The sequence below is a fragment of the Streptomyces sp. NPDC058701 genome (assembly GCF_042715295.1).
GTDB lineage: Bacteria > Actinomycetota > Actinomycetes > Streptomycetales > Streptomycetaceae > Streptomyces.
Genome location: NZ_JBHXSY010000004.1, coordinates 142,290 through 321,038, shown reverse-complemented (window position 1 = coordinate 321,038; position 178,749 = coordinate 142,290). Strand labels below are relative to the sequence as shown.

The window sequence follows — 178,749 nt, the reverse complement described above, 5'->3', positions numbered from 1 at the left end:
GTGCGTGACGCACCGGGCCGGCCCTTTCGCCGTGCTCGGCACGGTGCCGGGCGCCCCGTTCCCGGCGCCGCGCTCAGCCCGTGGCGGCGAAGCGGACGCGGCCGCCGACCTCGACGGTGCCGTCCGGGCCGGGCGCGGTGAGGATCTGGGAACCCGCGCCCTGGGTGATGTTCAGGGCCCGGTTCAGCTGGACCGTCAGCAGGATGGCCGCCGAGCCGGTGGCCTCGTCCTCTACGACGGCCCCGTCCGGGCGGCGCGGGAAACCGCGGGCACGCACGCGGCCCGCGGTCTCGTCCTCCCAGGCCCAGGCGTACAGCCAGCCCTCGCCCGGGGGCGGGGCGGGCAGCGCCTCGACCTCGGCCGCGCTCGCGTACTGCTCGGTGCGCTTGCCCTCGACCCACTCCGGGCGGGCCGTGATCCAGGTGAACTCCCCGTCGTCACGCGCCCATACGGAGCCCGCCGGCGGCTGCAGCTCCTCGATGTCCAGCAACCACGCGACCCCGACCAGCGGGTGTCCCGCGAAGGACATCCGGGCGCCGGGGGTGCGGATGTCGACGACTCCGCGCTCGGGGTCGTCGACGAACACCGTCTCGCTGTAGCCGAGTTCGGCGGCCAGGGCCTGCCGCGACGCATCGTCGGGGCAGGTCCGGCCGTCGCGTACGACTCCGAGCGGGTTGCCGTACCGGCCGTCACCCGCGCAGAAGACCTTGAGGACGTCGAGATCGTTCACGCGGGCATTGAAGCACGGCTCAGTTCCGGGCCGTGCGGCGACGGCGGGCGAAGTACACCGCGCCCGCGCCGGCCGCGATGACCACGCCGGAGGCGCCGAGCAGGGTGCCGGCCGGGATCTCGGCGCCGGTGGCGGCGAGGTTGCCGCCGACCGAGCCGCCGCCGACGGAGCCTCCGCCCGCGGTGCCGCCGGTACCACCGGTACCGCCCGTGGAGGAGGAGCCGCCGGTCGAGCCGCCCGTGGCCGGGAGGACGGCGTCCTCGTCCACGGCCACCGAGAAGCTCAGCGGGTCGACGGCGTCGCCGGCCTTGTACAGGGAGCCGGTGGTGTCGTTGGCGAAGACCGCCGCGCCCTGGGCGGTGAAGGCCGCCGGGACGCCGCCGAGGGTCAGCACGCCGCCCTTGGTCCTGTAGTCGGTCTTCGACAGGTCGAGCGTGGCGAACGGGACGGCCGTCTTGCTGCCGGAGGCGTTCTCGACGTCCATGTACAGGGTGCCGGTCTTGCCGGTGGCCTCGACACGGGGGTTGCCGAAGCTCATGTCGATGCCGTGGCCGGTGTACTGGAAGCGGAGGCTGCCCTCGAAGGAGACGTTCAGCTTCTGCTTCGCGGCGTCGAGCTCGCCCTCGGCGAGGGCGAAGTCGTACAGGTCGCCGTTCTGGGCGGCGCCGCCGGACGGGGTGACGGAGCCCGCGCTCAGGACGTACGTGCGGAAGGACCCCTTCACGCCCCAGGTCAGCTTGGCGCTGAGGACCTTCTGCGCGCCGGCCGGGGCCGTGGGCTGCCCGGTGGCGGTCGCGGCGGGCGTCGCCGCCGGCTTCGTCGCGGTCGGCGGCGCGGTGGGCGTCGGCTTCGTCGCGGTCGGCGTAGGAGTCGGCGTGGGGGTGGGGGTCGGCGTGGGGGTGGGGGTGGGGGTGGGGGTCGGCGTGGGGGTCGGCTTCGGCTTCTCGAACTCCAGCTTGGCGGTGAGCGGGTCGCCGAGCTTGCCCTCGTAGCCCGCCGAACCGAGCGCGTCCGCGGCCTCCTTGGTGAGGGTGGTCGCGAGCTTGTCCATCGCCTGACCGCCGAAGGCGACCGCGGCGAGCGGCACGTCCTGGGCGGTGTCCGCGCCCTTGGTGACGTCGGCGGTGAGCTTCTTGGTGCCGGTGTCGATGCGGAAGTCGGAGAGCTTGACCGTGAAGCCGTGGCCGGCCGGCGGGGCGGGCGAGGAGAAGGTGACGCTGCCCTGGAAGGCGGCCTTCACCACGTGACCGGCGGTCGGGTCGTACTGGCCGGTGGCCCCGCCGAACCGGAGGGTCCCGTCCGCGTTGGCCTCGGCGCCGTCGGCCGGGGTGACGGTGCCCTTGGCCATCCCCGTCACGTACGCGCGGTAGCTGGCGAGGACGCCCCAGTCGAGGGTGCCGCCGATGATCTTCATCGGCGCCGTCGGGGCACCGCCCGCGTGCGGGGCCACGGCCGGGGTGCCGGCGGCCGTGGCGGGCAGGACGAAGGCGGTGGTGCCCAGGGCGGCGGCGGTGAGGATGGCGGCCGCGACGGCTGTCGGGCGACGGGTGGACGACATGGCGGGGTACTCCTGGAGCGAGGGGAAGGGGAAGGGGAAGGGGGTTTTGCTACTGCGCGTCGGTGGGCGCGGGGCCGTCGGCGGGCGCGGCGTCGGCCGCCGCCGCACGGCGCTTTCGCACCACCGGGAAGGCCGCGCCGCCGACCAGGACCAGCAGGGCCACGGCGAGGGCGGCGTACAGCCCGGTGTTCGAGGGCTCCGCCGCCCGGGCGGCCGGAGCGGGGGCGGGAGCGGGGGCCGACGGCGCCGGAGCGGGCGCGTCCGTGGAGCCCAGGTCGGGGAGGGCCGGGAGCTTCGCGGTGGCGTCGAGGGCGACGGCGAGCGAGACGGGGTCCATCTCGGTACCCGCCTTGTACATGGAGTTGAAGGCCCGGGAGCCGCCTTCGGTGAGCGTGGCAGGGGCCTCGGTGAGGGTGGCGAGCCCCCCCTCGGTCTTCAGGCCCTTGGCGTCGAACTCGACCAGCGCGACGGCGGGCAACGCGACGCTGCCGGTGGTGACGTCGGCGGTCAGGACGCCCTTGCCGTTCTCCACCCTGACGCCCACCTTGCCGAGCGCGAGGTCCAGGTGGGCCCCGGTGAACCGGACGCTGCCCGCGAAGGCCGCGTCAAGGGTGCCCTTCTGGCCGTCGTACGTGCCCTTGCCCCGGGGGAAGCGGAACAGCGCGCCGCCGTCCTGGGCGCCCTCGGCGAGGGTCCACTTGCCCTGGCCGATGGAGCCGGTGACGTACTCGCGGAAGGTGCGCCGGACACCCCAGTCGACGGCGGCGTCGCTGAAGGCGCCCGCCGTCTGCGGGGTTTCGGCGGAGGTGCTCGGCTGCGCGCTGGGCGAGGCGGCGGGCTGCGCCGGGCCGGCGGCCGGGGCCTTGACGTCGGCCGAGAGGGAGACGGCGTCGAGCTGTGCGCCGGCCGCGTAGTAGCCCGCGAAGGCCTGGGCGCCCTGGGCGGTGAGGGTGGCCGGGACGCCGGAGAGGGCGATCGGGGTGCCGCCGCCCTTCATGTCGATGCCGCCGAGGCCGAGCGAGGCGAAGGCGACCTGGGACTGGTTCGTGACCGCCCCACTGCCCTTGGCCCTGCTGGAGACGTCCACGTACAGCGTCCCGCGACCGCCGGAAATCTTGACGGTGGGGCGGCTGATGGTCATGTCCAGCTCGTTCGTGCCGTCGGGCCGCTGGTGGCCCTGGAAGGTCACCCCGCCGCTGAAGGAGGCGCTGAACTCACCGCTGTCCGGGTCGTAGGACCCGGCCGCCGAGTGGAAGCGGAAGAGGCTGCCGCCGACGGTGGCGGCGCCGCTCTTCAGCTTGAATCCGCCTTTCGCGATGGGCCCGGTGACATAACTCTGGAACGACGATTTGATGCCCCAGTCCAGTCGGCCCCCCTGCACGGCACGGTCGGCGGCCTGGGCGGCGGTAGCGGGAAGCAGGACACCCAACAGGGCCGCACTCAGGGCGAATGCGAACAAGCAGGCGGGCCGTGCGGGCATGAAGGTCCCTCCGGGAGCTAGCAACTGAGGTTAGGCTAACCTAAGCTAACTCTGCCCGGATATGGAACCCCGCCGGTCGTCAAAAGTTCAACAGTCAGCCAGGCAGTCAGCCGGCCGCCCGAACAGGACGGTGCATTCGTGCCTTCGCCCGCCGCGTCATCCCGCCTCTCCCGCACGCGCCTCGCCCTGACGGCCGCTCTGGTCGCCCTGGCCCTGGCCGTGACGGGCTGCGGGGGTACGGCCACGCCCGCGGGCACGCCCGCCCGCTCCGCCCCCTCCACCCCGGACCGGGTCGAGCCCCTGTCCCCGCCACCCGCCCCGGTCCTGCCCGTCACCGTGCCCTCGGTGGACGGAGCCCGGGTCACGGTCGCCTCGGCGGACCGCGTCGTCCCGTTGACCGGCAGCCTCAACGAGATCGTCCACACCCTCGGGCTCGGCGAGCAGGTCGTCGCCCGGGACATCACCGCCACCTTCGAACAGGCCGCGCAGCTGCCCGTGGTGACGCGCGGCCACGACGTCTCCGCCGAGAGCGTGCTCTCGCTGCGCCCGACGCTGGTGCTCGCGGAGACCACCAGCGGACCGGCGGAGGCGATCCGGCAGATCCGCGACGCCGGCATCCCGGTCCTCGTCATCGCCCCGGCCAAGAGCCTGGAGGACGTACCGAAGCGCATCGACGCGGTCGCCGCCGCGCTCGGCGTCAAGGAGGCGGGCACGCGGCTGAACCAGCGCACCGCCGACCGGATCGCCGCCGTCCGCGAGGACGTTCCGGCCGCCTCCGGCACGAAGCCCCGCGTGGCCTTCCTCTACCTGCGCGGCACCGCCTCCGTCTACCTCCTCGGCGGTTCCGACTCCGGCGCCGCCTCGCTGCTGGAGGCGGCCGGCGCGGTCGACACGGGCAAGGACTCCGGCCTCGGCAAGGACTTCACCCCGATCACCAGCGAGGCTTTGGCGGCCGCCGCCCCCGACGCGATCCTGGTCATGTCCAAGGGCCTCGAATCGGTCGGCGGCGTCGACGGCCTCGTCAAGATCCCGGGCGTCGCCCAGACCCCGGCCGGCATGGACCGCCGGGTGCTCAGCGTCGACGACGGCGTCCTGCTGAACTACGGTCCGCGCACCGACCAGGTCCTGGCCTCCCTCGTCGCCCAGCTCTACGGCAAGGGCGCCTGACGTGCCCCAGCCCCACACCCCCCACCCGACGAACACCACCCCCGAACCCACCTCCGAACCCACCCCCGAACCCACCCCCGCGAAGGCGGAGGCCCCGGCCCGAGCCGGACACGCCGCGCCCGTCACGCAGCGGGCCGCCGGGTCCGGGCGGGTGCCGGGGCGCTCCCCGCAGGGTGCCGAACACTGTGCCGCGTCACTGTCCGACGCCCCGTCACGTTCGGCATCCGAGGAGACGCCCCGGCGCCCGCCCGGACCCGGCACCCCCGCCGCCCCGGACCCCGGCGCCCCGGACCCCGCCGGACCCGAACCCGGCACCCCCGGACCCGGCACCCCCGGACCCGGCACACCCCGACCCGGCACCCCCGGGCCCCCCGCCGCCCCGCGGAAGCCCCGCCGCCGCAAGGCCCTGCTGCTCACCGCGGCCCTGGTCGCCGCCCTCCTCGTGCTCGCCCTGGTCTCCGCCGGCACCGGCGCCTACCGCATCCCCCTCGGTGACGTCCTCGCCTCCGTCCAGCACCGCGCCGGGCTCGGCGGGGCGCCGCTCGACCGGGTCGGGGAGAGCGTGCTGTGGAACGTACGCCTCCCCCGCGTCGTCCTCGCCCTGCTCGTCGGCGCCGGCCTCGGCTGCGCGGGCGCCCTCATGCAGGGCGTCTTCGGCAACCCCCTGGCCGAGCCCGGCGTCATCGGGATCTCGGCCGGAGCCGCCGTCGGCGCGGTCGCCGCCATCGGCCTCGGGCTCAGCTTCTTCGGCAACTGGACGATCACGGTGTGCGCCTTCGTCGCGGGTCTGATCACCGTCAGCGCCGTCTACCTGCTCTCCCGCAACGGCGGCAAGACCGAGGTCGTCACCCTCATCCTCACCGGCATCGCCGTCAACGCCTTCGCCGGCGCCCTCATCGGCCTGTTCGTCTTCTTCGCCGACAGCGGCCAGGTCAACCAGATCACCTTCTGGCAGCTCGGTTCCCTCGCCCAGGCAACCTGGCCCAAGGTCCTCGCCGTCCTGCCCTGCGCCCTGGCCGGCCTGCTCGTCGCCCCCTTCTACGCCCGCCGCCTCGACCTGCTGGCCCTCGGCGAACGGCCCGCCCGCCACCTCGGCATCGACGTGGAGCGGCTGCGCCTCGTCCTCGTCCTGGTCGTCGCCCTGCTGACCGCGGCCGCCGTCGCCGTAGCCGGCGTCATCACCTTCATCGGCCTGCTCGTCCCGCACCTGCTGCGCATGGCCAACGGCCCCGGCCACCGCTTCCTCGTCCCCGGCAGCGCCCTCGCCGGCGCGGTCGTCCTCGTCGCGGGCGACCTGGCCGCCCGGACCGTCGCCCAGCCCGCCGAGCTGCCGCTCGGCGTACTGACCGCCCTGATCGGCAGCCCGTTCTTCTTCTGGCTGCTGCGCCGCACCCGCCGCAGGCAAGGAGGCTGGGCGTGACCAGCAGGCTGACCGGGCTGCTCTCCCGGAAGAAGCGCACCGTCCCGGCCCGGCCCGCCCCCGGAGCGGTCCTCGCCGAGGTCACCGGCCTGCACGTACGCCTCGGGCAGCGCGAGGTCCTGGCCGGCATCGAACTGAGCGCCCGCGCCGGGGAGGTGCTGGCGCTGGTGGGCCCGAACGGCGCCGGCAAGTCCACCCTGCTGGCGGCGCTCGCCGCCGACCTGCCCGCCGCCGCCGGTGAGATCCGCATCGACGGCCGGCCGGTGGGCGACTGGAGCGCCGCCGACCTCGCCCTGCGCCGCTCGGTGCTCCCCCAGTCGGCCGCGCTGTCCTTCCCCTTCCCGGTGGAGGACGTCGTACGGATGGGCCGGGCGCCCTGGGCGGGCACCCCGTTCGCCGAGTCCGACGAGGAGGCGGTGGCCGCGGCCATGGCCGCCACCGAGGTCGCCGACTTCGCCGGACGCGCCTTCTCCGCCCTGTCCGGCGGCGAGCGGGCCCGCGTCGCGCTGGCCCGCGTCCTCGCCCAGCGCGCTCCGCTGCTGCTCCTGGACGAGCCCACCGCCGCCCTCGACCTGCGCCACCAGGAGCTCGTGCTGCGGATCTGCCGGGAACGGGCGGCCGCCGGGGACGCCGTGGTCGTCGTCCTGCACGACCTGGGGCTGGCCGCGGCCTACGCGGACCGGGCCGCCGTCCTGCACGACGGGCGGATCGCGGCGGACGGGCCGCCGTCCGAGGTCTTCGGGGACGCCCTGCTGAGCCGGGTCTACCGGCAGCCCGTGGAGGTCTTCGCGCACCCCCGCTCCGGCGCTCCGCTGGTGGTTCCCGTCCGCGCGGCGGCTTCCTCGCCGTGTCCTCCCGGGCAAGGCGGCGCCCGACCGTGCTCCAGCTGACCGTGCGGGTGCTGTACCCGGTTCCGGTCCTGACCCTCTTCCTGACGGGGACTCGCCCCCCGCGGACACCGTCCGCACCGACGGCCGCGGCGCCCGCCCCGCCCGCGGGCGCCGCACAGGGCGGCTGACCCGCTCCGGGGCCGGTCCGGCGGGGGGCTGCGCCGTCAGGGGATCCGTACGCCCGCGCCGCCGACCCGTACCCGCGGGTCCCCGGCGCGCAGCTCCACGGTGAGCACCCCCGGGCGCCCCATGTCCTCTCCCTGGTGCAGCGTCAGCACGGCGTCCTGCGGGACCAGGCCCAGCTCCCGCGCGTACGCCCCGAACGCCGCGGCCGCGGCCCCCGTCGCCGGGTCCTCGACGACGCCGCCGACGGGGAAGGGGTCCCGTACGTGGAACTCCGCCGGGCCCGCCCGGTGCACCAGCTGGACCGTGACGAGGTCCAGGCGCCGCATCAGCGCCTCCAGCCGGGCGAAGTCGTAGTCGAGGTCGGCGAGCCGGGCGCGGGTGGCGGCGCCGAGCACCAGGTGCCGGGCTCCGGCGTAGGCGATCCGCGGCGGGAACGCCGGGTCCAGGTCCGCCGCCGGCCAGCCGAGCGCGGCCAGCGCCTCGGCGAGGTCGGCGTCGGCGATGTCCTCGGTGTGCGGCTCGACGCTGGTCAGCACGGCCCGCAGCCGGCCCTCCGCGGAGGTGACCGAGACCGGAACGGTCCCGGCCCGCGTGGCGAACAGCAGCTCCCCGGGGCCGATCCGCTCGGCCAGCGCCACGGCGGTGGCCACCGTGGCGTGCCCGCAGAAGGGGACCTCGGTCTTGGGGCTGAAGTAGCGCACGGTGAAGGCGCGGCCGGGCTCGCCGCCCAGCCCCGGCGGGGGCGCGGTCAGGAAGGCGGTCTCGCTGTAGCCCAGTCCGGCGGCGATCTCCAGCATCGCGGCGGCGTCCAGCCCGGCCGCGTCGGGCACGACCCCGGCGGGGTTGCCGCCCGCCGGGTCGTCGGAGAAGGCGGTGTAGCGCAGCACTTCGGTCGTCATGACCCGCTCAACCTCCGCCGCCCGCACGCCATTCCCGGTTTCGCACCCCAGCCGCCTCAACTGCTCAGGCGCCCCAGCCGCCCCAGTCGCCTCAGCCGCCTCAGCTGCCCAGCTGCCTCAGCTGCCTCAGCCGCCTCAGCCGCGCCCGACGTACGGCATGTTCGTCGCCATCACCGTCGCGAACTGCACGTTCGCCTCCAGCGGGAGCTCCGCCATGTGCAGCACCGTGCGGGCCACGTCGGCCGCGTCCATCACCGGTTCGACGGCGAGCTGCCCGTTGGCCTGGAGGATGCCCGTCTGCATCCGCTCGGTCATGTCGGTCGCCGCGTTGCCGATGTCGATCTGGCCGCAGGCGATGCGGTACGGGCGTCCGTCCAGCGACAGGGACTTGGTCAGGCCGGTCACCGCGTGCTTGGTGGCCGTGTAGGCGATGGAGTGCGGGCGCGGCACGTGCGCCGAGATGGAGCCGTTGTTGATGATCCGGCCGCCCTGCGGGTCCTGCGCCCTCATCTGGCGGAAGGCCGCCTGGGCGCACAGGAACGCGCCGGTCAGGTTGACGTCGACGACGGAGCGCCAGGCCTCGTAGGTGATGTCCTCCAGGGCGACGCCGCCCGGGCCGAAGGTGCCGGCGTTGTTGAAGAGGAGGTCGAGGCGGCCGTACCGCTCCCGGACCGCCCCGAACAGCGCGGTCACGTCGCCCGGATCACTCACGTCCGCCCGTACGGGGAGCACCTCCGCGCCCGCTCCCGCCGCCGCGGCCGTGTCCTCCAGCGGCCCGGTCCGGCGGCCCGCCGCGGCCACCGCCCAGCCGGCCGCCGCCAGGGTGAGGGCCACGGAGCGGCCGATCCCGGAGCCGGCCCCGGTCACCACGGCGATCTTCTTCCCACGTTCGTTCATGGGGCCGCAGGCTACGTCACACCGGGCGCCGGCCTCCGGACGTTCCGACAGCTGAGAGCATGGGTCGGTCAGGGGTCAGAAAACAGACGAGATGACTGGAGTTCCGCATGTCGGAGAGAGGCCCCGCGACGGCCCCGTCGCACGAGTCGTCGCCCGAATCCACCTCCGCCCCCGCGGCCACCGCACCCCTGACGGCCGCCCGCCGCACCGGTCTGCTGGTCACCTTCATACTCGGCGGGCTGACCGCTCTCCCGCCGCTGTCGATGGACATGTACCTGCCGGCCCTGCCGCAGGTCACGACCGCGCTGAACAGCCCGGCCGCGACCGTGCAGCTCACCCTCACCGCCTGCCTCGCCGGCATGGCACTGGGCCAGCTCGTCATCGGCCCCATGAGCGACAAGTGGGGCCGCCGCAGGCCCCTGCTGGCGGGCATGGTCGTCTACGTCCTCGCCACCGCCATCTGCGCGCTGGCCCCGACCACCGAGCTGCTGATCGCCTTCCGGCTGCTCCAGGGCCTGGCCGGCGCGGCGGCGATCGTCATCGCCCGGGCCGTCGTGCGCGACCTGTACGACGGGGTCGAGATGGCCCGGTTCTTCTCCACCCTGATGCTCATATCCGGGGCCGCCCCGATCGTCGCCCCGCTCATCGGCGGCCAGGTGCTCCGCTTCGCCGACTGGCGCGGGGTGTTCGTCGTCCTCACCGCCGTGGGGCTGGTGCTCACCCTGGTCGTGTGGCGCAGGCTCGACGAGACGCTGCCGCCCGAACGTCGGCACACCGGCGGCGTCGGTTCGGCCCTGCGCACCATGCGCGGGCTGCTCGGCGACCGGGTCTTCGCCGGCTACACCCTGGCCGGCGGCTTCGCGTTCGCGGTGCTGTTCTCGTACATCTCCGCCTCCCCCTTCGTGGTGCAGGAGATCTACGGCGCCTCGCCGCAGACGTTCAGCCTGCTCTTCGGCCTCAACTCCGTCGGCCTGATCATCGTCGGCCAGGTCAACGGCAAGCTGCTGGTCGGGCGGGTCAGTCTGGACAAGGCCCTGGCCGTGGGCCTCGGGGTCATCACCGCCGCCTCGGTGGCGCTGCTGCTGATGTCGACCGGCGTGTTCGGGGAGGTCGGGCTGGTCCCGGTGTCCGCCGGGCTGTTCGTGCTGATGTCGGCGATGGGCCTGGTGCTGCCGAACACCAACGCGCAGGCGCTGATGCGGACCCCGCACGCGGCCGGCTCGGCCTCGGCCCTGCTGGGCACCTCCTCGTTCCTGGTCGGGGCGATCGCCTCGCCGCTGGTCGGGATCGCGGGCGAGGACACGGCCGTGCCGATGGCGGTGGTGCAGCTGGTGTGCTCGCTGCTGGCGGTCGGCTGCTTCCTCGGGATGTGCCGCCCCTGGCAGGCCCGCGAGGCGCAGGCCGCGCAACCGGCCGGGTAGGCGTACGGGTACGGGACCCGCGCCGGGCGGCCGGGCGGCCCGGCGTGCGGCCCGGGGCCCCGTGGGGGCGCCGTAAACTTCGCGGGTGAACGCCACCACCCCCACCACCAGCGCCGAGACCCTCCGCAGCGTGCTCGGCGGGCTGCTCGACGGACTCCCGCCGAAGCAGGCCACCGCCGCCGTCGAGCGGCTCATCGCCAGCTACCGCGGGGAGACCCCCACGGACGTGCCCGTCCTGCGCGACCGCTCCGACGTGGTGGCGTACGCGGCCTACCGGATGCCCGCCACCTTCGAGGCCGTACGGGCGGCCCTGGACGCCCTCGCGCTGGCGGCGCCCGGCTGGTCCCCCGCCTCGCACGTGGACGTGGGCGGCGGTACGGGAGCCGCGACCTGGGCGGTGGACGCCACCTGGGACGGCCCCCGCGCGACGACGGTGCTGGACTGGGCGGAGCCCGCCCTGGCCCTGGGCCGGGAGCTGGCGGGGGCGTCCTCCTCGGCGGCGCTGCGCGCGGCCGGGTGGCGGCGGGCCGTCATCGGCTCCGGGCTGGCCGTCCCCGACGCCGACCTGGTGACGGTCTCGTACGTGCTCGGCGAGCTGACCCCGCAGGCGCGCACGGCCGTCGTCGCCGAGGCGGCGCGGGCCGGGCAGGCCGTGGTGCTGATCGAGCCGGGCACACCGGAGGGGTACCTGCGCGTCCGCGAGGCCCGCGAGCAGCTGATCGCGGCCGGGATGCGGGTGGCCGCCCCGTGCCCGCACGACGGGACCTGCCCCATCGAGGTCGGCCAGGACTGGTGCCACTTCTCGGCGCGCGTCAGCCGGTCCTCCCTGCACCGCAAGGTCAAGGGCGGCTCCCTCGCGTACGAGGACGAGAAGTTCAGTTACGTCGCCGCGACCCGCTTCCCGGTCGAGCCGGCGGCGCACCGGATCACGCGGCGGCCGCAGATCCGCAAGGGGCTCGTCCTGCTGGAGCTCTGCGGTCCGCAGGACGGGGACGCGCCGGGCCTGACCCGGGCCACCGTGACCAAGCGCCACGGCGACCTCTACAAGGCGGCGCGGGACGTCGACTGGGGCCGGGAGTGGCCGCCGGCCCCCTAGGGAGTGCCCGGCCGCCCGCGCCGGGCGGCCGGGGAGCTGCCCGCGGCCGGCGGCGCGGGCAGCCGTGCCCGGCGCTAGGGCCGCAGCTCCTGGGTGCAGCACTTCACGCTGCCGCCGCCCTTGAGCAGCTCTCCCAGGTCCATCGGGACGGGCTCGAACCCCCGGTCCCGAAGCGGCCCCAGCAGTCCGGTGGCCGCCTGCGGGAGCAGGACGTGCCGACCGTCGGAGACGGCGTTCAGGCCGAGCGCGGCGGCGTCCTGCCCGTCGGCGATCAGCGCGTCCGGGAAGAGGCGCCTGAGCACGGCCCGGCTGCCGGGCGAGAACGCGTCCGGGTAGTACATGATCTCGTCGCCGTCCAGCACGCTGAGCGCCGTGTCCAGGTGGTAGTAGCGCGGATCGACCAGGTCGAGGCCGATGACCGGGCGGCCGAAGAACTCCTGGGCCTCGTCGTGCGAGAGCGGGCTGGAGCGGAAGCCCCGCCCGGCCAGCAGGTAGCCGGCGGTGACGGCGAAGTCGCCCTCGCCCTCGTTGACGTGGGCCGGCTCGTGGACGTCCCGGTACCCGTGGGAGCGGAACCAGTCGAGGTGGATGGCGGCCTCGGCGGTCCGTTCCGGGTGGGCGAACCGGGCGCCGAGCACCCGGCCGTCGACGACCAGGGCGCCGTTCGCCGCGAAGACCATGTCGGGCAGCGCGGGGTCCGGTACGAGGGTTTCGACCGTGTGCCCGAGCGAGCGGTAGCGGTCCCTCAGGTCCTCCCACTGGGCGAGGGCGAGCGGCAGGTCCACCGGTTTCGTGGGATCCATCCACGGGTTGATGGAGTAGGTGACCTTGAAGTGTGCCGGTGGGCACATCAGGTAGCGCCGGGGTGTGGCGTCTCTGCGCAAAGAAGGCTCCTCACGACTTGCACGACTACGCGTCGCGTGTGGAGAGAATCGTCTCCCCTCCGGGGGAACGGCGCAGCCACCTGACCGGGTGGTTCAAGGGAGCGCCGGGAAAAGACGAGACGTCTCGGGTTGGTACGTTCCCCGCATGACCAAGACCCCTGACGCCGCCCGCCGCAGCGACCGCTCCCGGCGCGCCATCCTCGACGCCGCTCTCGCCCTGGTCGGGGAGGTGGGCTACAACCGGCTGACCGTCGAGGCCATCGCGGCCCGCGCCGGGGTCGGCAAGCAGACCATCTACCGGTGGTGGCCGTCGAAGGCCGCGGTCCTCCTGGACGCCTCGCTGGCCCTCGCCGGGGACGCGGAGACGGAGGGCGGCTGGACCGGCTTCCCGGACACCGGGGACCTCGCGGCCGACCTGAAACACGTGCTGCGCGCGACCGTGGACGAGTTCGGCGACCCGAAGTACGAGGCCCCCGCACGCGCCCTGGCCGCCGCCGGGGCGACCGACCCCGGGCTCGGCGCCCGTTTCGCGGAGCAGCTGCTGGAGCCGCAGCTCGCGCTGTACGAGGAGCGGCTGCGCACGGCGCGGGAGGCGGGCCGGCTCGCGCCGGACACGGATCTACGCCTGACGGTGGAGATGTTGCTCGGGCCGTTGACGTACCGCTGGCTGCTGCGCACGGGTCCGCTCACGCACGCGTACACCGACGCGCTCGTGGACCGGGTGCTGGGCGGGGTGGCAAACGTCACCGAGGGTTAGGCGGGGCGGGAGGGACGAGAGCTCGGGAACATATGCCCGAATCATGCGCTTATCCTAGGGTTGTCCACTGCCCCTCCTCAGCCCCCCGGTTGAGGAGTCCGGTCACCCGGGGCGCAGGATGGTGGGAGCATGGAAACGTCTGCCGGGTTAACGGTTCGGTTTGGTGAGGGGATAGATGGGGTCTGAGTCCGGCCGCGTCCAACGCGGCGAGAGCAGGATGTCCCAGTGGCTGCGCCGGCGGCAGAAACCCACCGCCGAGGATCCCGGACGCGAGCGCGAGGCGCTCCTCTTGGCCGTCGCCGCCGCCGGCTTGCCGCTCTCCCCCGCGGCCCACCCCGTCGGCTACCGGTGTTCGTGCGACCGGATCGGCTGTCCGACGCCCGCGCGGCACCCCGTCTCCTTCGCCTGGCAGACCCAGTCCACCACCGACCGCGCCCAGGTCGAGCGCTGGGCCCGCAACCAGCCCCAGGCCAACTTCATCACCGCGACGGGCATGGTCCACGACGTGCTCGACGTCCCCCTCGAAGCCGGCGCCGGCGCTCTGGCCCGCCTGCTGGAGGCCGGGATCGACGTCGGTCCGGTCGCCGAGTCCGGCGGTACGGGCGACCAGGCACGGATGCTGTTCTTCACGGCCACCCGCGGCACCCCCGAGGACGAGGACGAGTGGTGGCCCTGCGAACTGGACTGCCACCCCGAGACGATGGACGAGCACCCCGGGCTGCGCTGGCACTGCCGCGGCAGCTACGTCCTGGTGCCGCCGGCGGCCCTCCCCGGTGACGAGGCGGTGACCTGGCTCCGCGGCATCGAGCACCCCCTCCCGGACCCGCTGACCCTGCTGGAGACCCTGACCGACGCCTGCGCCCAGTACGCCGGCGCCTCGGACCAGGTCCCGGCCACGGTCGCCTGGCCGCTCGGCCGCGCGTAGCCCCTGCGGACAGCGAGCCGGTGACGCGCGGCCCCGTCGGACGGACGGGGCCGGGCGGTTCCGGCGTACCGGATCAGCGGGTCAGTGGATCTGGGACACGACCACGTCGAGCGACCAGGCCTTGCCGGCGTTCGCGGGCGCCTCGGCCTCGACGGTGTAGTCCAGGTCCCGCAGGGCCTCGACCAGCTCGGCGGGCCCGGCCGGAACGGCCCCCGCCAGCAGCAGGTCCCGGACCATCCGGCCCTTCGTCGCCTTGTTGAAGTGGCTGACCACCGACCGCTTCTCCACGCCGTCGACGATCTGCGCGTGCAGCACCCGCACGGTCGCGGTCCGCCCCGCCACCTCGCCCTTCGGTTTCCACGCGGACGCGTACGCCGACGAGCGCAGGTCCAGGACCAGGCCCTCCCCCGCCGCGCTCGGCAGCACCTCCGCCATCGGACCGCGCCAGTACGCGCCGAGCGCGCCCAGCCCCGGCAGCTTCACGCCCATCGAGCAGCGGTACGAGGGGATGCGGTCGGTGACCCGGACCGCGCCCCACAGGCCGGAGAACACGAGCAGCGCGTCATCGGCGAGCTTGCGCGCCTCCGGGGTCAGACCGGCCAGGTCCAGGGCGTCGTACAGGACGCCCGTGTAGACCTCGCCCGCCGGGCGGGCGGCCGCCGTGCGCAGCTCCGCGTTCTTGGCGACCTCTCCGCGCAGTCCCTCGCTCAGGCCCAGCACCTCGCGCGCCGCGGTGTCGTCGCCCGCGCCGCACAGGGCGACCAACTCCTCCAGTACCGCGGCACGGGCCGGGGCCAGTCCGGGCAGCGACAGCGACCCGGGGTCCAGCGGTGCGCCGGAGCCGCCGGCGGCCTTTCCCTCGGAGGGCGGCAGCAGCACGAGCACGGTGGTTCTCCTTCGGTACGACACGGCGCAGGGGATGCGGCCCCGGAGCCAGGGTAGACGGCTCGCCGTGCCGCCCCGGCCGGACGGCCCTACGCTCGGTCCATGCCACGCCGTCACCTGCACATCACCGGCGCAGACGGGGCTGCCCTGCGGGCGGCGCTGCGTGACCTGCGGACGAAGCCGGAGGTGCCGCAGGAGTTCCCGGCCGACGTGCTCGCCGAGGCGGAGCGGGCCGCCCGCGATCCCCGGCTGCCGGAGTACGACGCCACCGGGCTTCCCCTGTTCACGATCGACCCGCCGGCCTCCGTCGACCTCGACCAGGCCATGCACCTGGCGCGACGGCCCGGCGGCGGCTACCGCGTGCACTACGCCATCGCCGACGTCGCCGCCTTCGTCACCCCCGGCGGCCCGCTCGACGCGGAGGCCCACCGCCGGGTCACCACCCTGTACTTCCCCGACGGCCGGGTCCCGCTGCACCCGGCCGTGCTCTCGGAGGGCGCGGCCAGCCTGCTGCCCGACCGGACCCGCCCGGCACTCCTGTGGCGCCTCGACCTCGACCCGGACGGCCGCACCGAGGCCGTCGACGTACGCCGCGCACTGGTCCGCAGCCGGGCCAAGCTCGACTACGACGGCGTCCAGAAGGCCATCGACACCGGCACCGCCGAGGAACCCCTCGCCCTGCTGGAGGACATCGGCCGGCTCCGCGAGGCCCTGGAGCGCGAGCGCGGCGGCATCTCGCTGAACGTGCCCGAGCAGGAGGTCGTCGGGCACGACGGCACCTACCGCCTCGCGTACCGCGCCACGCTGCCCGCCGACGGCTGGAACGCGCAGATCTCCCTCATGACCGGCATGGCCGCCGCCGACCTGATGCTCGCCGCCGGGACCGGCATCCTGCGCACCCTGCCCGCCGCGCCGGACGGCGCCGTCGGGCGGCTGCGGAGGGCGGCGAAGGCCCTGGGGATCGACTGGCCGCACCACGTCCCGTACGCCGAACTCGTCCGCTCCCTCGATCCGCACCGCCCGGCCCACGCCGCCTTCCTCCAGGAGTGCACCACCCTGCTGCGGGGCGCGGGCTACACCGTCTTCACCGGCGGCCAGACCCCCGATCCGGCGGTCCACGCGGCGGTGGCGGCCCCGTACACGCACTGCACGGCGCCGCTGCGCCGGCTGGTCGACCGCTACGGCGGCGAGCTGTGCGTCGCGGCGGCCGCCGGGGCCGGGACGCCCGAGTGGGTGCTGTCGGCGCTGGCGGCCCTGCCGCGGGAGATGGCCGAGGGCACGCGGCGGGCGAACGCGGTCGAGCGGGAGTGCGTGGACCTCGTGGAGGCCGCCCTGCTCAGGGACCGCGTCGGGGAGTCCTTCGAGGCGACGGTGATCGACGTCCGGGAGCGCGAGCCGCTGGTCGGCACGGTCCAGTTGGCGGATCCCGCGGTCGTCGGCCGCGTCGAGTCCACCGGGCGGGCGCTTCCGCTCGGCGAACGCGTCCGGGTCCGGCTGACGGCGGCGGACCCCGGCACGGCGAAGGTCCTGTTCGCCCTGGCCTGAGCCGGCGCGGGCGGCGGCGGGACGGGGTGGCGTGCCGGCGGGGTCCGGGGCCGTCAGGCGGGCTGCCGCAGGGCGCCCACCAGGGCGCGCGGGTCGTCGGCGTGGAAGCGGACCGTACGGGCCTCGCCGCGCCCGCCGAGCGGACGGGTGAAGGGCAGGGGCCGGTTCAGCTCCACGGTCACCGAGGTCTGGCTGCCGACGATGAGGTCGAGCACCCCGTCCTCGGAGAGGCTGACGAGCCGGCCCTCGGGGTAGCGCCGGTCGACCCGGACCGAGGCCACCGCGTCCGGCGGGACGGCGAGGTCGAAGAGGGCTCCGTACCGGATCCGCAGGGAGCCGTCGGGGCGCACCACGTGCGGCCGGGTGACGCAGGCGGCGTGCAGGGCGAGGACGAACGCGATGCCGTACAGGTCGAGCACCAGCACCACCCGGTGGACGATCGGCCAGGGGATGAGGAGGGCCAGGGCCACCGTCTCGATCACCGACACGAAGACCAGGCCGTACATCATCGCCGTCTGGGGTCCGGTGTACGCGGCGGCGACGTCCCCGGGGCCCACCCCGTGCCTCCCGCGCAGCGCCCACCGGCCGAGGGAGCCGGCGGCGCGCAGCTCGTGGACGAGCAGGCGGCGCACCGCCACCGGCACCACCTGCCGCAGCGCCGACCGCCGGGCCGCCCGGCGGTCCTCCCCGCGGGCGCGGGCGGCGGCGTACAGGGAGCGCAGCACCCAGGCCTCCAGCAGCAGCACCGCCAGGACGAGGACCTCGGCGCCGGCCAGCGCCCAGCCCGGCGGCCGGACACCGGCCACCAGGCACACGGCCAGGGCCAGTTCCCCCGGCAGGACGGCGGCGACCGCGATCCGCGCCGCCCGTACGCCCCGTGACCGTTCCCGCGCCCGGTCCCCTGTTCCGCCGCCGTTCATCCCCGGCCCCTCTCCATGAACGCTTCCATGAGCAGGCGGACGACCTCCGCCTGCGCGGGCGCGTACTCGGCGAGCAGCGCTTCCTTGAACCCGGTCACGACCGCCCCGTCGGCGGGGACCGCGGCGAACAGCTCGTCGGGGACGGCCGCCAGCAGGTCGGCGGCGAGCGGGCCGATCCGCGGATCGTCGGCGGGGGCCTCGGCGAGCGCGTCGAGGCGCTCGTACAGTGCGAGCACCGCCGGGTCGGCGGCCATGGTGCCGAGCACCTCGTACACCTCCCGGCCGCCGGTGCCGGTGGTGTCCAGCAGCGTCAGGTACTCGCGGTCCAGGGCGGCGCTCGGCGAGGCCGTCTCCGGGGCCCGCGCCAGCAGCGCCGCGAGCGCGGGAGAGACGGGCCCGGTGTCGCCGGGCGGCTCCGCGAGGAGCGCGGCCAGCCGCAGCCGGCGCTCCCGCAGCGCGGTCTCCTGCCGTGCCAGGTCGGCGTCGAGCTCGGCCAGTACGTCGGCCAGCTCGCGCCCGGCGTCGTCCGCGAGCACGTCGCGGACCTCGTCGAGGCTCAGGCCGAGCTCGGTGAGCCGGCGCACGCGGGCGAGCAGGACGGCGTCGCGAATGCTGTAGGCCCGGTAGCCGTTGGGGCGCCGCTCCGGTTCCGGGAGCAGCCCGACATGGTGGTAGTGCCGGATCGCCCGGGTGGTGAGCCCGACGAGCGCGGCGATCTCTCCGATCCGCATGTCCTCCAGTAGAAACCCTGCCGCTGCGTCAAGGTCAAGGCGGGGCGCGGCCCCGGGTAGCATGGTCGGCACGACAGACGAGTCGGCCGGGCGGCCGCGTCGGGGTCTCCGGATCCCGCCGAGGAACGTCCGGGCTCCACAGGGCGGGGTGGTGGGTAACGCCCACCCGGGGTGACCCGCGGGACAGTGCCACAGAAAACAGACCGCCTGCGGCTTCGGCCGCCGGTAAGGGTGAAACGGTGGTGTAAGAGACCACCAGCGCCTGGGGTGACCCAGGCGGCTAGGTAAACCCCACCCGGAGCAAGGTCAAGAGGATCCGTCCCCGGACGGGTCTGCGCGAACGCTTGAGGGCTGCCCGCCCGATGTTCGCGGGTAGACCGCACGAGGCCGGCGGCAACGCCGGTCCTAGATGGATGGCCGTCTCCCCGGCGACCGCGAGGTCTCCGGGAGACAGAACCCGGCGTACAGGCCGGCTCGTCTGTCGCTCTCCGCCCCGCCCCGGCTCACCCCGGGCCCGGGGCGGTTTTTTTCGCGCCCGCCTGGACGGAAGCCTGCGGACGGAGCGTCCAGTCAGCGGCGCGGTCGCCCCGTGGCCCGGTCCGGGCGCGCGACGAGGTGGCAGGATGACGCGGTGTCCGACTCTCTGTGTGAACCGTGGCTGCGCGGCATCGCCCTCAATCCGGCGGCGCCCTCCGACGTACTGATACGCCTGCTGGATCAAGCGGCCGGCGAGGTCGGCCTGCTGATGTGCAAGGACCGCGAGCTGCCCGACACCGTCATCGACGCAGCCCTCTGCCACCCGCAGTGGCGGATCCGCGGCGCGCTCGCCCGCAACCAGCACGTGGACCCTTCGCGACTCGCCCCCTTGGCAGCGGACCCGTCCGGACTCGTCCGCGCGCGGCTCGCCAACCCTCACCTCCGTCCCTGGCCCCGCCGGGTCCGGCCGCTGCCGGAAGACATCCTCCTCACCCTCCTGACCGCCCGGGACGGGGGCGAGGACGGCAAGGTCACCGCGGACGAGATCATCGGGGAGCTCGAGTCGTCCCGGCAGATCCCGCTGTCCTTCTTCCGCTCCATGGCCGGCAGCGAGGACCCCGAACTCCGGATAGCGGCCACTTGGCGGTGGGAGTCGCTCACCCCGGCGCAGCGGGCGGGACTGTTGGACGATCCCGACCCCGCGGTCCGTGAAGCGGCGAGGGACAAGGACTGGAAGCTGGATCCGGACCGGGTGGAGGCCGAGCTGCCGTCCATCCGTCCGAGCAGCAGGCCGTTCGTGCTCAGCAGGTGCGCTCTGTCGCCCGCGCTCGTCGAGCAGTGCTTCGCGGACGACACGGTGCACCCCCTGGCCCGGAACCCCCACACTCCGGCCGACGCCGTCGCCCGGCTCGCCCGGCATCCCGAGGCGACGGTCCGCGAGATGGTCGCCGCCCGGCCCGATCTGGGACCGGACCTGGTGGCGGAGCTGAGACAGGACCCGGACGAGGACGTGCGGATGCGCGCACGCCTCCACCCCTTCCCCCGCACCTGGGCCGAGTATCGCGTGATCGACCTGGTCATCGGGCACGGTCCTGAATGCTTCTGCCCGATCACCGAGCCGGACCCCGAACCGGCCACCGTGCCGTCACCCGACTGGTTCGCCGCCTGCGCGGTGTCCAGGGAACCAGTGCTCCGCCGCGTTGCGGCGAGCTGGTCCCGCCTGCCCGCGGCACTCGTCGGCAAACTCGCGCAGGACGACGACGAGGAGGTCCGGATCCGGCTGGCCTGCAACCACCCGTCGGCTCCGCCACACCTGCTCCTGGACGTCTTCGTCAGCCGCCCGGAGCACCGTTCGGACCTGCTGACGCTGCCCGGCTTCCCGCGCACCGGCCGGACCCACCTCATCGGCCACCCGGATCCCGAGGTACGAGCCCTGGCCGCGGCCGATCCCACCCTGCCCGAACCCCCGGTGGAAGACGCTGACGACTCGGTGTGCCGGGCCGCCGCCGCCAACCCGATCCTCACGCCCGAGGTCCTGGAAGCCCTCCTCACCGACCCCCGCACCGCTGAGGGCGCCGCAGCCAACCCGTCCCTCCCCGCCCCCCGGATGCACGCGCTCCTCGACCGCTGCCTGAACGGATCAGCCACCCCGCCTACGGTGACGGGACGCCGAGGGGCCCCGCCTGCGTGACGATCACAGGCGGGGCAAGCGACTGCTCCTGCGACTCGCGGCGGCGGGCGGGGGTCAGCGCAGGTGCGCGGTGTCGTTGAGCAGGCGGACCGAGGCGTTGCCGTCGGCGTAGTAGGCCACCTCCGACACCGAGGCCGCCGACAGCTCCATGCGGAACAGCGACTCCGGCGGGGCGCCCAGCGCCAGCCGGACCAGGATCTTGACCGGGGTCACGTGCGTGACCAGCAGCGTGGTGCGGCCCGCGTGCGCGGCCAGCAGCCGGTCCCGGGTCGCGGAGATCCGGCGGGTGGCGGCCGCGAAGCTCTCGCCGCCGCCCGTCGGGGCTGCCCGGGGCGAGTCCAGCCACGCCTGGAGGTCGTCCGGGAAGCGCTCCCGGACCTCGGCGAAGGTCAGCCCCTCCCAGGCGCCGAAGTCCACTTCGCGCAGGCCCTCTTCGACCGTCACGGTGAGCCCGAGGCGGTCCGCGACGGCCTGGGCCGTCTCGCGGCAGCGGCGCAGCGGGGAGCTGACCACGGACTGGACGGTGCCGCGGGCCGCGAGGGACCCGGCGACGGCCGCCGCCTGGCGACGGCCGGCCTCGGACAGCTCCGGGTCGGAGCCGCCGCTGCCGGAGAAGCGCTTCTGCGGGGTGAGGGCGGTCTCGCCGTGGCGCAGCAGCACGAAGGTGGCGGGGGTGCCCATGTCGGGGCCCCAGCCGGGAGCGGCCGTGCCCGGCGCCGACGTCTCCACCGTCCCGGGAGCGGACGACGCGTGCGCGCCAGGGCCCCCGCCCGTGCCCCCGCCCATGTCCGCGTCCCCGAACAGCGTGTCGGCCGGGGCGGGCTCCGCCGTCGCGCCGCCGCGCGTGCCGGTCCCGGCGGCGAGGGCGGCCCGTACCGCCGCCGCCCCGGCCGCGGCGTCCCCGACGGGACCCGACGGCGGCGGGGTGGCCAGGGCGCGGGCGGCGCCCCGGTCGAAGACGGCCGTGGATCCCGACGGCTCCCACTGCCTGCCGCGCTTGCCCGCGTCCATCGCCTCGTTGGCGAGCCGGTCCGCGTGCTTGTTCTTCTCGCGCGGGATCCACTCGTACGTCACCTGCGCGCGCGGCAGGATCTTCGCGGCCTCCGCCGCGAGCGGCTTCATGTCCGGGTGCTTGATCTTCCAGCGGCCCGACATCTGCTCGACGACGAGCTTGGAGTCCATCCGGACCAGCACCTGCACGTCCGCGGCGAGTTCGCGCGCCGCCCGGAGCCCGGCGATCAGGCCCCGGTACTCCGCCACGTTGTTCGTCGCGATGCCGATCGACTCGGCGCGCTCGGCGAGCGTCTCGCCCGTCGCCGGGTCGAGGACGACCGCGCCGTAGCCGGCGGGCCCGGGGTTGCCCCGGGAGCCGCCGTCCGCCTCCACGACGACCCGGACGGGCTGCTGCATCAGACGCCCGAGTCGGCCGTACGGACCAGGATGCGGCCGCAGTTCTCGTGGCGTACGACCTGGTCGCGCGGCTGGGCCTTGATCTCGTTGATCTCGGCCATGTCGAGCTCCAGGCGGCAGCCCTCGCAGCGGCGCTGGTACAGGCGCGCGGCGCCGACCCCGCCCTGCTTCACGCGGATCTTCTCGTACAGCGCCATCAGGGCGTCGGGCATGGTGCCGACGATGACCTCGCGGTCCTTCTCGATCTTGGCGACCTCGGCGTCGATCTCGGCGGTGGCAGCGTCGCGGCGCGCGGTGGCGTCCGCCGTCTCGGCCTCCAGGGAGGTGACCCGTCCGGTCAGGGCGGCGACCCGCTCCTGCGCGGCCTCCAGACGCTCCATGACCTCCAGGACCAGGTCCTCCAGGTCTCCCTGGCGCTTGGCGAGGGAGACGACCTCGTTCTGCAGGTTCGCCAGGTCGCGCGCCGAGACGCCGACGCCCGAGTCCAGCCGCTGCTGGTCGCGGGCGGCGCGCGTACGCACTTGGTCCACGTCCTGCTCCGCCTTGGTCTGCTCGCGCGCGGTGTCGCTGGCCTGGGTCTGGGCGGCGACGAGCAGGTCGCGCTGCTGGACGAGGTCCTTGGTGAGCGTGTCGAGCTCGGCGTGTACGGGCAGCGACTTGCGCTTGTGGGCGAGCTGAGACAGCCGGACGTCCAGGGCCTGGACGTCGAGAAGTCGGATCTGGTCGGCGGGCTCGGCGTTCAGTTGGGGGCTCCAGAGATAGAAGGGGTGCTCACGGACGGCGCGTGCGCCGTCCACGGGTCGGTGACCGTGCGCGAGACGTGGGTCCGCAGACCCCAGCCGTGGCGCTCGGAGATCGCGTCGAGCTGCGCGGCGGCCTGCTCGCACCAGGGCCACTCGGTGGCCCAGTGGGCGGCGTCCACGAGGGCGAGCGGGCTCTGCTCGCGGGCCTCGGACACGGGGTGGTGGCGCAGGTCGGCGGTCAGGAAGGCGTCGACGCCGGCGGCCCGCACCTGGTCGAAGAGGCTGTCGCCGGAGCCGCCGCTGACGGCGACGGTACGGATGACCGCGTCCGGGTCGCCCGCGACGCGGACGCCCTGCGCGGTGCGCGGCAGCCGGGCTGCGGCGCGGGCGGCGAACTCGCGCAGGGTCTCGGGGTGGTCGAGTTCGCAGATCCGGCCGAGGCCGCGACGCCCGGCCGGGTCGCTCGGGTCGGGCACGAGGGGTCCGGTGATCCGCAGGTCCAGGGCGCCCGCGAGGGCGTCGGAGACTCCGGGGTCGGCGGTGTCGGCGTTGGTGTGGGCCACGTGCAGCGCGACGTCGTTCTTGATCAGCGTGTGCACGACGCGGCCCTTGAAGGTGCCGGCCTCGACGGTGGTGGTGCCCCGCAGGTAGAGGGGATGGTGGGTGACGATCAGGTCGGCCCCCAGCTTCACCGCCTCGTCGGCGATCTCCTGGACCGGGTCGACGGCGAACAGGACGCGGGTGACCTCGGCGTCGGGGTCGCCGCAGACGGTGCCGACGGAGTCCCACTGCTCGGCCCGCGAGGGGGGCCAGAGAGCGTCCAGCGCGGCGATGACTTCAGAGAGACGGGGCACGGGCCAAGGCTACCGTCCGTGGCGACCGGCCCAAGGCCCCACCGGCCCCGGAGGCCGCGGGGCCGCCGGGCGGCGCGGGGCCTCCGGGGCCGGGTCCGGCCCGCGGGGGGCCGGGCGGACGTCGTCGGGACCGCCGGCCGGCCGGAAGCGGCCGGAAGCGGGCCGCAGGAGCGGGTGGGGAGTCGGTGAGGGCCGGTGGGGGTGCCCGGACGCCCGGTACGGCACGCCTAACCGATTCTGCACCCCAAACGCCCCGTTATCGCACAGCACAATCGGTACCTTCCGCACAGCCGAATCCCGGCGCGGCCACCCGTATGTGTGAAGCGGAGTTGCTGGTGTTGTTCGGCGTGACGTGCGAAAACTAGCTTCCCCTTCGGAGGTGACGCACGGATGACTGTCTGTGCCATCGAAATGACGACCACGACCACGACCCCGTTCACGATCGCCGCGGACGGGTCGTACGGCGCCCGGCTCGCCGGGGACGGACAGGCGCGGTACGTGGAGCGCTGGACCCTCGCCGGGCCCGAGGCGTACGCGGTGCCGCTCCCGCTCGCACAGCCCGAGGAGGCCGACAGCGAGGTGCTGCCGCTGGCGGACGGCCGGGTGCTGATCCACCGGCGGGTGGCGGACCGGCACGCGTTCGCCCTGCTGTACCCGACCGGCGCCGCCTCCGGGCCGCGCACCGGGCAGCTGTCCCTCGGGGCGCTGGACTGGGAGGAGGGCGTCCTGGTCACGATGCTGCCGCCGTCGCCGGACGGGCATTCGGCCTTCGCCCTGGCCGCGTCCGACGACGGGACGACGGTCTGGCGGGTGGCCGGCGGCCCCTACGGGCCCCAGCGGGTCGCCCGCGTCCCGGGACGGTGCTCCGGCGGCGTCTGGCTGGACCGTTCCGGCCGGCTGCTGGCCCTGGACCGCGAGCTGGACGGCACCGTCAAGGCCGTCGCCGTGGACCTGGGGTGCGGGCAGGTGTCCCCGCTGCTCCAGATCACCGAGGACAGCGACGACCGGCTGCTGCTGGCCGACCCCGACAGCGGGCTGCTGCTGCTCCGCTCCGACGCGGCGGGCGAACCGCGCCTCGGCTGGGGGGTGCTCGGCAGCTCCCTGCCGGTGCGCTTCCCGGAGTGCCTGCGCCCGGACGGGGCTTCGGCCGTGCCGTTCGCCGTGCAGCCGGGCCAGGCGCTGATGCCGGAGACCTGCGGGGTCGCGCTGCGGCTGGAGGGGGGCGGGCTCGCCCTGTGGCGTCCCGCCGACCGGTGCGTCTTCCGGCTCGGCGCCCCGGTGGGCTGGCTCGGGGGGACCGGCCTGTGGAGCGCGGAGGGCCGGCTGCACCTGCCGTACGCGACGCCCGAGGTGCCCTGCGGGATCCTCGGGACGAGCCTGCCGGTGGCGCCCCCGCCGCCGGTCCGCGTGGACCCGCCGCCGGCGGCGCCGCGCCCGGTGCCGCTGCAGCAGGCCCCGCTGCGGTGACACCGGGTGCGGGCGGTCCGGTGCCGGCGGCGCGGGCCCGTACCGGTACCGGTGTGCGTCAGCCGTGCTTGAGGCCCAGTACCTCCGTGGCCGCGAAGGTCTCGTTCGCCGGGCGCGCCTCGTAGTGCGGGGTGAGGAGCTCGTCGAGCTCCTCGTAGGAGAAGGACTCCTTGGCGGTGTCGAACTTGGCCGCCACCCTGGGGCGTTCCATGACGACGACGATCCCGCCGTGCACGACGAACAGCTGCCCGTTGGCCTTGGCGGAGGCGGGCGAGGCCAGGTAGCCGACGAGCGGGGACACGTGCTCGGGGGCGAGGGCGTCGAGCTTGCCCTCCTCCGGGACCTGGAACCCGGCGAAGACGTCCTCGGTCATCCGGGTGCGGGCGGTCCGGTGCCGGCGGCGCGGGCTCGTACCGGTACCGGTGTGCGTCAGCCGTGCTTGAGGCCCAGTACCTCCGTGGCCGCGAAGGTCTCGTTCGCCGGGCGCGCCTCGTAGTGCGGGGTGAGGAGCTCGTCGAGCTCCTCGTAGGAGAAGGACTCCTTGGCGGTGTCGAACTTGGCCGCCACCCTGGGGCGTTCCATGACGACGACGATCCCGCCGTGCACGACGAACAGCTGCCCGTTGGCCTTGGCGGAGGCGGGCGAGGCCAGGTAGCCGACGAGCGGGGACACGTGCTCGGGGGCGAGGGCGTCGAGCTTGCCCTCCTCCGGGACCTGGAACCCGGCGAAGACGTCCTCGGTCATCCGGGTGCGGGCGCGCGGGCAGATGGCGTTGGCCGTCACCCCGTACTTCGCGAGGGCCAGGGCGGTGGAGGTCGTCAGGCCGACGATGCCGCCCTTGGCCGCCGCGTAGTTCGGCTGGCCTGCCGAGCCGCCGAGGAAGGCCTCGGAGGAGGTGTTGACGATCCGGCCGTAGACCGGTCCCCCCGCCGCCTTCGAGCGTTCCCGCCAGTGCACGGAGGCGAAGTGGGTGGTGTTGAAGTGGCCCTTGAGGTGGACCCGGATGACCGAGTCCCACTCCTGCTCCGACATCGAGAAGACCATCCGGTCGCGCAGGATGCCCGCGTTGTTGACCAGGACGTCCAGCTTCCCGAAGCTGCTGACCGCCAGCTCGACGAGCTCGCGCGCCTGCTCGAAGTCGGCCACGTCGCCCAGGTGCGCCACCGCCTGCCCGCCCGCGGCGCGGATCTCCTCGGCCACCTCCTGCGCCGGTGCGGCCGAGGCCTCGCCGGAGCCGTCCCGGCCCGGCTGGCCGAAGTCGTTGACGACCACGCTCGCGCCGAGCCGCGCGAGCTCGACCGCCTCGGCCCGGCCGAGGCCGCGGCCGGCGCCGGTGACGATGGCGGAGAGTCCCTCAAGTGGCAGTGACATCCGTACGGTCCTCTCGAAACGGGTCAGAGTTCGATGCAGGTGCGCAGGGCGGTTCCGGTGCGCATCTGGTCGAGCGCGTCGTTGATCTCGGCGAGCTGCACCCGGTGCGTGATCAGGCTCTCCAGGTCCACCCGGCCGGCCCGCCACAGGGCGATGGTGCGCTCGTAGGAGCGGAGCACGTCGCCGCCGCCGTACATCGACGGCAGGATCCGCTTCTCGTCGAAGAACAGCGAGAACATGTCGATCTGGAAGGTGTCGTCCATGGCGCCGGCCCCGACCACGCACACGGTGCCGCCGCGCCGGGTCATCTTGTACGCGGTCTGCGCGGTGGCGGACTTGCCGACGACCTCGAAGACGTAGTCGAAGCCCTCGCCGCCGGTGATGCGGTTCTTGGCGTCGTCGAAGGCGTCCGGCGCGACGGCCTCGGTGGCCCCGAAGCGCAGGGCGGCCTGCCGTCGGGTCTCCACCGGGTCGACGGCGACGATCTGCGCGGCGCCCTGGACCTTGGCGCCCTGGATGACGGAGATGCCGACGCCGCCGCAGCCGATGACGGCGACGGAGGATCCGGCTTCCACCTGGGCGGTGTTGATGGCGGCGCCGAGGCCGGTGGTGACGCCGCAACCGATGAGGGCGGCGATGTCGAACGGCACGTCGTCGGGGATCGGTACGGCGCACTGGGCGTCGACGACGAGTTCCTCGGCGAAGGTGCCGGTGGCCGCGAAGCCGAAGATGTCGCCGCCCGCGCGGCGGAAGTTGGGGGTCCCGGCGTTGACCAGACTGGCCAGGCAGAGGTGGCCCTGGCCGCGCTTGCAGGACGGGCACCGGCCGCACGGCGGCAGCCAGCAGACGAGGACCCGGTCGCCCTGCTTCAGGTGCGTGACCCCGTCGCCGACGTCGGCGATCACCCCGGAGCCCTCGTGGCCGGGGACGAAGGGGGCCGGCTGCGGCAGGATCCCGCTCATCGCGGAGAGGTCGGAGTGGCACAGACCGGTGGCCCTGATGCGGATCTTCACCTTGCCGGGACCTAGGCCCACGGCCTCCATGTCGTCGACGACCTCCAGCTTGTCCTGGCCGATCTCGCTCTGCAGTGCTGCGCGCACGGTGCGGCTCCTTCTGTCGGTCTGTCTTAAGCGTGTTCGACGACGGTGTCGGCGAGGACCGGTGCGTCGTCCCGGTCGGCGACGGTCACCGACACCAGCACGCGGCCGGGCTCCCGCCACATCCGGATGCGCAGCGTCTCGCCCGGGAAGACGATCCCGGCGAAGCGCGTGCGGTAGGCGCGGACCCGGGAGACGTCCCCGTCCAGCGCCGTGTCAACGACGGCCTTGAGGGTCATCCCGTACGAGCACAGGCCGTGCAGGATCGGCCGGTCGAATCCGGCCAGCTTGGCGAACTCGGGGTCGGCGTGCAGGGGGTTCCAGTCGCCGGAGAGCCGGTAGAGCAGTGCCTGGTCCTCGCGGATGGCGCGTTCCTCGGTCCGGTCGGGCGCGCGCTCGGGCAGCTCCTCGCGGACGGAGGGCCCGCGCTCGCCGCCGAAGCCGCCCTCGCCGCGTACGAAGATCTGCGCGTCGCTGGTCCACAGCGGCCCGTCGGCGTCGGCGACCTCGGAGCGCAGCACGATGACGGCCGCCTTGCCCTTGTCGTAGACGGCGGCGACCTTGGCGGTGGTGGTGGCCTCCCCCTTGACGGGGATGGGCCGGTGCAGCCGGATGGACTGGCCGCCGTGCAGGACGGCGGCGAGGTTCACGTCGATCCCGGGGGCGGCGAGGCCGCCCATCATGGCCATGCCGGCGCCGGCGACGGTCGCGAAGCTGGGGAGGACGTGGAGCTTGGACTCCAGGGTGTACCGCAGCTCGTCGGGGTCGGTGGCGGGCCGGCCCGCGCCGAGGCCGAGGTGGTAGAGCTGGATGTCCTTGTGGTCCCAGCCGATGTCCCCCCGGCGGGGGGCTGCGGCGAGGGCCTTGGCGGCATCGATCGGCATGAGGATGCTGCTCCTTGTTCTGTTGTTCTGTGGAAGACCTCGGTGCGGTCGTCCGCACCGTCGGCCGCACCGAGGTCGTACGCGGGACCGGCACGGAGCGCGTTCTAGAACGCGTTCTAGGACTGGGCCGGTGAAGGAATGTATAACGCACCCCCCAGCAGTTGGGAAGACTCCCGGCCCGACTCCTGACTGGACGTCAGATGCGATTCCCGCCTGGCGCGCTCTGTCCGGATCGGAGGCCGGAGGCCTACCCTGACCGGGTGGACGAAATGCCCGTTGCGCACCGGCCTGCCCGATCCCTGCGCGTGCTGCTGCACCCGCCGAACCCTGCCCTGGCCCTACGGCTGGGCCTCCAGCCTGACATCGAGGTCGTACGGGACCGGCTGGCGCGCCCGGCGGTCGCGCTGGTGGAGGAGGTGACCTCGGTCGGGGAACTGCTGGCGGAGGACCCGGAGTGCCGGGTCCTGGTCATGACGGGGTCCGCGCACCCGGGCCTGGCGGCCGCCGCCCTGGCCGCGGGGGCGGCGGGGCTGGTCCTGCGGGACGGCCCGCTGGAGGACCTGGCGGACGCGATCCGCCGCGCCTCCCGCGGCGAAACGGTGATCGACCCGGCCCTGACCGGCCCGTGACCCCACCCCGGGGCTCCGCCCCGAACCCGAACGCCAGGCGCCTCGTGACCCCCTGGGGCTCCGCCCCGAACCCCCGGGGCGCTGCTCCCGAACCCCCGCGCCTCAAACGCCGGTGGGGCTGAATACGCCTGGCGTCATCCGGAACCCGGTGGCCGCCAAATCCAGCCTCGCCGGCGTTTGAGGCGCGGGGTCCGGGGCGGAGCCCCGGGAGGGGTGCCGCCCCGGCGGACCGGCCCCCGCCCGGCCCCGCCCGGCACCACGCGGCACAGGCACGGCACGGCACGGCACGGCACGGGCACGGCACGGCACAGGCACGGCCCCGCCCGGCACCACGCGGCACGGCACGGCACCGGCCGAGCCTCGGGGGCTCCGCTACCTCCGGAGCAAGGTCACCACCGCCGCACCCCCCAGCCCGATGTTGTGGGCGAGGCCCACCCCCGCTCCCGGCACCTGCCGCGCCCCCGCCTCGCCCCGCAGCTGCCACACCAGTTCCGCGGCCTGCGCCAGCCCGGTCGCCCCCAGCGGGTGCCCCTTCGAGATGAGCCCGCCGGACGGGTTGACCACCCACCGCCCGCCGTACGTCGTCGCCCCGCTCTCCACCAGCTCCCCGGCGGCGCCGTCCCCGCACAGGCCCAGCGCCTCGTACGTCAGCAGCTCGTTGATCGAGAAGCAGTCGTGCAGCTCCACCACGTCCACGTCCTCGATGCCGAGCCCCGAAGCCTCGTACACCTGCCGCGCCGCCGCGGCCGTCATCGGCTTGCCGACCACGTCGATGCACGAGCCCGACGCGAACGACGCCTCCGTGTCCGTCGTCATCGACTGCGCCACGATCTCGACCGCCTTGTCGTGCAGCCCGTGCCGCACCACGAACCGCTCCGAGACCACCAGCGCCGCCGCCGCGCCGTCCGAGGTCGGCGAGCACTGGAGCTTGGTCAGCGGGTCGTGGATCGGCTTGGCCGCCAGGACGTCCTCCACCGAGTACACGTCCTGGAACTGCGCGTTCGGGTTGTTCGCCGAGTGCCGGTGGTTCTTGGCGCCCACCGCGGCAAGCTGCGCGGCGGTGGTCCCGTACCGCTCCATGTGCTCGCGCGCCGCGTTCCCGAAGATCTGCGCCGTGGGCGGGGACATCTCGAAGCCGTGTCCGGCGGCCATGATCCCGTAGTGCCGGGCCACGGGCGAGGTCTTGAAGTCCCCGCCGTCCGCGCCGCCGCCCAGCGCGCCCCGCTTCATCTTCTCGAAGCCGAGCGCCAGCACGCAGTCGTTGATGCCGCCCTCGACGAACTGCCGCGCCATCATCAGCGCCGTCGAACCGGTCGCGCAGTTGTTGTTGACGTTGTAGACCGGTACCCCGCTCAGCCCCAGTTCGTACGCCGCACGCTGGCCGGCCGTGGAGGCCTGGAAGCAATAGCCCACCGGCACCTGTTCCACCAGCCCGTAGTCCACGCCCGCGTCCGCGAGCGCCGCCGAACCGGCCTCCTTCGCCATGTCCCAGTACTGCCAGTCCCTCGACTCCGGCTTCTCGAACTTCGTCATGCCGACGCCCACGATGTACGACTTCATGTCCCTGCTGTCCCTTCGGTCACTGTGAGTCCGGTCAGGGCCTGTGCGTCCGGTCAGTCCCTGGGGAGGCCGAGGATCCGCTCGGCGACGACGTTCAGCTGGACCTGCGTGGTGCCCCCGGCGATGGTCAGGCAGCGGGACATGAGCATCCCGTGCACCGCCCGCTCCCCCGCCCCCTCCCGCACCGCGCCCGCGGGCCCCAGCAGTTCGAGCGCGAGCTCGGCGGTCCGCTGCTGGTGCGGGGTCTGGACGAGCTTGCGCACGGACGCGCCCGCGCCCGGCTCCAGCCCCGAGACCTGCTGGAGGGTGGTCCGCATCCCGATGCACGCAAGCGCGTGCGCCTCGGCGGCCAGCGCCCCGATCCGGGCCCGGTACGTCCCGTCGAGCGCGTCGGAGCGGGCGATCAGCGCTTCCAGACCGGTGTCGAAGGTCATCTGGTCGGCCATGTGGACCCGCTCGTTGCCCAGCGTGTTGCGGGCCACCTTCCAGCCCTCGTCGGCCGCCCCGACGAGCGCGTCCGCGGGCAGGTGTACGTCGTCGAAGTACACCTCGTTGAAGAGGGCCTCGCCGGTGAGCTCCTTGAGCGGCCGGACGTCGATGCCGGGGGTGTTCTTCATGTCGACGATGAAGTAGCCCAGGCCCTTGTGCTTGGGGGCGGCCGGATCGGTCCGGGCGAGGAGGATCCCGAAGTCGGCGCTGTGCGCGGAACTCGTCCACACCTTCTGTCCGTTCACCTTCCAGCCGCCGTCCCCGGTGCGTTCCGCCCTGGTCCTCAGCGAGGCCAGGTCGGAGCCGGCTTCCGGCTCCGAGAACAGCTGGCACCAGGTGGTGTCCCCGCGCAGCGTCGCCGGCAGGTGCGTCCCGATCTGCTCCGGGGTGCCGTAGGCGAGCAGCGAGGGCACGACCCAGGTGGCGATCCCCAGGTCGGCGACCCTGACCCCGGCCGCCCGCAGTTCCTGCTGGACGACGAGCTGCTCGACGGGTCCGGCGCCCAGCCCGTACGGGGGCGGCAGGTACGGCGCCGCGTAGCCGGTCGGGGCCAGCACCCGCCGGGCGGCCGCCGGGTCGAGGCCGCGCGCGTCCTCGATGGCGGCCCGGGCCCGCGCCCGGTGTGCCTCGGCCTCCGGCGGGAGCTCCAGGCGCAGCTCGCGCCGGGCACCGGCCGCGGCGAGCCGGGCGGCCCGTACGCGGTGCCCGTCGCCGGGGCCGAGGAGCTGGCGGGCGACGAGGGCCCGGCGCAGGTGGATGTGGGCGTCGTGCTCCCAGGTGAAGCCGATGCCGCCGAGGATCTGGATGCAGTCCTTGGCGCAGGAGTACGCGGCGTCGAGCGCGGTCCCGGCGGCCAGCGCGGCGGTCAGCGACCGCACGTCGGCGCTCTCGTCCACCGCCCGCGCGGCGTCCCAGGCGAGCGCCCGGGCCTGCTCCAGGCGGACCAGCATGTCGGCGCACAGATGCTTGACCCCCTGGAACCGTCCGATGGGCCGGCCGAACTGCTCGCGCACCTTGGCGTGTTCGGCGGCGGTGTGCACCGCCCAGGCGGCGGTCCCGCAGGCGTCGGCGGCGAACAGCGCGCAGGTCAGGTCCCGTACCAGGGCCGCGTCGAGCTCCAGCAGCCGCCCGGCCGGCACGGCGACCCCGCGCGCCCGCACCTCGGCGGTGGGCCGGGTGGGGTCGGCGGCCTCGTGCGTACGGATGTCCAGCGCGGCGGCGTCCACGGCGAACCAGCGGGTGCCGTGCGCGGCCTCCGCCGCGAGCAGGACGAGGTCGGCCTCGCCGGCGCCGAGCACCGGGGGCGCGTCCCCGTCCAGCAGGTGGCCGCCGCCCTCGACGGCGACGGCGGTCAGGCTTCCGGGGCCCAGTGCCACCGCGCCGACCCGGCCGGCGAGCGGTTCGGCCCCGGCCCGGTCCAGGAGCACGGAGGCCAGCGCGCTCGGCAGGAAGGCCCCCGGGAGCGCCCCGCGTGCGGCCTCCTCCACCACGACGGCGAGGTCGAGCAGGGTCCCGCCCTCCAGGTGCGGCTCCAGCAGCCCCGCCTCGGCGAGCGCGTCCCAGTACGCGGGCCGTACCCCGGTCCGCGGCGGGCCGTCGAGCAGCTTGCGCACCTCCTCGGGCGGCACGACCCGCGCGACCCAGCCGCGCACGGCCTCGGCCAACTCCCGCTGTTCCCGCGTGATTCCGATGCCCATGCGCGGCAGACTAGAACACGTTCCAATCTGACGGAAGGTCAGAACTGCAACGCGTTCTCACTTTGGTCCGCCGCGGGCGGGGGCGTGCACGGCCGCCTCGCGGGGTCAGGAGCGCTGGTAGTAGTACCCGTCGGCGTGCGCGGGGCCCACGTTGTGCTGGAGCCCGGCCGGCTCGCTCTTGCTGAAGAAGGACGCCTCCAGGACCCCACAGAACTGGCCGGTGGACCTGCTCTTGTCCACCGCGGCGGCGCCGACGTTGATCCGGGACCCGCCGGAGGCCACCGACGTCACCTTGGCGGTGTTCTCGCAATGGCCCATGGCGGTGTTGCTGATCAGCCGCACGGCCCCGGAGGCCGCGATGGTCACCGTCACCGGTTGGTTGATGTTGACCTGCTCCTTGTAGGTCCAGGAGCCGACGAAGTACGCGGGGAGCCCACTGCCGCCGGAGGAGCCCCCGCTCGGCGAACCGCCGCCGCCCGGCGAACCGGAACCGCCCGGAGTCGCGCCCGAACCGCCACCGGGGGTGGCGCCGCCGCCCGCCCCGCCAGGGGTGGCGCCGCCGCCGGCGCCTCCGGCGGCGGGGCCCGAGCCGGTGCCCTGGGCCGCGCCGGTACCCGTACCGCCCGCTCCACCCGGGGTGCCCACGCCGCCGCCGGGCGTCCCCGCGCCCGCCGCGGCGCCCTGCGCGGCGGCGCCGCCAGGGGTCGACGCGCCGCCGACCTGACCGCCGACCTGACCGTCCGGCGCCGGGGCGGTGGGGTGCTGGGGGCCGGGCCCGCCCGGGGTCGGTGAACCCGCCGCCCCGGAGGGCGAGCCGCCGGGGGCGCCGGGCACCGCGGGAGCACTCGCGGCCGGGGGCGAGGCCTGCGCTCCGGTGCCGGCCCCGCCGCCGAACGGCTGGATCAGGGCCACCGTGCCGCCACCGACCCCGAACACGAAGACGGCCGGAACGGCGATGGTCAGGCGGCGCCTGCGCCCGGACCGCCCGCCCCCGGCCGTGGCACCCCCGGCCGGCGGACCGGGCTCCGGTCCGGCCGAGGGGCCGGGCACGGAACCCGGCACGGAGGCGTCCACCGGATCGGCGGCCGGGGCGATCACCGCCCCCGCCACCACCCCGGCCACCGCCCCGCCGGACGCCTCCGCCGGCCGCAGATCGGCCGTCGCCCGGTCGGTGCCACCGGCCGGGGTCCGCGCCTCCCGCTCGGGCACCGCCTCCACGTCGAGCAGCCGCGCCGCCTGCCGGGCGAGGCGCGCCACCACCTTCGGCGGCAGCCACGCCCCGGCGAGCACCGCCGGACGGACCCGTTCGGGATCCTCCAGCAGCTCCTCCACGCCGGGCCGTTCGTCCACGCGCTTGGCCAGACACCGGGCGACGAACGCGCGCAGCGCCTCGTCCCCGATCCGCTCCAGGGCCGGCTCGCCCTCCACGATCTGGAACATCACCGCGTGCTGGTTGCTCGCGCCGCGTCCGAAGGGCAGCTCGCCCGTGGCCGCGTACATCAGGACGCAGCCGAGGGTGAACACGTCGCTCTTCGCCCCGGCGCGCTGCCCGCGCACCTGCTCGGGCGACATGAACCCGGGCGAGCCGACGACCAGGCCGGTGCTGGTGAGCAGCGACTCGACGGACGTCTCCAGGGCGCGCGAGATGCCGAAGTCGATGACGCGGGTGCCCTCGACGGTCAGCATCACGTTCGACGGCTTGAGGTCGCGGTGCACGATCCCGGCCGAGTGGATGTCCTGGAGGGCGTGGAGCAGTCCGTCGGCGAGGGCGTGTACGGAGCCCACGGGCAGGGGCCCGTACCGGCGCACGATCTGCTCCAGCGAGAGCCCCGGCACGTACCCCGTGGCCACCCAGGGCCGGTCGGCCTCGGCGTCCGCGTCCAGTACGGGTGCGGTGTACCGCTCGCCGACGCGCCGGGCGGCGTCGATCTCGTGGCGGAAACGGGCCCGGAACTGCGCGTTCGACACGTGCTCCTCGTGCACCACCTTCACCGCGACCGTGCGCCCGCCTTCGGACCGGGCCAGGAACACCCGCCCCATGCCGCCGGCGCCGAGCCGCCCCAGCAGCACGTACGGGCCGATCCGGCTCGGATCCCCGCCCGCGAGCGGCTTTATGCCGCCGTCGGCGTTGTCGTCGTCGTTCAGTGCACTGCCCATGCTGCCCGCCCCCGGTGATCCCCTGTGGTCGTCCGAGCCGGCCACCCGGCCGGTCGAACGTGCCACAGACTAGGGCCAGTTGGATGCAGGATGAAGGCAAGGACGACCGGACGGGACGACGTCGCCCGTCAGAGGCTCCGCACGAACTCCGAGAAGGCGGCCGGGGCCACGGTGAAGGCGGGCCCGCCGGGATTCTTGGAGTCCCGCACGGCGACCCGGCAGGACTGCGCGGCAACCTCGACGCACTCACCGCCGGTTGTACCGCTGTACGAGGACTTACGCCAGACGGCGCCGCCGAGCGGGGCGCACTCGACGCACTCACCGCCGGTGTCACCGCTGTACGAGGACTTACGCCATCGCACGCCCGTCAGGTTCTGGATGGTGTCCATAGCGCTCCTCCAATACGCGGGCGATCAGCGCCGCCGAATCCTCCAAGGACAGCGCGGCGGCCTGCAGGTGATCGTAACGGAGCGAACCTTCCCTGAGAGCTACCGGATTGGCCGTCATGTGGCCCTGGACAAAGTCCTCCGTGTAGACGAGATCGGGGTCGTCGTCGAACCGCAAGACGGTGAACGATCCCATCAGCCCGGCATGCGATCCCGCCTCGAACGGCAGGATCTGTACCTTCACCCACTCCCGCCTCCGCAGCGCCAACAGGTGGGCGAGTTGGTTCCGCATGACCGCCCGGCCGCCGACCTCCTGGTGCAGTACGGCCTCGCTCAGCACGACCCACATCAGTGGCGGGTTCTCGCGGTCCAGGATGCGCTGTCGTTCCATTCGGGCGGCCACCCGCGCGTCGAGCCGCTCCTCGTTCCGTACGCCCAGCACGGCCCGCGCGTACTCCGGCGTCTGCAACAGCCCGTACACCAGCTGCGCCTGGAACGTGGAGATGTAGGCGGCCTTCGCCTCCATCTCGGCGTACGCCTGGAACCAGGTCGGCAGCTGGCTGCGCAGCACCAGGCCCGCCAGCCGCGAGAAGACCCCGCCGGTGCCCAGGGCGGCGTCGACCCGTTCCGAGAAGTCGCGGGTCGGGACCTTGCGCGCGGTCTCCACCTGGCCGACCAGCGAGGCCGTGCAGAACACGATCTCGCCCAGCTGCCCCTGCTTCAGGCCCGCTTCCTCCCTGAGGCGGCGCAGTTCCGAGCCGTAGTAGTCCAGCGGCGAGGCGCCGGGGTCCAGATCACGGATGTTGACCATGAGGCGGTCACCCCCAAGTTCACGCGGTGCGGCGTTCGTTTCAAGCCGTAGCCGAGCGTAACCATCCCGCTCCACCCTGGTGACATGAATCACGCAACTGACCTGCTCCCCGCGGGCATCGGCGACAGCTACCGCATGGGCTTCACCGTCGGTGACCACTCGGCCCGGCCGATACGGCGGATCCTGCGGGCGTTCCTGCACCACTGGGGTCTGGACGGGCTGGTCGGGGACGCGGAGCTGGCGCTGACCGAGCTGGTCGCGAACGTCGTGCGGCACGTGCCGGGGCGGGTGTGCCGGGTGGTGATCCTGCGACAGCCGGACGGGCTGCGGGTCGAGGTGTCGGACGCCTGCCCGGACCCGGTCCGCCCCGCTCCCGCGCACAGGGGACCGGGAGAACCCGCCGAGGGGGGCCGGGGCCTGCTCCTGGTCGAGGCGCTGACCGACCGTTGGGGCTGCCTGCCACTGCCCGTCGGCAAGACGGTCTGGTTCGAGTGCGACGCCCCGCGCACCGAGGCCCCCGGCCCGTCCGGCCCCCGCCATGGACCGCTACCGGGCGGTAGGGCAACATGAGCGCCCAGGCCCGACCACCCCTCACCCCCGCCGGAGACGACATGGCCACCCCTCAGCCGGAGACCCTCGCCGCCTTCGAGGCCGCCAAGGGGTTCATGCCCGTACGGGAGGGCCTCGCCCTGTACGAGGCGGCCGTCGCCGCCGCCGCGCTCGGGCTCCCGCTGCTGGAGGTCGGCACGTACTGCGGGCGCTCCACGATCCTGCTCGCCGACGCCGCCCGCGAGGCCGGGGTGGCCGCGATCACCGTGGACCACCACCGCGGCAGCGAGGAGCAGCAGCCCGGCTGGGAGTACCACGACCCGACCGTCGTGGACCCGGAGGTCGGCCTGATGGACACGCTGCCCACCTTCCGCCGCACCCTGCACGCGGCCGGCCTGGAGGACCACGTCATCGCCGTCGTCGGGCGCTCCCCGCGGGTCGCCGCGGCCTGGGCCGGTCCGCTCGGCCTGGTCTTCATCGACGGCGGCCACACCGACGAGCACGCCACCGGCGACTACGAGGGCTGGGCCCCGCACGTCGCCGTGGGCGGGACGCTCGTCATCCACGACGTGTTCCCGGACCCGGCGGACGGCGGGCAGGCCCCGTACCGGATCCACCAGCGCGCCCTGGCCTCCGGGGCCTTCGAGGAGACGTCCGTCACGGACTCGCTGCGCGTGCTGCGCCGGACCGGTCCCGGCCTGTAGGGCGCGTACCGCCCCGGCACATAAGCACACCGTCCCGGCATATAACCGCACCGCGCCCCCGGATGGCCCAGGGTCCGTACGGGGGCGGGAGCGCAGGTCTAGCATCGCCGCGTGCGCTACGACGACAGTTCCCCCTCCCCCGAGTCCGGCTCTGCGGTCAGCCCGGACCGTCCCTGGTACGCCCGCCGCTCCACGCTCGTCGTCGCGGCCGCCGCGGTCGCGCCGGCCTGCCTGGCGGGCTGGCTGCTGACCCAGGTGCTGGTCTCCGACGGAGCCGGGGAGCGGCCCCCCAAGGCATCCGCGGCTTCCGGCCCGGACGCGAAGCCCGGCGCCGCCCCGGCGACGGGCAGCCCCTCGGCCCCGGCGGCCTCCGCCCCGGCGTCCGCGTCCCCCTCCCCGGCGGCCTCCGCGGCGCCCGCCCCGGCCAAGGGGCCGCTGACCGGCCGGACGGTCGTCATCGACCCCGGCCACAACACCGGCAACTTCAAGCACAGCAGGGAAATCAACAAGCAGGTGGACATCGGCACGAACCGCAAGGAGTGCGACACCACCGGCACCACCACGAACGCCGGCTACATGGAGGCGGAGTTCACCCTCGACGTCTCGCTGCGCCTCAGGGCCGTCCTGGAGGCCCAGGGCGTCAAGGTGGTCCTCACCCACCAGGCCGACCGGCCCTGGGGCCCGTGCATCGACGAGCGCGCCCGCATCGGCAACGAGGCGGCCGCCGACGCCGTCGTCTCCGTCCACGCGGACGGGGTCTCGGCCGGCAGCCGCGGCTTCCACGTCATCCTCCCGGCCACCGTCAAGGCCGGCGGCGCCGACACCGCGAAAATCGTCGGACCCTCCCGCGAACTCGGCGAGCGGATCGCCGGGAACTTCGCCCGGACCACCGGTTCCGCCCCCGCCAACTACCTCGGCGGCGGGACCGGACTGGTCGTCCGCGACGATCTGGGCGGACTGAACCTGTCAACCCGGCCCAAGGTGTTCATCGAATGCGGCAACATGCGTGACGCCAAGGACGCGGCGCAGCTGACGAGTCCGGAGTGGCGGCAGAAGGCGGCCCAGGGCATCGCGAACGGCATCGTCGGCTTCCTCGGCGGGTAGTCCCCCACGGGCGGTCCCGCCGGGACCGCTCGCCGCCCCGATCCCCTCGGCCGCCGGTGACCTCCGTACCATGGTGCCGCCCGCCCCGCTCCAGGCACGCTCTGCGACCGCGGCACCACGAGACGACCGAGACCGAGAAGGACACCTAAGACGTGAACATCCGCTCCCTCACTCGAGGCGACGGCGTGGTGATCGGAGCAGCGGTGCTGCTGTTCATCGCCTCGTTCCTCGATTTCTACTCCGCCACCGGTGGCGACCTCCCGAGCGCATGGGACACCGACGCCTACCGGCTGGTCCTCCCCAGCGTCTTCCTCATCGGCTTCATCGCGGCCGGCCTGCTCGTCGCCGCCCGCTTCCAGCCGGAGACCCGCAAGGTGCTGGGCCTGCCGCTCGGCGCCTGGGGCACCGTGCTCGCGGTGTCGGCGGCCTGGTCCGCACTGTGGGCACTGATCACCTGCCCGAGCTCGATCGATCTGGGCGCGGGCGCCGTCATCGCCTTCCTCGCCACCCTGCTCCTGGCCGGCGTGGCCCTGTTCGGCTCCAAGGTCCCGGCGCTCGCCGGCGGCCTGGTGCCGGAGCCGAGGCCGGCCGCGATCCCGCCGTACGGCGGCCAGCCCCAGCCGGGCGCCGGCTACGGCTACCCGGGCGGGCAGCAGCAGCAGCCGTACGGCAACACCCCGCAGCCGGTCCCGCCCTACGGCGGTTCCCACGAGCCCACCCCGACCCCGGCCCCCGGCCCGGGTCCGCAGGACGCGTCCCGCGGGGGCCAGCCGACCCCGGCCGCGGACTTCACCCCGTTCTGGTTCGCGGTCCCGGTGGCCCGGCCCCTCTTCGGCGAGGACGGCTCCCCCGCCCCCATCGCCGAGCTCGCCCCGGGCACCTGGTACCTGGCCGTCGACCAGCGCGGCCCGTCCACGCTGATCGCCCAGACCCAGGACGGCCGCCGCGGCGTCCTCAACGACACGTCCAACATCCAGCGGGGCTGAGCCCCCGCGCCCCCGCGCCTCGGACCGTCGGCAACGGCCCCCCGCCCCCTTCCGGGCGGGGGGCCGTTGCCCTACAGTCACCTGACGCATCGTCAGGAACGGCATCGCGCGGAGGGGACCGTACATGCGCCTGGGACTCGCACTCGGCTACTGGGGCCGCGGCCCGAATCCGGACCACCTCGACCTCGCCACCGAGGCGGAGCGCCTCGGCTACGACTCCGTGTGGACCGCCGAGGCCTGGGGCTCCGACGCCTTCACCCCGCTGACCTGGATCGCCGCGCACACCTCGCGGATCCGCCTCGGCACGGCCATCGCGCAGATGGCCGCCCGCTCCCCCACCGCCACCGCCATGCACGCGCTCACCCTGGACCACCTCTCCGGAGGCCGGATGATGCTGGGCCTGGGCCTGTCCGGACCGCAGGTCGTCGAGGGCTGGTACGGGCGCCCGTTCCCCGCGAGCCCGCTGACCGCGACCCGCGAGTACGTCGACGTCGTCCGCCAGGTCCTGCGCCGCGAGGGCCCGGTCGCCCTCGACGGCCGCTTCCACCAGCACCCCTACCGCGGCGGGGACGGCACCGGGATCGGCAAGCCGCTCAAGCCCATCACGCACCCGCTCCGCGCCGACCTGCCGCTCCTGCTGGGCGCCGAGGGACCGAAGAACATCGCCCAGACCACCCGCATCGCGGACGGCTGGCTCCCCCTCTACTGGTCGCCGGCCCGCACCGACGTCTACCAGGCCTCGCTCACCGACCTCCCCGACGGGTTCATGATCGCGCCGATGGCCCGCGCCCGGGTCTGCGACGACGTCGCCGAGGGGCTGCTGCCGGTCAAGGCCATGCTCGGCTTCTACATCGGCGGCATGGGCCACGCGGCCCGCAACTTCCACGCCGACCTGATGGCGCGCATGGGATACGAGGACGAGGCCCGCCACATCCAGGAGCTGTTCCTCGCCGGCCGCAAGGAGGAGGCGGTCCTGGCCGTCCCGGACGCCTTCGCCGACGAGATCTCCCTGATCGGCCCCCGCGAGCGGATCGCCGAACGCCTGGAACTGTGGCGCAAGGGCCCCGTCACCGACCTCCTCCTGACGGCCCCGGACCCCCACACCCTGCGCGTCCTGGCGGAACTGAACAGCTAGGGCGTCTCCTTCGGATCCCCCGCCCGCACCGAAGCCGGATCTAGTTCTCCGTGCCGCTCTCGGTGTCGGGCTCCGGCCGCGGGATCGCCTCCAGGAGTTCGCGCAGGTCCAGGGCCATGACGGCGATCTCGATGGTGCCGCCCTCGCCGCCGTCGCCGTACACGCAGGTCACGATGCGCGAGCCGGGGTTGATGGACATCGCCTCCTTCACGGAGGGCGCCCGTACGGCGGTGGCGCGGCCGTCCGGCAGCGGGACCGGCTCGCCCCGTACGGGGATCCAGCGGGCCTCGCCCTGTTCGGCGTACACCCGGCCCGGGCGCCAGCGGCCCGCGCCGGCCGGCTGCCGGGCCATGCAGGGGATGCCGGGCACCGGTCCGGCGGCCACCCGGCGCAGGTGCTTGCGCCGGAGCAGCCAGCCGGCCCCCGCCGCCGCGAGGACGGCCACCACGATTTCGATCACGTCCCATTGAAACAGGCCGGGCGGCCGGGACCGCCCGGCCGCCCGGCTCACGCGTGCGGGGCCCGCGTACGGGGCACCCGCCGGTTATCCGCCGAGCTGGGACACGCTCGGGACCTTGTCGGTCACCGTGGCCCCCGCGCCCTTGCCCGCTTCCTTGACGCCGTTGATGACGTCCTGGAAGGCGCCGATGTCGGCGTCGCCCGCCTGGCCCTTGCGGAGCTTGGTGCCGAGGCCCTTGAGGGACTCGATGCCCGCCGTCAGCGGGACCATGGCCTTGGACAGCAGCGGGTCGCCCTTGGCGTTGTCGCCCGCGGCCTTGAGCCTGTTGTAGGCGAAGGCACCGGCGAGACCGGCCTTGACCAGCGCGAACGTGCGTCCCTTCGTGCCCTTCTTGAACTTGCCCGCCTGGTACGGCTTGATGATCCACTGGTACGTCGCCCCGGCCGCGAGACCGGCGTTGGCGACGAACCGCGTCTTGGCGAACTTCTGCTTCTCGGCGCTCGTACTGGGCGACGGCGTCGCGGCGGCGGCCTCGTCGGCCTCGTTCGCGGCCGGCACCGCGGCCGCGAGGGCCGCCAGCTCGGCCGCCGAGGCCATGGAGACGCTCTCGCCCTGGGCCCTGCTCTCACCGCTGCCGCCGCACGCGGTGGCACCGGCCAACAGCGACGTGGACAGGACCACGGCGGCGAGGGATCGACGGAAACGGACGGATGTGGGTACGGACACGATTGCCTCCGGGGACTGAGGTGTCCCCCGCAGCCTCGCCCCGGCCGCCCGGATGCGCCCTCCGGGAGGGCCCGTTCGGGTGCACGTTCGTCTTTACGGCAGGTTTACGACACGCCCGGGCGGCAACACGGGTGTGCATGACATCACACACGCGGACGCGTACCCGGGGAAGCAGTCAGGCAGGCCGCGCCGTCGCACTCGTGGCGGACGTGCTCGCCTTCGTGATCGGCCTCTGGATCCTCCTGTACCTCCTGGAGGCGAACCAGGCGAACGGCCTCGTCGACTTCATCCACGACGCCGCCAGCTGGCTGGCCGCCTGGTCCTACGACCTGTTCACCTTCAGCCGTGAATGGGTTCAGGTCGTCGTCGGCTACGGCGTCGCCGCCGTGGCCTACCTCCTCATAGGCCACGCCGTCGCCGGCTGGCTCTACCGCCGCTGACGGCGGCGACACCGCCGGCGCCCCCGCCCGTCCGGCGGCGCCGACGTCAGCCGGCACAGCGGCGTCAGCCGCAGCAGTCGGGCTCCAGCCCGGCCGGGAGCGAGGCCCCGCCGAACACCTCGGTGGTGGCCTCGTCCCCGCCCAGGGCCGCGACCGCGAGCAGCAGCGACCCGGCGGTCCACGTCGTCTGCTCCACCGGCCAGACCGCCTCGTCCTGGAACACGTAGCCCGTCCAGTACATGCCGTTGTCGGCGCGCAGGTGCGTGATCGACCGCAGGACCTCCAGGGCCCGGTCGGACTCCCCCGTCGCCCACAGCGCGAGCGCCAGCTCGCAGGACTCGCCGCCCGTGACCCACGGGTTCGGCAGGACGCAGCGCACGCCCAGGCCGGGGACCACGAACTCCTCCCAGCGCTCCGCGAGGCGCTCCGACGCCTCGGCGCCGGTCAGGGCTCCGCCCAGGACCGGGTAGTACCAGTCCATCGAGTAGCGGTTCTTGTCGAGGAACCGCTCCGGGTGGCGCCGGATGGCGTGGCGCAGGGCGCCCGCCGCGAGTTCCCAGTCGGGCTGCGGCTCCCCGCGGTGCTCGGCGATCGCCAGGGCGCACCGCAGCGCCTGGTGGATGGAGGAGGAGCCGGTCAGCAGGGCGTCGGTGACGGGCGTGCCGTCGGCCTCCCGCTTCCAGCCGATCTCGCCGCCGGGCTGCTGGAGGGTCAGTACGCACTCCACGGCCGCGTAGACGGCCGGCCACATGCGGTCCAGGAAGGCGTCGTCGCCGGTGGACAGGTAGTGGTGCCAGACGCCGACGGCTATGTACGCGGTGAAGTTGCTCTCCCGGCTCGCGTCCTGCGGCTCGGCGGTGTCCACCCCGTCGGGCCGGTCGGCGTAGGCCGCGTACCAGGAGCCGTCCCTGTTCTGGTGGCGGACCAGCCAGGCGTACGCCCGCTCGGCCGCCAGGTGTTCGCCGGCCGCGTCCAGGGCCATGGCGGCTTCGGTGTGGTCCCAGGGGTCGAGGTGGTGGCCGCGGAACCACGGAATGGCGCCGTCGGACCGCTGCGCGGCGAGGATGCCGGCGACGGTCAGCGCGGCCTGTTCGGCGGTCAGTACGCCGTCCAGGACGAGGTGTTCCGGCTCGGTGCGCCCGGGCGAGGTCACTGGGCGGCGCCGACGGGGAGGTGCGGCTTCGTCGCGTACGCCACGAAGGACTTGCCGATGACCGGATTGAGGGCCCGCTCGGCGAGGCGGGTGGCGAGGGGCTTCTTCATGATGTCCCAGACCAGGAGCTTGTGGTACGCCTTGACGGGCAGGGCCTGGTCGTTGTCGACGCCGAAGGCGCACTTGAGCCACCAGTACGGGGAGTGCAGCCCGTGGGCGTGGTGCGTGCCGTACGGCTTGAGGCCGGCGGCCTCCATCTTGCCGAGCAGCTCGTCGGCCTTGTAGATGCGGATGTGGCCGCCCTCGACCTCGTGGTAGGCGTCGGAGAGCGTCCAGCAGATCTTCTCGGGGCCGTAGCGCGGGACGGTGATGGCGATGCGGCCGCCGGGCTTGAGGACGCGGACCATCTCGGCGAGGACGCCCTTGTCGTCGGGGATGTGCTCCATCACCTCGGAGATGATGACGACGTCGAAGGAGTCGTCGGGGAAGGGCAGCGCGAGCGCGTCGCCCTCCATGGCGGTGGCGGTGGCGCCCGCCGGGGCCTCGCCGGCCTCCTTCATGGCGGCGAACCACGTGGCGACCTCGCGGATCTCCTCGCCGTTGCGGTCGACGGCGACCACGTGGGCGCCTCTCCGGTAGCACTCGAAGGCGTGCCGGCCTGCGCCGCAGCCCAGGTCGAGTACGCGGTCGCCTGCGGCGAGCGGGAACCGGGAGAAATCGACGGTCAGCACGGGGTCCTGCCTTCGCGGTCGCGGGGGTGGTGGGGGTGGGACGTGGATCGGGGGGACCGGCGGGGACGGCGGAAGGTCACCGGGTACCGGGGGTACGGGCGGCGGCCGCCGCGATGGCGGCGCGGTAGTGCGCGGCGGTGCCCTCGGCGGCCTTGGCCCAGGTGAAGCGGGTCAGGACCCGTTCGCGCCCGGCGGCGCCGAGGCGGGCGCGCAGCTCGGGGTCGCCGAGCATCCGGCCCAGCGCGGCGGCGAGGGCGCCCGCGTCGCCGGGGGGCACGGCCAGGCAGGTCTCGCCGTCGGTGCCGGCGACCTCGGGGATGGCGCCGCCGGTGGTGGCGACGAGCGGGGTGCCGGTGGCCATGGCTTCGGCGGCCGGCAGCGAGAAGCCCTCGTACAGGGAGGGGACGCAGGCGACCTGGGCGCTGCGGACGAGGTCGACGAGGTCGGCGTCGGAGATGCCCTTGACGAAGCGCACGGCGTCCTGGAGCCCGTACGTCTCGATGGCGCGGGCGACCGGCCCCTTCTCGGCGCGCTTGCCGACGACGACGAGGTGGGCGGCGGGCTGCTCGGTACGCAGCTTGGCGAGCGCCTCGACGAGGTGGACCAGGCCCTTGAGCGGGACGTCGGCGCTGGAGGTGGTGACGATGCGGCCCGGGACCTCGGCGACGGAGGCGTCGGGCGACCAGAGGTCGGTGTCGGCGCCGATGTGGACGACGTGGATGCGCTCGTCCCGGACGCCGAGGTGCTGGGCGATCTCCTGCTTGGAGGAGCCGGAGACGGTCAGCACGGAGGGCAGGCGGCGGGCGACGCGGCCCTGCATGCGGGTGAAGCCGTACCAGCGGCGCACGGAGGCACGCTTGCGGCGGCCCTTGGCGGCGTCGAGGTCCAGTTGCCGGTCGACGGTGATGGGGTGGTGGATGGTGGTGACCAGCGGCGCGCCGAGGTCGCCCAACAGGCCGTAGCCGAGGGTCTGGTTGTCGTGGACGACGTCGAACTCTCCGGCGCGGGCGGCGAGGTGGCGCCGGGCCCGGAGCGAGAACGTGAGCGGCTCGGGGAAGCCGCCGGTCCACATGGTGGCGACCTCGACGGCGTCAATCCAGTCCCGGTACTCGTCGCGCTTGGGTGTCCGGAACGGGTCGGGGTGCCGGTAGAGGTCCAGGCTCGGCAGCTCGGTGAGCGTGGCGCCGGTGTCGAGGACCGGGTAGGGCTGCGCGCCGATGACCTCGACGGAGTGTCCGAGGCGCACGAGCTCGCGCGAGAGGTGGCGGACGTAGACGCCCTGCCCGCCGCAGAACGGGTTCCCCTTATAGGTGAGCAGTGCGATGCGCATCGGGCGGTCGCCGTCAGTGGCGGAACCCTTGAAAGGGCTTGCCACCATGGCCTCAGCGGTCACTCTCGGCCCCCATCTCCCTGCACTTTCGCCGGAGCGTAACCGCTCGGATAATGTAGAACAAGTTTCAGACTTGATCCGTCGAAGACCATTGAATCTACCGGCCGGAAACTACACCGTAAGAGGCGGAGCAGGTGATTCGCGCCACGACTCCGGCGCCTGGCATGCTGGCCCCGGATCAGCCCGGGACCTGCCCCCCATCCGCCCCCGCACACGACACGGAACGCCATGGAACGGGACACATGACAGCGGAAGCGAAGGCCGTCACCACGCCGGCGTCCCCTCCCCTGACGGAGCGCCAGGAGGCGCGCCGCCGCCGGATCCTGCACGCCAGCGCCCAACTGGCCAGCCGGGGCGGCTTCGACGCCGTGCAGATGCGCGAGGTCGCGGAGTCGTCCAGCGTCGCGCTCGGCACGCTGTACCGGTACTTCCCGTCCAAGGTGCACCTGCTCGTCGCCACCATGCAGGACCAGCTCCAGCACATGCACGCCACGCTGCGCAAGCGCCCGCCGGCGGGCGACGACCCGGCGGCCCGGGTCGCGGAGACCCTGATGCGGGCCTTCCGCGCCCTCCAGCGGGAACCGCACCTGGCCGACGCGATGGTGCGGGCACTGACGTTCGCGGACCGCAGCGTGAGTCCCGAGGTGGACACCGTGTCCCGGCTGACGACGGCGATCATCCTGGACGCGATGGGCCTGGAGGCCCCGCCGACGGCGGAACAGCTCTCGGCGGTCCGCGTCATCGAGCACACCTGGCACTCGGCGCTGATCACCTGGCTGTCGGGCCGCGCCTCGATAGCCCAGGTCAAGATCGACATCGAGACGGTCTGCCGGCTGATCGACCTGACGTCCCCGGAAAAGGCCTGATCCTGCCGGTGGGGGCTTCCCGGGGCGGGGCGGGGGCTTCGGGTGGAGCGGGGGCGGGCAGATACGGGGGATCCCTTCCCATCGGCCTCGGCCCGGGACGGGCGGGCCGGCTTCGGGGCGGTGTCCGCCGCTCCCCCCGGCCCGTTCCTCTGACGCCCACACACACCTGCCGGCCCCCGCCCCGCAGACGCCCCGCCCCCTACTCCTCCGGCGGAAACACCGGCTCCCCCGTGGCGGCCAGGGTGATCAGGATGGCTTCGACCGGGCAGCCCTCCGCCGCCGTGAGGACCGGCTCGTTCGCGTCCGTCTGCGCCGCGCGCGGGTGCGACTGGCGCGCGGTGTCGAGGGCGAAGCCCTCCGGGGCGTGGTTCACGCACATCCCCGAGCCGATGCAGACCCCGCGGTCCACCTCGACCTGCCAGCGGTCGCCCATCAGGCACCCGCCTCATAGCCCGCCGGCAGGTGGATCATCTTGTGCTCCAGGTACTCGCCGAGCCCCTCCGGGCCGAACTCCCGCCCCAGGCCGCTGTTCTTGTAGCCGCCGAACGGCCCCAGCATGTCGAGGCTGAAGGTGTTCACGTTGAAGGTGCCCGTGCGGACCTGGCGGGCGAACTCGATGCCGTGCTCGACGTCGCCCGTCCAGACGCTGCCGCTCAGCCCGAACTCCGAGTCGTTGGCGATGCGCAGGGCGTCCGCCTCGTCCCCGTACGGGATCAGGCAGACGACCGGCCCGAAGATCTCCTCCTGCGCGATCCGCATGGAGTTGTCGACGTCGCCGAAGAGGGTGGGCTCCACGTACCAGCCCCGCTCCTGGTCCGCCGGGCGGCCGCCGCCGGTGAGGATCTTCGCGCCCTCCTCCTGGCCGATGCGGATGTAGTCCAGGGAGCGCTGCTGCTGCCGCCGGGCCACCAGCGGGCCGAGCTGGGTGGCGGGGTCGAGGGGGTCCCCGACGACGAGGGCGCCCGCCGCGGCCGCGAGGGCCTCGGCCACCTCCCCGTACCGGCTGCGCGGTGCGAGGACGCGGGTCTGGGCCACGCAGGCCTGGCCGTTGTTCATCCAGGCCGCGGGCACGATCCCGGCGACGGCGGCCGCCACGTCGGCGTCCGGCAGGACGACGGCGGCGGACTTGCCGCCGAGTTCGAGGGTGACGCGGGTGAGGTTGCGGGCGGCGACCTCCATCACACGCCGCCCGGCGGCGACCGAACCGGTGAAGGCGACCTTGTCGACGCCGGGGTGCCCGACCAGGTACTCGCTGACCTCGCGGTCGGCGGGCAGGATCGACAGGACGCCCTCCGGCACCCCGGCCTCGCGCGCGATGTCGGCGAGGATGTAGGAGTCGAGGGGGGCTTCCGGAGAGGGCTTCAGGATGACGGAGCAGCCGCTCAGCAGCGCGGGGCCGAGCTTGGCCGCCGCCACGAACTGCGGCACGTTCCACGGGATGACGGCCGCGACGACCCCCACCGGCTCGCGGCGCACCAGGATCGGCCCGAGGGCGCCCTGGCGGTGCTCCTCATACGGGTAGGCGCGCGCGACGTTGATCGCGGCGTCGTAGACCATCATCGGGCCCAGCGCCTGGGCCAGGACGCTCCAGGAGTACGGGGAGCCGTTCTGGGAGCTGATCGAGCGGGCGATCTCCTCGTGCCGGACGGCGATGGCGTCCTTGATCCGGGAGACGACCGCGATCCGCTCCTCCAGGCCCATCCGCGGCCAGGGCCCGGAGTCGAACGCCCTGCGCGCCGCCGCGACCGCCCGGTCCACGTCCGCCTCCGAGGCGTGCGGGACGGAGCCGATGACCTGCTCGGTGTGGGGGGAGACGACCTCGATCGTCCCGGTGCCCAGCGGATCCGTCCACTCCCCGCCGATGAACAGCTGTCCGTGTTCCACGAGCTCCGTCATGGCTGATGCCTCCTGCGGCTTGGCGTTCCCGAACTGATACCAGTTCTAGTTCTAGGAGTCCACGGCCAGGACGGAACGGGGAAGAAGATCCAACGACTAGTCAGACGCGCGCGAAAATGGTCGACTTGGGCTACTACTGCAACGAGTTCTCGTTCGCCGTCGGGTGGACGGACAGGTGCACCGACAGGTTGCGCAGACGGACCGGCAGGTTGCACAGACGGACCGACAGGTTTCGCAGACGCACCGACAGGCTTCACAGACAGGGGACCCCCATGCCGGAGGACACGTCGCACACCATGCCGCAGGCACCGCCGCGGGTGACGCCGGAGGCGGCCCCGCACCCGGTCCCGCCGGTGCCCCCGCAGGTCACCGACCACGGCGGGGGCGTCTGGGCCGTCAAGGTCCCCATCCCCGACAACCCGCTCGGGCACACCCTCGTCCACGTCCTCGACACCGACCGCGGGCCGGTCCTCATCGACACCGGCTGGGACGACCCCGACTCCTGGGACGCCCTCGCCGGCGGCCTCGCCGCCCTCGGCACGTCCGTCTCCGACGTCCACGGCGTCGTCATCACCCACCACCACCCCGACCACCACGGTTTGTCCGGCCAGGTCCGGGAGGCCTCCGGGGCGTGGATCGCCATGCACGCCGCCGACACCGAGGTCGTCGTGCGCACCCGCGCCTCCGAGCCCGGCGTCTGGTTCGACTACATGAGCGAGAAGCTCGCCGCCGCCGGAGCCCCCGAGGAACACGTCGCCCCGCTCCGCGCCGCCCGCGCGAGCGGCCGCATGCGGACCCTGCCCGGACTGCGGGCTGCCGTCCCCGACCGGGAGATCGTCCCCACCGAGCTGCTCCCCCTCGCGGGCCGCCGGCTGCGGGCCGTCTGGACCCCCGGTCACACCCCCGGCCACGTCTGCCTCCACCTGGAGGAGGAGCACCCCGCGCAGCTCCCCGGCAACGGCCGCCTCTTCTCCGGGGACCACCTGCTGCCCGGGATCTCACCCCACATCGGCCTGTACGAGGCCCCCGACGAGCACGGCGTGACCCGCGTCACCGACCCCCTCGGCGACTACCTCGACTCCCTCGAACGCATCGGCCGCCTGCGCCCCGCCGAGGTGCTCCCGGCCCATCAGCACGCCTTCACCGACGCCCCCGCCCGGGTGCGGGAGCTGCTGGACCACCACGAGGAGCGGCTGACCGGGCTGTGGGAGCTGCTCGCCGAGCCGCTGACCCCGTGGGCGCTGGCTGAGCGGATGGAGTGGAACCGGCCCTGGGAGCAGATCCCGTACGGCTCCCGGAACATCGCCGTCTCGGAAGCGGAGGCGCACCTGCGGCGCCTGGTGAAGCAGGGCCGCGCGGAGGCGGTCCCGGGCAGCGACCCGGTGGCGTACCGGGCGCTGTGAGCCGTACGGGCACCACGGGAACCACGGCCACCCGCGGTCGCGGCCCGGTAAGGGGTGCGGGGGGCCGGCGCCCCGGGCACGGGAGCGACGGGCCGGTACAGTGGGCGGGTCGTCCACACTTCCGTACGGGGGGAAGCCGGTGCGATTCCGGCGCTGACCCGCAACCGTGACCCACCCCGGCCACCGCCGGGCGGGGAGCCGGAATGCCCCGTAGCGGAGGTGCGCGGCTCGTGCCGCCGGGTCCCCCGGCGGCCGGCACCGTCGAGGTATACGGAGCCGGAGCCCGGTACCTGCGCGTGCCTGCCTCCCGCTCCCCAGCACGAGAGGCACCCGCCCCCATGATCGTCCGCCGCAGCGCCGCCGCGCTCGCCGCCTCCGCCGTGCTCTGCGTGGGTGCCGCCCCCGCAGCCCTCGCCGACACCGCGCCGCCCGCCTCCCCGTCCGCGCCCCCGGTGATCCCCTCCGGCCTGTACGGCAAGAAGGACCCGACGTACGACGGCGTGTGGCGGCAGTCCTTCGCGCTGCTCGCCCAGCACACGGTGGGCGTCAAGCCCGCCCCGCAGGCCGTCGACTGGCTGCTCGGCCAGAGCTGCGCGAACGGCGCCTACGCCTCCTTCCGCGCCGACACGGCCGCGGCGTGCGACGACAAGACGATGTACGACACCAACGCCGCCGCCGCGGCCGTGCAGGCCTTGAAGGCCCTGGGCGGCCAGGACGCCGCGGTCGCGAAGACCGTGGGCTGGCTGAAGTCGGTGCAGAACGAGGACGGCGGCTGGGCGTACGTCCCGGGCTCCCCGAGCGAGGCCAACTCCACCGCCCTGGTGATCAGCGCGCTCGCGGTGGCCGGCGAGAAGCCGGCCGAGGTCCGCTCCAAGGCCGGCAAGTCGGCGTACGAGGGCCTGCTCCCCTTCCAGCTCGGCTGCGCCGCCGAACCGGCCGCCGACCGGGGCGCGTTCGCATACCAGCCCGTCGACGGCAAGCTCCTCGCCAATCCCGACGCGACGGCCGCGGCGACGCTCGCCGGGCTGGGCAGGGGCGCGGCCGTGCCCCAGTCGACCACGGACACCCCGGCGGCCCCGCTGGTCTGCCCGGCCGCCTCCGCCGACCCGGCGGCCGCCGCCCAGGGCGCGGCCGGCTACCTCGCGGAAGCCCTCAAGAAGGACGGCCACCTCACGGCCCTGACCCCGGGCGCGGACCAGCCGACCGCCGACACCGGCAACACCGTCGACGCGGTGATCGCCCTGGCGGCGGCCGGACACGAGCAGTCGGCGGCGGGCGCGCTGGAGTGGCTCAAGGCCAACGCGGCCCCCTGGGCGAAGGACAGCCCGGCGGCCCTCGGCACGCTCATCCTGGCCGCGCACGCCACGGGCACCGACCCGAAGTCCTTCGGCGGCGCCGACCTCGTCGCCCAGCTGAACGCGACCGGTCCGGCCCCGCAGGGCGCGGACACCGGCGCCACGAAGGTGGACAGCGGCAAGGACGGTGACTCGGGCGGCGCCAACGTCTGGTGGATCGTCGGCGCGGGCGCCGCGGCCGGCATGGGCATCGGCATCCTGCTGAGCGGCCGCCGGAAGAAGAACCAGCTCTGATGCGCCGCCGTCCGCCGCCGCACCCGCGCGGCCCGGCCGCCCGGGTCGTGGCCTTCGCCCTGGCCCTCGGTACGGTCCTGTCGCTGCTGGCCGCCGGACCGGCGCTGGCGGCGGGCTACCGCTACTGGTCCTTCTGGGACGGTGCGGGCGGCTCCGGCGGCACGGACGGCCGGTGGACGTACGCCACCCAGGGCCCCTCGACGGCCCGTCCGGCGGACGGCTCCGTGCAGGGCTTCCGTTTCGCGGTGAGCAAGGACGCCGGGAACGAGGCGGCGCAGCCGCGGACCCCGGCCGACTTCGCCGCGGTGTGCGGCGCCACCGCCCCGGCGGAGGGCCGCAAGCGGGTGGCCCTGGTCGTCGACTTCGGCGTCCCCGCGGACTCCCCGGCGGGCGAGGCCCCGCCCCGGGAAACGCCGCGCACGGCCTGCGCGCAGGTGGCGCCGGACGCGACCACGGCCGAGGCACTGGCCGCGGTCGCCAAACCGCTGCGCTACAACGGCGCGGCGCTGCTCTGCGCGATCTCCGGCTACCCGAAGCAGGGCTGCGGGGAGCCGATGGAGGACGCACCGGCGGCCACCGGCTCCCCCTCCGCGGCGCCCTCCCCCACGGCGTCCGCGGGCGGCGGCCCCTCGGCGGGCCTGCTGGCGGGCATCGCCGCGGTGGCGGCCCTGGCGGCGGCCGGCATCTGGCAGTCCCGCCGCCGCAACCGATGACCCCGCCCGCACCCCACCCGGACCACCCCCGAGGCCCCGGGGCCGACACCGCACCCCCGCAGCCCGACACGGCGCGGACCGACACCGCCCACCCGTACGCGGCACACACCGACGCCCCACGACCCGACACGGCACGGGCCCACACGGCGCAACCCGACGCGGCGCAGCCGTACGCGGCGCGGGCCGACGCGGCACGGGCCGACGCGGCGCGCCCCGACGCGGCGCAGGCCGACACGGCGCGGACCCACACGGCGCAACCCGACGCGGCGCAACCCGACGCGGCGCAACCCGACGCGGCGCAGCCGTACGCGGCCACCGACGCGGCGCAGGCCGACGCGGCGCGGGCTGCCGTCTGCCGGGCCCGCTCCGGCGGCGGCCCCGCGTCCGGGTCGGAGCCGGGCGCGGCCCCGGCCGGTCCCGACGGACCCGCCGTCCCGGCGTCCGGGGCCCCGGCCGGCCCCCGCCCCCGCACCGTGGCCGGCTCCGGCTCCCGCGCCGGTCGGTCCGACGGCGGGCCCGCGTGCGGGGTTCCGTACGGCCGCCGCGGTGGCGCCGGGCAGCCGGCCGATCCCGCGCCGGGGGGTCCGTACGAGCGCAGCAGGCCCTGGCAGCCGCCGCTGGCGACCCGCGGCAACGCCCTGCACGCGGGTGCGTGGTGGCTCTGGGCCCTCGGCCTGGCCACCGCCGCCTCCCGCACCACCAACCCGCTCGTCCTCGGCCTGATCGTGGGCGTGGCCGGCTACGTCGTCGCGGCCCGGCGGACCTCCGCGCCCTGGGCGCGCTCCTACGGGGCGTTCCTCAGGCTCGGCCTGTTCGTCATCGGCCTGCGCCTCCTCTTCTCCATGCTGCTCGGCTCCCCCATCCCCGGCTCGCACACCCTGTTCACGCTCCCCGAGGTCCCGCTGCCCGCCTGGGCGCAGGGGATCCGGTTCGGCGGCAGGGTCACCGCCGAGCAACTGGTCTTCGCCTTCTACGACGGGGCCAAGCTCGCCACCCTCCTCGTCTGCGTGGGCGCCGCGAACGCGCTCGCCAACCCCGCCCGGCTGCTGAAGTCCCTCCCGGCCGCGCTGTACGAGGCCGGGGTCGCCGTCGTCGTCGCCATGACCTTCGCCCCGAACATGGTGGCCGACGTCGTCCGGCTGCGGACCGCCCGCCGGCTGCGCGGCCGCCCCACCGGCGGGGTCAAGGCCGTCCTCCAGATCGGCCTGCCGGTGCTGGAGGGCGCCCTGGAGCGCTCCGTCGCCACCGCCGCCTCGATGGACGCCCGCGGTTACGGCCGCACGGCCGACGTCCCGCCCGCCGTCCGGCACACCACCAACGTCCTCACCCTCGGCGGCCTGCTCGGCATGTGCGCCGGCACGTACGGGCTGCTGGCCGCGCAGGGGGCCGCGTACGGGCTCCCCGTACTCGGCATCGGTCTGGTCCTGGCCCTCGCGGGCCTGCGGCTCGGCGGGCGCCGGTCGGTGCGGACCCGCTACCGCCCCGACCGGTGGGGTGCGCGCGCCTGGCTGGTCGCCGGGTCGGGAGCGGCCGTCGCCGCCCTCCTCGTCCGCGCGGGCACCCTCGACCCCGAGGGCCTGCACCCCGGCGTGGTCCCGCTGGTCGCGCCCGGCCTGCCGCTCTGGCCGGCGGCCGCGGTCCTGATCGGCCTGCTGCCCGCCTTCGTGGCACCCGTACCGCCCAAGGAGGCTTCGCAGTGATCCGCTTCGAGCAGGTGTCGGTCACCTACGAGGGGACGGACGCCCCCTCCCTGAGGGGCGTCGACCTGGTGGTCCCGGAGGGCGAGCTGACGCTCCTCGTGGGGCCGTCGGGCGTCGGCAAGTCCACCCTGCTGGGGACGGTCTCCGGGCTCGTCCCGCACTTCACCGGGGGGCGGCTGAGCGGGCGCGTGACGGTCGCGGGCCGCGACACGCGCACGCACAAGCCGCGCGAACTGGCGGACGTGGTCGGCACGGTGGGTCAGGACCCCCTCGCGCACTTCGTGACGGACGTGGTGGAGGACGAGCTCGCGTACGGGATGGAGTCCCTGGGCCTGGCTCCCGCGGTGATGCGGCGCCGGGTGGAGGAGACCCTGGACCTCCTCGGCCTGAACGAGCTGCGCGACCGGCCCATCGCCACCCTCTCGGGCGGCCAGCAGCAGCGGGTGGCGATCGGCTCGGTGCTGACCCCGCACCCGAAGGTCCTGGTGCTGGACGAGCCGACGTCCGCGCTGGACCCGGCGGCGGCGGAGGAGGTCCTGGCCGTGCTCCAGCGGCTGGTGCACGACCTCGGCACCACCGTCCTGATGGCGGAGCACCGGCTGGAGCGGGTGGTGCAGTACGCCGACCGGGTGCTGCTCCTGCCCGCCCCGGGGGCGGCCCCCGTCCTCGGCACCCCGGCCGGGATCATGGCCGTCTCGCCCGTCCACCCGCCGGTGGTCTCCCTGGGCCGCCTGGCGGGGTGGTCCCCGCTCCCCCTGTCCGTCCGCGACGCCCGCCGCCGGGCCACCCCCCTCCGCGCCCGCCTGTCCCCCACCCCGCCCCCGTCCCCGGCGACACCCCCGCCCCCGGCGGACCGTCCGACCCCGCCGAACCCGCCCGGCCGCACGCCCCACCCGGCCCCCACCCGCTCCACCCCTCCCGACGCACCGCAGCCGACCCATCCAGCCCCGCCGGCGTTCGAGGCGCGGGGGTCCGGGGGCGGAGCCCCCGTCAGCGGAGCCCCCGGGCTGCTCGCGCGCCTGCTCCGGCGGAACGGGCCCCCCGCCGAAGCCCCCGGCCCGGGGCACGGCGCGGGGAACGCCACGGCGCCGGCCGAAGCCAGGAACCTCACCGTCCGCCGCGGCCGCACGGAGGTCCTGCACGGCATCGACCTCACCGTGGCCCCCGGCGAGGTCATCGCCCTCATGGGCCGCAACGGCGCCGGCAAGTCCACCCTCCTGTCCGCCCTGGTCGGCACCCTCGCCCCCGCCTCCGGTTCCGTGACCGTCGGCGGCCGCACCCCCCACCGCACCCCGCCGCCGGAGATGGTCCGGCGCGTGGGCCTCGTACCGCAGGAGCCCCGTGACCTCCTGTACGCCGATACCGTCGCGGGCGAGTGCGCCGCCGCGGACTCCGACGCCGGCGCGGCCCCCGGCACCTGCCGGGACCTCGTCACCGCCCTGCTCCCGGACGTCGCCGACGACACGCACCCCCGGGACCTGTCCGAGGGCCAGCGCCTGGCCCTCGCCCTGGCCCTGGTGCTGACCGGCCGCCCCGCGCTGCTGCTCCTGGACGAGCCCACCCGCGGTCTGGACTACGCCGCCAAGGCCCGCCTGATCGAGATCCTGCGGGCTCTGGCGGCGCAGGGCCACGCCATCGTCCTGGCCACGCACGACGTGGAGCTCGCCGCCGAGCTGGTGGACCGCGTGGTCATCCTGGCCGGCGGCGAGATCGTCGCCGACGGGCCGACCGCCGAGGTCGTCGTGTCCTCCCCCGCCTTCGCCCCCCAGGTGGCCAAGATCCTGGCGCCGGGCCACTGGCTCACGGTGGCCCAGGTGGCCCGGGCGCTCGCCGCCGACGGCTCCCCCGCCCGCGACCCCCTCGACCCGGCGGAGGCCCCGTGAGCCGCCACCCCTGGAGCCGCCACCTCTGGAGCCGCACCGCCGGCCCCGCCCCGCGCCGCCCCGCGAGCCTTACCGCCGACCGCGTACCCGGCCGTACCGCGAGCCGCCCGGTGCGGATCGGCCCGCGGGCCGCGGCCGCCCTCGTCCTGGTCACCCTCATCGGCGTCGCGGCCTTCGGCTGGCCGCTCCTCGCCGACCGGCAGTCCGGCCTCGCCCATGCGCAGGACGCCCCGTGGCTCTTCGCCGCGCTGCTGCCCCTGCTGGTCGCCGTGGTCGTCGCGACCATCGCGGACAACGGCATGGACGCCAAGGCGGTGGCCATGCTCGGCGTCCTCGCGGCCGTCGGGGCGGCGCTGAGACCGCTCGGCGCGGGGACCGCCGGGCTGGAGCCCATGTTCTTCCTGATGGTCCTCAGCGGCCGTGTCCTCGGTCCGGGCTTCGGGTTCGTCCTCGGCTCGGTGACCATGTTCGCGTCCGCGCTGCTGACCGGCGGGGTGGGTCCGTGGATGCCGTTCCAGATGCTGGCGCTGGGCTGGTTCTCGCTGGGCGCGGGGCTGCTGCCGGGCCCCGAGCGCATCCGGGGGCGGGCGGAGCTGCTGATGCTGGCGGCGTACGGCTGCGTGGGCGCGTTCGCGTACGGCACGATCATGAACCTGCAGGGCTGGGTGATCCTGCAAGGCATGGGCCAGGGCATTTCCTTCCACCCCGGGGACCCGGTGGGGGCGAACCTGGCGCGCTTCGTCGCGTACTGCCTGGCGACCTCGCTGGGCTGGGACCTGGGCCGGGCCGTGCTGACCGTCGTACTGACGCTGACGCTGGGGGCCACGCTCCTGAAGGCGCTGCGGCGGGCGACCCGCAAAGCAGCGTTCGATGCGCCGATTTCCTTCGATTCGGGGGTTTAGTCCGTTTTCGACCACCCCCCGAAAGGGGTACGCATGGTCGCGTAGCGTGACATTCGGGGCCCTCGCCGGTGACCCGCCCCACAGGACCCACGTCACATACGAGCCGGGATAGTACACCTCGATGGTCCCTCAACGCCCCCTCCGAACCGCCCCCTACCTGCACGAACGATGATCAGGGCACAGGGGGGCCGATCCTCGTCGACTGCGAGGTCCGTTAGTAAGTGCGGTCGTTGCCAGGGGGTCGGGGCGTCTGTAGAACTGGATGAGTCGCAAGGCGGTCCGGGTGGTTCACCCGCCGCCGACGAACCCCTCTCCACCGCGTGAGTGGCTCACGCATGTCTCCGGCATGCATGCGGCAGACCCTGTCCCCTGTGAAAGGCTTTCCGTGTCCCACACCGTCATCCGCCGCATCGCCGCTTCCAAGAAGGCCCTCGTGGGCTCCGTCCTCGCCCTGGGCGTCGCCGGTTCGATGCTCGCCACGGTTCCCGCGCAGGCCGCCCCGATGAACGCCAAGGCGATCGCGCAGCAGATGATCAAGGACCCCGCCCAGTTCGCGGCGTTCAACAACATCGTGGCCCGCGAGAGCGGCTGGAACCACACCGCCACGAACTCCTCCTCGGGCGCCTACGGCCTCGTCCAGGCCCTGCCGGCCTCGAAGATGTCCTCCGCGGGCTCCGACTGGAAGACCAACCCGGCCACCCAGATCAAGTGGGGCCTGGACTACATGAACTCCCGCTACGGCAGCCCCGTCGGCGCCTGGAACTTCTGGCAGTCCCACCACTGGTACTAAGCCGAACCCCGGCTCGGCATCCCCGTGGCAGCAGACACCGGAACAGCGTCACCAGCACCACCCGTCCCTGCTCCCGCACCAGCGGTAGAAGCAGGCGTGAACGCCGCAGAACCAGCAGTACGCACAGCACGAGCAAGAACAGTGCAGGCAGCGCCGGCGACACGAGCAACGCCGGCAGCACGAGCAGCACGCATGCGAAGGCCCCGACGGCCGACCTCCCCAGGTCCGGCCACCGGGGCCTTCGTCTTCCCATCCCAATGGGTTCAGTGCGCGCCTGCCGGGGTCACAGGCGCTGAATGATCGTGCCGGTCGCCAGCGCGCCTCCCGCGCACATGGTGATCAGCGCGAACTCCTTGTCGCGGCGCTCCAGCTCGTGCAGCGCCGTCGTGATCAGCCGCGCGCCGGTGGCACCGACGGGGTGTCCGAGCGCGATGCCGCCTCCGTTGACGTTGACCTTCTCCAGGTCCTGGTCGAAGACCTGGGCCCAGCTGAGGACCACCGAGGCGAAGGCCTCGTTGATCTCCACCAGGTCGATGTCCTTCAGCGACATCCCGGCCTTGCCGAGCACCGCGCGCGTCGCGTCGATCGGCCCGTCGAGGTGGAAGTGGGGGTCGGAACCGACGAGCGCCTGCGCCACGATCCGCGCGCGCGGCCGCAGCTTGAGGGCGCGGGCCATCTTGCGCGAGGCCCACATCACGGCGGCGGCCCCGTCGGATATCTGCGAGGAGTTCCCGGCGGTGTGCACGGCGGTCGGCATGACCGGCTTGAGCCGGGCCAGCGCCTCCATGCTGGTGTCCCTCAGCCCCTCGTCCCGGTCGACCAGCCGCCACATGCCCTGCCCGGCGGCCTGCTCCTCCTCGGTCGTCGGCACCTGCACGGCGAACGTCTCGCGCTTGAAGCGCTCCTCGGCCCAGGCGGCCGCCGCCCGCTCCTGGGAGAGCACCCCCAGCCGGTCGACGTCCTCGCGGCTCAGGCCGCGGTGGCGGGCGATGCGCTCGGCGGCCTCGAACTGGTTCGGGAGGTCGACGTTCCACTCGTCCGGAAAGGGCTTGCCCGGGCCGTGCTTGGACCCCGAGCCCAGCGGCACCCGGCTCATGGCCTCGACGCCGCAGGCGATGCCGATGTCCATGACGCCGCCCGAGATCATGTTGGCGACCATGTGGTTGGCCTGCTGGGAGCTGCCGCACTGACAGTCCACCGTGGTCGCGGCGGTCTCGTACGGGAGTCCCATGGCGAGCCAGGCGTTGCGGGCGGGGTTCATCGACTGCTCGCCGGCGTGGGTGACGGTGCCGCCGACGATCTGCTCGACGCAGTCGGGCTGGATGCCGGTCCGTGCCAGCAGTTCGCGGTAGGTCTCGCCGAGCAGGTAGGCGGGATGGAGGTTGGCGAGCGCACCCCCGCGCTTGCCGATGGGGGTGCGTACGGCTTCGACGATGACGGGTTCCGCGGCCATGAGCTCGTCCTCTCCTGCACAGCGCCAGCGCGGCGGGCCGTCCCGGCGCCCCGCCCGAACTAGTACGCGTTCTAGTTCTCTCCGCAGTCTTATGACTACGGGCCCCGCCACGCAAGGGTCTTGCACGCGGCCTGCACGGATTCCACACGCACCAGTTGGCGCGCCGACCCTTGTCACTTCTGGAACTCGTTACTACCTTCGAGCCAACATCTGATGGGCCGTCAGACTTTGGAGTCGCCCGATGTCCTGCCCCGCGCTGCCCGAAGGCTTCGACGCCACCGACCCCGACCTGCTCCAAAGCCGCGTCCCGCTTCCGGAGTTCGCCCAGTTGCGGCAGACCGCTCCGGTGTGGTGGTGCCCGCAGCGGCGGGGGATCACCGGCTTCGACGACGAGGGCTACTGGGTCGTGACGCGACACGCGGACGTCAAGTACGTGTCCACGCACCCCGAGCTGTACTCCTCGACCGTCAACACGGCGATCATCCGCTTCAACGAGCACATCCCGCGTGATGCCATTGATGCCCAGCGACTGATCATGCTGAACATGGATCCGCCGGAGCACACCCGCGTGCGCCAGATCGTGCAGCGCGGTTTCACCCCTCGGGCCGTCCGCGGCCTGGAGAACGCCCTGCGCGACCGTGCCCGGAAGATCGTCGAGGAGGCCGCGGCCGCCTCGGCCGACGGCAGCTTCGACTTCGTCACCCAGGTGGCGTGCGAGCTGCCCCTCCAGGCCATCGCCGAGCTGATCGGCGTACCGCAGGAGGACCGCTCGCGGATCTTCGACTGGTCGAACAAGATGATCGCCTACGACGACCCCGAGTACGCGATCACCGAAGAGGTCGGCGCCAACGCGGCCATGGAACTCATCGGCTACGCCATGAACCTGTCCGCCGCCCGCAAGGAGTGCCCGGCCAAGGACATCGTCACGCAGCTCGTGGCCGCCGAGGGCCAGGGCAATCTGGGCTCCGACGAGTTCGGCTTCTTCGTGCTGCTGCTGGCCGTCGCGGGCAACGAGACCACGCGCAACGCCATCAGCCACGGCATGCACGCCTTCCTGACCCACCCCGAGCAGTGGGAGCTGTACAAGGCCACGCGCCCCTCGACGGCCGCGGAGGAGATCGTGCGCTGGGCCACGCCCGTGGTCTCCTTCCAGCGCACCGCCACGCAGGACACCGAGCTGGGCGGCCAGAAGATCAAGGCGGGCGACCGGGTGGGGATGTTCTACTCCTCCGCCAACCACGACCCCGAGGTCTTCCGGAACCCGGAGCTCTTCGACATCACCCGCGACCCGAACCCGCACCTCGGCTTCGGCGGCGGCGGCCCGCACTTCTGCCTCGGCAAGTCCCTGGCTGTCATGGAGATCGACCTGATCTTCAACGCCCTGGCCGACGCCCTCCCGGACCTCCGCCTGACCGGCGAGAACCCGCGCCGCCTGCGCGCGGCCTGGCTGAACGGCATCAAGGAACTACGGGTGACCCGCGGCTGACCCACCCAGGCCGGCACCCCATCCAGCCCCGCCGGCGCCCCATCCAGCCCCCGCCGACGCCACATCCAGCCCCCGCCGGCGCCCCATCCACCCCGGCCGACACCACATCCACCCCGGCCGGCGCCCCATCCAGCCCCCGCCGACGCCCCATCCAGCCCCCGCCGGCGCCCCCTCCACCCCGGCCGGCACCACATCCACCCCGGCCGGCCCCACATCCAGCCCCGCCGGCGTTTGAGGCGCGGGGGTCCGGGGGCAGCGCCCCCGGGAACACCCCCGCCTCAGCGCCGCCGCGCAGCGACCGGCACCCCCGCGTCCACCCCCGCGTCGGACTCCCCCTCGGCCGCCCCGCGCGGCTTCGGCAGGGACACGCCCCCCGCCGGGGCGACGGCTCCGCGCGGCCCGGACAGCACGTACACGAGCCCGAATCCGGCGGCCACCACGACCGCCCCGCCCACCGCGTCCAGCACCCAGTGGTTCGCGGTGGCGACGATCGCGCACACGGTGATCAGCGGGTGCAGCGCACCCAGCAGCTTCTGCCAGCCCTTCGGGGCCAGCACCACGATGACGATGCCGCACCACAGCGACCACCCGAAGTGCAGCGAGGGCATGGCCGCGTACTGGTTGGAGATCGCGGTCATGGCTCCGTACGACGGGTTGGCCAGGTCCTGGGGCCCGTGCACCGTGTCGATGAAGCCGAGTGCGGGCATCAGCCGCGGCGGTGCGAGCGGGTACAGCCAGAACCCGGCGAGCGCGAGCACGGTCGCCAGGCCCAGGGAGGCCCGCGCCCACCGGTAGTCGCCGGGCCGGCGCCAGTACAGCACGCCGAGGATCGCCAGCGGGACCACGAAGTGGAACGAGGTGTAGTAGAAGTTGAAGAACGCCTCCAGCCAGGGCGTGTTCACCACGGCGTGGTTCACGGCGTGCTCGATGTCGATGCCGAGCGCCTTCTCGATCCCGTGGATCTGGTCGGCGTTGCCCTCGGCGAGCGAGCGGCTGGTGGGGGCCGCGGCGCGGATGTGCGAGTACAGCGAGTACCCGACCCGTATCAGCAGGAGTTCCAGCAGCAGGTTCGGGCGGGAGAGCACACGCCGCCAGAACGGCAGCAGCGGCACCCACGCCCACCGGGCGGCCGCCGGACGTCCGTACGCGGTCGGTACGGGGACGCCCCAGTGCGGCGCCGAACGCGGCAGGAACGGTACGGCGCAGGCGGCGGCCAGCGCGGCGAGGAGCAGCACGTTGTCGCGTACGGGGGCCAGGGCGGCCAGGTTCGGCAGCAGCACGTCGCTCGGCAGGGTCAGCGCGAGGACCACGGCCACGGGCCACACGGGCCGGTCCGCCGCGCGCTTGCCGACCTTCCCGGCGACGGCGAGCAGCACCCACAGCAGCTGGTGGCGCCAGCCGACCGGGGACACGGCGACGGCCGCACAGCCGGTGACGGCGACCGCGAGCAACAGCTGTCCGTCGCCCGCGTAGCGGACGGCGCGGCGCAGGGCGATCCACACGATCGCGGCGGCGAGGACGGCGTACAGCGCGATCTCGCCGGGTCCGGTGAGCCCGAGGCGCAGCAGCGCGCCGTGCACGGACTGGTTGGCGAGGCCGTCGGGGGCGCCGCCGAGGCCGGTCCCGGCGAGGTGCTGGGACCAGTACGTCCACGAGTCGCGCGGCAGGGCCGCCCAGGACAGCGCGGTGGCTCCGGCGAAGGCCGCGGCGGCGGTGCGCGCGGCGGGCCGGCGCCCGGAGAACCACAGCAGCGGGGCGAAGAGCAACAGCGCGGGCTGGAGGGCGGCGGCGAGCCCGATGAGGAGGCCGGCGGGCCGGTCGGCGGGAACCCGGAAGACGGCCAGCAGCACCAGCAGGACCGGCAGGACGGCGGTCTGGCCGGGCGAGGCGGCCTCGCGGACGGGCAGCGAGACCATCAGCAGCGCGGTCAGGACCGGCGCGGCCAGCAGCGCGGTGCGCCGCGGCACCGGGTCGGGCAGGCCGCGCGCGGCGACGAGCCCGATGGCGGCGACGCACAGCAGCGTGACGCAGGTCCAGGCGACCTCCAGCGACGGTGCGGCGAAGCCGGTCAGCGGTTTCAGGACCAGCCCGGCGAAGGGCGTGCCGGTGAACTGGCCTGCACCGGCCTCGTAGAGGGAGCCGGGCAGGCTGCCGGGGAGGTGGAACCCGCTCAGCCAGTCTCCGGGCGGCACGCGCAGTACCGCGGCGGCCTGTCTGACGGCGAGCGCGCCCGCCAGCGCCCACAGCAGGAGGCGGGCCGCCCCGAGCCCGCCGCCACCGCTTATGTCCCCGGCATGTCCGTTCACACCACTGTGCTCCGCCGCGTTCGCCACGCCTCGCCGGCCTCCCGCCCTGTTGACCGCAACCCCGACTTCGCCTGGCTGCCGCACTTCATACCGCGTGTGATTACCGGGACGACGATATCCTCCGCGCGATGCCCCGGACGGCCCGCTCGAACAACCGGAAGATCAACGGATCGCCGCGGGCCCGCGGCGATGCGCGCGGAGGCGCGCGGGCGACTCTTCCGGACTGCGGGAACGTGCCGTCACGACGCCGTGACGGACCGGTGTAGGAGACTGCAGGCACGTCGTCGAGGCCGGGTTCGAGACCCGGCCCGCGTTACCTGAGAGGTGTCATGTGCCCAGCGTGGTAAAGATCAACGCGCTCACCGTCCCGGCCGAGCAGCGCGAGGTGCTGGAGAAGCGCTTCGCCTCCCGGGCGGGCACCGTGGAGAACTCGGACGGCTTCGAGTGGTTCGAACTGCTGCGCCCGGTGGAGGGCACCGACCAGTACCTCGTCTACACGCGGTGGCGTTCGGAGGAGGACTTCCAGGCGTGGATGGAGGGGCCGATGAAGGCCGCTCACCAGGGCGGGGGCGGCGGTGAGGGCGGCGGCGAGCGTCCGAAGCCGGCGGCCTCGGGTTCGTCGGTGTGGTCGTTCGAGGTCGTGCAGCAGGCGGCGCCGAAGAAGGCCTGACCGGGCACGCGCCGGGTCCGGGGCGGGCCGGGCGCGGCCGGGGCGGGGCGCGGCCGGGGCGGGGGCGGGGCGGGGACCGGGGCGGGGCCGGTTCTTCCCGCCCGGGCCTGGACGGCTAGCTCCAGAAGGCATCCATCTCGTCGATGTCCTCGGTGCACTCGTCGATGTCGGTGATCTTGTGGCCGATGACGGTGAAGAAGAGGCCGCCGCGGATCTCGATGCCCCGGTCCCCCCGGTCCGCGCGGGACGTGTGGAACGTCATCACGTGGCCGCGGCCGTCGGCGAGGACCGTTTCCAGGTGGAGGCGGAGCGTGCCGTTCGTCTCCTGCCCGAGCCGGCGGTAGAGGTCGAGGACGGCTTCCCGCCCCTTGTGGTGCCCGGACAGCGGGCTGCTGCCGGGCACGTGGTGGATGACGTCGGCCGTCATCAGCGTGCTCAGCGTCTCCATGTCGCCCTTGCCGAACGCCTCGTAACCGCGGCGGATCAGGGCACAGTCCGGATGCTCCGACATGACGGTTCACACCCTCCACGTGCACGGATGGTCTTTTTCCTATCATCGGCCCGGGGCTGTGGATATTCCACGCGGGAGTTTCGGCGCGAACTCCACAATGACCCCATGAACACATACAGCGAACAGCGCGAGCAGAGCGCGAGGGCCGTCCCGCCCACCACGGGCCCGGGCGGTGCGGTCGGCACGATCACGGACGGCGGGGGCCTTGGCCTGTCCCGGTCCGGTGCGTGGACCGTGGCGCCCGAGCACGTCACCACCCCGGACGCCGTCCTGCTGCGGCGCGCGTACTACGCGGAGGTCGCCGGCCGGTACTGGAACCGGCCGGTCACCGACACGGAGGTCGACGAGGGACTCGTGGACTTCCCGGACGACGCGCTGGTACCGCCGACGGGCCGGTTCGTCGTCGGCCGGTGGGACGGCGAGCCCTTGGCGTGCGGCGGGATACGCCGGCTCGACCCCGCCACCGCCGAGCTCACCAAGGTGTACGTCGACCCCCGCGCCCGCGGTACCGGAGGCGGCGCGGCCCTGCTCGCCGCCTTGGAGGAGGAGGCCCGCGAGATGGGCGTCGAGCGCGTCCGGCTGGACACCCGGTCCGACCTCGTGGAAGCCCGGGCGCTGTACGCGCGGCACGGGTACGCGGAGATACCGCCGTACAGCTCCGGCCCGTACGCGGAGCACTGGTTCGAAAAGACCCTGCGGCCGGCACCGTCGGTCTGACGGCGGGGCGGGCCGGGCCGCGTCACGCCGGGCGGAGGGCTAGGGCGCGGCGTGGTCGCGCCGCGGGGCGGCGTCGTAGGGCTCCTCGGCGTCGGAACCACAGAGCTCCCTGTTGATCTCCCGGACCAGTGCGATCAGGTCGGTCGGGCGGTCCGGACCCCACCAGTCGCCGAGGAGTTCGGCGAGGGAGTCCTCCCGGGCGGCGGAGAGCCGGGCCGCGCTCGCGCGTCCCGCGTCGGTCAGGACCAGCGGCAGCCCGTCCCGTACGGCGAGGCCGCGGCCCTCGACCTGACGGGCGGCGTCCGTGATGACCTTCAGCGGCACGTTCGTGCGTTCGGCGAGCTCGGCGGGGTCCGCGAAGCCGTACTTGTTGATCCGCAGCAGCAGCCAGCTCGCGGCGGGCAGCAGGTCGTAGCCGGCCTTCTCGGTGATCTTCTCGTACACGTGCCGTCGGCCCTCGCGGGTGCCGAGCACCGAGAGCGCGCGGGCGACCTCGTCGCGGGACGAGCGGTGGACCGGGTTGGAGGCGAGGGTCTCCGTCACGTCGGGTGCGGTGACCGAGCCGCGGAGGGTGTCCTCCTTGAGGAACCAGGCGACGACGAAGGCGATGAGGACGATCGGCACCGCGTAGAGGAAGACGTCGGTGATGGCGGTGGAGTAGGCGTCGAGCACACGCGTCTGCAGGGCGGCGGGGAGCTCGGCGACGGAACGGGGGTCGGCCTCCAGCTGGGCCGGCCCGACGCCGGGCGGCAGCGTGACGCCCACGAACGCGGTGGCGAGTTCGTCGTCCAGCCGGTTGGTGAAGACCGTGCCGAAGATCGCGACGCCGAACGAGGCGCCGATGGAGCGGAAGAAGGTGGCACCGGAGGTGGCGACGCCGAGGTCGGCGTAACTGACGGCGTTCTGCACCACCAGGACGAGCACCTGCATGACCAGGCCGAGTCCCGCGCCGAAGACGAAGAAGTAGACGCTCATCTCCCAGGTGGAGGTGGTGCGGTGCAGCTGGTGCAGGAGGAGCAGTCCGACGGCGGTGACGGCGGTTCCGGCGATCGGGAAGACCTTCCACCGGCCGGTGCGGCTGACGACCTGGCCGGACGCGGTCGAGGAGATCAGCATGCCGATCACCATCGGCAGCATGTGGACTCCGGACATGGTCGGTGACACGCCCTGGACGACCTGGAGGAAGGTCGGCAGGTAGACCATCGCGCCGAACATCGCGAAGCCGATGACGAAGCTGATCACCGAGCAGAGCGTGAAGGTGCGGACGCGGAACAGGCCGAGCGGCAGGACGGGTTCGGCTGCCTTGCGCTCCACGAAGACGAAGAAGAGGAGGAGGACGGCTCCGAGGACGGCGAGACCGACGATCCGGACGGAGCCCCAGCCCCAGGTGCCGCCGAGGGAGGCGACGAGCACCAGGCAGGTGGCGACGCAGGCGATGAGGAAGGTGCCGAGGTAGTCGATGGTGTGCTTCGAGGAGCGGACCGGAATGTGCAGGGATGCGGCAATGACGACGAGCGCGACGATACCGATGGGGAGGTTGATGTAGAAGACCCAGCGCCAGGACAGGTGGTCCACGAAGAGGCCGCCCAACAGCGGGCCCAGCACGCTGGTCGCACCGAAGACACCGCCGAAGAGGCCCTGGTACTTGCCTCGTTCACGGGGCGGGACGATGTCGCCGACGATCGCCATCGACAGCACCATCAGCCCTCCGCCGCCCAGGCCCTGCAGGGCGCGGAACCCGATGAGCTGGGGCATGTTCTGCGCGATGCCGCACAGGGCCGACCCGATCAGGAAGAGGACGATGGCGTACTGGAAGAGCTTCTTGCGGCCGTACTGGTCGCCGAGCTTCCCCCACAGCGGGGTGGCCGCGGTGGCGGCGAGCATGTAGGCGGTGACGACCCACGACAGGTGGGCCATGCCGCCGAGGTCGCTGACGATGGTCGGCAGGGCGGTGGAGACGATGGTCTGGTCGAGCGCGGCGATCAGCAGGCCCAGCAGCAGCGCTCCGATCGAGACGAGCACCTCGCGGGAGGCGTGCTCGGCGGCGGGGCCGGACTTCTGCGGGCCGGAAGCGGAGTCCGCGGCCTCCTTGGTCACATCCTGCGCCATCGATTCCTCCTCAGGCCGGATCAACATCTCCATCCTGAGCGGTGTGTCCGGTTATGGCCTCTCGGGCGGGTTGGGAGGGCCTTGACGGGTCTGCATAATCGCAGGCAATGGCCAGGGAGGATTCCAGTGAGCGGTAAACACTGTCCGGATTGCGGCGCGTCCGGCGCCGGGTGCGGGTGTGCGCCGAGTGCGGGTTTCGACCCCATGCGCATCCGTCCGTACGTGACGTTGTCCGACCCCGGTGTACCGGACTCCCCGGAGCGGCCGCCGACGTCCGTACCGCGCGGGGCGGCGCCGGCGCCACAGCCACCGGGACCGCCGGGACCGCCGGGACCGCGCGGGGTGGTCCCGTCGTCACCGAACGACACCCCGGCGTACGGCACCCCCGTGCCGCCGCAGCACCCTACGTGGCCGACGGTCCCGGACTCCGGGCCGGGCGCGGGCTCCGGGCCGGGCGCGGGCTCCGGGCCGTGGCCTGGCGCTGGACCGGGTCCTGCTGCCCGGGCAGCCGCGGCCGGGGCGGGCTCGGACGCGGGGCGGGGGGCGGCCCACGGGTCGGCGCCGGGGGCGGCCGACACGGTGCGGCTGCAGGCCGTCCCGGAGGGCGGCCCTCCCACGCCCGGTGCCCCGCGGACCGGGGCGTCCGGCGGGGGGCTCGGGTACACGTACGAATCCGGGGCGGGGGGCGGGGGCGGGGGCCCGGAGAAGCGCTCCGCCTCCGCTCCCCGGCGGCTGCTGCCGCTCCTGCTCGGTGCCGCCGCCGTGGTCGCCGTCGGCGGCACGGCCATGGCGCTGTGGACGATGCCCGACTCCCCGGGCGACGAGGTGACACTCCTCGACGCCAAACCGTCCGCGCCCGCGGTCAGCGTCGCCCCGCCCGACTCCTCCCGGACTGCGTCCGCCTCGGCGTCCGGCCCGTCGCCCTCGGCCTCGCGCTCCCCGTCGCCGAGCGCCTCCCGGTCGGCGTCCCCGTCCGCCTCGCCGAGCCCCTCACGGTCCGCGTCCCCGTCGACCTCCGCGGGCCCGTCACCGAGCGCGAGCGGTTCCCCCGGCCCCAAGCCCTCGGCTCCCGTGCAGGGCTCGACCCTGCGGTACGGGGACTCGGGTGCGGAAGTGGAGACGCTGCAGCGGCTGCTGGCGGACCAGGGCCTGTACCGCGGCAGGATCAACGGCCGGTTCGACGCGCGGGTGGAGCGGGCGGTGTCGACGTTCCAGTTCGAGAACGGCATCGATGGCGAGGAGTGGGGCGTCTACGGCCCCGTGACCCGCCGGGCCCTGGAGGGCTAGTGCCGCTCCGCAGAAGTTCGTGCTGGGTGTTGATCAGGCTGCCTTGAGCGGCGTACGTGCCTTCGCAGGTCCACCGGCAGGGCTTGGCGGTCTCGCTGTGCCTGATCACGTGGGCCTCGGGCTTCTCGATCAGGTCGTCGCGGCGGGCGCAGTCGCCGTGGCGGACGACCTGGCGGGTCCGGGCGGAGAAGACCGGCTCGACCTGGTTGGGCCAGGAGGCGTGCGGCAGTCCAACGCCCGCGCCGGCGCGGGCGCTCGGCCGGCCTTGGTGTGCTTGGCGTTCGTCTCGAGCACGACCACGACCGTCGTGCCCCATTCCCTGCCCATCACGCACGGCCTCCCAGTAGTCCGCACCCGACGCATCGACCCCGGAGCTTCAGGCATGGTCCCTCTCCCGACGTTGCCCTCGGAAGCCACGTGGAACGACACGGGCACAGCTGTCTTTTGCCACGCGGCCCGGGTAGGAGGTCACTGGTGGGTCCTGCGACTCAACGACTTTCCCGAGCATCCCCTCTACACCGTGTTCATTGACGCACGGGCCATCGGTGACGTGGAGGATGATCCGGCCGCCTGGCAGCCGCGGCCGTCCCCCGCGACACTCCCCACTCTCACCGCGCCGGAACGTGCCGAAGTACTCCGCCTCATGGCCGGCCTCGGCCCCTACGGCGCGGAGGCCGGCACTCCGTGCGCAGGCGACTGGTGCACCTGCAGCATCCTCACGGACGCGTACGCGGCTCGACTCAACACCCCTGCACGCCCGTCTGCGGGGTAGCACCAGCGCGGCGCGGCGCCGCCCCGCATGCAGGCGCGAGAAGGGACAGGGGTCACACCCCGTTCGGTGGCGCGAACCGCTCCACGTTTTGTATCGTGTAGGAACAAAGTGGTTCCGCCCTCACTCCCTGACCGGTGGGCGGAACCACTTGTTCTCTTTTCCCGCCCGTCTGGAGCCCCGTCTATGCCGGCCAGCACCACCACCGCACCCGTCGTCCTCAGCGCCAAGGCCCTGCTCCTGGACATGGACGGCACCATCGTCAACTCCGACGCGGTGGTCGAACGCTGCTGGCGCGACTGGGCGCTCTCCCACGGCCTTGACCCGCAGGAAGCACTCAAGGTGGTCCACGGCCGCCAGGGGTACGCCACCATGGCCGTCCTGCTCCCGGACCGCCCGATGGAGGTCAACCGGGCCGAGAACGCGGTGATGCTGGCCCGCGAGACCGCCGACACCGACGGCGTGGTCCCTGTCGCAGGCGCCCCCGAGTTCATGGCCTCGCTGGACGGCCTGGCGCACGCCCTGGTCACCTCCGCCGACGCGGCCCTGGCCACGGCGCGGATGACCGCCGCCGCCCTGCCGATGCCCGCCGTACGGATCACGGCCGAATCCGTCGAGTCCAGCAAGCCCCACCCGGAGGGCTTCCTCAAGGGCGCGGCCGCCCTGGGCGTGGACCCGGCCGACTGCATCGTCTTCGAGGACTCCGCCGCGGGCATCGCCGCAGGCCGGGCAGCAGGCATGCGTGTGATCGGCGTGGGCCCGCGCGCGGTCGCCCACGCCCCCACGGTCCACGTCCCCGACCTGACCGCCCTGCGCGTCACGCCCGCCCCGGACGGTTCGATCCGCGTCACGGTGTCGGAGGCGTAAGCCGGAGCCGCACACAAGCGCACACACGAGCGCGCCGCCCTTCCGCAGCAGACGTCAGCCGCCCACCGCCCGGTGGGCGGCTGACGTCGTTCTGCGCCGATCGCACCCGGCGGGTGGTCGACCCGGGCGGCTCTGCCGGTCACGGGCCGCCGGCCGGGAACGCCCGGCCGGCAGTGCCCCGCGACCCATGCCCGCTCCGGACACCCGCCCCTCCGGCGCCCCGCGTCGCGCGACCTCACACCGTCGCGACCGCGCGCACCCGGCCACGGGGTACGGACGCCTGGCCCCGATGGCCATCCCTCGGCTGGCGGCGGCCGACCGTACCCCAGGCGAACCGGGCGCACGCCCCGCCCGGTGCCGCACACAACGCCCTGCGGGACGAACTGCCCGACGTTTACGCGCAGATGATCCGGCGCGGGGCCTGCGAGCGCCACGAGCTGGACTGGTCCGGGGAACGTCCGTCGCGCGCCCCGGGGACGAGGACCTCGTCAGCTCCAGGCCCGCCACATCGTGCTCGACAGCGCGCCGAGCACCTCGCTGCGCGCCGAACCGGGCGTCGCCGTGCGGTACGGCCGGGCGCGGCGAGCGCTCGGCCTCAGCGCTACGGCGCCACGGCGCCCGGCCTCGGCGACTCCCCACTCCCCCGCCGACCCCCGGCGGGCGAGCTCCCGCGGCCTGACGCTCGACGCCCCCCGCGACCCGGGGGCCGAGCCCTGCACCTCCGTACACCCGGACCCGGCATGGCCGGGGTCTTGGCGGTACCCGTCGCGCCGGGCTCATCGCCGCCGTCGCCCCCCTCGGCCCGGGCGCGCCCGAGGGCGGCCACGGGGCGAAATGTCAACTTCCGTTTAAATGAGGGGGCTTGGACGCCTTGATGTGACGTGCTCATGTCGTCAGGCTGTCACCTGGCGCCCACCCAAGCGAAACCCGGCGCCGCAAGCATGGCCACGCCCCGCCGGGGCCGCACGGCCACACCCCCCGCATCCAGGGAGCCCTCATGGCACTCACCTCCGTTGTCTACGCGCGTCGCATCGGCGTGCTGGCCTCGGCCGCCGCGCTCGCCGCCCTGACGTCCCTCGTCAGCGCGCCCGCCGCCCAGGCCGCCCCGCCCACCCCCATCAGCGCCGCGGCCGCCCGCTCCTACCTCGCGACGGTCACGCCCAGGACCGAGGGCTCCACCAGCGGCTACAGCCGTGACCTCTTCCCGCACTGGAGCACCGTCTCCGGCAGCTGCAACACCCGCGAGACCGTCCTCAAGCGGGACGGGGTCAACGTCGTCCAGGACTCCGCCTGCGCCGCGGTGAGCGGGAGCTGGTACTCCGAGTACGACGGCGCCACCTGGACCGCGGCCTCCGACATCGACATCGACCACATGGTTCCGCTCGCCGAGGCCTGGCGCTCCGGCGCGAACGCCTGGACCACCTCCAAGCGCCAGCAGTTCGCCAACGACCTCACCCGCCCGCAGCTCATAGCGGTCACCGACAACGTCAACCAGGCCAAGGGCGACCTCGACCCCGGCAAGTGGCTGCCCTCGCGCACCGCCTACCGCTGTACGTACGCGCGGATGTGGGTCCAGGTGAAGCAGCACTACGCCCTGAGCATGGACTCCGGCGAGAAGACCGCCCTGGGCAACGTCCTCAGCGGCTGCTGAACACCCGCCCGGACCGGTCCCTTCGGCCGATCTTTCCCCCGCCAGGGGGAGGCGTGGCTCCCCTTCCCCGTCGTACCGTGATCACAGGGGACCGGGGACACGGAGGAGGGGGAGTCGCATGGCCGGACTGCGTCTGGGGCCACTGCTGCGGTACGTCGACTGGGACACGGGCGGTTCGGCCACGATATGGGTCGAGGCCGACCGCCCGTGCACGGCCGAGGTGCGGTGCGCCGACGGGGCGGGCGGCAGTGCGCGCACCTTCCAGGTGGCGGGCCACCACTACGCGCTGGTGCCGGTCACCGGCCTGACGCCCGGGGCCACCACGGAGTACGAGGTGCTGCTCGACGGGGCCCGGGTGTGGCCGCTGGTGGACAGCTCTTTCCCGCCGAGCACGATCAGCACCCCCGCGGTGGCGGGTTCCGGACGGTCCGCTCCGGGGCCCGGGCTGCGCGTCACGTTCGGCTCCTGCAGACAGGCCGCGCCGCCCGCCGCCGGGCTGCGCGGGCCGCACGGCGCGGACGCGCTCGACACCCTCGCCGCGCGGCTGGCCGCCGACCCGGAGGCGTTGCGCCCGGACGTCCTGCTGCTGCTGGGGGACCAGGTGTACGCCGATGCCCTGTCGCGGGAGACCCGGGCGTGGATCGCGGCCCGGCGGAACCTGCGGGAGGCTCCCGGCGCCCAGGTCGCGGACTACGAGGAGTACACCCGGCTCTACTACGAGTCCTGGCTGGACCCGGAGATCCGCTGGCTCCTGTCGACCGTGCCGAGTCTGCACATATTCGACGATCACGACGTGATCGACGACTGGAACACGAGCGAGGCGTGGGTCGCGGAGATGCGGGCCACCCCGTGGTGGCGGGAGCGGGTGCTCAGCGGGCTGATGTCGTACTGGGTGCACCAGCACCTGGGCAACCTCTCCCCGGCCGAGCTGGCGGAGGACCGGCTGTATGCCGAGATCCGCGCCACCCCGGACGGTACGGAGCCGCTGCGCGCCTTCGCCGCCTCGGCGGACAACGATCCGGCGACGGTCCGCTGGAGCTACCGGCGGGACTTCGGGCGGACCCGCCTGCTCATGGTCGACACCCGGGCCGCGCGGGTCCTGGCGGAGGACGCGCGGTCGATGCTCGATCCGACCGAACAGCAGTGGCTGCGGGACAACGCGCTCGCGGGGCACGGCTCGTACGACCACCTGCTGATCGGCTCCTCGCTGCCGTGGCTGATGCCGCCGCTGATCCACGACGCCGAGACGTGGAACGCGGCGCTGTGCCGGGGAGAGCGGGGTCCGCGGTGGGCGCGGATCGGGGAGAACCTGCGGCGGCGCAGCGATCTGGAGCACTGGGCGGCGTTCCCGGCCTCGTTCGCCGCGCTGACGGATTTGATCGAGGAGGTGGGGACGGGGCCGCGGTCGCCGGCGACGGTGTGCGTGCTGTCGGGCGACGTGCACCACGCGTATGTGGCCGAGCCCCGGATACCCAGCACGGCGCGGTTGTTCCAGCTGACGTGCTCGCCGGTGCACAACTCCATCCACACGGCGGTGAAGCTGGGGTTCCGGCTGGGCTGGTCGCGGCTGGGGCGGTGGCTGGGGCGCGGTTTCTCCCGGCACGGCAGGACGGGCCGGCCTCCGGTGGCCTGGCGGCGTACGGGCGGTCCGTGGTTCGGCAATCAGCTGATGACGCTGGCGCTGTCCGGGCGGACGGCGCGGCTGCGGCTGGACCAGGCACACAGGAACCGCAAGGGCGCCCACCTGGTGACGGTGCTGGACCGGGAGCTGACCGGGGCGGAGACGGCGTAGTCATGGCGGGTCGGGGGGACGGCGCGGCTGACGGCGCATGACGGTGTCGCGGCGGGTGGGGTACGGAGAGCCGGTGCGGCGCGGAGCGCCCGCACGGCTGGCAGCCGTGCGGGCCCGGAGCCGCGCGCCCGGGAGCCGCGGAGTCGGGTACCGCGGGGGCGGCCCCGGGCATCCGCGGGGTGGACGCCCGGCGTACCCTGTAGGGCTGTCAAGCCGCTCCTGCCGCTCCCCCGCGACGTCGCGGCGCTTCATGCCGCTGCACGTCAACCGGACTGGGGAGTCCCGCCTTGTTTGAGACTCTGGGGTCGCTGACCGCGAGCCCATGGATCTACGCCGTGGTGGCGGTGTCCGTCGTGCTCGACGTCTTCCTGCCCGTCCTCCCGAGCGGGGTGCTCGTGATCACCGCGGCGGCGGCCGCCGCCGCGGCCGGTGCGGCGGGTCCGGTACCGGTGACCGCCCAGGTGCCCGACATCCTGGCGCTGCTCGTGATCGCCACGACCTCGTCGGTGCTGGGCGACATGGCGGCGTTCCGGCTGGCCCGGCGTGGTGGGGCCCGGCTGGACCGGGCCATCGCCCGGTCCCGGCGGCTGACCCGGGCGCACGAGCGCCTGGGTACGGCACTGGCCCGGGGCGGCGGCGCCCTGGTGGTGATCGCCCGCTTCGCTCCGGCGGGCCGCTCGGTGGTGTCGCTGGGCGCGGGCAAGACGCACCGCAAGGTGATGGAGTTCCTGCCCTGGTCGGTCCTGGCGGGCATGGCCTGGGCCGGTTACAGCGTGTCGCTCGGCTACTTCGGCACCCAGTGGCTCGGTACCCAGTGGCTCGGTACCGCGGTCTCCGTCGTCGCCCTGTTCGCGGGCGGCGCCCTGGCCGCGTACATGGTCCGCCGCCCGTATCCGGCGAGGACCGCGGCGGCCCCTGCGGCGTAGCGGAACCCCACGCTGCTCGTCCGGGTGAACCGGTTCCCCCGGGTGGAGCAGAGGGTCACCCGTTCACCCGGCCCCGATCGCCGTCCCGGGGCCCGGCTCCTAGCGTGCAGAGCACGGTGCGCAACCGAATCCGCGTCACATCCGTGCCATGGCCGCGCCGTTTCGAGGAGCCGAGGAGTTCTCTCCATGCCCGCCACGCCGCACGTCACGCCGCAGTCCGAGCCCGCCACGCGCCCCGGGTACGCCGGGTCCACCGGATGCTCCGCCCCCTCCACCCCGCGCCGTCTGCTGGCCGTCGCGGCCGTGACGCTCGCCGTCGCCGCCGGGACGCCTGCCGCCCTCGCTTACGCCGCCCCCTCCGCCACCGTCTCCCCGAGCACCGTCGTCCCGGGTGCCCGGGTCGGGCTCAACGTCGAAGGCTGCGGTACGAAGACCGGCCGGGCCACGTCCACCGCCTTCGGCGAGGTGCAGCTGACCCCCGGCAACCTGGAGGCCACGAACCTCTTCGGCAGTGCCACGATCCACCGCAACGCAGGCGCGGGCACCCACCGGGTCACCTTCGAGTGCGGCGGCGCCGGCGGCCAGCGCGTCACCGCCAACCTCTACGTCACCACGGGCGCCGCGCGCGGTGGCGAGGGCGGCAGCATCGGCTCGATGAGCACGGCGCAGATCGCCGCGGGCAGCGCCCTGGCCGTGGGCGCACTCGGCGCCGGAGTGTGGGTGATCCGCCGTCGCGCCTCCGGGGCCTGACGGCCGCCGTCCCGCGCGCGCCCCGGAAGCGGAACCGCTCCGGGGCCACGGCGCGACCACCCCGGCCTGGGCGGCGGCACGATACGCGGGGTCACCCAGGGGGCGCAGAGACGGTCGCACAGGCGGTCACACGGCTACACGGCGGCAGTCTGCCCCCGCACGTGCACCCCGTCGAGGAGTTCCCGCGTGGCCTCGGCGACCGCGTCCACTGCCGCGTCGAACACCTCGCGGTTGTGCGTGGCCGGCGCGCGGAACCCGGACACCTTGCGTACGTACTGGAGCGCTGCGGCGCGGATCTCCTCCTCGGTGGCCTTCTCGGGGATGGCGGGCGGGCGCAGGGTCTTAATGGAACGGCACATGCCTCCACTATCCCGCTACCGCGGCAGCTCGGCGCCGGAAAGTTTCAGGATCAGGCCGGCCTGGAGCCGGGCGCGCAGCTCCGGGTCGGCGACCTCGGCGAGGAGGCCGATGGCCTGCTGCGTCGACTCGGCCGCCCGCCGGTCGTCGCGCAGCGCGGTCGTCTGTTCGGTCATGTGCCTGAGCGCGAGGTCGGCCCGGCGGTGGAAGAGCTGTCCGGCGAGCGAGGTGACCAGGCCCACGGAGCTGGTGACGATCCCCAGGTAGAACTCGCCGCCGCTCTCGGCCTTCCACACCGCCAGCCCCACCCCGAACAGCAGGACCGCCGCTCCGGCCGCGGCGAAGCTCTGGCTGGTGGCGAAGCTGCTGCGAGCCTGGGTCAGCCCGTACGCGTAGTACTCGACGAGGAGGGGCGTGAAGTCGTCCCGCCGGTCGCCCAGTCGCGCCGAAGGGCGTGGCAGGCCGCCGACGTCGCGGAACGTGGGGTGGCCCGGTCCGGTGGCGGGCGTATCGGCGGCGGAGGCGGTGAGCTGTGCGAGCAGCCGGTCCCGCTCCTCGGTCCGTCTGCGCTCGAAGGAGGCCGCCGCGGCCCGTTCCAGCAGCGCCAGCACCACCGCGGCCGCGACCACCGCCACGGCCACCCCGCCCCACGCGAGCCACTCGCCCATCTCCCGACGATCCCACGCCCGGGCAGCGCGGCCAAGGCCCGTACCGGATGGTGCCGGTGCGCTTCCGGCGGCGCTGATGCGGGTGTGACGGGCGGAATCTAAACTGGCGGAGTCGTGAAGGATCCCGAGGTGAGGGAGATGCGCATCATGGCCAAGCGAGGCAACAAGCGGCGTGCCCGCAAGAAGAAGAAGGCCAACCACGGCAAGCGCCCCAACGCCTGACCCGCTCCCTGGCACGAAGGCCCCCACGCACACCCGACGGGGGCCTTCGCGCTGCGCGGAGGTCGTCTTGTGGCGGCGCGATCCTGCTGCTCCCATGGTCTCGGGGCGACAGGTCAGGGGGCGGCGTGGGCGGACTGAAGGTCTCTCGTTGGCGGAAGTCCGGTCACGACCGGCTGTACGTGAACCTGCCGGGCGGAACCGCCGTCGCCTGGGCCGACTGCCGCAGCGGCAAGGTGACCGTACTCGTGGAGGAGCACCGCCAGGAGGCACTGGCCCTCCTCAGGCAACAGCTCGCGAACCTGCCCGAACCCACGGCCGCGCGGCCCGAACCGGCGCCGAAGGCCAAGCCCGTACGTCCGAAGCCGACGAGGACGCTCCCACCCCTGAGGGCACCCGACGACCTGGCGCCGCCTTCGTGCTGACGATCGCGCTCGGCTTCCAGCACGGAGAGATTGTGGGGCGCTGTGGGGGAAGTGGACCGGCGAGAAATCCGCGTCCGGACACAGCGCCAGCGGGTCAGGGGCGAAGCCTACGAGGACGATCCGGGGGGGGCGACGGCGTCGGCAGACGCTCCCCCTGCCCTGGCAGCGAGGAAGCGAGCGGAGCTGCGGGCCAAGACCGTGGACAACTGGGAGGAGATCGGGTACGTGTTCACCACCCGGACTGGGCGGCCCATCGCACTGCGGAACGTCTACTGGTCCTCCACCCGGGTCGCCAAGGACGCCGGTCTTCGGGTCATACGGGCTCCACGACGCGCGGCACGGGACAGACACGCTGTCGACCACCGCCGGCGTGCCGCTCCCGGTCTGCATGGAGATCCTCGGGCACTCGCCGTCACGATGACCGTGTACGCACGCGTCGTGCAGGACACGCAGCGTCCGGGAGCTGTTGCCGACCGCCCTCGTTGATGTCACTTGGGGATGTCAAAGGCCCCCCGCCATGATCGGCGGGGGGCCTTCGTGCTGGTGGGCGCGGACGGTTTCGAACCGCCGACATCTGCTTTGTAAGAGCAGCGCTCTACCCCTGAGCTACGCACCCGTGAATGAGTGGACAGCCTACATGCCGGGCACACCCCCCACGCAAACCCGTTCCGGTGGGGGAGAATGGACCGGGGCAAGGCGGACGCGGTACGGGAGAGGGATTGTGACGACGGCATCCCGGCGTTGGTTCGGTGGGCGGGACGAGAGTCGGCGGGCGGATGCGCAAGCGGCGAAGGATGCCGCCGCCGCGGCCTTCTACGAGCTGGACACCGCGCAGCGGGACCTGCGGATCTCGGTGGAGACGATCGCCGCCGCGGACGGCTCGCCCGCCGCGCGGCAGGCCGGCGAGGGGTTCGAGGCGCTCGGGCGGCGGATCGACGAGGTCAGTCACGTGTACATCGAGGCGGTCGACGCGCACGACCTGGACCGGCCCGAGCTGGAGGCCTCGGTCGCCGCGCAGGCGACCCGGGACCTGACCCGGGCGCGTGAGGAGCTCGTACGGGTCAAGGCGGAGCTGGACCGGTACGAGCAGGGGCTGCGGCCGCTGCTGGACAAGGCGGAGACGCAGCTGGCGCGGGTGGCCCCGGCCCGGGAACGGGCCAAGGCGGCGCTGCTGGCGGCGAGTGACGCGCTGGACGCCGTACGGGCCAAGGGGATGCGGGCGGACGATCTGGCGGCGCGGCTCGCGGCGCTGGGGCCCGAGCTGACGATGCTGAACCAGGGCGCCGCGCTCCACGGGGTGCAGGCGACGGTGCAGCGCGCCGACCGGATCCTCCGGGACGCGGAGGGCGTGCGCGCGGAGGCGGCCCGGCTGCCGGAGCGGGCCGCGGAGATCGACCGGCGGCTGGTGAGCCTGCGGACGCGGGCCCAGGCGCTCCGCAACCGGGCGGACCGGGTGGACCCGGTGCTCAGCGAGTTGCGCCGGAGGTTCAGCGCGGCGTGCTGGCAGGACCTCCAGCAGGTGCCGGACCAGGCGATACGGGACGTGGCGCAGGCGGAGGACCGGCTGGCGGAGGCCGGGCGGGCGCGAGACGAGCAGCGCTGGACGGACGTGGGGGCGTCGATCGAGGCGGTCCGGTCCTCGCTCGACGCGGTGGACGAGGCGGTGTCGGCGGCGCAGGACCGGCTGACGCGGCTGGAGGCGGTGGCGCGCGATCCGCGGGCGGAGGTGGACCGGACCCGGTTCGCGATCCGGGACGCGCAGCGACTGGCGATGGCGGGCCGGAGCGTGCCCGACCCCCGGCACGCGCGGCCGCTCGACGAGTCGGTGGCGCGGGTGGAGCGGGCGGTGGCGGGGCTGGAGGAACGGCACCCGGACTACTGGGCGTTCCTCCTGGAGATGGAGGCGGTGCGTGCCTCGGTGAACCGGGTGGTTTCCGAGATACGGGAGGACCTCGGGCACGGGTAGTGCGGCCGGCCGGCTCGCCTTCAGGGCCCCGGGCCGTCCCCCGCCCCGACCGTTGCCACCCGCCCCCTGCCCCGAGCGTTCCCGCCCGCCGTTCCCGGCCGTCCCCCCACCGTTCCCACCCGCCCCCCGCCGTTCCCGACTGCCCCCGCGCACCGTCCGGACTTGTCCGCGGCTTCCCGGCGGCGGATGCTGGGAGTGACGTGCGGCCCGAGGCAGAGGAGGGCGGTATGGCTACCCGTGCCGTGGCGCGCATCCGCAAGCCGGCCGGTGCCCGGCTCGACGAGCACCTGCCGGTCGACCACAAGCTGAGCAAGGTGTACCGGGTGGGCGCCGGGCTGACCGGTCTCCTGCTGGTGGTGTTCGGGATCCTGGGGCTGATCGACCGGATCGGCTTCTTCGACACGGGCGGGGACACGGTCCTGAGCCTGAACACGAACGGGGCCCTGAGCGTCCTGTCCATCCTCGTGGGGCTGCTGCTGTTGTACGGGATGTTCGTGGGCGGGAACTTCGCCTCGACGCTGAACATCGTGCTGGGGCTGCTGTTCATCGCGAGCGGCTTCATGAATCTCGCGCTGCTCGACACCGGGCTGAACTTCCTGGCCTTCAGGATGCCGAACGTGCTGTTCAGCTTCGTCGTCGGCGTGATGCTGATGTGGTTCGGAATGTACGGGCGGGTGGGCAGCGCCCTGCCGCACGACAATCCGTACTGGCAGGCCCGCCACCCCGAGGAGGCGGCCCGGGAGCGGCGGGCGCGTACGGGGCGTGGGCCCGCCGGGGCCGCGACCGCGGTGTCGCACCGGCCGGGGATACCCCAACGGGGTCCCGAGGCTTAGCCTGTGCGCATGCCCCGTTACGAGTTCCGCTGCCGGACCTGCGAAGACACCTTCGAGGTCAGCCGGCCCATGGCCGAGTCGTCCGCTCCCGCCGACTGCCCCGCCGGGCACTCCGACACCGTCAAGCTGCTCTCGGCCGTCGCCGTGGGCGGTTCCAGCAGCGCCGGCGCCCCGGCCATGAGCGCGGGTGGCGGTGGCGGTTGCTGCGGGGGCGGCGGCTGCGGCTGAGCCCCCTGGGCCGCGCGCGGATCGGCGTACCGCCTCACCCGCTCGCACGTGGGCGGTGGCCGTCCCGGTCCGGGACGGCCACCGCCCACGCGCGCCCGCTCCCGCCCGCTACCGCTTGCGCGACAGCGTCAGGCCGTCCGAGATCGCCAGCAGCACGGAGTCCATGCGGGGGTCCGCCGCGACGTGGTCGTTGTAGGCACGGACGCCGGCCGCCGCGCCCGTGGCCGACTCGTCGAGGACCGTGCCGTGGTACAGCGTGTTGTCCGTGACGATCAGACCGCCCGGACGCAGCCGCGGCACGAGTTCCTCCCAGTACGCGATCTGACTCTGCTTGTCCGCGTCCACGTACGCCAGGTCGATGTGCTCGTCCGCCGGCATGGCCCGCAGGGTGTCGAGCGCCGGGGCGATCCGCAGATCGATGCGGTCGGCGACGCCTGCCGCCTCCCAGGCCTCCTGCCCGTACCGCGTCCACTCCTCCGACACGTCGCAGGCGATGATGCGGCCGTCCGCGGGCAGCGCCTGGGCCATCGACAGCGCCGAGAAACCGGTGAAGGTGCCGATCTCGACGATGTGGCGGGCGCCCGTCAGCCGGACCAGGAAGGCGAGCAGCGGTCCCTGTTCCTCCGCCGACTGCATTCCGGCGACGTCGGGGAACTTCTCGTACGTCGTGGCCACGAGCCCCCGCTGGACGGCGTCCAGCGGGGGGTTGTGCGCGAGCATGTACTGGTAGAGCCCGTCAGTGATCTTGGTGCTGTTTCCCTTGGTCATGCACCCAGTCTGCCGAGCCGGCCGGCCTCGCGGGAGAACGCGCGGACGATCGCCTCGCCCGCGAGGACGCCCGCCTCGGCCAGGGCCGTCACGGACGGCGCCTCCCAGCCCGCGTCGGCCAGCTCCCCGTGGCCCGGGCGCCAGCCCCGGTCGGCCGCGAGCAGCAGGTCGGCGTCGAGGAGCGAGTCCCCGGCGGCGAGCGTGGTGGTGGCGCCCGTACGGCGGGCCACCTCGTGCATCGCGGCGCTCTTGGTCAGCGGGCGCGGCACGGCGTAGATCTTGCGGCCCTGGAGCGACACGGTCCAGCCCCGGGCGGCCGACCACTCCGCCAGGGACTTCAGCCACTCGTCGGGGAGCAGAGCGCGCTCGACGACGAGGTACGCGAACAGTTCCTCGGCCACCCGCGTCTTGCGCAGCCAGGCCGGGTCGGCCGTGGCCTGGAGGTGTGCGTGGATCTCGTCCAGCGGGGCGCACTCCGCGGCCAGCCGGGCCGCGACCTGCCGCCGCCAGTCGCGGTCCGGTACGCCGTCGACCAGCAGCTGGCCGCCGTTGGCGCAGATCGCGTACTGGGCGGGGCGGCCGGGGAAGCGGATGCGCTGGTACTGCTTGCGGGTGCGGGTGGTCGTCGGTACGAACACCACCGACGGGTCGACCGTCAGCTCCGTCAGCAGACCCGCCGCCGTCTCCGTCATGTAGGACAGCGGCTTGCTCTCGTGGACCTCCACGCACAGCAGCCGCGGGGCCACCGGGTCGGGCATGGTCAGACCGAGGGCGGCCGCCGAGTAGATGAGCGTGCGGTCGAGGTCACTGGCTATCAGGAGGGTCACTTCGAGGACACTGCCTTCCCGTCGGCGCCCGTGGCGCCGCGCGTGAAACGGGGGTGGATGAGTCCGACGCAGGTGTAGGGCAGGCCGTCGACCTCCTCCACCGGTACGCCGCGCTGCTCGGCGAGCAGCCGTACGTGGTCGAGGTCGGGTCCGGCGCCCCGCTGGGCGAGGATCTTCCACGGCACCCGGCGCAGCAGGACCCGGGTGGTCTCGCCGACGCCCGGCTTGACCAGGTTCACGTCGTGGATGCCGTACTCCTCGCTGATCCGCTCGACCGCCGCCCAGCCCTCCCAGGTGGGGGTCCGGTCGGCGGCGAGGAGTTCCTTGACCTCCTCGTCGACGGCGTCGGCCACCTCGTCGAAACGGGCGGCGACGGTGTCGACGAAGTCGACGGAGACGTCCGCTCCGGCGAGCTCCCGGTAGAACTTCCCGCCGTGGAAGTCGGCGGGGCCCACCAGGTCGGACCTGAGAACCGTACGCGAGATGAGACCGGAAACGGTGGAATTGAGACAGGCGGAGGGGATCAGGAAGTCCTCGCGGGTGCCGTACGTCTCCACGCAGGAGCCGGGGTCGGCGAGGACGACGATCTCGGGGTTGAAGCCCTCGAACTCCGCCAGGGCCTCGCGCAGCTCGCGGGTGATGGCGCCCTTGCCCGTCCAGCCGTCGACGAAGACGACGTCGGCCGGGTCGTGGTGGGCGGCGAGCCAGCGCAGGGCGTTGGCGTCGATGCCGCGGCCGCGGACGATGGAGACGGCGTAGTGCGGCAGGTCCAGGCCGTGCCGGACCTGGGCCCAGCGGCGCATCAGCACGCCGACGGGGGTGCCGGCGCGGGCCAGCGAGACCAGGACCGGGGAGGGGGAGCGCTCGGCGAGGACGGTCTCGGTGACCGTGCCGACGGCGCGGGCGATGCGGGCGGCGGAGTCGTCGAGGGCGCTCTGGTAGAGCTGCTGGTACTGCTGCGACGGCTGGTACTCGACGGGCAGGGACTCGGCGTAGTGGGCGCCGCCCGCCTGGATGGCCTCCTCGCGCTCCTCGGTGGGCGCCTCCAGCTCGACGTCGGAGAAGTCCTGGAGCAGCCAGCCGACGTCCTCGGGGGCGTAGGAGGAGAACGCGGGGCCGCGCAGGGGCTCGGACATGATCGGCTCCTGCCGGTCGGGTACGTACGAGGGCAGGACGGCCAGCAGGACCCGGCCGGTGGTCGGGGCGAGGGCCGCCAGGAGCCCCGTCCGCAGGGCGGGGGTGTCCCCGGCGGAGTCGACGACGGCGACGACGGCGTCGAAGCCGGCGCCCGCCGTGCTGCGCACGTTGTAGGCGTACCGGTCGCCGGGGCCGTCGGCCGGGGCGTCGTGGGCGGGGAAGACGAGGCGGGTGCGGATGGCGTAGCCGGGGTCGTCCACGGCGAGCACGGGCGAGCGGGTGGTCGTCGAGAAGCGGACCTCGCGGGCCGCGCCCGCCTCCTCCAGGGCCTTCGCGAGGCGCAGCGGCGCGTACATCAGCTCCTCGTTGCCCAGGACGAGGACCCGTCCGGGCTCCGTGCCGAGCGCGGCGGCGAGCTGCCCGGCGAGGGCGGGGAGGGCGGCCTCCAGCCGGGCGCGGTGCGCGGGGGTGAAGCCGTGCCGGCCGCCGTCCGGGACGCCGGCCGGCCAGTCCAGCGGGACCTGCTCCCAGGCCGGAGCGCCCGGTTCCCCGCCGGCCGGCCCGGCGGCCCCGCCGGCGCCCGCGGCGGAAGCCGCGTCTTCCTCCCCCGGCGCGTCGTGCGCGGCGGTGGCAGCATGCGCGCCGGAGGCGGCGTGCGCCCCCGGCGCGTCGTGCGCCTCGTACTCCTCGACCAGGGCCTGGCCCCTGGCCAGGACCCCCTCGGGCAGCGACACCGTACCGGAGGCCAGGGCGACCAGGTCCACGCGGGCGCCGAGCTCGGCGGCGAAGTCGGTGAGCCGGTCGCGGTCGGCCGGGGAGCGCATGTCGACGAGGGCGACGACGACGTAGTGCCGGCGGGGGTGGCGGCCGTGCAGGTCGCGGATGGTGTTCAGGACCGTGTTGCCGGTCGAGAACTCGTCGTCGACCAGGACCAGCGGCCCGCTGCCCGCGAGCAGCTCGGGGTCCTCGGGGAGCAGCAGGTGCGAGGTGGCGTGCGAGTGGGCCTCCTCGAACCCGCCTGCGGGTTCCACTCCGGGCACGGGCCGGCGGGTGGAGTGCAGGTAGGGGGCGGGGCCCAGGCCGTCGGCGACGCAGTGGCCGAGGCCGGTGGCGGTTTCGGCGTAGCCGAGGACCACGGCGGAGGCCGCGTCCTCGCCGAGCAGCCCGCGGACGCGCTCGCCGAGCTCGTATCCGGCGGCGTACACCGTCCGCGGTGACTGCGGGACGTGCTTGCCGAGCACCTGCGAGACCAGCAGGTGCGCCCGTTTGGGGTTGCGCCGCAGCGCCAGGCCCAGCAGTTCCTCCAGCCGCGGTTCCCCGGCGCCCGGAGCCCCTTCCAGGCTCACGCCGAGCCGCTGTGCGACCCAGGTGCCCGACCAGACCTCGTCGACCTCGTCGATCGTCTTGCCCTTCCTCGTCGTCAAGGACGGGCTCACACCTGGAGCCCGGCCGTGAGGAGGTCGACGAATCCGACCTCCTCCTTCGCCACCCCGAAGACCTCGGCGCGCAGCATGGTGCGCTCGGCCCAGGCCCGGTGGGGCTTCACCTCGTTCATTTTGTTCGTATAAGCGGAACGCATCACTCCGCCACCACCGCGCTCGGGGCGCAAGATGTCCTGGGCGTCGCTGAACTCCTCGTGGGAGACCACCGACAGCGCGTGCACGGGCGTGACGTGGGCGGGGTGGATGCAGGTCTTTCCCAGCAGCCCGTTGGCCCGGTCGAGCTCGATCTCGCGCAGCAGTCCGTCCAGGTCGTGCTCGATCAGGGCGGTGCGCAGCTCCTCCACACCCTCCTCCAGGAAGGGGCTGCGGCGCAGCTGGGGCTTGAAGAGGCGCTGCTGGCTGCGGAAGTACTCCCAGACCGGACCGGTCACGGTGAATCCGGTGCCGTCGGCGCGGCTGAGGACGTTGACGACGTCCGCGATGACGCCCGCGACGATCTGGACGTCGTAGGCGGTCATGTCGGGGGTGCGCCGCAGACCGTACGCGGAGCAGAAGTCGGTCACGCCGAGCCGCAGGGCCAGGACCCGCTCGCGGTGCTTGTTGACCGCCCGGGAGATGCCGGCGAGGGCCTCGACGCGGGTCTCGAGGTGGAGCAGCTCCGGGGTCTCCAGGACGGGCATCGCGTACAGGCGGGGCAGCCCGCTGGCGGCCTCCGCCTGGGCGACGGCCTCCAGGAAGGCGATTCCGCGGCTTTCGTCGAACTTGGGCAGTACGAATCCGGCCAGTCGGCGCACGGACCCGCCGAGGCGGCGCGCGAGGTCGGGTATCTGCTCGGGGGTGCGGACGCGGACGAACAGCAGCGGGAGCTCCCGGGCGTCCGGGTCGTCCGCGTCCTCGGCGCCGTGCGTCCGGTCGAGCTCGGCGAACTGCCGGACGAGGTTCTCCTCGGCCCCGGTCACATCGCCGTCGCTGATGGAATCCTCCAGGCAGAGCACCATGGAGACGACTCCCCGGGCGGCCTGCTTGCGGACGTCCGCGGCGAGGTGGGGGCGCGTGGCGGGGCTGTAGAGCGTGGCGCCCAGGGCCGCGGCGAGGATGCGGGCCGGTGAGTCGCCGGTGAACTCAGCCGGCTCCTGGTGGAAGAGGTCCTTACGGACAGTAGGCGATATGTGCCCAAAGTGACGCATGCGCTTCCCCCGTACTGCCTCGGCGGCCCAACTGGCGTGGCCGGTAATAGTACGTACGAACCTGAGTCAAGAGTTCCTCAAGCACATGAAGTTCAGGTAACCCTCATGCACCATGCCCAGGTCTCCCGTTCGAGGGCAAGGTCCTACGGGGGGCCGCATTGTCCCTGTCGCCCCCGGGAGGGCAGGATGACGGGCATGACGCACGCGATGCAGAAGGGCTCCAACATCCCGGTGGCCGCCACGGCGGTCCGGGCGGTGCTGCGCTGGACGGGCGGCCCCGACGTGCCGGACGTGGACGCGTCCGCCCTGCTCGTGGGCTCGGACGGCCGGGTGCGTTCGGACGAGGACTTCGTCTTCTACAACCAGCCGCGGCACCCGTCCGGAGCTGTCTGGCGCCTGGGGAAGAAGCAGATCGGCGACGCGGTCACCGATGCCGTCCAGGCCGACCTGCGGACGGTCACCCCGTCCGTGGACCGCGTCCTGGTGGTCGCCTCCGCCGAGGACGTCCCCTTCGAGCGCGTCCGCGACCTGCGCATCCTGCTCTACGACGCCACGTCGTCCGGCGCCTCCGAGCCACTGGCGTACTTCGACGTACGGCCCGAAACCGGCGCCGAGACGGCCGTCATCTGCGGGGAGCTGTACCGCCGCGGCGACGGGTGGAAGTTCCGCGCGCTGGGCGAGGGCTACTCCGACGGCCTGGTGGGCCTGGCGACCGACCACGGCATCTCGGTCGACGAGAACGCCGCGGAGGGTGCGCCCCAGCCCGCGGGGAGCCCGACGGCCGGTCCCACCTCCGAGCAGACGGCCGCGATGGCGCCGCCCACCCAGGCCCCGCCGGCCGTACCGCCCGCGTACGGGTACCCCCAGCCGGTGTCCCCGGCGCCGGTACCGGGCCCGGGCGGGGACCCGTCCTTCCGGATGCCGGTACAGGGCCCCCAGTTCATCCGGCGCTGACCGGCCGGACCCCCGGGTCGGGCCGGGGCCCGGCGCGACCGGCCCCGGCACCCGGGGACCCGGCGGACAGGGCCGCCGCGCTCCGGGCCCCTGAGCGCCCGGCGCCGCCCCGTCAGGCCTTGGTGCTCTTGTAGCCCCGCCCCCACTGGAGTCCCCAGCCGTACAGCCGGTCCAGCTCGGCCTGGAACCCGTACACGAACTTCACCTCGCGGCGCACGACCAGCTCCCCCTTGACCTTCTCCAGGGAGACGACGGCGCAGGAGCGGGCCTGCGGCTGCCGCTCGTCCAGCGGGATCTCGATCCGCGGCCCGGTGACCGGGAAGAGGGTCACCATGGCGTGCGTCCGGTCGAAGGCCGGGGTCTGGTCGTAGATGTAGACGAAGACCAGCAGCCGCTTGATGTCGTCGGCGTGGTCGAGGTTGATGTAGAGGGTCTCCCCCGACCCCGAACCGAACCGGTCGTCGCCGCTGAGCTTGACGAACGGCGGGTCGTTGAGGTCTCCCAGCAGGTTGCCGAGCGGCTGGACGGCGCCCCGGGTGCCGTCGGTCAGCTCGTACAGGCAGCCCATGTCGAGGTCGACGTTGACCATGCCCTGGGTGTGCGCCTGCACCATGTCGGGCTTGAAGAGCTTGAACGGGTGGCGGAACAGCTGCCCGCTCTGGCCTGACCGTCCGCCTATGTCCGAGGTGCGCATGCGCCAGGACAGGTTGACGCGCAGGTTGCCGTGGACCGCCCCCTGTTTGCTGAGCGACACCGTCGGCTGCCGCTTGGTCAACTCGATCGCGTTCGACGAGGCGCTGCCCGACTGGAACTGCACGGCACGACTGCCCAAGATGCCGTCGAAGAAGCCCATCCCCTACCCCCTGGTTCCCCTGGTCCCCTGGATGCCTACGAGAAGCGGGGCGGCCCGCCGGGTCCGTGGCCCCTCCCCTGGACTTCCGTCCGGGAGGGACCCCCTGGGCCGCCCCGCCATGGAGCGTTCCGCATTAACGCCGGGGTCATGCCTCTACGGCGACCCCCTCCTTCTCCAAGCTCGCCAAGCGCTTGTTGCGGCGCAACGAGGACCAGAAGGACCAGCCGATCAGCACGACGCCGATGAGGCCGGTGATGATTTCGTTGATCTCGTACTGGATGGTGACGAGCAGGATGACGGCGAGCGCGCCGATGGCGTAGTGCGCTCCGTGCTCCAGGTAGACGTAGTCGTCGAGGGTGCCCTGGCGGACCAGGTAGACCGTCAGCGACCGGACGTACATGGCACCGACGCCGAGGCCGAGGGCCATGAGCACGATGTCGTTGGTGATGGCGAAGGCGCCGATGACCCCGTCGAAGGAGAACGAGGCGTCGAGGACCTCCAGGTAGAGGAACATGAAGAACGCGGCCTTGCCGGCCATGGCGACGGCCGAGACGGGCTTGCCGGTCTTCCTGGCCTCGTCCTCCGCCTCGCTGACGGCCTCCTCCTCTTCCTCCAGCTTGTTCTCGAAGTAGCCGGAGAGGCCGCCGACCACCATGTAGGTGATCAGGCCGAGGATGCCTGAGATCAGGACGGTCTGCGCCTTGTCCACGTGCATGCCACCGTGCTGGTGGGCGTTGGCGCCGAAGGTCATCGCGGTCCCGGCCAGGACGATCAGCGCGATGCACGCCGAAAGCATGTCGACCTTGCCGAGCTTGGCGAGCGGGCGCTCCAGCCACGCGAGCCACTTGATGTCACGGTCCTCGAAGATGAAGTCGAGGAAGATCATCAGGAGGAACATGCCGCCGAAGGCGGCGATGGACGGGTGCGCGTCGGTGACGAGCTGCTGGTACATGTCCTTGTCGTTCATGGCCAGATCGACGGCCTCGATGGGCCCGATCTTGGCGCTGATCGCAACGATCACCACGGGGAAGACCAGCCGCATGCCGAACACGGCGATGAGGATGCCGATGGTGAGGAAGATCTTCTGCCAGAAGGCATTCATCTTCTTCAGGATCCCGGCGTTGACCACCGCGTTGTCGAAAGACAGCGAGATCTCGAGGATGCAGAGGATCGCGACGATCCCGAAAGCCTCCCACCCCCCGTAGAGAATCGCTGCGACCAGACCGAGCGCAGTGACTGCGAACGACCAGCCGAAGGTTTTGAGAACCACTGGCACCCCATCGTCTTGTACGGCTTTACGAAACGTTGACCCCGAAGTCTAGAGCGATGCCCCGGAGCCCCGACGCGTACCCCTGCCCCACGGCCCGGAACTTCCACTCGCCGCCGTAGCGGTAGACCTCGCCGAAGATCATCGCGGTCTCGCTGGAGGCATCCTCGGAAAGGTCGTAGCGGGCCAGCTCCTGGCCGTCCGCCTGGTTCACCACGCGGATGAAGGCGTTGCTGATCTGGCCGAAGCTCTGTCGCCGGGCCTCGGCGTCGTGGATGGAGACCGGGAAGACGATCTTGTCGACGTGGGCCGGCACCTTGGACAGGTCGACGATGATCGACTCGTCGTCACCGTCGCCCTCGCCGGTGAGGTTGTCCCCCGTGTGTTCGACGGAGCCGTCGGGGCTCGTCAGGTTGTTGTAGAAGACGAAGTAGTCGTCCCCGAGCACCCGGCCGCTGTTGCAGAGCAGCGCGCTGGCGTCGAGGTCGAAGTCCGCTCCGGTGGTCGAGCGCGCGTCCCATCCGAGGCCGATCAGAACCCTGGTCAGGTTCGGTGCGGCCTTGGAGAGGGAGACGTTGCCCCCCTTGGCGAGTGTGACGCCCATGTTGTGGTCCTCCCCGGACAACGATGTGGCGGGTGTGGCGGCGTTACGGGTGTGGCGGCGTTACGCGTGGGCCGCGGTCGGCGGTGCCGCGCACCGGCCCCCGCCGCAGGCGGCCGAAGCCCGTCCGGCGCCGTACACACAGTGCACGGCGCCGGACGGGTGACATCTCTGGACTCAGACGTTGACGCCGAAGTCCTGCGCGATGCCGCGCAGGCCCGAGGCGTAGCCCTGGCCGATGGCGCGGAACTTCCACTCGGCGCCGTTGCGGTAGAGCTCGCCGAAGACCATGGCGGTCTCGGTCGACGCGTCCTCGGAGAGGTCGTAGCGGGCGAGCTCGGTGTTGTCGGACTGGTTCACGACGCGGATGTACGCGTTGCGGACCTGGCCGAAGCTCTGCTGGCGGCTCTCGGCCTCGTAGATCGAGACCGGGAAGACGATCTTGGCGACGTCGGCCGGCACGCCGGCGAGGTTGACCTTGATGGCCTCGTCGTCGCCCTCGCCCTCACCGGTGGTGTTGTCACCGGTGTGCTCGACCGAACCGTCGGGGCTCTTCAGGTTGTTGAAGAAGACGAAGTTCGAGTCGTTGGCGACCTTGCCCTGGTCGTTGGTCAGGATCGCGCTGGCGTCGAGGTCGAAGTCGCCGCCGGTGGTGGTACGAGCGTCCCAGCCCAGACCGACGATGACCGCCGTCAGGTTAGGCGCGGCCTTGGTCAGCGAGACGTTGCCGCCCTTGCTGAGGCTGACTCCCACGGGTCCTCCATTGGGTTCTGTGTGGGGCGGTGCCCCCGTCGTGCGTTTGCTACCGGATCAACGTTTCGATCCTAGTGACGGGTTCCCGCCTGTACGCGGTTTTGGTGCTGATGCTGCCCGGAGCCTCTCAGAGGCTGTCGAGCGCCCTGACGTACTCGTTCAGGTCACGCGCGTCGGGCAGCCCGTTGACGACAGTCCACCGCACCACGCCGTCCTTGTCGATGATGAAGGTGCCGCGGACCGCGCAGCCCTTCTCCTCGTCGAAGACTCCGTACGCGCGGGAGGTCTCGCCGTGCGGCCAGAAGTCCGACAGCAGCGGGTACTCCAGGGCCTCCTGCTCGCCGAAGACCCGCAGGGTCGGCACGGAGTCGTTGGAGACCGCGAGGAGCTGCACGTCGTCGTTCTGGAAGCGCGGCAGCTGATCGCGCAGCTCGCACAGCTCGCCGGTGCAGACGCCGGTGAAGGCGAACGGGTAGAAGAGCAGCACGACGGCCTTCTCCCCCCGGAAGTCCGAGAGCCGCACGGTGGCGCCGTGGTTGTCCTTGAGCTCGAAGTCCGGGGCCTTGTCGCCGACCTCGATCGCCATCTCTCGCATCCCTTCGTTCCTGCTTCGCCGCGTTGGGCCGTTCGGGTGGTGCCAGCCTAGGCCCTGGGGGCCCGCCGGCCGCGAACGCGCACGCCCCGCCGGCCGGGGTCACCCGGATCGGCGGGGCGTGCGTGTCCGCTTCGACTGCGGGGCGCGGCTCAGCGCTTCTTGGCTGCGGCCTTGGGCGTCACCAGCTTGGTGGCGGTCCAGTCCTTGCCCACGCTGACGGGCTTGGCCTGGGAGAGGCCGGCGGTCTCGACTGCCTCGCTGATGTCGCTGGCCTCCACGAAGCCGGCACGGCCGGTCTTCGGAGTCAGCAGCAGGACGACGGCACTCTCGTCGACCAGCTCGATGGCGTCGACGAGTGCGTCGGTCAGGTCGCCGTCCTCTTCCCGGAACCAGAGGACCACGGCGTCGACCTCGTCGTCGTAGTCCTCGTCGACGAGGTCGCTGCCGATCTGGTCCTGGATGGACTCACGGAAATCCTGATCGACATCGTCGTCGTAGCCGATCTCCTGGACCACCTGGTCGGACTGGAAGCCAAGTCGGGTGACCGGGCTGTCCGCGTGGTCCGCGGTCGCGCTCACGGGGTGCCTCCTGCTCATGTTCGGTGAATGTCTTCGGCGGCGCGCGTACGCGCAGCATTGGGCGTAGTCCACACGGGCGGGGCGGATCGCGCAAGTACCCGGCCGCCGAGACCGTCGAAACGGTGACGATTGCGGCCGTCTCGCCGCATCTTTCAGCCTGCCCGCGCACACCTCTGGTGATTCATCCCACACCATTCCAGCTCATTCGGCATTGCTTGAGGACTTTCCTACCTGTTTGAGGGACGAACGGCCTTGCGAAATCATCGTCCGGCATGGGCGTAAGGTGGCGTTTCGACCGGATCATCACCGGTCTCCCGCCCTGGAAACCCCGCCGACTCCGGGGATTACCCGGGGGTAAAGATGACGATCCCGGCCGAGCGTAAGACCATGGGAGGCGGCGCCCCCAGGTACGACTCCAGCAGGACTCCGGCACGACCACCCCGACAGTGAAGGAACAGCGTGGCTTCCGCATCCGATCGCAACCCGATCATCATTGGCGGCCTTCCGAGCCAGGTCCCGGACTTCGATCCGGAAGAAACCCAGGAGTGGCTCGACTCCCTCGACGCCGCCGTCGACGAGCGGGGCCGCGAGCGCGCCCGCTACCTGATGCTGCGGCTGATCGAGCGGGCCCGCGAGAAGCGCGTGGCCGTGCCCGAGATGCGCTCCACGGACTACGTCAACACGATCGCCACCAAGGACGAGCCGTTCTTCCCCGGCGACGAGGAGATCGAGCGCAAGGTCCTCAACGCCACCCGGTGGAACGCGGCCGTCATGGTCTCGCGCGCCCAGCGTCCCGGGATCGGCGTCGGCGGCCACATCGCCACCTTCGCCTCCTCCGCCTCCCTCTACGACGTGGGCTTCAACCACTTCTTCCGGGGCAAGGACGAGGGTGACGGCGGCGACCAGATCTTCTTCCAGGGCCATGCCTCCCCGGGCATCTACGCCCGCGCCTACCTCCTGGACCGGCTCTCCGAGCAGCAGCTCGACGCGTTCCGCCAGGAGAAGTCGAAGGCCCCGTACGGCCTTTCCAGCTACCCGCACCCGCGGCTGATGCCGGACTTCTGGGAGTTCCCGACCGTCTCGATGGGCCTCGGCCCGCTCGGCGCGATCTACCAGGCGCGGATGAACCGGTACATGCAGGCGCGCGGCATCGCGGACACCTCCAAGTCCCACGTCTGGGCGTACCTGGGCGACGGCGAGATGGACGAGCCGGAGTCGCTCGGCCAGCTGTCGATCGCGGCCCGCGAGAACCTCGACAACCTGACCTTCGTCGTCAACTGCAACCTGCAGCGCCTCGACGGCCCGGTGCGCGGCAACGGCAAGATCATGCAGGAGCTGGAGTCGCAGTTCCGCGGCGCCGGCTGGAACGTCATCAAGCTGATCTGGGACCGTTCCTGGGACCCGCTGCTGGCCCAGGACCGCGACGGCATCCTGGTCAACAAGATGAACACCACGCCCGACGGGCAGTTCCAGACGTACGCCACCGAGTCGGGCGCGTACATCCGCGAGCACTTCTTCGGCGGCGACCAGCGGCTGCGCGCGATGGTCGAGAACATGTCCGACTACCAGATCCAGCACCTGGGCCGCGGCGGACACGACCACAAGAAGGTCTACGCGGCGTACGCGGCGGCCAAGGCGCACAAGGGCCAGCCGACGGTCATCCTGGCGCAGACCGTCAAGGGCTGGACGCTCGGACCGAACTTCGAGGGCCGCAACGCGACGCACCAGATGAAGAAGCTGACGGTCGACGACCTCAAGCGCTTCCGCGACCGCCTGCACATCCCGATCACGGACGCGCAGCTGGACGCCGGCGCCCCGCCGTACTACCACCCGGGCCGCAACTCCCCGGAGATCCAGTACATGCACGACCGGCGCAGCGCGCTGGGCGGCTACGTGCCGACCCGCGTGGTGCGCGCGAAGCCGCTGCAGCTGCCGGACGAGAAGACGTACGCCGCCGCGAAGAAGGGCTCGGGCCAGCAGTCGATCGCCACGACGATGGCGTTCGTCCGCATCCTGAAGGACCTGATGCGGGACAAGGAGATCGGCAAGCGCTTCGTGCTGATCGCGCCCGACGAGTACCGCACCTTCGGCATGGACGCCTTCTTCCCGAGTGCCAAGATCTACAACCCGCTGGGCCAGCAGTACGAGGCGGTCGACCGCGACCTGCTGCTCGCGTACAAGGAGTCGCCGACCGGCCAGATGCTGCACGACGGCATCTCGGAAGCGGGCTGCACGGCCTCGCTGATCGCCGCGGGCTCGGCGTACGCGACGCACGGCGAGCCGCTGATCCCGGTCTACGTCTTCTACTCGATGTTCGGTTTCCAGCGCACCGGTGACCAGTTCTGGCAGATGGCCGACCAGCTCGCGCGCGGTTTCGTCCTCGGTGCGACCGCCGGCCGGACCACCCTCACGGGTGAGGGCCTCCAGCACGCCGACGGTCACTCCCAGCTGCTGGCGTCGACCAACCCGGGCTGCGTGGCCTACGACCCGGCCTACGGCTACGAGATCGCGCACATCGTCAAGGACGGTCTGCGGCGGATGTACGGCCCCGAGGCCGAGGACGTCTTCTACTACCTGACCGTCTACAACGAGCCGATCCAGCACCCGGCCGAGCCGGAGGGGGTCGACGCCGAGGGCATCCTCAAGGGCATCCACCGGGTGTCCGAGGGCACCTCGGGCACCATCGGGGCACAACTCATGGCCTCGGGCGTGGCGGTGCCGTGGGCACTGGAGGCGCAGCGGCTGCTGGCGGAGGACTGGGGCGTCCGGGCGGACGTCTGGTCGGCCACTTCCTGGAACGAGCTGCGGCGCGAGGCCGTCGAGGTCGAGGAGCACAACCTGCTCCACCCGGAGGAGGAGCAGCGCGTGCCGTACGTGACGCGCAAGCTGTCCGGTGCCGAGGGGCCGTTCGTGGCGGTCTCGGACTGGATGCGGGCGGTCCCGGACCAGATCTCGCGGTGGGTGCCCGGTACGTACACCTCGCTGGGCGCGGACGGCTTCGGCTTCGCGGACACGCGCGGTGCGGCCCGGCGCTTCTTCCACATCGACGCCCAGTCGGTGGTCCTGGCGACGCTGACCGAGCTCGCCCGGGACGGGAAGATCGACCGCTCGGTGCTGAAGCAGGCGGTCGACCGCTACCAGCTCCTGGACGTGGCGGCCGCCGAGCCGGGCGCGGCGGGCGGCGACGCCTGACGGCTGCGGTGCGACGGCGACGGCGACGGTCGCGATCGCGGTCGCGGTCGACGCGGAACTGCTGAGGACGGCCCCCGGGGACTCCCCCGGGGGCCGTCTCGGCTTTATGGGGTCCTTACGATGCTCCACATGAAGCAACTCTCCCGCCAGGTGCTGTGGGAGCAGCGGAGCCAGACTCCGCTGCTCGTCCTCGCCGTGGGCTTCGCCGTCGCGTACGCCGTGCCGATCGTGGCACCGGACGCGTCGCCGGTCGTGCACCGGGCGTGCCTGGTCACCGAGTGGGTGGTGTGGTCGGCCTTCGCCTGCGACTACCTCGTCCGGCTGAGCCTGTCGCCCGCCCGCAAGGCCTTCGTCCGGACGCACTGGATGGACCTGGCGGCGGTCCTGCTGCCGATGATCCAGCCGTTGCGGCTGCTGCGGCTGGTGTCCACGCTGCTGCTGGTGGGGCGGCGGGCCCGGATGGCTCCGCAGATCCGGCTGACCACGTACGTGGCGGGGGCGGTGGTCGGACTGCTGATGTTCGGGTCGCTGGCGGTGCTGAGCGTGGAGCGGGACGCTCCCGGCGGCAACATCAGGAACCTGGGTGACGCCCTGTGGTGGTCGGTCACCACCATGACGACGGTCGGGTACGGCGACCACTCCCCCACGACCGGTCTGGGCCGGCTGCTGGCGGTGGGGCTGATGCTGTCGGGGATCGCGCTGCTGGGGGTGGTCACCGCCAACATCGCGGCCTGGTTCATCTCCCGCTTCGAGCGCGACGACCGGGCGGAGCGGGAGCAGACCGCCGCGATCGCGGAACTGGCCGCGGAGGTACGGGCGCTGCGCGCGGAGGTCGCCCGGCTGGGCGGGCCGGCTCCGGACCCGGGTGCCGCGGCCCGGGTCCCGGCCGCGGCACCGGGCGCCGCCGCGGCCGTGCGGTCTAGTGCTCCCACACCTTGAAGGCCCTCACCTGGTAGGGCGATTGGGGCAGCCAGACCCCGTCGCCCGGATAGGTCTGGAACTCGCCGGTCTCCGCGCACTCGGCCGACTGGTACGTGGTCACCGGTCGGCCCGTCCGGTTGGCGAGGGCCTGGGCGCTCTTGCCGGCGGGCAGGGCCGTGCAGCTGTTGATGTCGAGGGTGCTGAGCTCGTGGACGTGCCGGACGCCCTTGAACTCCGGTTTCGCCCACAGGCACAGCTGGCCGGCGGCGCAGGTGCCGAGCGCGGCGGGCGCCGGCCCGGCGGCGGGACGCCCCGGCACGGTGCGGGCCGGGGCGGCGGCGGCCACGTGGCTGGTGGCGGCCTGGGCGGCGGCCGGGTGGGTGGTGGCGGCCTGGGCGGTGGGCGCGACGCTCGGGACGAACGCGGTGAAGGCGAGGACGGCGGCGGCCAGGACGGTGGTGCCGCGCGGGCTGTTACACGTACGCATGACGGGTCAACTCCTTGTGGACGCGATGCGCCCCGGACTGTTCCGGAGCGCCGTCGACACCACGCTGACCTGCGGTGACGTGCGGACGGAAGGGGCCGGAGCCGGGTCCACCCGGATAGGCGACAGCCCCGCCGGGTACCTCCGGCGGGGCTGTCGCGCGTACGGGGTTGACGCCTGCGGGGCATCGGGTGCGGGCCGTCAGACGTGGGCCGCACCCGCCCCCTCGACGGCGTTCTCGCCGCGCTTGGTGAAGCAGGCGACGGCGGCGGCGAGGACCGCGACGACCCCGGCGACGGTGAAGGCCGTGCCCATGCCGTCCACGAACGTGTCGTGCGCGACCCTGGTGATCGCCTGCGCGACGGCCTCGGGGGCGCCGGGCGGTACGGGCGCGATGCCCACCTGGATGCCGCGCTCGGCGAGCTCCGTCTGCTCGGGGGTGAGCGGGGGCAGTTCCGCGGCCCGCCAGTTGTCCCCGAACGAGTTGCCGACGGTGCCGGCCATGACCGCTCCGAGGACCGCGGTGCCGAGGCTGCCGCCGACCTGCATGGCGGCCTGCTGGAGGCCTCCGGCGACGCCGGACAGCTCCAGCGGGGCGTTGCCGACGATGACCTCGGTGGCGCCGACCATGACCGGCGCGAGGCCGAGGCCGAGCAGGGCGAACCAGAGGGACATGACCGCGGTGCCGGTGTCCGGGGTGAGCTGCGCCATCCCGAAGCAGGCGGCGGCGGTGGCGACCATGCCGGCGACGAGCGGGATGCGCGGGCCGACCCTGGTGATGGCGACGCCGGCCAGCGGCGAACCGATGATCATCATGCCGGTGAGCGGGAGCAGGTGCAGACCGCTGTCGACCGGGCTCATGCCGTGCACGTTCTGCAGGTAGAAGGTGACGAAGAACAGGCCGCCCATGAAGGCGAACGCCATCAGCACCATCAGCACGGTGCCCGCGGACAGCGGCAGGGAGCGGAACATGCCCAGCGGGATGAGCGGTTCGCGGACCCGGCCCTCCCAGAGCGTGAAGAGGGCGAAGCCGAGCACCGCGGCGCCGAGGAAGAGCAGGGTCTTGTAGTCGCCCCAGCCCCACTCGGCAGCCTTGATCAGGGCCCAGACGAGGGAGAACATCGCGCCCGACAGCAGCAGGATGCCGAGGATGTCGAACGAGCGCGGGGCCTTCGCGGCCCGGTGGTCGACCAGGATGAACAGTCCGAAGAGCAGGGCGACGATGCCGACGGGCACGTTGACGAAGAAGACGGACTGCCAGCTGACGTGCTCGACGAGCAGGCCGCCGACGATGGGGCCGGCCGCCGTGGAGGCGCCGATGACCATGCCCCAGATGCCGATGGCCATGTTCAGCTTCTCGGCGGGGAAGGTGGCGCGCAGCAGTCCGAGCGCGGCGGGCATCAGCAGCGCGCCGAAGAGGCCCTGGGCGACACGGAAGCCGATGACCAGCTCGACCCCGGTGGACAGCCCGATCGCGGCGGAGGAGACCGCGAAGCCGGCGATGCCGATGAGGAACGTCTGGCGGTGGCCGAAGCGGTCGCCGAGCTTGCCCGCGGTGATCAGGGAGACCGCGAGGGCGAGGAGGTAGCCGTTGGTGATCCACTGCACCTCGGCGAGCGAGGCGCCGAGGTCCTGCTGGATCGCGGGGTTGGCGACGGCGACGATCGTGCCGTCCAGGGTGACCATCATGACGCCGATCGCGACGGCGAAGAGGGTCAGCCAGGGGTGGCCGCGCAGCCCGGTGGGGGCCGGCGCCGATCCTGGTTCCTTGGCGGGCACCTGGTCGTCGACGGTGATCTGACTAGTCATGCGAGCAGGCTAATGACAGCGGCTGACACTTCACAGACGGCTTCACCAGACGGTAACTGTCAGGTCCGTCACAGGTACGCTGACCGCTCACTCAGCGTCAGATCGGCGCCGGACCAGCTGCGAAAGGGGACCCTCGGTGATGACCGACGAGCGGCCGTCGCCCACCCCCGCGGCCGGGCTGCGCGAACGGAAGAAGCGGCGCACCCGGGACGCGCTGCTGCGCGCCGCCCTCCTGCTCTTCGTCTCCCAGGGGTACGAGCGGACGACCGTGGACGAGATCGCCGAAGCGGTGGACGTCTCCCAGCGCACCTTCTTCCGGTACTTCGCCAACAAGGAGGAGGCCGTCTTCGCGGTGCAGGACCTCGTCGAGTCCCACTTCGTCGCCGAGCTCCGCGCCCGCCCGGCCGCCGAGGGGCCCCTGCGGGCGATGCGGGCCGCCGTGCTCGCCGCCTGGGACAGCGTCGATGAGGCCCTCTCCGACGTGGTCCCGCTCGAGCTCTACATGCGCAGCTACCGGCTGATCGAGTCCACCCCGGCCCTCCTCGCCGTGCACCTGCGCCGATCGACCGAACTGGAGGAGCGGATCTCCCGGCTGATCGCCGAACGCGAGGGCCTCGACGTGGACGTAGACCCGCGGCCCCGGGTCGCCGTCGCCGCGTTCTCCGGCGTGATGCGGGTGACCGGGCGGCTGTGGGGCCAGGGCGAGGACGTCAGTGTGGCCGCGATCCGCCGGATGACCGAGGCGTACCTCGACCAGATCGGCCCGGCCCTGGCCGCCGACTGGCGGGCCGCACCGCCCGGGGCCCCGGCCTGACCGGATCACTTGCCCCGCCCGCCCGCATCCATGCCACGGACGGCCGTGAATCCCGTCACCCCGCACGCCGTAGCCGCGGGGGTTCTCCTACGCTGGTCGCAGTGGAACTGCCCGGCCCCGCCCTCCCCGCCGCCCCAGGCGCCGACCCGCGCCCCGCCGCCCTGCGCATCCTGCTCGCGCTGGCGGTCGTCTTCGTCATGCTGGCCGCCACGGGCTGGACCGCGGTCCACCGCCCCGAGGGCGGCACCCCGCTGCGGGCCGCGGCCCTCGCCGCCTGGGCGCAGGCCCGGATCGACGGACGCCCCGTGCCGTCCGCCGACGCGCCCGCACGGACGGTCGCCCGCTTCTTCGCCGGCCTGGACCGATCCCAGCGGGCCCGGCTGGCCGAGGGCTACCCCTTGGTGGTCGGCAACCTCGGCGGGGTGCCCACGGGCGTCCGCTACCAGGCCAACCGGCACGGCCTCGCCCAGGCGGAGCGCGTCGAGACCGCGCGCGGCCGTGACGTCGCGCTCACCCCGGCCGACCGGGCCGCGGCCGCCCGCCGCGCGCACCGGTTCGCCTCGCTCGCCGGGTCCGGCCGTCAGATCCTCTCGTTCGACCCCACCGGTGGCGGCCGCGTGGCGGAGGTCTTCGGCGACCTCGACCGGGCCCGCCGGGTCTCGGTGGTCGTCCCGGGCGTCGACACGGACCTGATCACCTTCGAGCGCACCCAGCGCCGGTTCACCGCCCCCGTCGGCATGGCCGAGTCCCTGTACGAGAGCCAGCGCGCCGCCGCGCCCGGCAGCCGCACCGCGGTCATCGCCTGGGCCGGCTACACCGCGCCGACCGGGGTCGGCGTGGACGCCGCCACCGGACGGATGGCCGTGGACGGCGCCGTCCGGCTCAACGCGCTGACCGGGACGCTGCCCGGGAACGCGAGCGTGGCGCTGTTCTGCCACAGCTACGGGTCGGTGGTGTGCGGGGTCGCCGCGCACGCGCTGCCGCGCCGGGTCACCGACGTGGTGGTGCTGGGGAGCCCCGGGATGCGGGCGGAGAACGTCGAGGGGCTGCGCACCTCGGCCCGGGTGTGGGCGACCCGCGACGAGGACGACTGGATCGCGGACGTGCCGCACCTGGAGTTCGGCGGGCTGGGCCACGGGGCCGACCCCGTGTCCCCGGAGTTCGGCGCGCGGCTGCTGTCCTCGGCCGGGGCCAGGACCCACACCGGTTATTTCGCGCCAGGTACGGGCTCCGTCGAGAACTTCGCGAAGATCGGAACCGGCGCGTTCGGTTCCGTTGTCTGCGCGACCGGGGACGACGCCTGCCGGAGCGGAATTTCCGGGGAAGCGCAGGACTGACGCGCGTAGAGGCCCGGCGAAACGGACCCCGCACGGAGGGGGACGCGCAGGGGCACCTCCCTCTACGATGGCCCGCATGGGTGACGTACTGGCCGGAAACCATGCCGTCTGGGAGTTCGACTCGGACTCGGTGCTCATCCGCTTCGCACGGGGAATCAGGGCGCCGAGGCTCTGGCAGGCCCTCGGCTCGCGCCGGGTCCCCCTCGAAGCGGTGTCCGGGCTGACCGTGACCGCGGGGAAGCGGAACACGGTGGTTCTGCGCGCCCTCCCCCGGCCGGGCGCCGATCCGCTGATGGAGGCCGCCGACGGGCAGGTGCGGGAGTCCTGCGACCCCTACCGGCTGGTGCTGCCCGCCGACCGGGCGGCGCACGCCGAGGCCTTCGCCGACGCCCTGCGCGCCCGCCTCGGTCCCGACGAGCCCTCCGGGGAGTTCCTGGTCGGCGCGGCGCAGCCCCCGCTACAGCTGAAGGCGTACGACGCGCGGGTCGGCTTCGACGGTTCGGCGGTGACCTTCCAGTGGTCCCGTACGGGCGCCACCGGCACCAAGTGGAAGGCGGGCGACCAGCGCTACCCGCTGGCGGCCCTCTCCGGGGTCGAGTGGGTGTCCCCGAGCGGCTCGGGCGGCCACCTGCGGCTGCTCCTGCGGGACGCCGTCGGCGACCCCCGCCCCGACCACGACCTCGCCGCGGCCGTCTTCGGCGTGGGCTGCGGGGCGGTGCACGAGTCGCTGCCGTTCGCCGCGGCCGTCCTCGCCGCCCTGCCCGGCCGCACCCCGGTCGCCTCGGTGCCCCGGGCCCGCTCGGGCGGCGACGACCGGCTGCGCCACCTGAGCGAGCTGTACGGCGCGGGCCTGCTGACGGACGCCGAGTACGCGGCGCTGCGGGAGCGGTTCGCGGCCGAGTGCCGGTAGGCCGTGTCTTTCGGGGCCGCTCAGCCCTCGCGGGCCGCCGAGGTGGAGCTCATGTCCGGGTAGCGGTCCCCCGCGACCCGGCCGGCGATCGGCTCCAGCAGCGCCAGCTCCGCCTCCGTCAGGGTGATCCGCGTCGCCGCCGCGTTCTCCGCGAGCCGTTCCGGCTTGCGGGTGCCCGGGATCGGCACCACGGTCAGCCCGTGCACGGCCGCCCGCTGCTGCACCCAGGCCAGAGCGATCTGCGCCGGGGTGGCGCCGTGCTCCCGGGCGATCTCCCGTACGGGGGCCAGCAGTTCCGCGTTGGCCTTCGCGTTGTCGCCGGTGAACCGGGGCTGGTGCGCGCGGAAGTCGCCCGCCGGCAGGTCCGTGCCCGCGTCGGCGAAGGCGCCGGTGAGGAACCCGCGCCCGAGCGGGGAGTACGGGACGAAGGCCACGCCCAGCTCGGCCGCGGCGCCGACCGCACTGCGCTCCACGTCCCGGCTGAACAGCGACCACTCGGACTGGAGCGCCGCGATCGGGTGCACGGCGTACGCCTCGCGCAGCTCCGCGCCGGTGACCTCGCTGAGGCCGAGGTGGCGCACCTTGCCCTCGCGGACCAGTTCCGCCATGGCGCCCACCGACTCGGCGAGCGGCACGGCCGGGTCACGGCGGTGCATGTAGTACAGGTCGATGACGTCCACCCCGAGCCGGCGCAGGCTGTCCTCGACGGCCCGGCGCACGTACGCCCGGTCGTTGCGGATGCCCCGGAAGTGCGGGTCGTCGGTGCGCTCTATGGCGAACTTGGTCGCCAGGGTGATCCCGTCCCGGTGCGCGGCGACGAACGGCGCGAGGAACTCCTCGTTGCGCCCGCGGCCGTACACGTCCGCGGTGTCCACGAGGGTGACGCCAGCGTCCAGCGCCGCCTCCAGGGTCGCCCGGGCCGCCGCCTCGTCGGTGTCTCCGTAGAACTCGCTCATGCCCATGCAGCCGAGGCCCTGCACGCCGACCTGCGGGCCCCCCTTGCCGAGTGCGACCCGGTCGATGGTGGTGCCGTGCTCCGTCATGGCCGTACCTTCCCCGCGACCGCGTTCACCGAAGTCGCCGTCGTAGAAGCGGAGTCCGCCGGCGCCGCGTGGTGCGGGGCCGGCTTCGCCGCGTAGAGGTCGATCTTGTAGTCCAGTACCGCGAGCGCGTCCGTCAGCTCCGTGATCCGGGTCCGCACCTCGCGCCGCGTCCGCTCCAGCAGCTCGCGCCGTTCGTCGACCGTGTGCCCGCCCTCGCGGACCAGCCCGGCGTACCGGACCATGTCCGCCACCGACATCCCGGTGGCGCGCAGCTTGCCCACGAAGGCCAGCCAGTCGAGGTCCTTGTCGCTGAAGCGCCGCTGGCCCGAGTGGGAGCGGTCCACGTGCGGCATCAGGCCGATCCGCTCGTACCAGCGCAGCGTGTGCTGGGTCAGACCGGTCCGCGCCTCGACCTCGCTGATCGTGTACCGCGTCTGCGTCAGGCTCTGGCTCATGCCTCCACGCTAAAACCTTGGAGTGCACTCGAAGCAAGTAGGCTCGGCCGCATGGAGAGCGTGGAGGCCGTGAACAGCATGGAAAGCCTGCGGATCATCGAAAGCTGGCCGGTGGCGACCGCCGCGGCGGCCGTCGTACGGGCCGACGGGAGCACGGCCGGGTCGCAGGGCCCCCTCGACCACCGCTTCCCCCTGGCCTCGGTGACCAAGCCGCTCGCCGCGTACGCCGCACTGGTGGCGTACGAGGAGGGGGCGGTGGAGCTGGACGAGCCGGCCGGCCCCGAGGGTTCGACGGTCCGTCACCTGCTCGCGCACACCAGCGGCCTGGCCTTCGACGAGCACCGCGCGACGGCACCGCCCGGACAGCGCCGGCTGTACTCCAACGCGGGCTTCGAGGTGCTCGGCGACCACATCGCGAAGGCCACCGGCATCCCCTTCGCGCAGTACCTGCACGAGGCGGTCTTCGAGCCGCTGGGCATGGCGTCGAGCACCCTGGAGGGCTCGCCCGCCAAGGACGGCGTCTCCACCGTTTCCGACCTCGTCCGGTTCGCGGCGGAGCTTCAGGCCCCCCGGCTGCTGGACGTCCGCACGGTCGCCGCGGCCACCTCCGTGGTCCACCCGGGGCTCAAGGGCGTCCTGCCCGGTTACGGGCACCAGTCCCCCAACGACTGGGGCCTCGGCCTGGAGATCCGCGACGGGAAGTCCCCGCACTGGACGGGCACCACCTCCTCGCCCCGCACCTTCGGACACTTCGGCCAGTCCGGCACCTTCCTGTGGGTGGACCCGGACGCGGGCGCCGCGTGCGTGGCGCTGACCGACCGCGCCTTCGGACCGTGGGCCGTGTCGGCCTGGACCCCGTTCACCGACGCGGTCCTCGCCGAACTCGCCGCCGCCCGCGGCTAGGGCAGTTCCAGGATCAGCAGTTCCCCCGGGGACCCGGCGGTGACCTCCAGGCCCTTCTCCGCGGTGATCCGCACCGAGTCCCCGGGACCCAGCTCCTCGCCGTCGAGGCGCAGGTCCCCGCGCACCACGTGCACGTAGACCCGCTCCGCCGCCGGTATGGTCACCCGCTCGCCCGCGCCCGGCCGCCGGACGTGCAGGACGGCGCCGGCCGCGGGGATCGCGTACGGGGTCCCGTCGGCGAGGCCCCGGAGCACCTCGTAGGAGGGAGCTCCGCCCGCGGCGAGCGGCGCGAGCCAGAGCTGCACGAAGCGCAGCCGCCCCCCGCCGTCGTTGCGCTCCGCGTGCCGGACCCCGGATCCGGCGCTCAGCCGTTGTACGTCCCCGGGCCCGACCAGGGCCTTCTCGCCGGTGGTGTCCTGGTGGGTGAGCTCGCCCTCGACCACCCAGGTCACGATCTCGGTGTGGCTGTGCGGGTGCTCGTCGAAACCGGCGCCCGGCGCGAGGGTCTCCTCGTTGCAGGCCAGGACGGGGCCGAAGCGCAGGTTGTCCGGGTCGTAGAAGGATCCGAAGGAGAAGGCGTGCCGGGTGGTGATCCCGGCGGGCACGTCCCCGCCCTCGTACCGGTCGGGGCCGCGGCGTACATCAATCATGGAGGCCACCGTAGCCCCGGGCGCGGGGGCGGCGCGGGACCGGACTCCGCCCGGCCTCGCCGATAGGGCAGTCTTGTCACGTGCCCCAACCCGAACGTGAGCATTCCCCCGCGACCCATCCCGCGCATCCCGTGCCCGCCCATCCGCACGTCGCGACCCTGCGGCGGCTGGAGAAGTCCTCCGGCCGGCTGGCGGCCGACGCGATCGCGCGGATGGACGAGACCCTGCCGTGGTACCGGGCGATGCCCCCGGAGAACCGGTCGTGGATCGGCTTGGTGGCGCAGGCCGGCATCGCCGCGTTCACCGAGTGGTTCCGGCACCCGGAGACCCCTCAGGCGATCTCCACCGACGTGTTCGGGACGGCTCCCCGCGAGCTGACCCGGGCGATCACGCTGCGCCAGACCGTCGAGATGGTCCGCACCACGATCGAGGTCATGGAGACCGCGATCGAGGAGGTGGCCGCCCCGGGCGACGAGTCGATCCTGCGCGAGGCGCTGCTGGTGTACGCCCGGGAGATCGCCTTCGCGACCGCCCAGGTGTACGCGCAGGCCGCCGAGGCGCGCGGGGCCTGGGACGCCCGGCTGGAGTCCCTCGTGGTCAACGCGGTGCTGTCCGGGGAGGCCGACGAGGGCGCGCTGTCGCGGGCGGCGGCGCTGGGCTGGAACTCGCCCGAGCACGTGTGCGTGGTCCTCGGTACCGCTCCGGAGGGCGACAGCGAGCTGACCGTCGAGGCGATCCGGCGCGCGGCCCGCCACCACAAGCTCCAGGTCCTCACGGGCGTCCTCGGCGACCGGCTGGTCGTCATCGCGGGCGGCAGCGACAACCCGATGAAGGTCGCTAAGTCCCTGATCGGCCCGTTCGCGGCCGGTCCGGTCGTGGCCGGTCCGGTGGTGCCCGACCTGCTGAACGCGACGAAGTCCGCGCAGGCCGCGGCGGCCGGACTGAAGGCCTGCACGGCGTGGCAGGACGCCCCGCGCCCGGTCCTGGCGGACGATCTCCTTCCAGAGCGGGCGATCGCCTCCGATCCCGCTGCGCGCGAGCAGTTGGTGGAGGAGATCTACAGACCGCTGGAGGAGGCCGGGTCGGCGCTGCTGGAGACGCTGAGCGTCTATCTGGAGCAGGCGAGCAGTCTGGAAGGGGCGGCCCGGATGCTGTTCGTGCACCCCAACACGGTGCGCTACCGGCTCCGACGTGTGACCGATGTCACCGGCTGGTCACCCTCCGATGTCCGTTCCGCGTTCACCTTGCGGATCGCCCTGATCCTCGGGCGTCTGGCCGACGGCGATCTTCAGTCCTAGACTTTTGTCGGACATCAACAATTACCCCGACGGTTCTTCGTCCCTGTCCCCACGGGCGGCGGAGGCCTCCAACAAGAGAGAGTGTGAGGGTGCTCGTACTCGTCGCTCCCGGCCAAGGCGCTCAGACGCCCGGCTTCCTGACTCCCTGGCTCGACCTGCCCGGTGCCGCTGACCGCGTCGCCGCCTGGTCGGACGCCATCGGGCTCGACCTTGCCCACTACGGCACGAACGCCGACGCCGACGAGATCCGCGACACGGCCGTGGCCCAGCCGCTGCTCGTCGCCGCGGGTCTGCTGTCCGCCGAGGCACTCGGCTCCCGTACGGCCTTCGGTGCCGTCGCGGGGCACAGCGTCGGCGAGATCACCGCCGCCGCGTACGCGGGCGTGCTGTCCGAGACGGACGCGCTGCAGCTGGTCCGCACCCGCGGACTGGCGATGGCCGAGGCCTCCGCCGTCACCGAGACCGGCATGGCCGCGGTCCTCGGCGGCGACCAGGACGTGGTCGTCGCCCACCTGGAGAAGCTGGGCCTGACCCCGGCCAACATCAACGGCGCGGGCCAGATCGTGGCCGCCGGCACCACGGAGCAGATCGCCGCCTTGGTGGCGGAGAAGCCCGAAGGCTCCATGAAGGTCGTCGCCCTCAAGGTCGCGGGCGCCTTCCACACGCACCACATGACTCCCGCGGTCGCCACGCTGGCGAAGGCCTCCGAGGCCCTCTCCCCGGCGGACCCGGCGCTGACGTACGTGTCGAACAAGGACGGCCTCGTCGTCACCAAGGGCGCCGACGTCGTCGCCCGCCTGGTCGGCCAGGTCGCCAACCCGGTCCGCTGGGACCTGTGCATGGAGACGTTCGCCGAGCTGGGCGTCACCGGGATCGTCGAACTGTGCCCCGGCGGCACGCTGACGGGTCTGGCCAAGCGCGCGCTCAAGGGTGTGCCGAGCGTGGCTCTGAAGACCCCGGACGATCTCGACAAGGCCGCGGCGCTCGTCGCCGAGCAGTCGGTCTGAGAGAAGGAGCCCACACAGCATGTCCAAGATCAAGCCGGCCAAGGGCTCCCCGTACGCCCGCATCCTCGGGGTCGGCGGCTACCGCCCGACCCGCGTGGTGCCCAACGAGGTCATCCTGGAGACGATCGACTCGTCCGACGAGTGGATCCGCTCCCGCTCGGGCATCGCGACGCGGCACTGGGCCTCGCCCCAGGAGACCGTCGCCGCGATGTCGGTGGAGGCCTCGGGCAAGGCCCTGGCCGACGCCGGTGTCTCCCCCGACCAGATCGGGGCGGTGATCGTCTCGACGGTCTCGCACTTCAAGCAGACCCCGGCGATCGCGACGGAGATCGCGCACCGGATCGGCGCGGACAAGCCCGCCGCGTTCGACATCTCCGCGGGCTGCGCCGGCTTCGGCTACGGCCTGACCCTGGCCAAGGGCCTGGTGGTGGAGGGGTCGGCGCGGTACGTCCTCGTCATCGGCGTGGAGCGGCTCTCGGACCTGACCGACCTGGAGGACCGCGCGACGGCCTTCCTGTTCGGCGACGGCGCCGGTGCCGTGGTCGTCGGCCCCTCGGACGAGCCGGCCATCGGCCCCACGGTGTGGGGTTCGGAGGGCGACAAGTCCGACACCATCAAGCAGACCGTGCCGTGGGACGAGTACCTCGGCAAGGACGGCGGCGAGAAGTTTCCGGCCATCACGCAGGAGGGCCAGGCGGTCTTCCGCTGGGCCGTCTTCGAGATGGCCAAGGTGGCCCAGCAGGCGCTCGACGCCGCCGGAATCGCCGCGGACGACCTGGACGTCTTCATCCCGCACCAGGCAAACATGCGGATCATCGACTCGATGGTGAAGACTCTGAAGCTGCCGGAGCACGTCACGGTCGCCCGTGACGTGGAGACCACCGGCAACACCTCGGCCGCCTCGATCCCGCTCGCTATGGAGCGGCTCCTGGCGACCGGAGCGGCGAAGAGCGGCGACACCGCGCTCGTCATCGGCTTCGGGGCGGGACTCGTCTACGCCGCGACGGTCGTTACCCTCCCCTAGGACCGGGATGCGCATTCCGGTCCTGACACCCAGTTACTGAGAGAAGGAGCGCCACATGGCCGCCACCCAGGAAGAAATCGTCGAAGGCCTCGCGGAGATCGTCAACGAGATCGCCGGCATCCCCACCGAGGACGTCGCCATCGAGAAGTCGTTCACCGACGACCTCGACGTCGACTCCCTGTCCATGGTCGAGGTCGTCGTCGCCGCCGAAGAGCGCTTCGACGTGAAGATCCCGGACGAGGACGTCAAGAACCTCAAGACGGTCGGCGACGCCGCCGACTACATCCTGAAGCACCAGGCCTGAGCCTGACGAGCGTTTGTCGCCACCTGGCGGTGGCGCCGTGACAATTCAGCACCCCCTGAGACGTGGAGAAAGAATTCCTGTGAGCCCGACCAATCGCACCGTGGTCGTCACCGGTATCGGCGCAACCACTCCGCTGGGTGGCGACAGCGCTTCGACCTGGGAAGGTCTGCTCGCCGGCCGTTCCGGCGTAAAGCCCCTGGAGGGCGAGCGCTTCGCCGAGCTCCCGGTCCGTATCGCCGCCCGTGCCGCCGTGGAACCGAGTGAGGTCCTGCCCCGGCCGCTGGCCCGCAAGCTGGACCGCTCGGCGCAGTTCGCCGTCATCGCGGCCCGCGAGGCGTGGGCCGACGCCGGTTACACCGCCCCGGCGGGCACCGAGGCCGCGGACGGCGACGCCGCCGGCCCGACCGTCGCACCCGAGCGCCTGGGGACCGTGATCGCGTCCGGCATCGGCGGTGTCACGACCCTGCTCGACCAGTACGACGTGCTCAAGGAGAAGGGCGTGCGCCGGGTTTCGCCGCACACCGTTCCCATGCTCATGCCGAACGGCCCGTCGGCCAACGTCGGCCTGGAGGTCAACGCCCGGGCGGGCGTGCACACCCCGGTCAGCGCCTGCGCCTCCGGCGCCGAGGCGATCGGCTACGCCGTCGAGATGATCCGTACCGGCCGTGCCGACGTGGTCGTCGCCGGTGGTACCGAGGCGGCGATCCACCCGCTGCCGATCGCCGCGTTCGCCAACATGATGGCGATGTCCAAGAACAACGAGCACCCCGAGCAGGCCTCCCGCCCGTACGACAAGGGCCGTGACGGCTTCGTCCTCGGCGAGGGCGCGGGCGTCGTGATCCTGGAGTCCGCCGAGCACGCCGCCGCGCGCGGCGCCCGGGTCTACTGCGAGGTACTGGGCCAGGGCCTGTCCGCGGACAGCCACCACATCGCGCAGCCGGAGCCGACCGGCCGCGGTGTCGCGGCCGCGGTGCAGAACCTGCTCGACAACACGGGCCTGGACCCGTCCGAGCTGGTCCACCTGAACGCGCACGCCACGTCCACCCCGCAGGGCGACACGGCCGAGCTGAAGGCGCTGCGCAAGGTGCTGGGCGACGACCTCGACCACATCGCGATCTCCGCCACCAAGTCGATGACCGGCCACCTGCTGGGCGGTGCGGGCGGCATCGAGACCGTCGCGACCGTGCTGGCGTTGTACAACCGGCTGGCCCCGCCGACGATCAACATCGACGATCTGGACGACGACATCGACGCGGACATCGTGCGCGGCGAGCCGCGCAAGCTGCCGGCCGACGGCCCGATCTCCGCGATCAACAACTCCTTCGGCTTCGGCGGGCACAACGTCACCCTGGCGTTCCGCTCCGTCTAGCACGGCCGAACAGGCAGGGCCCGCCCGGTGTCCCGGGCGGGCCCTGCGCGTGTCGGGGCCGGGCCGTCCCTGCCGGTACGTCCGGGCGAGGGAGACGGCCTAGACGACCTGGTGGAGCCAGCGGACCGGCGCGCCCTCGCCCGCGTACCGGAAGGGCTCCAGTTCGTCGTCCCAGGGCTTGCCGAGCAGCTTGGCGATCTCGGCCTCCAGGTCGGTCTCGCCGAGGGCGGAGCGGGCGAGGGCGGCGCGCAGCCGGTCCTCGGGGATCAGGATGTCCCCGTGCATGCCGGTGACGGCGTGGAAGATGCCGAGCTCCGGGGTGGAGCTGTAGCGCTCGCCCTCGGCGGTCGGACAGGGTTCCGCGGTCACCTCGAAGCGCAGCAGGTGCCAGCCGCGCAGGGCGGAGGCGAGTTTCGAGGCGGTGCCGGGTTCGGCCCGCCAGGAGAACTCGGCCCTCCAGGTGCCGGGGGAGGCGGGCTGCCTGATCCAGTCGAGGTTCACCCGCACCCCGAGCACACCCGCAACAGCCCATTCCACGTGCGGGCAGAGCGCGCGCGGCGCGGAATGCACGTACAGAACTCCACGTGTCGTCACCGGGACCTCCAGTGTGGGACGAGGTCGGGAATAAAACTCCAGAAAACGGACAGTATGTGACGTGATGTAATGTAACGGAATTTTTTTGACATTGCGCTACGGAACCTGCGGCCGAAACGCCACGGGAAAAAGCTACCGTGCGTCAGGGGTCCCGGTGTGACGTACGGTCGCTCCAAGGCCGGCCATCACAGAGCATTCACTCAGCAGGACGTCCCGGGGGAACCGGGGGCGACGAGGAGGGACCCACCCATGCGCACCACCGCTCCGCGCCGCCGCGCGCGCCGGACCCTCGCGGGAGCGGTGGTGGTCCTGCTGGGCGGGATGGCGACCGGGTGCGGCCCGGGCGGGTCGGGGGGCGGGGGCGAGCGGGGGGCGCAGTCCGCGCCGCGCTGGAACACGGCGCCCGCCTCGATCGCGGCCGTGGGCGACTCCATCACGCGCGGTTTCGACGCCTGTTCGGTCCTGGCCGACTGCCCGGAGGTGTCCTGGGCCACCGGGAACGACCCCGCGGTCCGCTCGCTGGCCACCCGGCTGCTCGGGGAGGCGCAGGCGCCCACCCGCAGCTGGAACCACGCGGTGACGGGCTCCCGGATGGCGGACCTGCCGGGACAGCTCGCCGAGGCCGCCGCACACAAGCCCGGCCTGGTCACGGTGATGGTGGGTTCCAACGACGCCTGCCGTCCGACGGTTTCCTCGATGACGTCGGTGGCGGATTTCCGGTCCGGTTTCGAGCAGGCGCTCGGCGGGCTGCGGGCCGCTTCGCCCGACTCCCAGGTGTACGTCTCCAGCGTGCCGGACCTCCAGCGGCTGTGGGAGCAGGGCAAGGACCTCCCGATGGTCCGCCAGGTCTGGAAGCTCGGGATCTGTCAGTCGATGCTCGCCGACCCCCTGTCGGGGGCCGCGGGGGCGACCGCCCGGCGCGAGCAGGTGCGGGCGCGGGTGGTCGAGTACAACGAGGTGCTGCGCGAGGTCTGCGCGAAGGACCCGCTGTGCCGCTACGACGGCGGGGCGGTGTTCCAGTACCCCTTCGACGCCCAGCAGTTGAGCCGCTGGGACTGGTTCCACCCGGGGCGGGAGGGACAGGCGCGGCTCGCGGAACTGGCGCACCGCCAGGTCACGGCGGCCGAGCCGCCGCGCTGACGCGGAGGGACCGGGAGCGGGTGTCAGGGCCCGCTCCCGGTCCGGTTCTCGGGTGTGTTCCGGCCGATCCGGACTAGGGCGTGTCGCGCCGGCGCGTCATGCGAGGTCGAGCACGGCCGTCAGCCGGGTGTCGCCGTGGGCGTGGCTCGCCCGGACCTCGTAGGCGCCGCCGATCCGCTGCCAGCCGCGGGCGGTCTCGTCCCAGACCTCGAAGGCCCGGGCGGGCAGGCCGATCTCGACCTCGACGCTCTCGCCGGGACCCGCCTCGACCCCCGCGAAGGCGGCCAGCCAGCTCGCCGGCCGCTCCACGGCCGCGCTCCGGGCGCCGTCGTCCGTGCCGTCCCGGGGCGCCAGGTAGATCTGGACGACCTCGCGGCCGGGCCGGGCGCCGGTGTTCGTGACGCGGACCCGGACCGTGTCGGCGGTGGCCTCCAGCGACTCGTACGCCCAGTCCGTGTAGCCGAGGCCGTGCCCGAAGGGGTAGGCGGGGGCGATGCCCTCCTTCTCGTACGCCCGGTAGCCGACGAAGAGTCCCTCGCGGTACTCCAGGCGGCCGTCGGCGGGCAGCACCTCGGTGACGGGCGCGTCGGCGAACCGGGCCGGCCAGGTGGTGGGGAGCCGCCCGCCGGGCTCCGCGGCGCCCAGGAGCACGTCGGCCAGCGCGGCCCCGCCCTCCTGGCCCGGGAACCAGGTCAGCAGGACCGCGGCCACGTCCTCGCGCCACGGGAGCTCCACCGGGGAACCCGCGTTGACGACGACCACGGTGTTCGGGTTGGCGGCGGCGACGGCGCGGACCAGGTCGTCCTGGCGGCCGGGGAGGGACAGGTCGCGGCGGTCGAAGCCCTCGGACTCCACGCGCTCGGTGGTGGCGACGACCACGACGGCGGTGTCCGCGGCGCGCGCGGCCGCCACGGCCTCGGCGATGAGCGCGTCGGCGTCGCGCCGCGGGCCGAGGTGGAGCAGTGAGAACATGATCGCCTTGAGGGGCAGCGCGGCCATGTCGGGGACCTGGTAGGTCAGCGACACCTCGACGGGCTCCCCCTCGGTGAGGGTGGTGCGGGCGCGCTCGCTCGGGGCGCCGAAGAACGCCTCGAAGGGGTCGGCCTCGTCGCCCATCTCCTGGACGCCGGTCCACAGGGTCTCGCCGCCGACGGCGAGGGTGAAGGCGCCGAGCCCGCGGGTGCCGAAGGCGTGCTCCCCGCTCTCGCGCGGGAGGAACGTACCGGTGACCTCGATGCTCGCCAGGGTGTCGTACGCGGCGCCCGCGGGCAGGTCGTCGCCGATCCACTGGACCTGGCCGGACGGCAGCGTGCCCTCGCCGATGACGGCGCCGGAGGCGTCGCGGCAGACGGCCCGCAGACCGAAGCCCTGGTCGGCGGGGACGAGTTCGTCGGAGGGGTCGGCGCCGACGGCGAAGGTAAGGGCCCCGTCCGGGAGCGCGGCCGTGAGGCCGTCCAGAGGGGAGACGATCCGCTCGGGGAAGACGGTGGCGGAGCCGCCGCCGAGAACCCGGGCGTCACGGGCGGCGGCTCCGACGAGGGCCACGGTGCGTCCGGCCGAGGCGTCGAGCGGGAGGGCACCGTCCTCGTTGCGTACGAGCACGAAACCGCGGGCGGCGAGCTCCCGGGCCAGGGCCTGGCCGTCGATGCCGGACGGCGGCTCGGCGACGGCGGCGGGGACGCCCTCCAGGATGCCGACGCGGGCGGCGAGGCGCAGGACGTTGCGGACGGCCGCGTCGACGGCGGACTCGGGGACCTCCCCGGCGCGGACGGCCTCGGCGAGGGGCGGGCCGTAGACGGTGGCCGGTCCGGGCATGGCGACGTCGAGGCCGCCCCCGATGTCGCCGGTGGTGGAGCGGGCCGCCATCCAGTCGGAGACGTTGCAGCCGTCGAAGCCCCACTCGTCGCGCAGGACTTCGTTCACCAGCAACCGGTTCTCGGTCATCGAGGTGCCGTTCACCCGGTTGTAGGAGGTCATGATGCCCCAGGGGTGCGCGTTCTCGACGATGGCCTCGAACGGGGCCAGGTACAGCTCGCGCAGCGGGCGCGGGGCGATGACGCAGTCGACGGTGAACCGCTCGGTCTCCGACTCGTTGCCGGCGAAGTGCTTGACGGTGGTGCCGACGCCGCCGTCCTGGACGCCCTTCACGTAGCCGCTGCCGACCGCCCCGGTCAGGTACGGGTCCTCGGAGTAGCACTCGAAGTGCCGGCCGCCGAGCGGGGAGCGGTGCAGGTTCACGGTGGGCGCGAGGAGGACGTGGACGCCCTTGCGGCGCGCCTCCTGGGCGAGGAGCCGGCCGGCACGGCGGGCGAGCGCGGGGTCCCAGGCGGCGGCGAGCGCCGTCGGGGACGGCAGGGCGACGGAGGGGTCGTCGGCGGTCCAGCGCACGCCGCGCACCCCGATGGGGCCGTCGGACATGACCAGGGACTGCAGCCCGATCTGGGGAAGGGCCGGCAGGGACCACATGTCCTGGCCGGCCAGGAGGCGGGTCTTGGTGTCCAGGTCCAGCTTGCCGAGCGCCGCCTCCACGGCGTCTTCGCGGGCTTGGTCGTCGCGGGCTTGGTCGTCGCGGGTCTGGTCGTCGCGGGCCTGATCGGCATCGGTCACGGCCGTGCCTCCTCGTCAAGTGCGGTGAGTGCGGTGCGCCCCATCGTGGACCCGATGCCTGGTGAACGGTAGGGTTCGTGATGCATTCGTGATGTTCGCATGGCGTACGGTCCTGCTGGCGGCTGTGAGCGAGGAGAGGGACCGGCGATGGCCAGGGCGAGGAGCGAGGAACGGCGCGGGGAGATCGTCCGCGCGGCCGTCGAGGTGATCGCGGAGCGCGGCTACCGGGGCGCGTCCCTGGCCGCGGTGGCGGAGCGCGTGGGCCTGACCCAGCAGGGACTGCTGCACCACTTCCCGACCAAGGAGGCCCTGCTGGTCGCGGTCCTGGAGGAGCGCGACCGGTGGGACACCGGCGGTGGCTCGCGCGCCTCGGCTGAGGCCTGGCGCCTGGACCTGCTGGCGTCGCTGGTGGAGTACAACGCCATGCGCCCGGGCATCGTGCAGACCTTCTCGGCCCTGCTGGGCGAGAGCGTGACCGACGGGCACCCGGCGCGTGGGTTCTTCACCGTGCGGTACGCGCAGGTCCGCTCCGAGATGGCCGCGGTGCTGCGCGCCGAGTTCGGCGACCGGCTCCCCTCGGGTCTGACCCCGGATCAGGCCGCCCCGCTGCTCACGGCGGTGATGGACGGCCTGCAGTACCAATGGCTGCTGGCGCCTGAGTCGGTGGACATGCCCGCGGCGTTCCGCGCGTTCCTGACCCTGTTGCGGGGCCCGGAGCCCGCCCGCCGACCCGACTGAGCCGACCGGCCCGCACCCGGCCCTGCCGTCCCGGCGGTACGCCGAGCAGCGGGTCGTTAACCGGGCAGGGCGGGCGGCGTACGGGCACCCGGTAAAGGACGGTCTATGCCGAGTCGGGCAGGAGGTGCTTGGCGCCCCACTCCCCCAGCGCCTCCAGGGCCGCGTTCAGGTCCTGGCCGAGCGGGGTCAGGGAGTACTCCACGCGCGGCGGGACCTCGTCGTACACCTCGCGGTGGACGATGCCGTCGGTCTCCAGCTCGCGCAGCTGGGCGGCGAGCACCTTCTCCGACACCCCCGGGACCAGCCGCCGCAGTTCGCCGAAACGGCGCGGCCGCTGTTCCAGCTCCCACAGGAGCGACACCTTCCACTTCCCGTCGATCACGGACATCGCCGCGGCGATCCCGCAGTGATCCGCGCCGGGCCTTCGCGTCACCGCCATCGCGCACCCCTCCCACCTGCTCGCTCACCTCGGGGTAACCACCCACCCCAAAGTGCGTACTTGAGCGCCTCACGGCCTGCCACCAGGCTAAACGCCATGACCGACAACCACACGACGAAGCGTCCGCTCACCCTGCTCGGCCTCGGCGACATGGGCACCGCCCTCGCCCGCACCTGGCTCGCCGCCGGGCACCCCCTCACCGTCTGGAACCGCACCGCCGCCAAGGCCACGGCCCTCGCCGCCGACGGCGCGACCGTCGCCGCCGACCCCGCCGGGGCGGTCGCCGCGAGCGACCTGGTCGTGCTCTGCCTGCTGGACGACGCCAGCATCGACTCCGTCCTGGAGGACGTGGACCTCACCGGCCGGGACCTGGTCAACCTCACCACGGGCACCCCCGCCGAGGGCCGCGCCAGGGCCGCCTGGGCCGCGGAACGCGGGGCCCGGTTCGTGGACGGCGGGATCATGGCCACGCCGACGATGATCGGCGTCCCCGAAGCCGGGGGCTACGTCTTCTACAGCGGCTCCCGCGCCCTCTTCGACGACCACCGGGCGGCGCTGGAGGTCCCGGCCGGCGCCCGCTTCGTCGGCGAGGACCCTGGTCACGCCGCCCTGCACGACGTGGCGCTGTTGAGCGCGATGTACGGGATGTTCGCCGGGATCTCGCACGCCTACGCGCTGATCGAGGGCGAGGACATCGCGCCGAACGACCTGGCGCCGCTGCTGTCCGAATGGCTGGGCGCGATGGGTTTCTTCGTCGGCAACGCCGGCGAGCGGCTCACCTCGCAGGACCTCACCACGGGGGTGGTGTCCAACCTGGCCATGCAGGTCGCGGCCAGTGGCACCCTGTTGCGCACCGCCGGGGAGCAGGGCGTCAGCGCGGAGCTGATCGCCCCGTACCTGGACCTGATGCGGCGCCGGCTGGACGCCGACCCGGCGGCCCACGGCGGAGAGGACACGGTCGGCGCCATCACCCTCCTGCGCTCCGGGCTCCGCACCCCCTAGGGCGGCCCCCACCACGTTGCGGGCCCGGCGGATCTCGGGCCGGCACGGGGTCAGGGCCCTGGTGTACGTCGACCCCACTGCTACAGAACTGTCATGGCCCGGTCACTCGCTCAGAACCGTTCCCCACCGGGGCCTACGGGTTGCGGCAGCTCATGTCCCGGGAGGGCAGGATGCCGTCGATCAGGTAGTGGTTCACGGCACGGTCAACGCACGCGTTCCGGGGGGCGAAGAGTCCCGCGTAGACGGTGTGGTGGAAGGCACCGCGGAGCGTGACCAGACGGGACCCTGCGAGGGCCCGGTGAGCGTGTCGTTGGCCCTCGTAGGCAGCCGCCGGATCGCCGTCCGCGCCGACCATCAGGACCGGCACGGCATTGCGGACCCGGGTGGGCGGCTCGGCGGGAGCGGCCAGCCAGAACGAGCAGGGAGTGAGGTTGTAGATCAAGGAGCCGAACACGGGCTCGTCACCGCGGTGGGCCTGGATGGCGCGATAGTAGGTCTCGGGGTCACGGGAAGCCTCGCGGTCCGCGCACAGTATCGCCGTCTGTGCGGCGGCGGTTCCGCCGGCGTCAGGGGAGCTCAGGCCGGTCAAAACCGCTTCCAGGAGAGGCGTCGGGGAGACGTCGAGGCCGCGTGCGGCGTCGGCGAGCACACGGACCATGGCGGCGAAGTCGCCGTACGTCGCCTCGTCGTCCCCGGCCGAGACGCTCCACAGCACCTGGGGCAGCGTCCGGCTGTCCACCTGATGACCGCCGACCCGCAGCGGGCCCCGGTCGACGGCCGAGCCGATGCCGCGCACCGAGGCCAGCACGTCCGCAGCCGTGGCCCCCAGTCGGTGACGGTCGTGCCGGCGGGCCGCCCAGACCGCCCAGTTCTCCAGGGCGGCGGCCATGGCCGGCCCCTGGGTGTTCGTCAGGTCGGGGCCGAAGCGGTCGGGGTCCAGAGCGCTGTCGAGGACTGCGCGGTCCACACGGCGGGGGAACATCTGGAGGTAGACCTGTCCCAGATAGGAGCCGTACGAGGAGCCGACGTAGGACAGCCGCTGTTCTCCGAGCAGCGCCCGGACCGTATCCATGTCTCGTGCCGTGTTCCGGGTGGAGGCGTGCGGCAACACGTCGCGGTGGCGGGCGCAGTTCGAGGCCAGGTCCCGGGAGAGCGCCGCACTGCGCTCGAACCCCTCGCGATCCGGCCCGGCGGCACCGGGGCCGGGCAGGGGCCACTGACAGTCCAGGGGTGTGCTCCGCCCGACGAAGCGGGGGTCCATCCCGATCACGTCGTAGCGGGCACCGACCGTAGGCTCGGCCTGCCGGAACTTGAGCGCGAGGTACACGGCGGGCACGCCGGGGCCGCCGGGGTTGTAGAACAGGACCCCCCGCCGCTGTCCCGGTCCGGTGGCCTTCAGTCGTGACAGCGCCACCTTGACGGTGGGGCCGCCCGGACGGTTGTAGTCCAGGGGCACCGTGACCTCGGCGCACTGGGCGCCGGCGTCGTCCAGTTCCGCGCCTTCCCCGTCCACCGACGAGGTCTGGCAGCGCTGCCATGTGACGCTCTGGCGGAGTAGGGAGGCGGGCGCGCCGTCCCCTGACGGGCTGCCCGCCCCACTACCGGCAGCGGGCTGCGCACCCAGCACGGCGACGCTCGCCCACGCCAGCAGTGCGGCCCCGACGGTGGCCCCCAGACGTCCACGCACCCTGAACTCCCCTCCTCCCCCGCCCACCACGGCGTACCGCGGCACGCCGTCGAAGCTATGTGGGGGCCGGGTGCGAAAGCGTCATCCTGTGGTCTGATCACCACGCCGGCCGCCACCGCGGCCCCCTTGCGCACGCTCACGGCCCTGCCGCGCACATGACCCGGACAAGGACGCTTCCGCCGACGGCCGGGGCGACCATGCCGTGCCTCGGCATCATCCGGCTGTTCGCGCTGTCCGGTCCGGGCAGCTCGCGGCCCTCGCGCCGTACGACGGTGTTGCGCCGCTTCGGCTTCGTGCGGGTGGCGCCGTTCTTGCTCGCCGCTCGCGGGCCGCGACCAAGGCCTAGTACACCGGCGGCGGTCCGAAGCCCGTGGGCGGGACGGTGGGCGCCGCCGGCTGCGCGGCCGCCTGGTGCTCCGGCGTGTCGGCGCCGGAGTCGCCCATCAGGTCGCGTGCCATCAGCGTGGCCCCGGCGACCGCGCCCGGCATCAGGAACACGGCGACCAGCGGCACCAGGAAGGACAGCACCAGCGGCACGCCGAAGCCGAGCACCATCATCCGCCGCGCCCGCAGCATGACGAGCCGCTCCGCCAGGTCCACCTTGCGGCGCTGGAGCGCGACGGCGGTGAGCTCCTGGGTCAGGAAGTAGCCGGAGACGCAGAACCCGAGGAACGGGACCACCGTCTGGCCGATCACCGGGACGAAGCCCAGGGCGAAGAGCAGGATGCCGTACAGCAGGACGCGGCCGAGCACCTTCACGCTGTCCCGGGCCGAGATCCACAGCTCCAGCCAGAGCGGGAGACCGGACTCGGGCACGTCGCCGCCCTCGCTGCGGTCGACCTGCTCCGAGAGGGATTCGTAGAACGGCTGGCCGATCAGCAGGGTCACGGCGGTGAACGTGATGACCGCCAGGAACAGACCCAGACAGAAGACCAGGCCGGTCAGGAAGCCGCGGAAGAGCCCGGACCAGGGCGAGGTCCAGTCGTCGGCGAACGGCGTCGCCCATACCGTCAGGTCGTCGGCGCCGTAGGAGAGCCCGATCAGGGCCGCGGTGTAGAGGACGAGCGACACCAGCCCCGGCAGCAGCCCGAAGCCGAGCCACCTGCCGTGCCCGAACACCCATCGCTGGCCGGCCAGCAGATACCGGAAACCCCCCGCAAGATCACGCATGGGGTCAGTTTACGGCGAAGGCCGCACCCCCGGACGGGGGTGCGGCCTTCAGCCGTGCGCGCGCCGGTTCCGGCGTGCGATCAGCGGGATCCGCCGGCTCAGACGGCGAGCTCGACGGTGATGTTGCCGCGGGTGGCCTTGGAGTACGGGCAGACCTGGTGGGCCTTCTCGATGAGGTCCTTGGCGGTGGCGGCGTCCACGTTCGGGATGACGGCGGAGATCTTGACGATCAGACCGAAGCCGTCGTCGTTCTTGCCGATGCCGACCTCGGCGGTGACGGTGGAACCGGAGATGTCGGCGTTCTCGTTCTTCGCGACGACGCCCAGGGCGCCCTGGAAGCAGGCGCTGTAGCCGGCGGCGAACAGCTGCTCCGGGTTGGTGCCGGCGCCGCTGCCGCCGAGCTCCTTCGGCGGGTTCACGACGACGTCGAGCTGCCCGTCGTGGGTGGCGACGCGGCCGTCACGGCCGTTCTCGGCGGTGGCGACAGCGGTGTACGCGACATCGGACTGCTGGATGGACATGTAGAGGATCCTCCTGGTGATCGCCGCGACTCGCGCCCACGGGCCGCGACGGTGTGGAGTGAGCCTAACCGGTGAAAGAAACGATCATCTTTCCGGTGTTCTCTCCGCGCAGCATGCCGAGGAAGGCGGAGGTGGCGTTCTCGACGCCCTCGACGACCGTCTCGTCGTAGCGCAGCTCGCCCGAGGCCAGCCAGCCGGCCACGTCCTGGACGAACTGCTGCTGCAGTCCGGCGTGGTCCCCGACGAGGATGCCCTGGAGCCGCAGCCGCTTGCCGATGACCTGCATCAGGTTGCGCGGGCCGGGGGCGGCCTCGGTGTCGTTGTAGCCGGCGATGGCACCGCACAGGGTGGCGCGGCCGTGCACCTTGAGGGAGGAGATCGCGGCTTCGAGGTGGTCGCCGCCGACGTTGTCGAAGTAGACGTCGATGCCCTCGGGGGCGGCGGCGCGCAGCTGCTCGGCGACGGGGCCGTTCTTGTAGTTGAAGGCGGCGTCGAAGCCGTACTTCTCCGTGAGGAGGGTCACCTTCTCGTCCGAACCGGCGGAGCCGATCACCCGGGAGGCGCCCTTGATCTTCGCGAACTGGCCGACGAGGCCGCCGACCGCGCCCGCCGCGCCGGAGACGAAGACGGCGTCGCCCTCCTTGAAGGAGGCGACCTCGAAGAGGCCCGCGTAGGCGGTGAGGCCCGGCATGCCGAGCACGCCGAGGTAGGCGGAGAGCGGGGCGAGCGCGGCGTCGACCTTGGTGGCGTGCTTCGCGTCGAGGTCGGCGTACTCGCGCCAGCCCAGGTGGTGCAGGACGTGGTCGCCGACGGCGAAGCCCTCGGCCGCGGAGGCGACGACCTCGCCGACGGCCCCGCCCTGCATCGGCTCGTCGAGCTGGAAGGGCGGTACGTAGGACTTCACGTCGTTCATCCGGCCGCGCATGTACGGGTCCACCGACATGTGGAGGTTGCGCACGAGGATCCGGCCGGCTGCGGGCTCGGCGGACACCGGCACCTCGCGCAGGGCGAAGTCCTCGGCGACGGGCCAGCCCTGCGGGCGACGGACGAGGTGCCACTCACGGCTGACGGCGGGGATCTCGGTCATGGGGACTCCTGAATGCGGAAGAAATGCTTCACAACGTGAAACAACCATGCGCCTGGATATTTCATGTTGTCAAGTAAATGGGTACGCTGGTTCCATGCCCAGTCGTCGCGCAGACCCAGTGACCGTCGAGGTCGTCGAACTCATCGGCGACGTCGTGGCCCGCTACCACATGGAGTACGAGCACGTGGCAGCCAGCCACCAGCTCACGGGCGCCCAGGCCCGGGTCCTGAACCTGCTGGCCCTGGAGCCGCTGCCGATGCGCCGGATCGCGCAGAAGCTGCGGTGCGAGCCCTCGAACGTGACCGGCATCGTGGACCGGCTGGAGACCCGCGGCCTGGTCGAGCGCCGCCCGGACCCGGCGGACCGCCGGGTCAAGCTCGCCGCCCCCACCGAGGAGGGCCTCCAGACGGCCGACCGGCTGCGCGAGTCCCTGGACTTCGCGCGCGAGCCCCTGGCGGGGCTGTCGGCGCAGGAGCGGACGGCCCTGCGGGACCTGCTCAAGCGGATGCTGGGCTGACGGCTCACGGCCCGGCTCACCAGCAGGTGAAGTCCCACCAGTCACAGGGCTGCGGGGTCTTCGTCGGGGTGGGCTTCGGGGTCGGCGTCGGCTTGGGCTTGGCCGACGCCGACGCGGACGTCTTCGGCGGTTTCCCGCTCCCGGAGGCGCTGGGCGACGGCTTCGCGGACGCCCCCGGCTTTACGGTGACCCCCGCGTCGTGGGTCCCGGAGGACGGCCCGGTCGGAGCGGGCGCGGGCGCCGACGACGCCGGACCCGGCTTCGCCGCGCTCGCGGAGGGCGCCGCGGGGCCGGCCGTCTTCGTCGCCCCGCCGGCGGCCTTCGCCGATGCGGTGGCCCGGCCCGGCGCCCCCGACGGGGGCGCCACCGCGGACGGCGCGCTCGGGGCGGGCACGGGCACGCCGGGCGCCGAGTCGTCGGTCAGCACCACGGTGGAGGCGCGGTCGCTGCGCTCCCCGTCGGTCGCCAGCCGGACCACCGCGAGCGCGCCGCCGGTCGCGAGCAGCAGCCCGAGCCCGACGTTCAGCACGGTCCGGCGGCGCCTGCGGTGCGCGGAGCGGCGCCGGGCGCCGGGGCGGCGCTCGTTCGGCGCCGACAGGACGACGAGGGAGTCCGCGTCGACGTCCACGGGCGCGTACGGACCGCCGGGGCCCCGGGCCGGACCCGGATCCGGATCCGCGGCGAACGGGGCGGGACCTCCCGGGGCGCCCGGCGGGACGGGGGCGGCGGGGACGAGGTATTCGGCCGGGGTTCCGCACCCGGCGCACGCCAGTGCGCCGTTGAGGTGCCTCCGGCAGGCGTGGCAGTAGTTCATGGCGCCCGCAGGCTATGCGCTCACCGGCCACATCCGTAACGCGGGAACGTAAGGATCCTGTGTGGAATCGTGGCCTCCATGACAGCGACCCCGTCCGGACGCCCTGAGCCCTTCGGGCCGGAAGCCTTCCAGCTCGTGCTGCTGCGCCGGATGGCCGACTTCCAGCCCGACCTCGCCGACCGGGCCCGGCACCGGCTGGGGGCCTCGCTCGCGGACCAGCGCGAGGCCAACAAGCGCTGGCAGGCCATGGTCCGCTCGCCGCGCTCGCGCGGGGCCCTGGCCCGGTACCGCTCGGTGCTGGGACCGGCGGAGTCCGCCGAGCGCCGGAAGATCGGCGATCTGGAGTGCGAGGCCCTCCTGTGGCCCGTGCCGCTCTGGCCCGACCTGCGGTTCGAGGTGCTGGCCGCGCCGGACGGGGCGGTGTGGAACGAGTGGCTGGTCCGGGCCCCCGGCGCGGCCGGTCCCCTACTGGAGTCGGCGGACGACCTGCTGCCCTGGTCGGCGACGGTGGACGAGGTGGCGCGGGCCTTCGCGCCGGCGCGGCCGATGGAGGGCACCGCGCCGACCCGCTGGCGCCTCGCGTTCGCCGCCGCGGGCCGGCCCTGCGTGGCGGAGTTCACGTACGGCCTGCTCCAGCGGGTCGGGTTCGAGGGCACACCCGGCTAGACACCGGCTGGGCCGTCTCTTTCGGACCCGGCACGTTCCGAAGGAGACGGCCTAGGAGGCGAGGAAGGCCCGTACGCCCGCCGAGGTGGCGTCGTCGCCCAGCAGGTCGTTGTGCTCGATGCAGCCGACCTGTGTGTTGGCGGCTCCGGTGAGCGGGACGCTGTCGTCCGGGTTCACGATCTCGTCGCACGGGGACCAGAACGTCGCGTACTTCACGGCGCCCGGGGTCTCGTCCCCGGCGTTCAGGTTCTTCACCACGTACGAACCGGGCGTCATGTCCCGGCAGGCCTGGTCCCACAGCGCGCAGGCCCAGGCGGTGGAGGTGCCGCGGTTGGGGCCGGCCAGCGAGACCCAGTGGTCGACGGTGGCGGCGCCGCCCCCGAACTTCACGTACCAGCGGCTCACGAGCGAGCCAAAGGAGTGCGCGACGACGTCGACGCGGGCCGCGCCGGTCTGCCGGCGGACCTCGTCGACGTACGCGCCGAGCCGGCCGGAGAGGACCTCGTTGACGGACCGGTGCGTGTCGTAACCCCACGAGAAGAGCTCCGAGTCGGCGTACCCGGCGGCGCGCAGATCCTCGCGCAGGGAACCCCAGACGCCGGGATCGGCGTTGTAACCGTGTACGAAGACCACCGGATTGCGCGGCGCCGCCTGGCCGGCCGCGCCCCCGGTCCCCCGGTCGGCGGCATGGGCCGGGAAGGGTGCCAGCAGCGCCAGGCAGAGCGTCAGAAGTGCCAGCAGTCTCTGGCGGGCCGTCAGCATGGGATCCCCCTTTACCTTGTTACGCACGAGTAGTGCGTGCGGTGCGCGCATGGTGCTGTCTGTCGGTACAGAAATCCACCCCCGTGCAGGCACCCGGCACCCCCGGCCGGAGCAGCCCAACAGGCGGTTCACCCCAGATGCCCGGGATGATGTGAAAAGTGATCGGCGGTCCGCCGGTCTTCTTGCGTCAGCGCTCTCGGGAGGATCTGCCGTGACCGTCAGTCTTGAGCAGTTGCGCCGCTGCCACGTCGCCGTCGACCTGGGCGCGGCCAGGACCCGCGTGTACGTCAAGGGCGCCGGACTCGTCGTCGACGAGCCCAGCGTCGCGGCGGTGAACACGCGCACCGGCGCGCTCATCGCCGTCGGAACCTTCGCCGAGCGGATGACCGGCCGCACGCCCGACTACATCCGGGTCGTGCGCCCCGTCTCCGGCGGCACCGTCGTCGACATCGAGATGGCCCAGCGGATGCTGCGTCACCTCCTCGGCGAGAAGCTGCGGCGCGCCCTGCGCCGCAAGCCCCGGCTGCGCGCCGCGGCCTGCACCCCGCACGACGCGGACCCGCTGGCCCAGCGGGCGACCGTGGAGACCCTGGTCGGTCTCGGCGCCCGCCGCGTCGAGCTCGTCGACACCCTGATCGCGGCGGCCGTCGGCTGCGGCCTGCCCGTGGAGCAACCGACCGCGACGATGATCATGGTGTGCGGGGCGGCGGCCACCCAGGTGGCCGTCCTCTCCCTCGGCTCGATCGTCACCGCCGAGCGCATCCCGGTCGGCGGCGAGGCGATCGACCACGCGATCGTCCAGCACCTGCGCCACGCGCACGAGCTGATGCTGCCCAGCCAGGCGGTCCGGCCGCTCCAGCTCGCGCTGCACGGCAACGGCATCACCGCCGAAGGACCGGCCTCCACCCTGATCCACGGTCGTGACGTGGCCACCGGCCTGGCCCGTTCGGTCCAGGTGGACACCGCCGCCGTGCGCGATGCGATCTTCACCCCGCTGACCGCCGTCCTCGACGGCATCGGCAAGGTCCTGCGGGACTGCCCGCCGGACCTGGTCGCGGACCTGACGGACCGGGGGATCATGATGGTGGGTGGCAGCGCCCTGCTGCCGGGCCTGGACCAGATGCTGCGCGACGCCACCGGCATGCCCGTGGCCATCGCGGAGCGGCCGGACATCTGCGCCGTGCTCGGTCTCGGCGCCATGCTCGAAGGGAAGATCGCACCCATGGTTCTCAACCCGCTGGCCGGATGACGAACGCGGGACGGGAGACCGACCGGTACCAGGAGCCGCCCAGCCTCCCCGTCCTGCTGGAGGCGGTGCTCAGCGTCGGCTCCGAGCTGGAGCTGAACTCCACCCTCCAGCACATCGTCGACTCGGCGACCGGGCTGTGCGGGGCCCGGTACGGGGCGCTCGGGGTCATCGACCCCGAGCGCGTCCGGCTGACCGCGCTGTTCACCTCCGGGATGACCGACGCGGAGCGGGCCGCCGTCCCCCGCCTCCCGGACGGCCGCTCCGGCCTGCTCGGAACCCTGATCAGCGACCCGCGCCCCCTGCTGCTCGACGACCTCACGCAGGACCCCCGGTCGGCCGGTTTCCCGCCCGGCCATCCGCCCATGCGCAGCTTCCTGGGCGTTCCGATCCGGGTGCACACCGAGGTGTTCGGCAACCTCTACCTCACCGAGAAGCACGGCGACGGCTCCTTCACCGACGAGGACCTCGCCCTGCTGCGCGTTCTCGCCGCGCAGGCCGGCATAGCGATCGGCAACGCCCGGCTGTACGAGACCGTGCGCCGCCGGGAGCGCTGGATCGAGGGCGCGGCCGCGGTGACCACGACCCTGCTGGCCGGCCGCCCCGCCGCGGACGCGCTGATGTGCGTGGCCGAACGGGCCCGGCTGCTGGCGGACGCCGCGGCCGGGGTCGTGCTCCAGCCCACCCCCGAGGGCGGCATGGAGATCGTCGCCGCCTCCACCCACGGCGACCCCGGGGACCTGGTGGGGACGGCGATCGCACCCGGCTCCCCGGTCCTGGAGCAACTGCTCGGCGGGGAGGCCGTCTTCATAGAGGACTCCGCGACGGACCCCCGGATGACCACGCACGTCCGGGAGCGCTTCGGCCCCAGCATGATGCTGCCCCTGCAGAGCGGCGGGCAGCTCATCGGCACCCTGGCCCTGCCCCGGGACCGGGGCGGACCCGCGTACGACGCCGTGGACCGCCTGCTGGCCTCCCAGTTCGCCTCGCAGGCGGCGCTGGCCCTCGTACTGGCGGACGCCCAGCACGACCGGGAGCAACTCGCGGTCTACGAGGACCGCGACCGGATCGCCCGGGACCTGCACGACCTGGTGGTCCAGCGGCTGTTCGCCACGGAGATGATGCTGGAGAGCACCCGGCGCAGGTCCTCGAACGCGGCGTCCGGGGACACCGTCGGCGACGAACTGGCCCGCGCCGTCGACGAACTCGACTCCACCATCCAGGAGGTCCGCACCGCCATCTTCGCCCTCCAGCAGCCGCCGACCGACGCCCCGACGACCTTCCGGGGCCGGGTGCTGCGCGAGACGGGCGGCGCGGCGGTCCTGCTGGGCTTCCAGCCGTCGGTGCACTTCGCGGGGCCGCTGGACGCCCTGCTGCCGGAGCCGGTGGCGGGCGATCTGCTCTCCGTCCTGCGGGGCGCCCTGGCCGCGGCGCACCGGCGCAGCGAGGTCACCTCCATCGAGGTGGAGGTGGACGCGACCGCGTCCCGGGTCCGCCTGACGGTGTCGGACGACGGCCGTACGGAGCCGGCGTCCCGCGGCACGACGGTGACCTGGGAGTCACCGCTGTAGACGTGCTGTCCGGCTGTCCGGACAGGTCGGTGACGCGCGGTCCGGGCGCCTCGTCCCGCCGGTGGTCGGGGCGGGAGCCCGGTTGACGGCACCGCCTAGGGTGGCTCCGTGACGACGACCCGCCTCTCGGCCCGCGCGGCCATCGCCTCCCTCGCCGACGCCGGCAGCTTCGCCGAACTCCCGCCGCCCCCGGGCCAGTCGGCGCCCGACGGGCCGCTGGCCTGGACCGGGTACGACGACTCCCGCGCCCGCGCCGCGCGGCGGACCGGCGAGGAGGAGTCCGTCGTCACCGGAGCCGCCCGTTTCGGGGGCGTCGAAGCCACCGTGATCTCCTTCGAGTTCGGCTTCCTCGGCGGTTCCCTGGGCCAGCGCACCGGAGACCGGCTCGAAGCCGCCTACGCGCACGCCCGTGCGCACCGCCTGCCCCTGGTCTCCCTGATCGCGACCGGCGGCTCCCGCATGCAGGAGGGCATGCTCGCGCTGACCCAGCTCCAGCGCGTGGCCCGCCAGTGCGTCCTGACCCGCGCCGCCGGACTCCCCCAGCTGGCCGTCCTGCGCGATCCGACCACCGGCGGCGGCTGGGCCACCCTCGGGGCCGGGGCCGACGTGGTCCTCGCGCTTCCCGGGGCCCAGGTCGGCTTCGCGGGCTCCCGGGTCCGCCCGGCGGACGCGGATCCGGCGGCCTACACGGCCGAGGGTCAGTACGCCGCCGGGCACGTGGACGCCGTGGTACCCCCGGCCGAGCTGCCCGGGACCCTCGCCGGCTGGCTCCGCGTGCTGACCGCTCCCCGCCCCGACGGGCCGGTCGAGCCGCCGGCCGCGCTGGGCGGCGTACCCGACGGGACACCGCCGGAGACGGGCTGGGACGCCGTCCGGCAGGCCCGCCACCCCGACCGGCCGCGCGCCGGGGCGTACCTGGACGCGTACTTCGCGCTGCGCCTGCCCCTCTCCGGGGACCGGGCGGGTGGTACCGACCCGGGGATGCTGTGCGGGTTCGGGCTGCGGGAGGGCCGCGCGGTCGCGTACGCCGCCCAGTGCGGCACCGCCACCCGCCCGGCCGGCTACCGTACGGCCGCCCGCGTCGTCCGGCTCGCGGACCGGCTCGGCATCCCCGTGCTCACCCTGGTGGACACCCCGGGCGCGGCCAACGACGCCGCCGCCGAACACGCGGGCGCCGGCCCCGCCATCGCGGACGTCTTCGCGGCGCTGGCCTCGGCGGCGGTGCCCGTCACCACCCTGCTGATCGGCGAGGGCGGCTCGGGCGGCGCCCTCGCGCTGGCCGCGCCGGGCAACACGTGGGTGACCCCCGACAGCTACTTCTCGGTGATCGCCCCGGAGTTGGCGGCGGCCATCCTCAAGCGGCCCCCGGAGGCCGCCCCGGCCACCGCCGACCAGCTCCGCATCCGCCCCCAGGACCTGGTGGCGCTGGGCGTGGCACGGGGTGTGGTCCCGCTCCGGACCGGCTGACCGGACGGCCCCGCGGCGGTCGCGGCGGCGCGCGGGACCCCGGCCGACGGGCCCGTCAGCGGCGGCGCGGCGGCAGACGTCCGCCGGCTGCAGCCGCGTGACCTGCTGGGCCGGCTCGTTGTCGTCGCTGGAGAGCAGCGTGCGGAGCCGCCCGGACCCGTCGTGGTCCCCGCGCCGCGCCCGGGTCCGGACGCGTGGGCAGGGTCCTCCCCCGCGCCCCCTGGCCACCACCGGCCATCCGGGGGCTACGCCTGCGGCGACCTCGCGTCGTAGCGGGCGAAGCCCCGCCAGCGCAGGGCGAGCAGGCCCAGCACCAGGACGCACGCGAGCCCGCCGCCCGTGATCGCCACGGCCGGCGAGGTCAGGTCCGCGACGGAGCCGGCGACGAAGTCCCCGAGCCGGGGGCCGCCCGCGACGACCACGATGAACACGCCCTGGAGGCGGCCCCGCATCTCGTCCGGGGCCGCGGCCTGCATCATCGTCGAGCGGAACACCATGGAGATGGTGTCGGCCCACCCCGCCAGGGCGAGGAAGAACAGGCCGATCCACAGGTTCCTGGTGAGCCCGAAGGCCGCGATGGCCAGCCCCCACGAGGCGACGGCGAGCAGGATCGCCAACCCGTGCCGGCGGATGCGGCCCTGCCAGCCGGAGAGCACCCCGCCGAGCATCGCCCCCAGGGCGGGGGCGGCCACCATCAGGCCGACCGTCTTGGCGTCGCCGCCGAACCACAGCACCGCGATGGCGGGGAACAGCGCCTTCGGCTGGGCGAGCACCATCGCGGCCAGGTCGGAGAAGAAGGTCATCCGGATGTTGGGCCGGGTCCCGAGGAAGCGCAGGCCGTCCAGGACGGAGGCCCGCCCCCGCACGCCCTCGGCGCGGTCGGGCTTCATCGACGGCAGCCGCCACTGCGCGTACAGGGCGGCGCAGAAGGTCACGGCGTCGATGAGGTAGGCGGCCTGGAAGCCCCACCAGCCGACGATGAGGCCGCCGAGCATCGGGCCGGCCATGGTCCCGGTGGTCATGGTGACGGAGTTCAGGGCGTTGGCGGCGGGCAGCTGCTCGGCCGGCAGCAGCCGGGGGATCATCGCCGAGCGCGCCGGTCCGCTGAGCGCGCCGCACACCGACTGGAGGGCGACGACGGCGTACAGGAACCAGACGCGGTGGTAGTCGAGCAGGGCCGCCCCGGCCAGCGCGAGGGACAGCGCGGCGGCGCCGAACGAGGCGTACAGGCCGAGCTTGCGCCGGTCGAGGGTGTCGGCGATGGCACCGCCGTACAGGCCGAAGGCGACGAGCGGGACGAGCGAGAAGAGACCGACCAGTCCGACGGAGAAGCTGGAGCCGGTGATCTCGTAGACCTGCAGCGAGATCGCGAGCGCGGTCATCGCCTGCCCGACCCAGGAGATCATGCTGCCGGTCCACAGCCGCCGGTAGTGCGCGGAGGTGCGCAGCGGGGTGAGGTCGGCGAATATGCGGGGCCGGGTGCGCGGGGGTTCGGTCGTACGGGTCACAGCGGATGGTAACCACCGCCCGGCCGCATCCCCCCGGGCATGTCCTCCCGCTTCACACAGCGGCCACAGTCGTCCCGTGCGGCCCCGGGGCCTCGGCGCGGCCGGGTGCTTGCCGCTAACCCGCCACTATCACCGGACATTTGACCGAATCGGCGTGCGCTCCGCGCCTCGCGTTCGGCTCATGATGAAAAGACTCGTATGTCCAGGGAGGCGTAGTGATCGAACCTGGCAACAGCACCACGAGCGACAGCATCGCGCGCACCGGCGCCGCACACCACACGGTGGGCCCCGCCGTCCCCCCCGTCGTCCCCCTCACCGTCGGGGTCGAGGAGGAGTTCCTGCTCGTCGACGCCCGTACGTTCCGGGTGGTCCCCGCAGCCGGGCTCGTCCTCGCCACGGCCGGCGGGCTGCCGGGCGAGCTGCACCCCGAGGGCACCCGCTACCAGGTGGAACTGTCCACCCCCGTCACGCACTCGACGGCCGCGCTGCGCGAGGAGCTCGCCGCCCTGCGCCGCACCCTCGCGCGCGCGGCCCGCGCCCACGGCTGCCGGCTGCTGGCCTCGCCCTCGCCGGTCGTGGCCGTGGAGGGGCCGCTGCACCTGACCGACGACGAACCGCGCCAGCGCGAGCAGCACCGCCGTTTCGGTTCGCTCACCGAGACCCTGGTCAGCTGCGGCCGTCACATCCACATCGGCACGCTCGACGTGGACACGGCGGTGGCCGTCTCCAACCGGGTCCGGCCCTGGCTGCCCACGCTGATCGCGCTGGCCGCCAACTCGCCGTTCTGGGGCGGCCGCGACACCGGCCACGCCAGCTGGCGGGCGATGGCCTGGGCCGGCTGGCCCTCGGCGGGGCTGCCCCCGCACTACACCTCCACCGCGCACTTCCGGCGCTCGGTGCAGACCCTGCTCGGCTCCGGGGCGGCCCTGGACACCAAGATGGTCTACTGGGACCTCCGCCCCTCGGGGCACTGGCCGACTCTGGAGATCCGGGCGCCGGACATGTCCGCGGACATCGACACGGCCGTCCTCCAGGCCGAGCTGGCCCGGGCCCTGGTGGCCACGGCCCTGCGGGAGATCACGGAGCGGCGCCCCGAGCCGGTGCTGCGGGACGACGTACTGCGCCTGGCGCGTTGGCGGGCGGCCCACGACGGACTGGAGGGCTGCGGCCTCGACCCCTACTCGGGCGCGGAACTCCCCGCGGCCGACCTCGCGGAGGCCCTGCTGGACCTGGTCGCCCCGGAACTGGCGGCCGTGGGCGACCTGGACCACGCGGCGAAGACCCTGGCCGGCCTCCTGCGCGACGGCTCGGGCGCCCACCGCCAACGCGCGGCCTTCGCCCGCCGCCAGGACCTGACGGACGTACTGCGCCACATGGCCGACGAGACGGAGAACTTCTAGCCACCCGGTTGCAGGCGGTCCGGCCCACGCGCCCCGTGCGTCGGGCCGCCCCCGTCCGGCTGACCGCCGGGCGCGCCGGTCCTCCTGTCTCCCCGGTGGCTGGGATCATGCGTCAATGGCTTCCCGGGTAAGCACCGCCGAGAGTTCCGCGAAGGCCCGTATCGTCCTGCTGACGCTCGCTTCCGGTCAGTTCCTGATGGCGCTCGACAGCTCCGTCATGAACGTCTCCATCGCCACGGTGGCCGAGGACGTGGGCACGACGGTGACGGGGGTCCAGGGCGCGATCACCGCCTACACCCTCGTGATGGCCATGTTCATGATCCCCGGGGGCAAGGTCGGAGCACTGATCGGCCGCAAGCGCGCGTTCATGATCGGATGCTGCGTCTACGGCGTCGGCTCCCTCACCACGGCCCTCGCGCCGAACCTGCCCGTACTGCTGGTGGGCTGGGCGCTCCTGGAGGGGCTGGGAGCAGCACTCATCCTGCCCGCCATCGTGGCGCTCGTGGCCGGCAACTTCGCCGTCGAACGGCGCCCCGCCGCCTACGGACTGGTCGTGGCGGCAGGGGCCGTGGCCATCGCGGTCGGGCCGCTCGTCGGCGGTGTCGCGACGACCTACTTCTCGTGGCGGTGGGTCTTCGCCGGCGAGGTCGTGGTGGTGCTGGGCATCCTCCTGCTCGCGCGCCGCATCTCCGACGCCCCGCCCGGTGAACGCCGGAGCATCGACTTCACTGGCGCCGTCCTCTCCGCGCTCGGGCTCGGGACCTTCGTCTACGGCGTGCTCCGATCCGGCGAATGGGGCTTCTTCCAGCCGAAGCCCGGCACGCCGTCGTGGATCGGCGTGTCCCTGACGACGTGGCTGATCCTGGCGGGCCTGCTGTTGATCTGGCTCTTCCTGCGCTGGGAGGCGAGGGTCGTCGAGCGGCGCGGGGATCCCCTCATCGACCCCGGCATGTTGCGGAACAAGCAGCTGACCGGCGGCCTGACGATGTTCTTCTTCCAGTACCTCGTGCAGATGGGCGTCTTCTTCGTCGTCCCGCTGTACCTGTCGGTCGCTCTGGGTCTGTCGGCACTGGAGACCGGTGCCCGCCTCCTGCCCCTCTCGGTGAGCCTGCTGGCGGCCGCGACCCTGATCCCGCGCTTCCTCCCGGACGTCTCGCCGCGGCGAGTGGTGCGGCTCGGAATCCTCGCCCTGCTCGCGGGCGCGGTGGTGCTGATGGCCGCGCTCGACGCCGACGCCGGCGCGGAAGTCGTCACCGTCCCCCTCCTGCTGATCGGTCTGGGCATGGGCGCGCTGGCATCCCAGCTCGGCTCGGTCACCGTGTCCGCGGTGCCGCAGAGCCAGAGTGCGGAGGTCGGCGGCGTGCAGAACGCCGTTACCAACCTCGGCGCTTCGATCGGCACGGCACTGGCCGGATCGATGATGATCGCCGTACTCACCTCCTCCTTCCTGACCAGCATCGCGGCGAATCCGGCGGTCCCGGAGAGCGTCACGAGCCAGACGGGCGTCCAGCTCCAGAGCGGCGCGCCCTTCCTGTCCGACGCCCAGCTCGACACCGCCCTCGCCGAGGCCGGCACGAGCGCGGAGGTGTCCCAGGCGGCACTGGACGCCAACGCCGCCGCCAGGCTCGACGGCCTGCGCGCGGCACTCGCCGTCCTGGCCCTCGCCGCGCTCCTCGCCCTGTTCTTCTCCCAGCGGATCCCGTCGACCCAGCCGCGCTCGGCCGAGCCATGACCCACCCCGCGCGTGGTGGGTCCTGCGGTGGGGCGGCCGAAGGCTCGGCGTCGGCCCGTGCCGCGCGGAACGCGGCACGGGCCTGTCACCGACGCCTCACCTGCCGCGTGCCACCTCACGGCAGGTGGGGCGTCGGCCGCCGGTCACTTGGCGAGGAACGCGAGGAGGGCTTCGGAGACTTCCTGGGCGTGGGTCCACAGCAGGCCGTGGGGTGCGCCGTCGATGACGACGTAGTCGGCCTGCGGGAGTGCCTGGTGGAAGAGCTCTCCGGTGGCCTCGATGGGCAGGATGCGGTCAGCAGTGCCGTGCAGGATCAGCGCCGGAACGTCGATCTTGGGCAGGTCGGCACGGAAGTCGGTGGACCAGGTGGCCACGCAGGCCAGGGAGGCGTACGAGGAGGCGCCGGCGGCGACGTTCCAGCTGTTGCGGACGACTTCCTCGCTGATGCGGGTACCGAGGTTCTCGTCGAGGTTGTAGAAGTTCTCGTAGAACTCGGTGAAGTAGGCGTAGCGGTCGGCGGTGACGGCACCTTCGATGTCCTTGAAGACGGTGCCGTCGACGCCGCCGGGGTTGTCGTCGGTCTTGAGGAGGAAGGGTTCGAGAGAGGCGAGGAAGGCGGCCTTGGCGATCCGGGCGGAGCCGTAGGTGCCCAGGTAGCGGCCGACCTCGCCGGTGCCCATGGAGAAGCCCACCAGTACGACGTCGTCGAGGTCGAGGGTCTCCAGGACCGTGTTCAGGTCGGCGGCGAACGTGTCGTAGTCGTAGCCGGTGGTGGGCTGGCTGGAGCGGCCGAAACCGCGCCGGTCGTACGTGATCACGCGGTAGCCGGCCGACAGGAGTGCGGCGGACTGCTTCTCCCAGGAGTGACCGTCGAGCGGGTAGCCGTGGATCAGCACGACCGGCTGCCCCGTGCCGTGGTCCTCGTAGTACAGCTCGATGCTGGTGGAGTTTTCCTGGCCGACGGTGATGAACGCCATGGTGGTTGCTGCCTTCCGGTGTGAATGCGTCTGAGGTGACGTGCCCGATCGGGCACGGCTGTGCGGTGAGGTGCGCGAAGCGACAGGGCGGAGCCGTCGGTCATCGGACCGTGCGGGCCGCCTCCTCGACGATGCGGGTGACGGCCTCGGGCCGGGATACGGATACCGCGTGCGACGCGTCGATGGTCGTCGTGCGGGCCTTGGCACGGGCCGACATGTAGCGCTGGGTGGCCACGGGGATGTTGCGGTCCTCCGTGGTGACCAGCGACCAGGAGGGGATCGTCTTCCAGGCGGCCCGTGTGGACTTCTCCTCCAGTGCGGCGGCGGCGATCGGACGCTGCCCGGCTGCCATGAGCCTGGTCTTGTCCGTCGGCACGTCCGCGGCGAACTGGTTGCGGAACTTCTCCGGATCGATGTACACGTCTGTGCCCTGGCCACCGTCGGGCAGGGCGTAGTTGACGGACTCGATGGCCTGGCCGAGGGTACTGCCGGGGAACTTGTTCGTCAGTCCGAGCGAGCTCTCGCCCGTGTCGGGCAGGAACGCCGCGATGTAGACCAGCGCCTTCACCTTGCCCTCGAGGCCCGCGGCGGCCTGGCTGATGACGGTACCGCCGTAGGAGTGGCCGACCAGGACCACGGGCCCGTCGATGTGGTCGAGGACGCTGCGCAGGTAGGCGGCATCGGTCGCCGGACCGCGCAGCGGGTTGGCGGCGGACACCACCGGGTAGCCCGCGCGCTGCAGCCGGGCGACGACACCGTCCCAGCTCGCGGCGTCGGCGAACGCTCCGTGCTCCAGCACGATCGTCGGACGTACGGGGTGGTGGGAGGCCGCGCCGGCTGTACCGGGCAGGGTGACGGCGGCGACGGACAGTCCTACGGCCGCAGTGACACCGAGCAGCGCCGATCTGCGGCTCGGACGGACGAGGCGGGTGATGCGCATGCGTGAAAATCCCTCTTGGTTGGTTGATGGCCCTCGACGGACCGCTCAGGCGGAGTGGGCCGGTGCGTCGAGGAACGGGCCCCCGAGTTGCCTCACCGGTGGCCGGGCTGCGGCCCGAGTGGCCCCGGGGCATCGCCCTCGCCCGGCTACCGGAAGCGGAGCGTCCTTCGTCCTGTCCTACGAGGAGACGACCGGACCGGTTCACCCGATGACGGGTCGTACGTTCGCGGACGTCGCCTGGTGGTGCGCCCGCGCCGTGCGTCGGGGGTACAACCCGAAACGGCCCCCTCGACGACCGGGAGAACGGCTCCGCACACGGAGTCTCCGGCCGAGCCCGGGAGCGGGCGCACCTCAGTCGTTCGATTCCAGGGCTTCGTAGACGTGCTTGATGTAGCTGTGGGTGCGCTCCGAGCCGAGGATTCCGTCGCCCACCCGGTTCATCGTGTACGAGAACGTGACGCGCCGGTCGAGGTCCATCATGACGATCGAACCGCCCCGGCCGACCCAGAAGCAGATCCTTCCGGTGGGCATGTGCGGCATCGTCCTCGGATCGGCGAGTGCGTAGCCGATGCCCCAGCGGACGGGGACGCCCAAGAACAGGTCGACTCCGTCGGCCTGTACGTCGAAGACCTTGTCCACCGTCTCAGCGGAGAGAAGCCGGAGGCCGTTCACCTGGCCACGCCGTGAGATGACGGAGAGGGCACGGGCCATACCTCGTGCGTTGCCGTGTCCGTTGACGGCTCCGAGTTCGGCAGAACGCCACTGCGGGGTGTCAACGTGTTCGTCACGGGCGGGACTCCCGATCAACGTCTTGGTGAAGATCCCGTCGGGATCGAGACCGGCGGGTATACCGGAAAGCTGCGAAGGAGCCACCAGATCAGCGATACGCGGCCAGTCGGCTTGGCGCGCGCCGATCTGGACATCGGCTCGTGCCGGCTTGGCGATCTCCGTGTCGACGAACTCCGTCAGGGTACGGCCGCTGACCCGCCGGACCAGCTCTCCCACCAGCTGTCCCTGAGTCTGCACGTGGTAGCCCGAAGCGGAGCCCGGTTCCCACCAGGGCTCCTGCGCGGCCAGCCGGGCGCTCGCGGTAGGCCAGTCGTACAGATCCTCCATGGTGAAGGGCTGCTGCCAGCCGGAAAGTCCCGAGGTGTGGGCCAGGACGTGCCGCACCTCGATGTGCGCCTTCCCCCGGGCAGCGAACTCGGGCCAGTAGTGCGCCACCGGGCGGTGGAGATCCAGTGCCCCCCGGTCGACGAGGACGAGGGCCGCGAGATTGGTGAGGGTCTTCGTGGTCGACCACATGCTCACCAACGTGTCCCGGTGCCACGGAACGGTCCGCCCTTCGTCCGCATGGCCACCCCACAGATCGACTTCCATGACCCCGTCCACATCGACGGCGATCGACGCCCCCAACTCCTCTCCGGCTTCGAGGTGCGCTGCCAGCGCCGCTCGAACCGGTTGAAACCGGTCGGTGCTCGTTCCCTCGACGACGACCATGTTCTTCTCCACTCTGGACGACAACCGTTCGATCGCTCAACGGGCTGAACGTCACAGCGGTTCACGCATCGCCGCAGGTCATGACATCTGTTCACCTGCCGCTCCCGCGAGGGACGGATACGGAACCCGTGCGCAAGCTGTTCAGGGAGACCGCGACCGCGCCCGAAGTGGAGCGCTCAAGTGGTGAACGGGAGCACCCTTTTCCACGTTGCGCTGATTGGACGTGCATGCGTCCCTGCGATGCCGCCGTGCGCTGCGGCTCTCGGCGGCACCACACCACCATGGAAGGAACAACTCACCAGTGAAGCGCTTCCTCACACGCCTCGCGGTAGTCGCGGCGGCCGGAGCTATGGCCGTCGTGCTGCCTGCCTCGTCGGCGTCCGCCATCAACCGCACCGATTGCAATGGACTGGGTCTCCTGAAGCTTCACAACGCAGGCGGCGACCTCTGCTTCGCCAACGCGGGCGTGCAGAGCGTGGCGATCTACGGCGTGGACCGGATCTGGACCGGCGACAACAAGGTCACGTTCGAGTACGTGCCGAGGCTGGGCGAGCCGGCGACCAGCGGGACCGTGGACAAGTGGCACTTCGGTAACCTCTCCATCCACAAGATCACGAAGATCACAATCTGGTAGCGTCCGTCGCCGCGAATGAGGTGACAGCGGGCCCTCATCAGCGATGACGTCGCTGCGCTGGGTCCATCGAGTCTTTTCGGCGTCGCCTCTCCAGGGCGGGGCCGTGGCGGCGATGTCCGTCGTGCGGCTCGGGCTGCGGCAGCTCCGGTGGAGAATCCGCCGGGGCTGCCGTCGGGCGACGCCCCGTTCGACAGGTGCGCGGGCCTGGGCGAGTGCCCGCTGCAGCGTCCGTACGGTCGGTGACAGTTCGCCGTTAGGCGGGCGGCGCGATCCAGGAGTCAGCACCGGTGCAGGCGCGGTCGGCGACGATCGGAACGTCCTGGCGCTCGCGGATTCGGATGAGGCGGTGAGTGCGCGCGGCGGTCAGTTCCTGAGCGCGGCCCGGCAAGGTCTGCGAGATCCACGGAAGGCCGACCTTCGGCGCACTGTTCGAGCAGGCCCGGCGTCCGATCGGCGAGGAGCCGCACGACGGCGGTGGCCTATCACGAGGGGCCGCGCGGAGGTGACGATGTCCACGGCTGGACTGGTGGGGGTGCGGATGCTCGCGGGCGTACCCGTGGCCGTTCAGGGTGTGATGCGGGTGCCGAGTTCGGCGGCGGCGTCGGCGTAGTCGATCAGCATTCGGGCGAATTCGAGGCGTTTGGCCTGGGGCCAGTCGTGGGTGATGTGCTCGAAGGCCTGTCGGTGCTGGCTTCTGAAGCGGTCGCGCAGGGCGGTGCCCGCGGGGGTGAGGTGGAGCACGGTGCGGCGGCCGTCGCGCTGGGAGGCGGCGCGTACGAGAAGTCCTGCGTTGATGCAGTCGCTCACGGTGATCGACACCGGCGACATCGACGTCATCTCGGCCTGGGCGTCGGCAAGGGCGAGCACCACTGTGGCCTCGCACCGGTGCCGCGAACCAGGACGGGACCCGCCGACGCTCCTGTCCGCGAGGCGATCTCCGCCGGCGCCAAGAGCGCAGGGCGGAGATCGCCTCGCGGGGACCGGGGACTGATCAGACGTGGTTCTCCGCCTGGAACATCCAACTCTGCTGCTCCAGATCAGCCGTCAGCCCGATGAGGAGGTCCTCTGTGACCACGTCCACCGGGCCGATCTCGACGATGCGCTCACGCAGTCTTTTCGTTACCCGCGGGAGCCCGCCGTGGGTTCAGCTCATCCGGCGATGGATCCCGAACCGCGCGTGCGGGGTTCCACTGGGGCGGACGACGGGCGCCGGGCAGAGCTCGTACGTCCCATGCGTCCGTGACCGCAGTTCAGCCCCTGCCCCGTCACCGAATCCCGACAAGCGCTACCGAGAGTGGAATCCCCATGCAGACGACACGGGCAAGCCCGGCTCCAGCCGCGTCCCGGCTGAGCGAAGAGCGCCGGCGCGTCATAAGTGCAGCGGCGCGGAAGCCGTGCGCAGACATGTCGTCGAGGGGCACCTGGAGGCGCTGCGTCTGCTGCTACGCCGTGCGGTTGAGCGAGGGGAAGTCTCCATGGAATGTCCCGCCATCGCCTGTTCCCTCAACCGGAGAGCTCCGGCGGGCCCGTGGCCTCGCGGCGACTACACCCCCAGGATCCCCTGCTTCTCCAGCGCCTTGCGCAACGCCCGCATGGCATAGAAGGCACGGCTTTTGACGGTGCCGGGCGGTATGCCGAGGTGCTCGGCAGCCTGATTTACGCTGCATTCCAGGAAGTACATGAGGCGGATGACGGTTTGCTGCTGCTCGTTCAGCTCCCCCAGGGCCTGCACCACTACATGGGAGTTGATCGTGGATGCCGTGCTGTCGCTGGATGTGTCCAGCTCCTCCACGGGCACGAGCTCCAACGGCCTGACCTGACGTGCCCGGTGGTGGTCGATGACGAGGTTTCTGACCACGGTGAACAACCAGGGTCTGAGGCCTTCGTTGCGGCTGCCCAGGAAGCGGGCGTGCTTCCAGGCGCGGGCCGCGGTCTCCTGGAAGATGTCCTCTGCCTTGTGCCAGTCACCATCCAGCAGCCGCGTGGCGTACCGGACGAGCAGAGAGCCGTACTGGTCGTAGATGTCCTTGATGAAGGCGTCGCAGTCAGCGTCCGATGCGAGGTGCCGGGTCTGCGACGACGTCGGAACGAGGGCAGTGGCCTCCGTTTCCATGATCCCGTTCATGAGAGGCGCCCGATCCTGTTCGAGTGTTCCGTGGCGTGCAGGGGGAAAGACGCCGGCTTTCAGGCGGTGAGGAAGTCGATCAGAGCGGCGTTGACCTCGGCTGCGTGGGTGAGCAGCAGTCCGTGCGGAGCGCCGTCGATCTCGACATATCGCGCGTCGGGCAGGCGGCGGCGGAACTCGCGGGCAGTGGCGTCGATCGGCAGGATCCGGTCGGCGGTCCCGTGCAGGATCAGCGACGGCACGTCGATGCGCTCCACGTCGGCCCGGAAGTCCGTCAGCCACGCCGGGACGCACGCGTACGCCGCCATGGGCGCCGAGCCGATGGCGGTGGCCACGTTCGCCCGCAGCGCGGCCTCGCTGAGCCGCGTCCCGAGCGTCTCGTCGGTGTTGAAGAAGTCGACGAAGAAGCTCTCGTACCAGGCGTAGCGGTCGGCCTCTGCCTGCTCCGCAATGCCGTCGAAGACGCTCTGCGGCACACCGGCGGGGTTGTCCGGCGTCTGCAGCAGGAACGGCTGGAGCGAGCCGAGGAACGCCGCCTTCGCCACCCGCTGCGAGCCGTGGACGCCGAGGTAGCGGGCAACCTCGCCCGAGCCCATCGAGAACCCGACGAGAACCACGTCACGCAGGTCCAGCCGCGTCAGTACGGTGTCCAGGTCGGCGGCGAAGGTGTCGTAGTCGTAGCCCGTCATGGTCTTGCTCGACCGACCGAAGCCACGGCGGTCGTAGGTGATGACGCGGTAGCCGGCCGTGACCAACGCATCGGTCTGCTTCTCCCACGACTGCCCGTCCAGCGGGTAGCCGTGGATCAGGACGACCGGCTGCCCCGCCCCGTGGTCCTCGTAGTAGAGCTCGATGCTGGTCGAGCCCTCGGCTCCGACGGTGATGGTTCCCACGGTGTGCCTTCCCGCCCGTCCGCCGTGTGCGAACCGGGCACGGCACAAAGCTAGGAAACAAGCAGGGGGGACCGCGTCCGTCGGACTACGTCTTCGGCGTACGTCATGACGCCCCGCCTTCGGCGTACGTCATCGTGCCGCCCAGCACCGCGGCGAGCTCGCCGCGGGACGCCACCCCCAATTTGGGGAACATCCGCTGGAGATGGGTGCTCACCGTCCTGTGCGAGACGTACAACCGCTCGCCGATCTCCCGGTTCGTCAGACCCTGCGCGGCGAGCTGGGCGACATGCAGCTCGGTGGAGGTCAGCTGGTCCAACGCGGCCGGATCCTGGCGAGGGGACGACGCGCCCGCGGCGCGCAGCTCCTGCCGTGCCCGCTCCGCCCATGCCGACGCGCCGAGGGCGCCGAAGATCTCGCGCGCGGTCTGAAGGGAGGCGCGGGACTCCGCGGGCCGCCGGTGCCGCCGCAGCCACTCGCCCAGGGCGAGGCACGCTCGCGCCCGCTCGAACGGCCATTCTGTGGGGACGGCGTCGAGGGCCGCCCTGTAGAGCGGCTCGGCGGCATCCTGCGGGCTCAGCAGGGCCCGGCCCAGTCGCAATCCGCAGAGCAGGGCGGGCGAAGAAGTCATTTCCCCGAGCGGGGTGAGCTCCTGCAAGACGTCGCGCGCCACCTCCGGGGCTTCGCTGCGCACAGCCGCCTCGACCAGCTCCGCGACCGCGTAGAAGCGCAACCAGGGGTGGAAGGCGGAGTCAGCCGGGTCGAAGACACGGTGCAGGTGCCCGTACGCGTCGCCGTAGCGGCCCTGGCAGAGCGCCGCCTGCCCGCGGGCCATCTGCACGATGGCCAGCACCGGGCGCCCTCCGCTGGGAAGGGCCACGCGCTCGGCTTCCGCCGCCCACGCCTCCGACGCCGGGTCGCCGCTGACGGCGGCCAGCTGCGCGCGGATCGCGTTCACCATCGCGTGCACGAGAGGCTGACCGGTCTCGCGGGCCAGTGACGCGGCCTCCTCCGCGGCGAGGAAACCAGCGCGCACGTCACCCAGCCGTGCTGCGCTTCCCGCCTGGACGCAGAGGGCGCGGGCCAGCATCGACAACCTGCCTTGCGCTCGTAGGGCGTCCAGCGACCTCGCCGTCAACCGGCTTGCCAGGGCGGGAGCACCCACCGTCACTGCGGCGCCCCCCAGGAGCTGGTCTCCCTCTGGGTTCTCGGACGAGCGCTCCATCTGCCCTGCCAGGCCTTCCATGACCGCTCCCCCGCGCTCGACCGGGGCTGAGTACGCCCGCAGAGCGACCAGGTCGGCGTCGTCGGCATGCACGGGCATCCGGTCGGCGGCGGCGGCGACCCGCTCGCGGGCGGCCGGCCCTGGCTCTCCCCAGAAGCATTGCAGGACCGCGCTCCACAGCATGCGCAGCCCCAGTGTCGGTTCGCCTCCAGCGGCGATCTCGACCGCCAGCTCGGCCAGTGCGGCGGTCGCGGCGCCCTCGCCCCGCGTCCCCTCTGCCAGAGCGATGCTGACCCAGGCCGCGCGGCCTTGGTCCCGGACCGAAAGGTCCAGTGAGCGCGCCTGGGCCAGCAGATGTGCCGCGACGTCGCCTTGGCCCGACTCGAGCGCGAGCTCCGCCGCCCGGAGCAGCCGGTCTGCCCGCGCGGACGGGTCCTTCGTCAGCTCCGTCGCCCGCCTCAGCGCGGCAAGCGCTGCGGCGACACCGCCTCGCCGCAGGGCTCTGCCGGCAGTGGAGTCCAGATCCTGTGCTACTCGTTCGTCGGGACCCGCGGTGGCGGCGGCACGGTGCCATGCCTGTCGATCGGGCTGCCCCTGGAGCGCGGCGGCCAGAGCGGCGTGTGCGGTCTGTCGTTCCGCCGCGGTAGCGGCGTGGCATATCGCCGAGCGGATGAGCGGGTGCCTGAAGGCCAGCCCTTGGGCTTCTACCAGACCCGCGTCGATCGCTGCCTCAAGAGCGGCGGCGTCGACCACCGTTCCGAGCATCCGGGTCGCCGCGGCGAGGCATTCGTCCATCGTTCCGTCACCGTTGAGGGCCGAGAGGAGCAGAACCGTATGGGTGTCGGCCGGAAGGCGGGAGACCCGTGCCGTGAAGGTCCTCTCCAGCCTTGCGGTCAGCGGCAACGGACCCGGGTTGAGCGCGTACGCCCCGCCGACCGACTGCAACGCGACCGGCAGCTCGGTCAGTGCCAGCGGGTTCCCGGCGGACTCCTCCAACAGCCGGCGCCTGACCTGCTGTCCCAGGCCGGGGGCCACCGCGTCCAACACTTCACCCGACACCTCATCCGTCAGCGGCCCCAGGTGCAGCACGGGCAGGCCGGCGCTGCTGAGGCGGTCATCGAGGCGCCGGGTGACGGCGACCAGGACGAGGGGGTCGGACTCGATCCGCCTCGCCACAAACCCGAGCACATCGAGGCTGGCATGATCCATCCAGTGGGCGTCCTCGACGACCACCAGCAGCGGCGCCTCTGCTGCCGCGTCTGTCAGCAGAGTCAGGGCAGCCAGGCCGACGAGGTACAGATCGGGGACGGCCTCGTCGACGAGCCCAACGGCTGCGAGCAGCGCAGTACGCTGACGCTCCGGCAAGTCGGCAATTCTGTCCCGTAGTTGGTGAACCAGCTGGTGCAGGCCGGCACAGGGCAGGTTCTCCTCCGACTGGACCCCCACAGCAGTGATCACATGGGTCCCGCCGCGCGCCGCCGCGGCCGCTGCCTCCGCGACCAGCGCCGACTTGCCGACCCCCGGCGCACCGATGATCACCATCGCGCCGCCCGACCCGGTGGCCCCCTGTTCGACCAGGGCAGCCAGCGCGCGACGCTCCGTGTCGCGGCCCAGCAGCGCCCGCTCCTGCATGCCTCACTCCGATTCTCTGCGTCTCCCCAGCGCTCGAGGGCTCCGCGTCCTCGCGGAACCAGGTGACCCGGTCTCCGCTGGCAGGCGAACTGGAGGCCGGGGCTGGATGCCATTCGTACAATGGTATGCACGCCGCCTGGCAGGAACGACCGGGTCCGTGCCCGTGAAACCGAGCCGCCGAGATCACGGCGGGCCGAACGGCTTTCGGGCCTTGACCTAAGGCCCGGGTTCGCGCTCGACCTCTGGATGGTGGCGGGAGCCGCGCTCGCGGCGGGCGTCATCGCCTGCCTCAACCATCACCTGGCGGTCAGTCCGCAGCGGCGTCAGATTGCAGAACGGGCTGGCGGTGGACCGAGCTCCCGGATGGAGCGAGGCGGCGATCGCCCGGTCGCGGTGCGCGAAGCTCTTGCTCGACCACAAGAGGCCCCGGGTCAAAGCCGTTCAGGGATCCTCTTCGATGTACGAGGACTCCGTTTGCCACACCCACGCGAGGTGAACGCCACACGCAAGAAAACCACGGAAATACGTTTCCCCAGGTCAGAACGATTCTGCCTGGGGATGCTGAGTGGGGCGGGTGGGACTCGAACCCACGGCCGACGGATTATGAGTCCGCTGCTCTAACCGGCTGAGCTACCGCCCCTTCACGGCGTGGCGCGTACACCTGTGCGCGCCGTCTGCCGCAGCATAGCCGCTCATACGATCTCCTGCCTCGGATGCCTCGCATGATCGGCTTCGCCTGCCCAGAGAGACCGCGCTGAAGGCTGCCCGGTTCCAGAAGAGGGCAAAAAAGAAGAGGACCCACCCGGGGCCCTCTTCTTCCTTGCTCCCCCGGCTGGACTCGAACCAGCAACCCTCCGGTTAACAGCCGAATGCTCTGCCAATTGAGCTACAGGGGACCGCGCTCCCCCGACTGGACTCGAACCAGTAACCTGCCGATTAACAGTCGGCTGCTCTGCCAATTGAGCTACAGGGGATTGCTGCGGTGCACCGAACAGCCCACCTCCGGCCTTGCCGGGGGGCGACCGTCCGTTGCGAGACATAGATTAGCGCAAGCAGGGGGGTGCTCCGCCAATCGGTATCGCCAGCGGGCCGGGCTCCCCACGACGAAGGGTGGCAGGCATGCGGTACAAGGTCACGTTCGTGATCGGACTGGCCCTGGGTTACGTGCTCGGGACGCGGGCCGGGCGCGAGCGCTACGAGCAGCTGAAGAAGTCCGCTCGCGAGGTCGCGCAGCATCCTGTGGTGCGCAACGCCGCCGAGACCGCCGGGCACAACGGGCGCGAATTCGCCGGGAAGGCCTTCACCGCGGTGAGCCAGAAGGTCGGCGACGCCGTGCCGCAGAGCCTGTCCGAGCGGGTGCGCGGACTGCGCGACCGGGTCGGCGGCGGCGCCGAGGACGAGTGGGGCACCAGCAACACCTGACCCCGTCGCGGGGCCCGCGGAGACCCCGGCGGTCTCCGCGGGCCCTCCGCGGGTCCTCCGCGGGGTCCGCGGCGCTGGACTCCGGCCGCGCGTGCGGCAGAATCCTCCGCATGGGGATAGTCGCCGGGCTGGACAGCTCTTCCACCTTCACTCGTATCGTCGTCTGCGATGCCGATACGGGCGCCGTACTGCGCCAGGGGTACGCACCCCATCCACAGCCCACGGGCGAACCCGACGCCGCGAACCCCCACGAGACCGATCCGCAGGCCTGGCTGCTCTCGCTCGGCGAGGCCGCCGGCGGCGGGCTCCTCGAAGGCGTGCAGGCCATAGGGGTCTCCGCGCAGCAGCACGGTCTGCTGCCGCTGGACGCGCAGGGCGGTCTCGTGCGCTCCGCGCTGGTCGGCAACGACAAGCGCGGCCAGGTCGCCGCCGCGGACCTCATCGACTCGCTCGGCGGCCGCCAGGCCTGGTCCGAGGCGGTGGGCGCGGTCCCGCACTCCGCGCAGCCGATCGCGAAGCTGGCCTGGCTGGCCCGTACCGATCCCGACGCCGCCCGCCGCGTGGCCGTGCTGATGTCCCCGCACGACTGGCTGGTCTGGCAGCTGCTGGGCCGGCCGGTCCGGCGAACCACCGACCGGGGCGGCGCCTCCGGGACCGGGTACTGGTCGGCGGCCACCGGTTCCTGGCGCCCCGACCTGGTCGATCTGGCGCTCGGGCACCGGGCGCTGCTGCCCGAGGTGCTCGGCCCGTCCGATGCCGCCGGGACCACGCCCGAGGGGCTGCTGATCTCCGCGGGCACCGGCGAGACGATGGCCGCCGCCCTGGGGCTCGGCCTCGGCCCCGGCGACGCCGTGGTCTCCCTGGGCGCCTCCGGCTCGGTGATGGCCGTGCACCGCGAGGCCCTGTCGGAGCCGGGCGGTCTGATCACCTCCCTGGCCGACGCCAGCGGCCTGCACCTGCCGGTGGTGAACACCTCCAACGCCGTGCGGGCCCTGCGCGGCACGGCGGAGCTGCTCGGCACCGACCTGGAGGGGCTCTCCACGCTCGCGATGAAGTCGACGCCGGGCGCGCACGGGCTCGTGCTCCTGCCGTACCTGGAGGGTGAGCGGACGCCCAACCTGCCGCACACCGCCGGAACCCTGTCCGGGCTCCGCCGGGACTCGATGAAGCCGGAGCACCTGGCCAGGGCCGCCTTCGAGGGCATGCTGTGCGGGCTGGTGGACGCCCTCGACGTGCTGCGCTCGCGCGGCGTCGAGATCCGCCGGGTGTTCCTGCTCGGCGCGGCGGCCGAGCTGCCCGCCGTACAGGCCTTCGCGCCGGGCCTGTTCGGGACGCAGGTCGTGGTCCCCGCGCCGGCCGACTACGCGGCGCTCGGCGCGGCCCGCCAGGCGGCCTGGGCGCTCGGCGCGGCGCAGGGCACGCTGGCCCCGCACACCCCGCCGGTCTGGCCGTCCCCGGCCGCGGAGGTCTTCGAACCGGACGAGGAGCTCCCGGCCTGGAGGGCGGTGCGGCAGCAGTACACCGCGACGCGGGAGCAGATCCACCCGGGCGCGTTCGCATAAGGGCTGTCCCGTACGGTTCCGCCAGTCCCCGGCCCGCCGGCCGGCCGTCCGGGGCCGGGGCGTGCCGCTGCCTACTCCTTTTGACCGGGCTTTGCGAAATCCGGTGGGGATCGGGCCGCCGGTTGGCCCAAGATGGGGTGAACCCCCCTCGATCTTGGCGACCGGAGCCTGCGCGTGCTCATACGACTTCTGCGGACCCACCTGGGTCCGTACCGAAAACCCATCGCTCTGCTGGTGCTGCTCCAGCTGCTGCAGACCAGCGCGAGCCTCTACCTGCCGACCCTGAACGCGGACATCATCGACAACGGTGTCGTGAACGGGGACACCGGTTACATCCTGCGCTTCGGCGCCCTGATGCTGGCCGTCTCGCTCGTCCAGCTCGTCTGCAACGTCGGCGCCGTCTACTACGGCGCCCGTACCGCGGCCGCCTTCGGCCGCGACGTCCGCGCAGCGATCTTCGATCGGGTGCAGAGCTTCTCCGCGCGGGAGCTCGGCCAGTTCGGCGCCCCCTCCCTGATCACCCGTACGACCAATGACGTCCAGCAGGTCCAGATGCTGGTGCTGATGACCTTCACGCTGATGGTCTCGGCGCCGATCATGTGCGTCGGCGGCATCGCCATGGCGCTCTCCCTCGACGTGAAGCTCTCCGGCGTCCTGCTCGCCGTGGTCCCCGTGCTCGGCCTGTCGGTCGGCGCGATCGTCTTCCGCACGCGGCCGCTGTTCCGGCAGATGCAGGATCGCCTGGACACGGTCAACCGGGTGCTGCGCGAGCAGATCACCGGCAACCGCGTGATCCGCGCCTTCGTCCGCGACGACTACGAGAAGGAGCGCTTCCGGGAGGCCAACGCGGACCTGACCGGCGTCTCGCTGGCCGCCGGCAAGCTCCTGGCGCTGATGTTCCCCACCGTCATCGTGGTCGTGAACATCTCCAGCGTCGCGGTCATCTGGTTCGGCGCGATGCGCGTCGACGGCGGCGGCATGGAGATCGGCCAGCTGACCGCCTTCCTCGCCTACCTGATGCAGATCGTGATGGCCGTGATGATGGCCACGTTCATGTTCATGATGGTGCCCCGCGCCGAGGTCTGCGCCGAGCGCATCCAGGAGGTCCTGGACACCGACTCCAGCGTCGTCCCGCCCGTCGAGCCGGTGCGCGAGCTCGCCCGGCACGGGCAGCTCGAACTGCGCGGCGCCGACTTCCGCTACCCGGGTGCCGAGGTGCCCGTGCTGCGCGGGGTGGACCTGGTGGCCCGGCCCGGTGAGATCACCGCGGTGATCGGCTCCACCGGCAGCGGCAAGTCCACGCTGCTGGGGCTGGTCCCCCGGCTGTTCGACGCGACCGGCGGGGAGGTGCTCGTCGACGGGGAGGACGTACGGCGGCTCGATCCGGACCTGCTGGCCAGGACGGTCGGCATGGTCCCGCAGAAGCCGTACCTGTTCTCCGGGACGGTCGCCTCCAACCTGCGCTACGGGCGCCCCGACGCGACCGACGAGGAGCTGTGGCGGGCCCTGGAGGTCGCGCAGGCCAAGGGCTTCGTGTCGGAGCTGGAGGGCGGCCTGGAGGCTCCGGTCACCCAGGGCGGGACCAACGTCTCCGGCGGCCAGCGCCAGCGTCTGGCCATCGCCCGCACCCTGGTGCAGCGGCCGGAGATCTACCTGTTCGACGACTCGTTCTCGGCGCTCGACTACGCCACGGACGCGGCCCTGCGCGCGGCGCTCGCCCGGGAGACGCAGGACGCGACCGTGGTCATCGTCGCCCAGCGGGTCTCCACGATCCGCGACGCCGACCGGATCGTCGTCCTGGACGAGGGCCAGGTGGTGGGCGAGGGGCGCCACCACGAACTGATGGCCGGCAACGAGACCTACCGGGAGATCGTGCTCTCCCAGCTGACGGAGGCGGAGGCCGCATGAGCGGGCCCGGAGGACGGATGATGACGGGACCGGCCCAGCGGTCCATGGACTTCAAGGGTTCGGGCAAGCGCCTGCTGGGCCAGCTGGCGCAGGACCGGGCCAAGCTGTGGGGCATGGTCGGCGCGGTCGTCGGCAGCGTCGGCTGCGCGGTCGTCGGGCCGAAGATCCTCGGCGATGCCACCGACCTGGTGTTCGCGGGGATCGTGGGGCGGCAGATGCCGTCCGGGATCACCAAGGAACAGGCCCTGGAGCGGATGCGGGCCGACGGGCAGGGCGGCATGGCCGACATGCTGTCCGGCACGGCCTTCACCCCGGGCCAGGGCATCGACTTCGGTGCGGTCGGGGTCGTGGCGATCTGGGCACTGGTGGTGTTCACCCTGGCCGGCCTGCTGATGCTGGTCGCGACGCGGCTGTCGAACCACGTCATGAACGGCACCGTGTACCGGCTGCGCGAGGAGCTGCAGGCGAAGCTGTCGCGGCTGCAGCTGTCGTACTTCGACCAGCAGAAGCGCGGTGAGGTGCTCAGCCGCGCCACCAACGACATCGACAACATCGGGCAGACGCTCCAGCAGACGATGGGGCAGCTGCTCAACTCGCTGCTGACCATCGTGGGCGTGCTCGCGATGATGTTCTGGATCTCGCCGCTGCTGGCGCTGGTCGCGCTGGGGACCGTACCGGTCTCGATCTTCGTCGCGGCGAAGATCGGCAAGAAGTCGCAGCCGCAGTTCGTGGCGCAGTGGAAGACCACGGGCACGCTCAACGCCCACGTCGAGGAGATGTACTCGGGCCACACGCTGGTCAAGGTCTTCGGCCGGCAGAAGGAGTCGGCGGCCCTGTTCGCCGAGCAGAACGAGGAGCTGTACCGGGCCACGTTCAAGGCGCAGCTGGTCAGCGGGATCATGCAGCCGGTGATGTTCTTCATCTCGAACATCAACTACGTGCTGATCGCGGTCGTCGGCGGTCTGCGGGTGGCCTCGGGCACCTTGTCGATCGGTGACGTGCAGGCGTTCATCCAGTACTCGCGGCAGTTCTCGATGCCCCTGACGCAGGTCGCCTCGATGGCGAACCTGGTGCAGTCGGGCGTCGCCTCGGCGGAGCGGGTGTACGAGCTGCTCGACGCCGAGGAGCAGGAGGCCGACGCGGTGGTGCCGGAGCGGCCCGAGCGGCTGCGCGGACAGGTCACGCTCGACAAGGTGGCCTTCCGCTACGAGCCGGACAAGCCGCTGATCGAGAACCTCTCGCTGACGGTCGAGCCGGGCCACACGGTCGCGATCGTCGGTCCGACGGGCGCCGGCAAGACCACGCTGGTCAATCTTCTGATGAGGTTCTACGAGGTCACGGGCGGCGAGATCGCGCTCGACGGCGTGGGCATAGCGAAGATGACCCGGGAGGAACTGCGCGGGTGCATCGGCATGGTGCTCCAGGACACCTGGCTGTTCGGCGGCACCATCGCGGACAACATCGCGTACGGCGCTTCGCGCGAGGTCACCCGGGCCGAGATCGAGGAGGCGGCGAGGGCGGCCCACGCGGACCGCTTCATCCGCACCCTGCCGGACGGCTACGACACCGTGCTGGACGACGAGGGGGCGGGGGTCAGCGCCGGCGAGAAGCAGCTGATCACCATCGCCCGGGCCTTCCTGTCCGACCCGGTGATCCTGGTGCTGGACGAGGCGACCAGCTCGGTGGACACCCGGACCGAGGTGCTGATCCAGAAGGCGATGTCCCGTCTCGCGCACGGCCGTACGTCCTTCGTGATCGCGCACCGGCTGTCCACGATCCGCGACGCGGACGTGATCCTGGTGATGGAGGACGGCTCGATCGTGGAACAGGGCACGCACGAGGAGCTGCTGGCGTCGGACGGCGCCTACGCGCGGCTGTACGCGGCGCAGTTCGCGCAGGCGGTCGCGGAGGTCGACTAGCGGAGGCCGACCCCGGCAGGGGCCGACCGGCGGGGGCCCGACCGGTCGACGCGCACGGCCGGCCCGCCCGCCCCGCCGCGGGTGGGCGGGCCGGGCGCGGATCAGTCCAGGTAGCCGCGGAGCTGGTCGGCGAAGGCGTGGTCGCGGAGCTTGTTGAGGGTCTTGGACTCGATCTGGCGGATCCGCTCGCGCGTCACACCGAAGATCCGCCCGATCTCCTCCAGGGTGCGGGGCCGGCCGTCGGCGAGCCCGTACCGCAGCTGGACGACCTTGCGCTCGCGCTCGCCGAGGGTGGAGAGCACGGCTTCGAGGTGCTCGCGCAGCAGGAAGAACGCGGCGGACTCCACGGGAGAGGCCGCGTCGCCGTCCTCGATCAGGTCGCCGAGGGCGACGTCGTCCTCCTCGCCCACCGGCGAGTGCAGGGAGATCGGTTCCTGGGCGAGGCGCAGCACCTCCATGACCCGCTCGGGGGTCAGTTCCAGGTGGGTGGCGACCTCTTCGGCGGTCGGCTCGTACCCGCGTTCCTGAAGCATGCGGCGCTGGACGCGGACGACCCGGTTGATCAGCTCCACGACGTGGACGGGCACGCGGATGGTCCGGGCCTGGTCGGCGAGGGCCCGGGACATCGCCTGGCGGATCCACCACGTGGCGTAGGTGGAGAACTTGTAGCCGCGGGCGTAGTCGAACTTCTCGACGGCCCGGATCAATCCGAGGTTCCCCTCCTGCACGAGGTCGAGCATGGTGAGCCCGCGGCCCACGTACCGCTTCGCGACGGAGACGACGAGCCGCAGGTTCGACTCGATGAGCCGGCGCTTGGCCATCCGGCCCATGACGACGAGCTTGTCGAGGTCGTAGGCCAGCCGGGAGTCGAGGTCCGGGGTGCTGCCCAGCTTCTCCTCGGCGAACAGTCCGGCTTCCACGCGCCGGGCGAGGTCGACCTCCTCGGCGGCGGTGAGCAGCGGGATCCTGCCTATCTCACGCAGGTACTGCCGGAACAGGTCGGCGGAGGGGCCCGCTCCGCGGTTGGCGTCACTGCCGCTGCCGGTGCGCCTGCGCGGGGCCGGTACCGGCTCGTACAGCTCCGGTACGTGCAGTTCCGGCTCGTGCAGTTCCGGCTCGTGCAGCTCCGGCTCGTGCAGCTCCGGTACGTGCAGCTCCGGTACGTCGGGCTCCTCGGCTGCCTCGTCCGGCGCTTCGTCCCGGGCCTCGCCCGCTGCTCCGTCCACGGCGTCGGCCTCCGCCTCGGCCTCGTCGGCCTCCGAGGACTCGCTCTCGTTCACGGTCAAGGGCTGGGTCTGCACGGGGGCGGCCTCCAGGGCTCCGAGGACGGGGGCACCGCACCTCAGTGTGGCGTACGGCACATCACTGCCACGAGGGGCGTGCGAGCACTTTCTGGGTCCGGTACGTGACCGGATGGTTACCCCCCGGCGACAACCCCGATGCGGATCGGACTCATGTCCGAGAAGATCGTTTCCCCGTCTGCGCACGAAACCCGCGTGACGGTGCGCCGCCCCGGCCCGGCGGTGCCCGCCCGTCTCGAAACCTGTTTCCCGGCAAGGGAGTTGCAGCCCACGCACATCGACCTGGTACGCGGCCGGATGGTGTCGCGGCCGCAGCGTTGCCGGGGGGGCCGTCAGGCGGGTTCGACGCGGACCGCGCAGACCTTGAACTCGGGCATCCGGGAGACGGGGTCCAGGGCCGGATTGGTGAGGGTGTTGGCGCGGCCCTCGCCGGGCCAGTGGAACGGCATGAAGACGGTGTCCGCGCGGATGGTGTCGGTGATGCGCGCCGGGGCCACCGCGCGGCCGCGCCGCGAGGTCACCGCGAGCGGGGTGCCTTCGGCGACGCCGAGGCGGGCCGCGAGGCGCGGGTGCAGCTCGACGAAGGGGCCGGGGGCGGCGGCGTTGAGCTCGTCGACCCGGCGGGTCTGGGCACCGGACTGGTAGTGGGAGACCACCCGGCCGGTGGTGAGGAACAGCGGGTACAGGGCGTCCGGGACCTCGGCGGCGTCACGGTGGGAGACGGGGACGAACCGGGCGCGGCCGTCGTCCGTGGCGAAGGCGTCGAGGAAGAGGCGCGGCGTGCCGGCGGCCCCTTCGGGGCAGGGCCAGAAGACGCCCTGCTCGGCCTCGATCCGGTCGTAGGTGATGCCCGAGTAGTCGGCCGGGCCGCCCGCCGAGGCGCGGCGCAGTTCGTCGAAGACCTCCTCGGGGGCGGTGGGGAAGCCCTTCTCGACGCCGAGCCGGGAGGCCAGACCGTGCAGCACTTCCAGGTCGGTGCGGACTCCGGGCGGCGGGGTGAGGGCACGGCGGCGGAGCAGGACGCGGCCCTCCAGGCTGGTGGTGGTGCCGGTCTCCTCCGCCCACTGGGTGACCGGGAGGACCACGTCAGCGAGGGCTGCCGTCTCGGAGAGGACCACGTCGGCGACCGCGAGGAAGTCCAGGGAGCGGATGCGGTCCTCGATGTGGGCGGCGCGGGGGGCGGAGACCACCGGGTTGGAGCCCATCAGGAGCAGGGCCCTCACGTCGGTGCCGAGGGCGTCGAGGAGTTCGTAGGCGCTGCGGCCGGGGCCGGGGAGGCTGTCGGGGTCGACGCCCCAGACCCCCGCGACGTGGGCGCGCGCCGCCGGGTCGGTGAGCTTGCGGTAGCCGGGGAGCTGGTCGGCCTTCTGTCCGTGCTCGCGGCCGCCTTGGCCGTTGCCCTGGCCCGTGAGGCAGCCGTATCCGGAGAGCGGGCGGCCGGCCCGGCCGGTGGCCAGGCACAGGTTGATCCAGGCGCCGACGGTGTCGGTGCCCTTGGACTGCTGCTCCGGGCCCCGGGCGGTGAGGACCATGGCGGAGGAGGGCGCGCAGAACATGGCCGCCGCCTCGCGGAGCTTCGGGACGGGAACGCCCGTGATGCGTTCGACGTGCTCGGGCCAGTGCGCCATCGCGGCGGCGCGGGCCTCGTCCCAGCCGGTGGTGCGGGCGGCGATGAACGCCTCGTCCGTACGGCCTTCCGCGACGACCAGGTGCAGCAGGCCCAGCGCCAGCGCGAGGTCGGTCCCCGGGCGGGGCGCCAGGTGGAGGTCGGCCTGCTCGGCGGTGCGCGTGCGGCGGGGGTCGACGACGATCAGGGTGCCGCCGTTGGCCTTGAGTTCGGTGAGGTAGCGGAGCGCCGGGGGCATGGTCTCGGCCAGGTTGGAGCCGACGAGGATCACGCAGCCGGTGCGCGGCACGTCCTCCAGCGGGAACGGCAGCCCGCGGTCGAGGCCGAAGGCCCGCTGGTGGGCGGCGGCCGCGGAGGACATGCAGAAGCGGCCGTTGTAGTCGATCTGCGAGGTGCGCAGGGCGACGCGCGCGAACTTGCCGAGCGCGTACGCCTTCTCGTTGGTGAGCCCGCCCCCGCCGAACACCCCGACCGCGTCGCGGCCGTGGGTCCGGCGGGTGCGGGCCAGACCCTCGGCGACCCTGCCGAGGGCCTCCTCCCAGGTGGCCGGTTCCAGCCGCCCGGCGTGGGTGCGAACGAGCGGCTCGGTCAGGCGCACCCGGGAGGACAGCACGGCGGGGGCGGTGCGGCCCTTGCCGCACAGCGCGCCCCGGTTGACCGGGAAGTCCGCCCGCTCCTCGACCGCCACGCCCGCGCCGCCGGGCTCGGGACGGAGGTTCATGCCGCACTGAAGGGCGCAGTAGGGGCAGTGCGTGGCGGTGACGGAGGCTTCCGGGAGGTGCATGCCCTCCACCCTGCGGCGTCGGTGTTACACGGACCCCCGCCCCCGGTTACACCTCCCGTACGGCCACCTCAGCGCCGCCCGCCAGGCGCGGTGAGGCCGGGCACGGTGAGGCCGCCGGGCGGTGCCGACCGGTCGAGGCGCCGGCCGGTCGGGGCGCCGGCCGGTCGGGGCGCGGGCCGGCCGAGGACACCCGGCAGCAGCCGGGCGGGGGCGGCCGTGCGGGGCTACCGGCCCGTCAGGTGCTTCACGGTCAGGCCCGCCGTCCAGCCGCCGTCCACGGCGAGCTCGGCACCCGTCATGTACCCGGCGGCGTCCGAGAGCAGGAACGCGACCGCCGCCGCGACCTCCTCGGGGACGCCGACGCGGCCCATCGGCGCTCCGGGGTAGTTGCCCTCGCCGGCCTGGATGCCGACCGGTGCGGTCATCGGGGTCAGGGTCATGCCGGGGTGGACGGAGTTCACGCGGATCCGCGCCTCGGCGAGTTCGACCGCGCCGATCTTCGACAGCCCCCGCACGGCCCACTTGGAGGCCCCGTACCCGGCGGTGAGCGCGAGGCCGGTCAGCCCGGCGGCGGAAGAGATGTTGACGATGGACCCGCCGCCTGCGGCACGCAGGAGCGGGATCGCGGCCTTGATACCGATGAACACGCCGACCAGGTTGATCTCGACGACCCGGCGGAAGTGCTCGACGCTCTCGTGCTCCAGGAACTGGCCGGTGGATATCCCGGCGTTGTTCACGAGCCCGTCGAGGCGGCCGAACTCGGCCACCGCGTGGTCGAGCGCCGTCTGCCAGTCGGCCTCGCTGGTGACGTCGTGCCGGAGGAACCGCGCCGCGCCGCCGAGCTTCGCGGCGGTCTCCGCACCCTCCGTCCCCCGCACGTCCGTGATCAGCACCCGGCCCCCGCCGTCCACGACGTCCCGTGCGATGGCGGCGCCCAGGCCGCGGGCTCCCCCGGTGACGACGACGACCTTGCCGCTCAGATCCACCACAGCCACGGTTCACCCCTGATCCTCGACCAGACAGACCGACATATGCCTAATCGGCATAACCGCCGGCGTCAGTCTGCCAGAGCGGCCAGGGCCCGCGACACCCCCGGCTCCTTCGGCCCGAGGAAGCGCGGCTCGGGCTTGAAGGCCGCGTCCAGGGCCGCCTTGCCCGCCGCGAAGACCTCGCGGGTGCCGCCGTAGTACCAGGTGGCGTCGTGCTCGTCGTCGACCCCGACCCCGTAGGAGTCCACGCCCGCGGCCTCGCACAGGGCCACGGCCCTGCGTATGTGGAAGCCCTGGCTGATCAGCACGGCCCGCTCGACCCCGAATATCTCCTTGGCCCGGACACACGAGTCCCAGGTGTCGAAGCCGGCGAAGTCACTCACGATCCGGTCGCCCGGCACCCCCTTCCCGGTCAGGTACGTGCGCATCGCGCCGGGCTCGTCGTACTCGGTGCGACTGTTGTCCCCCGTGATCAGGACGACCCTCACCCGGCCCGCCCGGTACAGCTCGGCGGCCGCGTCCAGCCGGTTGGCCAGATAGGGGGTCGGCCGCCCGTTCCACAGGCCCGCCCCGAAGACCACCGCCACCTCGGCGGCGGGAGCGTCCGCCGTGCTCCGCAGCCGGTCGGCCGCCGTCGCGTGCGTCCACGCAGAGGGCAGCAGGGCCAGCACGCACCCTGCCATCACGGTCTGCACCGCCCGCCGCCGCGCCCCGATCCCGCGCGGCAGCCGACCCGGCGCCGCACGCACCGCCCGCACCACCCCCGGCAGCCGGCCCGCCGCCGCCCGCACCGCCCCCGCCGACCGTCCCGCCGCCGCCCGCACCCAGCCCGGCATTCCCATGACCGTCCCCCCTCGCGCTCAACACCGTTCGCACGGATTGACGAACCGCCCCGGCGCCCAGTTCCACGACCCGCACCTTTCACCCGTACGAATGAGCGAGTGAGCAGCCGGAAAACAGCCGACACCCGGGCGCAACGCACCGGCAACCTCCGGCGCGCAGGATCGGTTCATGACGGAGCCGGTACACCCTTCCGCCACCCTGCCCCTCCCCTTCGGCAGCGCCGCCGAGCTGCTCACCCGGATCACCGCCCAACTCGGCACGCAGCTCAGCGGGCTGCGCCCGCCGCGCGCCCGCCACCCCGGAGCCCACCCATGCAGCACCAGCAGCACGAGCAGGACGACCAGCGCCGGCAGTACGAGCAGCAGCCCACCCTCGTCGCCGTGGCCCACGGCAGCCGCGACCCCCGCGCCCCGCGCGCCGTCGAGGCCCTCCTCGAACGGGTCCGCGAACTCCGCCCGCGCCTCGACGTACGGCTCGGGCACCTGGAGCTGAACGCCCCGCTGCTCGCCGACACCCTGAGCACGGTCTCCGAACGCGCCTCCGGTGGCCACGCCGCCGGCGCGGCCACCGGGGCCCCCGGCTCGGCGGTGCTCGTCCCGCTGCTCCTCGGACGCGGGTACCACGTCAAACGGGACCTCCCCGCGGCCGCCGCCCGCGCCGCCCGCCTCCGGGTCCGCGTCGCCGCGCCCCTCGGCCCGCACCCGCTGCTCGTCGAGGCCCTCGGCGACCGGCTCCGGGAATCCGGCTGGACCCCCGGCACCGCCGTGGTGCTGGCCGCCGCCGGATCGCGCGACCCCGACGCGGCCGCCGACACCCGCGCCGTCGCCTCCCTGCTCTCCGAGCGCCTCGGCGGGGTCACCGTCGTCGCCGCCTACGCCTCCGCCGCCTCCCCCACCGTCCCCGACGCGGTGCGCGCCCTCGCGGCCCGCGGCCACCACCGGCCCGCGATCGCCTCGTACTTCACCGCCCCCGGCCACTTCGCGTCCCGCAGCGCCGCCGGCGCGCCCGGCCCGGCCGCGGCCCCGCTCGGCGCCCACCCGGCCCTGGCCCGCCTCGTCCTCCACCGCTACGACGAAGCCCTCGCCCGGCGGGGGACCCGTCTCCGGCTGGCCTCCGCGTAAGGGCCTCGCCCTCGGATGGTCGGGTCTCCGGTTACCGTCGGACCATGGAAGGCACCGCACACGCTCCCGCAGACCCGACCGACCCCCGCGAGCCCTACGACCCCACCGCCACCGAGCGCTGGGCCACCGAGCCCGACAAGCGACCCGGCCGGACCGCCTTCCAGCGTGACCGCGCCCGCGTGCTGCACTCCGCCGCGCTGCGCCGGCTCGCCGGGAAGACGCAGGTCGTCACCCCCGGCACCCGCTCGTACGACTGGGACGCGAGCCCCCGTACCCGCCTGACCCACTCGCTGGAGTGCGCCCAGGTCGGCCGGGAGCTCGGCGCCGCGCTGGGCTGCGACCCCGACCTGGTCGAGGCCGCCTGCCTCTCCCACGACATGGGCCACCCGCCCTTCGGCCACAACGGCGAGGAGGCTCTCAACGAGTTCGCCAAGGACTGCGGCGGCTTCGAGGGCAACGCCCAGTCCCTGCGCCTGCTGACCCGCCTGGAGCCCAAGCGGTTCGTGCCCGACGGGGACGGCGAGCTCGTCAGCGTCGGCCTCAACCTCACCCGGGCCTGCCTGGACGCCGCCACCAAGTACCCGTGGGCCCGCGGCGACCACCCCACCGACCCCGGATCGGTGAAGTTCGGGGCGTACGAGGACGACCTGCCGGTCTTCGAGTGGCTGCGCCTCGGCGCGCCCGCGGACCGCAAGTGCTTCGAGGCACAGGTGATGGACTGGGCGGACGACGTCGCGTACTCGGTGCACGACTTCGAGGACGGCCTGCACGCGGGCCACCTCGACCCGAACCTGCTCCACGCCGAGCCCGAACGGGCCGCGATCTGGCGGGTCGCCATCGGCCGCTACGTCCCGGCCGACACCGAGCCCGAGGAGTTGCGCGAGGCCCTGGACCGGCTGATGGAGCAGGAGTGGTGGCCGCACGGGTACGACGGCTCGGCCGTCGCCCAGGCCCGGCTGAAGGACGCGACGAGCCAGCTCATCGGCCGGTTCTGCCAGGCCGCCGAGGGCGCCACCCGCGAGGCGTACGGCCCGGGCCGCCTCACCCGGTACGCGGCCGGGCTGGTGGTCCCGCGCGAGGCGCGCAACGAGTGCGCGGTCCTCAAGGCGGTCGCCGACCTGTACGTGATGCAGCGCGACGAGCAGGAGCGGATCCGGGCCGACCAGCGCGTCGTCCTGGCCGAACTCGCCGAGGCGCTGAGCCGGCGCGCCCCCGACGGACTGGACCCGCAGTTCCGGGCCATCTTCGACGCGGCCCCGGACGACCGGGCGAGGAAACGCGCGGTCGTCGACCAGATCGCGTGCCTCACGGACGCGGCGGCCCGTTCCCTGCACGCCCGTCTCACGGGACGCACGCGACGCGCCGAAGGGTGAGCCTATCGGGCCACTCCCCCTTCACGCGGCACGCTCAGTGCGGGACGCTCGCATGTGGCCGCACGTGACGAAAAGGTTATGAGGAGGCATCAGGTGGTCGACGCACACCAGACGTTCATCATCGTCGGCGGAGGGCTGGCCGGGGCCAAAGCAGCCGAGACGCTGCGGGCCGAGGGGTTCACCGGCCGGGTGATCCTGATCGGCGACGAGCACGACCGCCCGTACGAACGTCCCCCCTTGTCCAAGGGGTTCCTGGTGGGCAAGGCGGAGCGCGACAGCGTCTTCGTGCACGAGCCGTCCTGGTACGCGAGTGCCGACGTCGAGCTCCATCTCGGCCAGCCCGCGGTGCACCTGGACCGCGAGAACAAGTCGGTGCGCCTGGGCGACGGCACCCTGCTGCACTACGACAAGCTGCTGCTGGCCACCGGCTCGGAGCCGCGCCGCCTCGACCTCCCCGGCACGGACCTGGTGGGCGTACACCACCTGCGCCGCCTGGCCCACGCCGAGCGGCTGCGGGGCGTCCTGGCCGCCCTCGGCCGGGACAACGGCCACCTGCTGATCGCGGGCGCCGGCTGGATCGGCCTGGAGGTCGCCGCCGCGGCGCGCGGGTACGGGGCCGAGGTCACCGTGGTCGAGGCGGAGGCCACGCCGCTGTACTCGGTGCTCGGCCCGGAGATCGGCCGGCTCTTCGCGGACCTGCACGCCGGGCACGGGGTGCGCTTCCACTTCGGGGCCCGGCTGACGGAGATCGTCGGCCAGGACGGCATGGTGCTGGCCGCCCGTACCGACGACGGCGAGGAGCACCCGGCGCACGCGGTCCTCTCGGCCATCGGAGCGGCGCCCCGAACGGCCCTCGCCGAGACCTCCGGGCTCGCCCTCGTGGACCGGGCGCACGGCGGCGGGATCGCCGTGGACGCCTCCCTGCGCACCTCCGACCCGGACATCTTCGCGGCGGGGGACGTGGCCGCCGCCCACCACCCGGTGCTGGGGACGCGGCTGCGCGTCGAGCACTGGGCCAACGCACTCAACGGCGGGCCGGCCGCGGCGCGGGCGATGCTCGGGCAGGAGGTCAGCTACGACCGGGTGCCCTACTTCTTCTCCGACCAGTACGACGTGGGCCTGGAGTACTCGGGGTACGCGCCGGCCGGGGGCTACGACCAGGTGCTGATCCGCGGGGACGTCGGAAAGCGGGAGTTCATCGCCTTCTGGCTCTCGGACGGGCGGGTGCTGGCCGGAATGAACGTCAATGTGTGGGATGTCACCGAACACATCCAGGCCCTGATCAGGTCCAAGGCCCCGGTGGACCGCGACAAGCTCGCGGACCCGTCCGTTCCGCTCGCGTCCCTGGTCACGGCGGAGGGGGCCTGACAGGTTTGCCCGCGCCCGGCCGTAGACTTCACGGGTGGCAGGACGGATCAACGACGACGATGTGAAGGCGGTACGGGACGCGGTCCCGATCGACGCCGTGGTCTCCGAATACCTCCAGCTGCGCAACGCGGGCGGCGGCAACCTCAAGGGCCTCTGCCCCTTCCACGACGAGAAGTCCCCGTCCTTCCAGGTCAGCCCCAGTAAGGGGCTGTACCACTGCTTCGGCTGCCAGGCGGGCGGGGACACCCTCGACTTCATCATGAAGATCGACCACCTCTCCTTCTCGGAGGCGGTCGAGCGCCTGGCCGGCCAGGCCGGCATCACCCTGCGGTACGAGGAGGGCGGCTACACCGCCGGCACCAGCGGCCGCGGCGAGCGCATCCGCCTGGTCGAGGCCCACAAGGCCGCCGCCCAGTTCTACGTGGACCAGCTGGACTCCCCCGAGGCGGAGATCGGCCGCAAGTTCCTGGCGGAGCGCGGCTTCGACCAGACCGCGGCCGCCCACTTCAGCGTGGGATACAGCCCGGCCGGCTGGGACCATCTGACCCGCTTCCTGCGCGGCAAGGGCTTCAGCGACAAGGAGCTGATCACCTCCGGGCTCGCCCAGGACAGCCGCAGCGGCAAGCCGATCGACCGCTTCCGGGGCCGGCTGATGTGGCCCATCCGGGACATCACGGGCGAGGTCGTCGGCTTCGGCGCGCGCAAGCTCCGCGAGGACGACAACGGCCCCAAGTACCTGAACACGCCCGAGACGGCGATCTACAAGAAGTCCCAGGTGCTGTACGGCATCGACCTGGCGAAGAAGGAGATCGCGAAGACCTCGAGGGCCGTCGTCGTCGAGGGCTACACCGACGTCATGGCCTGTCACATGGCCGGGGTCACCACCGCGATCGCCACCTGTGGCACCGCCTTCGGCGGGGACCACATCAAGATCCTGCGCCGGCTGCTGATGGACAACGCCACCGCCGAGGTGATCTTCACCTTCGACGGCGACGCGGCGGGCCAGAAGGCCGCGCTGCGGGCCTTCGAGGACGACCAGAAGTTCGCCGCCGAGACCTCCATCGCGATCACGCCGGGCGGCATGGATCCCTGCGACCTGCGCCTGGCGCAGGGGGACGCGGCGGTGGCCTCCCTGGTGGAGACCCGTACCCCGCTCTTCGAGTTCGCCCTGCGGCACATCGTGTCGCGGCACAACCTGGAGAACCCGGCGGGCCGGGCGGCCGCCCTCGACGAGGCGGCCCCGGTCGTCGCCCACATCAAGAACATCGCGATCCAGCACGAGTCGGCGGTCCAGCTGGCGGGCATGCTGGGCATCCGCGACGAGGCGTTCGTCGTCAAGCGGGTCGCGCAACTGGCCCGCTGGGCCCGCGACCGCGGCAACCAGCAGCCACCGCAGCAGGGACGCGGCGGGGCCGGACGCCCGTCCCACGACGCCGCCCCCGCGCCGGCCGAGCGGCCGGCCGGCGGCCCGGCGCTGAACCTGCGCAGCCCCGCCCACCGCACCGAGCGCGAGCTGCTGAAGCTGGCCCTCCAGCGCCCCGCCCTGGTCTCCCCGGCCTTCGACGCCTACGGGATGGACGAGTTCACCGCCCCGCCGTACGCGGCCGTGCGCCAGGCCATCCTGGACGCGGGCGGCGCCTCGCTCGGCACCGAGGACTACCTGGCCAAGGTCCGCGAGGCCGCCCCGAACGACACCGTCCGCGCCCTGGTCACGGAGCTCGCGGTCGAGGCGATCCACGCGAAGACGGTCGACGAGATCTACGCGGGCGTCCAGTTGGTGCAGGTGCGCCTGCGCGCCGTGGACCGCCGGGTCAACGAGATCCAGGGCACGCTGTCCCGGCTCGGCCCACAGGCCCCGCCGGAGCAACTGGCCGCGGTCCAGGAGGAGCTGTGGGTCCTCCAGCAGTACGGCCGCCGGCTTCGCAACCGCGGCGCCGAGGGCCTGTAGCCCCGTACGCGGACCGGACGCCCCGACGGCCTACCGGCGGAACCAGTCGCCGCCCCGTATCTCGGCGCCCGAGGCGCGCAGGTCGCGGGCCACGAGCGGGGACGCCAGATAGACCCAGGCCCGGACCGGCGTCCCGCCGGGGCGCAGCACCTCGCGGGCGATCCGGTCGTAGAGGTTGCCCGGACGGCCAGGGCCCCCGTACTCCTCCAGCCGGTCCAGGACCGCGAGCAGTCCCGGGTACGCGCCGGGGGCGGGGGTGATCAGCTCCCCGACGACGGCCGAGCCGGGGCGGTGGACGGCGTACGGGTACCCGGGACCGTCGTAGAGCGCCGCGTCGGGCAGCCGGGCGGGCTCCTCGGAGGCCGTGCGGCCGCGCAGGAACAGAGCGTGGTTGGCCTCGCCCGGGCGCAGGGTTCCGTAGACGAAGAACGGCAGCGGGGCGGGCGGTTCCCCGGGCCGGACGGCCGATGTCACGCGGGCACTCCCTCGGTTTCGGCGGCTGGTCCGCAGGCCTGGCCGAAGGTCCCGACTTCCCCTGCGCCCCTCCACCGTACGCACGGCCGTTGGCGACGCCCCGGACGCGGGGGCGGGGGCCGGGTGAGGGGCGGGACCCGGACGGTCGGGTCACCCGGACGGCGCGGATGGCTCCGATGGCCGCAGCGACACCGCTGAGCTGCGGAAACGCTTCGCACGGGGAGGAATCGCGGCCCCAACTGACGGGACATCAGCAGGCGGGGTCGGAGCGGGCCGGGTTACCTCGGGAACACGACCCCGTGTCTCCAGGAGAATCCCATGCGCCGACGTACCGCTCACGCGCTGACCGCCACCGCGCTGACCGCAGCCGCGTTCACCGGCCCGGTCGCCGGTGCGGTCGCGGCCGCGGACCTCGGCATGGTGAGCTTCGCCCCCGGCGACTTCGCCGCGCTGGAGGTGTGGCCCAAATCCGCGGCCGCCGGCGCCACCGTCACCGTGAACACCACCGCGTGCGGCCACGGCAGTCACGCGGAGGGCGACGCCAGCACGGTCGGCGGCGGCCGCTTCAAGCTGGTCCCGGGCACCCACAAGGAGGTGGTCGTGGGGCAGTTCCAGGTCGCCCGCGGCACCCGGCCCGGCACCTACGGCATCGGCGCCACCTGCGCGAACGGCAAGTTCGCCACCGGCGACCTGGTCGTCACCGAACGCGGGCCGCAGGGCCCCGTCCACACCGGGGTGGGCGGTGGCACGACCACCACCGCCGACCCCGCCACGATCGCGGCGGGAACGGCCGTACTGGCCGCGACCGCCGTCGGCGGTATCTGGCTCCTGCGTCGCCGGGCGAGCGGCACGCGGAGCTGACGGACGCCCACCGCGGCTCCGGCCGCGGTCCGACCGGTACCGTCCCCCGTCGCCCGCCCCGCGAGGTCCCCCCGTTCGCGGGGCCGGGCGACGGCCAGTCACCCCGAAACGGAAACCGAGGGGGTACGCATGGGTGGCGATGTCCGGAGCTCCCGAAGCTCCCCGGGCGGCCCGCCGCAGATTCGTCAGCCCTGGCCCGCGGCCGGCAGCGCCCGTACGGGCGCCCCCGGATCGGCTCCGGCGGGCCGCGGCATCGCCCGGAGCCCCCGCACCCCCACCGCCCGCCACGGCGGACTCGTCGCCCTCGCCGCCTGCGTCGGCATCTGGCTCGTCACCAGCGGCTCCCGCGAGCCCGTGGGCCCGCCGCTGCCCTCCCCCGCCGAGGCGCTGGGCGCCGCCAGCACGCCGGGGCCCGGCATCGCCCCGCTCCCCGGCTCCCCTCCCGCCCGGATCCGCATCCCGTCCATCCGGGTGGACGCCCCGCTGACCGGGCTCGGTCTGCAGCCGGGCGGCAGCCTGGAAGTACCCCCGCCCGACCGGCGGGACCTGGCCGGGTGGTACCGCGAGGGCACCACCCCGGGCGCCACCGGCACCGCGGTGATCGCCGGCCACGTGGACGACGCGGTCGGCCCCGGCGTCTTCTACCACCTGGGCGCGCTGCGCCGCGGGGCCGCCGTCGAGATCCCCCGCGCGGACGGCCGTACGGCGGTGTTCACGGTCCACGCGGTCGGGGTGTACGACGCGAAGGCCTTCCCCGACTCCCTCGTCTACGGCCCCTCGTCGCGCGCCGAGCTCCGGGTGATCACCTGCGGCGGCGGCTTCTCCCCGCGCACGGGCTACCGGGGCAACGTGGTCGTCTTCGCCCACCTCACAGGGACCTACTAGCCGCCGTCGGCCCGGCGGTTCCGGCGGCCGGCGCTCAGCCCCACTGCTCGAAGCCGAGGCGGATCACCAGCGCCCCCACCACCGTGAGCAGCACGCCGCGGACGAAGGCGCTGCCCTTCTTGAGCGCCATGCTCGCGCCGATCATGCCGCCGGCCAGGTTGAACAGGGCCATGAGCGCGGCCAGCTGCCACAGCACCCGGCCCTGGTAAGCGAACATCGCGAGCGCCCCGGCATTCGTGCACACGTTGACGATCTTGGCGGTCGCGGAGGCGGAGACCAGGTCGAGGTGGAGCAGCGCGGTGAGGGCGAGCACCAGGAAGGTTCCGGTACCGGGTCCGATGAGGCCGTCGTAGAAGCCGATGCCGAGACCCGCGAGCCCGATGGTCAGCAGGACCCGCTGCCGGGAGACGGGCGAGGCGGACGGAGCGGCGCCGAAGCCCGGCTTGAAGATCACCACGGCGGCGACGACCACGAGCACCGCCATGATCAGCGGGCGCATGGCGTCCTTGTCGATGCCGCCCGCCAGCGCGGCACCGCCCATCGAGCCGGCGAGCGCGGCGAGGCCGATCCGTACGGCGACCTTCACGTTCACCGGGGCCTTGCGCACGTACGTCACCGCCGCGCCCGCGGTGCCGACGATGGCCACCGCCTTGTTGGTGCCGAGCACGGTGGCGGGGTGGGCCTGGGGCAGGCCGAGGAGCAGGGCGGGCAGCAGGAGCAGGCCGCCGCCGCCGACCACCGCGTCGATCCAGCCGGCCGCCGCGGCGGCCACGCACAGCACGATGATCATGGTCGTTGATATGTCGGGCACGCCCCCGACCCTAGGGAGCGGTTGGGTGCACGGACCATCAATCCCCGGAAACTTGCGCAAACGTTGAGCTTCGCCCGGCCGGCACCCGGTCCGGGGCCGCCGGCGCGGCGGGGTCCACGGTCGCCGTGAGCACGGTCGCGGCCAGCACGCTGACCAGGCCGAGCCCGGCCGCCAGCCGCCGGGCGGGCGGCACGGCGGCCGCGGCCGACCGCCAGGCCGGGGGCTTGCGGTGCCGGGCCGGGGCCGGACCCGCCGGGGCGGGAACCGGGAGGGGTACGGACAGAGGTGCGGACAGGGGTACGGACGGGGGTGTGGGCACGGACAGGGCGATGTGCAGCGGGTGGCGCATGGCGCGGCGACCTCTCGGGCGGCGGAGCGGAGGAACGGAGGGCGGCAGACGGAGGGCTGCAGACGGAGGGCGGCAGGGCTCAGAAGGCGAAGCACTCGGAGTGGATGTGCCCGGCCGGCACCCCTGCCCGCAGCAGCGCGGCCTGCGCCGCCCCGGCCATCCCCGGCGGCCCGCACAGGTACACGTCGTGCGCGGCGAGATCCGGCACCAGCGCGGCCAGCGCCTGCGGGGCGAGCGGGTCGTAGGCGGCGCCGGACGGCCCCAGCAGGTAGTGCAAACCGGCCTGCCGGTCGGCGGCGATGGCCTCCAGCTCGGCGCGCAGGACCAGGTGCTCCTCGGCCCCGGCCCGGTAGAGCAGGGTGAGGTCCCCGGGGCCGCCGGGCAGCGTCTCGAACAGGGCCCGGATCGGGGTGATGCCGACCCCGCCCGCGATCAGCAGCACCTTGGTCCGGGTCCGCCGGGCGGCGGTGAGCGCCCCGAACGGGCCGGTGGCGAGGACCCGCGTGCCGGGCCGCAGCCTGCGGATGCGGCGGGAGTGGCCGCCGAGCCCCTTGACGGTGATGCGGAGGGTGTCGTCGCGGACCGGCGCGGACAGCGAGAACGGCAGCGCGGTGTGCCACAGCCTGCGCCGGAGGAACCGCCAGCGCAGGAACTGCCCCGGCTCGGCGCACAGTTCGGCCAGGTGCTCGCCGGACACGGTGACGGAGACGACGCCCGGCCCCTCGACCCGCACCTCCGCGACCCGCAGCCCGTGCCGCAGGGCCTGCCGTACGGGGACCACGGCGCGGTACCAGACCAGCAGGACGGCGACGGCGGTGTGGGCGAGGGCCCAGAACCAGGCGACCGGGGCCACGTCGGGCCCGGCGAGCTGGTGGCCGAAGGCGAGAGCGGCGGCGAGGTAGACCAGCAGGTGCACCCCGCGCCAGGTCTCGTGCGACACTCGGCGGCGCACCGCCCGGGCGGAGGTCACGCCGACCGCGGCCAGGAGGGCGGTCCCGGCCGCGGCGGCGGCGAGCGCGGGGTAGCCGAGCAGGTCCCGGACGGCGGACACCACGTCGACCCCCTCGTGCACGGCGTAGCCGAGCAGGGCGAAAAGCCCGTGCCCGAAGCAGAGGAGCAGCACGTACCGGCCGCCCGCGGCGTGCCAGCGCGCGAGCCGGTCGGCGCCGACGCCGTGTTCCACGGCCGGGACCCGGGCCATGAGGAAGAGCAGCACCAGCACCCCGTACCCGGCGAGCAGGCCGGTCAGGTGGGCGGCCGTGGCGAACAGCGCGTCGGGCCGGGCCGACGGGCGCACCTGCGCGGCCCAGAGCACGGTCACGGCCCCCGCCCCGCCCAGCATCCCGCCCCTGACCCGCACCACCGCATCTCGCATACGGGTCACGCTAAGCGCCCGGACGGGCACGCGGATGATCCTTAAGGCGCCCTTGAGGGAGGCCTCACCGACCCTTAATCCCCGCGCTGAGGTGGGCGTTCCGTCCGGGTAACAACGACGATGCGGCGGGGAAACAGCGCCCCCGCACGCTCGTGGCATGACCTCGGAGCAGCGTGTGGTGGTGATCGGCGGCGGCCTTGCGGGCCTGCGGCTGGCACAGCGGATGGGCGGCCAGGGCACGGCGGTGACCGTGCTGGGCGAGGAGACGCACGTCCCGTACAACCGGGTGCTGCTCGCCGAGGTCCTCGCGGGCCGGTACGCGCCGGAGGTGACGGCCCTGCCGGCCCCCGGCCCGGCGCTGCGGCGCGGCGTCCGGGCGGTGCGGATCGACCGCGCGGAGCGGGCGGTGCACTGCGACGACGGGAGCGTGGAGCGGTACGACACCCTGGTCCTGGCCACGGGGTCGAACCCGGTGCTGCCGCCGCTGCGGGGGCTGTTCGTCCCGGACGGGCGGGAGCTGCCCGACGGGGTCCACCCCTTCCGCACGATGGACGACTGCCTGGCGCTGTCGGCGGCCGTCGGACCCGGCGTGCGCGCGGTGGTCATCGGCGGCGGTCTGCTGGGCGTCTCGGCGGCCCGCGCGCTGGCCGCGCGGGGCGCCCAGGTCGTCCTGGCCCAGCAGGCGGAGCGGCTGATGGAACGCCAGCTGGACGCGGCCGCCTCGGCGCTGCTCCACGCCCACCTGACCGCGCTGGGCGTGGAGATCCACACGGAGTGCCGGGTGCGCGGCCTGAGCACGACCGGCCCGCTTGGCCGCGCCGGGTCCCGCCGGGTCACCGGGGCCGAACTCGCCGACGGCTACCGGCTGGACGCCGACCTCGTCGTACTGGCCTGCGGGGTGCGCCCCCGTACCGGTCTGGCCGTGGCCGCCGGGCTCGACGTCCGCACGGGCGTCGTCGTCGACGACCGGCTGCGCACCAGCGACCCCCGCATCCACGCCGTCGGCGACTGCGCCGAGCACGCCGGCCGGGTGTACGGCCTGGCGGGCGCGGCCCTGGAGCAGGCGGACGCCCTGGCCGCGATCCTCACCGGCCCGGCCCCGCACCGGGGTCCGGACGCCGCGCCCGCCGCCGGGGTCACCGCGGCACCGGACCGCGCCGCTCGCACCGGACCAGGAGCAGGAGCCGAAGCCGCCCCGGACCCCGGCGCCCACGACCGCGCAGCCCACAAGCCCGCCACCCACGACCCCGCCTCCGCCGGGCAGGCCGCCGCGGACGACCGCCGCGGCCCTGCGGCCCCGTACTCCGGCACCCGGGCCCTCACCCGGCTCACCCTCGGCGGAGCGGGCCTGCGCACGCTCGACCTCGCCGCCTTCGGCGAGACCACCCCGCTCCCCGGCGACGACGTGGTCCGCCTCGCGGACGCCACCCGCCGGACGTACCGGCAGGTCGTCGTCCGCGGCGACCGCCTCGTCGGCGGGGTCCTGCTCGGCGAGCTCTCCAGCGTGGGCGCGCTCGCCCGCGGCTGGGAGGGCGGCGAGCCCCTGCACGACCCCGCCGACCTGTTCCGCCTGCTCACCGACGACGGAGGCCACTGATATGACCGAGCCCCTGCCCACCCTCGTGCTCATCGGGCACGGCATGGTCGGCCAGCGCTACCTCGAAGCCCTCGCCGAGCGGGGCGCCACCGCGACCCACCGGGTCACCGTGCTCTGCGAGGAGCCCCGGCCGGCCTACGACCGGGTGCACCTCACGTCGTACTTCTCCGGCAGCACCCCCGAGGACCTGTCCGTGACGCCGTCCGGCTTCATGGAGGAGCACGGCATCACCCTGCACCTCGACGACCCCGCCGAGTCCGTCGACCGGGACGCCCGCACCGTCACCTCCCGCTCCGGCCGCGTCTTCCCGTACGACGTCCTGGTCCTGGCGACCGGCAGCTACCCCTTCGTGCCGCCGGTCCCCGGCAAGGACGCGCCCGGATGCTTCGTCTACCGCACCGTCGAGGACCTCCTCGCCATCGAGGAGTACGCCAAGACCCGCACCCACGGCGCGGTCGTCGGCGGCGGCCTCCTCGGGCTGGAGGCGGCCGGCGCCCTGCAGGGCCTCGGGCTCACCGCCCGGATCGTCGAGTTCGCCCCGCGCCTGATGCCCGTACAGGTCGACGAGGGCGGCGGCGCGGCCCTGCTGCGCACCATCGAGTCCATGGGCCTCACCGTCCACACCGGGGTCGGCACCCAGGAGGTCCTGACCGGCGAGGACGGCAGCGTCAGCGGGATGCTGCTCTCCGACGGCTCCCGCGTGGACACCGAGCTCGTCGTCTTCTCCGCGGGCGTGCGCCCCCGCGACCAGCTGGCCCGCGCCGCCGGGCTGGACGTGGGCGAGCGCGGCGGCATCGCCGTCGACGCCCGCTGCCGCACCTCCGACCCGCACGTGTACGCCATCGGCGAGTGCGCGCTCGCCGCCGACGGCCGCGTGTACGGCCTGGTCGCCCCCGGCTACGAGATGGCCGAGACCGCCGCCGACGACCTGCTGGGCCGCGAGCGGCGGTTCACCGGCGCCGACCTCTCGACCAAGCTCAAGCTCCTCGGCGTCGACGTGGCCTCCTTCGGCGACGCCCACGGCGCCACCCCCGACAGCCTCGACGTGGTCTGGTCCGACTCCCGCTCCGGGGTCTACAAGAAGCTGGTCGTCTCCCCCGACGGGGTGCTGCTCGGCGGTGTCCTGGTCGGCGACGCCGACTCCTACGGGCTGCTGCGCCCCCTCACCGGCAGCGTGCCGCCCGTCTCGCCCGAGCAGCTGGTCCTGCCCGCCGGCCTCGGCGCGCCGGTCGCCCTCGGCCCGTCCGCGCTCCCCGACCACGCGGTGATCTGCTCCTGCCACAACGTCACCAAGCAGGCCATCGCGGCCTGTTCCACCGTGCCCGAGGTCAAGAAGTGCACCAAGGCGGGCACCGGCTGCGGCAGCTGCCTCAAGGTGATCGGGCAGCTGCTGCCGCCCGCCGCCGACCCGGGCCTGTGCGGCTGCTTCCCGTACACCCGCACCGAGCTGTACGAGATCGTCCGCACCCGGCGGCTGACCTCGTACGGGCAGCTGCTGGACGGCCACGGCCGCCCGGAGGCCCGCGGCGGCGACGGCTGTGAGGTGTGCAAGCCCACCGTCGGCTCGATCATCGCCTCGCTCGCCCCCACGCTCGGCGCGAGCGGCTACGTCCTCGACGGGGAGCAGGCGGCCCTCCAGGACACGAACGACCACTTCCTCGCCAACATCCAGCGCAACGGCTCCTACTCGGTCGTCCCGCGCATCCCCGGCGGCGAGATCACCCCGGACAAGCTGATCGTGATCGGCGAGGTGGCGCGCGACTTCGGTCTCTACACGAAGATCACCGGCGGGCAGCGGATCGACCTGTTCGGCGCGAGCGTCGACCAGCTCCCGCGGATCTGGGCCCGCCTGGTCGACGCGGGCTTCGAGTCCGGGCACGCGTACGGGAAGGCCCTGCGGACCGTGAAGTCCTGCGTGGGGCAGACCTGGTGCCGCTACGGGGTCCAGGACAGCGTGCGCATGGCGATCGGCCTGGAGCTGCGCTACCGGGGCCTGCGGGCGCCGCACAAGCTGAAGTCGGCGGTCTCCGGCTGCGCCCGGGAGTGCGCTGAGGCGCAGAGCAAGGACTTCGGGGTGATCGCGACGGCGAGCGGCTGGAACCTCTACGTCGGCGGCAACGGCGGGGCCACGCCGCGCCACGCCGACCTGCTGGCCCAGGACCTCTCGGACGCCGAACTGATCCGCCTCATCGACCGGTTCCTGATGTTCTACATCCGCACCGCCGACCGGCTGGAGCGCACCTCCACCTGGCTGGAGCGGATGGAGGGCGGTCTGGAGCACCTGCGGGACGTGGTCGTGCACGACTCGCTCGGGCTGTGCGCGGAGCTGGAGTCCCTGATGGCCGACCACGTCGCGCACTACCGCGACGAATGGGCCGAGACCCTGTCCGACCCGGAGCGGATGCGCCGGTTCGTGTCCTTCGTCAACGCGCCCGGGGCCCCCGACCCGACCGTGAAGTTCGTGCCCGAACGCGACCAGGTCAAGCCCGACCTGGCCATCCTCACCCTTCAGCCGCTGGGAGGCACCCGATGACCGTCGAACTGGAGGTGGAGGAGGGGTGGCTGACGGTGTGCGAGCTGTCGGCGCTCGTCCCCGGCCGCGGAGTCGCCGCCCTGCTGCCCGACGGGAGCCAGGCCGCGGTGTTCCTCGACCGCGCGGGGCGCCCGTACGCCATCGGCAACCAGGACCCCTTCACCGGGGCGCACGTGCTCTCGCGGGGGCTGCTGGGGTGCGCGGCCGGGCGGCCGTTCGTGGCCTCGCCGCTGCTCAAGCAGCGCTTCGACCTGGAGTCGGGGCGCTGCCTGGACGACGAGGAGGTCACGGTCCGGACCTACCGGGTGCGGACCGCCGCCACCTCGTGAGGGCGGTGCTCAGCCCTGGACCGCCGCCGGGTCCATCCACATGATCTCCCAGGTGTGGCCGTCGAGGTCGTCGAAGGCGCGGCCGTACATGAACCCGAGGTCCTGGGCCGGGCGGGACTCGGTGCCCCCGGCGGCGACGGCCGAGTCGACGAGCGCGTCGACCGCGGCTCGGCTCTCGGAGCTGAGACAGAGCAGGACCTCGGAGGTCTTGGCCGCGTCCGCGATCTCCTTGTGGGTGAAGTCCTTGTAGCGGGCCTCGGTCAGGAGCATCGCCACGATCGCGTCGCTGATCACCATGGAGGCGCAGTTCTCGTCGCTGAACTGGGCGTTGAAGCCGTAGCCGAGCTTGCCCCAGAAGGCCTTGCTGGCCTCCAGGTCCTTGACCGGCAGGTTGACGAAGATCATGGTGGCGGACATCTCGGTTCCTCTTCCCTCGGGTGGCGCGCGCACCGTGCGGCGCATTCGAGAGGTAGACCGGAGGGCGCCGGAAAACTCATCGCTCGCCGGGAAAAACCCTCGGGCTTTCCCGGCGGGGATCGAAACCGCAGGTCAGGTCGAGGTCACGCGCGGCGGCACCCGCCGTACGGCGCAAACGGGGCGGAGGCTCCGGCGGGGCGGGGGCTCGGTCCGGCGGGACGGTCCGCTCAAGCGAGGGGGCCGGCCGCGCGCAGCTCCAGTGCGGCCAGCGGGACGAAACCCCGGCCGTCCCCGGCGCGCGTCAGGGCCGCGGCGCCCGGACCCGCGCCGGTCAGCCGCTTGTGCAGGGTCAGCGCGACGCGCTCGCCCTGCGCCTTGGCCCGCTCCGCGTTCGGACCGCTGTGCAGGCCGTCGATCGCCGCCCTCCACAGCTGCACCCAGCGCCCGAAGTCCGCGGCGGTCATCTCCCGCGCCGTGTGCAGCGCGGCGTGCGGGGCGAAGGCGTTGCGCCGGTAGCCGGCGCTCCGGAAGAGGGACCGCTCCCAGAAGTCCGTGATGCGGGGCAGGTGGACCTCCAGGTCCGTGCCCGCGATCTCGGTGAAGAAGGCCCCGATCCGGCGGTCGGCGAAGGCAGCCGAGTAGAAGCGGCGCAGCACGACGTCGAGGTCGGCGCGGCCCGCGATGTCGGCGGCGGCGTAGTGGTCCATCGCTCCAGCCTCCCGGTCCGTCCGGCTCCCGCCCAGGGGAGAAGGTCCCGCGGGGGCCCCCGCCGGCCGGTGCGCGGAGCGGCCGGAACGAAACCCCGGGCACCGGAATCGGCCGGAACCGGCCCCTCGGCCCGCCCGACCGCGCAGGCCGGCGGGTGCGGGGCGACTGGGCGTACGCACATCGAATCGTCCGCCGCCCCGTGAACGACCGTCTCCGCGGCGAGGTGGAAAACCTTCCGGAAAAGGCCCTCCGCACCCCCGCATCACTTCAGGTGAATGATGCACGGCCATTGACCCCGAGCCGGTCGCCCGCGCGTCATAAGGAATTGACGTCACGTCAACTCAGCTCTCCTAGGTTCCTCGACGCGTGCGACCCCGCGTCCGACCGGACGCGGGGCCTTCCTCCCACAGGAGTGACCGTGGAACGTCGTACCTTTCTGCGCGGCGCAGTCATAGGCTCGTCCGCCGCCGCCTTCGGCGGCACCCTGATGCACGGAGCGGCGTACGCGGCGCCCGCCCAGCCGGGGGCCGGCCCGTACGGGGCGCTCGGCGCGGCCGACGCGAACGGCCTCCAGCTGCCCGCCGGCTTCAGCAGCCGGGTGATCGCCCGGTCCGGCCAGAACGTCGGCTCCACCACGTACAAGTGGCACAGCGCACCCGACGGCGGCGCCTGCTTCGCGGACGGCACCGGCTGGATCTACGTGTCGAACTCGGAGATCAACCCGGGCGGCGGCGCGAGCGCGGTGAGGTTCGGCGCGACCGGCGCGATCACCGGCGCGTACCGGATCCTGTCGAACACCCGGCAGAACTGCGCGGGCGGCAAGACGCCCTGGAACACCTGGCTGTCCTGCGAGGAGGTCTCCCGCGGCTACGTGTACGAGACCGACCCGTACGGGGTGAACGCGGCCGTCCAGCGCCCCGCGATGGGCCAGTTCAAGCACGAGGCGGCCGCGGCCGACCCGGTCCGCAAGGTGATCTACCTGACGGAGGACGAGACGGACGGCTGCTTCTACCGCTTCGTCCCGACCACCTGGGGCAACCTCTCCGCCGGCACCCTCCAGGTGCTGAAGGCGTCCACGGCCACCTCCGGCTCGTTCACCTGGGCCACCGTCCCGGACCGCGACGGCTCCCCCACCGCCACCCGCAGCCAGGTCTCGGGCGCGAAGAAGTTCAGCGGCGGCGAGGGCTGTCACTACGCCAACGACACCGTGTGGTTCACCACCAAGGGCGACAACCGGGTCTGGCAGCTCAACCTCGCCGCGAGCACCTACGAGCTGGCCTACGACGACTCCCTGGTTTCCGGCGGCGCGGCCCCGCTGACGGGCGTGGACAACGTCACGGGGTCCTCATACGGGGACCTGTACGTGGCCGAGGACGGCGGCAACATGGAGATCTGCGTGATCACGCCCGACGACGTGGTCGCCCCGTTCCTGCGGATCACGGGACAGTCCTCCTCGGAGGTCACCGGCCCGGCCTTCTCGCCCGACGGCACCCGGCTCTACTTCAGCAGCCAGCGCGGGACGAGCGGCAGCTCCTCGGGCGGCATCACGTACGAGGTCACCGGCCCGTTCCGCACCTGATCCCGCGGCCCCCGGCCCCCGGACCCGAGCGGAGGCCCGGGGGCCGGGGGCCGGGCGCGCTCACGAGGCCACCGCGCCGCCCTTCAGCAGCGCGGCGCCCAACGGGGTCACGGTGTGCAGCACCGCGTTCCCGTGCCGCAGGGTGGTGACCAGGCCCGCCTCGCGCATCACGCAGGCGTGCTGGCTCGCGGACGCCAGGGAGACCCCGGCCCGGCGGGCCAGCTCACTGGTCGTCGCACCGTCCCCGATGGCCCGGAGCACCACGGAACGGGTGTGCCCGACCAGCTTGCCCAGGGTGCGCTGGCGCCGCTCCTCCACCGGCCGGGCGGACTCTCCCCCCGCGGACGCCGAGGCCAGCTGCGCCGCGGCCGGGTAGACCAGGACCGGCGGCTGCTCCGGGTCGTGCAGGGTCACCGCGGTGCGCCGGCAGAAGAACGACGGCTGGAGCAGCAGCCCGCGCCCCCGCAGCCGTACGTCGCGGTCCACCGGGTAGTCGCACTCCAGGACCGGGGCCCGCCAGCGCAGCATCGGCGGCAGCGAGGCCAGCAGCTCGTCCGCGCCCCCGTCGAGCAGGGCCCGGCCGCGCGCGGCCCGTTCGGCCTCGATCTGGGCCTGGATGTGCGTCCAGTACGGCTCCACGGCCGCGCGGTGGTAGCCGCGCAGCTCGCCCAGCAGCCTGGGCAGGTGCTTGGCGCCGCCGTCCATGAACTCGCGCAGCCGCGGCGCCACCGCCGAGCCGGGGGCCGTCCCCGCGCCCAGGAGCAGCAGCTCGCGCCGCATCCGCTCGGGGCGTATGCCGCGCAGCGCGTCGAGGCCCACGTCCCACCCGTACTGCCCCTCCACAGGGGTCAGGAAATCGGGAAAATAACCTCTGCCCGGTATAAGCATACCGAGCGTGCGTGTTTCACTATTCAACCTGCTCCGGGTTTCCGTACGCCATTCACCGAAGAGCCGGGCATCGCGCCGGTCCCTTAAGCGGTGAAAGCTCAGAATCGTTTCCCACAACGCATCGGGACGACCTGCCATCCGTACGCGTGCCAGGTCCACTCCAGTGAAATGGATACGCAGCACCGAACCCCCACCTGTGCAACCGCAATCCCCCCGCCCCATGAGTATGCATGCCGTCACACGTGGTCACCACGCCCTTTCGGCCACAGTTGAAACCCCTTTCGGCGGAGGCGTGACAACCGAAATCCTGTACTCCGCCGGGCACACTCCGATGCGACCGAAACGCTCCGTGAAGGCCGTGGGGGGCTTTGCGGGGCCTGGCGGTCGGTCGCACCGGGAAGCGCCGACGTGCCCGGCAGAATGACAGCGGCGGTGGACGGGTGGGGATCCGTCCACCGCCTGCTGGCGTAAAGATTTGTTGAACACAAAAAAATAGACGCGCCCGCCTCCGGGTGTCAGGGAACCCGGGGGCGGGCGCGGTCTGCGGGGCCCCTCGCGGGGCGGGGGTCAGCGGCTGTCGCTGCCCTTCGATTCGGCGGCCGCGCGACCGGCCTCCAGACGCGCCACCGGAATCCGGAAGGGCGAGCAGGAGACGTAGTCGAGGCCCACCTCGTGGAAGAAGTGGACGGACTCGGGGTCACCGCCGTGCTCGCCGCAGATGCCGAGCTTGAGGTCCGGGCGGGTGGCCCGGCCGGCCTGGACGGCGCTGCGGACCAGCGCGCCGACGCCGTCGCGGTCGATGGTCTCGAAGGGCGAGACTCCGAAGATGCCCTTCTCCAGGTACGCGGTGAAGAACGAGGCCTCGACGTCGTCGCGGGAGAAGCCCCACACCGTCTGCGTCAGGTCGTTCGTGCCGAAGGAGAAGAACTGCGCGGCCTCGGCGATCTGCCCGGCCGTCAGGGCGGCGCGGGGCAGCTCGATCATCGTGCCGATGGTCAGCTTGAGGCTGGTGCCGGTGGCGGCCTCGACCTCGGCGATGACCGCGTCGGCCTCGTCGCGGACGATCTCCAGCTCCTGGACGGTGCCCACGAGCGGGACCATGATCTCGGCGCGCGGGTCGCCCTTGGCGTTCTTGCGCTCGGCGGCGGCCTCGGCGATCGCCCGCACCTGCATGGCGAACAGACCGGGGATGACCAGGCCGAGGCGGACGCCGCGCAGGCCCAGCATCGGGTTCTGCTCGTGCAGCTTGTGCACGGCCTGGAGCAGGCGCAGGTCGTTCTCGTTGGCGTCCTTGCGGGACTCGGCGAGGGCGACGCGCACCGACAGCTCGGTGATGTCGGGCAGGAACTCGTGCAGCGGCGGGTCCAGGAGGCGGACGGTGACGGGGAGTCCGTCCATCGCCTCGAACAGCTCGACGAAGTCCTTCTTCTGCAGCGGCAGCAGGGCGGCCAGCGCGCCCTCGCGCTCCTCGTCGGTGTCCGCGAGGATCAGGCGCTCGACCATCTCGCGGCGCTCGCCGAGGAACATGTGCTCGGTGCGGCACAGGCCGATGCCCTGCGCGCCGAAGCGGCGGGCGCGCAGCGCGTCCTCGGCGTTGTCGGCGTTGGCGCGCACGCGCAGCCGGCGGACGCGGTCCGCGTAGGCCATGATCCGGTGCACGGCGGCGACCAGCTCGTCGGCGTCGTCGGCGCCGGCGTGCATGCGGCCCTCGAAGTACTCGACGACCGGGGAGGGTACGACGGGTACCTCGCCGAGGTAGACCTTGCCGGTGGAGCCGTCGATGGAGACGACGTCGCCCTCTTCGATGACCGTCCCGCCGACCGTCATGCGGCGGCGCTTGGTGTCGACGTCGAGTTCCTCGGCGCCGCAGACGCAGGTCTTGCCCATGCCGCGGGCGACGACGGCGGCGTGCGAGGTCTTGCCGCCGCGCGAGGTCAGGATGCCCTCGGAGGCGATCATGCCGTCGAGGTCGTCGGGGTTGGTCTCGCGGCGGATCAGAATGACCTTCTCGCCGGAGCGGGACCACTTGACGGCCGTGTAGGAGTCGAAGACCGCCTTGCCGACCGCCGCGCCCGGGGAGGCGGCGATGCCGCGGCCCAGGAGCTGGGTCGTCGCGTCGGCGTCGAAGCGCGGGAACATCAGCTGGGCGAGCTGGGCGCCGTTGACGCGCTGGAGGGCCTCGGCCTCGTCGATCAGGCCCTGGTCGACGAGCTGCGTGGCGATGCGGAAGGCGGCGCCCGCGGTGCGCTTGCCGACGCGGGTCTGGAGCATCCAGAGCTGGCCGCGCTCGATCGTGAACTCGATGTCGCAGAGATCCTTGTAGTGGGTCTCCAGCGTCTCCATGATCGTCATGAGCTGGTCGTAGGAGGCCTTGTCGATGCCCTCCAGGTCCGCGAGGGGGACGGTGTTGCGGATGCCCGCCACCACGTCCTCGCCCTGGGCGTTCTGGAGGTAGTCGCCGTAGACGCCCTGGTGGCCGCTGGCGGGGTCGCGGGTGAACGCCACGCCCGTGCCGGAGTCCGGGCCGAGGTTGCCGAAGACCATGGAGCAGATGTTGACGGCGGTGCCCAGGTCGCCGGGGATGCGCTCCTGGCGGCGGTAGAGCTTGGCGCGGTCGGTGTTCCACGAGTTGAAGACCGCTTCGACGGCGAGGTCCATCTGGTCGCGGGCGTCCTGCGGGAACTCGCGGCCGGCCTCCTTCGCCACGATCCTCTTGAAGTGCTTGACCAGCTTCTTCAGGTCGGCGGCGTCGAGGTCGGTGTCGACGGTGACCTTCTTGGCGGCCTTGGCCTCTTCGAGAGCCTCCTCGAAGAGCTCGCCGTCGACATCCAGGACGGTCTTGCCGAACATCTGGATGAGGCGCCGGTAGGAGTCCCATGCGAAGCGCTCGTCACCGGACTGCGCGGCGAGGCCGACGACGGACGCGTCGGAGAGGCCGATGTTGAGGACGGTGTCCATCATGCCGGGCATCGAGAACTTGGCGCCGGAGCGCACGGAGACCAGCAGCGGGTCGTCCGACTGGCCGAGCTTCTTGCCCATCTTCGCCTCGAGGGCTTCCAGGTGGGCGCTGACCTCGTCGCGCAGCGCGGCCGGAGCCGTACCGCTGTCGAGGTAGACCTTGCACGCCTCGGTGGTGATGGTGAAGCCGGGAGGGACCGGGAGGCCGAGGTTGGTCATCTCGGCGAGGTTGGCCCCCTTGCCGCCGAGGAGGTCCTTGAGGTCGCGGTTGCCCTCGGTGAAGTCGTAGACGAGCTTCTGATCTTTGTTTTCCGACACGGGTCTCGACTCCTCGAGGACTCGGTGGCTGCCCTGACGGCCAGGAACATACCCAGATCGAAGGCTTATGGGTACGTCCACTTGGCGGTCATGCGGCCGTAACCACCCGTGCGCCAGGAGATCGAAAGTAACTCATCGGTAGCAAGAACCTCCCAAGATCGTTCACTTTCCGAAGAGAGAAACGTCCACCGAGGCTCAATTGTGCTCGGATGAGCGATCATCGATCCGTTTGTGTTCAAGTATTGAACGCACAAAGGGTGGCACCCAGTGCCACCCTTTGAAAGTCTTATCCGCGATTCCTCCGCTCATGTGAGCGCAAGCCCACCCATGCGTGGCGTATGTCACGCCAGCGAAGGCACGTTTTGCCAGGCCGTGTCAGCCTCCGGACGTGTCCAGTTCAGCATCCTCGCTCACGCCCGCGCAGTCGTACGGATCGTTCAACCAGCCTTCCGGCAGGACAACCCGGTTGTTTCCGGACGTCCGGCCGCGCGGACCGTCCGCGCTCTCGGGCCAGGGCTGGTCCAGGTCCAGCTCGCTCAGATGAGCGTCCAGTTCGGCCAGGGAAGAGGTGACCGCCAGCTTCTGGCGCATCTCGGAGCCGACCGCGAAGCCCTTCAGGTACCAGGCCACGTGCTTACGGAAGTCGATCACCCCGCGCGCCTCGTCGCCGATCCACTCCCCCAGCAGCTCGGCATGGCGGTGCATGGTCGCCGCGACCTCCCGCAGCACCGGCTTGTGGAAGTCCTGGGGGCGCCCCTCGAAGGCCGCCACCAGGTCGTTGAACAGCCACGGGCGGCCCAGGCAGCCGCGCCCGACGACGACGCCGTCGCAGCCGGTCTCGCGGACCATGCGCAGGGCGTCCTCGGCGCACCAGATGTCGCCGTTGCCGAGCACCGGGATCTCCGGGACGTGTTCCTTGAGCCGCGCTATGGCCTCCCAGTCGGCGGTGCCGCCGTAGTGCTGGGCGGTGGTGCGCCCGTGCAGGGCGATGGCGGTGACCCCCTCCTCGACGGCGATCCGGCCGGCGTCGAGGTAGGTGAGGTGCTCGTCGTTGATGCCCTTGCGCATCTTCATGGTCACCGGCAGGTCGCCGGCGCCCGCGACGGCCTCGCGCAGGATCGCGCGCAGCAGGTGGCGCTTGTACGGGAGGGCCGAGCCGCCGCCCTTGCGGGTGACCTTCGGGACCGGGCAGCCGAAGTTGAGGTCGATGTGGTCGGCGCGGTCCTCCTCGACGATCATCCGGACCGCCTTGCCGACCGTCACGGGGTCGACCCCGTAGAGCTGGATCGAGCGGGGCTTCTCGGTCTCATCGAAGTGGATCAGCTGCATGGTCTTCTCGTTGCGCTCGACCAGGGCGCGGGTCGTGATCATTTCGCTCACGAACAGCCCCTTGCCGCCCGAGAACTCGCGGCAGAGCGTGCGGAAGGGGGCATTGGTGATACCGGCCATGGGTGCGAGCACCACCGGGGGCTGCACGGTGTGCGGGCCGATCGCGAGGGGCGGGGGGAGCGTGGTCATCCGCCCATTGTCCCGCATGCCGGGGCGGTGGGGCGGACGTACCATCGGCGGCATGATCGAGTCGAGTCCCCGGCAGCGCACGCTCGTCCTCGCGATCTGCTGCATGAGCCTGCTGATCGTCAGCCTCGACAACACCGTCCTGAACGTCGCACTGCCCTCCATGCGCCGCGATCTGGACGCCTCGGTCGCGGGGCTCCAGTGGAGCATCGACTCCTACACCCTGGTCCTGGCCTCGCTGCTGATGCTCGCGGGGTCCACGGCCGACCGGATCGGGCGCCGCAAGGTGTTCGTCACCGGTCTCGTGTTCTTCACCCTCGGCTCCCTGCTGTGCTCGCTCGCCCCCAGCCTCGACTGGCTCATCGTCTTCCGGATGGTCCAGGCGGTCGGCGGCGCGATGCTCAACCCGGTGGCGATGTCGATCATCACCAACACCTTCACCGAGCCCGCCGCCCGGGCCCGGGCCATCGGCGTGTGGGGCGCGGTCGCGGGCCTCTCCATGGCCGCCGGACCCCTGATCGGCGGCCTGATGGTGGACTCCGTGGGCTGGCGCTCGATCTTCTGGCTCAACCTGCCGATCGGCCTGGCCGCCCTCGTCCTGACCCTGCGCCACATCCCCGAGTCCCGGGCCGCCCGGCCGCGCCGGCCGGACCCGGTGGGCCAGGTGCTGGTCATGGCCCTGCTGGGCAGCGTCACGTACGGGATCATCGAGGCGCCCGCCGTCGGCTGGAGCTCGCCGCTGATCGTGGGCTGCGCCGTGGTCGCCGTCGCCTCGCTCGTGGGGCTGCTGGTGTACGAGCCCCGGCGGAAGGAGCCGCTGGTCGACCTGCGGTTCTTCCGGAGCGCTCCGTTCAGCGGGGCGACCGTGATCGCGGTCAGCGCGTTCGCCGGCCTGTCCGGCTTCCTGTTCCTGAACACGCTCTACCTGCAGGACGTGCGCGGGCTCGGCGCGCTGGACGCGGGGCTGTACATGCTGCCGATGGCCGCCCTGACCTTCCTGTTCGCCCCGCTCTCGGGGCGGCTGGTCGCGACCCGCGGTCCCCGGCTGCCGCTGCTGGTCGCGGGCGTGACGATGGCGACGAGCGGCCTGCTCTTCGCGGTCTTCGAAGCGGAGACGTCCACCCCGCTGCTCTTCGCCGGGTACATGCTCTTCGGGCTGGGCTTCGGCATGGTCAACGCCCCGGTCACCAACACGGCGGTGTCCGGGATGCCGCGCTCCCAGGCGGGTGTCGCGGCGGCCATCGCGTCCACCAGCCGGCAGACCGGCGGCACCCTGGGCGTCGCGGTGGTCGGCTCGGTGCTGGCGTCCGGGATGGGACACGGTTCGGACTTCGCCGAGGCGACCGGGCCGGCCTGGTGGATCATCACGGGCTGCGGCCTGATCGTGCTGGTGGTGGGGGCGGTCACGAGCGGCCCCTGGGCCCTCGCCACGGCGGCGCGCACCGCCCGTACGCTCGACCCCGGGGCCGCGCCGGCACGGGCGGACGCCTGAGCTCACCTGGCCGGTCCCGCGGTCGCGTGGACGGGGTCGGCGTGCTGGCGGCTGGCGGCTGGCGGCTGGCGGCTGGCGGCTGGCGGCTGGCGGGGCCGCGCTACGGGGTAAGCCGCTCCCCCGGGCTCACTCCTGGCAGGTGAAGTCCTCCGCGTGCGTGTCGATGCGGCCCAGCAGGGCGCGCAGCGTCGTCCGGTCGGCCGCGGAGAGGTCCCCGAAGAGCCCTTGCTCGACCTCGTCGAGGGCCGCGTTCGTCGTGTCCAGGACGGCAGCCCCCGCGGGGGTGAGGGCCACGTTGTGACGCCGGCGGTCGGCCGCGTCGCGGCGGCGTTCGGCCAGGCCGTCGCCCTCCAGGTCGTTCAGGATCCCGACGAGCACGCTGGGGTCCACCTCCAGCCGGTCCGCCAGCTCGCGCTGGCTGATCGGGCCGGCCTCGAGGTTCATCAGCGTCATGGCGTGCCTCGGGCTGAGCCCGGCCGTGCCGAACGCCTGCTTCATGCGGGTCTGCGTGACCGATCCGTGCCACGCCAGCAGCAGGCCCAGCCGCTGCGGGGGGTGCGATCCGTCCTGATCTGCCGTCATGCCCCATATCGTAGCCATCACAGAATGGTTGTGCTCAGTGGATCGTTGATGCTATTCAATGATCTGACAGCATCGACCATTGGGGTTCTTCATGTTCATCGCCTACGCCGTCGTCGGCATCCTGCTCGCCCTGACCCTCACCGCCTCCGCGATCTTCACGCTCAGTCGCAACGACCAGGTCATGGCCAACATGCGCAAGGTCGGGGTGCCGGAGGCGTGGCTGCCGCGCCTCGCCGCCCTGAAGGCGGCCGGCGCGGCGGGCCTGATCGCCGGGCTCTGGTTCGCCCCGCTGGGCGTGGCCGCCGCCGTCGGCGTGACCCTCTACTTCATCGGCGCGGTCATCGCCCACCTGCGCGTCAAGGACTACGCGTTCGCACCCGCAGCGGTCCTGACCCTCGCCGCGGCGGCCGCTCTGGTCCTGCGCGTCCTGGCCTAACCCTGACGAGTGACAGATATTGAAATCTGTCACTCGTCATGTCATTCTCGTTTCATGACCACGAATGAGAACGCATCCGCACCCGCGTCCACCGCCCATCGCCGGCTCGGCACCACCGGACCGGCCGTCTTCCCGCTCGGACTCGGCTGCATGGGCATGTCCGCCCTGTACGGCGACGCCGACCGCGCCGAGTCCCTCGCGACGATCCACGCCGCCCTCGACGCCGGCGTCACCCTCCTGG

Annotated in this window: 157 protein-coding genes, 4 tRNA genes, 1 other RNA gene, 3 pseudogenes and 1 riboswitch (1 of these 166 cut by a window edge); of the genes and pseudogenes, 80 read left to right on the top strand and 85 right to left on the bottom strand. The window is 73.2% G+C overall.

The genetic code is table 11. From position 1 onward, the window contains the following. Positions 1 to 73: 73 nt before the first annotated feature. Genes ACFWW8_RS06375 through ACFWW8_RS06365 form a run of 3 tightly spaced genes read right to left on the bottom strand, consistent with a single transcriptional unit; the run spans position 74 to position 3,768 of the window. Positions 74 to 730, bottom strand: coding sequence for a PhzF family phenazine biosynthesis protein (locus ACFWW8_RS06375; protein WP_386524356.1), 657 nt, complete (start codon positions 728 to 730; stop codon positions 74 to 76). 19 nt (positions 731 to 749) lie between these two features. Continuing rightward, complete coding sequence (locus ACFWW8_RS06370) at positions 750 to 2,288, bottom strand: HtaA domain-containing protein (RefSeq protein ID WP_386524354.1); 1,539 nt, start codon at positions 2,286 to 2,288, stop codon at positions 750 to 752. A 49-nt stretch (positions 2,289 to 2,337) separates the two neighbouring features. Then, positions 2,338 to 3,768, bottom strand: coding sequence for an HtaA domain-containing protein (locus ACFWW8_RS06365; protein WP_386524351.1), 1,431 nt, complete (start codon positions 3,766 to 3,768; stop codon positions 2,338 to 2,340). Positions 3,769 to 3,906: 138 nt separating this feature from the next. Between ACFWW8_RS06365 and ACFWW8_RS06360 the strand changes: the two genes are divergently transcribed. From ACFWW8_RS06360 to ACFWW8_RS06350, 3 genes are all read left to right on the top strand, one after another. Then, complete coding sequence (locus tag ACFWW8_RS06360; RefSeq protein ID WP_386524348.1) at positions 3,907 to 4,935, top strand: hemin ABC transporter substrate-binding protein; 1,029 nt, start codon at positions 3,907 to 3,909, stop codon at positions 4,933 to 4,935. Positions 4,936 to 5,131: 196 nt separating this feature from the next. Next, positions 5,132 to 6,355, top strand: coding sequence for a FecCD family ABC transporter permease (locus ACFWW8_RS06355; protein WP_386524400.1), 1,224 nt, complete (start codon positions 5,132 to 5,134; stop codon positions 6,353 to 6,355). 8 nt (positions 6,356 to 6,363) lie between these two features. Next, complete coding sequence (locus tag ACFWW8_RS06350) at positions 6,364 to 7,245, top strand: heme ABC transporter ATP-binding protein (RefSeq protein WP_386524397.1); 882 nt, start codon at positions 6,364 to 6,366, stop codon at positions 7,243 to 7,245. A 164-nt stretch (positions 7,246 to 7,409) separates the two neighbouring features. Here the strand turns inward: ACFWW8_RS06350 and ACFWW8_RS06345 are convergent, their stop codons facing one another. Together ACFWW8_RS06345 and ACFWW8_RS06340 are read right to left on the bottom strand one after the other, a co-directional pair. Further along, positions 7,410 to 8,270, bottom strand: coding sequence for a PhzF family phenazine biosynthesis protein (locus tag ACFWW8_RS06345; protein WP_386524346.1), 861 nt, complete (start codon positions 8,268 to 8,270; stop codon positions 7,410 to 7,412). A gap of 135 nt (positions 8,271 to 8,405) precedes the next feature. Continuing rightward, positions 8,406 to 9,167: an SDR family oxidoreductase gene (locus tag ACFWW8_RS06340; protein ID WP_386524343.1), complete on the bottom strand. Its 762-nt coding sequence runs from the start codon at positions 9,165 to 9,167 to the stop codon at positions 8,406 to 8,408. 107 nt (positions 9,168 to 9,274) lie between these two features. On the opposite strand from ACFWW8_RS06340, the gene ACFWW8_RS06335 reads away from it, so the two are divergent. Then, positions 9,275 to 10,588, top strand: a complete 1,314-nt coding sequence (locus tag ACFWW8_RS06335) for a Bcr/CflA family multidrug efflux MFS transporter (RefSeq protein ID WP_386524341.1) — start codon at positions 9,275 to 9,277, stop codon at positions 10,586 to 10,588. Between the two features lie 85 nt (positions 10,589 to 10,673). Next, positions 10,674 to 11,684, top strand: coding sequence for a small ribosomal subunit Rsm22 family protein (locus ACFWW8_RS06330; RefSeq protein WP_386524338.1), 1,011 nt, complete (start codon positions 10,674 to 10,676; stop codon positions 11,682 to 11,684). A 74-nt stretch (positions 11,685 to 11,758) separates the two neighbouring features. Here the strand turns inward: ACFWW8_RS06330 and ddaH are convergent. Beyond that, a pseudogene (ddaH, locus tag ACFWW8_RS06325) lies at positions 11,759 to 12,589 on the bottom strand (dimethylargininase); the annotation flags it as partial. Between the two features lie 124 nt (positions 12,590 to 12,713). Between ddaH and ACFWW8_RS06320 the strand changes: the two are divergent. Then, a complete protein-coding gene (locus ACFWW8_RS06320; protein ID WP_386524335.1) occupies positions 12,714 to 13,325 on the top strand; it encodes a TetR/AcrR family transcriptional regulator in 612 nt (203 codons plus the stop codon). Positions 13,326 to 13,500: 175 nt separating this feature from the next. Next, positions 13,501 to 14,250: a bifunctional DNA primase/polymerase gene (locus tag ACFWW8_RS06315; RefSeq protein ID WP_386524333.1), complete on the top strand. Its 750-nt coding sequence runs from the start codon at positions 13,501 to 13,503 to the stop codon at positions 14,248 to 14,250. An 81-nt stretch (positions 14,251 to 14,331) separates the two neighbouring features. Here ACFWW8_RS06315 and yaaA read toward each other — a convergent pair whose 3' ends face one another. Next, complete coding sequence (gene yaaA, locus ACFWW8_RS06310) at positions 14,332 to 15,135, bottom strand: peroxide stress protein YaaA (protein WP_386524330.1); 804 nt, start codon at positions 15,133 to 15,135, stop codon at positions 14,332 to 14,334. Positions 15,136 to 15,237: 102 nt separating this feature from the next. Here yaaA and ACFWW8_RS06305 point away from each other — a divergent pair, with 102 nt between their 5' ends. After that, complete coding sequence (locus ACFWW8_RS06305; RefSeq protein ID WP_386524328.1) at positions 15,238 to 16,680, top strand: RNB domain-containing ribonuclease; 1,443 nt, start codon at positions 15,238 to 15,240, stop codon at positions 16,678 to 16,680. Positions 16,681 to 16,733: 53 nt separating this feature from the next. Here the strand turns inward: ACFWW8_RS06305 and ACFWW8_RS06300 are convergent, their stop codons facing one another. Then, complete coding sequence (locus tag ACFWW8_RS06300; protein WP_386524326.1) at positions 16,734 to 17,600, bottom strand: hypothetical protein; 867 nt, start codon at positions 17,598 to 17,600, stop codon at positions 16,734 to 16,736. Beyond that, positions 17,597 to 18,331 (bottom strand): MerR family transcriptional regulator, encoded by a 735-nt coding sequence (locus ACFWW8_RS06295; protein ID WP_386524323.1) that lies wholly within the window; start codon positions 18,329 to 18,331, stop codon positions 17,597 to 17,599. The genes ACFWW8_RS06300 and ACFWW8_RS06295 overlap by 4 nt, the downstream gene beginning before the upstream one ends. Positions 18,332 to 18,409: 78 nt before the next feature. Here ACFWW8_RS06295 and rnpB point away from each other — a divergent pair. Together rnpB and ACFWW8_RS06285 are read left to right on the top strand one after the other, a co-directional pair. After that, positions 18,410 to 18,812: RNase P RNA component class A (gene rnpB / locus ACFWW8_RS06290), an RNA gene on the top strand. A 150-nt stretch (positions 18,813 to 18,962) separates the two neighbouring features. Continuing rightward, entirely contained in the window at positions 18,963 to 20,498 is a 1,536-nt protein-coding gene (locus ACFWW8_RS06285) for a hypothetical protein (protein WP_386524321.1), read from the top strand. A 54-nt stretch (positions 20,499 to 20,552) separates the two neighbouring features. Here ACFWW8_RS06285 and ACFWW8_RS06280 read toward each other — a convergent pair whose 3' ends face one another. The 3 genes from ACFWW8_RS06280 to ACFWW8_RS06270 are packed head-to-tail and all read right to left on the bottom strand — an operon-like array spanning position 20,553 to position 23,505. Then, on the bottom strand, positions 20,553 to 21,908 hold the full coding sequence (locus tag ACFWW8_RS06280; protein ID WP_386524319.1) for a bifunctional RNase H/acid phosphatase: 1,356 nt from the start codon (positions 21,906 to 21,908) through the stop codon (positions 20,553 to 20,555). Then, entirely contained in the window at positions 21,908 to 22,651 is a 744-nt protein-coding gene (locus tag ACFWW8_RS06275) for a zinc ribbon domain-containing protein (protein ID WP_386524394.1), read from the bottom strand. The genes ACFWW8_RS06280 and ACFWW8_RS06275 overlap by 1 nt, the downstream gene beginning before the upstream one ends. After that, a complete protein-coding gene (locus ACFWW8_RS06270) occupies positions 22,648 to 23,505 on the bottom strand; it encodes a Nif3-like dinuclear metal center hexameric protein (RefSeq protein ID WP_386524317.1) in 858 nt (285 codons plus the stop codon). Before ACFWW8_RS06270 ends, ACFWW8_RS06275 begins: the two co-directional genes overlap by 4 nt. Positions 23,506 to 23,895: 390 nt before the next feature. On the opposite strand from ACFWW8_RS06270, the gene ACFWW8_RS06265 reads away from it, so the two are divergent. Then, positions 23,896 to 24,972 carry a hypothetical protein gene (locus ACFWW8_RS06265; protein ID WP_386524315.1) on the top strand — a complete coding sequence of 359 codons (1,077 nt, stop codon included), beginning with the start codon at positions 23,896 to 23,898 and terminating at the stop codon, positions 24,970 to 24,972. Between the two features lie 58 nt (positions 24,973 to 25,030). Here the strand turns inward: ACFWW8_RS06265 and ACFWW8_RS06260 are convergent. The 4 genes and pseudogenes from ACFWW8_RS06260 to ACFWW8_RS06245 form a co-directional block, all read right to left on the bottom strand. Next, positions 25,031 to 25,357: pseudogene (locus ACFWW8_RS06260) on the bottom strand (short chain dehydrogenase); the annotation flags it as partial. Positions 25,358 to 25,401: 44 nt separating this feature from the next. After that, entirely contained in the window at positions 25,402 to 26,343 is a 942-nt protein-coding gene (locus ACFWW8_RS06255) for a 3-oxoacyl-ACP reductase (RefSeq protein ID WP_386524312.1), read from the bottom strand. 23 nt (positions 26,344 to 26,366) lie between these two features. Further along, on the bottom strand, positions 26,367 to 27,443 hold the full coding sequence (locus ACFWW8_RS06250) for a Zn-dependent alcohol dehydrogenase (RefSeq protein WP_386524310.1): 1,077 nt from the start codon (positions 27,441 to 27,443) through the stop codon (positions 26,367 to 26,369). A 26-nt stretch (positions 27,444 to 27,469) separates the two neighbouring features. Next, positions 27,470 to 28,324, bottom strand: a complete 855-nt coding sequence (locus ACFWW8_RS06245; RefSeq protein ID WP_386524308.1) for a MaoC/PaaZ C-terminal domain-containing protein — start codon at positions 28,322 to 28,324, stop codon at positions 27,470 to 27,472. A gap of 269 nt (positions 28,325 to 28,593) precedes the next feature. Here ACFWW8_RS06245 and ACFWW8_RS06240 point away from each other — a divergent pair, with 269 nt between their 5' ends. Then, positions 28,594 to 28,953 carry a DNA-binding response regulator gene (locus ACFWW8_RS06240; RefSeq protein ID WP_386524393.1) on the top strand — a complete coding sequence of 120 codons (360 nt, stop codon included), beginning with the start codon at positions 28,594 to 28,596 and terminating at the stop codon, positions 28,951 to 28,953. A gap of 372 nt (positions 28,954 to 29,325) precedes the next feature. Here the strand turns inward: ACFWW8_RS06240 and ACFWW8_RS06235 are convergent, their stop codons facing one another. From ACFWW8_RS06235 to ACFWW8_RS06215, 5 genes are all read right to left on the bottom strand, one after another. Beyond that, on the bottom strand, positions 29,326 to 30,513 hold the full coding sequence (locus ACFWW8_RS06235) for a lipid-transfer protein (protein WP_386524307.1): 1,188 nt from the start codon (positions 30,511 to 30,513) through the stop codon (positions 29,326 to 29,328). 53 nt (positions 30,514 to 30,566) lie between these two features. After that, positions 30,567 to 32,699, bottom strand: coding sequence for an acyl-CoA dehydrogenase (locus tag ACFWW8_RS06230; RefSeq protein WP_386524305.1), 2,133 nt, complete (start codon positions 32,697 to 32,699; stop codon positions 30,567 to 30,569). Positions 32,700 to 32,804: 105 nt separating this feature from the next. Beyond that, a complete protein-coding gene (locus ACFWW8_RS06225) occupies positions 32,805 to 34,856 on the bottom strand; it encodes a serine/threonine-protein kinase (protein ID WP_386524303.1) in 2,052 nt (683 codons plus the stop codon). A gap of 128 nt (positions 34,857 to 34,984) precedes the next feature. Beyond that, positions 34,985 to 35,245, bottom strand: coding sequence for a DUF397 domain-containing protein (locus ACFWW8_RS06220; protein ID WP_386524301.1), 261 nt, complete (start codon positions 35,243 to 35,245; stop codon positions 34,985 to 34,987). Continuing rightward, positions 35,205 to 36,053, bottom strand: a complete 849-nt coding sequence (locus ACFWW8_RS06215; RefSeq protein ID WP_386524298.1) for a Scr1 family TA system antitoxin-like transcriptional regulator — start codon at positions 36,051 to 36,053, stop codon at positions 35,205 to 35,207. The genes ACFWW8_RS06220 and ACFWW8_RS06215 overlap by 41 nt, the downstream gene beginning before the upstream one ends. Before the next feature lie 84 nt (positions 36,054 to 36,137). Between ACFWW8_RS06215 and ACFWW8_RS06210 the strand changes: the two genes are divergently transcribed. The 5 genes from ACFWW8_RS06210 (at position 36,138) to ACFWW8_RS06190 (ending at position 40,531) form a co-directional block, all read left to right on the top strand. Further along, positions 36,138 to 36,623 carry an ATP-binding protein gene (locus ACFWW8_RS06210; RefSeq protein WP_386524295.1) on the top strand — a complete coding sequence of 162 codons (486 nt, stop codon included), beginning with the start codon at positions 36,138 to 36,140 and terminating at the stop codon, positions 36,621 to 36,623. 41 nt (positions 36,624 to 36,664) lie between these two features. Then, on the top strand, positions 36,665 to 37,306 hold the full coding sequence (locus ACFWW8_RS06205; RefSeq protein WP_383932207.1) for a class I SAM-dependent methyltransferase: 642 nt from the start codon (positions 36,665 to 36,667) through the stop codon (positions 37,304 to 37,306). A 111-nt stretch (positions 37,307 to 37,417) separates the two neighbouring features. Further along, positions 37,418 to 38,410 (top strand): N-acetylmuramoyl-L-alanine amidase, encoded by a 993-nt coding sequence (locus tag ACFWW8_RS06200; protein ID WP_386524293.1) that lies wholly within the window; start codon positions 37,418 to 37,420, stop codon positions 38,408 to 38,410. A gap of 152 nt (positions 38,411 to 38,562) precedes the next feature. Then, on the top strand, positions 38,563 to 39,396 hold the full coding sequence (locus ACFWW8_RS06195; RefSeq protein WP_386524291.1) for a hypothetical protein: 834 nt from the start codon (positions 38,563 to 38,565) through the stop codon (positions 39,394 to 39,396). A 124-nt stretch (positions 39,397 to 39,520) separates the two neighbouring features. Next, on the top strand, positions 39,521 to 40,531 hold the full coding sequence (locus ACFWW8_RS06190; RefSeq protein ID WP_386524288.1) for an LLM class F420-dependent oxidoreductase: 1,011 nt from the start codon (positions 39,521 to 39,523) through the stop codon (positions 40,529 to 40,531). 40 nt (positions 40,532 to 40,571) lie between these two features. Here ACFWW8_RS06190 and ACFWW8_RS06185 read toward each other — a convergent pair whose 3' ends face one another. Together ACFWW8_RS06185 and ACFWW8_RS06180 are read right to left on the bottom strand one after the other, a co-directional pair. Beyond that, entirely contained in the window at positions 40,572 to 40,991 is a 420-nt protein-coding gene (locus tag ACFWW8_RS06185; protein ID WP_386524285.1) for a hypothetical protein, read from the bottom strand. An 84-nt stretch (positions 40,992 to 41,075) separates the two neighbouring features. Next, entirely contained in the window at positions 41,076 to 41,651 is a 576-nt protein-coding gene (locus ACFWW8_RS06180; protein ID WP_386524390.1) for a hypothetical protein, read from the bottom strand. A gap of 203 nt (positions 41,652 to 41,854) precedes the next feature. On the opposite strand from ACFWW8_RS06180, the gene ACFWW8_RS06175 reads away from it, so the two are divergent. Beyond that, on the top strand, positions 41,855 to 42,157 hold the full coding sequence (locus ACFWW8_RS06175; RefSeq protein WP_386524282.1) for a hypothetical protein: 303 nt from the start codon (positions 41,855 to 41,857) through the stop codon (positions 42,155 to 42,157). Positions 42,158 to 42,221: 64 nt separating this feature from the next. Here the strand turns inward: ACFWW8_RS06175 and ACFWW8_RS06170 are convergent, their stop codons facing one another. The 3 genes from ACFWW8_RS06170 to ACFWW8_RS06160 form a co-directional block, all read right to left on the bottom strand. Continuing rightward, the gene (locus tag ACFWW8_RS06170) at positions 42,222 to 43,310 is read right to left on the bottom strand and encodes a prenyltransferase (RefSeq protein WP_386524281.1); all 1,089 of its coding nucleotides are present in this window, start codon (positions 43,308 to 43,310) and stop codon (positions 42,222 to 42,224) included. After that, complete coding sequence (locus ACFWW8_RS06165; protein WP_386524278.1) at positions 43,307 to 44,041, bottom strand: class I SAM-dependent methyltransferase; 735 nt, start codon at positions 44,039 to 44,041, stop codon at positions 43,307 to 43,309. The genes ACFWW8_RS06170 and ACFWW8_RS06165 overlap by 4 nt, the downstream gene beginning before the upstream one ends. Before the next feature lie 76 nt (positions 44,042 to 44,117). Next, on the bottom strand, positions 44,118 to 45,434 hold the full coding sequence (locus ACFWW8_RS06160) for a glycosyltransferase family 4 protein (protein WP_386524276.1): 1,317 nt from the start codon (positions 45,432 to 45,434) through the stop codon (positions 44,118 to 44,120). Between the two features lie 239 nt (positions 45,435 to 45,673). On the opposite strand from ACFWW8_RS06160, the gene ACFWW8_RS06155 reads away from it, so the two are divergent. Beyond that, positions 45,674 to 46,297 (top strand): TetR family transcriptional regulator, encoded by a 624-nt coding sequence (locus tag ACFWW8_RS06155; RefSeq protein WP_383915406.1) that lies wholly within the window; start codon positions 45,674 to 45,676, stop codon positions 46,295 to 46,297. 199 nt (positions 46,298 to 46,496) lie between these two features. On the opposite strand, the gene ACFWW8_RS06150 is transcribed toward ACFWW8_RS06155, so the two are convergent. Next, positions 46,497 to 46,730 carry a ferredoxin gene (locus ACFWW8_RS06150; RefSeq protein WP_386524273.1) on the bottom strand — a complete coding sequence of 78 codons (234 nt, stop codon included), beginning with the start codon at positions 46,728 to 46,730 and terminating at the stop codon, positions 46,497 to 46,499. Next, positions 46,730 to 48,193 (bottom strand): aldehyde dehydrogenase, encoded by a 1,464-nt coding sequence (locus tag ACFWW8_RS06145; RefSeq protein ID WP_386524271.1) that lies wholly within the window; start codon positions 48,191 to 48,193, stop codon positions 46,730 to 46,732. Before ACFWW8_RS06145 ends, ACFWW8_RS06150 begins: the two co-directional genes overlap by 1 nt. Positions 48,194 to 48,546: 353 nt before the next feature. On the opposite strand from ACFWW8_RS06145, the gene ACFWW8_RS06140 reads away from it, so the two are divergent. The 7 genes from ACFWW8_RS06140 to ACFWW8_RS06110 all read left to right on the top strand — a co-directional run bounded on the left by ACFWW8_RS06140 (position 48,547) and on the right by ACFWW8_RS06110 (position 57,173). Continuing rightward, positions 48,547 to 49,596: an MBL fold metallo-hydrolase gene (locus tag ACFWW8_RS06140; RefSeq protein WP_386524387.1), complete on the top strand. Its 1,050-nt coding sequence runs from the start codon at positions 48,547 to 48,549 to the stop codon at positions 49,594 to 49,596. Positions 49,597 to 49,725: 129 nt separating this feature from the next. Further along, a riboswitch (cobalamin riboswitch) is annotated at positions 49,726 to 49,805 on the top strand. 129 nt (positions 49,806 to 49,934) lie between these two features. After that, positions 49,935 to 51,185 carry a prenyltransferase/squalene oxidase repeat-containing protein gene (locus ACFWW8_RS06135; protein ID WP_386524269.1) on the top strand — a complete coding sequence of 417 codons (1,251 nt, stop codon included), beginning with the start codon at positions 49,935 to 49,937 and terminating at the stop codon, positions 51,183 to 51,185. Further along, positions 51,185 to 51,898 (top strand): SCO2322 family protein, encoded by a 714-nt coding sequence (locus tag ACFWW8_RS06130; protein WP_386524266.1) that lies wholly within the window; start codon positions 51,185 to 51,187, stop codon positions 51,896 to 51,898. The genes ACFWW8_RS06135 and ACFWW8_RS06130 overlap by 1 nt, the downstream gene beginning before the upstream one ends. A gap of 617 nt (positions 51,899 to 52,515) precedes the next feature. Continuing rightward, positions 52,516 to 53,598 (top strand): energy-coupling factor transporter transmembrane component T, encoded by a 1,083-nt coding sequence (locus tag ACFWW8_RS06125; RefSeq protein ID WP_386524385.1) that lies wholly within the window; start codon positions 52,516 to 52,518, stop codon positions 53,596 to 53,598. Continuing rightward, positions 53,595 to 55,481 carry an ABC transporter ATP-binding protein gene (locus tag ACFWW8_RS06120; RefSeq protein ID WP_386524263.1) on the top strand — a complete coding sequence of 629 codons (1,887 nt, stop codon included), beginning with the start codon at positions 53,595 to 53,597 and terminating at the stop codon, positions 55,479 to 55,481. The genes ACFWW8_RS06125 and ACFWW8_RS06120 overlap by 4 nt, the downstream gene beginning before the upstream one ends. Positions 55,482 to 55,591: 110 nt before the next feature. Then, positions 55,592 to 56,383 (top strand): ECF transporter S component, encoded by a 792-nt coding sequence (locus tag ACFWW8_RS06115; protein ID WP_386524383.1) that lies wholly within the window; start codon positions 55,592 to 55,594, stop codon positions 56,381 to 56,383. Positions 56,384 to 56,729: 346 nt separating this feature from the next. Then, on the top strand, positions 56,730 to 57,173 hold the full coding sequence (locus ACFWW8_RS06110; RefSeq protein WP_386524260.1) for a transglycosylase SLT domain-containing protein: 444 nt from the start codon (positions 56,730 to 56,732) through the stop codon (positions 57,171 to 57,173). Positions 57,174 to 57,456: 283 nt separating this feature from the next. Here ACFWW8_RS06110 and ACFWW8_RS06105 read toward each other — a convergent pair whose 3' ends face one another. After that, the gene (locus ACFWW8_RS06105) at positions 57,457 to 58,626 is read right to left on the bottom strand and encodes a steroid 3-ketoacyl-CoA thiolase (protein WP_383915398.1); all 1,170 of its coding nucleotides are present in this window, start codon (positions 58,624 to 58,626) and stop codon (positions 57,457 to 57,459) included. Between the two features lie 241 nt (positions 58,627 to 58,867). On the opposite strand from ACFWW8_RS06105, the gene ACFWW8_RS06100 reads away from it, so the two are divergent. Next, the gene (locus tag ACFWW8_RS06100) at positions 58,868 to 60,112 is read left to right on the top strand and encodes a cytochrome P450 (protein WP_386524257.1); all 1,245 of its coding nucleotides are present in this window, start codon (positions 58,868 to 58,870) and stop codon (positions 60,110 to 60,112) included. 278 nt (positions 60,113 to 60,390) lie between these two features. On the opposite strand, the gene ACFWW8_RS06095 is transcribed toward ACFWW8_RS06100, so the two are convergent. Beyond that, on the bottom strand, positions 60,391 to 62,418 hold the full coding sequence (locus ACFWW8_RS06095; RefSeq protein WP_386524255.1) for a bifunctional glycosyltransferase 87/phosphatase PAP2 family protein: 2,028 nt from the start codon (positions 62,416 to 62,418) through the stop codon (positions 60,391 to 60,393). Positions 62,419 to 62,749: 331 nt separating this feature from the next. On the opposite strand from ACFWW8_RS06095, the gene ACFWW8_RS06090 reads away from it, so the two are divergent. After that, the gene (locus tag ACFWW8_RS06090) at positions 62,750 to 63,088 is read left to right on the top strand and encodes an antibiotic biosynthesis monooxygenase family protein (protein WP_386524252.1); all 339 of its coding nucleotides are present in this window, start codon (positions 62,750 to 62,752) and stop codon (positions 63,086 to 63,088) included. Positions 63,089 to 63,203: 115 nt separating this feature from the next. On the opposite strand, the gene ACFWW8_RS06085 is transcribed toward ACFWW8_RS06090, so the two are convergent. Continuing rightward, positions 63,204 to 63,599: a nuclear transport factor 2 family protein gene (locus ACFWW8_RS06085; protein ID WP_386524249.1), complete on the bottom strand. Its 396-nt coding sequence runs from the start codon at positions 63,597 to 63,599 to the stop codon at positions 63,204 to 63,206. Between the two features lie 105 nt (positions 63,600 to 63,704). On the opposite strand from ACFWW8_RS06085, the gene ACFWW8_RS06080 reads away from it, so the two are divergent. Continuing rightward, complete coding sequence (locus ACFWW8_RS06080) at positions 63,705 to 64,316, top strand: GNAT family N-acetyltransferase (RefSeq protein WP_386524246.1); 612 nt, start codon at positions 63,705 to 63,707, stop codon at positions 64,314 to 64,316. Positions 64,317 to 64,355: 39 nt separating this feature from the next. Here ACFWW8_RS06080 and ACFWW8_RS06075 read toward each other — a convergent pair whose 3' ends face one another. Beyond that, a complete protein-coding gene (locus ACFWW8_RS06075; protein ID WP_386524243.1) occupies positions 64,356 to 66,425 on the bottom strand; it encodes an MDR family MFS transporter in 2,070 nt (689 codons plus the stop codon). A 579-nt stretch (positions 66,426 to 67,004) separates the two neighbouring features. Here ACFWW8_RS06075 and ACFWW8_RS06070 point away from each other — a divergent pair. The 6 genes from ACFWW8_RS06070 (at position 67,005) to ACFWW8_RS06045 (ending at position 74,467) form a co-directional block, all read left to right on the top strand. Beyond that, positions 67,005 to 67,712 (top strand): peptidoglycan-binding protein, encoded by a 708-nt coding sequence (locus tag ACFWW8_RS06070; RefSeq protein WP_386524240.1) that lies wholly within the window; start codon positions 67,005 to 67,007, stop codon positions 67,710 to 67,712. Positions 67,713 to 68,667: 955 nt separating this feature from the next. Next, positions 68,668 to 69,348 (top strand): HAD-IA family hydrolase, encoded by a 681-nt coding sequence (locus ACFWW8_RS06065; protein WP_386524237.1) that lies wholly within the window; start codon positions 68,668 to 68,670, stop codon positions 69,346 to 69,348. 997 nt (positions 69,349 to 70,345) lie between these two features. After that, positions 70,346 to 70,999: an HNH endonuclease family protein gene (locus ACFWW8_RS06060; RefSeq protein ID WP_386524234.1), complete on the top strand. Its 654-nt coding sequence runs from the start codon at positions 70,346 to 70,348 to the stop codon at positions 70,997 to 70,999. A gap of 118 nt (positions 71,000 to 71,117) precedes the next feature. Beyond that, entirely contained in the window at positions 71,118 to 72,791 is a 1,674-nt protein-coding gene (locus tag ACFWW8_RS06055) for an alkaline phosphatase D family protein (protein ID WP_386524232.1), read from the top strand. A 287-nt stretch (positions 72,792 to 73,078) separates the two neighbouring features. Beyond that, positions 73,079 to 73,717 (top strand): DedA family protein, encoded by a 639-nt coding sequence (locus ACFWW8_RS06050; RefSeq protein WP_386524229.1) that lies wholly within the window; start codon positions 73,079 to 73,081, stop codon positions 73,715 to 73,717. A 186-nt stretch (positions 73,718 to 73,903) separates the two neighbouring features. Further along, complete coding sequence (locus ACFWW8_RS06045; RefSeq protein ID WP_386524226.1) at positions 73,904 to 74,467, top strand: hypothetical protein; 564 nt, start codon at positions 73,904 to 73,906, stop codon at positions 74,465 to 74,467. A gap of 134 nt (positions 74,468 to 74,601) precedes the next feature. Here ACFWW8_RS06045 and ACFWW8_RS06040 read toward each other — a convergent pair whose 3' ends face one another. Continuing rightward, positions 74,602 to 74,826 (bottom strand): DUF2277 domain-containing protein, encoded by a 225-nt coding sequence (locus ACFWW8_RS06040; protein ID WP_386524223.1) that lies wholly within the window; start codon positions 74,824 to 74,826, stop codon positions 74,602 to 74,604. Positions 74,827 to 74,841: 15 nt separating this feature from the next. Further along, positions 74,842 to 75,492, bottom strand: coding sequence for a hypothetical protein (locus ACFWW8_RS06035; protein ID WP_386524221.1), 651 nt, complete (start codon positions 75,490 to 75,492; stop codon positions 74,842 to 74,844). Positions 75,493 to 75,639: 147 nt separating this feature from the next. On the opposite strand from ACFWW8_RS06035, the gene ACFWW8_RS06030 reads away from it, so the two are divergent. Together ACFWW8_RS06030 and ACFWW8_RS06025 are read left to right on the top strand one after the other, a co-directional pair. Continuing rightward, positions 75,640 to 75,714: a 50S ribosomal protein bL37 gene (locus tag ACFWW8_RS06030; RefSeq protein ID WP_100661309.1), complete on the top strand. Its 75-nt coding sequence runs from the start codon at positions 75,640 to 75,642 to the stop codon at positions 75,712 to 75,714. A 125-nt stretch (positions 75,715 to 75,839) separates the two neighbouring features. Beyond that, a complete protein-coding gene (locus ACFWW8_RS06025; protein WP_386524219.1) occupies positions 75,840 to 76,136 on the top strand; it encodes a hypothetical protein in 297 nt (98 codons plus the stop codon). Positions 76,137 to 76,677: 541 nt separating this feature from the next. On the opposite strand, the gene ACFWW8_RS06020 is transcribed toward ACFWW8_RS06025, so the two are convergent. After that, a tRNA-Val gene (locus ACFWW8_RS06020) sits at positions 76,678 to 76,752 on the bottom strand. A 21-nt stretch (positions 76,753 to 76,773) separates the two neighbouring features. On the opposite strand from ACFWW8_RS06020, the gene ACFWW8_RS06015 reads away from it, so the two are divergent. From ACFWW8_RS06015 to ACFWW8_RS06005, 3 genes are all read left to right on the top strand, one after another. Next, a complete protein-coding gene (locus ACFWW8_RS06015; RefSeq protein WP_386524216.1) occupies positions 76,774 to 78,102 on the top strand; it encodes a hypothetical protein in 1,329 nt (442 codons plus the stop codon). Positions 78,103 to 78,329: 227 nt separating this feature from the next. Next, the gene (locus ACFWW8_RS06010; protein WP_386524213.1) at positions 78,330 to 78,935 is read left to right on the top strand and encodes a DUF4383 domain-containing protein; all 606 of its coding nucleotides are present in this window, start codon (positions 78,330 to 78,332) and stop codon (positions 78,933 to 78,935) included. 9 nt (positions 78,936 to 78,944) lie between these two features. Beyond that, complete coding sequence (locus tag ACFWW8_RS06005) at positions 78,945 to 79,163, top strand: zinc ribbon domain-containing protein (RefSeq protein WP_386524210.1); 219 nt, start codon at positions 78,945 to 78,947, stop codon at positions 79,161 to 79,163. 108 nt (positions 79,164 to 79,271) lie between these two features. On the opposite strand, the gene ACFWW8_RS06000 is transcribed toward ACFWW8_RS06005, so the two are convergent. Genes ACFWW8_RS06000 through ACFWW8_RS05985 form a run of 4 tightly spaced genes read right to left on the bottom strand, consistent with a single transcriptional unit; the run spans position 79,272 to position 84,524 of the window. Next, positions 79,272 to 79,931, bottom strand: a complete 660-nt coding sequence (locus ACFWW8_RS06000) for an O-methyltransferase (protein ID WP_386524207.1) — start codon at positions 79,929 to 79,931, stop codon at positions 79,272 to 79,274. Beyond that, positions 79,928 to 80,758 carry an HAD family hydrolase gene (locus ACFWW8_RS05995; protein ID WP_386524204.1) on the bottom strand — a complete coding sequence of 277 codons (831 nt, stop codon included), beginning with the start codon at positions 80,756 to 80,758 and terminating at the stop codon, positions 79,928 to 79,930. Before ACFWW8_RS05995 ends, ACFWW8_RS06000 begins: the two co-directional genes overlap by 4 nt. Next, positions 80,755 to 83,319, bottom strand: coding sequence for a phosphoribosyltransferase (locus tag ACFWW8_RS05990; protein WP_386524202.1), 2,565 nt, complete (start codon positions 83,317 to 83,319; stop codon positions 80,755 to 80,757). Before ACFWW8_RS05990 ends, ACFWW8_RS05995 begins: the two co-directional genes overlap by 4 nt. A gap of 8 nt (positions 83,320 to 83,327) precedes the next feature. Next, entirely contained in the window at positions 83,328 to 84,524 is a 1,197-nt protein-coding gene (locus ACFWW8_RS05985) for an HpcH/HpaI aldolase/citrate lyase family protein (protein WP_386524199.1), read from the bottom strand. Positions 84,525 to 84,719: 195 nt separating this feature from the next. On the opposite strand from ACFWW8_RS05985, the gene ACFWW8_RS05980 reads away from it, so the two are divergent. Next, positions 84,720 to 85,478, top strand: a complete 759-nt coding sequence (locus tag ACFWW8_RS05980) for a TerD family protein (protein ID WP_386524196.1) — start codon at positions 84,720 to 84,722, stop codon at positions 85,476 to 85,478. Between the two features lie 112 nt (positions 85,479 to 85,590). Here ACFWW8_RS05980 and ACFWW8_RS05975 read toward each other — a convergent pair whose 3' ends face one another. The 6 genes from ACFWW8_RS05975 to ACFWW8_RS05950 all read right to left on the bottom strand — a co-directional run bounded on the left by ACFWW8_RS05975 (position 85,591) and on the right by ACFWW8_RS05950 (position 90,125). Next, a complete protein-coding gene (locus tag ACFWW8_RS05975) occupies positions 85,591 to 86,331 on the bottom strand; it encodes a Tellurium resistance (RefSeq protein ID WP_383915374.1) in 741 nt (246 codons plus the stop codon). Positions 86,332 to 86,476: 145 nt separating this feature from the next. Then, positions 86,477 to 87,601 (bottom strand): DUF475 domain-containing protein, encoded by a 1,125-nt coding sequence (locus ACFWW8_RS05970; RefSeq protein WP_386524193.1) that lies wholly within the window; start codon positions 87,599 to 87,601, stop codon positions 86,477 to 86,479. Positions 87,602 to 87,626: 25 nt separating this feature from the next. Beyond that, positions 87,627 to 88,202 (bottom strand): TerD family protein, encoded by a 576-nt coding sequence (locus ACFWW8_RS05965; protein WP_386524190.1) that lies wholly within the window; start codon positions 88,200 to 88,202, stop codon positions 87,627 to 87,629. Positions 88,203 to 88,376: 174 nt separating this feature from the next. Further along, positions 88,377 to 88,952: a TerD family protein gene (locus ACFWW8_RS05960; RefSeq protein ID WP_267718442.1), complete on the bottom strand. Its 576-nt coding sequence runs from the start codon at positions 88,950 to 88,952 to the stop codon at positions 88,377 to 88,379. A gap of 127 nt (positions 88,953 to 89,079) precedes the next feature. Further along, the gene (locus ACFWW8_RS05955; protein ID WP_386524381.1) at positions 89,080 to 89,538 is read right to left on the bottom strand and encodes a peroxiredoxin; all 459 of its coding nucleotides are present in this window, start codon (positions 89,536 to 89,538) and stop codon (positions 89,080 to 89,082) included. Between the two features lie 158 nt (positions 89,539 to 89,696). Then, positions 89,697 to 90,125, bottom strand: coding sequence for a DUF3052 domain-containing protein (locus tag ACFWW8_RS05950; RefSeq protein ID WP_383915372.1), 429 nt, complete (start codon positions 90,123 to 90,125; stop codon positions 89,697 to 89,699). Between the two features lie 459 nt (positions 90,126 to 90,584). Here ACFWW8_RS05950 and aceE point away from each other — a divergent pair, with 459 nt between their 5' ends. Together aceE and ACFWW8_RS05940 are read left to right on the top strand one after the other, a co-directional pair. Further along, positions 90,585 to 93,317 carry a pyruvate dehydrogenase (acetyl-transferring), homodimeric type gene (gene aceE, locus ACFWW8_RS05945; RefSeq protein WP_386524187.1) on the top strand — a complete coding sequence of 911 codons (2,733 nt, stop codon included), beginning with the start codon at positions 90,585 to 90,587 and terminating at the stop codon, positions 93,315 to 93,317. Positions 93,318 to 93,446: 129 nt separating this feature from the next. Continuing rightward, the gene (locus ACFWW8_RS05940; RefSeq protein ID WP_386524185.1) at positions 93,447 to 94,256 is read left to right on the top strand and encodes a potassium channel family protein; all 810 of its coding nucleotides are present in this window, start codon (positions 93,447 to 93,449) and stop codon (positions 94,254 to 94,256) included. Here ACFWW8_RS05940 and ACFWW8_RS05935 read toward each other — a convergent pair. Together ACFWW8_RS05935 and ACFWW8_RS05930 are read right to left on the bottom strand one after the other, a co-directional pair. Continuing rightward, complete coding sequence (locus tag ACFWW8_RS05935; RefSeq protein ID WP_386524183.1) at positions 94,237 to 94,725, bottom strand: peptidase inhibitor family I36 protein; 489 nt, start codon at positions 94,723 to 94,725, stop codon at positions 94,237 to 94,239. The two genes, ACFWW8_RS05940 and ACFWW8_RS05935, sit on opposite strands and share 20 nt — an antisense overlap. Positions 94,726 to 94,923: 198 nt before the next feature. After that, positions 94,924 to 96,531, bottom strand: coding sequence for an MFS transporter (locus ACFWW8_RS05930; protein WP_386524181.1), 1,608 nt, complete (start codon positions 96,529 to 96,531; stop codon positions 94,924 to 94,926). Positions 96,532 to 96,670: 139 nt separating this feature from the next. Here ACFWW8_RS05930 and ACFWW8_RS05925 point away from each other — a divergent pair, with 139 nt between their 5' ends. The 3 genes from ACFWW8_RS05925 (at position 96,671) to ACFWW8_RS05915 (ending at position 99,592) form a co-directional block, all read left to right on the top strand. Next, on the top strand, positions 96,671 to 97,345 hold the full coding sequence (locus ACFWW8_RS05925; RefSeq protein ID WP_386524179.1) for a TetR/AcrR family transcriptional regulator: 675 nt from the start codon (positions 96,671 to 96,673) through the stop codon (positions 97,343 to 97,345). A 197-nt stretch (positions 97,346 to 97,542) separates the two neighbouring features. Next, entirely contained in the window at positions 97,543 to 98,682 is a 1,140-nt protein-coding gene (locus tag ACFWW8_RS05920; protein WP_386524378.1) for an alpha/beta hydrolase, read from the top strand. Positions 98,683 to 98,758: 76 nt separating this feature from the next. Next, the gene (locus ACFWW8_RS05915; RefSeq protein WP_386524176.1) at positions 98,759 to 99,592 is read left to right on the top strand and encodes a DUF4429 domain-containing protein; all 834 of its coding nucleotides are present in this window, start codon (positions 98,759 to 98,761) and stop codon (positions 99,590 to 99,592) included. A gap of 20 nt (positions 99,593 to 99,612) precedes the next feature. Here the strand turns inward: ACFWW8_RS05915 and ACFWW8_RS05910 are convergent, their stop codons facing one another. Both ACFWW8_RS05910 and ACFWW8_RS05905 read right to left on the bottom strand, forming a co-directional pair. Next, complete coding sequence (locus tag ACFWW8_RS05910; protein WP_386524173.1) at positions 99,613 to 100,635, bottom strand: aldo/keto reductase; 1,023 nt, start codon at positions 100,633 to 100,635, stop codon at positions 99,613 to 99,615. Next, entirely contained in the window at positions 100,632 to 101,090 is a 459-nt protein-coding gene (locus ACFWW8_RS05905) for a MerR family transcriptional regulator (protein ID WP_386524170.1), read from the bottom strand. The genes ACFWW8_RS05910 and ACFWW8_RS05905 overlap by 4 nt, the downstream gene beginning before the upstream one ends. A 78-nt stretch (positions 101,091 to 101,168) precedes the next feature. Between ACFWW8_RS05905 and ACFWW8_RS05900 the strand changes: the two genes are divergently transcribed. After that, positions 101,169 to 101,993, top strand: a complete 825-nt coding sequence (locus ACFWW8_RS05900; RefSeq protein WP_386524376.1) for a serine hydrolase domain-containing protein — start codon at positions 101,169 to 101,171, stop codon at positions 101,991 to 101,993. Here the strand turns inward: ACFWW8_RS05900 and ACFWW8_RS05895 are convergent. After that, positions 101,990 to 102,643 carry a pirin family protein gene (locus tag ACFWW8_RS05895; RefSeq protein WP_386524167.1) on the bottom strand — a complete coding sequence of 218 codons (654 nt, stop codon included), beginning with the start codon at positions 102,641 to 102,643 and terminating at the stop codon, positions 101,990 to 101,992. The two genes, ACFWW8_RS05900 and ACFWW8_RS05895, sit on opposite strands and share 4 nt — an antisense overlap. An 80-nt stretch (positions 102,644 to 102,723) precedes the next feature. Between ACFWW8_RS05895 and ACFWW8_RS05890 the strand changes: the two genes are divergently transcribed. From ACFWW8_RS05890 to ACFWW8_RS05870, 5 genes are all read left to right on the top strand, one after another. Continuing rightward, positions 102,724 to 103,941 carry a PucR family transcriptional regulator gene (locus ACFWW8_RS05890; RefSeq protein WP_386524165.1) on the top strand — a complete coding sequence of 406 codons (1,218 nt, stop codon included), beginning with the start codon at positions 102,724 to 102,726 and terminating at the stop codon, positions 103,939 to 103,941. A gap of 89 nt (positions 103,942 to 104,030) precedes the next feature. Further along, positions 104,031 to 104,948 carry an ACP S-malonyltransferase gene (locus ACFWW8_RS05885; RefSeq protein WP_386524162.1) on the top strand — a complete coding sequence of 306 codons (918 nt, stop codon included), beginning with the start codon at positions 104,031 to 104,033 and terminating at the stop codon, positions 104,946 to 104,948. 19 nt (positions 104,949 to 104,967) lie between these two features. Next, entirely contained in the window at positions 104,968 to 105,972 is a 1,005-nt protein-coding gene (locus tag ACFWW8_RS05880; protein ID WP_386524159.1) for a ketoacyl-ACP synthase III, read from the top strand. Between the two features lie 55 nt (positions 105,973 to 106,027). Beyond that, complete coding sequence (locus ACFWW8_RS05875) at positions 106,028 to 106,276, top strand: acyl carrier protein (protein WP_030009997.1); 249 nt, start codon at positions 106,028 to 106,030, stop codon at positions 106,274 to 106,276. Positions 106,277 to 106,355: 79 nt separating this feature from the next. Beyond that, positions 106,356 to 107,645: a beta-ketoacyl-[acyl-carrier-protein] synthase family protein gene (locus tag ACFWW8_RS05870; RefSeq protein ID WP_386524157.1), complete on the top strand. Its 1,290-nt coding sequence runs from the start codon at positions 106,356 to 106,358 to the stop codon at positions 107,643 to 107,645. Between the two features lie 99 nt (positions 107,646 to 107,744). On the opposite strand, the gene ACFWW8_RS05865 is transcribed toward ACFWW8_RS05870, so the two are convergent. After that, positions 107,745 to 108,239 (bottom strand): DUF3145 domain-containing protein, encoded by a 495-nt coding sequence (locus ACFWW8_RS05865; RefSeq protein WP_386524154.1) that lies wholly within the window; start codon positions 108,237 to 108,239, stop codon positions 107,745 to 107,747. 249 nt (positions 108,240 to 108,488) lie between these two features. On the opposite strand from ACFWW8_RS05865, the gene ACFWW8_RS05860 reads away from it, so the two are divergent. Then, on the top strand, positions 108,489 to 109,379 hold the full coding sequence (locus ACFWW8_RS05860; RefSeq protein WP_386524151.1) for an SGNH/GDSL hydrolase family protein: 891 nt from the start codon (positions 108,489 to 108,491) through the stop codon (positions 109,377 to 109,379). A gap of 96 nt (positions 109,380 to 109,475) precedes the next feature. Here the strand turns inward: ACFWW8_RS05860 and ACFWW8_RS05855 are convergent, their stop codons facing one another. Continuing rightward, positions 109,476 to 111,986, bottom strand: a complete 2,511-nt coding sequence (locus ACFWW8_RS05855) for a glycoside hydrolase family 3 protein (RefSeq protein ID WP_386524149.1) — start codon at positions 111,984 to 111,986, stop codon at positions 109,476 to 109,478. 147 nt (positions 111,987 to 112,133) lie between these two features. Between ACFWW8_RS05855 and ACFWW8_RS05850 the strand changes: the two genes are divergently transcribed. Beyond that, complete coding sequence (locus tag ACFWW8_RS05850; protein ID WP_386524147.1) at positions 112,134 to 112,724, top strand: TetR/AcrR family transcriptional regulator; 591 nt, start codon at positions 112,134 to 112,136, stop codon at positions 112,722 to 112,724. 103 nt (positions 112,725 to 112,827) lie between these two features. On the opposite strand, the gene ACFWW8_RS05845 is transcribed toward ACFWW8_RS05850, so the two are convergent. Continuing rightward, a complete protein-coding gene (locus tag ACFWW8_RS05845; RefSeq protein ID WP_386524144.1) occupies positions 112,828 to 113,163 on the bottom strand; it encodes a winged helix-turn-helix transcriptional regulator in 336 nt (111 codons plus the stop codon). Positions 113,164 to 113,259: 96 nt separating this feature from the next. On the opposite strand from ACFWW8_RS05845, the gene ACFWW8_RS05840 reads away from it, so the two are divergent. Continuing rightward, positions 113,260 to 114,165 carry an NAD(P)-dependent oxidoreductase gene (locus ACFWW8_RS05840; RefSeq protein WP_386524142.1) on the top strand — a complete coding sequence of 302 codons (906 nt, stop codon included), beginning with the start codon at positions 113,260 to 113,262 and terminating at the stop codon, positions 114,163 to 114,165. A gap of 133 nt (positions 114,166 to 114,298) precedes the next feature. Here the strand turns inward: ACFWW8_RS05840 and ACFWW8_RS05835 are convergent, their stop codons facing one another. From ACFWW8_RS05835 to ACFWW8_RS05820, 4 genes are all read right to left on the bottom strand, one after another. Next, positions 114,299 to 115,852, bottom strand: coding sequence for an alpha/beta hydrolase (locus tag ACFWW8_RS05835; RefSeq protein WP_386524140.1), 1,554 nt, complete (start codon positions 115,850 to 115,852; stop codon positions 114,299 to 114,301). A 342-nt stretch (positions 115,853 to 116,194) separates the two neighbouring features. Further along, on the bottom strand, positions 116,195 to 117,022 hold the full coding sequence (locus ACFWW8_RS05830) for an EI24 domain-containing protein (protein WP_386524137.1): 828 nt from the start codon (positions 117,020 to 117,022) through the stop codon (positions 116,195 to 116,197). Positions 117,023 to 117,120: 98 nt separating this feature from the next. After that, a complete protein-coding gene (locus ACFWW8_RS05825) occupies positions 117,121 to 117,543 on the bottom strand; it encodes an organic hydroperoxide resistance protein (protein WP_386524135.1) in 423 nt (140 codons plus the stop codon). A 64-nt stretch (positions 117,544 to 117,607) separates the two neighbouring features. After that, positions 117,608 to 118,630: an NADP-dependent oxidoreductase gene (locus ACFWW8_RS05820; RefSeq protein WP_386524133.1), complete on the bottom strand. Its 1,023-nt coding sequence runs from the start codon at positions 118,628 to 118,630 to the stop codon at positions 117,608 to 117,610. A gap of 94 nt (positions 118,631 to 118,724) precedes the next feature. On the opposite strand from ACFWW8_RS05820, the gene ACFWW8_RS05815 reads away from it, so the two are divergent. Further along, positions 118,725 to 119,147, top strand: coding sequence for a MarR family winged helix-turn-helix transcriptional regulator (locus ACFWW8_RS05815; RefSeq protein ID WP_386524131.1), 423 nt, complete (start codon positions 118,725 to 118,727; stop codon positions 119,145 to 119,147). Positions 119,148 to 119,163: 16 nt separating this feature from the next. Here ACFWW8_RS05815 and ACFWW8_RS05810 read toward each other — a convergent pair whose 3' ends face one another. After that, positions 119,164 to 119,961, bottom strand: coding sequence for a hypothetical protein (locus ACFWW8_RS05810; protein WP_386524128.1), 798 nt, complete (start codon positions 119,959 to 119,961; stop codon positions 119,164 to 119,166). A gap of 78 nt (positions 119,962 to 120,039) precedes the next feature. Here ACFWW8_RS05810 and ACFWW8_RS05805 point away from each other — a divergent pair, with 78 nt between their 5' ends. Then, positions 120,040 to 120,627 (top strand): hypothetical protein, encoded by a 588-nt coding sequence (locus ACFWW8_RS05805; protein ID WP_386524126.1) that lies wholly within the window; start codon positions 120,040 to 120,042, stop codon positions 120,625 to 120,627. A gap of 51 nt (positions 120,628 to 120,678) precedes the next feature. Here the strand turns inward: ACFWW8_RS05805 and ACFWW8_RS05800 are convergent, their stop codons facing one another. Beyond that, the gene (locus ACFWW8_RS05800; protein ID WP_386524123.1) at positions 120,679 to 121,389 is read right to left on the bottom strand and encodes an esterase/lipase family protein; all 711 of its coding nucleotides are present in this window, start codon (positions 121,387 to 121,389) and stop codon (positions 120,679 to 120,681) included. A 211-nt stretch (positions 121,390 to 121,600) separates the two neighbouring features. Between ACFWW8_RS05800 and ACFWW8_RS05795 the strand changes: the two genes are divergently transcribed. From ACFWW8_RS05795 to ACFWW8_RS05785, 3 genes are all read left to right on the top strand, one after another. Next, positions 121,601 to 122,638: a rod shape-determining protein gene (locus ACFWW8_RS05795; protein WP_386524120.1), complete on the top strand. Its 1,038-nt coding sequence runs from the start codon at positions 121,601 to 121,603 to the stop codon at positions 122,636 to 122,638. Further along, positions 122,635 to 124,206: a GAF domain-containing protein gene (locus ACFWW8_RS05790; RefSeq protein ID WP_386524117.1), complete on the top strand. Its 1,572-nt coding sequence runs from the start codon at positions 122,635 to 122,637 to the stop codon at positions 124,204 to 124,206. Before ACFWW8_RS05795 ends, ACFWW8_RS05790 begins: the two co-directional genes overlap by 4 nt. Positions 124,207 to 124,314: 108 nt before the next feature. Next, positions 124,315 to 125,673: a carboxyl transferase domain-containing protein gene (locus ACFWW8_RS05785; protein WP_386524114.1), complete on the top strand. Its 1,359-nt coding sequence runs from the start codon at positions 124,315 to 124,317 to the stop codon at positions 125,671 to 125,673. Between the two features lie 245 nt (positions 125,674 to 125,918). Here the strand turns inward: ACFWW8_RS05785 and ACFWW8_RS05780 are convergent, their stop codons facing one another. Then, the gene (locus ACFWW8_RS05780) at positions 125,919 to 127,181 is read right to left on the bottom strand and encodes an MFS transporter (RefSeq protein WP_386524112.1); all 1,263 of its coding nucleotides are present in this window, start codon (positions 127,179 to 127,181) and stop codon (positions 125,919 to 125,921) included. A gap of 215 nt (positions 127,182 to 127,396) precedes the next feature. Between ACFWW8_RS05780 and ACFWW8_RS05775 the strand changes: the two genes are divergently transcribed. Both ACFWW8_RS05775 and ACFWW8_RS05770 read left to right on the top strand, forming a co-directional pair. After that, positions 127,397 to 128,581, top strand: a complete 1,185-nt coding sequence (locus ACFWW8_RS05775) for a glutamate--cysteine ligase (RefSeq protein WP_386524109.1) — start codon at positions 127,397 to 127,399, stop codon at positions 128,579 to 128,581. A gap of 115 nt (positions 128,582 to 128,696) precedes the next feature. Continuing rightward, positions 128,697 to 130,313 (top strand): MFS transporter, encoded by a 1,617-nt coding sequence (locus tag ACFWW8_RS05770; protein WP_386524106.1) that lies wholly within the window; start codon positions 128,697 to 128,699, stop codon positions 130,311 to 130,313. Positions 130,314 to 130,456: 143 nt separating this feature from the next. Here the strand turns inward: ACFWW8_RS05770 and ACFWW8_RS05765 are convergent, their stop codons facing one another. The 3 genes from ACFWW8_RS05765 to ACFWW8_RS05755 all read right to left on the bottom strand — a co-directional run bounded on the left by ACFWW8_RS05765 (position 130,457) and on the right by ACFWW8_RS05755 (position 133,730). After that, on the bottom strand, positions 130,457 to 131,290 hold the full coding sequence (locus ACFWW8_RS05765; protein WP_386524103.1) for an alpha/beta fold hydrolase: 834 nt from the start codon (positions 131,288 to 131,290) through the stop codon (positions 130,457 to 130,459). Between the two features lie 100 nt (positions 131,291 to 131,390). After that, on the bottom strand, positions 131,391 to 132,230 hold the full coding sequence (locus tag ACFWW8_RS05760) for an alpha/beta fold hydrolase (protein WP_386524100.1): 840 nt from the start codon (positions 132,228 to 132,230) through the stop codon (positions 131,391 to 131,393). Positions 132,231 to 132,581: 351 nt separating this feature from the next. Further along, positions 132,582 to 133,730 (bottom strand): serine hydrolase domain-containing protein, encoded by a 1,149-nt coding sequence (locus tag ACFWW8_RS05755; protein WP_386524097.1) that lies wholly within the window; start codon positions 133,728 to 133,730, stop codon positions 132,582 to 132,584. Between the two features lie 301 nt (positions 133,731 to 134,031). Between ACFWW8_RS05755 and ACFWW8_RS05750 the strand changes: the two genes are divergently transcribed. Beyond that, complete coding sequence (locus tag ACFWW8_RS05750) at positions 134,032 to 134,364, top strand: beta/gamma crystallin domain-containing protein (RefSeq protein ID WP_386524094.1); 333 nt, start codon at positions 134,032 to 134,034, stop codon at positions 134,362 to 134,364. A 37-nt stretch (positions 134,365 to 134,401) separates the two neighbouring features. Here ACFWW8_RS05750 and ACFWW8_RS05745 read toward each other — a convergent pair. From ACFWW8_RS05745 to ACFWW8_RS05710, 8 genes and pseudogenes are all read right to left on the bottom strand, one after another. Next, positions 134,402 to 134,773, bottom strand: a pseudogene (locus ACFWW8_RS05745) (transposase family protein); the annotation flags it as partial. A 155-nt stretch (positions 134,774 to 134,928) separates the two neighbouring features. After that, positions 134,929 to 135,231: a MarR family winged helix-turn-helix transcriptional regulator gene (locus ACFWW8_RS05740; RefSeq protein ID WP_386524403.1), complete on the bottom strand. Its 303-nt coding sequence runs from the start codon at positions 135,229 to 135,231 to the stop codon at positions 134,929 to 134,931. Positions 135,232 to 135,907: 676 nt separating this feature from the next. After that, positions 135,908 to 136,489: a sigma-70 family RNA polymerase sigma factor gene (locus ACFWW8_RS05735; protein WP_386524091.1), complete on the bottom strand. Its 582-nt coding sequence runs from the start codon at positions 136,487 to 136,489 to the stop codon at positions 135,908 to 135,910. A 59-nt stretch (positions 136,490 to 136,548) separates the two neighbouring features. After that, positions 136,549 to 137,382 (bottom strand): alpha/beta fold hydrolase, encoded by an 834-nt coding sequence (locus ACFWW8_RS05730; RefSeq protein ID WP_386524089.1) that lies wholly within the window; start codon positions 137,380 to 137,382, stop codon positions 136,549 to 136,551. A 103-nt stretch (positions 137,383 to 137,485) separates the two neighbouring features. Then, positions 137,486 to 140,236, bottom strand: coding sequence for an AAA family ATPase (locus ACFWW8_RS05725; protein WP_386524086.1), 2,751 nt, complete (start codon positions 140,234 to 140,236; stop codon positions 137,486 to 137,488). 566 nt (positions 140,237 to 140,802) lie between these two features. Next, a tRNA-Ile gene (locus tag ACFWW8_RS05720) sits at positions 140,803 to 140,876 on the bottom strand. A 183-nt stretch (positions 140,877 to 141,059) separates the two neighbouring features. Next, positions 141,060 to 141,132: transfer RNA gene (locus ACFWW8_RS05715), tRNA-Asn, on the bottom strand. 5 nt (positions 141,133 to 141,137) lie between these two features. After that, positions 141,138 to 141,210, bottom strand: a tRNA-Asn gene (locus ACFWW8_RS05710). Between the two features lie 145 nt (positions 141,211 to 141,355). Between ACFWW8_RS05710 and ACFWW8_RS05705 the strand changes: the two genes are divergently transcribed. From ACFWW8_RS05705 to ACFWW8_RS05690, 4 genes are all read left to right on the top strand, one after another. Beyond that, positions 141,356 to 141,658 carry a YtxH domain-containing protein gene (locus ACFWW8_RS05705; protein ID WP_386524083.1) on the top strand — a complete coding sequence of 101 codons (303 nt, stop codon included), beginning with the start codon at positions 141,356 to 141,358 and terminating at the stop codon, positions 141,656 to 141,658. A gap of 110 nt (positions 141,659 to 141,768) precedes the next feature. Then, on the top strand, positions 141,769 to 143,220 hold the full coding sequence (locus tag ACFWW8_RS05700; protein WP_386524080.1) for an FGGY family carbohydrate kinase: 1,452 nt from the start codon (positions 141,769 to 141,771) through the stop codon (positions 143,218 to 143,220). Positions 143,221 to 143,394: 174 nt separating this feature from the next. Beyond that, positions 143,395 to 145,128, top strand: a complete 1,734-nt coding sequence (locus ACFWW8_RS05695) for an ABC transporter ATP-binding protein (RefSeq protein ID WP_386524077.1) — start codon at positions 143,395 to 143,397, stop codon at positions 145,126 to 145,128. Beyond that, positions 145,125 to 147,047 (top strand): ABC transporter ATP-binding protein, encoded by a 1,923-nt coding sequence (locus tag ACFWW8_RS05690; protein ID WP_386524074.1) that lies wholly within the window; start codon positions 145,125 to 145,127, stop codon positions 147,045 to 147,047. The genes ACFWW8_RS05695 and ACFWW8_RS05690 overlap by 4 nt, the downstream gene beginning before the upstream one ends. A 101-nt stretch (positions 147,048 to 147,148) precedes the next feature. Here ACFWW8_RS05690 and ACFWW8_RS05685 read toward each other — a convergent pair whose 3' ends face one another. The 4 genes from ACFWW8_RS05685 to ACFWW8_RS05670 all read right to left on the bottom strand — a co-directional run bounded on the left by ACFWW8_RS05685 (position 147,149) and on the right by ACFWW8_RS05670 (position 152,590). After that, positions 147,149 to 148,348, bottom strand: coding sequence for an RNA polymerase sigma factor (locus ACFWW8_RS05685; RefSeq protein ID WP_386524071.1), 1,200 nt, complete (start codon positions 148,346 to 148,348; stop codon positions 147,149 to 147,151). A 332-nt stretch (positions 148,349 to 148,680) separates the two neighbouring features. After that, positions 148,681 to 150,759 carry a molybdopterin oxidoreductase family protein gene (locus tag ACFWW8_RS05680; RefSeq protein WP_386524068.1) on the bottom strand — a complete coding sequence of 693 codons (2,079 nt, stop codon included), beginning with the start codon at positions 150,757 to 150,759 and terminating at the stop codon, positions 148,681 to 148,683. 224 nt (positions 150,760 to 150,983) lie between these two features. Further along, positions 150,984 to 151,748 (bottom strand): glucose 1-dehydrogenase, encoded by a 765-nt coding sequence (locus ACFWW8_RS05675; RefSeq protein ID WP_386524373.1) that lies wholly within the window; start codon positions 151,746 to 151,748, stop codon positions 150,984 to 150,986. Positions 151,749 to 151,816: 68 nt separating this feature from the next. Then, positions 151,817 to 152,590, bottom strand: a complete 774-nt coding sequence (locus tag ACFWW8_RS05670; RefSeq protein WP_386524065.1) for a vancomycin high temperature exclusion protein — start codon at positions 152,588 to 152,590, stop codon at positions 151,817 to 151,819. Between the two features lie 312 nt (positions 152,591 to 152,902). On the opposite strand from ACFWW8_RS05670, the gene ACFWW8_RS05665 reads away from it, so the two are divergent. From ACFWW8_RS05665 to dnaG, 4 genes are all read left to right on the top strand, one after another. After that, the gene (locus ACFWW8_RS05665; protein WP_386524062.1) at positions 152,903 to 153,712 is read left to right on the top strand and encodes a sirohydrochlorin chelatase; all 810 of its coding nucleotides are present in this window, start codon (positions 152,903 to 152,905) and stop codon (positions 153,710 to 153,712) included. 44 nt (positions 153,713 to 153,756) lie between these two features. Beyond that, positions 153,757 to 155,085: a deoxyguanosinetriphosphate triphosphohydrolase gene (locus tag ACFWW8_RS05660; protein WP_386524059.1), complete on the top strand. Its 1,329-nt coding sequence runs from the start codon at positions 153,757 to 153,759 to the stop codon at positions 155,083 to 155,085. A 93-nt stretch (positions 155,086 to 155,178) separates the two neighbouring features. After that, on the top strand, positions 155,179 to 156,453 hold the full coding sequence (locus ACFWW8_RS05655) for an NAD(P)/FAD-dependent oxidoreductase (protein ID WP_386524057.1): 1,275 nt from the start codon (positions 155,179 to 155,181) through the stop codon (positions 156,451 to 156,453). Between the two features lie 34 nt (positions 156,454 to 156,487). Then, positions 156,488 to 158,401 (top strand): DNA primase, encoded by a 1,914-nt coding sequence (gene dnaG, locus ACFWW8_RS05650; RefSeq protein WP_386524054.1) that lies wholly within the window; start codon positions 156,488 to 156,490, stop codon positions 158,399 to 158,401. A 30-nt stretch (positions 158,402 to 158,431) separates the two neighbouring features. On the opposite strand, the gene ACFWW8_RS05645 is transcribed toward dnaG, so the two are convergent. Further along, positions 158,432 to 158,875: a gamma-glutamylcyclotransferase family protein gene (locus tag ACFWW8_RS05645; RefSeq protein WP_386524052.1), complete on the bottom strand. Its 444-nt coding sequence runs from the start codon at positions 158,873 to 158,875 to the stop codon at positions 158,432 to 158,434. 318 nt (positions 158,876 to 159,193) lie between these two features. On the opposite strand from ACFWW8_RS05645, the gene ACFWW8_RS05640 reads away from it, so the two are divergent. Then, complete coding sequence (locus ACFWW8_RS05640) at positions 159,194 to 159,736, top strand: hypothetical protein (protein ID WP_386524050.1); 543 nt, start codon at positions 159,194 to 159,196, stop codon at positions 159,734 to 159,736. Positions 159,737 to 159,865: 129 nt separating this feature from the next. Further along, positions 159,866 to 160,621: a class F sortase gene (locus tag ACFWW8_RS05635; RefSeq protein ID WP_386524047.1), complete on the top strand. Its 756-nt coding sequence runs from the start codon at positions 159,866 to 159,868 to the stop codon at positions 160,619 to 160,621. Between the two features lie 34 nt (positions 160,622 to 160,655). Here the strand turns inward: ACFWW8_RS05635 and ACFWW8_RS05630 are convergent, their stop codons facing one another. From ACFWW8_RS05630 to ACFWW8_RS05620, 3 genes are all read right to left on the bottom strand, one after another. Then, positions 160,656 to 161,432, bottom strand: coding sequence for a sulfite exporter TauE/SafE family protein (locus ACFWW8_RS05630; RefSeq protein WP_383915313.1), 777 nt, complete (start codon positions 161,430 to 161,432; stop codon positions 160,656 to 160,658). Positions 161,433 to 161,469: 37 nt separating this feature from the next. Next, complete coding sequence (locus tag ACFWW8_RS05625; protein ID WP_386524045.1) at positions 161,470 to 161,781, bottom strand: hypothetical protein; 312 nt, start codon at positions 161,779 to 161,781, stop codon at positions 161,470 to 161,472. A 79-nt stretch (positions 161,782 to 161,860) separates the two neighbouring features. Then, entirely contained in the window at positions 161,861 to 163,156 is a 1,296-nt protein-coding gene (locus tag ACFWW8_RS05620) for a ferric reductase-like transmembrane domain-containing protein (RefSeq protein WP_386524042.1), read from the bottom strand. A gap of 157 nt (positions 163,157 to 163,313) precedes the next feature. Here ACFWW8_RS05620 and ACFWW8_RS05615 point away from each other — a divergent pair, with 157 nt between their 5' ends. Genes ACFWW8_RS05615 through nirD form a run of 3 tightly spaced genes read left to right on the top strand, consistent with a single transcriptional unit; the run spans position 163,314 to position 167,615 of the window. Next, complete coding sequence (locus ACFWW8_RS05615) at positions 163,314 to 164,753, top strand: FAD-dependent oxidoreductase (RefSeq protein WP_386524039.1); 1,440 nt, start codon at positions 163,314 to 163,316, stop codon at positions 164,751 to 164,753. A 1-nt stretch (position 164,754) separates the two neighbouring features. Beyond that, complete coding sequence (nirB, locus tag ACFWW8_RS05610) at positions 164,755 to 167,286, top strand: nitrite reductase large subunit NirB (protein WP_386524036.1); 2,532 nt, start codon at positions 164,755 to 164,757, stop codon at positions 167,284 to 167,286. Beyond that, positions 167,283 to 167,615 (top strand): nitrite reductase small subunit NirD, encoded by a 333-nt coding sequence (nirD, locus tag ACFWW8_RS05605; protein WP_386524035.1) that lies wholly within the window; start codon positions 167,283 to 167,285, stop codon positions 167,613 to 167,615. Before nirB ends, nirD begins: the two co-directional genes overlap by 4 nt. A gap of 9 nt (positions 167,616 to 167,624) precedes the next feature. Here nirD and ACFWW8_RS05600 read toward each other — a convergent pair whose 3' ends face one another. Both ACFWW8_RS05600 and ACFWW8_RS05595 read right to left on the bottom strand, forming a co-directional pair. Beyond that, on the bottom strand, positions 167,625 to 168,032 hold the full coding sequence (locus ACFWW8_RS05600; protein ID WP_386524032.1) for a VOC family protein: 408 nt from the start codon (positions 168,030 to 168,032) through the stop codon (positions 167,625 to 167,627). 227 nt (positions 168,033 to 168,259) lie between these two features. Beyond that, positions 168,260 to 168,739 carry a group III truncated hemoglobin gene (locus tag ACFWW8_RS05595; RefSeq protein ID WP_386524030.1) on the bottom strand — a complete coding sequence of 160 codons (480 nt, stop codon included), beginning with the start codon at positions 168,737 to 168,739 and terminating at the stop codon, positions 168,260 to 168,262. A 419-nt stretch (positions 168,740 to 169,158) separates the two neighbouring features. On the opposite strand from ACFWW8_RS05595, the gene ACFWW8_RS05590 reads away from it, so the two are divergent. Further along, positions 169,159 to 170,319 carry an alkaline phosphatase PhoX gene (locus tag ACFWW8_RS05590; RefSeq protein WP_386524028.1) on the top strand — a complete coding sequence of 387 codons (1,161 nt, stop codon included), beginning with the start codon at positions 169,159 to 169,161 and terminating at the stop codon, positions 170,317 to 170,319. Positions 170,320 to 170,379: 60 nt separating this feature from the next. On the opposite strand, the gene ACFWW8_RS05585 is transcribed toward ACFWW8_RS05590, so the two are convergent. From ACFWW8_RS05585 to dusB, 3 genes are all read right to left on the bottom strand, one after another. Then, positions 170,380 to 171,390, bottom strand: coding sequence for an ArsR/SmtB family transcription factor (locus tag ACFWW8_RS05585; RefSeq protein WP_386524025.1), 1,011 nt, complete (start codon positions 171,388 to 171,390; stop codon positions 170,380 to 170,382). 384 nt (positions 171,391 to 171,774) lie between these two features. Continuing rightward, positions 171,775 to 174,483 carry a pyruvate, phosphate dikinase gene (gene ppdK, locus ACFWW8_RS05580; RefSeq protein WP_386524023.1) on the bottom strand — a complete coding sequence of 903 codons (2,709 nt, stop codon included), beginning with the start codon at positions 174,481 to 174,483 and terminating at the stop codon, positions 171,775 to 171,777. Between the two features lie 375 nt (positions 174,484 to 174,858). After that, entirely contained in the window at positions 174,859 to 176,019 is a 1,161-nt protein-coding gene (dusB, locus tag ACFWW8_RS05575) for a tRNA dihydrouridine synthase DusB (RefSeq protein WP_386524371.1), read from the bottom strand. 34 nt (positions 176,020 to 176,053) lie between these two features. Between dusB and ACFWW8_RS05570 the strand changes: the two genes are divergently transcribed. Beyond that, positions 176,054 to 177,490: an MFS transporter gene (locus ACFWW8_RS05570; RefSeq protein ID WP_386524021.1), complete on the top strand. Its 1,437-nt coding sequence runs from the start codon at positions 176,054 to 176,056 to the stop codon at positions 177,488 to 177,490. A 126-nt stretch (positions 177,491 to 177,616) separates the two neighbouring features. Here ACFWW8_RS05570 and ACFWW8_RS05565 read toward each other — a convergent pair whose 3' ends face one another. Beyond that, positions 177,617 to 178,072 (bottom strand): MarR family winged helix-turn-helix transcriptional regulator, encoded by a 456-nt coding sequence (locus ACFWW8_RS05565; protein ID WP_386524018.1) that lies wholly within the window; start codon positions 178,070 to 178,072, stop codon positions 177,617 to 177,619. Positions 178,073 to 178,163: 91 nt separating this feature from the next. On the opposite strand from ACFWW8_RS05565, the gene ACFWW8_RS05560 reads away from it, so the two are divergent. Both ACFWW8_RS05560 and ACFWW8_RS05555 read left to right on the top strand, forming a co-directional pair. Beyond that, the gene (locus tag ACFWW8_RS05560; protein WP_386524369.1) at positions 178,164 to 178,508 is read left to right on the top strand and encodes a DoxX family protein; all 345 of its coding nucleotides are present in this window, start codon (positions 178,164 to 178,166) and stop codon (positions 178,506 to 178,508) included. A gap of 54 nt (positions 178,509 to 178,562) precedes the next feature. Continuing rightward, positions 178,563 to 178,749, top strand: partial view of an aldo/keto reductase gene (locus ACFWW8_RS05555; protein WP_386524016.1) — the start only. 854 nt of this gene lie beyond the right edge of the window; the window shows 187 of its 1,041 coding nt (coding positions 1-187); its start codon is at positions 178,563 to 178,565; the stop codon falls past the right edge of the window.

Excerpts from the sequence above, each read along its gene's own strand:
- ACFWW8_RS06370 (WP_386524354.1), bottom strand. The coding sequence starts at position 2,288 with ATGTCGTCCACCCGTCGCCCGACAGCCGTCGCGGCCGCCATCCTCACC.
- ACFWW8_RS06365 (WP_386524351.1), bottom strand. The coding sequence starts at position 3,768 with ATGCCCGCACGGCCCGCCTGCTTGTTCGCATTCGCCCTGAGTGCGGCC.
- ACFWW8_RS06345 (WP_386524346.1), bottom strand. The coding sequence starts at position 8,270 with ATGACGACCGAAGTGCTGCGCTACACCGCCTTCTCCGACGACCCGGCG.
- ACFWW8_RS06340 (WP_386524343.1), bottom strand. The coding sequence starts at position 9,167 with ATGAACGAACGTGGGAAGAAGATCGCCGTGGTGACCGGGGCCGGCTCC.
- ACFWW8_RS06335 (WP_386524341.1), top strand. The coding sequence starts at position 9,275 with ATGTCGGAGAGAGGCCCCGCGACGGCCCCGTCGCACGAGTCGTCGCCC.
- ACFWW8_RS06320 (WP_386524335.1), top strand. The coding sequence starts at position 12,714 with ATGACCAAGACCCCTGACGCCGCCCGCCGCAGCGACCGCTCCCGGCGC.
- ACFWW8_RS06315 (WP_386524333.1), top strand. The coding sequence starts at position 13,501 with ATGGGGTCTGAGTCCGGCCGCGTCCAACGCGGCGAGAGCAGGATGTCC.
- ACFWW8_RS06305 (WP_386524328.1), top strand. The coding sequence starts at position 15,238 with ATGCCACGCCGTCACCTGCACATCACCGGCGCAGACGGGGCTGCCCTG.
- ACFWW8_RS06300 (WP_386524326.1), bottom strand. The coding sequence starts at position 17,600 with ATGAACGGCGGCGGAACAGGGGACCGGGCGCGGGAACGGTCACGGGGC.
- ACFWW8_RS06295 (WP_386524323.1), bottom strand. The coding sequence starts at position 18,331 with ATGCGGATCGGAGAGATCGCCGCGCTCGTCGGGCTCACCACCCGGGCG.
- ACFWW8_RS06280 (WP_386524319.1), bottom strand. The coding sequence starts at position 21,908 with ATGCAGCAGCCCGTCCGGGTCGTCGTGGAGGCGGACGGCGGCTCCCGG.
- ACFWW8_RS06265 (WP_386524315.1), top strand. The coding sequence starts at position 23,896 with ATGACTGTCTGTGCCATCGAAATGACGACCACGACCACGACCCCGTTC.
- ACFWW8_RS06255 (WP_386524312.1), bottom strand. The coding sequence starts at position 26,343 with ATGTCACTGCCACTTGAGGGACTCTCCGCCATCGTCACCGGCGCCGGC.
- ACFWW8_RS06245 (WP_386524308.1), bottom strand. The coding sequence starts at position 28,324 with ATGCCGATCGATGCCGCCAAGGCCCTCGCCGCAGCCCCCCGCCGGGGG.
- ACFWW8_RS06240 (WP_386524393.1), top strand. The coding sequence starts at position 28,594 with ATGCCCGTTGCGCACCGGCCTGCCCGATCCCTGCGCGTGCTGCTGCAC.
- ACFWW8_RS06235 (WP_386524307.1), bottom strand. The coding sequence starts at position 30,513 with ATGAAGTCGTACATCGTGGGCGTCGGCATGACGAAGTTCGAGAAGCCG.
- ACFWW8_RS06230 (WP_386524305.1), bottom strand. The coding sequence starts at position 32,699 with ATGGGCATCGGAATCACGCGGGAACAGCGGGAGTTGGCCGAGGCCGTG.
- ACFWW8_RS06225 (WP_386524303.1), bottom strand. The coding sequence starts at position 34,856 with ATGGGCAGTGCACTGAACGACGACGACAACGCCGACGGCGGCATAAAG.
- ACFWW8_RS06220 (WP_386524301.1), bottom strand. The coding sequence starts at position 35,245 with ATGGACACCATCCAGAACCTGACGGGCGTGCGATGGCGTAAGTCCTCG.
- ACFWW8_RS06215 (WP_386524298.1), bottom strand. The coding sequence starts at position 36,053 with ATGGTCAACATCCGTGATCTGGACCCCGGCGCCTCGCCGCTGGACTAC.
- ACFWW8_RS06210 (WP_386524295.1), top strand. The coding sequence starts at position 36,138 with ATGAATCACGCAACTGACCTGCTCCCCGCGGGCATCGGCGACAGCTAC.
- ACFWW8_RS06205 (WP_383932207.1), top strand. The coding sequence starts at position 36,665 with ATGGCCACCCCTCAGCCGGAGACCCTCGCCGCCTTCGAGGCCGCCAAG.
- ACFWW8_RS06190 (WP_386524288.1), top strand. The coding sequence starts at position 39,521 with ATGCGCCTGGGACTCGCACTCGGCTACTGGGGCCGCGGCCCGAATCCG.
- ACFWW8_RS06175 (WP_386524282.1), top strand. The coding sequence starts at position 41,855 with ATGACATCACACACGCGGACGCGTACCCGGGGAAGCAGTCAGGCAGGC.
- ACFWW8_RS06155 (WP_383915406.1), top strand. The coding sequence starts at position 45,674 with ATGACAGCGGAAGCGAAGGCCGTCACCACGCCGGCGTCCCCTCCCCTG.
- ACFWW8_RS06150 (WP_386524273.1), bottom strand. The coding sequence starts at position 46,730 with ATGGGCGACCGCTGGCAGGTCGAGGTGGACCGCGGGGTCTGCATCGGC.
- ACFWW8_RS06145 (WP_386524271.1), bottom strand. The coding sequence starts at position 48,193 with ATGACGGAGCTCGTGGAACACGGACAGCTGTTCATCGGCGGGGAGTGG.
- ACFWW8_RS06135 (WP_386524269.1), top strand. The coding sequence starts at position 49,935 with ATGATCGTCCGCCGCAGCGCCGCCGCGCTCGCCGCCTCCGCCGTGCTC.
- ACFWW8_RS06130 (WP_386524266.1), top strand. The coding sequence starts at position 51,185 with ATGCGCCGCCGTCCGCCGCCGCACCCGCGCGGCCCGGCCGCCCGGGTC.
- ACFWW8_RS06110 (WP_386524260.1), top strand. The coding sequence starts at position 56,730 with ATGCATGCGGCAGACCCTGTCCCCTGTGAAAGGCTTTCCGTGTCCCAC.
- ACFWW8_RS06105 (WP_383915398.1), bottom strand. The coding sequence starts at position 58,626 with ATGGCCGCGGAACCCGTCATCGTCGAAGCCGTACGCACCCCCATCGGC.
- ACFWW8_RS06100 (WP_386524257.1), top strand. The coding sequence starts at position 58,868 with ATGTCCTGCCCCGCGCTGCCCGAAGGCTTCGACGCCACCGACCCCGAC.
- ACFWW8_RS06085 (WP_386524249.1), bottom strand. The coding sequence starts at position 63,599 with ATGTCGGAGCATCCGGACTGTGCCCTGATCCGCCGCGGTTACGAGGCG.
- ACFWW8_RS06080 (WP_386524246.1), top strand. The coding sequence starts at position 63,705 with ATGAACACATACAGCGAACAGCGCGAGCAGAGCGCGAGGGCCGTCCCG.
- ACFWW8_RS06075 (WP_386524243.1), bottom strand. The coding sequence starts at position 66,425 with ATGGCGCAGGATGTGACCAAGGAGGCCGCGGACTCCGCTTCCGGCCCG.
- ACFWW8_RS06065 (WP_386524237.1), top strand. The coding sequence starts at position 68,668 with ATGCCGGCCAGCACCACCACCGCACCCGTCGTCCTCAGCGCCAAGGCC.
- ACFWW8_RS06060 (WP_386524234.1), top strand. The coding sequence starts at position 70,346 with ATGGCACTCACCTCCGTTGTCTACGCGCGTCGCATCGGCGTGCTGGCC.
- ACFWW8_RS06055 (WP_386524232.1), top strand. The coding sequence starts at position 71,118 with ATGGCCGGACTGCGTCTGGGGCCACTGCTGCGGTACGTCGACTGGGAC.
- ACFWW8_RS06045 (WP_386524226.1), top strand. The coding sequence starts at position 73,904 with ATGCCCGCCACGCCGCACGTCACGCCGCAGTCCGAGCCCGCCACGCGC.
- ACFWW8_RS06040 (WP_386524223.1), bottom strand. The coding sequence starts at position 74,826 with ATGTGCCGTTCCATTAAGACCCTGCGCCCGCCCGCCATCCCCGAGAAG.
- ACFWW8_RS06035 (WP_386524221.1), bottom strand. The coding sequence starts at position 75,492 with ATGGGCGAGTGGCTCGCGTGGGGCGGGGTGGCCGTGGCGGTGGTCGCG.
- ACFWW8_RS06015 (WP_386524216.1), top strand. The coding sequence starts at position 76,774 with ATGCCGGGCACACCCCCCACGCAAACCCGTTCCGGTGGGGGAGAATGG.
- ACFWW8_RS06010 (WP_386524213.1), top strand. The coding sequence starts at position 78,330 with ATGGCTACCCGTGCCGTGGCGCGCATCCGCAAGCCGGCCGGTGCCCGG.
- ACFWW8_RS06005 (WP_386524210.1), top strand. The coding sequence starts at position 78,945 with ATGCCCCGTTACGAGTTCCGCTGCCGGACCTGCGAAGACACCTTCGAG.
- ACFWW8_RS06000 (WP_386524207.1), bottom strand. The coding sequence starts at position 79,931 with ATGACCAAGGGAAACAGCACCAAGATCACTGACGGGCTCTACCAGTAC.
- ACFWW8_RS05985 (WP_386524199.1), bottom strand. The coding sequence starts at position 84,524 with ATGCGTCACTTTGGGCACATATCGCCTACTGTCCGTAAGGACCTCTTC.
- ACFWW8_RS05980 (WP_386524196.1), top strand. The coding sequence starts at position 84,720 with ATGACGCACGCGATGCAGAAGGGCTCCAACATCCCGGTGGCCGCCACG.
- ACFWW8_RS05975 (WP_383915374.1), bottom strand. The coding sequence starts at position 86,331 with ATGGGCTTCTTCGACGGCATCTTGGGCAGTCGTGCCGTGCAGTTCCAG.
- ACFWW8_RS05965 (WP_386524190.1), bottom strand. The coding sequence starts at position 88,202 with ATGGGCGTCACACTCGCCAAGGGGGGCAACGTCTCCCTCTCCAAGGCC.
- ACFWW8_RS05955 (WP_386524381.1), bottom strand. The coding sequence starts at position 89,538 with ATGGCGATCGAGGTCGGCGACAAGGCCCCGGACTTCGAGCTCAAGGAC.
- ACFWW8_RS05940 (WP_386524185.1), top strand. The coding sequence starts at position 93,447 with ATGAAGCAACTCTCCCGCCAGGTGCTGTGGGAGCAGCGGAGCCAGACT.
- ACFWW8_RS05935 (WP_386524183.1), bottom strand. The coding sequence starts at position 94,725 with ATGCGTACGTGTAACAGCCCGCGCGGCACCACCGTCCTGGCCGCCGCC.
- ACFWW8_RS05930 (WP_386524181.1), bottom strand. The coding sequence starts at position 96,531 with ATGACTAGTCAGATCACCGTCGACGACCAGGTGCCCGCCAAGGAACCA.
- ACFWW8_RS05925 (WP_386524179.1), top strand. The coding sequence starts at position 96,671 with ATGACCGACGAGCGGCCGTCGCCCACCCCCGCGGCCGGGCTGCGCGAA.
- ACFWW8_RS05920 (WP_386524378.1), top strand. The coding sequence starts at position 97,543 with ATGCTGGCCGCCACGGGCTGGACCGCGGTCCACCGCCCCGAGGGCGGC.
- ACFWW8_RS05915 (WP_386524176.1), top strand. The coding sequence starts at position 98,759 with ATGGGTGACGTACTGGCCGGAAACCATGCCGTCTGGGAGTTCGACTCG.
- ACFWW8_RS05910 (WP_386524173.1), bottom strand. The coding sequence starts at position 100,635 with ATGACGGAGCACGGCACCACCATCGACCGGGTCGCACTCGGCAAGGGG.
- ACFWW8_RS05905 (WP_386524170.1), bottom strand. The coding sequence starts at position 101,090 with ATGAGCCAGAGCCTGACGCAGACGCGGTACACGATCAGCGAGGTCGAG.
- ACFWW8_RS05900 (WP_386524376.1), top strand. The coding sequence starts at position 101,169 with ATGGAAAGCCTGCGGATCATCGAAAGCTGGCCGGTGGCGACCGCCGCG.
- ACFWW8_RS05895 (WP_386524167.1), bottom strand. The coding sequence starts at position 102,643 with ATGATTGATGTACGCCGCGGCCCCGACCGGTACGAGGGCGGGGACGTG.
- ACFWW8_RS05880 (WP_386524159.1), top strand. The coding sequence starts at position 104,968 with ATGTCCAAGATCAAGCCGGCCAAGGGCTCCCCGTACGCCCGCATCCTC.
- ACFWW8_RS05875 (WP_030009997.1), top strand. The coding sequence starts at position 106,028 with ATGGCCGCCACCCAGGAAGAAATCGTCGAAGGCCTCGCGGAGATCGTC.
- ACFWW8_RS05860 (WP_386524151.1), top strand. The coding sequence starts at position 108,489 with ATGCGCACCACCGCTCCGCGCCGCCGCGCGCGCCGGACCCTCGCGGGA.
- ACFWW8_RS05850 (WP_386524147.1), top strand. The coding sequence starts at position 112,134 with ATGGCCAGGGCGAGGAGCGAGGAACGGCGCGGGGAGATCGTCCGCGCG.
- ACFWW8_RS05845 (WP_386524144.1), bottom strand. The coding sequence starts at position 113,163 with ATGGCGGTGACGCGAAGGCCCGGCGCGGATCACTGCGGGATCGCCGCG.
- ACFWW8_RS05840 (WP_386524142.1), top strand. The coding sequence starts at position 113,260 with ATGACCGACAACCACACGACGAAGCGTCCGCTCACCCTGCTCGGCCTC.
- ACFWW8_RS05830 (WP_386524137.1), bottom strand. The coding sequence starts at position 117,022 with ATGCGTGATCTTGCGGGGGGTTTCCGGTATCTGCTGGCCGGCCAGCGA.
- ACFWW8_RS05825 (WP_386524135.1), bottom strand. The coding sequence starts at position 117,543 with ATGTCCATCCAGCAGTCCGATGTCGCGTACACCGCTGTCGCCACCGCC.
- ACFWW8_RS05820 (WP_386524133.1), bottom strand. The coding sequence starts at position 118,630 with ATGACCGAGATCCCCGCCGTCAGCCGTGAGTGGCACCTCGTCCGTCGC.
- ACFWW8_RS05815 (WP_386524131.1), top strand. The coding sequence starts at position 118,725 with ATGCCCAGTCGTCGCGCAGACCCAGTGACCGTCGAGGTCGTCGAACTC.
- ACFWW8_RS05810 (WP_386524128.1), bottom strand. The coding sequence starts at position 119,961 with ATGAACTACTGCCACGCCTGCCGGAGGCACCTCAACGGCGCACTGGCG.
- ACFWW8_RS05805 (WP_386524126.1), top strand. The coding sequence starts at position 120,040 with ATGACAGCGACCCCGTCCGGACGCCCTGAGCCCTTCGGGCCGGAAGCC.
- ACFWW8_RS05800 (WP_386524123.1), bottom strand. The coding sequence starts at position 121,389 with ATGCTGACGGCCCGCCAGAGACTGCTGGCACTTCTGACGCTCTGCCTG.
- ACFWW8_RS05790 (WP_386524117.1), top strand. The coding sequence starts at position 122,635 with ATGACGAACGCGGGACGGGAGACCGACCGGTACCAGGAGCCGCCCAGC.
- ACFWW8_RS05770 (WP_386524106.1), top strand. The coding sequence starts at position 128,697 with ATGGCTTCCCGGGTAAGCACCGCCGAGAGTTCCGCGAAGGCCCGTATC.
- ACFWW8_RS05765 (WP_386524103.1), bottom strand. The coding sequence starts at position 131,290 with ATGGCGTTCATCACCGTCGGCCAGGAAAACTCCACCAGCATCGAGCTG.
- ACFWW8_RS05760 (WP_386524100.1), bottom strand. The coding sequence starts at position 132,230 with ATGCGCATCACCCGCCTCGTCCGTCCGAGCCGCAGATCGGCGCTGCTC.
- ACFWW8_RS05755 (WP_386524097.1), bottom strand. The coding sequence starts at position 133,730 with ATGGTCGTCGTCGAGGGAACGAGCACCGACCGGTTTCAACCGGTTCGA.
- ACFWW8_RS05735 (WP_386524091.1), bottom strand. The coding sequence starts at position 136,489 with ATGAACGGGATCATGGAAACGGAGGCCACTGCCCTCGTTCCGACGTCG.
- ACFWW8_RS05725 (WP_386524086.1), bottom strand. The coding sequence starts at position 140,236 with ATGCAGGAGCGGGCGCTGCTGGGCCGCGACACGGAGCGTCGCGCGCTG.
- ACFWW8_RS05705 (WP_386524083.1), top strand. The coding sequence starts at position 141,356 with ATGCGGTACAAGGTCACGTTCGTGATCGGACTGGCCCTGGGTTACGTG.
- ACFWW8_RS05700 (WP_386524080.1), top strand. The coding sequence starts at position 141,769 with ATGGGGATAGTCGCCGGGCTGGACAGCTCTTCCACCTTCACTCGTATC.
- ACFWW8_RS05690 (WP_386524074.1), top strand. The coding sequence starts at position 145,125 with ATGAGCGGGCCCGGAGGACGGATGATGACGGGACCGGCCCAGCGGTCC.
- ACFWW8_RS05680 (WP_386524068.1), bottom strand. The coding sequence starts at position 150,759 with ATGCACCTCCCGGAAGCCTCCGTCACCGCCACGCACTGCCCCTACTGC.
- ACFWW8_RS05670 (WP_386524065.1), bottom strand. The coding sequence starts at position 152,590 with ATGGGAATGCCGGGCTGGGTGCGGGCGGCGGCGGGACGGTCGGCGGGG.
- ACFWW8_RS05665 (WP_386524062.1), top strand. The coding sequence starts at position 152,903 with ATGCAGCACCAGCAGCACGAGCAGGACGACCAGCGCCGGCAGTACGAG.
- ACFWW8_RS05660 (WP_386524059.1), top strand. The coding sequence starts at position 153,757 with ATGGAAGGCACCGCACACGCTCCCGCAGACCCGACCGACCCCCGCGAG.
- ACFWW8_RS05640 (WP_386524050.1), top strand. The coding sequence starts at position 159,194 with ATGCGCCGACGTACCGCTCACGCGCTGACCGCCACCGCGCTGACCGCA.
- ACFWW8_RS05635 (WP_386524047.1), top strand. The coding sequence starts at position 159,866 with ATGGGTGGCGATGTCCGGAGCTCCCGAAGCTCCCCGGGCGGCCCGCCG.
- ACFWW8_RS05625 (WP_386524045.1), bottom strand. The coding sequence starts at position 161,781 with ATGCGCCACCCGCTGCACATCGCCCTGTCCGTGCCCACACCCCCGTCC.
- ACFWW8_RS05620 (WP_386524042.1), bottom strand. The coding sequence starts at position 163,156 with ATGCGAGATGCGGTGGTGCGGGTCAGGGGCGGGATGCTGGGCGGGGCG.
- ACFWW8_RS05615 (WP_386524039.1), top strand. The coding sequence starts at position 163,314 with ATGACCTCGGAGCAGCGTGTGGTGGTGATCGGCGGCGGCCTTGCGGGC.
- nirB (WP_386524036.1), top strand. The coding sequence starts at position 164,755 with ATGACCGAGCCCCTGCCCACCCTCGTGCTCATCGGGCACGGCATGGTC.
- nirD (WP_386524035.1), top strand. The coding sequence starts at position 167,283 with ATGACCGTCGAACTGGAGGTGGAGGAGGGGTGGCTGACGGTGTGCGAG.
- ACFWW8_RS05600 (WP_386524032.1), bottom strand. The coding sequence starts at position 168,032 with ATGTCCGCCACCATGATCTTCGTCAACCTGCCGGTCAAGGACCTGGAG.
- ACFWW8_RS05595 (WP_386524030.1), bottom strand. The coding sequence starts at position 168,739 with ATGGACCACTACGCCGCCGCCGACATCGCGGGCCGCGCCGACCTCGAC.
- dusB (WP_386524371.1), bottom strand. The coding sequence starts at position 176,019 with ATGCGGGACAATGGGCGGATGACCACGCTCCCCCCGCCCCTCGCGATC.
- ACFWW8_RS05570 (WP_386524021.1), top strand. The coding sequence starts at position 176,054 with ATGATCGAGTCGAGTCCCCGGCAGCGCACGCTCGTCCTCGCGATCTGC.
- ACFWW8_RS05565 (WP_386524018.1), bottom strand. The coding sequence starts at position 178,072 with ATGACGGCAGATCAGGACGGATCGCACCCCCCGCAGCGGCTGGGCCTG.
- ACFWW8_RS05560 (WP_386524369.1), top strand. The coding sequence starts at position 178,164 with ATGTTCATCGCCTACGCCGTCGTCGGCATCCTGCTCGCCCTGACCCTC.